218 protein-coding genes, 4 tRNA genes and 2 pseudogenes (2 of these 224 only partly in view) are annotated in these 222,630 nt (G+C 70.9%); 117 read left to right on the top strand and 107 right to left on the bottom strand.

Going from position 1 to position 222,630, the window contains the following annotated elements:
- Together VIL67_RS01925 and VIL67_RS01930 are read left to right on the top strand one after the other, a co-directional pair.
- On the top strand, positions 1-527 hold the final stretch of the coding sequence (locus VIL67_RS01925) for an aminotransferase (protein ID WP_332047154.1). Its footprint begins 655 nt before the window's first position; the window shows 527 of its 1,182 coding nt (coding positions 656-1,182); its start codon lies off the left edge, out of view; the stop codon is at positions 525-527.
- Positions 524-1,486: a glycosyltransferase gene (locus tag VIL67_RS01930; RefSeq protein ID WP_332047155.1), complete on the top strand. Its 963-nt coding sequence runs from the start codon at positions 524-526 to the stop codon at positions 1,484-1,486. Before VIL67_RS01925 ends, VIL67_RS01930 begins: the two co-directional genes overlap by 4 nt.
- 13 nt (positions 1,487-1,499) lie before the next feature.
- Here the strand turns inward: VIL67_RS01930 and VIL67_RS01935 are convergent, their stop codons facing one another.
- Positions 1,500-2,285, bottom strand: coding sequence for an SDR family oxidoreductase (locus tag VIL67_RS01935; protein WP_332047971.1), 786 nt, complete (start codon positions 2,283-2,285; stop codon positions 1,500-1,502).
- Between the two features lie 174 nt (positions 2,286-2,459).
- Between VIL67_RS01935 and VIL67_RS01940 the strand changes: the two are divergent.
- Both VIL67_RS01940 and VIL67_RS19655 read left to right on the top strand, forming a co-directional pair.
- Positions 2,460-3,656: pseudogene (locus VIL67_RS01940) on the top strand (outer membrane protein assembly factor BamB family protein); the annotation flags it as partial.
- Positions 3,657-3,820: 164 nt separating this feature from the next.
- Positions 3,821-4,357 carry an outer membrane protein assembly factor BamB family protein gene (locus tag VIL67_RS19655; RefSeq protein WP_473964804.1) on the top strand — a complete coding sequence of 179 codons (537 nt, stop codon included), beginning with the start codon at positions 3,821-3,823 and terminating at the stop codon, positions 4,355-4,357.
- A gap of 4 nt (positions 4,358-4,361) precedes the next feature.
- Here the strand turns inward: VIL67_RS19655 and VIL67_RS01950 are convergent, their stop codons facing one another.
- Positions 4,362-5,108 (bottom strand): extensin-like domain-containing protein, encoded by a 747-nt coding sequence (locus tag VIL67_RS01950; protein ID WP_332047156.1) that lies wholly within the window; start codon positions 5,106-5,108, stop codon positions 4,362-4,364.
- A 93-nt stretch (positions 5,109-5,201) separates the two neighbouring features.
- Between VIL67_RS01950 and VIL67_RS01955 the strand changes: the two genes are divergently transcribed.
- From VIL67_RS01955 to VIL67_RS01970, 4 genes are all read left to right on the top strand, one after another.
- Positions 5,202-6,677 (top strand): M20 family peptidase, encoded by a 1,476-nt coding sequence (locus tag VIL67_RS01955; protein ID WP_332047157.1) that lies wholly within the window; start codon positions 5,202-5,204, stop codon positions 6,675-6,677.
- Positions 6,678-6,759: 82 nt separating this feature from the next.
- The gene (locus tag VIL67_RS01960; RefSeq protein WP_332047158.1) at positions 6,760-7,383 is read left to right on the top strand and encodes an ATP-dependent Clp protease proteolytic subunit; all 624 of its coding nucleotides are present in this window, start codon (positions 6,760-6,762) and stop codon (positions 7,381-7,383) included.
- 1 nt (position 7,384) lies between these two features.
- Positions 7,385-9,007: an alpha-glucosidase gene (locus tag VIL67_RS01965; RefSeq protein ID WP_332047159.1), complete on the top strand. Its 1,623-nt coding sequence runs from the start codon at positions 7,385-7,387 to the stop codon at positions 9,005-9,007.
- A gap of 63 nt (positions 9,008-9,070) precedes the next feature.
- Positions 9,071-10,159, top strand: coding sequence for an aromatic ring-hydroxylating dioxygenase subunit alpha (locus VIL67_RS01970; RefSeq protein WP_332047160.1), 1,089 nt, complete (start codon positions 9,071-9,073; stop codon positions 10,157-10,159).
- 171 nt (positions 10,160-10,330) lie between these two features.
- Here the strand turns inward: VIL67_RS01970 and VIL67_RS01975 are convergent, their stop codons facing one another.
- Positions 10,331-11,428, bottom strand: a complete 1,098-nt coding sequence (locus tag VIL67_RS01975; protein WP_332047161.1) for a L,D-transpeptidase family protein — start codon at positions 11,426-11,428, stop codon at positions 10,331-10,333.
- A gap of 43 nt (positions 11,429-11,471) precedes the next feature.
- Here VIL67_RS01975 and VIL67_RS01980 point away from each other — a divergent pair, with 43 nt between their 5' ends.
- Both VIL67_RS01980 and VIL67_RS01985 read left to right on the top strand, forming a co-directional pair.
- Entirely contained in the window at positions 11,472-12,401 is a 930-nt protein-coding gene (locus VIL67_RS01980) for a M15 family metallopeptidase (RefSeq protein WP_332047162.1), read from the top strand.
- A 15-nt stretch (positions 12,402-12,416) separates the two neighbouring features.
- Entirely contained in the window at positions 12,417-13,211 is a 795-nt protein-coding gene (locus tag VIL67_RS01985) for an alpha/beta fold hydrolase (RefSeq protein ID WP_332047163.1), read from the top strand.
- A gap of 9 nt (positions 13,212-13,220) precedes the next feature.
- Here VIL67_RS01985 and VIL67_RS01990 read toward each other — a convergent pair whose 3' ends face one another.
- Positions 13,221-13,832, bottom strand: coding sequence for a glutathione S-transferase family protein (locus VIL67_RS01990; protein WP_332047164.1), 612 nt, complete (start codon positions 13,830-13,832; stop codon positions 13,221-13,223).
- Positions 13,833-13,906: 74 nt separating this feature from the next.
- On the opposite strand from VIL67_RS01990, the gene VIL67_RS01995 reads away from it, so the two are divergent.
- Positions 13,907-15,547 (top strand): acyl-CoA dehydrogenase family protein, encoded by a 1,641-nt coding sequence (locus tag VIL67_RS01995; RefSeq protein ID WP_332047165.1) that lies wholly within the window; start codon positions 13,907-13,909, stop codon positions 15,545-15,547.
- Between the two features lie 3 nt (positions 15,548-15,550).
- Here VIL67_RS01995 and VIL67_RS02000 read toward each other — a convergent pair whose 3' ends face one another.
- Both VIL67_RS02000 and VIL67_RS02005 read right to left on the bottom strand, forming a co-directional pair.
- Entirely contained in the window at positions 15,551-16,186 is a 636-nt protein-coding gene (locus VIL67_RS02000) for a TetR/AcrR family transcriptional regulator (protein ID WP_332047166.1), read from the bottom strand.
- 25 nt (positions 16,187-16,211) lie between these two features.
- On the bottom strand, positions 16,212-16,862 hold the full coding sequence (locus tag VIL67_RS02005; RefSeq protein ID WP_332047167.1) for a TetR/AcrR family transcriptional regulator: 651 nt from the start codon (positions 16,860-16,862) through the stop codon (positions 16,212-16,214).
- A gap of 423 nt (positions 16,863-17,285) precedes the next feature.
- Between VIL67_RS02005 and VIL67_RS02010 the strand changes: the two genes are divergently transcribed.
- On the top strand, positions 17,286-17,480 hold the full coding sequence (locus VIL67_RS02010; protein ID WP_332047168.1) for a twin transmembrane helix small protein: 195 nt from the start codon (positions 17,286-17,288) through the stop codon (positions 17,478-17,480).
- A gap of 10 nt (positions 17,481-17,490) precedes the next feature.
- Positions 17,491-18,060 carry a cob(I)yrinic acid a,c-diamide adenosyltransferase gene (locus tag VIL67_RS02015; RefSeq protein ID WP_332047169.1) on the top strand — a complete coding sequence of 190 codons (570 nt, stop codon included), beginning with the start codon at positions 17,491-17,493 and terminating at the stop codon, positions 18,058-18,060.
- A gap of 6 nt (positions 18,061-18,066) precedes the next feature.
- On the opposite strand, the gene VIL67_RS02020 is transcribed toward VIL67_RS02015, so the two are convergent.
- Positions 18,067-18,336, bottom strand: coding sequence for a hypothetical protein (locus VIL67_RS02020; protein WP_332047170.1), 270 nt, complete (start codon positions 18,334-18,336; stop codon positions 18,067-18,069).
- Positions 18,337-18,483: 147 nt separating this feature from the next.
- Between VIL67_RS02020 and VIL67_RS02025 the strand changes: the two genes are divergently transcribed.
- Together VIL67_RS02025 and VIL67_RS02030 are read left to right on the top strand one after the other, a co-directional pair.
- Complete coding sequence (locus VIL67_RS02025) at positions 18,484-19,236, top strand: electron transfer flavoprotein subunit beta/FixA family protein (protein ID WP_332047171.1); 753 nt, start codon at positions 18,484-18,486, stop codon at positions 19,234-19,236.
- Positions 19,236-20,180: an electron transfer flavoprotein subunit alpha/FixB family protein gene (locus VIL67_RS02030; protein WP_332047172.1), complete on the top strand. Its 945-nt coding sequence runs from the start codon at positions 19,236-19,238 to the stop codon at positions 20,178-20,180. The genes VIL67_RS02025 and VIL67_RS02030 overlap by 1 nt, the downstream gene beginning before the upstream one ends.
- A gap of 321 nt (positions 20,181-20,501) precedes the next feature.
- On the opposite strand, the gene VIL67_RS02035 is transcribed toward VIL67_RS02030, so the two are convergent.
- Positions 20,502-20,747, bottom strand: a complete 246-nt coding sequence (locus tag VIL67_RS02035) for a hypothetical protein (RefSeq protein ID WP_332047173.1) — start codon at positions 20,745-20,747, stop codon at positions 20,502-20,504.
- Between the two features lie 77 nt (positions 20,748-20,824).
- Between VIL67_RS02035 and VIL67_RS02040 the strand changes: the two genes are divergently transcribed.
- Positions 20,825-21,232, top strand: a complete 408-nt coding sequence (locus tag VIL67_RS02040; RefSeq protein ID WP_332047174.1) for a hypothetical protein — start codon at positions 20,825-20,827, stop codon at positions 21,230-21,232.
- 7 nt (positions 21,233-21,239) lie between these two features.
- Here VIL67_RS02040 and VIL67_RS02045 read toward each other — a convergent pair whose 3' ends face one another.
- The 4 genes from VIL67_RS02045 to VIL67_RS02060 form a co-directional block, all read right to left on the bottom strand.
- A complete protein-coding gene (locus VIL67_RS02045) occupies positions 21,240-22,256 on the bottom strand; it encodes a hypothetical protein (protein ID WP_332047175.1) in 1,017 nt (338 codons plus the stop codon).
- 85 nt (positions 22,257-22,341) lie between these two features.
- A complete protein-coding gene (locus VIL67_RS02050; RefSeq protein WP_332047176.1) occupies positions 22,342-23,262 on the bottom strand; it encodes a sulfotransferase domain-containing protein in 921 nt (306 codons plus the stop codon).
- A 294-nt stretch (positions 23,263-23,556) separates the two neighbouring features.
- Positions 23,557-24,024, bottom strand: coding sequence for a GFA family protein (locus VIL67_RS02055; protein ID WP_332047177.1), 468 nt, complete (start codon positions 24,022-24,024; stop codon positions 23,557-23,559).
- Between the two features lie 161 nt (positions 24,025-24,185).
- Positions 24,186-24,653, bottom strand: coding sequence for a nuclear transport factor 2 family protein (locus tag VIL67_RS02060; RefSeq protein ID WP_332047178.1), 468 nt, complete (start codon positions 24,651-24,653; stop codon positions 24,186-24,188).
- 538 nt (positions 24,654-25,191) lie between these two features.
- Between VIL67_RS02060 and rplU the strand changes: the two are divergent.
- From rplU to rsfS, 10 genes and pseudogenes are all read left to right on the top strand, one after another.
- Positions 25,192-25,695 (top strand): annotated as a pseudogene (rplU, locus tag VIL67_RS02065) (50S ribosomal protein L21); the annotation flags it as partial.
- Between the two features lie 172 nt (positions 25,696-25,867).
- A complete protein-coding gene (rpmA, locus tag VIL67_RS02070) occupies positions 25,868-26,143 on the top strand; it encodes a 50S ribosomal protein L27 (protein ID WP_332047179.1) in 276 nt (91 codons plus the stop codon).
- 133 nt (positions 26,144-26,276) lie between these two features.
- Complete coding sequence (locus tag VIL67_RS02075) at positions 26,277-26,810, top strand: GNAT family N-acetyltransferase (RefSeq protein ID WP_332047180.1); 534 nt, start codon at positions 26,277-26,279, stop codon at positions 26,808-26,810.
- A 73-nt stretch (positions 26,811-26,883) separates the two neighbouring features.
- Positions 26,884-27,465: a biotin transporter BioY gene (locus tag VIL67_RS02080; RefSeq protein ID WP_332047181.1), complete on the top strand. Its 582-nt coding sequence runs from the start codon at positions 26,884-26,886 to the stop codon at positions 27,463-27,465.
- Positions 27,462-28,523, top strand: coding sequence for a GTPase ObgE (gene obgE, locus VIL67_RS02085; protein WP_332047182.1), 1,062 nt, complete (start codon positions 27,462-27,464; stop codon positions 28,521-28,523). Before VIL67_RS02080 ends, obgE begins: the two co-directional genes overlap by 4 nt.
- On the top strand, positions 28,520-29,650 hold the full coding sequence (gene proB, locus VIL67_RS02090) for a glutamate 5-kinase (protein ID WP_332047183.1): 1,131 nt from the start codon (positions 28,520-28,522) through the stop codon (positions 29,648-29,650). The genes obgE and proB overlap by 4 nt, the downstream gene beginning before the upstream one ends.
- Before the next feature lie 70 nt (positions 29,651-29,720).
- Positions 29,721-32,096, top strand: a complete 2,376-nt coding sequence (locus VIL67_RS02095) for a PAS domain S-box protein (protein WP_332047184.1) — start codon at positions 29,721-29,723, stop codon at positions 32,094-32,096.
- A 55-nt stretch (positions 32,097-32,151) separates the two neighbouring features.
- Positions 32,152-33,714: an aldehyde dehydrogenase family protein gene (locus tag VIL67_RS02100; protein ID WP_332047185.1), complete on the top strand. Its 1,563-nt coding sequence runs from the start codon at positions 32,152-32,154 to the stop codon at positions 33,712-33,714.
- 8 nt (positions 33,715-33,722) lie between these two features.
- Complete coding sequence (locus VIL67_RS02105; protein ID WP_332047186.1) at positions 33,723-34,412, top strand: nicotinate-nucleotide adenylyltransferase; 690 nt, start codon at positions 33,723-33,725, stop codon at positions 34,410-34,412.
- Between the two features lie 203 nt (positions 34,413-34,615).
- Complete coding sequence (gene rsfS / locus VIL67_RS02110; RefSeq protein ID WP_414696186.1) at positions 34,616-34,960, top strand: ribosome silencing factor; 345 nt, start codon at positions 34,616-34,618, stop codon at positions 34,958-34,960.
- A gap of 72 nt (positions 34,961-35,032) precedes the next feature.
- Here the strand turns inward: rsfS and VIL67_RS02115 are convergent, their stop codons facing one another.
- A complete protein-coding gene (locus VIL67_RS02115; RefSeq protein ID WP_332047187.1) occupies positions 35,033-35,521 on the bottom strand; it encodes a DUF2231 domain-containing protein in 489 nt (162 codons plus the stop codon).
- A gap of 126 nt (positions 35,522-35,647) precedes the next feature.
- Between VIL67_RS02115 and rlmH the strand changes: the two genes are divergently transcribed.
- The 3 genes from rlmH (at position 35,648) to VIL67_RS02130 (ending at position 38,421) form a co-directional block, all read left to right on the top strand.
- Complete coding sequence (rlmH, locus tag VIL67_RS02120; protein WP_332047188.1) at positions 35,648-36,112, top strand: 23S rRNA (pseudouridine(1915)-N(3))-methyltransferase RlmH; 465 nt, start codon at positions 35,648-35,650, stop codon at positions 36,110-36,112.
- Positions 36,113-36,955: a murein hydrolase activator EnvC family protein gene (locus VIL67_RS02125; RefSeq protein ID WP_332047189.1), complete on the top strand. Its 843-nt coding sequence runs from the start codon at positions 36,113-36,115 to the stop codon at positions 36,953-36,955. It begins immediately after the preceding gene.
- Positions 36,956-37,029: 74 nt separating this feature from the next.
- On the top strand, positions 37,030-38,421 hold the full coding sequence (locus tag VIL67_RS02130; protein WP_332047190.1) for a S41 family peptidase: 1,392 nt from the start codon (positions 37,030-37,032) through the stop codon (positions 38,419-38,421).
- A 60-nt stretch (positions 38,422-38,481) separates the two neighbouring features.
- On the opposite strand, the gene VIL67_RS02135 is transcribed toward VIL67_RS02130, so the two are convergent.
- Complete coding sequence (locus VIL67_RS02135) at positions 38,482-38,949, bottom strand: DUF417 family protein (protein ID WP_332047191.1); 468 nt, start codon at positions 38,947-38,949, stop codon at positions 38,482-38,484.
- Between the two features lie 58 nt (positions 38,950-39,007).
- Here VIL67_RS02135 and VIL67_RS02140 point away from each other — a divergent pair, with 58 nt between their 5' ends.
- The 4 genes from VIL67_RS02140 to VIL67_RS02155 are packed head-to-tail and all read left to right on the top strand — an operon-like array spanning position 39,008 to position 42,064.
- On the top strand, positions 39,008-39,631 hold the full coding sequence (locus tag VIL67_RS02140) for an acetoacetate decarboxylase family protein (RefSeq protein WP_332047192.1): 624 nt from the start codon (positions 39,008-39,010) through the stop codon (positions 39,629-39,631).
- A 47-nt stretch (positions 39,632-39,678) separates the two neighbouring features.
- A complete protein-coding gene (locus VIL67_RS02145) occupies positions 39,679-40,803 on the top strand; it encodes a divergent polysaccharide deacetylase family protein (protein ID WP_332047974.1) in 1,125 nt (374 codons plus the stop codon).
- Positions 40,800-41,306, top strand: coding sequence for an RNA pyrophosphohydrolase (locus VIL67_RS02150; RefSeq protein WP_332047193.1), 507 nt, complete (start codon positions 40,800-40,802; stop codon positions 41,304-41,306). The genes VIL67_RS02145 and VIL67_RS02150 overlap by 4 nt, the downstream gene beginning before the upstream one ends.
- On the top strand, positions 41,303-42,064 hold the full coding sequence (locus VIL67_RS02155) for an alpha/beta hydrolase (RefSeq protein WP_332047194.1): 762 nt from the start codon (positions 41,303-41,305) through the stop codon (positions 42,062-42,064). The genes VIL67_RS02150 and VIL67_RS02155 overlap by 4 nt, the downstream gene beginning before the upstream one ends.
- Here the strand turns inward: VIL67_RS02155 and sugE are convergent.
- The 7 genes from sugE to VIL67_RS02190 form a co-directional block, all read right to left on the bottom strand.
- Complete coding sequence (gene sugE, locus VIL67_RS02160) at positions 42,061-42,390, bottom strand: quaternary ammonium compound efflux SMR transporter SugE (RefSeq protein ID WP_332047195.1); 330 nt, start codon at positions 42,388-42,390, stop codon at positions 42,061-42,063. The genes VIL67_RS02155 and sugE overlap by 4 nt on opposite strands.
- 96 nt (positions 42,391-42,486) lie before the next feature.
- On the bottom strand, positions 42,487-43,149 hold the full coding sequence (locus VIL67_RS02165) for a hypothetical protein (protein ID WP_332047196.1): 663 nt from the start codon (positions 43,147-43,149) through the stop codon (positions 42,487-42,489).
- Between the two features lie 99 nt (positions 43,150-43,248).
- A complete protein-coding gene (locus VIL67_RS02170) occupies positions 43,249-43,512 on the bottom strand; it encodes an ATP synthase F1 subunit epsilon (protein ID WP_332047197.1) in 264 nt (87 codons plus the stop codon).
- 6 nt (positions 43,513-43,518) lie between these two features.
- Entirely contained in the window at positions 43,519-45,054 is a 1,536-nt protein-coding gene (gene atpD / locus VIL67_RS02175; protein ID WP_414696170.1) for a F0F1 ATP synthase subunit beta, read from the bottom strand.
- A gap of 18 nt (positions 45,055-45,072) precedes the next feature.
- A complete protein-coding gene (locus tag VIL67_RS02180; RefSeq protein WP_332047198.1) occupies positions 45,073-45,945 on the bottom strand; it encodes a F0F1 ATP synthase subunit gamma in 873 nt (290 codons plus the stop codon).
- Between the two features lie 31 nt (positions 45,946-45,976).
- The gene (gene atpA, locus VIL67_RS02185; RefSeq protein WP_332047199.1) at positions 45,977-47,509 is read right to left on the bottom strand and encodes a F0F1 ATP synthase subunit alpha; all 1,533 of its coding nucleotides are present in this window, start codon (positions 47,507-47,509) and stop codon (positions 45,977-45,979) included.
- A 4-nt stretch (positions 47,510-47,513) separates the two neighbouring features.
- A complete protein-coding gene (locus VIL67_RS02190) occupies positions 47,514-48,068 on the bottom strand; it encodes a F0F1 ATP synthase subunit delta (RefSeq protein ID WP_332047200.1) in 555 nt (184 codons plus the stop codon).
- Between the two features lie 499 nt (positions 48,069-48,567).
- Between VIL67_RS02190 and VIL67_RS02195 the strand changes: the two genes are divergently transcribed.
- Positions 48,568-51,318, top strand: coding sequence for a Calx-beta domain-containing protein (locus VIL67_RS02195; protein ID WP_332047201.1), 2,751 nt, complete (start codon positions 48,568-48,570; stop codon positions 51,316-51,318).
- A 212-nt stretch (positions 51,319-51,530) separates the two neighbouring features.
- Complete coding sequence (locus VIL67_RS02200; protein ID WP_332047202.1) at positions 51,531-57,140, top strand: type I secretion C-terminal target domain-containing protein; 5,610 nt, start codon at positions 51,531-51,533, stop codon at positions 57,138-57,140.
- A gap of 73 nt (positions 57,141-57,213) precedes the next feature.
- Here VIL67_RS02200 and VIL67_RS02205 read toward each other — a convergent pair whose 3' ends face one another.
- Positions 57,214-57,558, bottom strand: a complete 345-nt coding sequence (locus tag VIL67_RS02205; protein ID WP_332047203.1) for a DUF8200 family protein — start codon at positions 57,556-57,558, stop codon at positions 57,214-57,216.
- A 290-nt stretch (positions 57,559-57,848) separates the two neighbouring features.
- Here VIL67_RS02205 and VIL67_RS02210 point away from each other — a divergent pair, with 290 nt between their 5' ends.
- On the top strand, positions 57,849-59,837 hold the full coding sequence (locus tag VIL67_RS02210) for a transglycosylase domain-containing protein (RefSeq protein WP_332047204.1): 1,989 nt from the start codon (positions 57,849-57,851) through the stop codon (positions 59,835-59,837).
- 4 nt (positions 59,838-59,841) lie between these two features.
- On the opposite strand, the gene VIL67_RS02215 is transcribed toward VIL67_RS02210, so the two are convergent.
- From VIL67_RS02215 to VIL67_RS02225, 3 genes are all read right to left on the bottom strand, one after another.
- Positions 59,842-60,579, bottom strand: coding sequence for a M48 family metallopeptidase (locus VIL67_RS02215; RefSeq protein ID WP_332047205.1), 738 nt, complete (start codon positions 60,577-60,579; stop codon positions 59,842-59,844).
- A gap of 11 nt (positions 60,580-60,590) precedes the next feature.
- Positions 60,591-61,862, bottom strand: coding sequence for a polyhydroxyalkanoate depolymerase (locus tag VIL67_RS02220; protein ID WP_332047206.1), 1,272 nt, complete (start codon positions 61,860-61,862; stop codon positions 60,591-60,593).
- A gap of 100 nt (positions 61,863-61,962) precedes the next feature.
- Positions 61,963-62,862, bottom strand: coding sequence for a LysR family transcriptional regulator (locus VIL67_RS02225; protein ID WP_332047207.1), 900 nt, complete (start codon positions 62,860-62,862; stop codon positions 61,963-61,965).
- Positions 62,863-62,975: 113 nt separating this feature from the next.
- On the opposite strand from VIL67_RS02225, the gene VIL67_RS02230 reads away from it, so the two are divergent.
- Genes VIL67_RS02230 through VIL67_RS02240 form a run of 3 tightly spaced genes read left to right on the top strand, consistent with a single transcriptional unit; the run spans position 62,976 to position 65,190 of the window.
- The gene (locus tag VIL67_RS02230; protein ID WP_332047208.1) at positions 62,976-63,665 is read left to right on the top strand and encodes a glutathione S-transferase family protein; all 690 of its coding nucleotides are present in this window, start codon (positions 62,976-62,978) and stop codon (positions 63,663-63,665) included.
- Between the two features lie 11 nt (positions 63,666-63,676).
- Positions 63,677-64,180: an ester cyclase gene (locus tag VIL67_RS02235; RefSeq protein WP_332047209.1), complete on the top strand. Its 504-nt coding sequence runs from the start codon at positions 63,677-63,679 to the stop codon at positions 64,178-64,180.
- Positions 64,180-65,190, top strand: coding sequence for a zinc-dependent alcohol dehydrogenase (locus VIL67_RS02240; RefSeq protein WP_332047210.1), 1,011 nt, complete (start codon positions 64,180-64,182; stop codon positions 65,188-65,190). Before VIL67_RS02235 ends, VIL67_RS02240 begins: the two co-directional genes overlap by 1 nt.
- A gap of 1 nt (position 65,191) precedes the next feature.
- On the opposite strand, the gene VIL67_RS02245 is transcribed toward VIL67_RS02240, so the two are convergent.
- On the bottom strand, positions 65,192-65,815 hold the full coding sequence (locus tag VIL67_RS02245) for an SCO family protein (protein WP_332047211.1): 624 nt from the start codon (positions 65,813-65,815) through the stop codon (positions 65,192-65,194).
- 60 nt (positions 65,816-65,875) lie between these two features.
- Between VIL67_RS02245 and VIL67_RS02250 the strand changes: the two genes are divergently transcribed.
- Together VIL67_RS02250 and VIL67_RS02255 are read left to right on the top strand one after the other, a co-directional pair.
- Positions 65,876-67,261: an ActS/PrrB/RegB family redox-sensitive histidine kinase gene (locus tag VIL67_RS02250; RefSeq protein WP_332047212.1), complete on the top strand. Its 1,386-nt coding sequence runs from the start codon at positions 65,876-65,878 to the stop codon at positions 67,259-67,261.
- 85 nt (positions 67,262-67,346) lie between these two features.
- Positions 67,347-67,904 carry an ActR/PrrA/RegA family redox response regulator transcription factor gene (locus VIL67_RS02255; protein ID WP_332047213.1) on the top strand — a complete coding sequence of 186 codons (558 nt, stop codon included), beginning with the start codon at positions 67,347-67,349 and terminating at the stop codon, positions 67,902-67,904.
- A 17-nt stretch (positions 67,905-67,921) separates the two neighbouring features.
- Here VIL67_RS02255 and VIL67_RS02260 read toward each other — a convergent pair whose 3' ends face one another.
- The gene (locus VIL67_RS02260; RefSeq protein WP_332047214.1) at positions 67,922-68,305 is read right to left on the bottom strand and encodes a MarR family winged helix-turn-helix transcriptional regulator; all 384 of its coding nucleotides are present in this window, start codon (positions 68,303-68,305) and stop codon (positions 67,922-67,924) included.
- A 2-nt stretch (positions 68,306-68,307) separates the two neighbouring features.
- A complete protein-coding gene (locus VIL67_RS02265; RefSeq protein WP_332047215.1) occupies positions 68,308-68,529 on the bottom strand; it encodes a hypothetical protein in 222 nt (73 codons plus the stop codon).
- A gap of 203 nt (positions 68,530-68,732) precedes the next feature.
- Between VIL67_RS02265 and VIL67_RS02270 the strand changes: the two genes are divergently transcribed.
- Positions 68,733-69,827: a sensor histidine kinase gene (locus VIL67_RS02270; protein WP_332047216.1), complete on the top strand. Its 1,095-nt coding sequence runs from the start codon at positions 68,733-68,735 to the stop codon at positions 69,825-69,827.
- The gene (locus VIL67_RS02275; RefSeq protein WP_332047217.1) at positions 69,827-70,609 is read left to right on the top strand and encodes a LytR/AlgR family response regulator transcription factor; all 783 of its coding nucleotides are present in this window, start codon (positions 69,827-69,829) and stop codon (positions 70,607-70,609) included. Before VIL67_RS02270 ends, VIL67_RS02275 begins: the two co-directional genes overlap by 1 nt.
- A 4-nt stretch (positions 70,610-70,613) precedes the next feature.
- Here the strand turns inward: VIL67_RS02275 and mmcB are convergent, their stop codons facing one another.
- The 6 genes from mmcB to VIL67_RS02305 form a co-directional block, all read right to left on the bottom strand.
- A complete protein-coding gene (mmcB, locus tag VIL67_RS02280) occupies positions 70,614-71,084 on the bottom strand; it encodes a DNA repair putative endonuclease MmcB (RefSeq protein WP_332047218.1) in 471 nt (156 codons plus the stop codon).
- A gap of 46 nt (positions 71,085-71,130) precedes the next feature.
- Positions 71,131-71,346 (bottom strand): hypothetical protein, encoded by a 216-nt coding sequence (locus VIL67_RS02285; protein ID WP_332047219.1) that lies wholly within the window; start codon positions 71,344-71,346, stop codon positions 71,131-71,133.
- Positions 71,343-72,464 carry a ferritin-like domain-containing protein gene (locus VIL67_RS02290; RefSeq protein WP_332047220.1) on the bottom strand — a complete coding sequence of 374 codons (1,122 nt, stop codon included), beginning with the start codon at positions 72,462-72,464 and terminating at the stop codon, positions 71,343-71,345. The genes VIL67_RS02285 and VIL67_RS02290 overlap by 4 nt, the downstream gene beginning before the upstream one ends.
- 313 nt (positions 72,465-72,777) lie before the next feature.
- Complete coding sequence (locus tag VIL67_RS02295; protein WP_332047221.1) at positions 72,778-73,905, bottom strand: ferritin-like domain-containing protein; 1,128 nt, start codon at positions 73,903-73,905, stop codon at positions 72,778-72,780.
- Between the two features lie 142 nt (positions 73,906-74,047).
- On the bottom strand, positions 74,048-74,461 hold the full coding sequence (locus tag VIL67_RS02300; RefSeq protein WP_332047222.1) for a metallopeptidase family protein: 414 nt from the start codon (positions 74,459-74,461) through the stop codon (positions 74,048-74,050).
- Positions 74,454-75,032, bottom strand: coding sequence for a hypothetical protein (locus VIL67_RS02305; protein WP_332047223.1), 579 nt, complete (start codon positions 75,030-75,032; stop codon positions 74,454-74,456). The genes VIL67_RS02300 and VIL67_RS02305 overlap by 8 nt, the downstream gene beginning before the upstream one ends.
- Before the next feature lie 114 nt (positions 75,033-75,146).
- Here VIL67_RS02305 and divL point away from each other — a divergent pair, with 114 nt between their 5' ends.
- Together divL and VIL67_RS02315 are read left to right on the top strand one after the other, a co-directional pair.
- Positions 75,147-77,471 (top strand): cell cycle protein kinase DivL, encoded by a 2,325-nt coding sequence (divL, locus tag VIL67_RS02310; protein WP_332047224.1) that lies wholly within the window; start codon positions 75,147-75,149, stop codon positions 77,469-77,471.
- A 99-nt stretch (positions 77,472-77,570) separates the two neighbouring features.
- Entirely contained in the window at positions 77,571-78,287 is a 717-nt protein-coding gene (locus VIL67_RS02315; protein WP_332047225.1) for a DUF899 family protein, read from the top strand.
- Positions 78,288-78,294: 7 nt separating this feature from the next.
- On the opposite strand, the gene VIL67_RS02320 is transcribed toward VIL67_RS02315, so the two are convergent.
- On the bottom strand, positions 78,295-79,269 hold the full coding sequence (locus tag VIL67_RS02320) for a S1C family serine protease (protein WP_332047226.1): 975 nt from the start codon (positions 79,267-79,269) through the stop codon (positions 78,295-78,297).
- 368 nt (positions 79,270-79,637) lie between these two features.
- On the opposite strand from VIL67_RS02320, the gene VIL67_RS02325 reads away from it, so the two are divergent.
- The 3 genes from VIL67_RS02325 (at position 79,638) to VIL67_RS02335 (ending at position 82,814) form a co-directional block, all read left to right on the top strand.
- Positions 79,638-81,167 (top strand): M10 family metallopeptidase C-terminal domain-containing protein, encoded by a 1,530-nt coding sequence (locus VIL67_RS02325; protein ID WP_332047227.1) that lies wholly within the window; start codon positions 79,638-79,640, stop codon positions 81,165-81,167.
- Positions 81,168-81,242: 75 nt separating this feature from the next.
- A complete protein-coding gene (locus VIL67_RS02330; protein ID WP_332047228.1) occupies positions 81,243-81,506 on the top strand; it encodes a hypothetical protein in 264 nt (87 codons plus the stop codon).
- Positions 81,507-81,620: 114 nt separating this feature from the next.
- Complete coding sequence (locus VIL67_RS02335) at positions 81,621-82,814, top strand: acyltransferase family protein (protein ID WP_332047229.1); 1,194 nt, start codon at positions 81,621-81,623, stop codon at positions 82,812-82,814.
- On the opposite strand, the gene VIL67_RS02340 is transcribed toward VIL67_RS02335, so the two are convergent.
- The gene (locus VIL67_RS02340; protein ID WP_332047230.1) at positions 82,713-83,219 is read right to left on the bottom strand and encodes a hypothetical protein; all 507 of its coding nucleotides are present in this window, start codon (positions 83,217-83,219) and stop codon (positions 82,713-82,715) included. The genes VIL67_RS02335 and VIL67_RS02340 overlap by 102 nt on opposite strands.
- Positions 83,220-83,335: 116 nt before the next feature.
- Here VIL67_RS02340 and VIL67_RS02345 point away from each other — a divergent pair, with 116 nt between their 5' ends.
- Together VIL67_RS02345 and VIL67_RS02350 are read left to right on the top strand one after the other, a co-directional pair.
- On the top strand, positions 83,336-83,548 hold the full coding sequence (locus tag VIL67_RS02345; protein WP_332047231.1) for a hypothetical protein: 213 nt from the start codon (positions 83,336-83,338) through the stop codon (positions 83,546-83,548).
- Between the two features lie 149 nt (positions 83,549-83,697).
- Complete coding sequence (locus VIL67_RS02350; protein WP_332047232.1) at positions 83,698-84,351, top strand: glutathione S-transferase family protein; 654 nt, start codon at positions 83,698-83,700, stop codon at positions 84,349-84,351.
- Between the two features lie 17 nt (positions 84,352-84,368).
- On the opposite strand, the gene VIL67_RS02355 is transcribed toward VIL67_RS02350, so the two are convergent.
- On the bottom strand, positions 84,369-84,767 hold the full coding sequence (locus tag VIL67_RS02355) for a GFA family protein (protein WP_473964805.1): 399 nt from the start codon (positions 84,765-84,767) through the stop codon (positions 84,369-84,371).
- A gap of 241 nt (positions 84,768-85,008) precedes the next feature.
- On the opposite strand from VIL67_RS02355, the gene VIL67_RS02360 reads away from it, so the two are divergent.
- Positions 85,009-85,506: a cupin domain-containing protein gene (locus VIL67_RS02360; RefSeq protein WP_332047234.1), complete on the top strand. Its 498-nt coding sequence runs from the start codon at positions 85,009-85,011 to the stop codon at positions 85,504-85,506.
- A gap of 50 nt (positions 85,507-85,556) precedes the next feature.
- Here VIL67_RS02360 and VIL67_RS02365 read toward each other — a convergent pair whose 3' ends face one another.
- Complete coding sequence (locus VIL67_RS02365) at positions 85,557-86,390, bottom strand: class I SAM-dependent methyltransferase (protein ID WP_332047235.1); 834 nt, start codon at positions 86,388-86,390, stop codon at positions 85,557-85,559.
- 72 nt (positions 86,391-86,462) lie between these two features.
- Between VIL67_RS02365 and VIL67_RS02370 the strand changes: the two genes are divergently transcribed.
- Positions 86,463-86,903, top strand: coding sequence for a helix-turn-helix domain-containing protein (locus VIL67_RS02370; protein ID WP_332047236.1), 441 nt, complete (start codon positions 86,463-86,465; stop codon positions 86,901-86,903).
- Positions 86,904-86,934: 31 nt separating this feature from the next.
- On the opposite strand, the gene VIL67_RS02375 is transcribed toward VIL67_RS02370, so the two are convergent.
- The 8 genes from VIL67_RS02375 to sdhC all read right to left on the bottom strand — a co-directional run bounded on the left by VIL67_RS02375 (position 86,935) and on the right by sdhC (position 94,245).
- Positions 86,935-87,549, bottom strand: coding sequence for a peptidylprolyl isomerase (locus tag VIL67_RS02375; RefSeq protein WP_332047237.1), 615 nt, complete (start codon positions 87,547-87,549; stop codon positions 86,935-86,937).
- A gap of 74 nt (positions 87,550-87,623) precedes the next feature.
- On the bottom strand, positions 87,624-88,826 hold the full coding sequence (locus VIL67_RS02380) for a GAF domain-containing sensor histidine kinase (protein WP_332047238.1): 1,203 nt from the start codon (positions 88,824-88,826) through the stop codon (positions 87,624-87,626).
- Between the two features lie 207 nt (positions 88,827-89,033).
- Positions 89,034-89,354, bottom strand: coding sequence for a 2Fe-2S iron-sulfur cluster-binding protein (locus VIL67_RS02385; RefSeq protein WP_332047239.1), 321 nt, complete (start codon positions 89,352-89,354; stop codon positions 89,034-89,036).
- 86 nt (positions 89,355-89,440) lie between these two features.
- Complete coding sequence (locus tag VIL67_RS02390) at positions 89,441-90,679, bottom strand: NAD(P)/FAD-dependent oxidoreductase (RefSeq protein ID WP_332047240.1); 1,239 nt, start codon at positions 90,677-90,679, stop codon at positions 89,441-89,443.
- Positions 90,680-90,851: 172 nt separating this feature from the next.
- Complete coding sequence (locus VIL67_RS02395; RefSeq protein WP_332047241.1) at positions 90,852-91,634, bottom strand: succinate dehydrogenase iron-sulfur subunit; 783 nt, start codon at positions 91,632-91,634, stop codon at positions 90,852-90,854.
- A 13-nt stretch (positions 91,635-91,647) separates the two neighbouring features.
- Positions 91,648-93,435, bottom strand: a complete 1,788-nt coding sequence (sdhA, locus tag VIL67_RS02400) for a succinate dehydrogenase flavoprotein subunit (protein ID WP_332047242.1) — start codon at positions 93,433-93,435, stop codon at positions 91,648-91,650.
- A gap of 4 nt (positions 93,436-93,439) precedes the next feature.
- Positions 93,440-93,838 carry a succinate dehydrogenase, hydrophobic membrane anchor protein gene (gene sdhD, locus VIL67_RS02405; RefSeq protein ID WP_332047243.1) on the bottom strand — a complete coding sequence of 133 codons (399 nt, stop codon included), beginning with the start codon at positions 93,836-93,838 and terminating at the stop codon, positions 93,440-93,442.
- The gene (gene sdhC / locus VIL67_RS02410; RefSeq protein ID WP_332047244.1) at positions 93,838-94,245 is read right to left on the bottom strand and encodes a succinate dehydrogenase, cytochrome b556 subunit; all 408 of its coding nucleotides are present in this window, start codon (positions 94,243-94,245) and stop codon (positions 93,838-93,840) included. The genes sdhD and sdhC overlap by 1 nt, the downstream gene beginning before the upstream one ends.
- A 177-nt stretch (positions 94,246-94,422) precedes the next feature.
- Between sdhC and VIL67_RS02415 the strand changes: the two genes are divergently transcribed.
- Entirely contained in the window at positions 94,423-95,325 is a 903-nt protein-coding gene (locus VIL67_RS02415; RefSeq protein WP_332047245.1) for a LysR substrate-binding domain-containing protein, read from the top strand.
- A gap of 103 nt (positions 95,326-95,428) precedes the next feature.
- On the opposite strand, the gene zapE is transcribed toward VIL67_RS02415, so the two are convergent.
- On the bottom strand, positions 95,429-96,544 hold the full coding sequence (zapE, locus tag VIL67_RS02420) for a cell division protein ZapE (RefSeq protein WP_332047246.1): 1,116 nt from the start codon (positions 96,542-96,544) through the stop codon (positions 95,429-95,431).
- A gap of 88 nt (positions 96,545-96,632) precedes the next feature.
- Between zapE and VIL67_RS02425 the strand changes: the two genes are divergently transcribed.
- Positions 96,633-97,205 carry a hypothetical protein gene (locus tag VIL67_RS02425; protein ID WP_332047247.1) on the top strand — a complete coding sequence of 191 codons (573 nt, stop codon included), beginning with the start codon at positions 96,633-96,635 and terminating at the stop codon, positions 97,203-97,205.
- Positions 97,206-97,369: 164 nt separating this feature from the next.
- Here the strand turns inward: VIL67_RS02425 and VIL67_RS02430 are convergent, their stop codons facing one another.
- On the bottom strand, positions 97,370-98,866 hold the full coding sequence (locus VIL67_RS02430) for a CoA-acylating methylmalonate-semialdehyde dehydrogenase (protein WP_332047248.1): 1,497 nt from the start codon (positions 98,864-98,866) through the stop codon (positions 97,370-97,372).
- Positions 98,867-99,103: 237 nt separating this feature from the next.
- On the opposite strand from VIL67_RS02430, the gene VIL67_RS02435 reads away from it, so the two are divergent.
- From VIL67_RS02435 to trxA, 7 genes are all read left to right on the top strand, one after another.
- Positions 99,104-99,976 carry a 1-acyl-sn-glycerol-3-phosphate acyltransferase gene (locus VIL67_RS02435; RefSeq protein ID WP_332047249.1) on the top strand — a complete coding sequence of 291 codons (873 nt, stop codon included), beginning with the start codon at positions 99,104-99,106 and terminating at the stop codon, positions 99,974-99,976.
- The gene (gene tsaE, locus VIL67_RS02440; RefSeq protein WP_332047250.1) at positions 99,973-100,446 is read left to right on the top strand and encodes a tRNA (adenosine(37)-N6)-threonylcarbamoyltransferase complex ATPase subunit type 1 TsaE; all 474 of its coding nucleotides are present in this window, start codon (positions 99,973-99,975) and stop codon (positions 100,444-100,446) included. Before VIL67_RS02435 ends, tsaE begins: the two co-directional genes overlap by 4 nt.
- Complete coding sequence (gene amgK / locus VIL67_RS02445) at positions 100,430-101,524, top strand: N-acetylmuramate/N-acetylglucosamine kinase AmgK (RefSeq protein WP_332047251.1); 1,095 nt, start codon at positions 100,430-100,432, stop codon at positions 101,522-101,524. Before tsaE ends, amgK begins: the two co-directional genes overlap by 17 nt.
- Positions 101,521-102,246, top strand: coding sequence for a nucleotidyltransferase family protein (locus tag VIL67_RS02450; RefSeq protein ID WP_332047252.1), 726 nt, complete (start codon positions 101,521-101,523; stop codon positions 102,244-102,246). The genes amgK and VIL67_RS02450 overlap by 4 nt, the downstream gene beginning before the upstream one ends.
- Positions 102,243-105,224 carry a double-strand break repair protein AddB gene (addB, locus tag VIL67_RS02455; RefSeq protein WP_332047253.1) on the top strand — a complete coding sequence of 994 codons (2,982 nt, stop codon included), beginning with the start codon at positions 102,243-102,245 and terminating at the stop codon, positions 105,222-105,224. Before VIL67_RS02450 ends, addB begins: the two co-directional genes overlap by 4 nt.
- Positions 105,221-108,691, top strand: a complete 3,471-nt coding sequence (gene addA / locus VIL67_RS02460; RefSeq protein ID WP_332047254.1) for a double-strand break repair helicase AddA — start codon at positions 105,221-105,223, stop codon at positions 108,689-108,691. The genes addB and addA overlap by 4 nt, the downstream gene beginning before the upstream one ends.
- 77 nt (positions 108,692-108,768) lie before the next feature.
- Complete coding sequence (gene trxA, locus VIL67_RS02465) at positions 108,769-109,098, top strand: thioredoxin (RefSeq protein ID WP_332047255.1); 330 nt, start codon at positions 108,769-108,771, stop codon at positions 109,096-109,098.
- An 84-nt stretch (positions 109,099-109,182) separates the two neighbouring features.
- Here the strand turns inward: trxA and VIL67_RS02470 are convergent, their stop codons facing one another.
- From VIL67_RS02470 to VIL67_RS02490, 5 genes are read right to left on the bottom strand one after another with little or no spacing between them, the layout of a single operon-like run.
- On the bottom strand, positions 109,183-110,517 hold the full coding sequence (locus tag VIL67_RS02470; protein ID WP_332047256.1) for a bifunctional folylpolyglutamate synthase/dihydrofolate synthase: 1,335 nt from the start codon (positions 110,515-110,517) through the stop codon (positions 109,183-109,185).
- Between the two features lies 1 nt (position 110,518).
- Positions 110,519-111,445, bottom strand: coding sequence for an acetyl-CoA carboxylase, carboxyltransferase subunit beta (gene accD, locus VIL67_RS02475; RefSeq protein WP_332047257.1), 927 nt, complete (start codon positions 111,443-111,445; stop codon positions 110,519-110,521).
- 4 nt (positions 111,446-111,449) lie between these two features.
- Positions 111,450-112,286, bottom strand: a complete 837-nt coding sequence (gene trpA / locus VIL67_RS02480) for a tryptophan synthase subunit alpha (protein ID WP_332047258.1) — start codon at positions 112,284-112,286, stop codon at positions 111,450-111,452.
- The gene (gene trpB, locus VIL67_RS02485; protein ID WP_332047259.1) at positions 112,283-113,503 is read right to left on the bottom strand and encodes a tryptophan synthase subunit beta; all 1,221 of its coding nucleotides are present in this window, start codon (positions 113,501-113,503) and stop codon (positions 112,283-112,285) included. The genes trpA and trpB overlap by 4 nt, the downstream gene beginning before the upstream one ends.
- A 10-nt stretch (positions 113,504-113,513) precedes the next feature.
- Positions 113,514-114,158 (bottom strand): phosphoribosylanthranilate isomerase, encoded by a 645-nt coding sequence (locus VIL67_RS02490; protein WP_332047260.1) that lies wholly within the window; start codon positions 114,156-114,158, stop codon positions 113,514-113,516.
- Positions 114,159-114,235: 77 nt separating this feature from the next.
- On the opposite strand from VIL67_RS02490, the gene VIL67_RS02495 reads away from it, so the two are divergent.
- Both VIL67_RS02495 and VIL67_RS02500 read left to right on the top strand, forming a co-directional pair.
- Positions 114,236-114,793 (top strand): hemerythrin domain-containing protein, encoded by a 558-nt coding sequence (locus VIL67_RS02495; protein WP_332047261.1) that lies wholly within the window; start codon positions 114,236-114,238, stop codon positions 114,791-114,793.
- A 51-nt stretch (positions 114,794-114,844) separates the two neighbouring features.
- Complete coding sequence (locus VIL67_RS02500; RefSeq protein WP_332047262.1) at positions 114,845-115,405, top strand: hypothetical protein; 561 nt, start codon at positions 114,845-114,847, stop codon at positions 115,403-115,405.
- On the opposite strand, the gene mscL is transcribed toward VIL67_RS02500, so the two are convergent.
- The 5 genes from mscL to aroA all read right to left on the bottom strand — a co-directional run bounded on the left by mscL (position 115,402) and on the right by aroA (position 120,354).
- Positions 115,402-115,836 (bottom strand): large-conductance mechanosensitive channel protein MscL, encoded by a 435-nt coding sequence (mscL, locus tag VIL67_RS02505; protein WP_332047975.1) that lies wholly within the window; start codon positions 115,834-115,836, stop codon positions 115,402-115,404. The genes VIL67_RS02500 and mscL overlap by 4 nt on opposite strands.
- Positions 115,837-115,915: 79 nt before the next feature.
- The gene (locus VIL67_RS02510; RefSeq protein WP_332047263.1) at positions 115,916-116,203 is read right to left on the bottom strand and encodes an integration host factor subunit beta; all 288 of its coding nucleotides are present in this window, start codon (positions 116,201-116,203) and stop codon (positions 115,916-115,918) included.
- A gap of 314 nt (positions 116,204-116,517) precedes the next feature.
- Positions 116,518-118,227 carry a 30S ribosomal protein S1 gene (rpsA, locus tag VIL67_RS02515; RefSeq protein ID WP_332047264.1) on the bottom strand — a complete coding sequence of 570 codons (1,710 nt, stop codon included), beginning with the start codon at positions 118,225-118,227 and terminating at the stop codon, positions 116,518-116,520.
- A gap of 136 nt (positions 118,228-118,363) precedes the next feature.
- Positions 118,364-119,014, bottom strand: a complete 651-nt coding sequence (gene cmk / locus VIL67_RS02520; RefSeq protein ID WP_332047265.1) for a (d)CMP kinase — start codon at positions 119,012-119,014, stop codon at positions 118,364-118,366.
- Positions 119,011-120,354 (bottom strand): 3-phosphoshikimate 1-carboxyvinyltransferase, encoded by a 1,344-nt coding sequence (gene aroA / locus VIL67_RS02525; RefSeq protein WP_332047266.1) that lies wholly within the window; start codon positions 120,352-120,354, stop codon positions 119,011-119,013. The genes cmk and aroA overlap by 4 nt, the downstream gene beginning before the upstream one ends.
- Positions 120,355-120,475: 121 nt before the next feature.
- On the opposite strand from aroA, the gene VIL67_RS02530 reads away from it, so the two are divergent.
- The 5 genes from VIL67_RS02530 (at position 120,476) to VIL67_RS02550 (ending at position 122,693) form a co-directional block, all read left to right on the top strand.
- Entirely contained in the window at positions 120,476-120,949 is a 474-nt protein-coding gene (locus VIL67_RS02530; protein WP_332047267.1) for a TIGR02300 family protein, read from the top strand.
- 126 nt (positions 120,950-121,075) lie between these two features.
- Positions 121,076-121,151: transfer RNA gene (locus tag VIL67_RS02535), tRNA-Ala, on the top strand.
- Between the two features lie 106 nt (positions 121,152-121,257).
- Positions 121,258-121,806, top strand: a complete 549-nt coding sequence (locus VIL67_RS02540; protein WP_332047268.1) for a hypothetical protein — start codon at positions 121,258-121,260, stop codon at positions 121,804-121,806.
- 111 nt (positions 121,807-121,917) lie between these two features.
- Entirely contained in the window at positions 121,918-122,337 is a 420-nt protein-coding gene (locus tag VIL67_RS02545) for an Hsp20 family protein (protein ID WP_332047269.1), read from the top strand.
- A 98-nt stretch (positions 122,338-122,435) separates the two neighbouring features.
- Entirely contained in the window at positions 122,436-122,693 is a 258-nt protein-coding gene (locus VIL67_RS02550) for a DUF1150 domain-containing protein (protein WP_332047270.1), read from the top strand.
- Positions 122,694-122,786: 93 nt separating this feature from the next.
- On the opposite strand, the gene ptsN is transcribed toward VIL67_RS02550, so the two are convergent.
- The 5 genes from ptsN to VIL67_RS02575 all read right to left on the bottom strand — a co-directional run bounded on the left by ptsN (position 122,787) and on the right by VIL67_RS02575 (position 127,014).
- Positions 122,787-123,263: a PTS IIA-like nitrogen regulatory protein PtsN gene (ptsN, locus tag VIL67_RS02555; RefSeq protein WP_332047271.1), complete on the bottom strand. Its 477-nt coding sequence runs from the start codon at positions 123,261-123,263 to the stop codon at positions 122,787-122,789.
- Positions 123,264-123,333: 70 nt separating this feature from the next.
- Positions 123,334-123,951, bottom strand: coding sequence for a ribosome hibernation-promoting factor, HPF/YfiA family (gene hpf / locus VIL67_RS02560; protein WP_332047272.1), 618 nt, complete (start codon positions 123,949-123,951; stop codon positions 123,334-123,336).
- 37 nt (positions 123,952-123,988) lie between these two features.
- Positions 123,989-124,606, bottom strand: a complete 618-nt coding sequence (locus VIL67_RS02565) for an exopolysaccharide biosynthesis protein (protein WP_332047273.1) — start codon at positions 124,604-124,606, stop codon at positions 123,989-123,991.
- A gap of 79 nt (positions 124,607-124,685) precedes the next feature.
- On the bottom strand, positions 124,686-126,188 hold the full coding sequence (gene rpoN / locus VIL67_RS02570; RefSeq protein WP_332047274.1) for an RNA polymerase factor sigma-54: 1,503 nt from the start codon (positions 126,186-126,188) through the stop codon (positions 124,686-124,688).
- Between the two features lie 88 nt (positions 126,189-126,276).
- On the bottom strand, positions 126,277-127,014 hold the full coding sequence (locus VIL67_RS02575) for a glutathione S-transferase family protein (RefSeq protein ID WP_332047275.1): 738 nt from the start codon (positions 127,012-127,014) through the stop codon (positions 126,277-126,279).
- 82 nt (positions 127,015-127,096) lie between these two features.
- Between VIL67_RS02575 and VIL67_RS02580 the strand changes: the two genes are divergently transcribed.
- Positions 127,097-127,834 carry a helix-turn-helix transcriptional regulator gene (locus VIL67_RS02580; RefSeq protein ID WP_332047276.1) on the top strand — a complete coding sequence of 246 codons (738 nt, stop codon included), beginning with the start codon at positions 127,097-127,099 and terminating at the stop codon, positions 127,832-127,834.
- Here VIL67_RS02580 and lptB read toward each other — a convergent pair.
- From lptB to VIL67_RS02605, 5 genes are all read right to left on the bottom strand, one after another.
- A complete protein-coding gene (gene lptB / locus VIL67_RS02585) occupies positions 127,827-128,570 on the bottom strand; it encodes an LPS export ABC transporter ATP-binding protein (RefSeq protein ID WP_332047976.1) in 744 nt (247 codons plus the stop codon). The two genes, VIL67_RS02580 and lptB, sit on opposite strands and share 8 nt — an antisense overlap.
- Positions 128,571-128,594: 24 nt before the next feature.
- On the bottom strand, positions 128,595-129,143 hold the full coding sequence (locus tag VIL67_RS02590) for an LptA/OstA family protein (RefSeq protein ID WP_332047277.1): 549 nt from the start codon (positions 129,141-129,143) through the stop codon (positions 128,595-128,597).
- A 7-nt stretch (positions 129,144-129,150) separates the two neighbouring features.
- Positions 129,151-129,771 carry an LPS export ABC transporter periplasmic protein LptC gene (gene lptC / locus VIL67_RS02595; RefSeq protein ID WP_332047278.1) on the bottom strand — a complete coding sequence of 207 codons (621 nt, stop codon included), beginning with the start codon at positions 129,769-129,771 and terminating at the stop codon, positions 129,151-129,153.
- Positions 129,772-129,779: 8 nt separating this feature from the next.
- The gene (locus VIL67_RS02600) at positions 129,780-130,397 is read right to left on the bottom strand and encodes a ribonuclease D (RefSeq protein WP_332047279.1); all 618 of its coding nucleotides are present in this window, start codon (positions 130,395-130,397) and stop codon (positions 129,780-129,782) included.
- A 52-nt stretch (positions 130,398-130,449) separates the two neighbouring features.
- A tRNA-Leu gene (locus VIL67_RS02605) sits at positions 130,450-130,536 on the bottom strand.
- A gap of 151 nt (positions 130,537-130,687) precedes the next feature.
- Here VIL67_RS02605 and VIL67_RS02610 point away from each other — a divergent pair.
- The gene (locus VIL67_RS02610; RefSeq protein WP_332047280.1) at positions 130,688-131,665 is read left to right on the top strand and encodes a complex I NDUFA9 subunit family protein; all 978 of its coding nucleotides are present in this window, start codon (positions 130,688-130,690) and stop codon (positions 131,663-131,665) included.
- A gap of 162 nt (positions 131,666-131,827) precedes the next feature.
- Here the strand turns inward: VIL67_RS02610 and VIL67_RS02615 are convergent, their stop codons facing one another.
- Positions 131,828-132,631, bottom strand: coding sequence for an undecaprenyl-diphosphate phosphatase (locus tag VIL67_RS02615; protein ID WP_332047281.1), 804 nt, complete (start codon positions 132,629-132,631; stop codon positions 131,828-131,830).
- A 214-nt stretch (positions 132,632-132,845) separates the two neighbouring features.
- On the opposite strand from VIL67_RS02615, the gene VIL67_RS02620 reads away from it, so the two are divergent.
- The 3 genes from VIL67_RS02620 (at position 132,846) to VIL67_RS02630 (ending at position 140,277) form a co-directional block, all read left to right on the top strand.
- Positions 132,846-134,294, top strand: coding sequence for an NAD(P)-dependent oxidoreductase (locus tag VIL67_RS02620; RefSeq protein ID WP_332047282.1), 1,449 nt, complete (start codon positions 132,846-132,848; stop codon positions 134,292-134,294).
- A gap of 5 nt (positions 134,295-134,299) precedes the next feature.
- A complete protein-coding gene (gene gltB / locus VIL67_RS02625) occupies positions 134,300-138,997 on the top strand; it encodes a glutamate synthase large subunit (RefSeq protein ID WP_332047283.1) in 4,698 nt (1,565 codons plus the stop codon).
- Between the two features lie 107 nt (positions 138,998-139,104).
- The gene (locus VIL67_RS02630; protein WP_332047284.1) at positions 139,105-140,277 is read left to right on the top strand and encodes an aspartyl/asparaginyl beta-hydroxylase domain-containing protein; all 1,173 of its coding nucleotides are present in this window, start codon (positions 139,105-139,107) and stop codon (positions 140,275-140,277) included.
- A 3-nt stretch (positions 140,278-140,280) separates the two neighbouring features.
- Here the strand turns inward: VIL67_RS02630 and VIL67_RS02635 are convergent, their stop codons facing one another.
- Entirely contained in the window at positions 140,281-141,444 is a 1,164-nt protein-coding gene (locus VIL67_RS02635; protein ID WP_332047285.1) for a citrate synthase, read from the bottom strand.
- An 83-nt stretch (positions 141,445-141,527) separates the two neighbouring features.
- Here VIL67_RS02635 and VIL67_RS02640 point away from each other — a divergent pair, with 83 nt between their 5' ends.
- The 5 genes from VIL67_RS02640 to queG all read left to right on the top strand — a co-directional run bounded on the left by VIL67_RS02640 (position 141,528) and on the right by queG (position 145,786).
- Positions 141,528-142,607 carry a citrate synthase/methylcitrate synthase gene (locus tag VIL67_RS02640; RefSeq protein ID WP_332047286.1) on the top strand — a complete coding sequence of 360 codons (1,080 nt, stop codon included), beginning with the start codon at positions 141,528-141,530 and terminating at the stop codon, positions 142,605-142,607.
- A gap of 90 nt (positions 142,608-142,697) precedes the next feature.
- Complete coding sequence (locus tag VIL67_RS02645; RefSeq protein WP_332047287.1) at positions 142,698-142,862, top strand: hypothetical protein; 165 nt, start codon at positions 142,698-142,700, stop codon at positions 142,860-142,862.
- Between the two features lie 54 nt (positions 142,863-142,916).
- Positions 142,917-143,852, top strand: coding sequence for a cation diffusion facilitator family transporter (locus VIL67_RS02650; protein ID WP_332047288.1), 936 nt, complete (start codon positions 142,917-142,919; stop codon positions 143,850-143,852).
- Between the two features lie 85 nt (positions 143,853-143,937).
- A complete protein-coding gene (fzlA, locus tag VIL67_RS02655) occupies positions 143,938-144,624 on the top strand; it encodes an FtsZ-binding protein FzlA (RefSeq protein ID WP_332047289.1) in 687 nt (228 codons plus the stop codon).
- Positions 144,605-145,786 (top strand): tRNA epoxyqueuosine(34) reductase QueG, encoded by a 1,182-nt coding sequence (queG, locus tag VIL67_RS02660; protein WP_332047290.1) that lies wholly within the window; start codon positions 144,605-144,607, stop codon positions 145,784-145,786. The genes fzlA and queG overlap by 20 nt, the downstream gene beginning before the upstream one ends.
- Here the strand turns inward: queG and VIL67_RS02665 are convergent.
- Positions 145,783-146,841: a tetratricopeptide repeat protein gene (locus VIL67_RS02665; protein ID WP_332047291.1), complete on the bottom strand. Its 1,059-nt coding sequence runs from the start codon at positions 146,839-146,841 to the stop codon at positions 145,783-145,785. The two genes, queG and VIL67_RS02665, sit on opposite strands and share 4 nt — an antisense overlap.
- Before the next feature lie 2 nt (positions 146,842-146,843).
- Positions 146,844-147,398 (bottom strand): dTDP-4-dehydrorhamnose 3,5-epimerase, encoded by a 555-nt coding sequence (rfbC, locus tag VIL67_RS02670; RefSeq protein WP_332047292.1) that lies wholly within the window; start codon positions 147,396-147,398, stop codon positions 146,844-146,846.
- 33 nt (positions 147,399-147,431) lie between these two features.
- On the opposite strand from rfbC, the gene VIL67_RS02675 reads away from it, so the two are divergent.
- Positions 147,432-148,463 carry a glycosyltransferase family 2 protein gene (locus VIL67_RS02675; protein ID WP_332047293.1) on the top strand — a complete coding sequence of 344 codons (1,032 nt, stop codon included), beginning with the start codon at positions 147,432-147,434 and terminating at the stop codon, positions 148,461-148,463.
- Here VIL67_RS02675 and argE read toward each other — a convergent pair.
- The 4 genes from argE to VIL67_RS02695 form a co-directional block, all read right to left on the bottom strand.
- Positions 148,426-149,595, bottom strand: coding sequence for an acetylornithine deacetylase (gene argE, locus VIL67_RS02680; RefSeq protein WP_332047294.1), 1,170 nt, complete (start codon positions 149,593-149,595; stop codon positions 148,426-148,428). The genes VIL67_RS02675 and argE overlap by 38 nt on opposite strands.
- Before the next feature lie 43 nt (positions 149,596-149,638).
- Positions 149,639-150,133, bottom strand: a complete 495-nt coding sequence (locus VIL67_RS02685; RefSeq protein WP_332047295.1) for a BamJ family beta-barrel-assembly machinery protein — start codon at positions 150,131-150,133, stop codon at positions 149,639-149,641.
- Positions 150,134-151,342, bottom strand: coding sequence for a threonine ammonia-lyase (locus tag VIL67_RS02690; protein ID WP_332047296.1), 1,209 nt, complete (start codon positions 151,340-151,342; stop codon positions 150,134-150,136).
- A gap of 92 nt (positions 151,343-151,434) precedes the next feature.
- On the bottom strand, positions 151,435-153,246 hold the full coding sequence (locus VIL67_RS02695; RefSeq protein WP_332047297.1) for an ABC transporter ATP-binding protein: 1,812 nt from the start codon (positions 153,244-153,246) through the stop codon (positions 151,435-151,437).
- A 93-nt stretch (positions 153,247-153,339) separates the two neighbouring features.
- Between VIL67_RS02695 and VIL67_RS02700 the strand changes: the two genes are divergently transcribed.
- A complete protein-coding gene (locus VIL67_RS02700; RefSeq protein WP_332047298.1) occupies positions 153,340-153,876 on the top strand; it encodes a D-glycero-alpha-D-manno-heptose-1,7-bisphosphate 7-phosphatase in 537 nt (178 codons plus the stop codon).
- Here VIL67_RS02700 and VIL67_RS02705 read toward each other — a convergent pair.
- The 3 genes from VIL67_RS02705 to VIL67_RS02715 form a co-directional block, all read right to left on the bottom strand.
- Positions 153,873-155,495, bottom strand: a complete 1,623-nt coding sequence (locus VIL67_RS02705; protein WP_332047299.1) for a cisplatin damage response ATP-dependent DNA ligase — start codon at positions 155,493-155,495, stop codon at positions 153,873-153,875. The genes VIL67_RS02700 and VIL67_RS02705 overlap by 4 nt on opposite strands.
- 117 nt (positions 155,496-155,612) lie before the next feature.
- Positions 155,613-155,825: a hypothetical protein gene (locus tag VIL67_RS02710; protein WP_332047300.1), complete on the bottom strand. Its 213-nt coding sequence runs from the start codon at positions 155,823-155,825 to the stop codon at positions 155,613-155,615.
- A 68-nt stretch (positions 155,826-155,893) separates the two neighbouring features.
- Positions 155,894-156,271 carry a winged helix-turn-helix transcriptional regulator gene (locus VIL67_RS02715; RefSeq protein ID WP_332047301.1) on the bottom strand — a complete coding sequence of 126 codons (378 nt, stop codon included), beginning with the start codon at positions 156,269-156,271 and terminating at the stop codon, positions 155,894-155,896.
- A 54-nt stretch (positions 156,272-156,325) separates the two neighbouring features.
- Here VIL67_RS02715 and VIL67_RS02720 point away from each other — a divergent pair, with 54 nt between their 5' ends.
- Positions 156,326-156,712 (top strand): MAPEG family protein, encoded by a 387-nt coding sequence (locus VIL67_RS02720; RefSeq protein ID WP_332047302.1) that lies wholly within the window; start codon positions 156,326-156,328, stop codon positions 156,710-156,712.
- Here the strand turns inward: VIL67_RS02720 and VIL67_RS02725 are convergent.
- Positions 156,709-157,728, bottom strand: a complete 1,020-nt coding sequence (locus VIL67_RS02725) for a ligase-associated DNA damage response exonuclease (RefSeq protein WP_332047303.1) — start codon at positions 157,726-157,728, stop codon at positions 156,709-156,711. The genes VIL67_RS02720 and VIL67_RS02725 overlap by 4 nt on opposite strands.
- Positions 157,729-158,076: 348 nt before the next feature.
- On the opposite strand from VIL67_RS02725, the gene VIL67_RS02730 reads away from it, so the two are divergent.
- On the top strand, positions 158,077-158,514 hold the full coding sequence (locus VIL67_RS02730; RefSeq protein WP_332047304.1) for a PaaI family thioesterase: 438 nt from the start codon (positions 158,077-158,079) through the stop codon (positions 158,512-158,514).
- Positions 158,511-158,927 carry a PaaI family thioesterase gene (locus tag VIL67_RS02735; RefSeq protein WP_332047305.1) on the top strand — a complete coding sequence of 139 codons (417 nt, stop codon included), beginning with the start codon at positions 158,511-158,513 and terminating at the stop codon, positions 158,925-158,927. The genes VIL67_RS02730 and VIL67_RS02735 overlap by 4 nt, the downstream gene beginning before the upstream one ends.
- 431 nt (positions 158,928-159,358) lie before the next feature.
- On the opposite strand, the gene phnD is transcribed toward VIL67_RS02735, so the two are convergent.
- Genes phnD through VIL67_RS02755 form a run of 4 tightly spaced genes read right to left on the bottom strand, consistent with a single transcriptional unit; the run spans position 159,359 to position 165,239 of the window.
- Positions 159,359-160,342 (bottom strand): phosphate/phosphite/phosphonate ABC transporter substrate-binding protein, encoded by a 984-nt coding sequence (gene phnD / locus VIL67_RS02740; protein ID WP_332047306.1) that lies wholly within the window; start codon positions 160,340-160,342, stop codon positions 159,359-159,361.
- The gene (locus VIL67_RS02745; protein WP_332047307.1) at positions 160,339-161,085 is read right to left on the bottom strand and encodes a hypothetical protein; all 747 of its coding nucleotides are present in this window, start codon (positions 161,083-161,085) and stop codon (positions 160,339-160,341) included. Before VIL67_RS02745 ends, phnD begins: the two co-directional genes overlap by 4 nt.
- Before the next feature lie 55 nt (positions 161,086-161,140).
- Positions 161,141-162,676 (bottom strand): alkaline phosphatase D family protein, encoded by a 1,536-nt coding sequence (locus VIL67_RS02750; protein WP_332047308.1) that lies wholly within the window; start codon positions 162,674-162,676, stop codon positions 161,141-161,143.
- Between the two features lie 4 nt (positions 162,677-162,680).
- Complete coding sequence (locus VIL67_RS02755) at positions 162,681-165,239, bottom strand: TonB-dependent receptor (RefSeq protein ID WP_332047309.1); 2,559 nt, start codon at positions 165,237-165,239, stop codon at positions 162,681-162,683.
- 161 nt (positions 165,240-165,400) lie between these two features.
- On the opposite strand from VIL67_RS02755, the gene VIL67_RS02760 reads away from it, so the two are divergent.
- Entirely contained in the window at positions 165,401-167,080 is a 1,680-nt protein-coding gene (locus VIL67_RS02760; protein WP_332047310.1) for a lysine--tRNA ligase, read from the top strand.
- On the opposite strand, the gene VIL67_RS02765 is transcribed toward VIL67_RS02760, so the two are convergent.
- Complete coding sequence (locus VIL67_RS02765) at positions 167,077-167,496, bottom strand: MAPEG family protein (protein WP_332047311.1); 420 nt, start codon at positions 167,494-167,496, stop codon at positions 167,077-167,079. The genes VIL67_RS02760 and VIL67_RS02765 overlap by 4 nt on opposite strands.
- A gap of 133 nt (positions 167,497-167,629) precedes the next feature.
- On the opposite strand from VIL67_RS02765, the gene VIL67_RS02770 reads away from it, so the two are divergent.
- The 4 genes from VIL67_RS02770 to VIL67_RS02785 all read left to right on the top strand — a co-directional run bounded on the left by VIL67_RS02770 (position 167,630) and on the right by VIL67_RS02785 (position 171,044).
- Positions 167,630-168,109: a MerR family transcriptional regulator gene (locus VIL67_RS02770; protein WP_332047312.1), complete on the top strand. Its 480-nt coding sequence runs from the start codon at positions 167,630-167,632 to the stop codon at positions 168,107-168,109.
- Positions 168,110-168,153: 44 nt separating this feature from the next.
- A complete protein-coding gene (locus VIL67_RS02775) occupies positions 168,154-169,941 on the top strand; it encodes an acyl-CoA dehydrogenase C-terminal domain-containing protein (RefSeq protein ID WP_332047313.1) in 1,788 nt (595 codons plus the stop codon).
- Complete coding sequence (locus VIL67_RS02780; RefSeq protein ID WP_332047314.1) at positions 169,941-170,417, top strand: OsmC family protein; 477 nt, start codon at positions 169,941-169,943, stop codon at positions 170,415-170,417. Before VIL67_RS02775 ends, VIL67_RS02780 begins: the two co-directional genes overlap by 1 nt.
- A gap of 63 nt (positions 170,418-170,480) precedes the next feature.
- Positions 170,481-171,044, top strand: coding sequence for a hypothetical protein (locus tag VIL67_RS02785; protein ID WP_332047315.1), 564 nt, complete (start codon positions 170,481-170,483; stop codon positions 171,042-171,044).
- On the opposite strand, the gene VIL67_RS02790 is transcribed toward VIL67_RS02785, so the two are convergent.
- The 4 genes from VIL67_RS02790 to VIL67_RS02805 all read right to left on the bottom strand — a co-directional run bounded on the left by VIL67_RS02790 (position 171,041) and on the right by VIL67_RS02805 (position 174,879).
- Complete coding sequence (locus VIL67_RS02790; RefSeq protein ID WP_332047316.1) at positions 171,041-171,460, bottom strand: very short patch repair endonuclease; 420 nt, start codon at positions 171,458-171,460, stop codon at positions 171,041-171,043. The two genes, VIL67_RS02785 and VIL67_RS02790, sit on opposite strands and share 4 nt — an antisense overlap.
- Complete coding sequence (locus VIL67_RS02795; RefSeq protein ID WP_332047977.1) at positions 171,457-172,638, bottom strand: FAD-dependent oxidoreductase; 1,182 nt, start codon at positions 172,636-172,638, stop codon at positions 171,457-171,459. Before VIL67_RS02795 ends, VIL67_RS02790 begins: the two co-directional genes overlap by 4 nt.
- A gap of 1 nt (position 172,639) precedes the next feature.
- Positions 172,640-173,629: a cysteine synthase A gene (gene cysK / locus VIL67_RS02800; RefSeq protein ID WP_332047317.1), complete on the bottom strand. Its 990-nt coding sequence runs from the start codon at positions 173,627-173,629 to the stop codon at positions 172,640-172,642.
- A 113-nt stretch (positions 173,630-173,742) separates the two neighbouring features.
- A complete protein-coding gene (locus tag VIL67_RS02805; protein ID WP_332047318.1) occupies positions 173,743-174,879 on the bottom strand; it encodes a DNA cytosine methyltransferase in 1,137 nt (378 codons plus the stop codon).
- 149 nt (positions 174,880-175,028) lie between these two features.
- Between VIL67_RS02805 and VIL67_RS02810 the strand changes: the two genes are divergently transcribed.
- Positions 175,029-175,466, top strand: a complete 438-nt coding sequence (locus VIL67_RS02810) for a COG3650 family protein (RefSeq protein ID WP_332047319.1) — start codon at positions 175,029-175,031, stop codon at positions 175,464-175,466.
- On the opposite strand, the gene VIL67_RS02815 is transcribed toward VIL67_RS02810, so the two are convergent.
- Complete coding sequence (locus VIL67_RS02815; protein WP_332047320.1) at positions 175,463-175,621, bottom strand: hypothetical protein; 159 nt, start codon at positions 175,619-175,621, stop codon at positions 175,463-175,465. The two genes, VIL67_RS02810 and VIL67_RS02815, sit on opposite strands and share 4 nt — an antisense overlap.
- A 161-nt stretch (positions 175,622-175,782) precedes the next feature.
- On the opposite strand from VIL67_RS02815, the gene VIL67_RS02820 reads away from it, so the two are divergent.
- The 3 genes from VIL67_RS02820 to recQ all read left to right on the top strand — a co-directional run bounded on the left by VIL67_RS02820 (position 175,783) and on the right by recQ (position 179,966).
- A complete protein-coding gene (locus tag VIL67_RS02820; protein ID WP_332047321.1) occupies positions 175,783-177,522 on the top strand; it encodes an N-acyl-D-amino-acid deacylase family protein in 1,740 nt (579 codons plus the stop codon).
- A gap of 65 nt (positions 177,523-177,587) precedes the next feature.
- A complete protein-coding gene (locus VIL67_RS02825; RefSeq protein WP_332047322.1) occupies positions 177,588-178,049 on the top strand; it encodes a BLUF domain-containing protein in 462 nt (153 codons plus the stop codon).
- Between the two features lie 57 nt (positions 178,050-178,106).
- Positions 178,107-179,966 carry a DNA helicase RecQ gene (recQ, locus tag VIL67_RS02830; protein ID WP_332047323.1) on the top strand — a complete coding sequence of 620 codons (1,860 nt, stop codon included), beginning with the start codon at positions 178,107-178,109 and terminating at the stop codon, positions 179,964-179,966.
- Here the strand turns inward: recQ and VIL67_RS02835 are convergent.
- From VIL67_RS02835 to VIL67_RS02845, 3 genes are all read right to left on the bottom strand, one after another.
- A complete protein-coding gene (locus VIL67_RS02835) occupies positions 179,963-181,363 on the bottom strand; it encodes an efflux transporter outer membrane subunit (protein ID WP_332047324.1) in 1,401 nt (466 codons plus the stop codon). The two genes, recQ and VIL67_RS02835, sit on opposite strands and share 4 nt — an antisense overlap.
- A gap of 11 nt (positions 181,364-181,374) precedes the next feature.
- Positions 181,375-184,560 carry an efflux RND transporter permease subunit gene (locus VIL67_RS02840; protein WP_332047325.1) on the bottom strand — a complete coding sequence of 1,062 codons (3,186 nt, stop codon included), beginning with the start codon at positions 184,558-184,560 and terminating at the stop codon, positions 181,375-181,377.
- Between the two features lie 96 nt (positions 184,561-184,656).
- Positions 184,657-185,823, bottom strand: a complete 1,167-nt coding sequence (locus VIL67_RS02845) for an efflux RND transporter periplasmic adaptor subunit (RefSeq protein ID WP_332047326.1) — start codon at positions 185,821-185,823, stop codon at positions 184,657-184,659.
- Positions 185,824-185,991: 168 nt separating this feature from the next.
- Between VIL67_RS02845 and VIL67_RS02850 the strand changes: the two genes are divergently transcribed.
- On the top strand, positions 185,992-186,606 hold the full coding sequence (locus tag VIL67_RS02850; RefSeq protein WP_332047327.1) for a TetR/AcrR family transcriptional regulator: 615 nt from the start codon (positions 185,992-185,994) through the stop codon (positions 186,604-186,606).
- A gap of 135 nt (positions 186,607-186,741) precedes the next feature.
- Here VIL67_RS02850 and VIL67_RS02855 read toward each other — a convergent pair whose 3' ends face one another.
- A complete protein-coding gene (locus VIL67_RS02855; RefSeq protein ID WP_332047328.1) occupies positions 186,742-187,881 on the bottom strand; it encodes an acyl-CoA dehydrogenase family protein in 1,140 nt (379 codons plus the stop codon).
- A gap of 164 nt (positions 187,882-188,045) precedes the next feature.
- Between VIL67_RS02855 and VIL67_RS02860 the strand changes: the two genes are divergently transcribed.
- Both VIL67_RS02860 and VIL67_RS02865 read left to right on the top strand, forming a co-directional pair.
- Positions 188,046-188,744, top strand: a complete 699-nt coding sequence (locus VIL67_RS02860) for a winged helix-turn-helix transcriptional regulator (protein WP_332047329.1) — start codon at positions 188,046-188,048, stop codon at positions 188,742-188,744.
- A 25-nt stretch (positions 188,745-188,769) separates the two neighbouring features.
- Complete coding sequence (locus tag VIL67_RS02865; protein ID WP_332047330.1) at positions 188,770-190,578, top strand: M14 family metallopeptidase; 1,809 nt, start codon at positions 188,770-188,772, stop codon at positions 190,576-190,578.
- Here the strand turns inward: VIL67_RS02865 and gyrB are convergent.
- Positions 190,575-193,004: a DNA topoisomerase (ATP-hydrolyzing) subunit B gene (gene gyrB / locus VIL67_RS02870; RefSeq protein WP_332047331.1), complete on the bottom strand. Its 2,430-nt coding sequence runs from the start codon at positions 193,002-193,004 to the stop codon at positions 190,575-190,577. The two genes, VIL67_RS02865 and gyrB, sit on opposite strands and share 4 nt — an antisense overlap.
- 225 nt (positions 193,005-193,229) lie before the next feature.
- On the opposite strand from gyrB, the gene VIL67_RS02875 reads away from it, so the two are divergent.
- On the top strand, positions 193,230-194,831 hold the full coding sequence (locus VIL67_RS02875) for a DUF2059 domain-containing protein (protein WP_332047332.1): 1,602 nt from the start codon (positions 193,230-193,232) through the stop codon (positions 194,829-194,831).
- Here VIL67_RS02875 and recF read toward each other — a convergent pair.
- Complete coding sequence (recF, locus tag VIL67_RS02880; RefSeq protein WP_332047333.1) at positions 194,786-195,925, bottom strand: DNA replication/repair protein RecF; 1,140 nt, start codon at positions 195,923-195,925, stop codon at positions 194,786-194,788. The genes VIL67_RS02875 and recF overlap by 46 nt on opposite strands.
- Before the next feature lie 86 nt (positions 195,926-196,011).
- Between recF and VIL67_RS02885 the strand changes: the two genes are divergently transcribed.
- Complete coding sequence (locus tag VIL67_RS02885; RefSeq protein ID WP_332047334.1) at positions 196,012-197,730, top strand: tetratricopeptide repeat protein; 1,719 nt, start codon at positions 196,012-196,014, stop codon at positions 197,728-197,730.
- Positions 197,731-197,807: 77 nt separating this feature from the next.
- Complete coding sequence (locus VIL67_RS02890; RefSeq protein ID WP_332047335.1) at positions 197,808-198,611, top strand: isocitrate lyase/PEP mutase family protein; 804 nt, start codon at positions 197,808-197,810, stop codon at positions 198,609-198,611.
- Here VIL67_RS02890 and VIL67_RS02895 read toward each other — a convergent pair.
- Positions 198,601-199,287: a hypothetical protein gene (locus tag VIL67_RS02895; RefSeq protein ID WP_332047336.1), complete on the bottom strand. Its 687-nt coding sequence runs from the start codon at positions 199,285-199,287 to the stop codon at positions 198,601-198,603. The genes VIL67_RS02890 and VIL67_RS02895 overlap by 11 nt on opposite strands.
- Before the next feature lie 80 nt (positions 199,288-199,367).
- Here VIL67_RS02895 and polA point away from each other — a divergent pair, with 80 nt between their 5' ends.
- Positions 199,368-202,235 carry a DNA polymerase I gene (gene polA / locus VIL67_RS02900; RefSeq protein ID WP_332047337.1) on the top strand — a complete coding sequence of 956 codons (2,868 nt, stop codon included), beginning with the start codon at positions 199,368-199,370 and terminating at the stop codon, positions 202,233-202,235.
- Between the two features lie 37 nt (positions 202,236-202,272).
- On the opposite strand, the gene VIL67_RS02905 is transcribed toward polA, so the two are convergent.
- Together VIL67_RS02905 and VIL67_RS02910 are read right to left on the bottom strand one after the other, a co-directional pair.
- Positions 202,273-203,097 (bottom strand): metallophosphoesterase family protein, encoded by an 825-nt coding sequence (locus VIL67_RS02905; protein ID WP_332047338.1) that lies wholly within the window; start codon positions 203,095-203,097, stop codon positions 202,273-202,275.
- A gap of 30 nt (positions 203,098-203,127) precedes the next feature.
- Entirely contained in the window at positions 203,128-203,313 is a 186-nt protein-coding gene (locus tag VIL67_RS02910; RefSeq protein ID WP_332047339.1) for a hypothetical protein, read from the bottom strand.
- A 147-nt stretch (positions 203,314-203,460) separates the two neighbouring features.
- Here VIL67_RS02910 and VIL67_RS02915 point away from each other — a divergent pair, with 147 nt between their 5' ends.
- On the top strand, positions 203,461-203,826 hold the full coding sequence (locus VIL67_RS02915) for a hypothetical protein (protein ID WP_332047340.1): 366 nt from the start codon (positions 203,461-203,463) through the stop codon (positions 203,824-203,826).
- Positions 203,827-203,863: 37 nt separating this feature from the next.
- Here VIL67_RS02915 and VIL67_RS02920 read toward each other — a convergent pair.
- Positions 203,864-203,939, bottom strand: a tRNA-Ala gene (locus VIL67_RS02920).
- A gap of 120 nt (positions 203,940-204,059) precedes the next feature.
- Here VIL67_RS02920 and VIL67_RS02925 point away from each other — a divergent pair.
- The 4 genes from VIL67_RS02925 to VIL67_RS02940 all read left to right on the top strand — a co-directional run bounded on the left by VIL67_RS02925 (position 204,060) and on the right by VIL67_RS02940 (position 206,502).
- Positions 204,060-204,377 carry a YggT family protein gene (locus tag VIL67_RS02925; protein WP_332047341.1) on the top strand — a complete coding sequence of 106 codons (318 nt, stop codon included), beginning with the start codon at positions 204,060-204,062 and terminating at the stop codon, positions 204,375-204,377.
- A 98-nt stretch (positions 204,378-204,475) separates the two neighbouring features.
- Positions 204,476-204,760, top strand: coding sequence for a hypothetical protein (locus VIL67_RS02930; RefSeq protein ID WP_332047342.1), 285 nt, complete (start codon positions 204,476-204,478; stop codon positions 204,758-204,760).
- A gap of 236 nt (positions 204,761-204,996) precedes the next feature.
- Positions 204,997-205,716 (top strand): BON domain-containing protein, encoded by a 720-nt coding sequence (locus VIL67_RS02935; RefSeq protein ID WP_332047343.1) that lies wholly within the window; start codon positions 204,997-204,999, stop codon positions 205,714-205,716.
- Positions 205,717-205,755: 39 nt separating this feature from the next.
- Positions 205,756-206,502, top strand: coding sequence for an SIR2 family NAD-dependent protein deacylase (locus tag VIL67_RS02940; protein ID WP_332047344.1), 747 nt, complete (start codon positions 205,756-205,758; stop codon positions 206,500-206,502).
- Here VIL67_RS02940 and VIL67_RS02945 read toward each other — a convergent pair.
- Positions 206,499-207,710: an acetyltransferase domain-containing protein gene (locus VIL67_RS02945; RefSeq protein WP_332047345.1), complete on the bottom strand. Its 1,212-nt coding sequence runs from the start codon at positions 207,708-207,710 to the stop codon at positions 206,499-206,501. The two genes, VIL67_RS02940 and VIL67_RS02945, sit on opposite strands and share 4 nt — an antisense overlap.
- Before the next feature lie 194 nt (positions 207,711-207,904).
- Between VIL67_RS02945 and VIL67_RS02950 the strand changes: the two genes are divergently transcribed.
- Positions 207,905-208,306 (top strand): hypothetical protein, encoded by a 402-nt coding sequence (locus VIL67_RS02950; RefSeq protein ID WP_332047346.1) that lies wholly within the window; start codon positions 207,905-207,907, stop codon positions 208,304-208,306.
- 10 nt (positions 208,307-208,316) lie between these two features.
- Here the strand turns inward: VIL67_RS02950 and VIL67_RS02955 are convergent, their stop codons facing one another.
- Both VIL67_RS02955 and VIL67_RS02960 read right to left on the bottom strand, forming a co-directional pair.
- Positions 208,317-208,622, bottom strand: coding sequence for a 4a-hydroxytetrahydrobiopterin dehydratase (locus tag VIL67_RS02955; RefSeq protein WP_332047347.1), 306 nt, complete (start codon positions 208,620-208,622; stop codon positions 208,317-208,319).
- Positions 208,619-209,281: an HAD-IA family hydrolase gene (locus tag VIL67_RS02960; protein WP_332047348.1), complete on the bottom strand. Its 663-nt coding sequence runs from the start codon at positions 209,279-209,281 to the stop codon at positions 208,619-208,621. Before VIL67_RS02960 ends, VIL67_RS02955 begins: the two co-directional genes overlap by 4 nt.
- Before the next feature lie 116 nt (positions 209,282-209,397).
- Here VIL67_RS02960 and VIL67_RS02965 point away from each other — a divergent pair, with 116 nt between their 5' ends.
- Both VIL67_RS02965 and VIL67_RS02970 read left to right on the top strand, forming a co-directional pair.
- The gene (locus VIL67_RS02965; protein ID WP_332047349.1) at positions 209,398-209,769 is read left to right on the top strand and encodes a VanZ family protein; all 372 of its coding nucleotides are present in this window, start codon (positions 209,398-209,400) and stop codon (positions 209,767-209,769) included.
- 21 nt (positions 209,770-209,790) lie between these two features.
- Positions 209,791-210,525: a hypothetical protein gene (locus tag VIL67_RS02970; protein WP_332047350.1), complete on the top strand. Its 735-nt coding sequence runs from the start codon at positions 209,791-209,793 to the stop codon at positions 210,523-210,525.
- Position 210,526: 1 nt separating this feature from the next.
- On the opposite strand, the gene VIL67_RS02975 is transcribed toward VIL67_RS02970, so the two are convergent.
- The gene (locus tag VIL67_RS02975; RefSeq protein ID WP_332047351.1) at positions 210,527-212,035 is read right to left on the bottom strand and encodes an MFS transporter; all 1,509 of its coding nucleotides are present in this window, start codon (positions 212,033-212,035) and stop codon (positions 210,527-210,529) included.
- Positions 212,036-212,204: 169 nt separating this feature from the next.
- Between VIL67_RS02975 and VIL67_RS02980 the strand changes: the two genes are divergently transcribed.
- Both VIL67_RS02980 and VIL67_RS02985 read left to right on the top strand, forming a co-directional pair.
- Positions 212,205-212,930 (top strand): hypothetical protein, encoded by a 726-nt coding sequence (locus tag VIL67_RS02980; RefSeq protein WP_332047352.1) that lies wholly within the window; start codon positions 212,205-212,207, stop codon positions 212,928-212,930.
- Positions 212,927-213,670, top strand: a complete 744-nt coding sequence (locus VIL67_RS02985) for a metallophosphoesterase family protein (RefSeq protein ID WP_332047353.1) — start codon at positions 212,927-212,929, stop codon at positions 213,668-213,670. Before VIL67_RS02980 ends, VIL67_RS02985 begins: the two co-directional genes overlap by 4 nt.
- On the opposite strand, the gene VIL67_RS02990 is transcribed toward VIL67_RS02985, so the two are convergent.
- The gene (locus VIL67_RS02990; RefSeq protein WP_332047354.1) at positions 213,667-213,879 is read right to left on the bottom strand and encodes a hypothetical protein; all 213 of its coding nucleotides are present in this window, start codon (positions 213,877-213,879) and stop codon (positions 213,667-213,669) included. The two genes, VIL67_RS02985 and VIL67_RS02990, sit on opposite strands and share 4 nt — an antisense overlap.
- A gap of 176 nt (positions 213,880-214,055) precedes the next feature.
- Between VIL67_RS02990 and VIL67_RS02995 the strand changes: the two genes are divergently transcribed.
- From VIL67_RS02995 to VIL67_RS03010, 4 genes are all read left to right on the top strand, one after another.
- The gene (locus VIL67_RS02995; protein ID WP_332047355.1) at positions 214,056-214,304 is read left to right on the top strand and encodes a hypothetical protein; all 249 of its coding nucleotides are present in this window, start codon (positions 214,056-214,058) and stop codon (positions 214,302-214,304) included.
- Between the two features lie 202 nt (positions 214,305-214,506).
- Complete coding sequence (locus VIL67_RS03000) at positions 214,507-215,496, top strand: cupin domain-containing protein (protein WP_332047356.1); 990 nt, start codon at positions 214,507-214,509, stop codon at positions 215,494-215,496.
- Positions 215,493-216,368: a sucrase ferredoxin gene (locus tag VIL67_RS03005; RefSeq protein ID WP_332047357.1), complete on the top strand. Its 876-nt coding sequence runs from the start codon at positions 215,493-215,495 to the stop codon at positions 216,366-216,368. The genes VIL67_RS03000 and VIL67_RS03005 overlap by 4 nt, the downstream gene beginning before the upstream one ends.
- A 52-nt stretch (positions 216,369-216,420) precedes the next feature.
- Entirely contained in the window at positions 216,421-217,101 is a 681-nt protein-coding gene (locus VIL67_RS03010; protein ID WP_332047358.1) for a hypothetical protein, read from the top strand.
- 14 nt (positions 217,102-217,115) lie between these two features.
- Here the strand turns inward: VIL67_RS03010 and VIL67_RS03015 are convergent.
- Positions 217,116-217,192 (bottom strand) — tRNA-Arg (locus tag VIL67_RS03015).
- 150 nt (positions 217,193-217,342) lie between these two features.
- Between VIL67_RS03015 and VIL67_RS03020 the strand changes: the two genes are divergently transcribed.
- Positions 217,343-219,274 (top strand): outer membrane protein assembly factor BamB family protein, encoded by a 1,932-nt coding sequence (locus tag VIL67_RS03020; protein WP_332047359.1) that lies wholly within the window; start codon positions 217,343-217,345, stop codon positions 219,272-219,274.
- A gap of 3 nt (positions 219,275-219,277) precedes the next feature.
- Here VIL67_RS03020 and VIL67_RS03025 read toward each other — a convergent pair whose 3' ends face one another.
- Positions 219,278-220,036, bottom strand: coding sequence for a LytTR family DNA-binding domain-containing protein (locus tag VIL67_RS03025; protein ID WP_332047360.1), 759 nt, complete (start codon positions 220,034-220,036; stop codon positions 219,278-219,280).
- A 159-nt stretch (positions 220,037-220,195) separates the two neighbouring features.
- Here VIL67_RS03025 and VIL67_RS03030 point away from each other — a divergent pair, with 159 nt between their 5' ends.
- From VIL67_RS03030 to sucD, 3 genes are all read left to right on the top strand, one after another.
- The gene (locus tag VIL67_RS03030) at positions 220,196-220,747 is read left to right on the top strand and encodes a DUF2306 domain-containing protein (RefSeq protein ID WP_332047361.1); all 552 of its coding nucleotides are present in this window, start codon (positions 220,196-220,198) and stop codon (positions 220,745-220,747) included.
- 134 nt (positions 220,748-220,881) lie between these two features.
- Entirely contained in the window at positions 220,882-222,081 is a 1,200-nt protein-coding gene (gene sucC / locus VIL67_RS03035) for an ADP-forming succinate--CoA ligase subunit beta (protein ID WP_332047362.1), read from the top strand.
- 5 nt (positions 222,082-222,086) lie between these two features.
- A protein-coding gene (gene sucD, locus VIL67_RS03040) for a succinate--CoA ligase subunit alpha (protein WP_332047363.1) crosses the window boundary here: on the top strand, positions 222,087-222,630 show its 5' portion. The gene runs 335 nt beyond the window's last position; 544 of the gene's 879 nt are visible here — the first part of the coding sequence; the start codon lies at positions 222,087-222,089; its stop codon lies beyond the right edge, outside the window.

Raw genomic sequence — 222,630 nt, forward strand, 5'->3', positions numbered from 1 at the left:
GGGGGCGCACCGTGAAGATCGGCTCGGCCGGCAAGATGTTCGGGCTCACGGGCTGGAAGGTGGGTTTCCTGTGCGCGGCGCCGGCCCTGACCCACAGCGTCTCCCGGGCCCACCAGTTCCTGACCTTCACCACCCCGCCCAACCTGCAGGCGGCGGTGGCCTGGGGGCTGGAGAACGCCGCCGACTGGTTCCGGGAGATGCCGCTGGGCCTGCAGCGCGCCCGCGCGCGGCTTACGGAAGGGCTCCGGCGGGAGGGCTTCGCCGTCCTGCCGGGCCAGGGCACCTACTTCCTGAACGTGGACCTGGCCGCCTCCGGTATCGACGAGCCGGACCGCGCCTTCGCCCTCAGGGCCGTCAAGGACGCCGGCGTGGCGACGATCCCGGTCTCGGCGCTCTACGAGACGGCCCCGGTGACCACCATCCTGCGGCTGTGCTTCTCCAAGCGCGACGAGACCCTCGACGCCGGCGTCGAGCGGCTGGCCCGGGCCCGTGAGCTCTCCCGCCGGGCGTACGCGACCGCCGTATGAGCCGCATCGTCTACCTGGCCTTCCCGGCCGGCGGGATCACCGGCGGCCAGAAGATGATCCTCCGCCACGTGGAGACGCTGCGCGACCTGGGCTTCGACGCGGTGCTCTGGCACAGCCCACAGAACCCGCGGCAGGCCGGCATCCCCCACCGCGCGCCCATCAAGGTCGGAACCCCGTTCCGGCCGGACGACATCCTGGTGCTCCCCGACGATGCGCCCAACGCCCTGCGCACCGCCGCGACCCTGGCCCAGCCGCTGGTGGTGTTCTGCCAGAACCAGTTCGGCCTCGCGGGGATCGGGACGCCGGCCCTGGCCGCCTACCCGCCCGATCGCGAGGTGAGGATGCTGACCGTCGGGCCGACCGCGGCGGCCTCGATCCAGCGCATCTTCCCGGACCTGCCGGTGGCGATCGTCCCCTGCTTCGCCGACGAGCGGGTCTTCCGGCCGGCCGGGGCGGCGGCGCATCGGGCGGCCTACGCCCCGCGCAAGCGGCCGCAGGAGGCGGTCGCGATCCGCAACCTCCTGCCGCGGCTGCACCCGCGCCACGCCGGCCTGCCGTTCCATGCGGTGGAGAACGTCTCGGAGCCGGAGGTGGCGGAGGCCTTTGCGGGCTCCGCCCTGTTCCTCAGCCTCAGCCGCCTGGAGGCGGTGGGCATCACCCCGCTGGAGGCCATGGCCAGCGGCTGCGTCTGCGCAGGGTTCACCGGCATCGGCGGCCGTGACTTCGCGAGCCCCGAAAACGGCTTCTGGGTGGAGGAGGACGACCTGTTCGCCGCCACGGACGCCCTAGCGGCCGCCGCCGACCTTGTGCTGACCGGCGGCCCGCCTTTGGCCCGCATGCGCGACGCCGGGCGCGCCACGGCCGAGCAATGGTCCTACGGCCGCTTCCGGGAGCGTCTGGAGGCGGTCTGGTCGGAGTTCGCGCCGGCGGCCCGCCTCCGGGACGGGCCGCTGGACTGACGGCGGGCCTGCCTCAGCAGGTGGAGCCGCCGTCCACCACGATGGTCTGCCCGGTGGTCCAGGCCCCCGCCCGCGAGGCCAGGTAGATGGCCGCGCCAGCCAGGTCGTCAGGCTCGCCAAGGCGGCGCAGCGGGGTGCCGGAGCTCGCCCGGCGCTCGCCTTCCGGGGTGTCCCACAGCGCCTTGGCGAAGTCGGTCTTCACCAGGCCCGGGGCGATGCAGTTCACCCGGATGTTGTCGGGCCCCAGCTCCTGGGCGAGGTTGCGGGCCAGCTGCATGTCAGCGGCCTTGGAGATGCAGTAGGCGCCGATCACCGTCGACCCGCGCAGGCCGCCGATCGACGAGACGATGATGATCGCCCCGTCCTTCCGCTCACGCATCTCGGGCGTGACCATCTGGATCAGCCAGTTGTTGGCGATGATGTTGTTGTCGAGGATCTTGCGGAACGCGTCATCCGAGATGTCGAGCTGGCTGCCGTAGTAGGGGTTCGAGGCCGCGTTGCAGACCAGGATGTCGATCTTGCCGAAGGCGGCGCGGGTCTCGTCCACCAGCCGCTGCAGGTCCTCCTTCGAGGAGATGTTGGCCGGCACCGCGATCGCGTGGCCGGGACGCGTCTCGTTGATCAGGTTGGCCACTTCCTCGCAGGGGCCGGCCTTGCGCGAGGAAATGACCACCTTGGCGCCCTGCTCGGCCATCCGCTCGGCGATGGCGCGGCCGATGCCGCGGGACGAGCCGGTGATCACCGCCACCTTGCCCGTCAGGTCGAACAGCCCGCCGAGGCCCACTGCCGGACGGTCCATCACCTCGCTCATGGGTCGCTCCTCGCTGCATGAAACAGTTGTTTGATTTGCGGTCATTTGCGCCGGCCCCTGTCGCGAGGTCAAGGCGGGATCGGGCGTCGACAGGCGCGGGCTTTGCCCTATCGTAGATCGGGTATGCGGCCAGTGAGAGCCGCACCGAGCTCGGGGGGAGACATGCCGGCGATCCTGCGCCTACCCGCCGCGGCGGCCGCGTTCGTGACGCTCGCGGGCGGCCAGGCGTCCGCCCAGACGCCGCTGCCGCATCCAGGCCAGGCGGTCTACCGCGAGCGCTGCGCCGCCTGCCACGACAACCCGGAGGCCGCCCGGGCGCCGGCCAAGGCCACGCTCTCGGCCATGAGCTATCAGGCGCTGAACTACGCCCTCACCCTCGGCAAGATGAAAGCGCAGGGCGAGGGGCTCGACGACGAGGCGCGCGGGCGGCTGATCAACTACCTGACCGGCCGCTCGACGGTGACGCTGGACACCTGGAGCGCGCCCATGCGCTGCGAGGGCGCTCGCGCGAAGGTCGATCTCAGGAGCCCGCCAAGCGTCGCCACCTTCGGTTTCGACGCCCGCCAGACCCGCACCCTCAGCCCGCGGCAGACCGGCCTCACCAAGGCGAAGCTGTCGAAGATGGAGCTCGCCTGGAGCCTCGGCTTCCCGGATGTGACGATGATCCGTTCGCAGGCGGCCGTGGTCGGCAACAACCTCTTCCTTCCGGTCGCCGAGGCCGCCGCCGTGTACAGCCTCGACATCAGCGACCCGTCGAAGCCCTGCGTGCAGTGGGTCTACAACACCCCGGGCGGCGCGCCGCTGCGCACCAGCGCGGCCTATGGGGTGATCGCCGACGGCACGCCGGTGCTGGCCTTCTCCGGCCTCGACTCCACCGTCCATGCGCTCGACGCCCGCACGGGCAAGCCGCTGTGGACCCGGAACGTCGGCGTCTACTCCTACTCCCTCACCACGGGCACGCCGCGCGTGCTGAAGGACCGCATCGTCGTGCCGGTCAGCCAGTACGAGATCATGGAGGCGGCCAACAACGCGGTCACCTGCTGCACCAACCACGGCTACGTGGTCTCGCTCGACCCGAAGACGGGGGCGCAGCAATGGCGCTACGACACCATGGAAGACGCCCGCCCGGTGCGCGACCGTGGCGACGGCAAGCCGCTCATGGGGCCGTCCGGCGCGCCGATCTGGAACTCGCCCGTGGTCGACGAGCGCCGGGGACTGATCTTCTTCGGCACCGGCGAGAGCAACTCGCCGCCCGCGCACCGCAACACCGACGCCCTGATCGCCATCCGGCTGAAGGACGGGACCGAAGCCTGGAGCCATCAGGCCACCGAAAACGACATCTTCAACGCCGGCTGCGGCCCCAACCCGAAGCCGACCCAACTCAACTGCGTGAAGGAGACCGTCTACCGCGATGTGGACTTCGGGGCCTCCCTGATCCTGGCGAAGCTCTCCGGCGGACGCGAGGTCCTGCTGGCCGGCCAGAAGTGGGCACGGTCTGGGCGCTCGACCCTGACACGGGCAAGGTGCTCTGGCGGCGCGACATCGGCACGGGGGCGCCCAACGGCGGCATCCACTGGGGCATCGCCTTCGACCGGGACACGGTCTACGTGCCGGTGGCCCAGATCGGCCGGCCCCTGCCCGGCGGCCAGCCGATCGACCCGGCCCTGCAGCCCGGCCTCTACGCCGTCGACGCCCGGACGGGCGAGATCCGCTGGCAATACTCGGCCAAGCCTGACTGCGCCGGCGAGCGGGGCAAGAAGGCGCCGCGCTGCGAACGGCTCTACGGCTTCTCGGGCGCGCCCACGGTGATCGACGGGGTGGTGATCCAGGGCGGGCTGGACGGCCGGCTCTACGCCATCGACGCGGCGGACGGCCGGGCGCTCTGGACCTACGACACCCTGCGGGACTTCGAGGCGATCAACGGGGTGAAGACCCGCGGCGGCTCCATCGACTCGGCGTCGATCGTCGCCGCCAACGGCCTGCTCTTCGTGGGCTCCGGCTACGGCATGTTCGGCCAGGCGCCCGGTAACGCCCTGCTGGCGTTCCGGCCGGCCCGCTGAGCCGCTAGCGGCAGGCGCGCCACCGCCCGAAGTCCAGGTGCAGGTGGTCGCGGTGGGCGGCGTTGTAGTCGGGGCTGAGCACCGCCCGGAACCAGGGGCACGCGCCGTCGCGCACCCGCCGCAGGAACTCGCCGCGCGCGTCCTCGCGCCGGAAGTCCTTGAGCACGCTCACCCGCCGGCCGTCGGCGGTGCGGAAGGCGGCCACGTCAATGGCGTTGGCGAACGCGTGCTCGCTGCGCCGCCCCTCGGCCCGGCCGTAGATGTTGCGGCAGGCGTAGGTCCCGTAGTGCTCGACCCGGGTGACCCGGCTCCCCAGGGTCTCCGCCGCGGCCGGCTGCACCACGTTGCGGGTCCACATGGCGTAGGCCAGCGCCACGGGGCAGGTCACCACGGGCGCCGCCGGGGCGAGCGGCGCCGCGGCGCCGTCCTTCACCCGCACGGTGTTCTCCGTCGCACATTCACCGAGGTCGCGGTCGGGCTCCTCCACGAAGCTGACCCGCCCCTCCGCCAGCGCCAGGCGGCACTGCCCGGGATCGCCAGCCGCCCGGGCGAACTGCGCCGGGGTCGCCAAGCCCACCGGCCGGTCCAGCCGGAACGGCTTCCAGGGCAGGTCCTGCGGCGGCGCCCAGGCGTTCACCAGGCCAGCCAGCAGCAGGCCCACAAGCGCCAGGTCGAGCAGCGTGGTCCACAGGCCGGCCAGCGCCAGGGCCTCTGGCGAGACGGGTTTGAGGGCGAGCGGGCGGCGCGGCACGGGGCACGAACGGGCGCGCTGGCCTGCGGTTCAGCGGCTTCCCATCGGCGCTGCGCAGCTTAAGGTCTCGTCCCGAGATCGGGGGACCTCCACATGCGCCTGCTCGGCAAGATCGCGCTCGTCGTCTTCGTGCTGCTGGTCGCGGTGGTGACCGTCGTGCTGGTCCGCACCCTGACCTACAAGCCGCCCGCCGGCGCCGTCGCGGCCGCCGTGCCGGTGGCGGCGCCCGTCGCCGTGGACGTCCAGGGCGCCGCGGCGCGTCTGGGCGAGGCCATCCGTATCCAGACCGTCAGCCATCAGGATCCGCGAGAGGACCAGCGCGGCGAGTGGGAGCGGCTGCACGCCTTCCTGCAGTCGGCCTACCCGGCCGCCCACGCCGCCATGCGCCGCGAGGTCGTGGCCGGCCACACCCTGGTCTACACCTGGCCCGGCTCGGACCCGTCGCTGAAGCCCATGGTGCTGATGGCCCACCAGGACGTGGTGCCCGTCACGCCGGGCACGGAAGCCCAGTGGACGCACGCCCCCTTCTCCGGCCAGCTCGCCGACGGCGCGGTCTGGGGCCGCGGGGCCATCGACGACAAGGGCTCGCTGATCAGCCTGTTCGAAGGCATCGAGGCGCTGGCGGCGCGCGGCTTCCGCCCCCGCCGTACGGTGATCCTGGTCAGCGGCCATGACGAGGAAGTCCGCGGCCGGGGCGCCCGGGCCGCCGCCGCCCTGCTGAAGGCCCGCGGGATTCGCGCCGAGTTCGTCCTCGACGAAGGCCTGGCGGTGATCTCGGACAATCCGGTGACTGGCGGCAAGCTCGCCCTCGTGGGCACGGCCGAGAAGGGCTACGCCACCCTGGTGGTGACCGCCAAGGCGCCCGGCGGCCACTCGTCTTCGCCGCCCAAGGACGCCGGCGGCGTGGTGACCCTGGCCCGCGCCGTCACCGCCATTGCCGACAAGCCATTCCCGATGGCCTTCCGGGGCCCGGGCGCCGACATGCTGGCCCACGTGGCGCCGGACGCGCCGTTCGCGGTCCGCATGGCGGTGGCCAACGCATGGCTGTTCAGGCCGCTGCTGGTGAAGCAGGTGGGCGCCACGCCCTCGGGCGCGGCCCTGCTGCACACCACCATCGCCCCCACCATGCTGAAGGGCAGCCCCAAGGAGAACGTCCTGCCGCAGGACGCCACGGCCTGGATCAACTACCGCATCGCCCCCGGCGACACCTCGGCCACCGTGATGGCGCGCGCCAGGGCCGCGGTCGGCGACCTGCCGGTGACGCTCGCCTGGACCAAGACCCCTGACGAGCCCTCGCCGGTCTCCTCCACCACCTCGGAGGCCTGGAAGGTGATCACCGCCACCGCCCGCGCCGTCACCGGCGCGCCGGTCGCGCCGTCGCTCGTCACGGCGGGCACCGACAGCCGCTACCTCCAGCCCGTGGCCGACGACGTCTACCGCTTCCAGCCCATGGAATTGTCGCTGAAGGACGTGGGCATGATCCACGGCACGAACGAGCACCTCACCCTTCGGAACCTCGAACAGGCGGTGCAGTTCTATGCCCGGCTCATCGCGACCGCCGCCAGCTGATCCGCCACAATCCGCACCGTGGCCCTTGCCGGAACCCGCGCGGGCAAATAACTGCGAAGGCCTGCGACCTACAGAGGTATCTATGCGCGATCAGTGGACCGGCCGTCTGGACGACGAAGACGGCGACGACGAGGACAAGGGCCGCCTGCCCGACATGCCGATGACGGCGGGGCCCGTCCAGAACGCCCTGTTCAAGTCGCGCACCGTGCTCGTGTTCGGCGAGATCGACATGCGGCTGGCCGAGCGGGTCACCGCCCAGATCACCGCGCTTGCCGCCGAAAGCGACAAGCCGATCCGGATGATCATCAACTCACCCGGCGGCCACGTGGAGAGCGGCGACACCATCCACGACATGATCCGCTTCTGCGGCGTGGACGTGAAGGCGATCGGCACCGGCTGGGTGGCGAGCGCGGGCGCCAGCATCTTCCTGGGCGCCAAGAAGGAAAACCGGCTCTGCCTGCCGAACACCCGCTTCATGCTGCACCAGCCGGCGGGCGGCATGCGCGGTCAGGCGTCCGACATCCAGATCGAGGCCGAGCAGATCATCAAGATGCGCGACCGCGTGAACCGGATGATCGCCAAGGAGACGGGCCAGCCCTACGAGCGGATCGTCAAGGACACCCAGCGCAACTACTGGCTGAACGCCGAGGAGGCCGTCGAGTACGGCCTCGTCAGCCGGATCATCACCAACGCCTCGGACGTCTGAGATGGCGGGCGAGCCGTGGTGGAAGGGCGCCGTCCTCTACCATGTCTACGTCCGCTCCTTCTTCGACAGCAACGGCGACGGCCATGGCGACCTTCCCGGCCTCATGGCCAAGCTGGACTACATCCAGAGCCTGGGCGTCGACGGCCTGTGGCTGTCGCCCATCCACCCCTCGCCCAACCGGGACTGGGGCTACGACATCGCCGACTACGAGGGCGTCCAGGCCGACTACGGCACGCCTGAGGACTTCCAGCGCCTGCTGGACGCCGCCCACGCCCGGGGGCTGAAGGTCGTGCTCGACGAGGTGCTCAGCCATACCTCGGACGAGCATGCCTGGTTCGTGGAGAGCCTGACCGGCGGCAAGGACGGCCCCAAGGCCGACTGGTACGTCTGGGCCGACCCGAAGGACGATGGGACCGCGCCCAACAACTGGCTCTCGGTGTTCGGCGGGCCCGCCTGGGCTTACCAGCCGGCGCGGCGTCAGCACTACCACCACAAGTTCCTGCGCCAGCAGCCTAAGCTGAACTGGCGCAACGCGGCGGCCCGCGAGGCGGCGCTCTCGGTCCTGGACGTCTGGCTGGAGAAGGGCGTCGACGGCTTCCGGCTGGACGTGGCCGGCACCTACCTCCACGACGAGGCGCTGACCGACAACCCGCCCGTGCCGCTGGACGAGCGCACCCGGCTGCACTGGGGCCACGCCGGCAACCTGCAGCGCCACCTGCACGACTCCAACCTGCCGGAGAACGTGCAGATGCTGGAGCTCATCCGCCGCCGGGTTGAGGCGCACGACGGGCGCAATGGCGGCGAGCGCTTCGTGTTCGGCGAGTTCTCGGAGGAGGAGGCCCGCTGCGGCGCCTACTGCACGCCGGAGGAAGGTCTGCACTCCGGCTACACCTTCGTCATGCTGCTGGCCCGCAAGCTGACGCCGGCCTTCGTGCGCGAGCACTACGCCACCCTGGCCGATTACCCGGCGCACTGGCCGACCATCAGCTTCTCGAACCACGACGTGCCGCGCACCCTCACCCGCTTCGGCGGCAAGGGCGCGCCGCCGGACCTGGCCAAGATGCTGTTCGCCCTGCTGGTCAGCCTGAAGGGCACGACCCTGATCTACCAGGGCGAGGAACTGGGCCTGCCGCAGGCCAGCCTCACCCGCGACCAGCTGCGCGATCCCGTGGGCGACCTCTACTGGCCCTACGACAGCGGCCGCGACGGCTGCCGCACGCCCATGCCGTGGGAGCCCGGCCCGGCGCTCGGCTTCACCACCGGCACGCCCTGGCTGCCGGCCGCCGCCGAGCACCGCGGCCTGACGGTCGCCGAGCAGGAGCAGGACCCGGACTCGGTGCTCGCCTGCGCCCGCGCCCTCATCGCCTTCCGCAAGGGCTCGCCCGCCATGCGGCTGGGCGAGATCGAGTTCCTGGAGACGCCCGAGCCCACCCTCGCCTTCGTCCGCCGCCAGGGCGACGAGGCGATCGCCTGCGTCTTCAACCTCTCCGCCGAGCCCACCTTCGTCCAGGCCGCCGCCTTCGCCGACGCCGCGTTGCTGCCGGTGGGCGGCGAAGCGGAGCTCCGCGCCGGCTCCCTCGGCCTCGCGCCCTACGCCGCGGTGTTCCTGAGGCTTCCCGGCTGAGCGGGGACGAACCAGGATGAGCTGCGCCTTCCGCCCGTCGTGCGCTGAGGCTAAACCACACCCATGCCCGACGGCGAGACGAGGACCGCGCGCAGCGAGGGGCGCTTCGGCCAGGGGTTCCTGACCGACACCTGGTACGTCGCCGCGCTCTCCGGCGACCTCAAGCCCGGCAAGCTGGCCCGCCACGAGCTGCTCGGCGAGCCCGTGCTGCTCGGCCGCTCGCGGGGCGGCGCCCTCTTCGCCCTGCGCGACATCTGCCCCCACCGGGCCGCGCCCTTGTCGGCCGGCCGCTTCCGCACCGAGCCCTCGGGGACCGAGACGGTCGAGTGTCCCTACCACGGCTGGCGGTTCGGCCAGGACGGCGCCTGCACGGCCATCCCGTCGCTGGTCGCCGACCAGGCGATGGAGGTCTCGCGCATCCGGGTCCGCCGCTACCCCGTCCAGGAAAGCCAGGGGCTGGTGTTCGTCTGGATGGGCAGCGACCTGGCCGAGCCGGACCATCCGCCGCCCGTCTTCCCCGGCGTGGTCGGCGGCGCGCCCAGGCTCGTGGACCGCATCGACTTCGCGGCCCACATCGACCACGCCGTGGTCGGGCTGATGGACCCTGCTCACGGCCCCTACGTGCACCAGCAGTGGTGGTGGCGCTCGTCGAAGAGCCAGCACGACAAGGCCAAGCGGTTCGAGCCCCGAGACGCGGGCTTCGCGATGGTGCGGCACGAGCCCTCGAAGAACTCCCGCGCCTATGCGGTCCTGGGGGGCCAGCCGCTCACCGAGATCACCTTCCGCCTGCCGGGCCTGCGCTGGGAGCACATCACCGTCGGCCGCCGCCAGGTGCTTTCGCTGACCTGCCTGACGCCGGTGACCGCTACGAAGACCCGGGTGATCCAGCTCGCCTGGTCCGACCACCCAGCCTTCAGCGTGCTCAAACCGTTCATCCGCGCGGGCGCCCGGGCCTTCCTGCGCCAGGACGGCCACATGGTGGACCTGCAGAACCAGGGGCTGAAGTACGACCCGACGCTGATGTGGATCGACGACGCCGATCGCCAGGCCAAGTGGTACCAGGCGCTTAAGCGCGAATGGATCGCCCATCGTCGCGAGGGCCGCGACTTCCGCAACCCGGTGGAGCCGGCCGTGCTCCGGTGGCGGAGCTGAGAGCACACGTCTGAAACCCCTCTCCCTCCGGGAGAGGGTACGGTGAGGGCGGCGCCGGGAGCTCGGCCGCCGCTCCCGTTGGACCAGGTGCAAGCGGGTCCAACGCTCTTGAACACCGCCTCCCAGCCGCCCTCACCCTACCCTCTCCCGCAAGCGGGAGAGGAAGCTGGATCAGACCTTCGCCGGCCCAGCCGCCGCGCCTTCGCCCACGAACACCACGGTCGTGCCCTTGCTGACGGCGCTGGCCAGCTGGCGGGCGTCCCAGTTGGTCAGGCGGACGCAGCCGTGGCTGGCGGCCTTGCCCACGAGGCGCGGCTCGGGCGCGCCGTGGATGCCGTAGGTCTCCTTGGACAGGTCGATCCACACCGCGCCGACGGGATTGTTCGGGCCGGGCTTGATGCTGAGCTTGCCGGCCTTCTTGTCGCCGAAGTTCAGCTTCGACGGGTCGTAGTTCCACACCGGATCGAAGGCGACGCTCGTCACCTGCCATTGGCCGCTGGGCGTGGGCATCTCCGCCGAGCCGATGGTCGCCGGATAGCTCGCCACGAGGCGCCCGTCCGGACCGTAGGCGCGCACCTGCCGCTGGGCCTTGTCCACCTCGATACGGGCGACGGCCGAGGGCAGGGTCTCGGCCGCGGGCGCGGCGACCACGATGGTGTTCCCGGCCTTGGTGAAGTCGACGCCGGGGTTCAGCGCCTTCAGCAGCGCCTCGTCCATGTGGAACTTCTCGGCCAGCAGCTCGAGCGGCGTGGTGAAGCCGACGCGCTCGAGCTTGGCCATGTCTCTGTAGTCCGTGGGGATCTTCTGGAGGAACGGGCCCTTCACGTCGGCTTCGGTGATGACGTAGTCGGTCATCACCGGCCCGCCGTCGGTCGCGAGCCGGCGGAACACCTCCGCGTCGAGCTTGCCGTCGACCGGCAGGCGGTTCGCCTGCTCGTAGTGCAGCACCGCGTCCTTCAGGTTGTCGCCGTCCTGGCCGTCGATCACGCCTGGGGAGAAGCGGGCGCGCGACAGCAGCACTTGGGTGCGGACCAACAGCTGTCGCATCTGGTCGGCCGAAAGGTTCTCGCCCCATTGGGCGCGGTCGATCGCCTGGCCGACGGGCGAGGCCGAGGGCTGCACCAGCGGCGGTACGGCCAGGGGCGCCGTGTTCACCTGCGGCGCCGGCGGCTGCGCAGGGCTTTGCGCTTGGCCCCCGGGCGTGGGCTCGTTGCAGGCGCAGACCAGAAGCAGGGAGGCGCCCGCCAGGGCGGCGTTGCGAAAGGACATCTTGGACCTCGCCCGGGAGATGCGCATTTGATGGGGCGTGAGATTGAAGCCGTCAGACGTCTTCAAGTTCCTGGGCGCGCTCGCGGCCGCCGTCGTGCTGCTCGTCCTGCTGGTCGTCCGGGTGACCACCGGCAAGGGACCCGAGCCCCCGGGACGCCAGGCGGCGCCGCCGCCGGTGGCGATCGCGCCTGCGCCGAAGCCGGGCGGTCCCGACTGCTGGAACGCGCGCGGCTGGGAGCGCGCGGCCCGGCTCAACGCGGCCAGCCTCAAGACCATGCGCTGGGCGCCCTTCGGCCGGCCGGAGCGCGGCTGGGAGATCTACCTCCCAATGATCCAGCAGACCGTGGGCGCGGCCTGCCCCGCCGACAGCCCCGGCTTCGCCGCCGCCTTGGCCGCCTGGCAAGGCGACCAGCGGCTGTTCCCCAACGGGGTGGTCAGTCCAGAGGCCTTCCAGCACATGAAGGGGGCGGCCCAGCAGAAGCGGATCTTCGTGCGGATGGCCACCCGCGGCGCCTGTCCCGCCGCCGCAAGCGAGGCCCGGCTCACCGCCAACCGGCCCGGCGAAGGCTATTCCGGCAAGCAGGTGCAGCTGCGGCCCGGCGCCTTCGCGGCCTATCGCGCCATGGTCGAGGCGGCGAAGGCCGAGAGCCCGGAGATCGCCGCGGACGACCGCAACCTGACGATCTTCTCGGCTTATCGCAGCCCGTCCTACGACGCCGCCCGCTGCGCCCGTGACGGCAACTGCAACGGCATCGTGCGCGCCCGCTGCTCGCCGCACCGCACAGGCCTGGCGATGGACCTCTATGTCGGCCAGGCGCCCGGCTACGGCCCCGACTCCACGGCCGATCCCAACCGCCTCTACATGACCCGGACGCCCACCTACCGGTGGCTGGTCGCCAACGCCCACCGCTTCGGCTTCGTGAACTACCCCTTCGAGCCGTGGCACTGGGAGTGGACCGGCGAGACGCCGTGAGGCTACCGTTAGCCCATGGCCAGCTTCACGAACTCGGACGGCGTCACCCTCGCCTATGACGACATCCAGCCGCCGGGCGGCGCGGAGCGCACGATCCTGCTGCTCCACGGCTACACCTCCAATCGCGCGGAGGGGTGGCGGCGCACCGGCTGGTACGGCGCCTTTGAGCGCCGGCGTATGCGCGTCATCGCCCTTGACCAGCGCGGCCATGGCGAGAGCGCCAAGCTCTACGAGCCGGAGGCCTACACGCGCGAGAAGCTGGCGGGCGACGTGCTCGCGCTGCTGGAGCATCTGGACGTCGGTCGGGTGGATCTGTTCGGCTATTCCATGGGCACACGCACCGCCCTGGAGGCTGCGGTCGCGGCGCCGGACCCGTTCTCGAACCTGATCCTGGGGGGCGTCGGCGGCCGGCTGCTGCAGCCCTCCAGCGACCGCGGGACCGTCATGGCCGAGGCCATGCTGGCCGACGACCCCGAGACCATCCAGCATCCGTTCCTGCGCAGCTTCCGCCAGTTCGCCGACGAACAGGGCGAGGATCGGCGCGCGCTCGCCGCCTTCGTCCAGGCGCAGAACCCGCCGCTGGACCGAGACGCTATGGCGGCCCTGCCGATGCCGGTGCTCGTGGTCGCCGGCCAGCGCGACGAAGGCGCCGGCGCCCCCGAGGAGCTCGCCCAGCTATTCCCCTACGGCCGCGGCGTCAGTCTGCCCGGCTGCGACCACTTCTCGGCGATCACCCACGCCTCCACCAAGGCCACGGTGTTCGACTTCCTGGACGGCCTGCTGGACGAGGACATGCCCGGCTGGCGGTGAGCCCCGGCCCTATCCGGCCTCCTTCGCCGTCGCGGTCTGGAAGGCCGGCCGCGCCGCACACCGCTCCAGCCAGGCGGCGATGTTGGGGTAGCCGCCCAGCCGGCCGAACATGCCGGCCACCTGGCCGACGAAGCTCAGGTTGATGTCGGCGCCGGTGAAGTGCTCGCCCAGCAGCCAGGGCCCGCGGGCCAGGGACTGGTCGATGAAGCCCAGGTGGTTGGCGATCTCGTCGTCGATGCGCGGCTTCAGCGGCGCGCCGGCGTCCCCGATCCGGCTGACATAGAGCTGCAGCATCAGCGGCAGCATGGCCGAGCCCTCCGCATAGTGCAGCCACTGCTGGTAGTCGTCGTAGGCGTGACTGTCGGTGGCCGGCGCCAGTCGACCGTTGCCGTGCCGCCGGATCAGGTAGTCGATGATGGCGCCCGACTCGTGGACCGTGCGCCCGCCGTCGGTGATCACCGGGCTCTTGCCCAGCGGATGCACCCCCTTCAGCTCCGGCGGGGCGAGGCGTGTGGCGGGGTCCCGGGCGTAGCGCTTGATTTCATAGGGCAGCTCCAGCTCCTCCAGCAGCCACAAGATGCGCTGCGAGCGGGACTGGTTCAGGTGATGGACGATGATCATGCGGACCTCCGGGGGAGCCGCCTAGAAGCCGCGCTTCCCTTACGCAAGGCAAGCATCGCCTATAACCATCGCCCATGACCCTCGTCCTGCCCGACCTGCCTGCCCTGCTCGACCGCGCCGCCCGCGCCGCCGACGGCGTCGTCGAAGACCTGCGCCAGGCCGTGTCGGCCAGGGTGAGCGCCGCTGGCCGGGTGGACCGCGCCGCCCTCGACGCCGAACAGCACGCCGCCCACGGCCTCGCCTGGGCGGCGGCCTATGCCGAGACGCTCCGCCAGACGGCGGCCTGGGCGCGCGAGCTCGGCCCGCGGCTCGGCGAGGCCGAGGCCCTGCCCGCCCAGCTGCTGGTCTTCGAATACCTCAGCCAGCTGGCCGGCGGCCTGCCCATGAACCAGGGGGAGATCTTCCGGCCGGCCGACGTCGGCGTCGACCCCGCGCCCCTCACGCCCCTGATCGACCAGTTGCGCGCGGGCGCTTCCCAGGCGGTGCGGGCGCGGATCGTCGAGTTGCTGGACGAGGCGCGCGGCCGCCCGTCCCTCGAGGCGAGCGGCCTGGACGAGACCCTCGAGGCGATCCGCGACCAGTTCCACGCCTTCGCGGCCGAGAAGATCGCGCCTCATGCCCACGGTTGGCACCTGAGGGACGAACTCATCCCGCTGCCGCTCTATCGGGAGCTGGCGGAGCTCGGCGTCTTCGGCCTGACCGCGCCGGAGGAATGGGGCGGCTCCGGCCTCGGCAAGACCGCCATGTGCATCGTCTCGGAGGCGCTCTCGCGCGCCTGGATCGGCACGGGCTCGCTGGGCACCCGCTCGGAGATCGCCGCCGAACTGATCATCGCCCACGGGACCGATGACCAGAAGGCCCGGTTCCTGCCGGGGGTGTGCTCGGGCGAGATCATCCCCACGGCCGTCTTCACCGAGCCCGAGGCGGGGTCGGACCTTGGCTCCCTGCGCACCCGCGCCGAGCGCCACGGCGACGTCTGGCGCGTGACCGGGGCGAAGACTTGGATCACTCACGCCGCCCGCGCCGACCTGATGACCCTGCTCGTCCGCACCGATCCGGCGTCGAAGGACCACCGCGGCCTGTCCATGTTCCTGGCCCAGAAGCCACGCGGGACGGTGGAGGCGCCCTTCCCCGCGCCCGGCATGACTGGCGGCGAGATCCCGGTGATCGGCTATCGCGGCATGAAGGAGTACGAGATCGGCTTCGACGGCTTCGAGGTCCCGCACGAGAACCTGCTCGGCGGCCAGCCAGGCCAGGGCTTCGTCCAGCTGATGGCGACCTTCGAGAGCGCCCGGATCCAGACCGCCGCCCGGGCCATCGGCGTCGCCCAGAACGCGCTCGACCTCGCCCTCGACTATGCGCTCGTCCGCCGGCAGTTCGGCGGCCCGATCGCCGGCTTCCCGCGCGTGGCCAACAAGCTCGCCATGATGGCGGCCGAGATCCTCGGGGCCCGGCGGCTGGCCTGGTTCGCCGCCCGGGCGAAGGACGAGGGGCGCCGCTGCGACCTGGAGGCGGGCATGGCCAAGCTGGTGGCCGCGCGCGTCGCCTGGGCGGCGGCCGACAACGCCGTACAGATCCACGGGGGGACGGGCTTCGCCCTCGAGACGCCGGTCAGCCGCGTGCTGGCCGACGCTCGCATCCTCAACATCTTCGAAGGGGCGGGCGAGATCCAGGCGCAGGTCATCGCTCGGCGCCTGCTCGACGGGGGCAACTGAGCGTCAGGCCCGCGGGCGGAATCCTTCGGCGATCAGACCGATCTGGCGGTCCATCACCTGGGTCAGCTCGGCGGCGTCGGCGTTCTTGCGCACCACCAGCCGGTAGGTCCAGGCGTAGGCGGCCATCAGGAGGTCGATGATCTCCTGGAAGTCGATGGCGGGATCGACATCTCCCTCGTCCACACCCTTTTGCAGGCACTCCCGGATCACGTCCTGCAGCCTCGGTGTGTTGCCATAGGGCCGCGCCTCGGGCGGCATGGTCCAGTCGTAGGCGGCCGCGATGTGCGCCAGGAACAGCCGCATCCGCCTGGCCTCGAAGGCGAAGTGGATGGCGAACATCGTCCTCAGGCGGTCGGCGGTCGACCCGCGCAGGTGCGGCATGACGTGGTCGAGCTCGGCGTAGAGCGGCTCGAGCCGGTCCTGCATCACCTGCGACAGGATCTCGCCCTTGGAGGCGAAGGTGGTGAACACCGAGCCCACCGAGACGCCCGCGTGGCGGGCGATCTCGCGAATGGTGGTGCCTTCGTAGCCCTGGGTCTCGAAGAGCTCGCGGGCGGCGTTGAGCACGCGGTTGCGGGTCGCTTCCCGCTGGGTGCGGCGGGCGCCCGAGACGCCCGCCTTGTCAACGTCAGCCTTCATGCGAGCCCCCCGGCCCTGGCGGGCCTCAGCCGCGGCGAGCGCCCGCCAGCAGGATGCGGATCTGGTCGCGCGCGCGGGCCTGCAGGGCGTCGAGGCTCCAGCCCTGGAAGATCGCCTGCGGGAAGTTCGACAGGTAGGCGTCGAACAGCATCTGCGTGCGCAGCTTCACCTCGGCCTCCTGGCCGAGCTCGCCCCGCTCGACAGCGGCCTCAAGCAGCTCGGTGAACAGCTGGTGCATTTCCTGCACGCCCTGGGCGTTGCGCAGCGCCGGGCCGTCGTCCGGCGACCACGACACGCTGAAGGCGGCGCGGGCCAGCGGCAGCTGGGTCTTGTAGAACGCGTAGCCGGCGGTGAACACCTTGAGCAGGGCGTCCTCGACGGTGCGGCCGCGGCCGGCGGCTTCCCGCATGGCCTCGGTCAGGGCGGCGAGATCCGTCAGCATGATCTCGCGGAACAGGTCCGACTTGTCGGTGAAGTTGGCGAACACCGCGCCGGTGGACATGCCGGCGGCCGCGGCGATGTCGCGGATGGTGGCGCCTTCGTAGCCTTGCTCGCTGAACAGCCGGCGCGCGGCGGCGAGCACCTTGCCGCGGGTCTGCTGCTTAGCCAGCGCCCGGCGCGTCGGCATCTTCACCTTGGTCTCGGCGGCGGGCTGGAGGGGAGAAACGTGCTTCATATCCTGACCTTCTGAGGGCGCGGGGAGGCGCCCGGTTCTGTGCATATTTCAGTCGATGGCGCGGGGCCGGTGGTCGGCTCCCGCAAATCCGGCTGCCATCTCGCCTGGCCGTCCCTCGCTTCCCGCCCGGCGCGTCCAGGCGGGAGAATTGGTTCGTTGAACATGCTCAATATTCCCGTTCCGCGATCCGGGAAATTGACTACAACCTTGGCAAGAAGATCTGCCGCGCCTGACCACTTCGGGTCGCGCAACGGGGCTGATGCTAGGTTATCCTCGTTCAGTGTGGCTGATTTGCGACGCTTGCCGCTGACTGTGGATCGTTGAACATGATCGATCACAGAACAGTCAAGCTGCAATTTCACCGTTCGGCGTAAACCACTGTTCTCGATGGCGGAACAGCCTGCGACGGCCTAAATTGGGGCCATGACCCTCAATCACCTGATCATGGCGGCGCTGCTTGTGGTCGCCGCCGTGCTGGCGCTCGGCATCTATGCCCTGTTCCGCGGCGGCGATTTCGGCCGCTCCTACTCCAACAAGCTGATGCGCCTGCGCGTGGTCACCCAGGCCGTGGCGATCGCCATCCTGGTGGGCGTCGTCTGGTGGCGCGCCGGCCACTGAGCCGCCCGCCTTGGTCACCCTCAACCGCATCTACACCCGCACCGGCGACGCCGGCCGCACGCGGCTGGCCACCGGGCAGGAGCTCAGCAAGGCGGACCTGCGCGTGGAGGCCTACGGCGCGGTCGACGAGACCAACGCCTGCCTGGGCCTCGCGCGCCTGCACACTGGGGCCGCCCCCGAGCTCGACGCGATCCTCGCCCGCATCCAGAACGAGCTGTTCGACCTGGGCGCCGACCTCTCCACCCCGCCGGTGAAGGACGAGGGCGCCTGGCTGCGGATGAGCGACAACCAGGTCGCCCGGCTCGAGGCGGAGATCGACAATCTCAACGGCCAGCTGCCGGAGCTGACGTCCTTCGTCCTGCCGGGCGGTACGCCGGCCTCGGCGGCCCTGCACCTGGCTCGCACCGTCTGCCGCCGGGCCGAGCGCGAGGCCGTGCGGCTCGTGGAAGCCGGCGAGCCGGTCAGCGGGCCGGCGCTACGCTACCTCAACCGCCTGTCGGACTTCCTGTTCGTGGCCGCCCGTTACGCCAACGACCGCGGCGCGGCCGAGGTGTTCTGGCGCTCCGGCGCGACCCGCTGAGCCAAGCTACTTCGGGGCCGGAGCCTGCGCCGGGGGCCGGCCGATCGCGGCGCGCGCCTGCGCCTCCGCCTGCTTGTCCTGGATGGTGCGGCCGGTGATGTCCGAGATCAGCACCGGCGTGGCGCAGACCCGCTCGGCGTGATCCCACCACTTCCGCGCCGCCTCGCACTCCTTCATCGGCCTGACCCAGCCCACCTGCCAGACCACGACGCCGATCGACAGCAAGGCGAAGACGCCCAGGAAGACGAGCATCAGGCGCGGGATGGTGCGGTTCATGCAGCTTCTCTAGGTCGGTCTCGGGCGGCTGGCTAGCCGGCTCTCCCGACGGAATTGCGGCGCCTGCGAACACTTGCAAAGCCCCACGGAACCGTTATGCCGCTGCCGACCCCTCTTTTCCGCAATGCAAATTTTGAGGCGTAGGCCATGAAGGTATTGGTCACCGTCAAGCGGGTGATTGACTACAACGTCAAGGCGCGGGTGAAGCCGGACCAGTCCGGCGTCGACCTGGCCAACGTCAAGATGTCGATGAACCCCTTCGACGAAATTGCTGTCGAGGAGGCCGTGCGCCTCAAGGAGAAGGGCGCCGCCACCGAGGTGGTCGCCATCTCGGTCGGCCCGACCCAGGCTCAGGAGACCCTGCGCACCGCGCTGGCCATGGGCGCCGACCGCGCCATCCTGGTGAACGCCAACGACGCCGACCTCGAGCCCCTGGCTGTCGCCAAGGTGCTGAAGGCGGTGATCGCCGAGGAGAACCCGGACCTGGTCATCATGGGCAAGCAGGCCATCGACGGCGACAACGCCGCCACCGGCCAGATGCTGGCCGCCCTGCTCGACTGGCCGCAGGCGACCTTCGCCAGCTCGGTGGAGATCTCCGGCGGTTCGGCCAAGGTGACCCGCGAAGTCGACGGCGGGCTCCAGACGCTGGAAGTCACCCTGCCGGCCGTGGTCACCGCCGACCTGCGCCTCAACGAGCCGCGCTACGCCAGCCTTCCCAACATCATGAAGGCCAAGAAGAAGCCGCTCGACGTGAAGGAGCTCGCCTCCACCGGCGTTGACGTCAATCCGCGCCTCAAGGTCACCAAGGTGACCGAGCCTCCCAAGCGCGCCGGCGGCATCAAGGTCGAGACCGCCGCCGATCTGGTCATGAAGCTGAAGAACGAAGCGGGGGTCCTCTAATGGCCGTTCTCCTCATCGCCGATCACGACAACGCGTCCCTGCGCGACGCCACCCACAAGACGGTCACCGCCGCCCAGAAGCTGTCCTCGGACATCGACGTCCTGGTCGCCGGCCAGGGCGTGGCGGACGTGGCCAAGGCCGCGGCCGCCATCCAGGGCGTGCGCAAGGTGCTGGTCGCCGAAAGCGCCGAGCTCGGCCAGGGCCTCGCCGAGGCCTTTGACGCGCTCGTCACGCCGCTCGCGGCCAACTACGACGCGATCCTGACGCCGGCCACCTCCCAGGGCCGCAACGTCGCCCCGCGCATCGCCGCCAAGCTCGACGTCGCCCCGATCTCGGACGTCATCGACATCGTCGACGCCTCCACCTTCGTGCGGCCGATCTATGCCGGCAACGCGCTGGAGACCGTCACCTCGTCCGACGCCAAGAAGGTGGTCACCGTCCGCCCGACCGTCTTCAAGGCGGCCGGCGAAGGCGGCTCCGCCAGCGTCGAGACGATCGCCGCCCCGGCCGCTCCGGCCAAGGTGAAGTTCGTCGACCAGCAGATCGTGAAGTCGGCCCGTCCGGAACTGGGCGGCGCCAAGATCGTGGTCTCCGGCGGCCGCGCCCTGGGCTCCGCCGAGGAGTTCCAGGCGGTCATCGAGCCCCTCGCCGACAAGCTCGGCGCGGCGGTCGGCGCCAGCCGCGCCGCGGTGGACGCCGGCTATGCGCCCAACGACTACCAGGTCGGTCAGACCGGCAAGGTCGTCGCCCCGGAGCTCTATGTGGCGGTCGGCATCTCCGGCGCCATCCAGCACCTGGCCGGCATGAAGGACTCCAAGGTGATCGTGGCGATCAACAAGGACGCCGACGCGCCGATCTTCCAGGTCGCCGACTACGGCCTGGTGGCCGACTACAAGTCCGCCATCCCCGAGCTGATGAGCGAGCTGTCGAAGGTGGGCAAATAGCCTGACGCGTCAGCGACAGAACTGAGAAGGGCGGCCCCAACGGCCGCCCTTTTTCGTCGTCCGGCCCTCCTCGTAACGGAGCCGGCATCCCCCGGATGCTGATCCGGCTTAAGCCCACGGCAGCGGCGGAGCCTGGCTCTGGAGCTTGGTCAAGGACTGGCCTCCGGCCGGCCGCCCCGCGGCGGCCCTGCGGGCCGTCCTTGAGCAAGCTCCAGAGGCAGGCAGACATGCCGCCATGGCCTTCAGCCCAAATGGGAGGGCGGCCCTCCCCTGTTGACCACGCGCATCGGCCGCGAGTTGGCGCCGAGGCAGGCACGCCCGCTAGTGCCGCGTCCCCACGTGCCGCACCAGCGCCGCCACGTCCCCGCCGCAGGTGTCCAGCGCCTCGCACAGCCGCTCGTGGCTGACGCCGAACTCCTCCACCAGCCGCTGGGCTTCTCGGTAGGCGACGTTCATCCTCAGCGCATGGCCGTGCTCGTCGCGATAGTCCGAGAGCTCGATCTGGTGGACCAGGTCGGCCAGGGCGGCGGCCAGCCGGTCCTCGGAGGTGCGGTGCGGCGCGGTCATGCCCACGGAGTCCGATCGCGCGCCCCCGGTTCCATGGAGGCTCCCCAGCGACCAGGCCTTGGCCTAGGCTCGGCGCCATGCGCCGCCTGATCCTCGCCGCCGTGCTCGCGCTCGCCGCCTGCGCCGCCCCCGCCGCCAGTTCCGATGCGCCCAAGCCCATCCGCCCGGCGCCCTCCGGCGGCGCCCATCCGGACCAGCCGGAAAGCCCGGGCCGGCAGCCGCCCGACGCCGCCGCCTGCGCGCGGCAGGGCGGGACCGTCCGCCCGGTCTGCATGCTTGGGCGGCCGATGTGCGTCATCCCCTTCGCCGACGCCGGCAAGGCCTGCACCGACGGCGACCAGTGCCAGGGCGACTGCCGCTTCCAGGGCGCCAAGCCGCCGCCTGGCGGCAAGGTGACCGGCCAGTGCCAGCGCAGCAACGACCCCTGCGGCTGCTTCTCCAACGTCGAGGACGGCCAGGTCACCGGCGGCCTGTGCGTCGACTAAGCCCGGCTCAGGGCGCCGCCGGCGCCGCGCCCCCGGCCGGAGCCTTCCCGCCCGCGTCAGCTTGAGCCTGGGCCTTCGCCTCGGCCTCGGCGACCCGCCCGCCACGCAGGATGTTCTCCAGCCCGTAGTTCCCCTCGTGGCAGGCGTACTCGTACAGCGGTCCCTTGCTGCGCTTCATCACCGTCTCGCCTTGCCAGCGCTGGGCGTAGAGCGCCGGATTTTCGACGGTGAAGGCGTAGTGCAACTCGTCCGGCCCGGTGCGGGTGAAGCGCTCCGTCACCTTGTGGGTGGCGCCGGCGTCCCCGTCCGGTCCGCGCGACTGCAGCGGATGCGGCCCCACGGTCTCCACCACCAGGGTCTCGCCGTCCCAGCGGCCGATCGAGTCGCCCATCCAGGGGCGGACGCCGGGCTGGTGGGTCCCGCCCAGGCGTACGATCCGCGGCATGGGGTTGGCCTCGGTGACGATCGCCAGGTGGTCGGCCGTCTGCACGAACAGGTGGACGCTGAGGTCCGGCCCGCTGCGCAAGGGCGGCCCCGCCTGGCGTGACCAGAGGCAGCGCTCCGCCAGCGGCCGCTCCTCCGGATGGTCAAAGCGGGTCTCCATGGCCTCGCCCTGGACCTTGTTCCAGGCCCGCGCCTTCGCGGTCCACGGGATCTTGCCGTCGGCGGGCTGCACGATCCACGAGCTTCGGGCCACGTCCCGCACCCGGGTGAGGCCATCGCCGGTTTCGGGCCACTCCGTGTCGGCCTGACCTACCGGATCCTTCTCCTGGCGCACGATCCCGACCCACTTGCGGTCATAGGCCAGGGCTTCGGCCTCGGGCACCGCCAGGTCCTTGAAGTCCTTCTGCCGCTCGAACGGCGTCAGGGTGGCGTTGGCCCAGGCGCCGCCGAGGTCTGGGCGGCCGTCCGGCGTGCGCGGGGCGCGCCACTCGGCCGCCGCGGCCGCGCCGGGGCAGAAGGCGGCAAGCGCCAGCGCCAGCGTGGCCGAGGCGGTCGTCTTCAGCGCAGCTCGCGATCCCATGTGCGGCCTCCCTTGCCACACCGACACTGTGGCTCGGCTATCGCCGTTCGGCCACAGTGTCGACGTGACCGAAGTCACCGCCAGCCTACGCCGCCTGCGCCGCGCGCAGCTCGCCGGTGGCCAGCCAGTGGGCGCACTCGGGGCCCAGCCGCTCCAGCGCCATGCGCTCGTAGTCCAGGCTGTCCTTCACCGTCAGCACGTCGCGCCAGCGGCCGTTGACGCCCTTGTTGACGAAGGTGGCGCCGCCGCCTTCCCAGACCGCCCCGCCCAGCGGCGCGACCTTGTCGGCGTTGGCCTTCATCCAGTCGAAGGTGCAGTGCTCGACCACCTGCGACCAGCGGGCGGCGGGGACCTTCACCTCCAGGAAATCGGCGATCGCCCGCATCTCGCCTTCCAGGTCGCGCTTCAGGTCCTCGAAGTGCACCAGCTTGACGTTGGGCAGGTGGCGCGCCGCCCACCAGCTGCCGATGTTCTCCCAGAACGACCAGAACGGCGCCCCGTCGTTGTCCAGCCAGGTGCGGAAGTAGCGGCGGGGGTCCGGATCGGCCGGCGGCAGCGGCTCGCCCACCAGACCGGGCGTGCCGTTGATCAGCTCGAAGGCCAGCGGCAGGAAGTTGGCGTGATGGTTCCACATGCTCATCATCACGTCGCGGCCGTCGCGGGCCACGTAGAGGTACTTGGCCTTCGGCGACAGGACGAGGGCGTCCACCGGCAGGTGGGTCTTCAGCACCCGCCGGTGCGGCTGGGCCCGAACCATCTCGCGCACCTCCGGCGGGATGATGCGCATGTCCCACCAGGGCGAGATCTCGGCGATGCGCACGTCGGGGTCGCCGCCGTGGATCAGCTGGCCCACGATCTGCTGGGTCCAGGTGGTGCCGCTCTTCGCATAGGTGCCGACGATCACGTCGTCGTCGCGGAAGGCGAAGTCGTTCCACACCGTGGAGTCCATGTGGTGGTTCATCAGCTCGCGCGTCTTGCGCGGCCAGGCGGCGGTCGCCTCCGGCATCGTCTCGGATCCTTCTCTCGATCGGCTTGGTAATCTGGCGGGCGCCGTAGGCCGGCGCGCGGGCGACCGCTGGTATGCGAAGGGTGGCCGCGCCGATACCGGCGCCTTCGCCGATCGGATCTGCAACTTCGCAGTACGCTGGGTGATCGCCCTCGCGCCGGCCTTCGCCGCCCGCCAGGAGGCGGCGCTTATGAGCCGGCCGCGGTCCCGCCGGCGTGACCGTGGTCACACCGCGCGACGATCAGGCGCTGCCGCAGATCCCGCCGATCCGTGTTACGCTGAAGCCATGCGGTCCTATTCCGCCGCGCCCGCCGTCTCCGCCCGGTACGCCGCCATCAGCGACTGGAACTCGTCCATCTCAGGGAAGCGCTCGAACGAGCGCGCCGCCGGCACGTCGGCCCAGGGCAGCTTCTCGCAGGTGTAGGTCTCCATCCACGGCGAGAACCAGGACGGGTCGTCCAGCATGGTCGCCCGCACGTTCACCACCCACTCCGCCATCGGCGGGCGGGTGAACATCCAGCTCATGCAGAAGGCGCAGAAGTGGTGCGCCGGCGGCTCGCGCAGGCCGCCGATCACCGTCTCGCCCTGCACGACCTCGAAACCGGACGCCGGGACCATCACCGACAAGGAATAGGCGCTGGCCGTCATCCGCTGGCACCCGGTGCAGTGGCAGGCCGAGGTGATCATCGGCTCCGCCGCGATCCGGAACCGCACCCGCCCGCACCGGCACCCGCCCTCCATCGGCAGCTTGGGAGCAGCCATCGCGTCCTCCTCCAAATTCTCCCTCCCGCGGTAGGGTGAGGGCGGCTCCGGGGCCAGCCGCCCGAACCGCCGCTGGACCCGGATCCCACCGGAGCGCGAGCCCAGCCTCCTGCACCGCCCTCACCCCGCCCTCTCCCGCCACGCGGGAGAGGGAGAACAAGCTACCGCTTCGGCTCCGGCGTCTGCGTCTCGTGCTCCACCCGGATCCGCAGAGCCCCATCCTGGCGCTTCAGCAGGGCGGTATAGGCATAGGGCTGGACCTTCCCGTCCGGCGCCGTCCAGGCGAAGCCGCCGGTGACCACCACCGCGTCGGCCCCCGCCGGCTCATAGGCCAGGTCCCGCCACGCGAAGGCCTTCGGCCCCTCCCAGCGCTCCGCGTAGTCCTTGGTCATCTGGGCGTGGCTCACGAACTCGCGCCAGCCGTTCACCGACATCCAGGTCCCGTCCCGGTGATACCGCCCCGCCAGCGCGGCCCGGTCGCCTTTCACCAGGTCCTGCGCATAGCCCGCCATGAAGGCCTGCGCCTCGGCGACCACGCCGCCGGCCGCCGCCTGCGCCTGCGCCCCGGCACCCGAAGCCGCGCTCGAAACGGCTAGCGCCGCGACCACGCCCCGAACCGCTCCCAGCATGCCCGTGCTCCGCTCTCCTGGACCAGCATCCCCGGATGCTGAAAGGCCTTAAGTCCACGGCAGCAGCGGAGCCTGCCTGTGGAGCTTGGTCAAGGACCGGCCTCCGGCCGGCCGCCCCGCGGCGCGTCCTCCGGACGCGTCCTTGAGCAAGCTCCACAGGCAGGCAAACTGGCCGCCATGAACCCAAGGCGCAGAAGGCGCAGGCCTGAACCACCGGCAGCCCCCACCCGACTGTCATCCCGGTTTCGGGCAGCCGAAGACCGGGACCCGCGTCTCCAACACGGCCAGATGAGACAGGAACGCCGCCGCCGCCAGCGCAGCGCCAGGGGGCCCGGACAGCCGCTCCGCCGCTTCCGCGATGACACAGGGGAGGACGGAAACGCTGTCCCGCACAGCCTTGGCGTCGACGGCGGATCATGTCCCCCTCCCGCGTTGACTCTCCGCCGCCCTTGCGTATAAGTCCGCCCCTCTCGCCCGCGGGGCTTCCTGCGGGCGCATTCCGTTTTGCACACACTATAAGTACGAAGGCGCGCGAACGATGTACGCGGTGATCAAGACCGGCGGCAAGCAGTACCGGGTCCAGCCCGGCGACGTGCTGGTCGTGGAGAAGCTCGACGGCGAGCCCGGCGCGAACGTGTCGTTCGGCGACGTCCTCATGCTGGGCGACGGCGACGCCGTGACCCTCGGCGCCCCGACCGTGGCCGGCGCCTCCGTGGCGGCCACCCTGATCGAGACCCGCAAGGGCGAGAAGGTGAAGATCTTCAAGAAGATCCGCCGCCAGGGCTATCGCCGCACCAAGGGCCATCGCCAGCTGGAAAGCGTCCTGCGCGTCACCGCCATCACCGGCGAGGGCGGCAAGGAAGCGGCCAAGTGGGACGGCGAAGTGAAGCTGACCACCAAGGCCGAGCTGAACGCCCGCTCGCGCAACCTGGCCTTCATGGCCCCGGTCGCGGCCGCCGCCGCGCCGACGGCGGAAGTCGCCCCGGCCCCGGCCAAGAAGGCTGCGCCGAAGAAGGCCGCCGCCGCGACCACGGCCGACGAGGTCCTCGCGGATCCGGCGGTGCAGGAAGCCATGGCCAGCGCGGAAGTGAACGCGCCGGTCGAGGCCGAAGCCAAGCCCGCCAAGAAGCCGGCCGCCAAGAAGGCCGCCAAGAAGGACGAAGGCGCCGCCGAGTAATCGGTCCGGCAGCCTCACAGAGAGTTAGGAGAGCACCATGGCTCACAAAAAATCGGGCGGCTCCTCGCGCAACGGGCGCGATTCCGCCGGTCAGCGTCTCGGCGTGAAGAAGTTCGGCGGCGAAGCTGTGCTCGCCGGCAACATCCTCGTGCGTCAGCGCGGCACCAAGTTCTGGCCGGGCGACAACGTGGGCATGGGCAAGGACCATACCCTCTTCGCCACCGTGACCGGCGCCGTGAAATTCGTGACCAAGCGAAACGACCGCACCTACGTGACGGTGGTTCCGGCGACTGAGGTGATGGCGGCCGAATAGGCGGAACCAACCTCCATCCGGTTCCGCCCTCTCCAGCAAAGGCGGACCGGACAGACGAACCAAGCGGGGAGTCCGGTCAGCCGGGCTCCCCGCTTTCGTTTCAGGGCCCCGCAAGTGGGCCGGGAGGTAAGACATGTGCGCCATAGAAGTGACCCCCGTCGTCTCGACGGAACGGCTCGTGCTCCGCGGGCCGGTGCGTACCGACGCCGACGCCCTGGTGCGTCTGGCCGGCGACTTCAACGTGGCCGCCATGACCGCCCGGCTGCCGCATCCCTTTGGGCCCGAGGACGCCGACGCCTTCCTGGACCGGATGGCGCGGCAGGACTTCGTGCGCAGCGCCACCTTCGCCATCGAGCATCGGAACTTCGGCCTGGTGGGCATGCTGGGCGTCGAGACCGGCTCCAACGGCCGGCCGCAGCTGGGCTTCTGGCTGGGACGGCCCTTCTGGAACCGCGGCTACGCCACCGAGGCCGTCCGCGGCGCGCTGAAGTGGGTGAAGCGCGACTGGCGGAAGAACGTCGTCGAGGCCGGCCACTTCGCCGACAACCCGGCGTCCGGCCAGGTGCTCTGCAAGGCGGGCTTCCTCTACACGGGCGACGTGGTCCTGCAGGACTGCGCGGCCCGCGGCGGCAAGGTCCCCTCCCGCCGCATGGTGTGGCTGGCCTGAGCCAGGTTCCTCCCCCCGGCCTCCGCGGCGCGCGGGGGAGGAACGGCCGGCTTTTCGTGCTATCGCCGAGCCCATGACCGCCACGCCCGAGCAGGACCCCCTGGTGCATACGCCGCCGCTCGCCCGCCTGATCCAGGGTCGGGGCCAGCTGTGGCGGGTGCCCGTGGTGCTGGGCGGCGCGGCGGTTCTGGCGCTCGCCTCGCAGGTCTCGCTCCCCATCGGCCCCGTGCCGCTGACCCTGCAGACCCTGGCGCTGTTCACCCTGGCCGGCCTGTCGGGCATGCGGCTCGCGCTGCAGATCGTGCTCGTCTGGCTCCTCTGCGGGGTAGTGGGCCTGCCGGTCTTCGCCGGCGGCGAGGGCGGCCCCGAGGTGCTGATGGGCGAGACCGGGGGCTTCCTGCTGGGCATGCTGCTGGCCGCGCCGCTCACCGGCCGCACGGCCGAGCGGACGCGGGACTGGCCGAGGCTTGCCGGCGCCTTCCTGCTGGGCCATCTGCTCGTCCTGGCGCTGGGCTGGGCGTGGCTGTCCACCCTGGCCGGCGTCGGCCGCGCCTTCATGGAAGGGGTCTTCCCCTTCATACCCGGCGCCATCGTCAAATCCTTCGTGGCGGCGCTGATCGTCCACGCCATCCGCCGCAGAGTCTCTACCCGATGAAGTTCCTCGACCAGGTGAAGGTCTACATCCGCTCCGGCAACGGGGGCGGCGGCGCCGTCTCCTTCCGGCGCGAGAAGTATATCGAGTACGGCGGGCCCGACGGCGGCGACGGCGGCAAGGGCGGCGACGTCTGGATCGAGGCGGTGGAGGGGCTGAACACCCTGATCGACTACCGCTACCAGCAGCACTTCAAGGCCGAGACCGGCGGCCACGGCATGGGCCGCAACCGCCACGGCGCGGCCGGCGCCGACGTGGTGCTGAAGGTCCCCGTGGGCACCCAGGTGCTGGACGAGGACAAGGAGACCATCCTCCACGACCTCGCCCAGCCCGGCATGCGCATCCGCCTGCTGAGGGGCGGCAACGGCGGCTTCGGCAACACCCATTTCAAGGGCCCGGTGAACCAGGCGCCCAAGCACGCCAACCCCGGCCAGGAGGGCGAGGAGCGGGCTATCTGGCTGCGCCTGAAGCTGATCGCCGACGTGGGCCTGGTGGGCCTGCCGAACGCCGGCAAGTCGACCTTCCTGGCCGCCTCCTCGGCCGCCAAGCCGAAGATCGCCGACTACCCCTTCACGACCCTCGCCCCCAACCTGGGCATGGTCGACCTGTCGGCCGGCGAGCGGTTCGTCCTTGCCGACATCCCGGGCCTGATCGAGGGCGCCTCGGAAGGCCTTGGCATCGGCACCCGCTTCCTGGGCCATGTGGAGCGCACCGCCGTGCTCGTCCACCTGGTGGACGGGACCCAGGACGACGTGGGCGAGGCCTGGCGGATCGTCCGCAAGGAGCTCGAGGCCTACGGCGAGGAGTTGGCCGACAAACCGGAGATCCTGGCGCTCAACAAGATCGACGCCCTGTCCGACGACGAGCGCCAGCTGAAGGCCGAGGCCCTCGAGGAGGCCGCCGGGGTGCGGCCGCGGCTGGTCTCGGGCTTCACCGGCGAGAACGTCACCGAGCTGCTGCGCGAGGCCTGGGCCCTTGTGCGCCGCCGGCGCGGCGAGATCGTCGTCGACGAGGATGAGCCGGCCGAGGAGCCGCCGACGCCTGGGGGCTGGAACCCGTGAGCGAGCTCGCCCGCGCCCGACGGGTGGTGATCAAGGTGGGCTCGGCCCTGCTGGTGGGCGAGGCCGGCGCCGACGCGGGCTGGCTGGCCGCGCTGGCCGCCGACGTGGCCCGGCTGCGGGCGCGCGGGCAGCAGGTGCTGATCGTCTCCTCGGGCGCGGTGGCGCTGGGCCGCCGCCGGCTGGGCCTGGGCAAGCGCCCGCTCACCCTGCCCGAGAAGCAGGCGTCCGCCGCGGCGGGCCAGTCCCTGCTGATGCGGGCCTGGGAGGAGGCCTTCGAGCCGCACGGCGCGGCCTGCGCCCAGGTGCTGATGACCCGCGACGACACCGAGGTCCGCCGCCGCTGGCTGAACGCCCGGGCCACCGTGGACACCCTGCTCGGCCTCGGCGTCATACCCATCGTCAACGAGAACGACACTGTCGTCACAGAAGAAATCCGCGTTGGTGACAACGACAGGTTGAGCGCCCGGGTGGCGCAGATGGCCGGCGCCGACGTGCTGGTGCTGCTGTCCGACATCGACGGCCTCTACACCGCCGACCCGCGGCGCGATCCGCAGGCCCGCCACATCCCGCGGCTCGCCCGGATCACGCCCGAGGTGGAAGCGATGGCCGGCGGGGCGAACGCGGAGGCCGGCGTCGGCACCGGCGGCATGGCCACCAAGCTGGAAGCGGCCCGCATCGCCGCCGCCGCCGGCTGCGCCACCGTGATCACCCTGGGCCACCGCCCCTCGCCGCTCTCCGCCGTGGAGCACGGCGAGGCCGCCACCGTCATCGAGCCCGCGACCACCCCGGCCGCCGCCTACAAGGCCTGGATCGCCGGCTCGCTCGCCCCCGCCGGCGCCCTGGTCGTCGACGCCGGCGCCGCCGCCGCCGTGGCCCGCGGCAAGAGCCTGCTGGCGGCGGGTGTGCGGCGTATCGACGGGCAGTTTGACAAAGGCGACGCCGTGCTGATCCGCGACGAGACCGGCCTGGAGATCGCCCGCGGCCTGGTGCGCTACGAAGCCGCCGACGCCCGCCGGATCTGCGGCCTGAAAAGCGAGGCCATCGAGGCTGCGCTCGGCTACACCTCCGGGCCGCTGGTCCACGCCGACGACCTGGCGCTCGCCAACCGAGGCGCCGAACTCGCCTGAGGCGGCCTGCCACACGGCCATTCCGACCCCTGCGTGCGATATAAACCTCGACGTGATGGGACGGGACGGAATGGACGCGCAGGCGGAGGTCCAGCGCCTCGCGGCGCTGTTCGACTACGATGTGTTCGACACGCCCCCCGAGCCGGCGTTCGACCGCTTCACCGCCCTTGCCGCCGAGGTGCTGGGCGCTCCGATCGCGCTGATCTCCCTGGTCGGCGAGGATCGGCAGTACGCCAAGTCGGCCATGGGCGCCCCCGGCGGCTCGCTGCCGCGCGCCCTGACCTTCTGCGACGCCGCCATCCAGGGCGCCCCGAACTCGATCTTCGTGGTCGAGGACGCCGCGGGCGACCCGCGCTTTGCGGACCAGCCCTTCGTCAACGGCAAGGATGGCCTGCGCTTCTACGCCGGGGCGACCCTGACAACCCCGCAGGGCCACAACATCGGCGTGCTCTGCGTGATGGACGGCAAGCCGCGCCCGCGCCCCTCCGCCGAGGCCCTGACCCTCCTGTCGCGGCTGGCGCAGATGGTGGTCGGCGAGATGGAAGCCGCGCGTGATCGCCGTCGGGGCGACGCCAACAGGCTGCTGCTCGAACTGGTGGAGCAGATCTCCGGCGTGGGCCACTGGCGCATCGACGGTCCCGCCCTGAAGCTCACGTGGTCGGAGCAGACCTATCGGATCCACGGCCTGGACCCGGCGAGTTTCCAGCCGGACTTCGGCAAAGCGCTGGCCTTCTACGCCGAGGAAGACCGCGAACGTCACGCCCGGGCGGTGCTGGACGCCTTCGCCTCCGGCGAGGGCTACGAGATGCAGCTGAAGCTGCACAGGGCGGACGGGTCGGTGCGGGACGTGATGCTGCGCACCCGCGCCCAGGCCGGCGAGGACGGTCAGGTCATCGGCCTGTTCGGGGTCATCGAGGACATCACCGACCACCTGCAGAGCATCAAGGCCGTGGAGCGCAGCCGCGCCCGGTACCGCCTGCTGGCCGACAACATGGCCGACGCGGTCACCCGCATCCGCATGGACGGCAGCTCCACCTACATCTCGCCAGGGATCGAGCGGCTGATCGGCTGGAGCCCGCGAGAGATGGCGGGCCGCCCGGCGCAGGACTTCACCTGGCCGGAAGATCGGCCAATGATCCTGGCGACCTTCGCCGAAATGGCGGCTGGGCTGGACGAAAAGACGGTCCAGCACCGCGCCCAGCACAAGGACGGCCATCCGGTCTGGGTGGAGACCCGCTTCCGCATGGTTCGGGACCAAGCCGGGCGCCCCCTCGAGATGGTGGCGGTGATCCGGGACATCGGCGACCGCAAGGCGGCCGAGGCGGCGCTGGAGCAGAGCGAGACGCGCTACCGGCTGCTGGCGGAACACGCCACGGACATCATCGCCCGCACCCATCCGCACGGGCAGGTGCTGTACGTCACCCCCAGCGTCGAGGCGGTCACGGGCTTCCGCCCCGATGAGGTCGTCGGCACCAACATCGTGGACCGCCTGCACCTGGAAGATCGCGCCGGGTTCGCCCAGGCCTACGGAGATGTGGTCCGCGGCCTTCACCGTCCGGGCCAGGCGATCCGCTATCGCGTGGGGCACAAGGACGGCCGCTGGCTGTGGATCGAAGCCAATCCCCGGCTGGTCAGGGACCCGAGCGGCCGTCCGCTGGAGATCGTCGACGTGCTGCGCGACGTCACCGCCCAGGTCGCCTTGGAAGCCGAGTTGAAGGAGGCGCGCGACCAGGCCAACGCCGCGGCCAAGGCGAAGTCCGAGTTCCTGGCCAATATGAGCCACGAACTCCGCACGCCGCTCACCGCCATCATCGGCTTCTCGGGCCTGCTGAAGGTCCGCGGCGACCTCACTCCGCAGGCGGCCATGTTCGCCGCCCGCATCGAAGGCGCGAGCCAGGCCCTGCTGGCGACCATCAATGACGTGCTCGACTTCTCCAAGCTGGAGGCTGGCCAGGTGGAGATCCGGCCTTCGCCCTGCGACGTGGCCGCCCTGGTGCAGGAGGTCGCGTCCGTCCTCGAGCAGCAGGCGGCCAGCAAGGGCCTGGCGATCGAGACGCGGCTCACCGACCTGCCATCCCGCCTTCAGGTCGACCGTGACCGGGTGCGCCAGGTGCTGCTGAACCTGATGGGCAATGCGGTCAAGTTCACCAGCCAAGGCCACGTCCGGGTCAGCGCCGCCTTCGCCGAGAACGGGCTGATCGTCGAAGTGGCCGACACCGGCCCTGGCCTGACGGCCGAGCAGCAGGGACTCCTGTTCCAACGGTTCTCCCAGGTGGACGGCTCGGCTTCGCGCAGCCATGGCGGGACGGGCCTCGGCCTCGCCATCTGCAAAGGCCTCGTGGAAGCCATGGGCGGGGTGATCGGCGTCACGTCCGAGCCTGGGCAAGGCGCGGTGTTCCGCTTCGCCCTGCCTTGTGAACCGGCGCCCGATCCCGCCCAGACCTGAGTTCGGCGCTGGCGCGGCGGGCCGGGCGCGGCTAGGTAAGGCTCAGGCTGAGCATATGGACGACGGCGGAACAGGACGGCGCGGCGACGCGCCCCGACACGGGCGGCTGGAGAGGCTCGTCCCCGGCCAGGCCATCGTCTGGGGCGGCGATCGCGTGGCCTATGTCGACGATGCCCTGGCCGCGGCGTTCCGGGCGGGCGACCGGCTCCTGGTGGCGGACGGCGCCCTGCTGCACGTCCCGCTGGCCGAGGCCAGGCTGGCCGAACAGGCGGTCGGCGAGGCCTACGAGGCTTTCGCCCGGATGGGGCAGGTCTCCGACGTCCAGATCAGCGCGTTCTTCTCCCATTTCGCCGAGAACCTGGAGCCCGGCCAGACCCGCGACAGCATCCTCGCCGCCAACGCCGCCGACGTGGAGAGCGCACGCGCCCGCGGCCGCTCCACCACCCGGCTGCAGATCACCCCCGCAATGCTGGAGGACATGATCGCAGGCCTGCGCGCCTGGCGCGACTCCGAGCCCTCACGCGGCGAGGTCGCCGAGACCGTGCGGCACCCGGGCTGGACGGTCGAGCAGATCAAGGCCCCGCTCGGCGTCGTGGCGTTCGTGTTCGAAGGTCGTCCGAACGTCTTCGCCGACGCCACGGGCGTTCTGCGCGGCGGAAACGCGGTGGTCTTCCGCATCGGATCCGACGCGCTTGGGACGGCGCGCGCGATCATGCAGGAAGCCGTGGCCCCGGCCCTTCGGGCCTGTGGCCTGCCCGCCGGCGCCGTCACCCTGGTCAACTCGCCCGCCCATGCGGCGGGCTGGGCGATGTTCGCCGACAGCCGCCTGTCGCTGGCGGTGGCCCGCGGCTCCGGCCCCGCGGTGGCGCAGCTGGGCGCCATCGCCCGCTCGGCCGGCACCCCGGTCAGCCTGCACGGCACGGGCGGCGCGTGGTTGGTGGCCGACGCCGCCGCCGACCCCGAACGGTTCCACGCCGCCGTCTTCCACTCCCTGGACCGGAAGGTCTGCAACACGCTGAACACCTGCTGCATCGTGCGCGACGCCGCGCCGGGCCTGCTGCCGGTCTTCCTCGACGCCCTGCAGCAGGCGGGCGAGCGCCGCCGTGGCTGGAAGCTGCACGTCGCCGAGGCCGACCTGGCGCAGATCCCGGCAGAGCTGCGGGCGGCGCGCGGGGCCGTCGTGCGCGCTGAGGGAGCGGTGGACGAGGCGCTGGTCGAGCCGATCGCCGACGCCGAACTCGGCCGGGAGTGGGAATGGGAGGAAACCCCCGAGGTCACGCTTCGCCTGGTGGACTCGGTCGACGAAGCGGTCGCGCTGTTCAACCGTTACAGCCCGCGGTTCGCCGCCAGCCTGGTCAGCGAGGATCCGGCCGCACAGGCGCGGTTCTACCAGACCATCGACGCCCCCTTCGTAGGCGACGGCTTCACGCGCTGGGTCGACGGCCAGTACGCCCTGAACAAGCCCGAGCTAGGCCTCTCGAACTGGGAGCACGGCCGGCTGTTCGCCCGCGGCGGGGTGCTGGCGGGCGACGGCGTGTTCACCATCCGCGCCCGCGTCCGTCAGGCCGATCCCCACCTCGACCGCGGCGGCCATCCGACCCCGCCGCGCCGCGCCTGATGGCCAGGATGTGGTTCGCTGGGCCTGCGCGGCGGACTGCGCCCGCGGGCCGGCCGAAGGCGCTCCGCCTCGGCTTCCACCTGGCGCCAGGGATGCGGGTCGGCCTGTTCGGCGGCTCCTTCAATCCGGCGCACGAAGGCCACGCCCACGTGGCCGAGACGGCCCGCAGGCGGCTCGACCTCGATCAGGTGATCTGGCTGGTCTCGCCGCAGAACCCGCTGAAGCCGTCGCACGAGACGGCCGATCTAGCCGAGCGGATGGCGGGCGCCCGGGCCTACGCCAACGGTCCCGACATGATCGTCTCGGACGCCGAGACGCGGCTGGGGTCGCAGTACACCATCGACGTTGTCCGCGCGCTGAAGGCGCGGTTCCCGGGCGTGAAGTTCGTCTGGATCATGGGGGCTGACAGCTTGGCCACCTTCCATCGCTGGCGCGGCTGGACCCAGATCATGCGCGAAGTGCCCGTGGCCGTCGTCTCGCGCCCATGGATCTCGCTCAAGAGCCGGTTCGCGCCGGCCGCGGTGCGGTTCCGCGCCGCCCGCCTGCCTTCGCATCGCGCCATGGGCCTCCCCGACATCCAGCCACCCGCCTGGGTATTCCTGTTCGGGCGCTTCAACTTCCAGTCCTCCACCGCCCTGCGCGCGCGGCAGCGCCGGGTCCCCAAGGCCAAGCCCGGCGGTCCGACTCCGCGCCGCTGAGCCCTTGCGGGAACAGGAACCGGAACCAAGTCTTTGACGTCTTCGTGAGGGACGCTGACCCGGGCTTCCACCCGTGCTAGGCTCGGAGAAGCGAGGACATCAAAGGAGCAACCCCGCTGCAACGTGAGACCGCGCCCCGCGCGCCGGAGGCCTCGACCGTCGTCCAATCGGACGCCGACGCCTCCCAAGACGACCAGGGTCGCATTGACGCCCTGGAAAACCTGATCCTGGCCAAGCTGGACGACGACAAGGCCCAGGACGTCGTTTTCATCGACCTCAAAGGCAAGAGCGCCGTCGCGGACGGGCTGATCGTCGCTTCGGGCCGGTCTCACCGGCACGTGGGGGCGATGGCCGACCACCTGCTGCGGGCCTTGAAGGACGAAGGCTACGGTCGGGTCCGGGTGGAGGGCCTGCCGCACTGCGATTGGGTGCTGATCGACACGGGCGACGTCATCGTCCACCTGTTCCGGCCCGAAGTGCGCAGCTTCTACAACATCGAGAAGATCTGGTCGGTGGACTCGCCGCACCGAACGCCCGCGGCCATGTAAGTCGAAGGCCAGCCGGCTCCACGGCTGGCCTCCAAAGTTGGTCCCGCACGGGTCGGCGGCGCCGCCAGCCGATCAGCGGCCGCTCCTGACGCGGACCGGTTCGAGGTCCCCAGCGTCGATGCCGACGCGGTGGCGGTAGACCAGCTCGCCACCCAGCCAAGCCGTGAACAGCATGATGGCCAGGGTTGCCATGGACAGGGTGACGCCCGCCGGGGCGACCGCCTCCTGCGCGCCGGCCGTGGAGCGCAGATAGAAGCTGACGGCGGCCAGGGCGACGGCCACCAGGTTGCCGATCATGTGCAGCCAGGCCTGGCGCAGGCGGCGCACGTCCTTGTCGCCGAAGAAGTCGATGAAGCCGAGCACGGCGGCCAGCAGAGCGCTGGCGATCCCCGCCCCCAGAAGCCACATGGACGCCTCGGCCCAGCCGGGCCGGTCCGTCGCCAGATAGACGACGTCCGTCACGGGCGCGGCAGTGAGGAAGGCGATCGGGAAGGGGATCAGCATCGGATGCAACGGGTGGCCCGCCACCTTGGCCGTGCTGTGCGGATGGTCGTCTGTCATGTTTCGTCCCTCGCGGTTGCGGTTTTTCGAAGGGACAAGCTGCGCGTGGGAAAGGTTCCCGCCGTCCAGCGCAGCTCAAGACCAGCAGGCTTTCGAGCGGCCGCCGAAGCGCTTAAGCCTGGGCGCGTGAAGATCGCCATCGTCGCCATCGGGAGACTCGCCCGCTCACCGGAGACGGAGCTGGTGAAGACTTATGTGGAGCGGGCGACCAACGCCGGCCGTTCGCTGGGGCTCGGACCGGTTGAGGTGGTGGAGGTGGAGAGCCGCAAGTCCGGCAAGGCCGCCGAGGCGGAGGCGCTGCGCCCGCACCTGGCCGACGCCCACGTGATCGCCTGCGATGAACGCGGCGCGGCGCGGACCTCCCGGCGGTTCGCCGATGAGATCGGGACCCTGCGCGACCGCGGCGTGCGGCGGCTGGTGTTTCTGATCGGCGGAGCCGACGGCCTCGATCCGGCGCTGGTCGGCGAGGCGCACGGCAAGCTGGCGTTCGGGCCGCAGACCTGGCCGCACGCGCTCGCCCGCGCCATGCTGGCCGAACAGGTCTATCGTGCGGTCTCAATTCTGGCGGGTTCGCCCTATCATAGGGACTAGATGCGGGCACAGGCGCTGATCGGCGGGTCTCTGGCGGCTATGGCCCTGGGCGGCGTGGTGCTGGCGCAGTCGGGCGAGCGCCTCGCGCGGCTGAACCTGGAAGAGACCCAGCTCTCGGCCGAGCAAGCGGCCAACATGGCCCAGCTGGCGAGGCTGCTGTCCGTTCTGGAGCAGATCCGCCGCGACCCGCCGCCGGCCCTGCTGGTGTCGCCGCAGGACGCCAAGGACGCGGTGCGCGCCGCCATCCTGGTCAAGGCGATGACGCCCGAGTTGCAGGGCCGCGCCCGCACCTATGCCTCCGCCGCCAATGAGATGATGCGCCAGCGCCGGCTGGCGGCGGTGCAGAGCGAGGCCCTGTTCACGACGGAGAGCCTGGCGGCCGAGCGGACCCCCGAGGCTGAGGCCCGCGGGCCGGCGGCCACCCCCCTGCCGCCGATGCCGGCCGATGCTATCCGCCCACCGGACCTGCTGCTCACCCCCGTGGCTGGGCCGGTGATCCGGCGCTACGGCGCGCCGCTGGCCGGCGGCGGGCGGGCCAACGGCGTGACCATCCAGACCCCGCGAGCCGCGCGGGTGACGAGCCCCGGCGCTGGCGCGGTGCAGTACGTCGGACCCGTGAAAGGTTGGGGGGTGATCCTTATTTTAAGGCTGGCGGGCGGCTACCATCTCGTGTTGGCTGGCCTCGAGCGACCGTCGGTCTCCGTCGGACAATCCGTCGCGCCAGGACAGCCTGTCGGATGGATGCCCGATGGTCGACAATCGCCCTCGGAACTCTATCTGGAGGTCCGGGAGCAGGGCGCGCCGGTGGATCCGGGGCGCTGGCTGAACCAAAGCCGGGGCTGAACGCTGGTGAAACGGCGGACGGGGGGCCTGGGTCATAAGCGGCGAGAGCCGCAGAGGGGAGCCTGATACAGGCGATGAAGAAGTACCTCATGATCGGCGTGTCGGCCTTCGTGCTCGGCGCAGGGTCCATGGCTTACGTCAGCCAGCAGGCGATCGCCTCAGCCGAGCCGCGGGCGAAGACCTACCGGATGCTCGGCCTGTTCGGCGACGTGCTCGACACGGTCGAGCGGCAGTACGTCACCGACGTGGACGACACCAAGCTGATCCAGGCGGCCATCGACGGCATGCTGACCAGCCTGGACCCCCACTCCGGCTACCTCGACCCCGAGAACTTCGACGACATGCGCGATCAGACGCGCGGCGAGTACGGCGGCCTGGGCATCGAGGTGACCAGCGAGGATGGCGTGGTCAAGGTGATCTCGCCGATGGACGACACCCCGGCCGGCCGGGCCGGCGTGAAGGCCGGCGACTACATCACCGCGGTGAATGGCGAGAGCGTGCTCGGCCTGACCGTGACCGAGGCCGTGAAGCAGATGCGCGGCCGCCCGGGCGAGGCGGTGACGCTGACGATCGCCCGCGAGAAGTCCGATCCGTTCGACGTGAAGCTGGTGCGCGAGGTGATCAAGCCGCGCTCCGCCGTCGCCAAGATGGAAGGCGACTACGGCGTCCTGCGGGTCTCCACCTTCAACGAGAAGACCACGGACGAGGCCGAGGCGGCCTTCGCCCAGCTGCGGGCCAAGAACCCGCAGATGAAGGGCCTGATCCTCGACCTGCGCAACAACCCCGGCGGCCTGCTCGACCAGGCCGTCGCGGTGTCGGACCTGTTCCTGGAGGGCGGCGAGATCGTCAGCCAGCGCGGCCGCGACCCGCGCGACGTGGAACGCTACAACGCCCGTCCCGGCGACATCACCGGCGGCCTGCCGATGGTGGTGGTGGTGAACAACGGCTCCGCCTCCGCGGCCGAAATCGTCGCCGGCGCCCTGCAGGATCGCAAGCGGGCCGAGGTCGTCGGCCTGACCACCTTCGGCAAGGGCTCGGTGCAGACCGTGATCCCGCTGCGCGGCGGCATGGACGGGGCCCTGAAGCTGACGACGGCGCGCTACTACACCCCGTCGGGCCGCTCGATCCAGAAGACCGGCATCGAGCCAGACCTGGAGGTGGCGTCGAGCCGCGATGAAGCCCAGGCGATCGCCAACCGGGCGTTCCAGTTCTCGGAAGCCTCGTTCCGCAACGCGCTGAACGCCGACGAGGGCAAGGTGCGCCGCGGTGCCCACGAACCCGCCGAGGCGCCGCCGGAGAGCTTCGACGCCAAGAAGGACTTCCAGCTGGCCCGCGCCGCCGATGTGCTGCGCTACGGCTCGGTGGCCGCGACGCCGAAGCTGCCCAAGCCCACGGCGAAGATGGCGAGCGTGGTTTCCAAGGCCCGCGTGGCCGAAGTGAAGCCGCCGCAGACCACGACGAAATAGGAATCCGGCGAGAGCCTGGTCTCCTGGAAGGGCGGTCCGCGAGGGCCGCCCTTCTTCGTTTCAGCGACGGCCGCCGAGGCTTTCGGCGAACAGCACGAGCGCGGCGCCGAGCAGCACCAGGTCCTTCAGGAACAACTGGCCGACCTCCAGGCTCAGGAGAGGCACAGGGCCTTCCTCCACGAGCACGCCCGGGCCGGTGATCAGGAAGCTCGAGGTGATGAAGGACGTCCCCGCCGCCAGCACGGCGCCGGCGCGCGCGGGCCAGCGGGTCGGCCAGCGCAGGCCCGAGAGCAGGCCAAGACCGATCACAACCTCGACGGCGGCGAACACGCGGCTTGCGCCGCGGACGCCCAACCACTCGTACCAGAAGCCGAGGAACGGGCTGGAGGCGGCGAAGGGGCGGACCGCGAAGGCTTCGTAGTGGGTGAGCTTCTGCAGGCCAATGCCCAGGAAGATCAGGCCCAGCACCAGCCACAGGTAGCCGGTGGCGAAGCGGCGCAGGCCGGCGGCGGACTGGCGTCGGGGCAAACGGGGGCTCCTGTCTGGCTCTCGGGAACCGCCGTGCCGCCGTGCGGTTGCGCCGTCAATGGCCGCCGCACCCATTTCCTATCCGCCGCCGCCCTGGCGGCTGACGGCGATGGCGCGGGTGTCGTTCTGGCTCACCCGGCCGCCGGCCGGGTTCGAGGCTCCGCCGGGCTGGCGGCCGGTCACCGTGGCCGGTCGGCTGTTCGTCGGCGTCGGCCTGGCGACCTACGGGCCCGGGGGCGACCTGGCCTACGGCGAGCTGGTCTGCGCCGTGCTGGTGCGGCGCGGGGTGAAGCTCGCGGTCACCATCCCGTTGATCTGGGTCGACAGCCCGGCGTCACGGACCGGGGCACGGGCGCTCTGGGCGATCCCGAAGGAGCTGGCCGAGTTCCAGGGCGCGCCGCCGCATTTCGCCGCCACGGGCGGCCGGACGCTGGCTTATCTGGACGCGGCGGATGGCGCGCGGGCCGCTCACGCGCTGCCCGGCCGCTTCACCGTGGTGCAGACGCGCGCAGGCGCGGCGGTCGAGACCCCGGTGCGGCTAAGGGCGCGGGTGCGGAGGGCCGAGGCTCGGTGGCGTCTGGAGGGGCCGCTGGCTTTCCTCTCGGGCGAGCGGCCGCTGTTCTCCCTGCGGCTGGAGGACGCGCGGCTGGTGTTCGGCGAGGCGCCGGCGACCGTTCGTTAACCATATGGCGGGAGGCTCCGGCCACAGGAGCGTCCCGACCCGTGGCCATGATCGCGATTCCCCGTCTGCAGGCGCCGGCGTTCAGCCTGGCGAAGCTGCGCGGGCTGGCCGCCAGCCCCTACGCCGGCGTCGGGGCGGCTGGCGCCCTGCTGCTCGTGGCGGCCGCGGGCCTGCTCAGCATGATGGGCCCGGCCGAGCCGCAGGGCCGCGGCGTCCAGGTCTCCCTGGCCGCCACCCTGCGCCACGCCCCCGCCGGCTGGCGCGAGGCGCTGCCGCGCGGCAAGGCCGGCGAGGTGAGCGAGGATATCGTGCGGCTGTCGGAGCGGCCCCTCGGCCCCGGCGGAGCGGAGCACGGGGACGACGCCCCGGCGCCGGTCCCCCGGCTGGCCGCCGGCGCGCCCCTGCCCCGCGCGCCGATCGCCGGCCTCTTCGCGCCCGGACCCGGCGGGCCGCTGCCGATCATCGCAGCCGACGGCCGCACGCCCTTCCAGGCCTACGCCCGGCCGTTCCACGATAACGGCAAGCCCAAGGTGGCCCTGGTGATCGGCGGCCTGGGCCTGAACGCCCGCGCCACGCAACAGGCCATCGAGACCCTGCCCGCGCCGGTGACCCTGTCCTTCGTGGTCTACGCGGAAGGGCTGCAGGGCTGGATCGACCTCGCTCGCCAGCACGGCCACGAGGTGCTGCTCGAGACCCCGATGGAGCCCGAGAACTTCCCGGAAAACGACCCCGGCCCCTACGCCCTGATGGTCGGCGGCGGCGCGCCCGAGACGGCCAAGAAGCTGGAGTGGGTGCTGTCGCGCGCCACCGGCTATTTCGGGGTGACCAACTACCTGGGCTCGCGCTTCCTGGCCGACGAGGGCGCCTACCAGGGCTTCGCCGCGGCGGTGCGCGCCCGCGGGCTGGGCTTCATTGACGACGGCTCGGCGAGCCGGCGGGGCGGCGGCCTCCCCCGGGCCTCGGCCGACCGGGTCATCGACGACCAGCTGACCGCCAAGGCCATCGACCAGCAGCTGCTGGCGCTGGAAGCCGGCGCCCTGCAGCGCGGCCACGCCCTGGGCGCCGGGTTCGCCTATCCGGTAACCCTCGAGAAGGTCGCGCGTTGGGCTGCGAGCGTGGAGCAGAGGGGCTATCAGCTGGCCCCCGCGTCCGCGCTTGCGGTGAAGCGATGAGCCACGAGAGCGACGACCTTCCGCATCATCGGCCGAACGTCGGGGTGGTGCTCTTCCACCCGGACGGGCGGGTCTGGCTGGGACGCCGCGCGGGCACGCCGGAGCCGTGGAACTGGCAGTTTCCGCAAGGTGGGGTGGACACGGGCGAAGACCTGGAGGCGGCCGCGCGTCGCGAGCTTGCCGAGGAGACGGGGGCCACCAGCGTCACCTATCTCGGCCGCACCGACGGCTGGATCGCCTACGACTTCCCGGAAGGCTGGGGCGGGTCGAAGGCCTGGCGCGGCTTCAAGGGCCAGAAGCAGGTCTGGTTCGCCTTCCGGTTCGAGGGCGACGAAGCGGAGTTCGACCTCGCCGCCCACCACGAGCCGGAGTTCGACGCCTGGCGCTGGGCGTGGCTGGCCGAGGCGCCGGAGCTGATCGTGCCGTTCAAGCGGGCGGCCTACGAGCAGGTGGTGCGCGCATTCGAACGCTTCGCGGCGCCGCCGCCTGCGGGCGTCCCATGACGACCGTCGTGATGGTCCACGGGGCCTTCTGCGGCGGCTGGGCTTTCGAGCGTTTTCGCACCGCCTTCGAGGCGGCGGGCCACCGGGTGCTGACGCCAGACCTCCGGGGACACGGTCCGGGAGATCCGCGGGACGCGGTCAAGAACCTGTCGATGACCGACTACGCCGGCGACATCGGCGCGCTCTGCGCGCGGCTGCCGGAGCCGCCGGTGCTGGTCGGCCATTCCATGGGCGGGCTGGTGGCGCAGATGGCGGCCCGGCAGGCGCGTCCCCGGGCGCTGGTGCTGCTCGCGCCCTCGGCGCCCTGGGGCGTGACGGGGTCGAGCTTCGAGGAGGCGGCCACCGCCTTCGGCGTGCACATGCTGGGGCCGTTCTCCTCCGGAGCCGTGGAGCCGGACCTGGCCCTGATGAACCGCTACAGCCTGAGCCGCATGCCGCCGGGCTCGCGCCGCCCGATCCTTGAGCGGCTGCGGCCCGAGAGCGCGCGGGCGCTGCGCGAGACGCTGAACTGGTGGCTGGACCCGTTCATGACCACCAGCGTCGGCGCAGGCGCGCTGGACGTGCCGGCCCTGGCCGTCGCCGGGAGCGAGGACCTGGTCCATCCGCCCGCGACGGTGCGGCTGACCGCGGGGCGCGTCGGAGCCCAGTTCGTCGAGATGCCCGGGATGAGCCATTGGCTGCTCGGCGAACCGGGCTGGGACGCTGTCGCCGAGCGCGTGCTGGAGTGGCTGGCCCGGGAAGCTCGCGCCGCGGCCTAGGCGCCGCCGCCAGGGCTGAGGAACTTCAGCCCCAGGATTCCGGCGATGATCAGGCCCAGGCACATCAGGCGCAGGGCCGTCGCGGGCTCCTTGAAGAGCACGATGCCCAGCACCGCCGTGCCGACCGCGCCGATCCCGGTCCAGACGGCATAGGCGGTGCCAATCGGCAGGCTGCGCACCGCAAGGCCGAGCAGACCCATGCTGAGCACCAGGCTCACGCCCGTGAAGATGGTCGGCCCGAGGCGGGTGAAGCCCTCGGTGTACTTCAGGCCGATCGCCCAGCCGATCTCGAACAGGCCGGCGACGAACAGGATGACCCAGGCCATGTCGGCCTCCATGGGCTCTGCGGGGCCGTCCCCGCGGACAAAAGAAAAGCGCCGGGGTCGTCCCCGGCGCTGATCAGGTCGGCGCTGGGCCGGAGCCTAGAGCTTGCGCTCCTGGTACTGCAGGGTGCCCATGTCGTAGCGGGCGTTCACCTGGCTGTCGTCGGGCTTGCGCACGGTCGAGAAGTTCAGGCCGACCGACTGGTTGGAGGACACGTGTTCCCACGAACGGCGCACGCGCTTCAGGCCGTCCGGGTCGACCGGCTGCGTGTAGTTGGCGGTGGGGTCGAGCGGCGGTTGGCGGGTGAAGGCCCACACGTTCAGCGCCTTGGCGATCTCTTCCGCCTTGCCCGGGCCGTAGCGCAGCTCGGCGAAGCAGACGTCCTTGTTGGAGCCCTGCGGGAACAGGACGATGGAGAAGTTCTTCTGGCCGCCCAGGGGCTTGGCCCAGGTCTGGTCGCGGCGGTTCTGGCGGAAGCCCTGCGCCTTGGCGAGGTCGTCCAGCTTCTGGCCGCGGACGGCCGGCACGCAGACGTTGTCGAGGGCCGCCAGCACCTCGGCGGCGTCACCGGCCGTGGGCAGGGTCGGAGCCGGCGCCGCGGCGGCGGGCGCCTGGGCGGCCGGGTCAGCGGCGGGCGCCGGAGCGGACGCGGGCGCAGCTGGGGGCGCGGCGGCCGGCGCAGGCTGCGCGGCAGGCGCCTGGGCGTGGGCCGCACCGGCGAGGCCGGCGGCGAGGATGAGGCTGGCGAAGGCAGTACGCATGGACGTTCCCCTGACTTTTCGCGTGCAATCAAACCGATAGAGGGCGCCGGAGGCAAGGCCCCACGGCGCCCTCATTGGGTCCGTCGTCTCAGCTGGCCGTCAGGCCGCCTCGACTGCGTGCTCGGCAAGCACGGTGAGGCCTTCCGGACTCACGTCGGCGAAGCCGCCGCGGATCTCATAGACCTTCACCTGCCCGTTGTTGTGCACCCGCAGCTGGCCTTCCTTCAGCGCCGTCATGAACGGCGCGTGGTTGGCGAGCACGCCGAAGTCACCCTCGGCGCCCGGCGCGTCCACCTGGTCCACCAGGCCCGCGAACAGCTCGCGTTCCGGGGAGACCAGGGAAAAGTGGAGCTTTGCCGCCATGGTCGCTTAGGCTTCCGCCGCCATCTTCTCGGCCTTGGCCACGGCTTCTTCGATGGTGCCGACCATGTAGAAGGCGGCTTCCGGCAGGTGGTCGTACTCGCCGTCGCAGATCGCCTTGAACGAGCGGATCGTGTCCTTCAGCTCGACGAAGGCGCCGGGCGTGTTGGTGAACTGCTCGGCCACGTGGAAGGGCTGCGAGAGGAACTTCTGGATCTTCCGCGCGCGGGCCACGGTCAGCTTGTCCTCTTCGGACAGCTCGTCCATGCCCAGGATGGCGATGATGTCCTTCAGCGCCTTGTACTGCTGGAGGATCTCCTGGGTGCGGCGCGCGACGGTGTAGTGCTCCTCGCCGATCACCAGCGGGTCCATGATCCGCGAGGTGGAGTCCAGCGGGTCCACGGCGGGGAAGATGGCCTGGGCGGCGATGTCGCGCGACAGCACGGTGGTGGCGTCCAGGTGGGCGAACGAGGTGGCGGGCGCCGGGTCGGTCAGGTCGTCGGCGGGCACGTAGATGGCCTGCACCGAGGTGATCGAGCCCTTGTTGGTCGAGGTGATCCGCTCCTGCAGGTTGCCCATCTCGGTGGCCAGGGTGGGCTGATAGCCCACGGCCGAGGGGATGCGGCCCAGCAGAGCCGACACTTCCGCGCCGGCCTGGGTGAAGCGGAAGATGTTGTCGACGAACAGCAGCACGTCCTTGCCTTCCACGTCGCGGAAGTACTCGGCCTGGGTCAGGCCGGTCAGGGCGACGCGGGCGCGGGCGCCCGGGGGCTCGTTCATCTGGCCGTACACCAGGGCGCACTTGGAGCCTTCGGTGGTGCCGTTGTTCTTCTTCGGGTCCACGTTCACGTTGGACTCGATCATCTCGTGGTAGAGGTCGTTCCCTTCACGGGTCCGCTCGCCCACGCCCGCCAGCACGGAGTAGCCGCCGTAGGCCTTGGCGATGTTGTTGATCAACTCCTGCATCGTCACGGTCTTGCCGACGCCGGCGCCGCCGAACAGGCCGATCTTGCCGCCCTTGGTGTAGGGGCACATCAGGTCGATGACCTTGATGCCGGTGACGAGCACTTCGGCCGAGGTCGACTGTTCCGCGAAGCTGGGCGCCTCGCGGTGGATCGGGGCGTACTCGGTGGTGTTGATCGGGCCGGCCTCGTCGATCGGCTCGCCGATGACGTTCATGATGCGGCCGAGCGTGCCCGGGCCCACCGGCACGCGGATCGAGGCGCCCGTGTCGGTCACCGGCTGGCCGCGGGTCAGGCCCTCAGTGGTGTCCATGGCGATCGTGCGGACGGTGTTCTCGCCCAGGTGCTGGGCGACCTCGAGCACCAGGCGGAACGGCGCGCCGGTCCGCTGGTCGGTGTTGGAGGTCTCCAGGGCGTTCATGATGGCCGGGAGGTGGCCTTCGAACTGCACGTCGACGACGGCGCCGATGACCTGGACGATCCGGCCGGTGGCGATGCCGGCCGCGACGGGCAGGTTCGGGGTCGCGGCGGCGGCCTTGGCCGGGGTGCGGCGGGGCTTCTTGGGGGCGGCGGCTTCAGACATGTCTCAGTCTCTTTTCGTTTAGATCGCTTCGGCGCCGGAGATGATCTCGATCAGCTCCTTGGTGATCTGCGCCTGGCGTGAGCGGTTGTACTGCAGGGTGAGGCTGGCGATCATGTCGCCGGCGTTGCGCGTGGCGTTGTCCATCGCCGACATCTGGGCGGCGAAGAAGCCCGCCTGGTTCTCCAGCATGGCGGAGAACAGCTGGGTCGTGATGTTGCGGGGCAGCAGCTCCTCGAGGATCGCCGCCTCGTCGGGCTCGTACTCGTAGGCCGCGCCGCGCAGGTCGATCGCCTGACCGCCAGCGGCGACTTCCGCCGGGATCAGCTGCCTCACGGTCGGCACCTGGGCGACCACCGACTGGAAGCGACTGTAGACCAGGGTGACCACGTCCACTTCGCCGGCTTCAAACAGCTCGCGGATGCGAGCGGAGACCTCTTCGGCCACCGCCAGGGACGGGTTGCCGCCGGCCTCGAAGGTGCCCGCCGTGCGGTCGCCGTAGAGGCGGCGCAGCTGGTCGCGCGCCTTACGGCCGATGGTCAGGACGCGGACGTCCTTGCCTTCGGATTGCAGGCGGTTGATGCGCTCGCGCGCGGCGCGGACGATCGACGAGTTGAAGCCGCCAGCGAGGCCGCGGTCGGACGTCGCCACCACCACGAGGTGGCGACGGTCGGACCCGGTGCCGACCAGCAGCCGGGGCGCGCCGTCGCCGGAAACGCCCGAGGCCAGGTTGGCGATGACCGCCGCCATGCGCTGAGCATAGGGACGGGCGTTCTGGGCCGCGTCCTGCGCCTTCCGCAGCTTGGCGGCCGCGACCATCTGCATCGCCTTCGTGATCTTCTGCGTGGCTTTCACGCTTCCGATCCGATTGCGCATCTCCTTGAGGCTGGCCATCGCCGGCTACTTTCTCCCCAGGGCCAGACGCTTAGGCGAACTTCTCGGCGAAGGCGCCGAGGATCTGCTTCAGGCGGTCTTCCACCGGGCCGAGGTCCTTCTTGGTGCGGATCTCGTCCAGGATGTCCTGGTGCTGGGCGTGCATGTGCGCCAGCAGCTCCTGCTCGAAGCGGCCGACCTGGGCGGTCGGGACGCGGTCGAGGTAGCCGCGGGTGCCCGCGTAGACGCTGACCACCTGCTCCTCAACGGCCAGCGGCGAGTACTGAGGCTGCTTCAGCAGCTCGGTCAGGCGCTCGCCGCGGGCCAGCTGGCGCTGGGTCGCCACGTCGAGGTCGGAACCGAACTTCGCGAAGGCCGCCATCTCCCGGTACTGGGCGAGCTCGCCCTTGATCGGGCCGGCGGCGTTCTTCATCGCCTTGATCTGGGCCGACGAGCCCACGCGCGACACCGAGATGCCGACGTTCACCGCCGGGCGGATGCCCTGGAAGAACAGATCGGTCTCGAGGAAGATCTGGCCGTCGGTGATCGAGATGACGTTGGTGGGAATGTAGGCCGAGACGTCGTTCGCCTGGGTTTCGATGACCGGCAGGGCGGTCAGCGAGCCGAGGCCGTTGTCCTCGTTCAGCTTCGCCGCGCGCTCCAGCAGGCGCGAGTGCAGGTAGAAGACGTCGCCCGGGTAGGCTTCGCGGCCCGGCGGACGGCGCAGCAGCAGCGACATCTGGCGGTAGGCGACGGCCTGCTTGGACAGGTCGTCATAGATGATGACGGCGTGCATGCCGTTGTCGCGGAACCACTCGCCCATGGCGCAGCCGGAGAAGGGCGCCAGGAACTGCAGCGGGGCCGGCTCGGAGGCCGTGGCGGACACCACGATGGTGTATTCCAGCGCGCCACGCTCCTCGAGCGTCTTCACGATCTGAGCGACGGTGGAGCGCTTCTGGCCGATGGCGACGTAGATGCAGTACAGCTTCTGCGACTCGTCGCCGGTCGCGTTCACCTGCTTCTGGTTCAGGATGGTGTCGACCGCGACGGCGGTCTTGCCAGTCTGCCGGTCGCCGATGATCAGCTCGCGCTGGCCGCGGCCGACCGGGATCAGGGTGTCGATGGCCTTCAGGCCGGTCTGCACCGGCTCGTGCACCGACTTCCGCGGGATGATGCCGGGGGCCTTCACGTCCACGCGGCGGCGCTCGGCCACGTTCTGGATCGGGCCCTTGCCGTCGATGGGCTCGCCCAGCGGGTTCACGACGCGGCCGAGCAGGCCCTTGCCAACCGGCACGTCCACGATTTCGCCGAGGCGGCGGACTTCGTCGCCTTCCCGGATCGCGCGGTCTTCGCCGAAGATCACGACCCCGACGTTGTCGCGCTCGAGGTTCAGGGCCATGCCCTTCACGCCGGCGGAGGGGAACTCCACCATTTCGCCGGCCTGGACGTTGTCGAGGCCGAACACGCGGGCGATGCCGTCGCCGACGGACAGCACCGAACCGACGTCGGAAACGTCGGCTTCTTCGCCGAAGTTGGCGATCTGCGACTTGAGGATGGCCGAAATTTCGGCGGCGCGGATATCCATGGGCTTACGCTCTCTTGAGGGCGAATTTCAGGGAGTCGAGCTTCGACTTCAGCGAAGCGTCGAACAGACGGGAACCGACCCGCACCTTGATGCCGCCGAGGATGGCGGGATCGACGCGGGTCTCGATCTCGGGGTCCTTGCCGAGCGCCTGGCGAAGAGCCTGCTGGACGCCCTGGGCCTGGGCCGGGGTGAGGGGAACGGCGGTGGTCACCTGGGCGGAGACCGCGCCGCGCGCTTCGGCAGATAGGCGCTCGAAGCCGGTTATGACAGAGGAGAGGGCGCCGGATCGGCCGTTCGCCGCCAGCAGCCCCAGGAACTTCTGAGTCGTCGCGTGGAAAGCCGCGCGTTGCGCGATCGCCGACAGGCCCCGCCGCTTGGCCTCGGCGTCGAAGGCCGGCGACCCCAGCAGGAGCTGGAGGTCGCGGCTTTCGGCCAGAGCCGTCTTCAGCGACTTGAGGTCGGCCTCGACGGCCGCCACCGCGTTCTGGTCTCTCGCGAGATCGAACAGGGCCTGGGCATATCTGCCGCCCACGTTCGAAGCTTGGGAATCGTCCGCCACTTAATTTCCGCCCGGTGCGTTTAGACAGCCGCGCCGGTCAACTCCGTCGCAGCCTAAAGGCCTGAAAGCGCTAAAGAAAAGCGCTCTGGTCCGACACGCTGTGGAAGCATCCGGCCCAAAGCCGCGCGCCTAGTATCACGCGATGTTCGGCGCCGCAACCAAACGGCTGCCGAAGCTGCCGTAGGGTTCCACGCCCCCGTAGCCAGGGGCCCGCAAACGTAAGCCCGCTGCAATGCGCTGGCGAACACCGTCGCCCCGGATTGGGCCTGCGCCGCGCGGCTTTCCGCCAGCACACGACAAGGTGCGGAAAAAACTTACGAAATGAAGCTCGGCCCTAGGAACATACCGCCTGTCGACCCGGTTCTCTGGCCGGGAACGTGTGTTTGCACACCCGGTCCCAACTGGTCGCTGCGCCGCAGGGCGCTAGTTTTGGGGCGTTCGATGCATCACTGCCGCCGGTTCGGGCCCGTCGCCCGCGCCTTCTCCCGGAGCCGCTGACATGGCCGGGACCGTTCCTGTCATCACCAATCCGACCCCGCCCGGCGGGCAGCTGTTCGGCAGCGAGGTCGGCCTGCCGCAGGGCAGCAATCCCGGCGGCGCCTCGACCTCGAGCAGCTGGACGTTCACCATCAAGGCCGAGGACGGCGTGCGCGATCTCACGATCGGCGGCTACACGGCCATCCAGGGCGGCGTGTTCACGCCGGGCAGCGTCACCCTTCCCTATGGTCGGCTGTCGGTCACGAGCTACGACCCGGCGAACGGCGCCGTGGGGGTGGCCTTCAACCTCACCGCTCCCATCCAGAGCAGCCTAGGGACCGAGCAGAAGTACGGAGATATCCGCAGCTTCCAAGTCGTCCTGACGGACGCGGACGGCGACGCCGCCCACAGCACCCTGCTGGTGCAGATCCGCGATGACGAGAAGCTCAGCCTGAGCAGCGACAGCGCCAACGTCACCGTGGGCGGTTCGGTCAGCGGGAACCTGGTCACCGGCGGCGCGCCGGACAAGTTCAGCGCTGACGGCTTCGGCCAGGTCGTGCAGATCAGCGGCCGCGACTGGAGCAATGCGGACACCAGCCTCGACGCCCAGGGTCGCCTCAGCATCGCCGGGCAATACGGCGTGCTCACGGTCGCGCCGAACGGGAACTACAGCTACGCGGCGAACGCCGACGCCCCGGCGGGAGCCACCGACGGCTTCTCCTACTGGGCGACCGACGGCGACGGCGACCGGGCCAGCGCAGGCCTCACCATCACCCTCCAGGCCGGCTCCCAGCCGCCTCCGTCGACCGGCGGACAGGTGATCACCTCCCCCGGGCCGGGCTCCACCGTCACCGGCGGCGCAGGCAATGACACCCTCGTCGCTAGCCAGGGCGCCGACGTCCTCACCGGCAATGGCGGCGGGGACGCCTTCACCTTCAAGGCCCTGCCCTGGAGCGCCGGCAAGGTCACCGACTTCGTCGTGGGCACGGATCGGCTGGACCTTTCGGCCATCTTCCAGTCCAGCGGCTACACGGGCTCGGACCCGATGGCGGACGGGCGGCTGACCCTGCAGAGCGACGGGGCCGGCGGGACCAAGGTGTTCTTCGACCGGGACGCCCCGAACGCCGGCGACTGGCCTTTCCACATCACGACCCTGCAGGGCGTCAGCCCCACTGGCCTCACGTGGGCCAAGCTCTCCGGCGGGACCGCCGACCCGGCGCCCGCGGGACCGACCTTCAGCGTCGCGCCGACGAGCATCAGCCAGTCCGAGGGCAACGGCGACGGCGTCACGGAGTACCTGTTCACGGTCACCCGGAACGGCTCGACCGCGGGACCCGTCAGCGTCGACTACACCTCTGCCGGTGTCGGGCCCAACCCCGCCTCGCCCGATGACTTCTGGAGCACCGGCGGGGTGTTACATTTTGCAGACGGCCAAACCTCGGCGACCGCGCTGGTCCGGGTGAAGGGCGACGCGGCGGCTGAGGCCAACGAGACCTTCCAGCTCACCCTCTTGAACGTCACCACCAGCGGCTCGCCGGCGACTGGAACGATCGTAAACGATGACACTACCCAGCCGCCGCCCTCCAGCGACGGTCAGGTGATCACCTCGCCCGGGCCGGGGTCTTCCGTCACGGGCGGGGCCGGGAACGACACCCTGATCGCCAGCCAGGGCGCCGACGTCCTCACCGGCAATGGCGGCGGGGACGCCTTTACGTTCAACGCCCTGCCGTGGAACGCCGGCCGCATCACCGACTTCGCGGTTGGAACGGACCGCCTCGACCTCAAAGCGATCTTCCAGTCCAGCGGCTATAACGGGAGCGATCCGATCGCCGATGGACGCGTGACGCTGCAGAGCGACGGCTCAGGCGGAACGAAGGTGTTTTTCGACCGCGACGCACCGAACGCAGGTGACTGGCCATTCCATATCACGACGCTGCAGGGCGTCAGCCCAGCAGGCCTGACATGGGCGAAGCTTTCCGGCGGCGGTAGCAATCCGCCCACCGCTGGCGGCTCGACGGTCGGCTTCTCCTCTACCGGCTTCACGGTGGTGGAGGGCAACGCAGGCTTCCAAAGGCTGGCGGTGGCGACCGTGACCCGCAGCAGCGGCGAGGGCTCCGCCAGTGTGGACTGGCGACTCGCGCCTTCCGGCGCAACTCCGGTGGACTCGGCTGACTTCATGGGCAGCACCATGCCCGGCTCAGGGATTGTCAACTTCGCGGCGGGCGAGACCAGCAAGCAGATCGCCGTGACAATCAACGGCGACACCACGGCCGAGGCGGACGAGACCTTCACCCTGACGCTTTCGAATGCACAGAACGCCGCCTTAGGGACGAGCAGCACGGTGGTGACGCTGCTGAACGACGATGGCTCCCAGCCCCCGCCGTCCACCAGCGGCCAGGTGCTCCGCTCCGACCAATACGGCGACACCCTGGCCGGCGGCGCGGGCAATGATACCCTGATCGCCGGCCAAGGCCCCGACCGGCTGACCGGCGCGGGCGGCGCGGACCACTTCGTCTACGAGAAGCTGCCCTGGTCCCGGGGCGAGATCGCCGACTTCACGCCCGGCCAGGACCTGCTCGACCTCTCGGCCCTCGCGCCAGGCTACAGCGGTTCCAACCCGATCCGCGACGGCTACCTGGAATTCCGCGACGTGGGCGGCGCCACCCAGGTGATGGTCGACGCCGACGGGCCGGGCGGCGACTGGCCGACGACGGTCACCCTCCTGCGCGGCGTCAGCCCCTCGCAGTTGGGCGCGGGCGACTGGATCTTCTAACAACCGGGCGGCTCTGGAAGCCGCCCGGCATACCGCTCTCTCGAAAGTGATCAGCTCTCGGGAACAGCGTTCCATCGTCCCTGGTTGGTCGCCGTCTCGCGTGCAGCGTTGGAGAGCGCTGCGCGTGGGCGTGGTCGAACGCGATGCTGGGGAAAGTCATCCATGCCGGTCTTGCCGCCTGCACGCCTGCTCGCTCGTGAGGAGGCGCTGCTGTGATTCCGTTCCACATCACCTGGGCCACAGCCGATGCGGCCGGACAACCGATCCCCCTCTCGTCCATCGGCGACGTCTATTGGGATTACGGGAGTCTCCACTACACCGGGCCAGAGGACGCGGGCTTAACTCGTAAGGGAATCAACTTTCCAAGCCAGACGGCTCAGCTGCAACCGTCCGGCGTCCGCATCACCGGCTATGACCGTTCAAGCACCACCGAGTTCTACGGCACGACCAGCCCGCTGGTGAGCGGCGACACCAACGGCCTGAGCGACGTCTATTACCGCTGGAACAACAGCTATACCCAGCTGACCCACGGTAATGGGGCGAGCATCAACCCGCAGTACCTGAGCAGCGGCGCGAACGGCTTCGCTGGCGGGGTCGCCTTCGAAAGCACGGCTACAAACCTGCTCGCGACGCCAGACACCAACGGCGCGAGCGACATCTTCGTGCGCACGTTCGGGACCGGCGGGAGCTTCGGCGCGGCGACGCGCGTCTCAACCACGGCGGCGGGCGGCGAGGCGAATGGCGCCAGCTACGACCTGATCGCCGCCGACTGGCGGCCCTTCGTCCTGTTCACCAGCGACGCCACCAACCTGCTGGGCGATGGCCAGGGCGGGCTGTTCTGGAAGGACCTCGGCAACGGCGTCCTGAAGCGGGCGGATGCGACCAGTGATGGCGCCCGGATCAGCGCGGTCACTGACGCGGCCATCTCCGCCTACGGCCGCTACGTGGTCTTCGCCTCCACGGCGGGGGACGCCGTCTCGGGAGACACCAACGGCGTCAGCGACGTCTTCCTGAAGGACATGGAAACGGGGCAGCTGACCCGGATCTCCACCGGCAGCGACGGCAGCCAGCTCAACTTCGCCGCGGGCAACCCCTCGATCGAGGCCAATGCCCGCTACGTCGCGTTCGAGGGGCAGGGCCAAGTCTGGGTCAAGGACCTCCAGACCGGCGAGCTCGCTCAGCTGACCAACACCTCGGGCGTCAACCGGCTGATCGACTTCTACGGCGACCAGCTGCTGTTCCGGAATGAGGGCGGCGGGCTCCTCCCCGATGTTCCGCACAGCGCGCTGTACGTCGCGACGGTCGGCGAGACCACGACGCCGTTGCGCTCGGCCGTGTCTGCGACCAGCGACACCTTCACCATTCCAAACGGCATCGACGACGCGATCTTCGCCAGCAATCGCGGCGGCTACAACATCACCGGCAATGCGCTCGGCAACAGCTTCACCGGGAGCCACTACGCCAACACCTTCAGCGGCATGGGCGGCGACGACGTCTTCCGCTTCGATCGCGGCCCGGTGACCGCCACCGGCGGCGCCGGCTTCGACCGCTACCTCTTCATTTCATCCAACCCCTACAGCCCCTCGATCATCACCGACTTCAAGATCGGCGAGGACGAGCTCGACTTCCGCTCCATGTTGGGAGCCCGCGCAGGCAGCGATCCCACCGTGGACGGGGTCATTCGCTTCGAGAACGACGGGGCGGGCGGCACGCGCATCCAGTACGACCCTGACGGAAGCGCCGGCTCCGGCGTGGCGGTGACCATGGCCGTCCTGCGCAACGTGCCGGTGTCCAGCGTCACCTGGTCCAATGTCACCGACCGCGACGGCCCAGCCTCGGACGATGCGCCCGTGCTCTCCAGCCAGGCCGGCGGCCAGGGCGGCCCATACTTCTATGCGTCCGTCTCCGAGAGCTCCCTCAGGTACTCCGGAAGCAGCGTCGGAAATGGCGCATTCTACGTCTCCGCCAGCGACGGGCTCGACGACGTCACCGTGGACGGCCGCGCCGTGATCACCGATGGCGTGTTCGCCCCCACCAGCTGGACAACCGCGCTCGGCAACCGGATCGAGTTCGTCAGCTATGACGCCTCCAACGGCCGGGTGCTCTTCAACTACGCGCTGACCGGCGCCGAGCACCACCTCTACGCCGCCGGCCTCGGTGACGACCTGTTGAACGAGGACCTGCAGGTCGTCGCCACCGATCTCGACGGCGACACGGACACCGGCACGCTGCGCGCTTCGATCCGGGATGAAGCGCCCTACGTCCAGGGCGACCTCGACATCGTCGACCGGGCAGACGGCCGGTCCACCGGGAACGTGATCCGCGGGGTGCGCGACGCCGAGGTCCAGTACAGCAGCGGGGTGGACAGCGTACCTCTGGACGGCGCGACGGTCGGCCGCCTGGAGATCATCGGCGGCGTCCGCGACGACACGCCCGACGCCAGCGGCAACTTCGTCGTCGAGGGGACCTACGGCGTCCTCACCCTGAACAAGAGCGGCGACTACACCTATGTGCTGCGCAGCGACGCGCCGCAGTCCGGGTCGGAGCGCTTCGAGTATTGGCTGAAGGACGGCGACGGCCGGCCGCTCCACGACCACACCTACGTGGAGTTCCGCTTCTCGCCCGGCGCAGCGGGCGCGGACGGCGGTCAGGTCATCAACTCGCCGGGGCCGGGCTCCACCGTCGCCGGCGGGCCGGGCAACGACACGATCAACGCCAGCCAGGGGCCGGACGTGCTGACGGGGGGCCAGGGCAACGACGTGTTCGCCTGGGCTCAGGCCCCCTGGTCGCCAGCCCGGGTGACCGACTTCCGCGTCGCCTACAGCTCCGACGGCGACCGGCTCGACCTGTCCAAGGTGCTGCAGTCGGTGGGCTACACCGGCGACGATCCGGTTCGCGATGGCTACATCAAGGTGATCGCCGTGGAAGGCGGCGCCGGCATCCTGCTCGACCGCGACGGCGCGGGCAGCGGCCAGCAGTACGGCGACTACATCATCAAGCTGGACGGGGTGAGCGCCAGCACCCCATGGAGCACCCTGGCCGGCCAGAGCAACGCCTCCTACTGGATCAGCCCCTCCAACCAAACGACTGCAGAAGGCAACTCCGGCTCGACCGCCGTCACCTTCACCGTCAACCGCAGCAATGGCGCCACCGCCGGCCCGGGCACGGTGGACTGGGTGGTCAGCGGCTTCGGCGCGCGACCGGCGGGCGCCGACGACTTCACCGGGGGCGCCTTCCCGACCGGCCGGGTCAGCTTCGCGGCCGGCGAGACTAGCAAGACCATCCAGGTGCTGCTGGCCGGCGACACGGTGGACGAGGGCGAGGAGGGCTACCAGGTCAAGATCACCGCAGCGACCGGCGGCTACATCTCCACGAACACGAGCAGCGCCTTCATCGGCAACGACGACGGCCAGGCGCCGCCGCCTCCGCCCGCGGACGGCGGCCAGGTGCTGACCTCCCCTGGGCCGGGCTCCACCGTCACCGGCGGGAACGGCGCGGACACCATCAACGCCAGCCAGGGCTCCGACCTGCTCACCGGCGGCGGCGGTGGTGACCTCTTCCGCTGGGCCAAGGAGCCCTGGTCCCCCGCCACAGTCACGGACTTCGTAGTGGGCAGCGACAGGATCGACCTGTCGGCCCTGCTGCAGGCGGCGGGCTACACCGGCGCCGATCCGGTCGCCGACAAGTACGTCAGCCTGACCAGCCAGGGCTCGGACACCCTCGTCCTGTTCGACCGGGACGGAAGCGGCTCGGCCCAGCAGTGGCCGAACTACATCATCAAGCTGCAGGGCGTGTCGGGCGCGACATGGACACAGATCTCCGGCGCAGGCGGGGGCACAACGAACCCGCCGCCGCCCGCCGGAGCCCAGCTCAGCTTCTCCACCGCCGCCCTGCGGATGGGAGAAGGAGATTCCGGCGCCTCCCCCTGGACCTTCTATATCTACCGAGGCGGCTCGACCGCCGGGACGTCGACCGCCACCTGGACCGTCACCGGTTCCGGCACGCACCCAGCGGACGGCGCAGATTTCGCCGGCGGGACCCTGCCCAGCGGCACTGTCACCTTTGCGCCAGGCGAGTCCTCCAAGGCGATCGTCATCAATGTCGCCGGCGACACCGTTGGGGAGCGTGACGAAGAGTTCACCGTGACGCTGTCTAACGCATCGGCTGGCACGACCATCACCTCGGCCACGGCGACGGGAACGATCGTGAACGGCGACCCCACCTCGCCCCCACCGCCCGCGCCAGGGCAGGTCTACACTTCGCCTGGACCGGGTTCGACAGTAGTCGGCAGCTCCGGTGACGACACGCTCAACGCCAGCCAGGGCTCCGACATGCTCACCGGCGGCGAAGGCTCGGACACCTTCGCGTGGGCGAAGGAGCCCTGGTCCCCCGCGACTGTCACGGATTTCCTGGTGGGAACGGACCGGATCGACCTCTCGGCTCTGCTGCAGGCCGCGGGCTACACTGGATCGGACCCGGTCGCCGACAAGTACATCACGATCCTTCATAGCGGGTCCGGCGCAAAGGTTCTGTTCGACCGGGACGGTTCGGGCTCGAGCCAGCAATGGCCCAACTACATCATCGAGCTGAAAGGCGTCGCCACGTTAGTGACGTGGGCTGAACTGACACGCAGTGGCGGCGGGGCCACGCCGCCGCCTTCCGGCTCGACGACGTTCGAGTTCAACAGCACGCAAGGCTCAGGCCACGAGGGCAACAGCGCCAACGGCCAGACCCAGTTCATCGTCGTCCGCAGCTCCACCGCGGGGGCTGCGAGCGTCGACTGGACCGTCGCGGGCAATGGATCGAACCCCGCCGCCGCGGCGGACTTCTCCGGCGGCGCCTTCCCGCGCGGGACAGTCACCTTCGCCGCCGGCGAGGGCTCCAAGGTCATCACCATCCCCTTCGCAGCGGACACCGTGGCGGAAGCGGACGAGCAGTTCTACGTCCAGTTGGGCAATCCACAGGGCGGTACGGTCGGAAGCCGCGGCGTGGCCATCGGCACGATCCTGAACGACGATACCGCCAGCCCGCCGCCCGGCAGTGGCTCGACCCTCGGCTTCGGTGGGGGCGGCGGAAGCAGCAACCTTACCGAAGGGAACGGCGGTCCTCGCACGATCGGCATCGGCGTGTACCGGAACGGCGACACCTCAGCCCCGGCGAGCGTAGAGTGGACCGTCACCGGCACCGGCCCCAACCCCGCGGACGCCGCCGACTTCGGCGGCGCCAGTCTGCCAAGCGGCATGGTGAACTTCGCGGCGGGCGAGGCCTATCGCAACGTGGTGATCACGGTGGTCGGCGACACGTCGCACGAGCCGGACGAAGCCTTTGCCGTGACGCTCTCGAACCCACAGGGCGCAACGCTCACAAGCGCCAGCCGCAATGAGATCACCATCCTGAATGACGACACTGCGCCCTCTCCAGAGGGCCAGGTGATCAACTCGCCGGGCCCGGGGTCGAAGCTCAATGGCGGCTCCGGGAACGACACGCTGAACGCCAGCCGCGGGAATGACACGCTCACCGGCGGGGCCGGCGCCGACCACTTCGCCTGGAGCGGCGAGCCGTGGGCTCCGGCCCTGGTCACCGACTTCGCGCCCGGTACCGACAAGATCGATCTGCGTGGGCTCTTCGATGCGGTGGGCTACGCCGGGAGCGACCCGTTCGGGGCCGGATACCTGAAGGTGCAGGCGGACGGCAGCGGCGGGACCCAGGTCCTGTTCGACCGCGACGCGGGTGGCAACAACCCGCAGTGGCCGAACTACATCATCCAGCTGCAGGGCGTGGCGCCCTCAGCGATCGACGCCTCGGACTGGATCTTCCAGTAAGGAAAAAGGGGCGCCGGTCTGCACCGGCGCCCCGAAGTTCAGAAGCTCGACAACAGAGCTGCTGGGAGATCGATTACTGCTTGGCGAGCTGCGGGCCCGCGCCGCCGGCCTTGGCGTAGGCCTGGGCGTTGCAGTCGGAGAGGCGCGCCTCGTCCATGGTCTTGCGGCCGGTGAAGGCGGCCACCGGGCCGACCTTGGTGGCGATGGCCTTGCAGGCCTGGCCCGAGAAGGTCTGGGACGTCGGCGCCGCCGCGACGCAGGTGTCGGCTTCGCAGACGAACATGGCGCCGCCAGCGATGAACTTGGTCTTCTCGGCGACCGGCGACTGAAGCTTGGCGGTGACGGGCTCGCCCGCGAAGGCGGCGCCGGCGGCGAAGGTGGTCAGGGCGGCGCAGGCCGCGAGGAGTTGGAGCTTCACGAGAGCCCTCCAGCGTTTCGGGGAGAAAATCGGCGCCCCTGCTCGAAGGCGCCGGCCTAGCCCGCCGCGTTGGACCAGCTTGGGTATCCCCACCCGCGCTGCACAGCGAACTAAGCATCGCTAAGATAACAGTGTTAAGATCAGGGGCAATCGCTTTTTTCGCAACGCGGCTATGCGGGAATGCAGAGCTGCCTCGCCCGCCCGCGTTCATGTCTCGTCAACATTGTTTCGCCTTGGGTGGCGATGATAGGAACGCCCCGGCCGGGGGGCCCTTCAACTAGGACGACGACATGGCCAATGCGCAGTCGCCGGGTCCGGGCGGTCGCGGACCGCAGCCGCCCAAGCCCAGGCGCTCGCCCCTCCAGGCGCTGATCTACTGGATGCTCGTGCTGGGCGTCTGGGGCCTGATCTTCCTGGTGGCCTTCTTCGCGGTGTTCGCCGTCGACCTGCCCGACACGTCCAAGCTCTACGACGTGAAGCGCCAGCCCTCGATCTCATACCTCGACCGGTCCGGCGCCCTGGTGGCGGTGCGCGGCAGCCAGTACGCGCCGCCTGTCGACCTGGACCAGCTGCCCGACTATGTGCCCAAGGCCTTCATCGCGGTCGAGGACCGCTGGTACTACTTCCACTTCGGCTTCAACCCGTGGGGCATCGTCCGTTCGCAGCTCTACAACATGCGGCGCGAGAGCGGCCCCCTGCGCGGCGGGTCCACCATCACCCAGCAGCTGGCCCGGAACCTCTTCCTGACTCCGAGCCAGAACTACCGCCGTAAGGCCCAGGAGCTGATCCTCGCCGTCTGGCTCGAGGCCCGTTTCTCGAAGAAGCAAATCCTCGAGCTCTACCTGAACCGGGTCTACTTCGGGGCCGGCGCCTACGGCATCGAGGCCGCCTCCCAGCGCTACTTCGGCAAGCCCGCGGCCCAGCTGAGCCTCGGCGAGAGCGCGCTGCTCGCCGGGATGATGAAGGGCCCTTCCCGCTATTCGCCGGTGGCGGCCACCGACCGCGCCGCTCGGCGGGCCACGGTGGTGCTCGACGAGATGGTGGAGGCCAAGTTCATCTCGCCGGAGGAGCGTGAGCAGGCCTTCCGCACCAAGGTGCGCGTGAACCCCGTCCTGGCCAACCAGCGCGCCCAGTACTTCACCGACTGGGTGGACGACCAGGTCCGCAGCCTGGTGGGAGAGCCCACGGAAGACCTGGTGGTGGAGACCACCCTCGACCTGCCGCTGCAGGCGGCCGCGGAACAGGCCATCCAGCAGGGCGTCGCCGCCGCCAAGGCCCAGGGCGTCGAACAGGGCGCCTTGGTCTCGCTCGACGGCGAGGGCCGGATCCGCGCCTACGTGGGCGGGACCAACTACCTGCAGACCCAGTTCGACCGCGCCACCCAGGCGAGGCGCCAGGCCGGCTCGGCCTTCAAGCCCTTCGTCTACCTCACCGCCATGGAAAGCGGCCGCACGCCGGAGACTCCGGTCGTCGACGAGCCGGTGAAGATCGGCAACTGGGAGCCGCGCAACTACACAGGCGAGTACCTGGGCCCGATCACCCTTTCCAAGGCCCTGGAGCAGTCGGTGAACACCGTCGCCGCGCGCCTGGCCAACGAGGTGGGCACCTCGAACGTCGCGGCCACCGCCCGACGGCTGGGCGTCACCTCGCCGATTCAGCTCGATCCCTCCATGGCTCTGGGGGCGGTGGAGGTCAGTCCGCTGGAGATGGCGCAGGCCTATGCGCCCTTCGCCAACGGCGGCTTCCTGGCTCGCGGCTATGGCGTCGAGCGGATCCGCACCGCGTCCGGGCGCGTGCTCTACGACCGCAACGTGGACAAGCCCGGTCGCCAGGCGGTGATCGGCACGCCGGCCCTGCAGTACATGAACCAGATGATGCGGCAGGTGGTCACTCAGGGCACCGGCACGCGCGCCAACGTCGCCGGCTACGATCTGGCCGGCAAGACGGGCACGACCAGCGATTATCGGGACGCCTGGTTCGTCGGCTACACCGGCGGTTTCGTCACCGCGGTCTGGGTCGGCAAGGACAACAACACGCCCATGCGGCGGGTGACGGGGGGAAATGCGCCGGCCGGCATCTGGCGCCAGTACATGGCGGCGGCGCTGCCGCGCCTGAAGGTGCAACCGATCCCCGGCGGCGTGGTGGACCCGAGCCCCGAGCCCGATCCGCTCGGCGACGTCATCGACGGCATCAGCGATCTGTTCGGGGGCGCCGACGATCGCGAGCCGCCGCCAAGCGAGTTCGACCGCCGCCGCGAGCCCGCCGAGCCGCCGTTCTAAGGGGTCATCGCCCGAAGGCGTGCAGCCGCGCGCCTTCCGCCCGAAGCCAGGCGCGGTAGCGGCGCTCGTCGCCCACCAGCGCCTTCACGTGCGCCCAGAACCTCGGGCCGTGGTTCAGCTCCAGAAGGTGGGCGCACTCGTGGGCGGCCACATAGTCCGCCACCTCGAACGGGGCGAGCGCCAGGCGCCAGGAGTAGCGGATAGAGCCCGCGGTCCCGTTGGGTCCGGGCCGGCAGGAACCCCAGCGACTGCGGGTGTCGGTGATCGCCACCTTCGGCATCGGGGCGCCGAGCCTGGCCGCGTAGTGCGCCGTCCGCGCGGTCAGGACCGCCAGCGCCCGCTTGCGGATCTGCAGGATCACGGCCCGGGCATAGCCCTCACCCTCGCCCATGGCGGTGATGCGGTGCGGCTCCTCGCCGCTCGCTTCGATCCAGCGGGCGCGGCCTGCGCCCGACTCCAGCCGCACCGGCTCGCCGAACACCTGCAGGGTCATGCCCGGCTGGGCCGGCGAGCGGTCGGGCAGCTCGGCCATCCGCTCCGCGATCCACCCGGCGCGCTCGCGGGCGAAGGCGGCCGCCTCCGGCAGGCGGCGCGGCGACGGCGCGGTGGCCACGATCTGGCGGCCCGTGCGGTCGAGGCGCAGGGACACCCGCCGGGCGCGGCGGTTCACTTTCAGGGTGACGACGGCGCCGGCCACCTCCAGCCGGTCGCCGTCGGCCAGGGCGCGGCCGAAGGGACTCATCGCCCTCAGATTTAGGCGGCCGCCCGCTGCTTGTCGAAGCCCTGCTCGGCGCGGCGGATGAACGCGCGCACCCGCGGGTAGATCTCCTCGCGGAAGCGCTTGCCGTTGAACACGCCGTAGTGGCCGACGTGCGGCTGCACGTAGTCCTCCTTCATCTCGTCGGGCAGGCCCGAGCAGAGGCCATGCGCCGCCTGGGTCTGGCCGATGCCGGAGATGTCGTCGTTCTCGCCTTCGACGGTGAGCAGGCCGATGTCCTTGATCACCGACGGATGAACCCGCCGACCGCGATGGACCAGCTCGCCCTTGGGCAGCAGGTAGCGCTGGAAGACCACGTCCACGGTCTGGAGGTAGAACTCCTCGGACAGGTCGAGGGCGGACAGGTACTCGTCGTAGAATTCCAGGTGCTTCTCGGCGGAATCGCCGTCGCCCTGCATCAGGTGCTGCAGGTAGCGCAGGTGCGCTTCCTGGTGCTTCTCGAGGTTCATGGACATGAAGCTCGCGAGCTGGACGAAGCCCGGATAGACGCGCCGCCCCGCCCCTGGGTAGGGGCCCGGCACGGTGTAGATCATGTTCGACTCGAACCAGGCGAACGGCTTCTCCTCGGCCAGCCGGTTCGTCACCGTCGGCGACAGGCGCGCGTCGATCGGCGAGCCCATGAAGGTCATGGTGGCCGGCCGGCACTCCTCGCCATCCTCAGCCATCAGGCTCGCGGCGGCCAGCACCGGCGGCCCGGGCTGGCAGACCGCCACCACATGCGGGCGCGGGCCCAGCTGGCGCAGCATCTCGCGGATGTGGTCGATGTAGTCGTGGAAGTCGAAGCGGCCTTCCATCACCGGCACGTCCCGGGCGTTCGACCATTCGGTGATGAACACCTCGTGGTCCTGCAGGAAGGCCTGGACGGTCCCGCGCAGCAGGGTCGCGTAGTGGCCGGACAGGGGCGCTGCGATCAGCACCGCCGGCTCCAGCTCGCGGCGGCCCGCCTTGCGCATGTCAGCCATGTCGCGGGTGAAGTGGGTCAGCTTCACCCACGGGCTCGACCAGACCTCCGTGGCGCGGACGCGCACCGGATGACCGTCGATCATCACGCTGTCGATGTTCCAGGAGGGCTTGCCGTAGCGGCGGGTCAGGTTGGCGAACAGGTCGGCGCCAGCATACATCCGCCGGCCGAGTTCACTCTCGGCCGCCGGGTTCAACGGCGAGCTCCAGAAGTCCCGCGTCAGCCGCGCCGCGTACCGCAGGGGTGTCGTCGCGTAATAGCCGCCTTCGTAGAGCGCGTAGAGCATGCCCGATCCTTTTGCACCGCAGCATTAACATGCGAGCGGTTAATCGGATGCACAAGGTCAAGCTTGTTCGGCGCCGCAGCGTGCCGCACCCCGCACCAGCTCACGCCACGCCCGCGATCTGGGCGCGGGCGGCGGCGAGGCGCGCGGAGACGAGGTCCATGAACGCACGGACCCGCGCTGTCCGGCGCAGGTCCGCGTGGGTCACGATCCAGAGTTCGCGATCGAGGCCAGGCAGCGGCTGCGGCGTCGCCCGGATAAGGCTGGGTTCCGCGTCGCCGAGGTAGCAGGGCAGCAAGGCCACGCCGAGGCCGGCCCGCGCCGCCACCATCTGGTTGATGACGCTGGCCGTGCGGTAGACGAAGGCGCGCTCCGGCACGTGGGCGGCCAGCCAGTCGGCGGTATTGACGCCGCTCACCGCCTCCTCCCAGCCCACGAACGGCAGGCGACCGAGGTCGTCGAGGTCGACGGGACCGCACGCCGCCAACACGTCGGGCGTCGCATAGAGGGTCCAGCCGATGTCGGCCAGCTTGCGGCCGTGCAGGTCGCCCTCCCGAGGCCTGGAGACCCGCAGGGCCACGTCGGCCTCGCGGCGCGAGAGGCTCAGCACCCGGTTGTCGATCACCACGTCCAGGGTGATGCCGGGATGCTCGCGCCGGAACTCGGCCATGATCGGCGTCAGCAGGACGAAGGCCAGGGTCTCGGAACAGGTCACGCGAAGCCGGCCGCTGAGCCGCAGGTCGGCGCCCAGGAGGTCGCGCCCCAGGGCGGCGGTCTCGGTCTCCACCCGCTCCGCAGCGCCGGCCATCCGCTCCCCCGCGCTGGTCGGCGCATAGACGCCAGCGGGCAACCGCTCGAAGAGCCGCACGCCCAGCCTCTCCTCTAAGGCGAGCAGGCGGCGGAAGGCCGTGGAGTGGGCGACCCCAAGCGCCTTGGCCGCGGCCGTCAGCGAGCCGGAGCGGACCACCGCCAGCACCAGCTTCAGATCGTTCCAGTCGTCCATCGATTTGCACCACCGCAAGCTCGGATTGCGAACATACAATTCGGTTTGCGACCTCGCCAGCGGTACCGTGCACTCCGACGGCGGGGCTTGCTCCGCACAGCTGGAGCCCTGTCGTGCCCGACCTTGAACTCGTCAGCCACCATCTCTGTCCCTACGTCCAGCGCGCGGCCATCACCCTGGCGGAGAAGGGCGTCGCCTATCGCCGGACGCTGATCGACCTGGCGGCCCGGCCGGCCTGGTTCACCACGCTGTCGCCCCTGGGCAAGGTCCCGCTGCTCAAGGTCGACGGCCGCGTGCTCTTCGAGTCGGCCGCGATCATCGACTACCTGGACGAGACGCAAGGCCCCGCCCTGCATCCGTCTGATCCTTTCGAGCGCGCCGAACACCGCGGCTGGATCGCGTTCGCCTCGGCGACGCTCGACAATATCGGCGCGCTCTACAACGCCGCCGACGCGGAGGCCTTCGACGCCCGCGCCGCCGAGCTGGAGGCCAAGTTCGCCCGCCTGGAGGCGACCCTGGGCCAGGTCCCCTATTTCGCCGGCCCGGCGTTCAGCCTCGTCGACGCGGCCTTCGCCCCCGTGTTCCGCTACTTCGAAACGCTGGAGCGGTTCGTCGAGCTCGGGACCTTCGCGGGCAAGCCGAAGGTGGCCGCCTGGCGTCGCGCGCTCGCCCGCCGGCCCAGCGTCCAGGCCGCCGTCGACGCCGACTACCCGGCGCGGCTGGAGCGCTTCTTCCGCATGCGCAACTCCCACCTCGGCCGGCTGCTCGCCGGCCTCGCCGCCGGCCAGCCGGCGCTCGCCTAAAAGGTTCGACCATGTCCGCCAGCCGCCTTCTTCCCGTCGTGATCGGCGCGTCCTTCCTCGCCCCCCTGCCCGCCGTGGCGGCCACGCCCGAAGCCGTGGTCCGCGGCTTCCTGGCCGACGTCCGGTCCGGCCGCCATCCGGATCTCGCCGACCAGTATCTCGCCAGCTCCGTGCGCGCCCACCAGGTCACCTCCGAGGGGGAGGCGGTCGTCGTCCGCACGCCGGCCGACTACGCCGCCCACGTGCGCGAATTCCTCGCCCTCTACGGAGACTTCGCCTTCGAGGTGGTGGAGTGCCTGGCGGCGGACGACCGGGTCTACGTCCGCTGGCGCCAGACCGGCCGGCACCTGGCCTCGCAGAGCGGCGAGCGGCCGACCGGCGCGCCCCTCACTGACATTTCCTCGGCCGTCTACCGCGTCCGCGGCGGGCGGATCGTCGAGTACTGGATCCAGACCGACCGACTGGGCATGGACCTGCAGGTCCGCCGCGCGGTCGCGCAGGCGGCGGCCCGGTGATGCAGCGGCTCTGGCGCCTCGGCCCGGGCGAGGTCGCGTGGCGCGACGCGCCCGAACCCGTGATCCGCGCCCCGCACGAGGCCATCGTCCGTCCGGTGGCCGCCACCACCTGCGATCTCGACGTGATGATCCTGCGGGGAACGACACCTTTCACCGCGCCCATGGCCCTGGGCCACGAGTGCGTCGCCGAGGTGGTGGAGACTGGGCCGGAGGCGGCGGGGCTCTCGCCGGGCCAGCGGGTGGTGGTGCCCTGGCACGTCTCCTGCGGCGCCTGCCCGCGCTGCCGCCGACGCCTGCCGAACACCTGCTCGTCGTTCCCGCCGGGCGCGATGTTCGGCATGGATGTGGGCGGCGACTTCGGCAGCTTCTTCTCCGACCTGGTGCTCGTGCCCCATGCCGCCGCCATGCTCGTCCCCCTGCCGCGTGGGCTCGATCCGGCGCTCTGCGCCAGCGCCAGCGACAACCTGCCCTTCGGCTACGAGCTCACCGTGCCCTACCTGGCCGAGCGGCCGGGCGCGGACGTGCTGATCGTAGGCGGGGTGGGATCGGTCGGCCTCTATGCGGCCGCCTATGCCGTCGCCGCCGGAGCCGGCGAGGTCCTCTATGTGGACACCGACTCCGATCGGCTGGCCCGCGCCGAACGCTGCGGCGCCCGCGTCCAGGAAGGTCCGCCGCCGCGCCGGACCCCGCGCACCTACCCCATCACCGTCGACGCCAGCGGCACGGAGGCGGGCCTGCGATGCGCGATCTCCTCGACCGAGCCCGAGGGGATGTCCGCCTCTGTCGGCACGCACTGGGGCGACGTCGCCTTCCCGATGCGCGAGATGTACGCCAAGGGCCTCCACTTCTACACCGGCCGCGGTCGTGGCCACCCGAACATCGCCGCCGCCCTGGCCTATGTGCAGGACGGGCGCGTCGATCCGGCCGTGGCGATCACCGACGTCGTCCCCTTCGCCGAGGCCGACCGCAGGCTCGCCGCGCCGGCCATGAAGACGGTCTTCGTCCGTTAGCTCAGGGCGTGCAGGAGGTCGCCCGCGGCCCCTGCTTCATGGCCGCCCGCACATGTGCGGCGATCTCCTCCGGCGACAGCCCGTGCCGGAGGACGCAGGTGAACTCGCCCTTGGGGTTCATCAGGTAGGTGATGGTGGAGTGGTCCACGGTGTAGTCCGGGCCTTCCCCGCTCTTGCGAAAGAAGACGTGGTAGGCCTTGGCGGCCTGCGCCACCTGCTCGGGCGTGCCGGTCAGGCCCCAGGCCTGTTTCGGGAACGCCGGATTGGCCAGGTAGGCCGCCATCTGCTGGACCGTGTCGCGCTCGGGGTCGACGCTGATCAGCACCGTCTGGAAGTCGCGCGCCTCGCGGCCCAGAGTCTTCTCCGCCCCGCCCAAGGCGAACATCGTCGTCGGGCACACGTCCGGGCAATGGGTGAAGCCGAAGAACACAGCACTCCACTTGCCCTGCAGCAGCCGCTGGTCGACGGTGCGTCCGGATTGGTCGCTCAGTTGGAACGGCCCGCCCACGGCGGCGGTTTGCTGCTGCGGGCGGGTGCTCAGGATCCCGGAACGGACGGCGAGACCGGTGAGGATGGCGAAGGCGAGCGCGAGCAGCGCGACGACGGCGAGGGTGCGGCGGCCCATGGCGGGTTCCCTTCGGCTCCGGCGGGCGCAAGAGGGCGCAGCGCCGGGACCGTGGCGAGCATGAAGACCCCCGCGCCGAAGGCGCTGAAGCCCGTCAGCCTCGATAAGGCGGCGACCCCGGCCGCGCAAGGCGGCGTCCACGAGCCCGAGCCCGCCAGCTTCGGCGTGCGCAGGAGCCAGCTGCGCGTCCGCACCCTGGTCACCCTGCGCTGGCTGGTGATCGCGGGCGAAATCCTTCTGCTGCTGGTGGTGGGCCTGGGCTTCGGCTACCAAGCGCCCTACCCGCTCTGCTTCGCGGTGATCGGCGCCGGCGCCTGGATCAACCTGCTCACCGGGGTGGCCTCGCCCGGCCAGCGGGTCTTCGGCGACCGTGAGGCCACCGGCCAGCTGGCGCTCGACCTGCTGCAGATCGCAGCGCTGGTCTACCTGACCGGCGGCACCGCCAACCCCTTCGTCCTATTGCTGATCGCGCCGGTCACCCTGGCTGCGGCCACCCTGCCGGCTTGGCCGGTGGCGACGCTCGGCGCGCTCTCGGCGGCGCTCTCCGTTCTGCTCGCCTTCGTCTACATGCCCCTGCCGGATCCCCCGGGCGTGCAGCTCACCGCGGCGGACACCTACCGGATCGGCGCCGCCATCGCCAACATCGCCGGCGTCGCCCTCATCGCCGGCTACGTCCGCCAGGCGGCCGAGGAAAGCGCCCGCATGGCGCTGGCGCTCGACATGACCCAGGCGGTGCTGGCGCGCGAGCAGCGGCTCTCGGCCCTCGGCGCCCTGGCCGCCGCCGCCGCCCACGAGCTCGGCACGCCGCTCGCCACCATCGCCATCGTCTCGAAGGAGATGGCCCGCGAAGCCACCACTCCGCAGGTCAAGGAGGACGCCGAGCTGCTGATCGCCCAGGCCGAGCGCTGTCGCGAGATCCTCAAGCGCCTGTCCGAGACCCCGGACCAGGCCACCGACGAGGTGCACGAGCGGCTCAGCCTGCGCCAGCTGGTGCACGAGGTGATCGAGCCGCACGCCTCGGTGAAGGGCGTCCGGGTCGAGGCCATCGTCTCGGGCGCCCCTGGGGTGAAGACGCCGGACATCTGGCGCCTGCCCGAGATCACCCACGCCATGACCTCGTTCGTGGAGAACGCCGTCGACTTCGCCACTTCCGAAGTGCTGGTGTCGGCGCGCTTCGATGCGGAAAGCGTCTCCATCGAGGTGCGCGACGATGGCCCGGGCTTCGCGCCCGAGATCCTGGCTAAGCTAGGCGAACCCTATGTCACGTCTCGCCCTGGGGTTGAGAGCGGGCGCACCGGGCACGTCGGAATGGGCCTCGGCTTCTTCATCTCGAAGACGCTTTTGGAACGAACCGGGGCGGTTGTGACGTTTCAGAACGGAAGGCCTCGCGGCGCGGTTGTGTCCGCCCGCTGGCCCCGTTCGAGGATTGAGGTGGGCGCCGGTTGACGACGCAGGCCGACATGCCGAAAGGTAGCGTCCTGCGACAGCTTGCCGCACACCCGAGCAGAGGGAGCCCCGCGGGGGTTGCTGAATGACCGATCTGTCCGCCGACGTCGCCGCTCTCGCCGACAAGTCGCTCCTGGTGCTGGACGACGACGCGCCGCTCCGCACGCGGCTCGGCCGGGCGCTCGAGCAGCGCGGCTTTGAGCCGACCCTGGTCGGCAGCGTGTCGGAGGCCCTGACCGCCGTGAAGGCGCGGCCGCCGGCCTTCGCCGTGCTGGACATGCGGCTCGAGGACGGCTCGGGCCTGAAGGTGGTGGAGGCGGTGCGCGACGCCCGGCCCGACGCCAGGATCATCATGCTCACCGGCTATGGCAACATCGCCACGGCCGTGCAGGCGGTGAAGGCAGGCGCCGTGGACTACCTATCGAAACCGGCCGACGCCGACGACGTGGCCCGGGCTCTGCTGGCCAGGGGCGACCAGGCTCCGCCGCCGCCCGAGAATCCAATGAGCGCCGACCGCGTCCGCTGGGAGCACATCCAGCGGGTCTACGAGCTCTGCAACCACAACGTCTCGGAGACGGCGCGTCGCCTCAACATGCACCGCCGCACCCTGCAGCGGATCCTGGCCAAGCGCGCGCCGCGGTAAAGGCTCGGGAGCTCTCCCTAGCCCACCGCCCTCAGCGGCTCATCCACCGGCGTGACGATCGGCGCCGCCTGGCGGATGACCGCGTCCAGGCGATCCCGCAGCGCCCGACCACCCTCCGTCAGATGGATGACGTGGCTGCGCGCATCGTGCGGATTGAGGAACGCTTCCACCAGGCCGAGCGCCGGCGGCTGCGCCCACTCGGTGCCGGCGGGTCCCAGCGCCCGCAGGCTTCGCGAGGCGGTGGATTGGGTGAGACCGGCCACGTCCGCCAGTTCCTGCACCGTCAGCCCCTCGTTCTCGCAGACGTAGAGGAAGGCGATCACCTCGTTGACGCTGACCCGGGGATCCAGCCCCTTGAACAGGTGGATCGCCTGCAGGACCGTGTTTCGCGACCGCGCCATCCTCAATCCTCGGCGTAGCGGCTGACCGCGCCGGAGCCGCCGGGCCGCGGCGCGCGGGCCAGCGCTAGCGGCTTCCTCTGCCGGCGCTCGCGCATGGCCAGGGTCGCCTCCGGATAATGGTCCTTCACCAGGCGCAGGATGTCCTCGAGCCGGCGCTGGTGGTCGGCGGCTTGAATGAAGTCGTCGACGTTCAGCTCGACCGAGATCTGGCCGCAGAGCTTCATGGCGATACTCTCCCGCAGGTCTTCAGCGGGAGGATGGATCCAGTCGTCCGCGCAATCAGCGCCCATTCGACCGACGCTGCAGTTCGTGCTGTGGATTGCAGTCGCTGCGGCGAACGGTCGTTGCGCCGCGACGAACAGTCGAGCTGCGTCGCGCCCGCCGCCGGAAAGCCGCTATGATCGGCGCGGGAGGGGCCACGTCACCGATGAGCGAGCTCGCCGCCGCGCCGCCTGCGCGCCGCCGGGGACTGCGGCCCGACCGCTACCTCGCGGCCAATGTCCTTGTCTGGGTGGTCACCTACGCCCTTATGACCGCGCGCACCTTCAGCGAGGCGACCCTGCCGTGGTTCTGGGACATGGCGTTCCGGCGGCTGATCGTCTGCGTGATCGCGGTGGGCCTGTGCGCCCTCATCCAGCAGGGCCTGTTCGCCGGCCGGGCCTGGCCCATGCGCCGCCGGATCCTGCTGGCGGCGGCCCTGGCCGTGCTGGGCGGGGCGGTCTGGGGCGTGATCAACCACGTGGCCTTCTACGTCGTCGACCCCATCGTGGAGTGGCAGGGCTCCACGGCCGAGATCGCCATTGGCCAGTTCATGAACTTCACGGTCCAGGTCTGGTCGTTCATCGCCTGGTGCGCCATCGTCTTCGTCCTCGACTACGACCAGGAGGTCCGGGAGAAGACCCTGCGCCTCGTCCAGGCGCAGGCGCTGGCGGCGGAGAGCCAGAACCAGATGCTCCGCTACCAGATCAACCCCCACTTCCTGTTCAACACCCTGAACGCGCTGTCCTCGCTGATCCTGTCGCGGGACTACGCCCGGGCCGAACGGGTGGTGCTGTCGTTGTCGCGCTTCCTGAGGGCGTCGCTGGAGCGGCCCGCGGGCGAGCGGAGCACGCTCGCCGACGAGATCGAGGCTCAGCGCCAGTACCTGGCCATCGAGCAGATTCGGTTCGGCGAGCGCCTGCGCATCGAAGAGCGTGTGCCGGACGACCTGCAAGGCGCCCTCGTCCCCGGCCTGATCCTCCAGCCCCTGGTGGAGAACGCCGTGAAATACGGCGTCGCCCGTTCCACCGCTCCGGTCACCGTGGAGATCGCCGCCGAGCAGGCCGACGGGCGCCTGCGCCTGTGGGTCAGCGACGACGCCCGCGGAGACCTCGACGACGAGCCCGAGAAGCTGGGCGTCGGGCTGGAGAACGTCCGCCGCCGCCTGGAGGTGATGTACGGCGAAGCGGGTCGGCTCCGCTGCGGGCCGCGGCCGGGCGGCGGCTTCACGTCCAGCGTCGAACTCCCCCTGGAGCGGCGGTGATGGCCCCCCTGCGCGCGCTCATCGTGGACGACGAGCCGCTCGCCCGCCGCCGCCTGGAGATCCTGCTGCGCGACACCCCCGACGTGGAGGTCGCCGGCATGGCGGCCGACGCCGGAGCGGCCAGCCGGATGATTGCCGATCTGGCCCCGGACCTGGTGCTCCTCGACATCAAGATGCCGGGCCGTTCGGGGTTCGACGTCCTCGACGCGGCGCCGCGCGAAGATGGTCCGATCGTCATCTTCGTCACCGCCTTCGACCGCTATGCCTTGGAGGCCTTCGACCGCGCCGCCTTTGACTACCTGCTGAAGCCGGTGGAGCCGGAGCGCCTGGCCCAGGCCATCGGCCGCGCCCGGGATGCGCTGGCCGCTCGCCAGGCCGCCGAACGCGTGCGGGAGCTGGAGGAGATCGTCGAGAACCTCCGCGGCGGAGCCCCGCCGGCCGCTCCGTCCTACGAACGCGAGCTGTGGATCCAGGACCGCGGCGACCGCATCAGCCTGCCGGTGGCCGCCCTGGACTGGGTGGCCGCTGAGCGGGACTACGTCCGGCTGCACGCCGGACCTCGCAGCTTCCTGGTGCGACAGCCGCTCGGGGATCTCGAAGCCCGCCTGGACCCGCGCCAGTTCGTCCGGGCTCACCGCTCCGCCGTGGTCCGCATCGACCGCATCGTGCGCCTGCGCCGGGCCGGCGGCCGCGTCGTCCTGGTCCTCTCCACGGGCGCCGAGATCCCGGTGTCCCGCCGCCATCTGGCCGGTGTGAAGGCGGTGACGGTGGAGCGCGCCTAGCGGCCTATTCGAGCGCGTTCACCTGCACGCCTGCCGCCCGCATCGCCGCCAGGCGGCCGAACGCCAGCGTCAGCGCCTTGCGCCGGGCTCCGGCCAGGGGCGCCGGCGTCGCCTCGCGCAGCACCGCCCCGCCGAAACCGTCGGCGACGATCAGCCCGGGCTCCTCCGGCAGGATCTGCCGCGGAAACTCCGGCGCCACGGCGAAGGCGAAGGCGTCGCAATAGGGCTGGTACTCGTGCCACTTCCCGTCGGTGCGGAAGTCCTCCACCGAGCTCTTCACCTCGACGATGAAGATCTGCCCCTTGGGCCCCAGCGCCATCAGGTCGGCCCGCCGGCCGTTGGGCAGGCTCACCTCGGCCAGCGGCGCATAGCCCAGGGCGGTCAGCAGGCGCGCAGCGCCGCGCGTGACCTGGGCGGTGGTCTCGGGCCGGCTGACGACCGTGGTGACCGAGACGGTGGTGACGGACACGTCCATGCCGCCACCCTGTTCCGCCTTCGTTCACGACGCAAGCCCTGCGGCGTTAGGTGAGACCGGACATCGCACGGCTGACGGTGAACACGCCGGCCAGCAGCAGGAAGAAGGCTAGGCAGACATAGACGCAGAACAGGCCTGGATTGTCCGCCCACCGCACGGTGTTCACCACCCGGATGCGCCCCTGGCCGGCCATCCTCAGCATCCGCACCGACAGGAAGAGCGCGCCCGCGCCCAGCACGAACAGCGCCAGGCGGAGGATCATTCGGCGGCCACCGCCACGCTGGCGCGATCCTTGAAGTTGATCTCCTGGAGATAGCGGATGCCGTCTTCGGCGATGTCGTCGCCCACCATCCGGTCGCCCTCTCCTGCCAGCTCCTCGAGGTCCACGTACATGGCGTAGAAGCTGCGCGTGCGCTCTGTGATCAGCCCCGCCTTCAGCAGGGTCTTGATGAGCACGCGGAAGACGTTGGTGTCGCTGCGGTAGCGACGCGACGGGTCGCGGGCCTTGCGGTGCGCGATGATCGCTTCGGTCACCCGCTCGGGGTCCATGCCGAACCGGCCGAACAGCTCGGCCATCTGGTTGGGGGCGCCGCGGTCGAACAGCAGCTTCTGGGCGCAGTGCGCCGTCCAGTCCTCCACCAGGTTCCGCTCGGCCTCGGTCAGGTGCGGGATGGTGCGGTCGGCCCAGATCTTCCCGAACTTGTGGTGGAAGGCCTCGTCCGTCATCACCAGCTGGAACAGCTTGCGGGCCAGGGGATCGCGGTTGTGGCGGTACCCGTGGGCGAAGGCGCCCATGGCCAGGCCCTCAACCAGCATCTGCATGCCGACGATCTTCTTGTAGACCTCCGGCGCCTCGATGATCTCCACCAGCAGCGCCTTCAGCGCCGCGCCGCATTCCACCGGCCTTCCCCAGCGGGCCTTCACGTACTTGGCGAAGGCGGTGACGTGGCGGGCCTCCTCGCGGGTCTGGTTGGCGGCGTACTCCTGCGCCCCCTGGTCCTTCAGCACGTGGCACAGGCTCGCCGACAGGTTCAGCGCCCCCTGCTCCCCGTGCAGGATCGACGAGAAGTTGCGCAGCTGCAGGTGGTTGATGAAGGCCACCCGGAGCTTCGGGTCGCGCAGGCTTTCGTCCACATAGGGGAGCTTCAGGAAGGGGACCTGGTCCTCCGGCATCATCGCCTCGGTCTCAAGGTCGAAGGGCTCGGAGAAGTCGATGTACTTCGGGTCCAGCGGATCCCAGAAGTGGTCGTGCGTCGCCGAGATGATCTTGTCGAAGGCGGTGGAGCGCGCGTTGTAGCGGTCCAGCTCGAGCATGCTCTCGAAGTCGTCCGGCGCCACCGCGCCGTACATGACGTCCTTGGTGATGTTCCCGTCGGCCATCCGCGCATCCTCCCGCGCCTGCCCGTCTGCCGCGGGTCTCGTGGCGCTGAGAGGAGTGTCGGCCTCGCAGGAGCTCCCGTCAAACACTCCTCTCCCGCGCCGCAGGCGGGGAGAGGGCAGGGTGAGGGCCGGCTGGGACCTCGCCATCACTCCGGATGCGCGCCCGAGGGCCCTCGACCTCTCATCCGGCGCGATCCCCCTGCACGCGCCGGCCCTCACCCTACCCTCTCCCGCTGCGCGGGAGAGGAGGCGCACAAAAACGCCCGCCGGGTTCTCCCGGCGGGCGCAAGTGATGCTCGATTGAGAAGAGAGGCTATTCGGCGGCGATCAGGATCTGCTTCGCCTTGTCCTTGAAGTTGATCTCCTGGAGGTACTTGATGCCCTCCTCGGCGATGTCGTCGCCCACCATCTTGTCGCCCTCGGACTTCAGCTCGTCCATGTCGACGTAGACGGCGTAGAACGCCTTGGTCCGGTCGGTGATGATGCCGGCGTTGACCAGGGTCTTCACCAGCACCCGGAAGATGTTGGTGGCTTCCTTCATCTCCTCGCGGCGGCTCTCGTCCGAGACGAGCTTGCCCATCTCCTCGATCACCCGGTTCGGGTCGAGGCCGAACTCCTCGTAAAGGCCGACGTTCTGGGTGGGGGCGACGAGATTGAAGAGCAGCGTCTGGAAGCAGTGCGCCGCCCACATCTCGATGACCTCGTGCTCCTTCTCGCTCAGGTGCGGGATGGTGCGGTCGGCCCAGATCTTCCCGAACTTGTGGTGGAAGGCCTCGTCGGTCATCACCAGCTGGGTCAGCTTGCGCGCCAGCGGGTCATTGGTTTCGTTGAAGATCGTGGCGAAGGCGCCCATGGCCAGGCCTTCCACCAGCATCTGCATGCCGATGATCTTCTTGTAGACCTCCGGGCTGCCGATGATTTCCACCAGCAGGTCCTTCAGCACCGGGCCGCATTCCACCGGCCGGCCCCAGCGGGTCTTGATGTACTTGGCGAAGGCCGTGACGTGGCGCGCTTCCTCGCGGGTCTGGTTGGCCGCGTATTCCTGCGCGCCCTGGTCCTTCAGCACGTGGCACAGGCTGGCCGACAGGTTCAGCGCGCCCTGCTCGCCGTGCAGGATCGACGAGAAGGTCCGCAGCGTCTGGGCGTTGGCGAACGCGATCCGCCGCTGCTCGGTGCCCAGCACCTCGTTCACGTAGTCGAGCTTCAGCGCGCCGATCATCTTCTCCGGCAGGATCATGGTGTTTTCCATGTCGAACGGCTCGGAGAAGTCGATGTACTTGGGGTCCAGCGGGTCCCAGAAGTGGTCGTGGGTGGCGCTGATGATCTTGTCGAACGCGGTCGAGCGGGCGTTGTAGCGGTCGAGCTCGAGCATGGACTCGAAGTCGTCCGGCGCCACGGCGTCGTAGATGATGTCCTTGGTGATGTTGCCGTCGGCGGCCATGCGCTCTCTCTCCTCGCCTCCGGGCGTTCTTCGGCCCGCTTGATGATCGGGCTCACCTTCCGCCGTGAACGCGGTTCCGTCAAGAAAAATGACGCGAGCGTCATCTTTCCGTTTCCGAGGGGGAGGGGCGGCGCGCGAGCCGCTAGCCCGCCGCCGCCTCGATGCCGTCGATGTCGTCGTCGGAGAGGCCGAAGTGATGGCCGATCTCGTGGACCAGCACGTGGCTCACCAGCTCCTCCAGCGTCACCTCGCCATTCTCCGCCCATTCGTCGAGGATCGGCCGGCGGTAGAGGAACACCATCGAGGGGTGCGGCGCCGGATCCATGACCGAGCGCCGGGCGAGGTCGACGCCGTGGTAGAGGCCGGTCAGCTCGAAGGGATCTTCGATGCCCATGGCCGCCAGCGTCTCCTCGTCGGCGAAGTCGTGCACCTGGAAAACCACGTCGCCCACCAGCCGGCGGAAGCCCTCGGGCAGGGCCTGGAAGGCGGCCTCGGCGAGCGCCGCGAGGTCGTCCAGCGAAGGCGCCTTGCCGACGGTCGGCGCGGCCTCACTCATCGGGCATCACGATGTGCGGCGCCTCCGGCGGCCGGACCTCGAAGAGCCCGATGTCCAGCGGCTGCTGCGGCTCCACGGGGCGCAGCGGCGCGTGGGCGATGGCCCGCAGGGTCTCCCGGTCCAGCGCCTGTTTGGCCCGCCGCGCGCGCCGGGCCTGCGGCGCCTCGATCGGCCGCTCGGCGGTGGCGATCCGCCAGTAGCTGACCATCAGCCGCCAGGCCGTGCGCGGCGGCTCCGGCGGCGGGCTCGGCCAGCGGCGCCCGTCCTCGTAGGTCGGCTTCACCGGCCCGATCCGCGCCCGACGGCCGGGCTCCGTAACGATCTGCTCGGCCAGGCGGCAGAAGCGGTCCTCGGGAGCCGGCGCAGGGCCGCTGCGCTCATCGTCGACGCGGCCCCTGTAGGCGTCCAGCGCCGCCTCGCGGGTGGCGAAGGCCGGCCCCACCGCGTCGGTGGTGAACACCACCGCCTCCTTAGCCACGGCGGCGGCCTCGCGCTCGCGCGCAGCGCGGCCCAGCGCGCCGGAAAGCGCCAGCTCCGCATTGGCGGCCACGGGATAGAGGATGGCGGACATATCCTTCATACTGCGGCAAAACACGTAAGCACGAAACGCGCGGAGGGAAGTCGCGCCCTCGTGCGGTCGGGCCCGGCGCGACGTAAGCTCCGAGGGGGTGATTCGGAGTTCAGGGTGTCCGCAGACCAGCTGATCCTCGCGGCGGCCGCCGGCGCGGTCTCGCTCGCCATCTGCGCCGTCCTGTGGGCGCTGGCCCAGCGCCGCCATGCCCAGGATCGCGTCGGCGAACTGGCCGAGCGCCTGCACCAGATCGAAGCCCGCGCCGAGGCCGCCCAGGCGTCTGCCGAGGCCTTCGATTCCGCCCTGCTCGCCGTCGAGGACGGCCACGCCATGCTGGCGTCGGGCGAGGAGAGCCTGGTCACCTGCGCCGAGGCCCTGGCGCTGAGCGAGGCCGACCCGCAGGGCCTGGTGAACGCCCTGATGCGCGCCGACCCCGACCACGCGCGGCGCCTGCGCGCCCTCTTCGAGCGCGGCGAGGCCTGCGCCTTCGAGGTGCAGGGGCCGAACGGGGCCGTCACCGTCGAGGGCCGCGCGGCCGGCGCCCTGGCTTGGCTGCGGCTGTCGGGCGTCATCGGCCAGGACGCCGGCCTGCCCACCGCCCCGCGCTTCGCCGCCTTCGTGAACAGCCGCCCCTGCCCGGCCTGGATCGCCGCCGCCGCCGGCTCGCCGGTCTGGGTCAACAAGGCCTGGCTCGACGCCGTGGACGCGGCCAGCCTGGACGACGCGGCCGCCCGCGGCGTCGCCTTCGACAAGGCCGCCGACGCGCTCGCCGCGGAGGCCGCCAACCTGGGCCAGAAGCGCGAGGCCGTGCGCTGGTCGACGGTGGCCGGCCGCCGCCGCGCCTTCCGGATCACCGCCCAGCCGCTGGAAGGCGGCGGCGTCGGCGTCTGGACCGACGACGTCACCGAGCTCGAGGAGATGCGCGAGGTCCTGAAGCGCAATGTCGAGGCCCACGACGAGACCCTCAACCACATCGCCGAGGCCGTGGCCGTCTTCAGCCAGGGCAAGAAGCTGATCTTCCACAACACGGCCTTCGCCGACCTCTGGGGCCTGGAGCCCGCCTGGCTCGGCGAGCAGCCCACCCACGGCGAGATCCTCGACCGCCTGCGCCAGCGCCGCCGCCTGCCCGAGACCGCCGACTACACCAAGTGGAAGGCCGCCGAGCTGGAGCGCTACGAGCAGCTCGGCCCCGCCGCCGACGACCTCTGGAGCCTGCCCGACGGGCGCACGCTGAAGGTCGTGCGCCAGCCCCACCCCATGGGCGGCATCCTACTGCTGTTCAGCGACATCACCGGCGAGCTGAAGCTCAAGGCCCAGTACAACGCCCTGATCCAGGTCCAGCAGGCCACCCTCGACAAACTGAACGACGCCGTCGCCGTGTTCGGCTCCGACGGCCGGCTGCGGCTGCACAACGAGGCGTTCGAGCGCTTCTGGCACATCCGGCCCAACCAGCTGGAGGCGGCCGGCGACTTCGAGGGCGTGGTCGAGCTCTGCGTGCCCAAGCTGCACGACATGGGTTTCTGGCGCGAGCTGAAAGGGCGGGTGGCCGACCCCGACCCCACCGCCCGCGCCCCTATGACCGGCGAGGTGAAGACCTCCGACAGCCGCATCGTCGCCTATCAGTCGCGCCCGCTGCCGGACGGCGCCACCCTGATCGCCTTTACCGACGTCACCGACGCCCGCAAGCTGGAAGGCGCCCTGGCGGCCAAGGAAGCCGCGCTCACCGAGGCCGAGCGGCTGAAGCGGGATTTCGTCGGCAACGTCTCGTACGAGCTGCGCACCCCGCTCACCACCATCATCGGCTACTCCGAGCTGCTGGAGCGGTCGGGCGACGGCCTGTCCGAGCGCGGCCGCGCCCACGCCTCGGCCGTGAAGTCCGCCGCCACCCAGCTCGCCCGCTCGATCGACGACGTGCTCGACATGGCCCAGATCGACGCCGAAGAGATGGCGCTCGACCTGGAGGACGTCCGCGTCTCCGACCTGCTGCTGGCCGTCGCCGCCGCCTGGCAGAAGGAGGCCGAGGCCGCCCGCGTCTCGCTCGTCGTGGAGCCGGCCGAGAACCTCGGCGTGATCCGCGGCGACGCGCGGCGCCTGCGCCAGATCCTCGACCACCTGGTGGAGAACGCGCTCGGCCAGACGCCGCCGGACGGCACGGTCACCATCGCGGCCCGCAAGGCGCTGGGCGAGATCCAGCTGCAGGTGTCGGACACCGGCCGCGGCATCCCCTTCCACGTCCAGGCGCACATCTTCGACCGCTTCATCGGCCGCGAGCGCGGCGGGCCGGGCCTGGGCCTCGCCCTGGTCAAGGCGCTCACCGAGCTGCACGGCGGCTGGGTCGCCCTGGAAAGCGAGCCCGGCGCCGGCGCCACCTTCACCTGCCACCTTCCTGAAGAGGCCCAGGCCGCCGCCGCCCAGCCGGAGCTTGGCCTAGTGAACTGAGGCCGCCCTCCTCCACGGCTGCGCCTCGGGGCAGGGATGCTATTGTCGGGACCCGGTCCCGTGGCGCGTCCTTGGCGGGACCATGCTCCGGAGGCCTCCATGAATGCGCCCAACGCCACCCTTGTCCCCGCCGCCGAACTCGCCCGCCGGGCGGGCGTGAGCTTCCCCGGCGAAAGCGCCGAGTATCGCGCGGCGCGCACCGCCCTTCTCGCCGAGGAAATCGAACTTCGCCGCCACCTCGAGAAGGTCGCCGCCCTACGTCGCGCCCTGCCTCCGGGACATCTGGTCGACGCCGGCGCGTACCGGTTCCAGGCCGAGGACGGCTCGCAGACCGATCTCGCCGGCCTTTTCGGCGGGCATCGCACCCTGGTGGCCTACTCCGCCATGTACGGGCCGGACCGCGAGCGCCCCTGCCCCATGTGCACCAATCTTATCGGCTCATGGGAGGGCAACGCCGTCGACATCGGCCAGCAGGTCAGCCTGGTGTTCATCGCCCGCGCTCCGATCGAGCGGCTCATCGCCTGGAAGCGCGAACGCGGCTGGCGCCACGTGCGGCTCTATCGCGATCTCACGGACGCCTACTCGCGCGCCTATCGCGGGGTCGATCCTTCAGGCTCCGAGGACTGGGCCGCGATCAACGTCTTCACCCGGCGGGACGGCGAGGTCCGCCACTTCTGGTCCGGCGAGATGACCGGCGAGACCGCCGATCCTGGCCAGGACCCACGCGGCGCGCCCGATCCTGCCGCCCTCTGGACGGTGCTGGACATGACGCCGGAGGGACGGCCCGCCGACTGGTACCCGAAGCTGGAGTACTGAGCCGGACTCAGTTCGTCCGCGGCTTCTTCAGCAGCTTCGTCCGGTCGGCCGAGCGCACCTCCACCTCGAAGACGTCGCCCTCACGGGCCAGCGTCAGCGGGATGCGGGTCCCGGGCGGCCCCTTCGCCCACAACGCCTTATAGAACTCCGCCAGGTCGGAGACCTGCGCGTCGCCCACGGCGATGATCAGGTCGCCGGCCTTCAGCTCGGCCCGCTGCGCGGGGCTGCCGGGGCTCACGCCGACCACGATGACATGGTCCTCGATCTCCTGGGCGAACACGCCAAGCCAGGGGCGGGGCGGATGCGCAGGCCGGCCGCTGGCCAGGTCGTCGAGGATGGGCGGCAGGAGCTCGATGGGCACGAACATGTTGATCGGCTTGGGCCCGCTGCGGCTGCTCCGCTCCAGGCTCAGCGAACCCACGCCCACCAGGTCGCCCTTCGGCCCGATCAGCGCCGCCCCGCTCCAGTGCGGATGCCCCGGCTCGGTGATCAGCGCGTCGTCCAGCAGGTACTCCCAGTAGCCGGCGAACGGCATCCGGGTGAGGATCAGGCCCGCGGCCGCGTGCGCCCGCCCGCCGGCTCCAGCGATCACCACCGGCGCGTCGGGGGGCAGCTGGCGCGAGTCCCCCAGCGGCAGGGCGGGGACGCCCAGCGGCTCCAGCGCCTGCACCAGGCCGAAGCCCGTCACCGCATCCACGCCGAGCGGGTGAGCCGGGACGCGCGTGCCGTCGTTCAGGGTCAGCACCACCTCGCTGGCCTCGGTGATCAGGTATCCGATGGTGAGCACGAGGCCGTTCGCGCCGACGACGATCCCGTTCCCCAGCCGCTCGGTCCCGAGCACATTGGCCGTGAAGGCGTCCGGCGGCACGCGCGCCTCGAGGGCGACCACTGAGGACAGCGCCCGGTCCAGGTCGAAGCCATAGGACCGCGCCTGCGGCCGATGCGCGATGTCCACCTCATATCCGTCGAAAGGCTGCGCCAACTCGGACCTCCTGCACTCACTAATATCTCGGGGCCGCATGGGCGTTGCACAAGCCGTCGAATGATCGGTCGGACGGAGTTCGCTGCGACCTAGGTTCCTGCCGCGCGCCTGTGCACAGATTTGCAGCGCCCAGGTTGTGTTTTGAGGTTGCGGTCTGCTCCGGGAAATGCAGTCATTCTTGCATAGGGTGAACCGGGTGGCGTCACCGCGGCAGTCATACGACGGCCGCGACCAGACAAACTCGCCTGCGGAAACGTATCTGCAGGCGTTCAAATCTGGCGTTCCGAGTTGTGCGCGCGTCGTTTGGCTCGCCCATCAGTCCAGCACGTGACCTGTGCTGGACAAGCTCAAGCACAGGCGAGGAACGAATGCCCAACACCAACAGCCCAATGTACGGCTACACCCTCGAGCCCGGCGTTCGCCCGGAGAGCGAACTCAACGCCTCGGCCGATCCCTGGGCGGGCGGCGAGGCCCGCGACCTGCCGATCTGGACGCCCCAGCAGATCGCCGCCCACCTTAACCGGAGCGGCTTCGCCTGGGACGCCAAGGAAACCGCCGACGGGGTCCTCACCTACGGCTTCTACTCCGGGCCGAGGACCACCGGCATCTACAACAATCCGCATGAGGCGGCCGAAACCTACGGCTACACGCCGATGAGCGCCGCCCAGCAGGCGGCGACCCGCGAAGCCCTGGCCTACTGGGACGACCTGATACCGCTCCGCTTCCAGGAGTCCGCCCAAGGCCACGGCGCCTGGGACCTGGCGTTCGCCACCACCACCACCGGCCCCGGCCAGGCCTGGGCCTACCTCCCGCACGGCGACGCCTACGGGAACAAGTACCAGCACATCCAGGGCGACGTCTGGATCAACCCGGGCCCGGTCAGCGGCGTGCAGCTCAACGACGGCTTCTACGGGATGCAGACCCTGACGCACGAGATCGGCCACGCGCTCGGCCTCTCGCATCCGGGCGACTACGACGCCTCCGACGACGTGGAGCTGACCTACGCCCTGGCCGACTATTACCAGGACAGCCGGCAGTACACGCTGATGTCCTACTGGGACTCCTACGAGACCGGCGCCCGTCACATCGACTGGAGCCTGATGCGCTACGTCTACTCGCCGACGCCGATGGTGCACGACGTGGCGGCGATCCAGCGGACCTACGGCGTCGACACCACCACCCGCACGGGCGACACCACCTACGGCTTCAACTGGAGCGCCGACCTGGCCGACCGCACGGCCTTCCAGCTCACCGCCAACGAGCTGGCCCCGGTGTTCACGATCTGGGACGCCGGCGGGACCGACACGCTCGACCTCTCGGGCTACAAGACCGGGTCCTACATCGACCTGAACCCGGGCGCCTTCTCCAGCGCCGGCGGCTCCGACCGCTTCCTCACCCTGGCCGAGATCAACGCCAACAACGCCGCCGCCGGCCTGCCGGCCCGCACCGAGTACCTCTACGAGGTCTACAACAACGGGGTCGAGGGCGTGAACGGCGGGCTGTCGTGGAAGGAGATCGTCGGCGCCACCGACGCCCTGATGCACGACAACATCGCCATCGCTTACGGCGCCTGGATCGAGAACGCCGTCGGCGGCTCCGGCAACGACACCCTGGTGGGCAATGCGGTGAACAACCGCCTGACCGGCGGCGCGGGCCTCGACCGCTTCGTCTTCAAGGCGGGCTTCGGGGATGACGTGATCGCCGACTTCCAGGGGGGCAGGGGGGCGGGCGACGTCATCGACCTCACTGCCCTCGACGGCTTGTCGAGCTGGAGGGACGTTCAGGCCCACCTGTCGTCGAACGCCGCCGGCGACGCCGTGCTCACCTTCGGCGACGACACCATCACCCTGAAGGGCGTCGGCCTCCGCACGCTGGCGGCCGACGACTTCCTGTTCTGACCGGCCAGGCGGCGGCGCGCCCGCGCCGCCGCCTGCCGCATTGACGCACGCGCGGGTGGGGCTCAGCCTTCCGCCATGTGCCCGCCCGTCAACTTCGCCATCCTCAAGGCCCACCGCCTCGGTGAGCCGCGCGTGCTCGAACTGACCCGCGTCCAGCTGGCCGAACTGCGCCGCCACGCCGGCCCCGGCGAGTTCACGGCCGGTCCGCCCGCCACCTACCGCGGCCTTCGGGTGGCCGAGACTGCGGTCACCCCGGGCCGCGTCCTCGCCTGGGACCGCGCCCGCGAGACCGAGGTGGTCCAGCCGATCGACTGGGCGGTCCGCGAACGCCGGCCCTGAGCCTGTTGACCTCACGCCCTGGGGGCGGGGCCGTGCGGAGGACGTCCCTTCCAACCACAGGTGGAGCATAGGATATTGCCCGAGGGCGGCGCGCCGCGGGGTTGGGGTCATTTCATGCAACAGGTGCATCCACGGGGCGGCGGCTTCGACAGCATTCGCCTCGTGGCCGCGCTGATGGTGTTCCACGGCCACATGTACGCCTTGGCCGGACGCCCGCAGCCGCTGCTGCCGGGCGGCACCTTCGGCTCCGTAGCGGTCATCGTCTTCTTCGTGGTCAGCGGCTACTGGGTCACCCGCAGCGCGCTCGAGCGCACCCTGGTCTCCTACGCCGCCGCCCGCGCCCTGCGTATCGTCCCAGGGCTGGCGGTCTGCTGCGCCGTGACCATCCTGGGCTGCGCCCTGGCCTCCTCCATCCCGGTGAACGACTACCTCCGCAGTCCGACCACCTGGGGCTTCATGTGGAACAGCTTCCCGTTCTTCCACACCGCGGTTCCGGCGATCCCGGGCGTCTTCCAGGACGGGCCGGTTGCCGATGCGGTCAACGGCTCCCTCTGGACGCTCAGGTACGAGGTCTTCTGCTACCTGGTGGTGGCGGCCGCCGCGGTGTTCGGCCTCGCCGGGGTGCGGGCCTTCATCGCCGCCGCCGCCGTCTTCGGGCTCGCCGTGCTCAGCCAGGCGTTCGGCGCCGGACTGGACGCCGTCAATGCCCGCTACATCGTGCTGACCGACTTCCTGCAGCTGGGGTGGGCGGCCACCTTCCTGGGCGCCTTCGCCTTCGGCGCGTGGCTTCACGGCGCCGATGCGCGGCGGCCGGTCCAGATCGCGTCGGTTTCGGCGGTGGCCATGGCCCTGGGCTGGCACGACCCGATCGTCGCCCAAGCGGCCAGCATCTTTCTCTACGGCGCGCTGGCGGTCTGGATCGGCCGCGGCCTGGATCTCGACCGCCGCCTCACCCGCGGCCAGGACATCTCCTACGGCCTCTACATCTACGCCTTCCCGGTCCAGCAGCTGGCGGTCCGCTGGCTGGAGCCGCATCGGGACGGCGACTTCGCGGCGACCTACCTCGTGGCGCTCGGCGTCACCGTCCTGCTCGCCGCCCTGTCCTGGATCTGCGTCGAACGCCCGGCGCTGCGCCTGAAGGCCCGGGTGGCGCGCGGCGGCGAGCGGCTGGTCGCGAGCGTGAACGGGCGCCTGCGCCGGCGCCGGTCAGTAGGGGATGGCGATCTCGCCGAGCAGGCAGGACGCGCGCGCGTCGAGGTCGACGCCGTAGATCCGCACCCCGTTCTTGGCCGGGGCGCCGGTCACTAGGGTCCAGCCCGCCTGCGCGGCCGGCACGCCCTGCGCCAGCTCCATCGGCCCGGCGAGCGGCCGGCCGCCCTCCCCGAATCCGACGATGCGGCCGCGCCGGTTCACCGCCACCACCCGCGTCACCGGCCGCCAGGCCTGGGCGTTCCAGGCCCAGCCGTTCACCGCCACCGCGTCCTTGTAGCGCTGCCCCAGCCCACCGACCACGCCGACGCACCCCATCGGGTTCGGCATCGCCGCGGGCATCTCGGCGTGCAGCACCACCCCGGCCCAGGCCGGCGGCGGCGGACGGTCCGGCGCGGGCTCGGCGCGGACCCGGGCGGCCTTGCTCAGCGGCCCGGGCTGGTCGCAGCCCCCCAGCGCCGCGAGGAGGCTGGCGGCGAGCACGCCGGCGCGGATCGATCGCATGATGACGCCCCCGGAAACAGACAACGCGCCGCTAGGCTAGCCGCCCGCGTGCGGCGGCTCCACCCCAAGCTGCAGCCTGGCGGAACCGCGGCGACTCCGCCGGGGTTGGACGGCGCATGAGCAAGCTCGATCCCGGCCACCTCTATGACGAGCCGATGCACGTGGTCACCGAAGGCGCGGCCGTGGTCGTCATCGGGCCCGACGCCGTGGCCGTCGCGCTCACTCCGGCCGCCGCCCGCAGCTCGGCCGAGGTCCTGCTCGCCGCCGCCGCCGAGGCCGAGCGTTCCGGCGGCCCCGCCGCCCCGGTCCTGCCGATCGACCAGCACTGACCGTCCGCGCCGCAGGGCGACGCGCGGAATGCGCGACGCCCTGTCGGGCCGGGCCGGCCCGGTTCGTCCTTGGGCGCGAGAGCCTGGCGCGGGATGTTGCCTACCCATGTCGTCGCGCCGCCCCAGAGGGCGTCCGCAGGAGCCGTCGCATGAGCCGTCCCGTGATCACCGCCTTCCGCGCCTCCCCCGACCGCGGCCGCGGCCTGGCCCGCGACATGCGCGTCCGCTGGGCGTTCGAGGAGGTCGGCCAGCCCTACGACGTCCGGCTGCTGTCCTTCGAGGCGATGAAGCAGCCGTCCCACCTGGCCCGGCATCCCTTCGGCCAGATCCCCACCTACGAGGCTGGTGGCGTGGCTCTGTTCGAATCCGGCGCCATCGTCCTCCACATCGCCGAGCAGCACCCCGGCCTGCTGCCGGAAGACCCCGCCGCCCGGGCGCGCGCCGTCACCTGGCTCTTCGCCGCCCTGACCACCGTGGAGCCGCCGATCGTCGAGCGCTCGATGGCGTCGATCCTGGAGCGCGACAGGCCCTGGTACGCCCAGCGCCTGCCGATGCTGGACGAGAACGTCCGCACCCGCCTGCGCCAGCTCTCCGCCCACCTGGCCGGGGCCGATTGGCTGGACGGGGCCTTCAGCGCCGGCGACCTGATGATGGTGACGGTCCTGCGCCGCCTCGACGGCTCCGGCCTCCTGGAAGAATGGCCCGACCTTGCTGCCTATATCGCCCGCGCCGAAGCCCGCCCCGCCTACCAACGCGCCTTCGCCGACCAGCTGGCGGTGTTCCAGGCCGCCTCCGCCGGCTGACGCCCGGGGCCGCGCCCTTAGTCCAGGTGCTCCACCGCCTCGCCCAGCACCGCCACCCAGCCGTGCTTGCGGTCCTCGTAGACCGAGAACCTCGGCGGGGGGAAACCGGGATCGGCGAAGGCGCCCACCGCGATGGCGATCAGCCCCGGCAGCCCGTCGTTGACGTAGGCCACGGTGGAGCCACAGGTGTCGCAGAACCGGTAAGTCGCCCGCCCGCCGGCGTCGCCCACCCGCGACCAGGTGCGGAACTCGCCGCTCATCCTGACCTCGTCCTGCGGCCACCGCGCCTGCACGCCGAACGCGCTGCCCGTCCGCTGCTGGCAGGCCAGGCAATGGCACACCGAAATCCGCACGGGCTCGCCCCGGCACTCCGCCCGCAACTGCCCGCACCGGCAGCTCGCCACCCGCATTGTCATCCCGCCACTGAGCCACGCCCCTGGCGCCTCCGCAATCCGGCTCGGCGTGGCGCTGACGGGGAGCGGCTCAGTCCTGCGCCCAAGCCGGCCGGCAGCCGCCGTGCAGCTGCCCCCACCTTTGTCGGATCGCCCCCACCCGCCGCTGCGCCGAACCCCGGCATCCCGGCGCATGCGGCCGGCGGTCGCACCGCCGCGCGACCCCGCCTGCTGACTCTCCACGTAACGCCGCTATCCTGTCGCCATGACCGCCACCGCGCTTGTCCCCGCCACCGGCGGCGTCGCCTTCGAAGATGGCTCCGACCACGGCCGCGTCATCGTCTCGGGGCGCGAGACGGGCGGGCGGTACGCCCTCATGGAGTACGTCGTCGCCGCCGGCGGGCCGGAGCACCAGAGCGCCCCCTCGCCGGCCTACGGCGCCCACGGCCACCGCGAGATCGAGGAGACCTTCCTCGTGCAGCAGGGCGAGCTTCAGTTCCTGCTCGAGGACCAAGTCCTCACGCTCGGACCCGGCGACTTCGTCCGGGTCCCGCCCGGCGCCCGCCACGGCTTCGCCAATTTGACAGCCGAGCCGGTCCGCCTCCTGGTGAGCTTCCATCCCGGCGGCTTCGAAGAGCTCTTCCTCCGCCACCGCACCGACCAGCACCCACCCCCGCGCCCCTTGGGCTTCATCGAGGACGCCGTCGCCGAGTTCGCCTCCGAATTCGAAGACCACCCGCTGATGACCTGCGGGTCGGCATGATCCACGAGCCCTGAGCGCTTTTCGCCGTCTCCTCCCGGCGCCGCCACAGCTCAGGCCCTCGCCGTCACCAGCCAGATCGCCATCTCGAACCGCGCGACGCCGTCCTGCAGCAACGGCTGGTAGGCCGATATCACAGCATCGCGAACCGCGGCCGCCTGGGTGTCCGGCAGCGCCTGCAGGGCGAGGCCCACCGGTCCCATGGTGGTCACGTAGCGGTGCAGGTCCGGCTCGGACATCTGCGTCTCGACGTCGAGAGGCCGCACCTCGATGTCCGTCCACCCGGAAGCGGAAAGGACCTCGCGGATCCGTTCGGCGCGCGCGAAGCCGAACTGGCCAGGGGCGTCGGGTTCCGGCCGGGGCAGGTCGGGCAGCAGGTGCGCGGCGGCCCGCGTCGCCAGCGTCATGAAGGGATTGTCGGCCGGGCTGCGCCAGGCCGCGAAGGCGAGGCGGCCCCCCGGCCGCACCGCGCTCCGGATGTTTCTGAAGGCCGCCACCGGGTCTTCGAAGAACATCACCCCGAAGCGGGAGATCACGGCGTCGAAGGCCTCGGGCTCGAAGCCGTGGGTCTGGGCGTCCGCCGCGATGAAGCTCGCCTGTTCGTTCCCGCCGGCCCTGGCCGCCGCGACCAGCGGCTCCGAGATGTCCACCCCGATGCAGCCCCCCTGGGGGCCCAGCCTCGCCGCCATCGCCAAGGTCGTCGCGCCGGCGCCGCAGCCCACGTCCAGCACGCAGGCGTCCGCGCCGGGGAAGCCGGCTTCCACGACGAGATCGCCAACCGGCGCCAGGACCCTGTCGAGCAGGCCCTGCATCCTCACCCAAGTGGCTCCAGCCTGTGAATTCCAGAGCTCCGCCTGCTGGCGGTTGGTTTCCGAGCCTTGAGGCACGTCGCTTCTCCTCTTGCCAAATCCAAGCCGTGAGCCGCACCCTGCAAGTTCAAGTTCACTTGAGGTCAAGCGATGAAGTTGCTGGATATCGCAGAGGTGGCGAGCCTGACCGGGACGGCGGCCTCGACCCTGAGGTTCTACGAGGAGAAGGGCCTCATCGCCTCGATCGGGCGGAAAGGTGCGCGCCGCATCTTCGAACCCTCCATCCTCCAGAGACTGGCGCTGATCTCGCTCGGCAGGACAGCCGGGTTCTCGCTCGAGGAGATCGGAAGGATGTTCGCCTCGTCCGGTGCGATGGATCTCGACCGCGATCTGCTGAGAGCCAAGGCGGATGAGCTGGATGAGAAGATCGGCCGCCTGCAGGCCATGCGTGACGGCTTGAGGCACGCCGCCGAGTGCCCGGCGCCGCGGCATTCGGAATGCCCGACCTTCCAGCGTTTGCTGCAGCGCGCGATGTCGGGACGGCTGGCGCCGGAGCGGCAAACGCCGGCGGCGCGCCTACGCTCTCTCTGATCAGGGCCGGTTCACCGGCTCCCGCGCGCGCCTATGCCCGCCGCATCGTCACGATGGGCACGGGCGGCTTCAGCCACTGGCCGCGCTGGTCCTTGAACTTGGTCTCGCCATTGGTGGGCAGCGACAGGATCCTCTCCACCACCGCCATCCCGGACACCACCCGCCCGAACGCCGCGTAGCCCGCGTTGTCGCCGGGCTGGCCGGGGTGGGCGTCGAGGTAGGGCTGGTCGCCCACGCAGATGAAGAAGTTGTTGGTCGCCGTGCCGGTGGCGAAGCGGCCAAGCGAGATCGTCCCGTTCAGGTGCTTCAGCCCGGTCTTGGTGGTGGGCTCGTGCCGGATCGGCGCAAACGGCCGGACCTTGGCGTCGGGCGCGCCCACGATGGTGCCGTCCTTGGCCACGCCGGGCGTCCGCGCCGCGCGGAAGAAGGTCCCGCCGTCATAAGCCTTGGCGTCCACATAGCGCAGGAAGTTGGCCGCCGTGATCGGCGCGCGCTTGTCCTCCAGCTCGACGACGATGGTCCCGCGCCCCGTCTTGATGGCCACCCGCGGCTTGGCCGCGGCCGCCCGCACCAGCCCCGGCGCCGCCAGCACCAGGCCCGCGCCCGCCAGGAGTCCCCGCCGCGCGATCGTCCCGCCGTCGCTCATGCCGTCTCCGCTCCCTCTGGTGTGGCCCTTGGATTGGCCCAGGCGCGGCTGCGGATCAACCGGCCGAAACCGCCCTATCCCGCCGCCGCCGGCAGCCGCACCGTGAACACCGAGCCCTCGCCCGGCGTGCTGCGCACGGTGATCGCGCCGCCCATCTGCTCGGCGAGCCGGCGGGAGATGGCCAGGCCCAGGCCCGTGCCGCCGAACTTGCTCGCGGCGCCAGGCGCCTGCTCGAACCGCTCGAAGATGCGATCGAGTTGGTCGGCTGGGACGCCGACGCCGGTGTCGGCCACCTCCAGCGCCACCTCGCCGCCGGCGGCCGACGCGCGCAGCGTCACCGAGCCGGCTTCGGTGAACTTCACCGCATTGCCCAGCAGATTGACCAGCACCTGGCGCAGGCGGGCGGCGTCGCCGCTCACCCGTGGCAGGTCGGCCGGCAGCTCCACCGTCAGGGCCAGGCCCTTCTCGGCGGCGCGTTCGACGAACAGCTCGGCCGCCGAGGCGGCCACCTCGGCGGGATCCACCGCCTCGAGGCTCAGCTCCGCCGCGCCGGCTTCCAGCCTCGCCAGGTCCAGCACGTCGTTGACGATGGTCAGCAGCTTCTCGCTGGCCGTCCGCGCCTTTGCGGCGAGGTTCCGGTCGCGCTCGGACAATCCGGGCGAGGCCGCCAGCAGGCCGTTGAAGCCGATCACGCTGGTCAGGGGCGTGCGCAGCTCGTGGGTCATGTTGGCCAGGAACTCGGACTTGGCCTGGGTGGCCGCCTCGGCGCGGCGGCTGAGCAGGGCGTTGCGCTCGTTCATCAGGCGCAGGTCCATCTCGTTGACCACGATCTCGGCCAAGGTCAGCAGCCGACGCTTCTCGGCCTCGGTGAGCGGCGGGCGCGGCCGTCGGTCGATGATGCAGAGCGCGCCCAGCCGGTGGCCGCTGCGCAGCTGGAGGGGCGCCCCGGCGTAGAAGCGGATGCTCGGGGCGTCGGTGACCAGCGGGTTGTCGCGGAAGCGGTCGTCCTGCTCGGCGTCCACCACCACCAGGATGTCCTCGTTGCGGATGGTGTGGGCGCAGAACGCCTGCTCGCGCGGCGTCTGGCTCACGTCGAGGCCGACGATGGACTTGAACCACTGGCGGTCCTCGTCGATCAGGCTGACGGCGGCGATCGGCGTCTCGAACAGCTCGGCGGCCAGCCGCGTGATCCGGTCGAAGGCGGCCTCGGGCGGGGTGTCGAGGATCTCGTACTCGCGCAGGGCCGCCAGCCGCGCGCTCTCGTCGGACGTGAACATCGGAACCGAGCCCTCCCGCACTTGGCGCGCCCACCACCCGCCGGCAGTGTGCCCGCGATCGGTTGACGCTCTGTCGACGGGCCGACATCCAGGCGCCGTCTGCGCCGTGGCGTTACCGCACTTGCCGCCGGGCGGCTCCGCGGCCAGCGGTCGCGCGCCTCCCGGTTGCGGCGGCTCGACCGCCGGGGGCGCGGCTCGAATGAACGCTTAGTGCTGGCTCTCCGGCATGCGCACCACCAGGCCGTCCAGCTCGTCGGTGACCTTGATCTGGCACGACAGGCGGGAGTTCTCCTCGACGTTCTCGGCGAAGTCGAGCATCGACTCTTCCATGGCCGACTTGGTCCCGGTCTTCGACTGCCAGGCGCCGTCCACATAGACGTGGCAGGTGGCGCAGGCGCAGGCGCCGCCGCAGTCGGCGTCGATGCCTGGGATGTTGTTCTTCACCGCGCCTTCCATCACGGACAGGCCCGGCTTCACGTCCACCACATGCTCGGTGCCGTCGTGCTCGATGTAGGTGATCTTGGCCATCGGTGATCCTGCCCTCGTACGCGCCGCCTGATGTTGTTGAGCGCCTTTCCTGTCGCCGAACCGGAGACCGCTTCGGCGGAAAGGCCCTAACCCTGGGCGACGACCTCTTTCATGGAAACGGCGGGGTCGGCAAGCTTCGCCTTGTCCACCGGCTTGCGGTTGAGGATGAGCTGCTTGCCCATCATGAATTCCGGCGGCGCGTTGATCGCCTCCACCGACTGGACCTGGTTCCCGGCCAGGTGGAAAACGGCGAACTTGCCGCTGGTCGGGTCGCCGCGCACCAGCACTTCGTCCACATCGAACGCATAGCCCGCGATCTGCAGCTTCAGATCGTACTGGTCCGACCACTGCCAGGGGCACTCGCCGGGCGGCCGCGGCCGGCCGGTGATGGCGCTGGCGGCCTGCTTGGCCTGCTCCAGCGCGTTGGGCACGCTCTCCATCCGGAACATGCGCTCGCCATAGATCGGCATCGGCCGGTGCGCCACGTCGCCGATTGCGAAGACGTTCGGGTCCGAGACGCTGCGGGCGTCCAAATCGACCACCACGCCCCGGGCGGTCTCCAGCCCGCAGTCGTTGGCGAGTTCGTCGTTCGGGTGGGCGCCCACGCCCACCACCGCCGCGTCGCAGGCGATCACCCGGCCGTCCGCCAGGCGCACGCCGGTAATCCGGCCGCCCTCGCCCTCGAAGCCGGTGACGCTGCAGCCCAGCTCGAAGGCGACGCCGTGCTGCTGGTGGTAGCCCTGGAAGAAGTCGGAGAGGACCTTGCAGGCCACCCGCGCCAGGATCCGGTCCTCGCGCTCCAGGACGACCACCTCGGCGCCCAACGCCCGGCCGGAGGCGGCCACTTCCAGGCCGATGTAGCCGCCGCCCACCACCGCCAGCCGCTTGCCGGGGCCGACCGCGGCCTTCAGCGCCTCGGCGTCGGCCGCGGTGCGCAGGAACAGCACGCCTTGCAGGTCGGCGCCGGGGATCGGCAGGGCGATGGCCCGGGCTCCGGTGGCGAGGATCAGCTGGTCATAGGTGAGCGTGGCGCCGTCCGACAGCGCCACCGTCTTCGGACCGCGGGTGATCCTGTTCGCCCGCACCCCCGGCCGGAAGTCGATGCCGGCCTCGGCGTAGAATTCGAGCGGCTTCAGCGCCAGCGCGCCCGCGTCGGCCTCGCCCTTGAGCCACGCCTTGGACAGCGGCGGGCGCTGGTAAGGCGCGATCGGCTCGTCGCCCACCAGGGTGATCGGCCCCTCGTGGCCATACTGGCGCAGCAGGGCCGCGGCCGTGCCGCCCGCATGCCCCGCGCCGAGGATCACCACGTGTCCGCCCTGGCTCATCTTCCCCCGATGCCCAAAAGTGACGACCCCGTCAACTTACCCGAGGCGCGGCGCCGGCGAAGCCGGCCCGAAACCATTGAACCACGGACCACACGGAAGGCACGGAAGAAGTGCGCGCCTCCGTACGGTCCGTGTCGTCCTGGGTCCCTCCGGGCCCGTGCGGCCGGCCGGCTCAGACCACCCGGTCGGCGAGCATCTTCTTGACCTCGGCGATCGCCTTGGCCGGGTTCAGGCCCTTCGGGCAGACCTGGGCGCAGTTCATGATCGTGTGGCAGCGGTAGAGCTTGAACGGATCTTCCAGGTCGTCCAGGCGGGCGCCCGTGCTCTCGTCGCGGCTGTCGATGATCCAGCGGTAGGCGTGCAGCAGGGCGGCCGGACCCAGGTACTTCTCCTGGTTCCACCAGTAGCTCGGGCAGCTGGTCGAGCAGCACGCGCACAGGATGCACTCGTAGAGGCCGTCCAGCTTCTCCCGGTCCTCGGGGCTCTGGCGCCACTCCTTCTGCGGCTCGGGCGTCTCGGTGTGCAGCCAGGGCTCGATGGAGGCGTACTGGGCGTAGAACAGGGTCAGGTCCGGCACCAGGTCCTTGACCACCGGCATGTGCGGCAGGGGGCTGACCTGGCACTCCTTGCCGGGGACCTCTTCCCAGCCGTGGGTGCAGGCGAGCGTGTTGCGGCCGCCGATGTTCATGGCGCAGGAGCCGCAGACGCCCTCCCGGCACGAGCGCCGGAAGGCCAGCGTCGGGTCCATGGTGTTCTTGATGTGGATCAGCACGTCCAGGACCATGGGTCCGCAGGCGTCCACGTCCACCTCGTAGGTGTCCCAGCGCGGGTTCTCGGTCCCTTCCGGATCGTAGCGGTAGATCCGGAAGGTCTTGGTGCGGCCCGCGCCGGCCGGGGCATGGAAGTGCTTGCCCTTGGTGACGCGGGAGTTCTTCGGCAGGCGGAGCTGGACCATCAGTCGGGCGTCCTCAGTACACCCGCGCCTTCGGCGGGATCGGGGCGATGTCGTTGGTCAGGGTGAAGTCGTGCACCGGGCGGTAGTCGATCTTCACCTTGCCGGAGGCGTCGTCGAACCAGGCGAGCGTGTGCTTCATCCAGGTCTTGTCGTCGCGGTCGGGGAAGTCCTCGTGGGCGTGGGCGCCGCGGCTCTCGGTGCGGTTGGCCGCGCCGTTCACCGTCACCACCGCCTGGCCGACCAGGTTGTCGAACTCCAGGGTCTCCATGAGGTCGGTGTTCCAGATCATGCCGCGGTCGGCGACGCGGATGTCGCCGCGCTTGGCATGAACCTGAGCCATGCGTTCGACGCCGGACTTCAGGCTCGTCGAGGTGCGGAACACCGCCGCCTCCTCCTGCATGGCCCGCTGCATCTCCAGCCGCAGCGCCGCCGTGGGCGTCGGGCCCGAGGCGTGCCGCAGGCGGTCGAAGCGCGCCAGGTGGCTTTCGGTGTGGTGCGGCTTCAGCTCCGGCTGCTTGTCGCCGGCCTTGATGGTGTCGGCCGCGCGCAGCGCCGCCGAGCGCCCGAACACCACCAGGTCGATCAGGCTGTTGGAGCCGAGACGGTTGGCGCCGTGCACGCTCACGCACGCCGCCTCGCCCACCGCCATCAGCCCGGGCACCACCTGGTCCGGGTTCCCCCCAGCCTTGGTAACGACCTCAGAATAGAAGTTCGTCGGAATGCCGCCCATGTTGTAATGGACCGTGGGAAGAACCGGAATCGGCTCTTTCGTGACGTCGACACCTGCGAAGATCTTCGCGCTCTCCGAAATGCCCGGGAGACGCTCCGCCAATACTGCGGGATCCAAGTGGTCGAGGTGCAGGAAGATGTGGTCCTTCTTCGGCCCCACGCCGCGGCCCTCACGGATCTCGATGGTCATGGCGCGGCTGACCATGTCCCGCGGCGCGAGGTCCTTCACGGTGGGCGCATAGCGCTCCATGAACCGCTCGCCCTCGGAATTGGTCAGGTAGCCGCCCTCGCCCCGCGCGCCTTCCGTGATCAGGCAGCCGGCGCCGTAGATCCCTGTCGGGTGGAACTGGACGAACTCCATGTCCTGCAGCGGCAGGCCGGCGCGCAGCACCATGGCGTTGCCGTCGCCCGTGCAGGTGTGGGCGCTGGTGCAGGAGAAGTAGGCCCGGCCGTAGCCGCCGGTCGCCAGGATCACCAGCTGCGCCTGGAAGCGGTGCAGGGTGCCGTCGTCCAGCTTCCAGGCGGTGACGCCGCGGCACACGCCCTCGTCCATGATCAGGTCGAGCGCGAAGTACTCGATGAAGAACTCGGTGTCGTTGGCCAGGCTCTGCCCATACATGGTGTGCAGCATGGCGTGGCCGGTCCGGTCGGCCGCCGCGCAGGTGCGCTGGATGGGCGCCTCGCCAAAGTTGCGGGTCATGCCGCCGAAGGCGCGCTGGTAGATCTTGCCATCGGCCGTGCGCGAGAACGGCACGCCCCAGTGTTCCAGCTCGTAGACCGCGGCCGGCGCGTTGCGGCACAGGTATTCGATGGCGTCTTGGTCGCCCAGCCAGTCCGACCCCTTGACGGTGTCGTACATGTGCCAGCGCCAGTCGTCCTCGCCCATGTTGCCGAGGCTGGCCGAGATGCCGCCCTGCGCCGCCACGGTGTGCGAGCGGGTCGGGAAGACCTTGGTCACGCAGGCCGTCTTCAGGCCCGCCTGGGCGCAGCCGAGCGCCGCGCGCAGGCCGGAGCCGCCGGCCCCGACGACGACGACGTCGAACTTGTGGTCGATGAATTCGTAGGCCGCCATGGCTTCAGTACACCCCGCCGCGGAACGCGACCGTAAGGATGGAGAACACCGTCAGCGCGCCGGCGAGGCCGCTGACGAAGACGCTGAGCGCGATCAGGCCGAGCTTGCTCAGCCGCTTGTGGATGTAGTCCTCGATGACCACCCGCATGCCGTGGTGCATGTGGGCGAAGCTGAGGACCACGGTCAGGATGACCAGGGTGGTGTTCACCGGCCGGCCGATCCATTCGACCGCCCCGGCATAGTCAAGCTGCGCCAGCCGCAGGACGGCGAACACCATCCACAGGGTCAGCGGCACGAGGGCCGCGGCGGTCAGGCCGGAGGCGATCCATTCGGCGGCCCCATGGTGCGCCGCGCCCAGGCCCCGGGCCCGCGAGAGCGGCGTGCGGTAGCTCGGCTTTTCCATCACAGCGCTCCGATCAGGCCGGCGATCACCCAGACGGCGATGGTCGCGGCGCCGGCGAAGGCGAAGCTCGCCACCGAGAAAGCGTTGGCTTGCCGCACCGTCAGCGCGTGGCCCAGGTCCCAGACGATGTGCCGGACGCCCGCCGCCAGGTGGTAGAAGAACGACAGCGTCATGCCGAACAGCACGACCTTGCCGAGGAAGGACCCCATCACGCCCTTGAACGTGGCGTAGGCCTCGGGCCCCGAGGCCAGGCTGATCGCCCAGGCCGCCAGGATCAGAGCGCCCAGGTAGAGGCCGACGCCGGTGATCCGCGTGGCGATCGAGGCGGCCATGGTGATGTGCCATCGCCAGATGCTCGTGTGGGGCGACAGGGGCCGCTCGCGCGGAGCCCGGGTGGCGTCGGTCATGGTCCAGCCGCTCGCTCGTTGTTGGGGGGCGGCCCCGCTTTTAGGCCGTCCCGGATCGCTGTCAACGAAGGCGCAGGCGCAGGGTCCGCCACCTTCGTAACCGCCGAATCCTCAGATTTTGCGGTCGCTTGGCAATGCGCCATTGCTGTAGTGATCCTTCGCGAAAGACGAAGGATCATGCGCTTCGACCTCACCGACCTGCGGCTGTTCTGCGACGTGGTCGACGCGGGCTCGATCACGGCGGGCGCCGAGCGCTCGGCGCTGGCCCTGGCCGCCGCCTCAACCCGCATCCGCGGCATGGAGGAGAGCTTGGGCGCCGCCCTGCTCACCCGCTCGCGTCAGGGGGTCGCCCCCACCGCCGCGGGACGCATGCTGCTGAAGCACGCGCGCGCCATCCTCGACCAGGGCGCCCGCATGCGCGAGGACCTCTCCGCCTTCGCCGGCGGCGCGTCGGGCGAGGTCCGGGTGCTGGCCAACACCAATGCGCTCACCGAATTCCTCCCGGAGGCGCTGTCGTCCTTCCTCGCCGCCCACCCGCACGTCAGCGTGGACCTGGAGGAGCGGCTCTCCGACGAGATCGTCGGCCTCATCGCCGAGGGCGTGGGCGACGTGGGCATCGTCGCCGGCACCGTGGAAGTGGGCGCCCTGCAGGCCTTTCCGTTCCGCTCGGACCGGTTCGTGGTGGTCACCGCGAAGGACCACCCCTTGGCGCAGCGGCCGCATGCCGTCTTCGCCGAGGTGCTGGACTACGACTTCATCGGCCTGGAGCGCTCGAGCTCCCTGCAGCGCTTCCTTTCCGCCAAGGCGGTGCGCGAAGGCCGGCCGATCAAGCTCCGCGTCCAGCTGCGCAGCTTCGACGCCGTCTGCCGCCTGGTGGAATGCGGCGTCGGCGTCGGCGTGGTGCCGGCGACCACCGCCGCTCGCGCCGCTCGCACCATGCAGCTCGCCGTCGTCGACCTCGCCGACGACTGGGCGGTCCGCGACCTCAACATCGTCGTCCGCAACCTCCACGACCTCCGCCCCCTCGCCCGCGAACTCGTGGAAAGCCTCCGCTCGCCTCCCCTGCGTGAAGCGCCCTGAAACCACAGAAAACACGGACCACACGGAAGGCCTTCGCACCGCCCCGGGAGGCGTCCGTGTATTCCGTGTCTTCCGTGGTTTTTCCCCGCCGGCTGCGCGGGCGCTAACGTTCCGCCAGCCAATCCGCCGAGCGCATCTCCTGCAGGCGCGAGGCCGTGCGCTCGAACTCGAACGCGCCTTCGCCCTCCGGATAGAGCTTCGGCGGCTCGGCCTCGGCCAGCACGATCAGCCGGGTCCTCGCCTCGTAAAGCGCGTCGATCAGGAGCACGAACCGCCGCGCCGCCTCGCGCCGCGCCGGCGTCAGCCTCGGCAGGTCCTCCAGGAACACCGTGTGGAACCGCTCGGCCAAGGCCAGGTAGTCGTTCGGCCCCAGCGCCACTTCGCAGAGGCTGCCGAACCCGGCCCGCACCATCCCGCCGGACGCCCGCGGCAGGGTCACCTTGCGGCCCAGCACCTCAAGCTCGCCGCCGGTCTCCTCCTCGCCGCCCAGCATCTCCTGCCAGAGCCGGTCGAAGCTGCGCTGGTTGTCCGGGTCGTTGGGCGAGAACCAGGTGCCCGCGGCGCGAAGCCGGTCCAGCCGGTAGTCGTGGGCGCCGGCCACCTCCACCACGTCCACCTTCGACTTCAGGAGCTCGATGAAGGGCAGGAAGAGCTGGCGGTTGATGCCGTCCTTGTAGAGCTGGTCGGGATGCCGGTTCGAGGTCGCCACCAGGGTCACGCCGCGGGCGAACAGCGCCTCGAACAGGCGGCCGAGGATCATGGCGTCGGCGATGTCGGTGACCTGGAACTCGTCAAAGCAGAGCAGCCGCGCGCCGTCGGCCACCACGTCAGCCACCGGCGGGATGGGGTCATCCCCCTTCGCCTGCCCGAACCGCGCCTTCCGGGCGGCGGCGTCGCCCTTGCGCCAGGCGTCGATCAGCCGGTGGATCTCGCCCATGAAGACGTGGAAGTGGGTCCGCCGCTTCCGCTCCACCGGCGCGGTCTCGAAGAACAGGTCCATCAGCATCGACTTGCCGCGGCCCACCGGCCCCACGAGGTAGACGCCGCGCTGGCTCTCGGGCTTGCGGAACAGGGCCTTCAGCCGCCCGCCGCCGCCCGCGGAGGCGAGGTCGGCCTCGAGCCTGGCCAGGGCTTCGAGCCCCCGCTTCTGCGCCGGGTCGGGTCGCAGGGCGCCCGCGGCCAGGCGGGCGTCGTAGGCGGCGAGAAGCGTCTCCGGCATCGGCTCCGGCCTAGCGGTCACGAAGGTCATGCGCAAGGAACAGGCCCGCGCCGGGCGGGTTCATCAGGGCGACAAGAAGGAGACCTTCATGGCCGAAGACCCCCGCACCTACATGCCCAGCACCACCTCGGTGAACCGCGCCCGGATCCAGGGCGGCGGCGTGGGCCAGCAGGACATGGACATGCAGCAGGACCCCGATCGTGGGACCCATGCCACCGAGCCGCAGAACACCGAAGGCTGGGACAACGACCCGGCCGGCACGGGCGATGACCGCGGTCAGGCTTCGAGCGACATGGGCGCCGGCGCCGTGAGCCAGGGCGGCGCCAACGCCAGCGGCGCGGCCATGGAGGACCGCAGCTTCGGCGGCTCGGCCGGGGCCGAGAACGAGGACGGCGACCAGGGCTCGGTGGGCGGAACCTCCGACCGCAACGCCGCGGGCCAGGGCGACACCACCGGCGACCTGGGCGAAGGCACCCCGGCCAACGTCGACATCCACAAGCTCGGCCAGGAGGACAATCCCGAGCAGGACTGGGGCGAGCCGGCCGAAGGCGCCACCTACTCCTCCACCAACTCGAACCGCGGCGGCCGCACCGAGCTGGAGCGCGGCCAGGGCGCCAAGACCCGCGCCTTCAACAAGGACCAGTTCAGCCGCCGGACGTGATGCGGGCTCGTCCCTCCCTTGATGGGGAGGGCCGACTCGCCGGAGGCGAGCGGGGTGGGGGAGCGTGGGCCGGGCTTCGTGTGCGAAGCTTGAACGCCGCTTCCCCACCCGTCCCGCGCTGACGCGCGGTCCACCCTCCCCACAAGGGGGGAGAGACGATCGCCCTACCGCATCGTCGGGATCACGAAGGCGGAGTCCTCCACCGCGCCCTCGGGCCAGCGCGCCGTGATGGTCTTCACCTTGGTGTAGAAGCGCACGCCTTCCATGCCGTGCTGGTTGGCGTCGCCGAAGGCGCTCCGCTTCCAGCCGCCGAAGGTGTGGTAGGCCACCGGCACCGGGATCGGCACGTTGATCCCCACCATGCCCACGTTCACCCGCGCTGCGAACTCGCGCGCCGCACGCCCGTTGCGGGTGAAGATCGCCACCCCGTTGCCGTACTGGTGCTCGCTGGGCAGGGCCAGCGCCTCCTCGAAGGTCTCGGCCCGCACAATCTGCAGCACCGGCCCGAAGATCTCCTCCTGGTAGGTCTTCATCGTGGGCTTCACCTGGTCGAACAGGGTCGGCCCGATGAAGAAGCCCTTCTCATAGCCCTGCAGGCTGAAGCCCCGCCCGTCGACCACCAGCTCGGCGCCCTCGTCGACGCCCAGCTGGATGTAGTCGGTGACCCGCTTCCGGTGCGCCTCCGAGACCACTGGCCCGTACTGCGCCGCCGCATCCGTGGAGACGCCCACCTTCAGGGTCTCCAGCTCGGCCAGCACCCGCTCGCGGACCTCGTCGGCCGTCTTTCGGCCCACCGGCACCACCACCGGCAGGGCCATGCAGCGCTCCCCCGCGGAGCCATAAGCCGCCCCGATGATGTCCTTCGTCGCCTGCTCCAGGTCGGCGTCCGGCAGGATGATCCCGTGGTTCTTGGCGCCGCCCATGGCCTGGACGCGCTTCCCGTTCGCCGTGCCGCGGGAATAGACGTACTGGGCGATGTCGGACGAGCCCACGAAGCTCACCGCCTTCACGTCCGGGTGGTCCAGCAGGGCGTCCACCGCCAGCTTGTCGCCGTGCACCACGTTCAGCACGCCCTTGGGCGCGCCCGCCTCCATCATCAGCTCGGCCAGCCGGTTCGGGACGCTCGGGTCCTTCTCCGACGGCTTCAGGATGAAGCTGTTGCCCACGGCGATGGCGATGCCGAACATCCACATCGGGATCATCGCCGGGAAGTTGAACGGAGTGATGCCCGCCGCCACGCCCAGCGGCTGGCGCATGGAATAGACGTCGATCCCCGGCCCGGCGCCCTCCGTGTACTCGCCCTTCAGCGCGTGCGGGATGCCGCAGGCGAACTCGATCACCTCCAGTCCGCGCTGGATGTCGCCCTTGGAGTCGGCGATCACCTTGCCGTGCTCGGACGACAGCAGCTCGGCCAGCTCGTCCATGCGGGCTTCCACCAGCCGCTTGAACTCGAACATGACCCGGGCCCGCCGCTGCGGATTGACCAGCGCCCAGGTCTGCTGCGCCCGCAGCGCCGAGGCCACCGCGGCGTCCACCTCGGCGGTGGTCGCCAGGCCGACCCGGGCCTGGATCTCGCCGGTGTTGGGGTTGAAGACGTCTCCGAACCGGCCGGAGGTCGAAGCGACGGGCGCGCCGTCGATGAAGTGAGTGATGTCACGCATGCCGGCGTTTTAGGCCCAAGCCGAAGAGCCCGCCACCAGAACCCTCTCCCGCGCCGCAGGCGTGGGAGAGGGCAGGGTGAGGGCGGCGCCGGCCGCGCCGCCGCCGCTCCCGTTGGACCCGGGTCCCACCCCCTGCCCGCCCCCAACCCCGAGCCGCCCTCACCCAACCCTCTCCCGCCCGGCGGGAGAGGGCCGGCCCCGCTTGCCCGCGCGCCCCCCGCCGTCGCATCTTGGGCCATGAGCGTCGCTTCGCCCGCGCAGGCCCTGAGTGCGCCCCGTCCGCGGGATCACATCGTCGATGTCCTGATCGCCGAGCGCGCGCCGAAGCTCTCCGCCTCGCCGGTCTGGCCGCTCGTCCGCCCCCTGCTCTACGCCGTCCTCGACTACGCCAAGGCGCGGGGCATGGCCGACGCCATCGCCCCCCTGCCAGGCCACCAGGCGCTCGAGCACATCTCGCGCCTGCTGGCCCTGCGCACCGAGGCCGCCGGCCTCGGACGCGTCCCGGCCGCGGGCCCGGTCGTGGTGGTCTGCAACCACCCCACCGGCATCGCCGACGGGGTCGCCGTCTACGACCGGCTGAAGCCGCTGCGCCCCGACCTCTGCTTCTACGCCAACTCCGACGCCCACCGCGTCGCCCCCCACCTCGACGAGGTGCTGATCCCCGTGGAATGGGTGGAGGCCAAGCGCACCCGCGAGCGCACCCGGCTGACCCTTCAGATGACCCGCCAGGCCCTGGAGGCCGGCCGCTGCCTGGTCATCTTCCCGGCCGGGCGGCTGGCGCGCCGCCAGCCCGACGGCCTGCTGGCCGACCCGCCCTGGGCGCCCAGCGCCGTCTCCATCGCCCGCAAGTACGACGCGCCCGTGGTCCCCATCCACGTGGCCGGCCCCTGGTCGACCCTGTTCCACCTGTTCAACCGGATCTCCCCCGAACTGCGGGACATGACCCTGTTCCACGAGCTGCTGAACAAGCAGGGCCGCGCCTTCCGCCTCACCGTCGGCCGGCCGATCCCGCCGCAGGCCCTGGACGGCGACCCCGCCGAAGTCACCCTGCGCCTCAAGCACCATGTGGAGCGCGGCCTGCCCGCCGATCCGGACCGGGTGTTCGCATGATCCACGCTGCCGACGGCGACCTCCGCCTCTCGGACGAGGCGGCCACCGGCCGCCTGGGCGCGGCCATCGCCGCCCGGCTGGAGCCCGGCGACGCGGTCTGCCTGTCCGGCCCGCTCGGGGCCGGCAAGTCGACCCTGGCCCGCGCCCTGGTCCGCGCCCTGACCACGCCGGACGAGGACGTGCCCTCGCCCACCTTCACCCTGGTGCAGTTCTACGAAGGCCCGCGGCTGAAGGTCGCCCACTTCGACCTCTATCGCCTCTCGTCGCCGGACGAGGCCTATGAGATCGGTCTGGACGAGGCGCTGGAGGACGGGGCCGCGGTGATCGAGTGGCCCCAACGTCTGGAGGGCCGCCTTCCCCCGGACCGACTCGATGTAGAGATTGCGCTTTCCGAGGATGGCGACGAACGGCGCGTGCGGCTCATCCCGCACGGCGCCTGGGAAGGACGAGGGCTTGAGTTCGGACCGTGAGGCCCAGAAGGCCGAGTTCCTGAGGCAGGCGGGCCTGGCCGGCGTGCAGCGGATCCCGCTGAGCGGCGACGCCTCCACGCGCAGCTACGAGCGCCTGCGCGGCCCCGACGGCCGCGCCCTGATCCTCATGGACCAGCCCCCGGCCCTGGAAAGCAGCGTCTGCCCGCCGGGCGCCACGCCGCAGGAGCGCCTCGCCCTTGGCTACAACGCCGCCAGCCGCCTGGCGGCGGGCTCCGTCGCCGCCTTCGTGGCCACCGCCACCTGGCTGCGCGGCCGCGGCCTCTCCGCCCCCGAGATCGTCGCCCACGACGTGGACGCCGGGCTCTGCGTGCTCGAGGACCTCGGCGACGGCCTGTTCGCCACCCTGGTGGCGGACGGGCAGGACGAGCTGCCGCTCTACGAGGCCGCCGTGGACGTCCAGGTCGCGCTGCAGGCCGTGACCCCGCCCGACGTGCTGACCGCCGGCGACCACGTCGCCTGGCCGCTGCTCACCTATGACGCGCTTGCCTTGAAGATCGGGACGGACACCTTCCTGGAGTGGTGGCCGAAGTTCGCCGGCCTGCCCGGGTTCTCCGCCGAGGCGGTGGCCGAATGGGACGCGCTTTGGGCCCCCGTGTGGGTGCGCGGCGAGGCCGGCGCCAGCGTCTTCACCCACCGCGACTTCCACGCCCAGAACCTGCTCTGGCTGCCGGAGCGCCAGGGACCCGCCCGGGTCGGCCTGATCGACTTCCAGGATGCGCTGAAGGCCCACCCCGCCTGGGACCTGACGCACCTGCTGCAGGACGCCCGCCGCGACGTGTCCGCCGAGCTGGAGCAGCGGATGCTGGACCGCTTCCTCGGCGCCCGCCCCAAGCTGGACCGCGAGGGCTTCCTCGCCGACTACCGGGCGCTGGCCGCCTCCAACGCCGCGCGCATCCTGGGCCGGGTGTTCGCCCGCCAGGCCCTGCTCGGCCGCACCCAGTACACGGCCTACATGCCCCGCACCTGGCGCTACCTGGAGCGCAACCTGCGCGACCCGGCCATGGCCGGCCTGCAGAGCTGGTTCGACCGGCACGTCCCCGCCGGGGCGCGGGCGTGAGCGCGCCCGTCACAGCCCCCACAACGGCCATGGTGCTGGCCGCTGGCCTGGGCACCCGCATGCGGCCGCTGACCGACGCCATGCCCAAGGCCCTGGTGCCGGTAGGCGGGCGCACCCTCATCGACCGCGTGCTCGACGAGCTGGTCGCCGCCGGCGTCACCCGCGCCGTGGTCAACGTCCACCACTTCGCCGACCAGATGGAGCGCCACCTTGCGCAGCGGTCGGACCTGCAGGTGCTGATCTCCGACGAGCGCGACCAGCTGCTGGACTCCGGCGGCGGCATCCAGCACGCCCGCCCCCTGCTGGGCGAAGACCCGATCTTCGTGGCCAACATCGATTCATTGTGGCTCGCCGAGCGGGAGCGGCCGCTGGAAACCCTGAAGCGCGCCTGGAACCCCGCCCGGATGGACATCCTGCTGCTGCTGGTGAAGCGCGGGAACGGCATCGGCTTCGAAGGGCCCAACGGCTTCTTCATGGACGACCAGGGCCGGCTCACCCATTCCACCGCGCCCGAGCCGCCGACACCCTTCGCCAATGTCGGCTTCGGCATCCTCAAGCCGCAGGTGCTGGACGGCTCGCCGGCCGTCGGCGCCTTCTCGGTGCTGCCCGTCTGGCATCGCCTGCAGGCGGAGGGCCGGCTCTGCGGCGCCGTCATGGACGCTTTCTGGATGCACGTGGGCGACCCCGCCGCCAGGGAGGCGGCCGAGGCGCGGCTCAGATGAGCTTCCTCGACCGTCCAGGTCCGCGCTGGTTCAACATCCCCGCCCACCGTCCCTTCGCTCAGGATCTGGCCCAGGGCCTGCACGACGCCCTGGCGCCGATCGGACCCGAGGCGCTGTCCCAGGCGGTGGTCCTGATCCCCACGCGCCGGGGGGCGCGAGCCATCGCCGACGCCTTCATCGCCGCCGCCGGCGGGCGCGCGGTCCTGCCGCCGCAGATGCGGCCGCTGGGCGACCTGGAGGAGGGCGAGCCGCCCTTCGAGCCAGGCGACCTCTCCCTCGACCTTCCCGCCGCCATCGACCCGCTGAAGCGGCGCTTTGAACTCACCCGACTGGTCGCCGAGCACGAGCACCTTCTGCAGGGCCGCACCCTCACCGCGCCCGCCGCCCTGGAGCTGGCCGAGGCGCTGGGCGGCTTCCTCGACAGCGTCCAGATCGAAGAGGCCGACATCGAGGGCCGGCTGCACGATCTCGTGGAGAGCGAGTTGGCCGAGCACTGGCAGGTCAGCCGCACCTTCCTGGAGAGCGCCGTCGCCGCCTGGTCAGAACGCCTCCGCGAATTGGGCGTGGTGGACGTCAGCGAGCGCCGGGTCCGCCTGCTGCGCCGCCTGGCCGAGAGCTGGACCGACCGGCCGCCGCAGGGCGTGCTGGTGGCGGCCGGCTCCACCGGCACCGCCCCGGCCACCCGGGCCCTGCTCATCGCAGTGGCCAACGCCCCGCAGGGCTGCGTCGTCCTTCCTGGCCTCGACGAGGGCCTCGCCGACAAGGCCTGGGCCAAGGTCGACGTGCAGCATCCGCAAGGCGCCCTGAAGCGGCTCCTGGACGACGCCCGGGTGGCGAAAGCCGACGTCCTCACCTGGCCGGCGTCGAGCGTCACCTTCGCCGGCCGCGCCCGCCAGCGCGTCATCAACGAGGCCCTGCGCCCGGCGGAGGAGACCGCCGACTGGCTGGGCGTTATCCAGGCGCTCGGCGTGGAGACCATCGCCCGCGGCCTCGACGGCCTCTCCCTGGTGCACGCCCGCGCCGAGGAGGAGGCCGCCACCGCCTGCGCCCTCCTGCTGCGCGAGGCGCTGGAGACCCCCGAGCGGACCGCCGCCCTGGTGACCCCCGACCAGGCCCTCGCCCGTCGCGTCACGGCTCGCCTGCTGCGCTGGGGCGTCGTGCCCGACAGCTCCGCGGGCGAGAGCCTCGCCGGCTCCCCTTGCGGCGCGCTGGCCGGCCTGCTGGCCCGCGCCGCCGTCGACCCTCTGGCGCCGGTCGTCCTGCTGGCGATCCTCAAGCACCCCTACGTCCGCCTCGGCCTCGACCCTGACGTCTTCGGCCCGGCGCTCGTCGACCTTGAACGCCGCGCCCTGCGCGGCCCCCGCGCCCGCGACTGGGACGCCCTGCTCCGTAGGCTGACGGATTTCCCGGCCGCCGCCGCCCTCGCCGCCGCCCTCCGCGACACCCTCCCGGCCGAGTACGACGCCGAGGCCCCCGCCACCCGCGCCGCCCGCCTGGCGGAAGCCATGGAGGCCCTGGCCCGCGACCCGGCCGGCGACCTGGGCGACCTCTGGGCCGGCGCCGGCGGCGAGGCCATGAGCCGCCTGCTCTCCGGCCTCATCCGCGACGGCGGCGACCTGCCCCCCGCCACCCCGCGCGCCTTCGCCGACCTGCTCGAACAGTTGATGCAGGGCGAGACCGTGCGGACCGGCGGCGCCACCCATCCCCGGCTGCGCATCCTGGGGGCCATCGAGGCCCGCCTGGTCCGCGCCGATCGTCTGGTGGTCGCCGGCCTCGAGGAAGGCGTCTGGCCCCGTGGCGCGCCCCTCGACCCCTTCCTATCCCGCCCCATGCGCGAGCGCCTGGGCCTGCCCAGCCCCGAGCGCCGCATCGGCCTCGCCGCCCACGACTTCGCCCAGGCCGCCTGCGCCCCCGAGGTGATCCTCCTCCACACCGAGCGCCGCGAGGGCGCGCCCTCGGTGAAGTCCCGCTGGCTCTGGCGGCTGGAGACCCTGGCCCGCGGGGCCGGCGTCGAACTCGCCCAGCGCCGCGACGTCATCGACTGGGCCCGCCAGCTCGACGCGCCCGACGCCTACGCCCCGGTCCCGCGTCCTTCGCCCAGGCCGCCGGTCGAGCACCGTCCCGACAGCCTCTTCGTCACCCGCGTCGAGGCCCTCACCCGCGACCCCTACATGGTCTGGGCCCGGGACATCCTGAGCCTGCGCCCGCTCGGGCCGCCGGACGAGGCCGTCGACGTCCGCATACGCGGCACCGCCATCCACCAGGCCTTCGAGGACCTTGCCCGCGCCTGGCCGGCGCACGCCCCGGAGACCGCCGCCGAGGCCTTCGAGCGCTACTACCTCGAGGCCCTGCGCGCCGGCGGCATGCCGCCCGAGGGCCTGGCGCGCGAAGGCGCCCTCGCCCGTGAGGCGGCCCGCTGGGTCGCCGACCTGGAGGCCGAGCGCCGCGCCGACGGGCGCGAGATCCACGTGGAGCAGACCGGCAAGCTGGTGGTCGACGTGGACGGCCAGCCCTTCACCGTCGCGGCCAAGGCCGACCGCATCGAGATCACCGCCGACGGCTACGGCCACGTCATCGACTTCAAGACTGGCCACGCGCCGTCGCCGAAGATGGTCAAGACCGGCTTCTCGCCCCAGCTCACCCTCACCGCCGCGATCCTGGCGCGCGGCGGCTTCCCGGGCATGCCCGCCGCCGAGCCTGGCGAGCTCACCTACCTGGAGGTCACAGGCCGCAAGCCCGCCGGCCGGGTCGAGGTCCGCGCCCAGCCGGGCGGCGACGGCAAGAAGGTGCTCGACAGCGGCGAGGCCGTCGACGCCGCCATGGCCGGCCTCGTCGAGCTGGTCCGCCAGTACCGGGACCCGAACCGCGGCTACACCTCTCGCCTGGCGCCCCAGTTCGTGAAGCTCTACGCCTCCGAATACGACCACCTAGCCCGGGTCTTCGAGTGGTCCACCAGCGGCGAGGAGGGCGAGGAATGAGCCTGGACCTGCTCGCCCGCACCCTGGATCCGCAGCAGATCGCCGCTGACCCGCGGCTGTCGGCCTTCGTCACCGCCAACGCCGGCTCGGGCAAGACCAAGACCCTGATCGACCGCGTGGCGCGCCTGCTGCTGGCCGGCGCCAGGCCCGAGACCATCCTCTGTGTCACCTACACCAAGGCCGCCGCCTCCGAGATGCAGCGGCGGCTGTTCGACGTGCTGGGCGAATGGTCCGTGCTGCCGAACGCCGAGCTGCGCCAGCGGCTCACCCGGCTCGAGGACCGCGACTTCGACGATCGCCAGCTCTCCGCCGCCCGGGCGCTGTTCGCCCAGGCCCTGGAGACTCCCGGCGGCCTGAAGATCCAGACGATCCATGCCTTCTGCGAGAAGCTGCTGCGCCGCTTCCCGCTGGAGGCCGGCATCTCCCCCGGCTTCCGGGTTATGGACGACGCCGGCGCGGCCGCCGTGGCGCGCGAGGCCCGCGCCATGGTCGCGCGCCACGCCCTGGCCGCCGACGACCGGGTCACCGCCGCCTACGCCCGCTTCTCCGTCGCGCTCGACTTCCAGAGCTTCGAGTCCATGTTCGCGGACTTCGAGGCGCGCCGCGGCGCCCTGGCGGACTTCTTCCAGCGCGAGGGCGGGCTGGACGGCGCCGAGGCCTGGGTCTGGCGCGCGGTCGATATCCCCCGCGGCTCCGGCCCCGATCAGGTGGGCGCCGAGGACATGGCCCGGCTCGACCGCGGCCTCTGGCGCCGCGCCGCCGAGGCTCTGCGTCAGGGCGGCTCGAACGACCAGAAATGCGCGGCCCAGCTCGCCCAGGTGGCGGCCGACCCCGAGGCGACCTTCGAGCAGGCGCTTGCGCCCTTCTTCACCGAGAAGGGCGAGGGCGACGCGGCCAAGTGGGTGGTCAACGCCAAGGTCATCAAGGCCGACCCCACCCTCCAGGCCCTGCTGCTGTCCGAGCAGGGCCGGCTAGAACTCGCCCGCGAGCGGGTGCGCGCCGCCCAGATCGCGCAGGACACCGTCGACGCATTGACGCTGGCCCACGCCTACCTGGCTGCCTACCGCATCGAGAAGACGTCCGCGGGCGTGCTGGACTTCCAGGACTTGGTGGAGAAGGCCTGCCAGCTGTTGCGCGACCGGCCGGCCGCCGCCTGGGTGCTCTACAAGCTGGACGGCGGCATCGACCACATCCTGCTCGACGAGGCCCAGGACACCGCCCCCGAGCAGTGGACCATCGTCGACGCCCTGTCGGAGGAGTTCTTCGCCGGCGCCGGCGCGGGGGACGAGGCGCGGCTGCGCGACCTCTTCGTGGTCGGCGACGACAAGCAGTCGATCTACTCGTTCCAGGGCGCCCAGCCCGAGCAGCTGCTGCAGAAGTACGAGTTCCACCGCGACCGCGCCACCGGCGCCGGCTACCGTTTCGAGCGCGTGGACCTGCTCACCTCCTGGCGCTCGACGCCTCAGGTGCTCTCCTTCGTGGATGCGGTCTTCGCCCCCGCCGAGCTCGCCCAGGCCATCCAGCCGCGGGCCACCTACGAGCCCGTGGTCCACGCCCCTCAGCGGCGCGACCACGCCGGCTGCGTCGACGTTTGGCCGCTGGAGGTGGAGCGCAAGGCCGACGAACGCGAGGCCTGGGACGCGCCCCTCGACGTCGAGGGCGAGGAGAGCGCCAACCGCCGCCTCGCCCGGCGGATCGCCGGCGAGATCAAGGCCCTGATCGCCCGCGGCGACGCGGTCTACGACAAGGAGACGCGCCAGTACCGCCCCGCCCACGCCGGCGATGTCCTCATCCTGGTGCGCCGGCGCCGCGCCCTGTTCGAAGAGATCCTCCGCGCCCTGAAGCAGGCCGGCATACCTGTGGCCGGCGCCGACCGCCTGGCGCTGTCGCAGCACATCGTCTTTGACGACCTCGTGGCCCTGGCCCGCTTCGTCCAGTTTCCGCAGGACGAGCTGACGCTGGCCGCCCTGCTGAAGAGCCCGCTGGGCGGCCTGGACGACGACAGCCTCTACGACCTGGCCCACGGGCGCGACCGCGAGAACCTCTGGGCCCGGCTCCGGCGCCGCGCCGCCGAGCGGCCGGACTGGTCAGCGGCGGCGGGCCTGCTGGAGCGCGCGCTCGCCGAGGGCCGGGGCCGCCGCCCGTTCGAGTTCTACACCCTGGTGCTCGGCCTCGCCGACGCTGGCGGCCGGTCCATACGCCAGCGGCTCCTGCGCCGGCTCGGCGTGGAAGCCGAGGACGCCCTCGACGAGTTTCTGAACCAGGTGCTGGCCGCCGAGGGCCGGGGCGCCCACGACCTGCAGACGCTGGCCGGCGAGCTGGCCGGCCTCGACATCGTCGTGAAGCGCGAGCTGGAGGGCGAGCGCCGCGAGGTGCGCGTGATGACCGCCCACGGCGCCAAGGGCCTGGAGGCGCCGATCGTCTTCCTTCCCGAGACCACCCTGACCCAGAGCGCCCGCGGCTCCAGCCTTCTGAAGGTGCGCGACGGCTTCCTCTGGTGCGGCTCGTCCGCCCGCGACTGCGAGGCCACCGCCTTCGCCCGGGAGGAGCGGACGCGCCGCGAGGAGGCCGAGGCCTATCGCCTGCTCTACGTGGCCCTGACCCGCGCCCGCGACCGCCTGGTGATCTGCGGCCGCGTCGCCGAGCGCACCGATCCCGACAAGCTGCGCGGCTGGTGGGGCGCCGTGCGCGACGCGCTCTGCCACGCCAAGATCTGCAACGACCTGAGGATCGTCGAGAGCGGCGGGCTGCAATTCCAGCGCTATGGGGAGGATCCGAAGACCCTGCCTGCCGAGGCGGCGGCCGCCGCGGTGGCTGCGCCCCTGCCGGCCTGGTCGGCCACTGCGCCCCATGCCGAGGCCTTCGCCCGCTATGCCTCGCCGTCCGACCTGGGAGAGGGCGTGAAGACCCCGGCTCCCTCCCCTCTCGCCGAGGCCCAGGGGCTCGGCCGCTTCCGGCGCGGCGACCTGATCCACCGGCTGCTGCAGGTCCTGCCCGATCTCGCGCCGGCCGCCCGTGCGGACGGCGCCAAGGCGCTGCTCGCCCGCGAGCGCGACCTGACCGACGCGCAGCGGGCGGAGATGACGGCCGCTGCGCTCAGCGTCCTCGACGACGCCCGCTTCGCCGAGGTGTTCGGCCCCGGCTCGCGCGCCGAGGTGGGCATCGCCGGGACGGCCGCCGCCCTGCCCGCGGGCCTGCGGATCTCCGGCCGCATCGACCGGCTGGTGGTGCTGCCCGACCGGGTGCTGGTCGTCGACTTCAAGACCAACCGTCCCTCCCCGGTTCGCATCGAGGACGCCGACCCCGCCTACCTGCGGCAGATGGCGCTCTACGCGGCGGTCTTGGCCGACGTCTTCCCCGGCCGGCGCATCGAGGCCGCGCTGGTCTGGACCGACGGGCCGAAGCTGATGCCGATCCCAGAAAACCTGTTGGCGGATGCGCTTGCCCAGCTCCGCCGCAGCGGTTGATACCTGGTCCACCGCGGCCTACATCGCGGATCAAGAGGCGCAAGGCTGCGTTGAGCCTGCGCAGGAGGAGCTACCCAATGGCCACCGTGACGGTCACCGACGAGTCCTTCGACAAGGACGTGCTGCAAGCCGAGCGCCCCGTGCTCGTCGACTTCTGGGCGGAGTGGTGCGGCCCCTGCAAGCAGATCGCCCCCGCCCTCGAGCAAATCTCCGAGGAGCTCGGCGCCCAGGTGACCGTGGCCAAGCTGAACATCGAGGAAAGCCCGACCACGCCCTCGCGCTATGGCGTCCGCGGCATCCCGACCATGATGCTCTTCAAGGGCGGCCAGATGGCCTCCATGAAGGTCGGCGCCATGCCCAAGCAGAAGATCCTCGAGTGGCTCAACGAGGCCGGCGTCGCCGCCTGAGGCCGAGTCCACCCGCGAGTCCGCCCGAGTCCACCTGACCCGCGGCTATCTCTACGTCAAAGCCCGCCCCACCGGCGGGCTTTGTCATGTGGGCCACGTCTCGCGGCTCATCGCCAGCACCTCGCCCGCGAAGTGCAGTCCGCCGCAGACCAGCACGTGCGGCGGCGGCCCCTCGCTGGACAGCGCCCGCTTCACCCCCGCGCGGACGTCGCCGACCACCTCCACCTGCAGCCCGTTGGCCCTGGCCGCCTCGGCGATCTCCTCGGCCGGCGCCGCGTTGGGCGAGTCGAACGTCGTGGCGAACACCCTCGGGTGCATCTCGGCGAACGGCTCGAAAAAGCCCCGGGCGTCCTTCCTGGCGAACATCCCCACCACCAGCGCCAGCGGCCGCCCGTCCCGGTCGGTGAGCCGCGACGCAGCCTCGGCCAACGCCCGCCCCGCATGCGGGTTGTGCCCCCCGTCCAGCCAGAGGTCCGAGCTGCGCGAGCGCGCCAGCTCCGCCAGCGGCCCCTTGGTCAGCCGCTGGAACCGCGCCGGCCAGACCGCCGACGCGACGCCCTGCCCGATCGCATCCTCCCCCAGCGAGCCGTCGAAGGTCAGGGCCGCCGCCACCGCCAGCCCGGCGTTCGCGAACTGGTAGCCGCCGAACAGGCTGGGCGGCGGGAGGTCGAGCAGCCGCTCGGGCATCTGGACCAGCAGCCGCCCCCGCTCCTCCCACGCATCGAAATCTCGGCCCATCAGCAGCATGGGCGCCATCCGCGCGTCGGCCTCCCGCTCGATGATGTCGAGCGCCTCCTCCTGCTGGCGCGCCACCACCACCGGCCGCCCGGGCTTGATGATCCCGGCCTTCTCCCAGGCGATCTTCGGCAGGCCGGGGCCCAGCATCTCCAAGTGATCGTAATCCACCGGCGTGATCACGCTCACCGCCGGCGCGTCGAACACATTGGTGGCGTCGAAGCGGCCGCCGAGTCCCACCTCCACGATGCAGAGGTCCGCCGGCGCGTCGGCGAAGGCCTCGAAGGCCAGAACCGTGGTGATCTCGAAGAAGCTGATCGGCTCCCCCGCGTTGGCCGTCTCCAGCCGCTCGGTGAGCTCCAGCAGGCGCTCGTCGGAGATCAACTCGCCAGCCACCCGGATCCGCTCGGCGAACCGGACCAGGTGGGGCGAGGTCAGGGCGTGGACCCTCAGCCCCTGGGCTTCCGCGATCGCACGAAGGTAGGCGACCGTCGAGCCCTTGCCGTTGGTGCCGGCCACGTGGATCACGGGCGGCAGGCGCCTCTCAGGGTGGCCTAGCGCCGCCAGCAGGCGTTCCACGCGGCCCGTGGTGAGGTCGATCAGGCTCGGGTGATTGGCCCGTAGGCGCTGGATCACCGCGTCCGAGGCGCGGATCGGATCGTGGTCGATCGGGGGGGAGGTCACATCAGGCGGCGGAGGGAAGTCGCTCGCGCCCCATCTGAAGGGTCCTGAGCAGCGAGCCCAGCACCTTCGGCAGCTCGGCCCGGGAGGCGACGATGTCCACCATGCCGCGCTCCACCAGGAACTCGGACTTCTGGAAGCCCGGCGGCAGGGTCTCGCGGATGGTCTGCTCGATCACCCGGCGGCCGGAGAAGCCGATCGTGGCGTTCGGCTCGGCGATGTGGATGTCGCCCAGCATGGCGTACGACGCGAGCACCCCGCCCGTCGTCGGGTCGGTCAGCACGACCAGGTATGGCAGGCCCGCCGCCTTCACCTCGTTCAGCGCCAGCGTCGTGCGGGCCATCTGCATCAGCGACAGGGTGCCTTCCTGCATCCGCGCGCCGCCCGAGGCGGTGAAGATGATGAAGGGCGCGCGCCGCTTCACGGCTTCCTGAGCCGCCTTGATGAAGGTCTCGCCGGCGCCCATGCCGAGCGAGCCGCCCATGAAGTGGAAGTCCTGCACGACCACCACGGCCGGTTGGCCCTCGATGTGGCCGTAACCAATGGCCATCGAGTCCTGCTCGCCCGTGGACTTGCGGGCGGCCTTCAAGCGCTCGGTGTAGGGCCGCTCGTCGGGGAACTTCAGCGGGTCATCGGCCACGACGGGAGAGGCGATCTTCTCGTACGTGCCGCCATCGAAGGTGTAGCGCAGGCGCTGCGCCGCCCCGATCCGCATGTGGTTGCCTGACGGCGTGACCCACAGGGCCGCCTCGAGGTCCGGGCGATAGATCATCTCACCCGTGTCGGGGCACTTCACCCAGAGGTTCTCGGGCGTCTCGCGCTTGGCGAACGCGTTGCGCACGCCCGGCGCGATGCGGGACAGCCAGCCGCGGCGTTCGCGGGGGCCCTGCGGGCGTCCGGGCTTGTCGTTTTTCTGATCAGCCATCGCCATAGGTCTAGACCGTCGTCGGTTGGGCCGTACGTGCGAGGCGCACAGACTTAGCCAAGGATTCGGCTTTGGAAAGAACGGCCGCGGTCACGTCTTCGTTTCTCTCCACCGCTCCAGCCACTTCATCGACGAGGGCCGAGCCCACGACGACCGCATCGGCGACGCGTGCTACCGCCGCGGCTCTTTCCGGAGTCTTGATGCCAAACCCGACCGCCACCGGAAGGCCAGACGCCTTTCGCACGCGCTCGACGTGGGGAGCGACCACGGCGGCGTCCGCCTCCTTTACGCCGGTCACGCCAGCCACGGAGACGTAGTAGACGAAGCCGGAGGTGCCCTGGACGATGGTCTGCAGGCGGGCGTCGTCGCTCGTTGGCGTGGCCAGGCGGATGAGGGACAGCCCGGCTGCGTCGAGCGCCCGGGCCAGCGGCGGCGCCTCCTCGGGCGGGCAGTCGACCACGATCACGCCGTCGATTCCGGCGTCCGCGGCGTCGCGGGCGAAGGCCTCGAAGCCCCAGTTCAGCAGCGGGTTCAGGTAGCCCATCAGGATGATCGGGGTGTCCTGGTCGTCCTGCCGGAAGGCGGCGGCCAGCTCCAGCGTACCCTTCAGGGTCATTCCCTTGGCGAGCGCCCGCTGGGCGGCGCGCTGGATTGGCGGGCCTTCGGCCATGGGGTCGGAGAAGGGGAAGCCCAGCTCGATAAGGTCGGCGCCGGCGGCGGGCAGGCCCCGCAGGATCTTGAGCGCAGTGTCGCGGTCGGGGTCGCCGGCCATGACATAGGCCACGAAGGCGGCGCGTGACTCGCGCGCCAGGGCTGCGAAGCGGGCGTCGATGCGGGCGGTGGTCAAATCACCCGCCCCAGGTGGTTGGCCACGGTGGCGACGTCCTTGTCGCCGCGGCCGGACAGGTTCAGCACCACGATTCCGTCCTTGCCGACCTCGCCGACCACCTCGGGGAGGCGGGCGAGCGCATGCGAGGACTCGATGGCCGGCAGGATACCCTCCAGCTCGGCGCAGAGTTGGAAGGCCGCCAGGGCCTCCTGGTCGGTGGCGGTGAGGTAGGTGGCGCGGCCGACGTCGTGCAGCCACGAGTGCTCGGGCCCGATGCCAGGGTAGTCGAGGCCAGCGGAGATCGAGTGGGCCTCGGTGATCTGGCCCTCGGGATCCTGCAGCAGGTAGGTCTTGTTGCCGTGCAGCACGCCCGGGCGGCCACCGTTGATGGCGGCGGCATGTCGCTCGCTCTCCATGCCATGGCCGGCGGCCTCGACCCCGAAGATCTTCACGCCCTCGTCGTTCAGGAACGGGTGGAAGAGGCCGATGGCGTTCGAGCCGCCGCCGACGCAGGCGACGACCGCGTCTGGTAGGCGGCCCTCGAGCTCCAGGATCTGGTCCCTGGTCTCCTGGCCGATCACCGCCTGGAAGTCGCGCACCATCACCGGATAGGGGTGCATGCCGGCGGCGGTGCCGATCAGGTAGTAGGTGTCATGGACGTTGGTGACCCAGTCACGGAGCGCCTCGTTCATGGCGTCCTTGAGGGTGGCGGAGCCCGAGGTCACCGGCCGAACCTCCGCGCCCAGCAGGTTCATGCGGAAGACGTTCGGCTTCTGCCGCTCCACGTCCACCGCGCCCATGTAGACGACGCAGGGCAGGCCGAAACGGGCGCAGACGGTGGCGGTGGCCACGCCGTGCTGGCCGGCGCCGGTCTCCGCGATGATCCGGGTCTTGCCCATCCGCATGGCCAGCAGGATCTGGCCCATGCAGTTGTTGATCTTGTGCGAGCCGGTGTGGTTCAGCTCCTCGCGCTTCAGGTAGATCTTCGCGCCGCCGTAGTGGGCGGTCAGCCGCTCGGCGAAGTAGAGCGGGCTGGGGCGGCCGACGTAGTGCCTGAGGAAGCTCTTCAGCTCGCCTTGGAACTCCGGGTCCGCCTTGGCCGCCGCATAGGCCGCGTCCAGCTGGTGGACCAGCGGCATCAGGGTCTCGGGCACGTAGCGGCCGCCGTAGTCGCCGAAGCGGCCCTCGGCGTCGGGGTAGGCGGTGTAGTCGTTGGGGCGGGCGGGTGCGTTCACGGCGGACGATTCAGGCTCGTCTGGCGGCGTCAAGGAACGCCTTGATCAAGGCCGGGTCCTTTAGGCCGGGACCGCGCTCCACGCCAGAGGAAACGTCAACCATCGGGGCTCCAGAGGCCGCGACCGCCTCCCCGACGTTCCAGGGGTTCAGCCCGCCGGCCAGGAACCAGGGACGCCGGAAGCGCCGGCCTTCCAGCAGGGTCCAGTCGAACACGACCCCCAGGCCGCCGGGCCGATCGGCGTCCTTCGGCGGCTTGCTCTCGAACATCAGGTGCTCCACGAGCGGCTCGTAGTCCTGCGCCGCGGCGAGATCCGAAGCCTCCGAAACCGGCAGCACCTTGACCACCCCGCAGCCCGCGCGCTGGCCGATCTGGCGGACGCGGGCCGGGCTCTCCTTGCCGTGCAGCTGGATCAGGTCCGGCCGCAGGCCGCCGACGATCACGTCCAGCTCACCATCGGTGGGATCGACGGCGACGGCGACAATCCGCACGCCCGCCGCCCGCGCCGGCGACGTTAGGCGCGCGGCGGCCTCGGGGCTGATGTTCCGCGGGCTCTTCGGGAAGAACATGAAGCCGAGGAATCCGGCGCCGCCGTCGACGGCGGCGCGGACCGCCTCCGGGGTCGTGACCCCGCAAATCTTGGCGCTCACGCTCATGGGAGCGGGATTAGGGGATGAACCGGAACAGGGGCAAGGGGCGCGCCGTTGTCCGCCCGATCCCAGGGAGACAATTCATGCGCAACTCGTCCGGAAATTCCTTCGGCGCGGTGGCCACCGGCGCCGCGCTCGGCCTGGTGGCCGGCCTCGCCATCCCCCACGCGCGGAAGGCTGTCATGCAGGGCCCGTCGCTGGCGGCCGGCGACTGGGTTGCGGCCCTCACCGCCGAGCACCGCATGGTCGAGAAGATGTTCGAGCAGCTGCTCAAGACCCACGACGACGAGATGCTGAAGCGCGAGATGCTGCTCACCAAGATCGCCTACGCCCTGACCAAGCACGCGATCGAGGAGGAGAACGTCATCTATCCGGCGCTGGCCGAGAACGCCCGTACCGACCAGTCGCACCATCTGGCCGAGGACCATCTGGAGGTGAAGACCTTCATCTATGACCTGCGGCGCACGCCGCCGACGGACCCGCGCTGGCTGATCAAGGCCCGCGCCTTCTGGACCAGCCTGCAGGAGCACATGCGCGAGGAGGAGGACGAGGTCTTCCCGGCCTTCCGCGACGCCCTGCCGCCGGAGGAGAACGCCAAGCTGTTCAAGATGCTGAACTGGGAAGGCTTCAAGGTCGCCTAGACCTGCCGCGCGTTACCGGCCAAGCTCCGTGCGGAGCTTGGCGAGGGGCCGGTGACCGAGATAGCCGCTGCGGCGCGCATGAGCGCCGATGAAATCTGGGCTCTCTGGCGCGGTCTCCTGCGCCGACTGCCGATGTGGCGGATGCCCTGGGAGTGGCTGTTCTCGCCGAGCATCTGGACCATGACCGGCCTCGACCTGGTCAGCGGCCTGCTGCGGAATGGCTCCACCAAGGCCATCTTCGCCCTTCTCGCACCGCTCCCGCCCGCCGAGCTGCGCCGCATCCATGCGCTCGCCGCCTTGAATCATCGGCGGCACGAGGCCGTCTCCCGCTGGATGGCGCTCGCTTTTGTCACCGTGCCGACATCGGCCGCGCTGGCCCTCTCGCAGATCGCTCCGGAGACGCTGAGGGCCGTGACCGCCAGCCGCGGCCTCACCAGCTGGTACTTCGTGCTGGGCTACATCGGCGCGGGGGTGACGTTCTACCTGCTCGCCGCCTGGCGGGCCCGCCAGCTGCTGACGATCATCGAGCTGGCTCTCATCCGCCGCGGCGTCCCAGCGCCTGGGGAGGAGGCCGCGGCGGAGGATCCGCTGCAGGCGCCTCTCGGGGCCTAGGGCTTCGGCGGCGTCGCGCCGTCCGCCTGCGCTTTCAGCAGGTCGCGGATCTCCGTCAGAAGCACTTCCTGGGGCGGCGGAGCGGCCGGCGTCTTCGTACCCGCCTCGGCGTCGCGCCGCCGGATCACGTTGACCAGCTTGACCAGCAGGAACACGACCCATGCGACAATGACGAACTTGATGCCGGCGTTGATGAAGGCGCCGTATTTCACGGCCACCAGCTCATCGACCTTGGTGGCCGGGTTGTCCCGCTTCAGCACCCACTCGAGGTGGCCGAAGTCGATGCCGGACAGCAGCAGGCCGATCGGCGGCATGACCACCTGATCCACCAGCGTCTTGACGATGTCGTTGAAGGCGGCGCCGATGATCACGCCCACCGCCAGGTCAATGACGTTGCCGCGCGCGATGAACTCGCGGAACTCGCCCAGGATGGGCGCCCGCTTCTGGATCTTGCTCTCGAGCCTCTTCAGCTCGTCCTGCACATTCGCCACCCGTGACGCCCCCGGGCGCCTATTCGTCCACGACGTTCAGGCGCTCGCGCAGCTCCTTGCCGCTCTTGAAGAAGGGCACGTGCTTGGCGCGAACGTCCACGGGCTCGCCGGTCCGCGGGTTACGGCCGGCGCGGGCGTCGCGCGAGCGCACCGACAGAGCCCCGAAACCGCGGAGCTCGACGCGTCCGCCTTCTTCCAGCGCCTGGATCATCCGTTCAAGGATCACGCCGACCACACGCTCGATGTCGCGCTGGGTGAGGTGCGGATTCTCTTCGGCCAGTTTCGCGATCAGCTCGGACTTGATCATGCGACCCTTCGGGGAGGTGGGAGCGGCGGGACCATGTAAGACTCCGCCAGGCGATTCAACCCGGAAAGAAGGTTTACGCCGCTCTATGGCGAAGCTGTGGCGGCACAGTAGGCATGCGGCTCACGATTATCAAATGATGCGGGCGGCCTGGGTGACGTCGGCTCTGCGACCCCCGAGGAGCACGCGCGCCTCGTCGTTCGCGGTCGCTTCGCCGCCGTGGCCGGTGCTGCAATCGGCCCGTACTCAGAAAAAGAAAACGGCGGCCCGGTCGCCCGGGCCGCCGCCTCTCCGTCCAGCCTGAGAGGCTGCGACGACTACTCCTTCTGGGCCTTCTCGCGGAGAGCCGCGCCCAGGATGTCGCCCAGCGAAGCGCCGGAGTCCGACGAGCCGAACTGCTCGATGGCTTCCTTTTCCTCGGCCATTTCCAGCGACTTGATCGACAGGGACACGCGGCGCGCGGCCTTGTCGACGTTGGTCACCTGGGCGTCGAGGCGATCGCCCACGGCGAAGCGCTCCGGACGCTGGTCGGCACGATCGCGCGACAGGTCCGACTTGCGGATGAAGGCGGTCATCGGCGCGTCATCTTCGCCGAACCGGACCTCGATGCCGCCCGAGGTGACCTCGGTGACGGTGCAGGTGACGGTCTGGCCCTTGCGGAAGGTGTCGCCCTGCATCGGGTCGCCGGCCAGTTGCTTGATGCCGAGCGAGATGCGCTCCTTCTCGACGTCGACGTCCAGCACCTTGGCCTTCACCACGTCGCCCTTGTTGTAGCGGGCGATGGCTTCTTCGCCGGACACGGCCCAGTCGAGATCCGACAGGTGCACCATGCCGTCGATGTCGCTGTCCAGGCCGATGAACAGGCCGAACTCGGTGGCGTTCTTCACCTCGCCCTCGACGGTCGAGCCGATCGGGTGGGCGTCGAGGAAGGCTTCCCACGGGTTCGCCATCGCCTGCTTCAGGCCGAGCGACACGCGGCGCTTGGACGGATCGACGTCCAGGACCACCACGTCGACTTCCTGCGAGGTCGACACGATCTTGCCCGGGTGGACGTTCTTCTTGGTCCAGGACATCTCGGAGACGTGCACCAGCCCTTCGACGCCCGGCTCCAGCTCCACGAAGGCGCCGTAGTCGGTGATGTTGGTGATGCGGCCGGTGAACTTGGCGCCCACCGGGTATTTGGCTTCCACGCCGTCCCAGGGGTCGGACTGCAGCTGCTTCATGCCGAGGCTGATGCGCTGGGTGTCCGGGTTGATCTTGACGATCTGCACCTTGACCGTGTCGCCCACCGCCAGGACCTGGCTCGGGTGGTTGACGCGCTTCCAGCTCATGTCGGTGACGTGCAGCAGGCCGTCGATGCCGCCGAGGTCCACGAACGCGCCGTAGTCGGTGATGTTCTTGACCACGCCTTCGCGGACTTCACCCTCGACCAGCTGGCTGACCAGCTCGGTGCGCTGTTCGGCGCGGGCTTCTTCCAGGATGGCGCGACGCGACACCACGATGTTGCCGCGCGGGCGGTCCATCTTGAGGATGGCGAACGGCTGCTCGCGGCCCATGAGCGGACCAACATCGCGCACCGGGCGGATGTCGACCTGGCTGCCCGGCAGGAAGGCCGAAGCGCCGCCGAGGTCGACGGTGAAGCCGCCCTTCACGCGGCCGACGATGGCGCCCATGACCGGCTCGTTCCGCTCGTAGACGGCTTCGAGGCGGGTCCAGGCTTCCTCGCGGCGGGCCTTGTCGCGGCTGATGACCGCTTCGCCCATGGCGTTCTCGACGCGCTCGAGGAAGACCTCGACCGTGTCGCCCGCCTTCAGCGCCGGCTTGTCCTCGCCCGGGTTGGCGAATTCCTTCAGCGGCACGCGGCCTTCGGTCTTCAGACCGACGTCGATGATCGCGAAGTCCTTCTCGATCGCCACGACCTTGCCGTGGACAACCTGGCCTTCCATGAAATCACGTCCGCCGAGGGACTCGTCGAGCAGGGCGGAGAAATCGTCCCGCGTCGGGTTGAGGCTCATATCGTCAGCCATAAGGGTCTTTCGTGCTTCAATGACGCGGGCGCCGCGCGCAGCCAAAGGCTGTCGAACGGAGTCATCGCGTCGGGTTCAAAGGGTGTGATCCGCCCGCGGCCGTCACGAGGGTTGGGCGCGGTTGGATTTGCCGTGGCTAGGAAGCTTCCCAGCGGGCGCGCGCCGCCTCGACGATGCGGCGGGCCGCATCTGCGGCCTGCTCTATAGTCATTTCAGACGTGTCCAGCAAGACGGCGTCGGGCGCCGGCCGCATGGGCGAGTCGGCGCGGCTGCCGTCGCGCTCGTCACGCCGGACGATGTCGGCGAGGATCTCATCGTAGGTCACGGCCTCGCCCTGGGCGGCGAGCTGCTTCCAGCGGCGGGTGGCGCGGACCTCCGGCGAGGCGCTGACGTAGAGCTTGGCCGGCGCCTCGGGGCAGATCACCGTCCCCTGGTCGCGGCCGTCCAGGACAGCGCCACCAGGCCGTCTGGCGAACGACAGCTGCAGCTCGCGCAGGGCGAGCCGCACGGCGGGATGCACGGCCACCCGGCTGGCCGCCTCCCCCGCCGCCCGGGTGCGGAAGGCCGGGTCCGTAAGCTGGCCGACCGTGAGGCCTTGGGCGATCCCGGCGGCGGCGGCGGCGTCGTCCAGGTCCAGACCGGCGCGCTGCGCCAGCACGCCCACGGCCCGATAGAGCAGGCCCGAGTCCAGCATGGGCAGGCCGTAGACCGCCGCCAGGCCGCTCGCCACCGTGCCCTTGCCGGAGGCGGCGGGCCCGTCGACCGTGATCACGAAGGGAGGCCTCACGCCGCCGCCGGACGGTCTTCGTCGATCTCGGCGCCCAGGCCGGTCATCAGCGACACGAAGCCGGGGAAGCTTGTGGCGATCATGCCCGGCTCGTCGACCGAGACCGGCTGGTCCGACGCCAGCCCCATGACCAGGTGGGACATGGCGATGCGGTGATCGCCATGGGTCACCACCCGCGCCCCGCCTGCCACGGGATGATTGCCGCGGGCCGAGCCGACCACGGTCAGCGCTTCCGGCTCCTCCTCGACGCCCACGCCGCAGGCGGCGAGGCCCGCCGCCATTAGGGCGATGCGGTCGCTCTCCTTCACGCGCATCTCGCCGATGCCGCGCATGGCGGTGCGGCCCTCGGCGAAGGCGGCGGCGACCGCCAGGATCGGGTACTCGTCGATCATCGAGGGCGCGCGCTCGGGGGGAACCTCGACTCCCTTCAGCTGCGAGTGCCGGGCGGTGACGTCGCCAACGCTTTCCCCTCCCTCGTCCCGGACGTTAGCGACGGTCAGGTCCGCGCCCATCTCGCGCAGGGTCTCGAGCAGGCCGGTGCGCAGCGGGTTCAGCAGGAGGCCCTCCACCGTCACCTCCGAACCGGGGGTGATCAGCGCCGCCACCAGGGGGAAGGCGGCCGACGACGGATCGCCCGGCACGTGGATCGACGTACCGCGCAGCTGCTGGCCCGGCGGCAGGACGATGCGGCGGGCGCCAGCCTCGTCGGTCACCTGAACGTCGGCCCCGAAGCCGCGCAGCATGCGCTCGGTGTGGTCGCGGGTCGCCTCTGGCTCGATCACCTCGGCCCCGCCCTCGGCGTGCAGCCCGGCCAGGAGCACCGCCGATTTCACCTGCGCCGAGGGCTCCGGCAGCCGGTAGGCGATGCGCTTCAGGCCGCCGCCCTGCAAGGTCAGCGGCAGGCGGCCGCCCGAGCGACAGATCCACCGCGCGCCCATCTCGCCGAGCGGTTTCAGCACCCGGTTCATCGGCCGGCCGCGCAGCGACTGGTCGCCAGTGAAGGTGACGGCGAGCTCGAAGCCCGCCGCAGCGCCCATGATCAGCCGCACGCCGGTGCCGGCGTTCCCGCAGTCGACGACGTCGGCGGGTTCGGCGAAGCCGCCACGCCCCTCGACGCGCCAGCGGCCCTCCCCCAGACGCTCCACCGTGGCGCCGAACGCCGCCATGGCGGCGGCGGTCCGCTTCACGTCCTCGCCTTCCAGCAGGCCCTCGATCTCGGTGGAGCCCTCGGCCAAGGCGCCCAGCAGCAGCGCCCGATGCGAGATCGACTTGTCCCCCGGAGCCCGGACGCGCCCCTTCAGCGGACCGCTCCGCCGGGCGCTCAAACCCTGCGCCGCCATGCCTGCTATCCGCGCCTCCGCACACCTGGATTCCCGAGAGGGGGATTGCTTTGACAGCCGCGGTCCGGCGTGGCAAGGGAGCCCGCTTCCTGAGAACCCCCTTCCGGAGAGGGTCGCCGCCTTGGCCAATCCTGAGCTCGGCACCAAGCAGATCTGCCCGACCTGCCAAGCGAAATTCTACGATCTGAACAAGCGTCCTGCGCACTGCCCAAAGTGCGGGTCGGACTTCGATCCTGACGAGGCGGTGCGCAACCGCCGTGTCCGCGCCCGCGCCATCACGCCCGATCCCGAGGCCGACGACGAGCGGGAGGACCAGGTTCGGGGCGCCGAGACCGAGGCGGAGGACGAAGAAGAAGACGACGCCGTCACCCCGGAACTTGACGAAGTGGCCGACGAGCCGCCGCTGGCCACCGACGACGACGAGGACGCCGCTGAGCCGGGCGTGGGCCCCGCCGCCGACGACCTGGGCGAATTCACCGACGATGAGGACGTGGAGGACGACGCCGACGTGCCCTTCCTGGAGGAAGAGGACGACGACGACTTCGACGACACCGAGATCGAAGGCCTGCCCGACGAGGGCGACGACGACCGCTGACGTCCGTCCGGACGGCGGTCGAGCCCGGTGCGAAAAAGGTCGAAAGACCCGCTTGATCGCGCCGAAGGCTTTGACTAGGTTCCGCGCCTCGCCGGGGGGCGTCGCACTCCGGTGAGCCGAGACCTCGGGGCTATAGCTCAGTTGGTAGAGCGCTTGAATGGCATTCAAGAGGTCAGCGGTTCGACTCCGCTTAGCTCCACCATGAAGGCCCGCCGGTAACGCCGGCGGGCCTTCGCCTTATCCAGGCGCCGGCTTCTGCGGGCTGGCCGGGTATGGCAATCAGGCGGCCGATCTTGAGGAACATCCCCGTGCGCCGACCGCTCTTCGCTGCCGCCTGCCTGCTGGCGCTCAGCGCCTGCGATCGTCCTAAGCCGCGGCCCACCGTGCCGCCGCCGCCGCAGGCAGCCCCGCCGCCCGGGCAGGCGCCGGGCGGCTCGGCCGCAGCCGCGCCGGAGGCCACGCCCCTCTCCGCCGGCCTCAAGCGCCTCGGCCCGGCCACCGGCTTCTACCTGGACCAGGTGGGCGAGGCGGTGGATCCCGTGAACAAGCCGCCGGCGGTCACCTCGTCCGCCGCCCCCCTGACGATCATCGGCTTCGCCTTCGACCAGGCCAGGCGGGCGCCGGCCGGCGGCGTGGACGTGGTGCTGGACGGGACGCCGCGACCCGCGACCTACGGGCAGCCGCGTCCGGACGTGGCCGCCTACTTCAAGGCGCCGGCGCTGACCAACGTGGGCTTCAACGTCAGCCTGCCGCCGGGCGCGCTGCCCGCCGGACCGCACCGTATCGCGCTGCGGGTGATCGCGGCGGACGGCGCGGGCTACTACGAGACGCCCGAGATCGCCTTCACCGTCCGCTGAGCGCGGATTGAAAAACCGCCGCCGGGTCCCCAGATAGGGACGGTCCGGTCGAGCTGCGCCGCTGCCGGGCGGCCCGGCCGGAGAGTCGCTTCTTTCGAGGACTCTTCGAGAATGAACCGAACCCTGCTATTCGACAGCCCGTTCCTGCTCGGCTTCGAGCACACGCGGAACCTGATCGAGCGGGCCGCCAAGGCGGCCGCCGAAAGCTATCCGCCCTATAATGTGGAGGATCGCGGCGACGGCGCGCTGCGGATCACCTTGGCGGTCGCCGGCTTCACGCCCGAGCAGCTCAGCGTGAGCGTCGAGGACCGCCAGCTCACCGTCACCGGCAAGCGGGACGGCGAGGCGAAGGCGGAAGAGGCCTATCTGCACCGGGGCATCGCCGCCCGCGGGTTCGTGCGCAGCTTCGTGCTGGCGGACGGGATGGTGGTGGACGGCGCGACCCTGGAGCACGGCCTGCTGCACATCGACCTGGCGCGGCCGCAGCCCGAGAAGCGGATCCAGCAGATCGCGATCCGCACCGGCGGCTGAGACTAACAAAAGACGCCCGAGTTCAATTTCCCGCCGATTGCGCCGTCGGAAGGCTGAACCGGCTTCCGCCCGACGCGTTGGACTTTTCGGAGGTGGTCATGATGACACCGGTATTGACATCTGAAGCGTTTGCGGCGCTTGGCGCGCCCAACCTGGTCTACGTCCGCCCTGTGAAGGCGGCGGAGATCATGGCGAGCGTGCCCAGCGCGAGCATCCAGGGTTTCGAGCTCGATCCCGAGCAGACCCTCTATGCCGTGCATCGCGCCGACGGCGAGCGGCTCGCCGTCCTGACCGACCGGGAGTCCGCCGTCGCGGCCGCCCTGGCCCACGAGCTGGCGCCCGTCTCGGTGCACTGAAGACGCGACAACGATGTCCCTCCCCCTGGCTGGGGGAGGGGGCGAGCCGGCGCGAGGCCGGCTTTTTTATTGTCTGGAGATGGGTGCGCCGCCTCAGGCGGCGGTGGACCGCGCCGACGAGCCCGGGTCCTGCACCAGGAGGGCGTGGATGGCGTCGGCGGTGCCGGCCTGGCGCAGCTGCTCGCGCAGGTTAGCCTGGCGCAGTAGGCGCGACACGCGGGCCAGGGCCCGCAGGTGCTCGGCGCCGGCGTCCTTGGGCGCGAACAGCGCGAAGATCAGATCCACCGGCTTGTCGTCCACCGAGTCGAAGTCCACCGGCTGTTCCAGGCGCACGAAGACGCCCCGCATGCCGGCGAGGCCCTCCAGCCGGGCGTGCGGCGCAGCGACGCCGTAGCCGACCCCGGTGGAGCCGGCCTGCTCGCGCTCGATCAAGGCTTCGAGGATGACGCCCGCGTCCAGTTTGAGGCTACGGGCGGCGAGGTCCGCGACCACCTTCAGCGCCTGGCGCTTGCTGGCGGCGCTTGCGCGCAGGGAGATCGCCGAGCGATCCAGGAGTTCGCCGATGTGCATCTTCTCTAGTACGCTTGTAACTGTCGTCCGGTCCCCTAGCGGACCGGTGTGACGGAATGGCGAAGCGCGCCTAGGCCGCGCCGGTTCCGTCACCGTTTCCGTTGGCCGACCGAGTCCGCTCCGGATCGATCCAGCCGATGTTGCCGTCGGGCCGGCGATATACCACCGACAGGCCCCCGTGGGCAGCATTGCGGAACACGATTGTTTGAGATTCGGTCAGGTCGAGCTCCATGACCGCCATGGAAACGGTCAGGGTCCGAACCTGCTTTTCGGTCTCGGCGATGACCATCGGCTCGGGGAAGCCGGCGTCGGACTCCTCTTCCTCCTCGTCCTCGTCGCTCGGGCGGATGACGAAGTAGGCGGCGGTCTCCGCCTGCTTCGCATGGGCGGCCGGCGAGTGATCGGTCAGGCGGCGCTTATAGCGGCGAATCCGCTTGTCCATCTTCTCGAGCGCCACATCGAACGCCATGTGGGCGTCGCCGCCCACCCCGTGGGTGGTCAGCTGCTGCCCGGTGGCGAGCGTGACGGCGCAGTCGACCTTGAACGACTGGCCCTCGCGGCTGATCACCACGTCGGCGCCGCCGCCGCGGTCGAAATACTTTTCGATGCTGGTGGAAAGTTGGTCAGCGACGCGCGTGCGCAGCGAATCGCCGACATCGACGTGTTTGCCGGTGACTTGGACTTGCATGCCCCATCAACGCGCCCGCCGCGAGATGGTGTCAACGTCAGGAAAATAGTCCGAGCAGCTGGTGGAATCCGCGGGTGAGCAGGCTGCCGGCCAGCACCAGCACGCCCACGCTGACGGCGGTCAGCGCATAGCCGAACAGGGCCAGCAGGCCGTCGCGCTGCACCAGCGCCAGCGACAGGATGCTGACCGCCGCGGCCGGCAGGATGTTGCCGAGCGGGATCGGCAGGATCAGGACCACCGCCAGCAGGAAGCAGATCAGGCCGATCAGCCGCTCGCCCACCGCGCCGAACAGGAACGACAGCCTGGGCCGCGACACCGCCTCGACGCGGCGGATCCAGGGCAGCACGCGGGGCAGGCCCTTGCGCAGGTCGTCGGTGGCGATGGAGCCCCTGCGCACCTTGGCCGGCAGCCAGGGATGGCGGGCGCCGATCACCAGCTGGGGCGCGAGCAGCAGCAGGGGGAGGCCGAAAATGGTCGTGCCGCCCGGCGGCAGCGGCAGGGTGCAGGCGAGGCCGAAGATCAGCAGCAAGCCGCCCAGCGCCCGGCCGCCGAACCGGTCCACCAACTGGGCGACAGAAATCTGCGCCTCGTCGTGATCGGCGAGGTCACGCAGGATGTCGGACAGCGATTTCTGGGTCTCGGAACGGTCGGGCATTCGACCGATCCATCTGGGGCCTGAAGGTCAGCGCGCCAAGCCGTTTTTCGGCAACACTCCGGCTTAGTTGTGACCGGGGTTACACCGCGTCCTTCAGCAGGCGCCGCCGCTCGACCGATGAGGGGATGCGCATGGCCTCCCGGTACTTGGCCACGGTGCGCCGCGCGATGTCGACGCCGGCCTCCTTGAGGATCTCGACGATGCGGTCGTCGGAGTGCACGTCGGCCTCGCTCGCCTCGGCGTCGATCAGCTGGCGAATGCGGTGGCGGACGCTCTCGGCGGAGTGCGCCTCGCCCCCTTCGGTGGACTGGATCGCCGAGGTGAAGAAGAACTTCATCTCGAAGACTCCGCGCGGGGTGGCGATGTACTTGTTCGAGGTCACCCGGCTGACGGTGGACTCGTGCATGCCGATGGCCTCGGCGACGGTCTTCAGGTTGAGGGGGCGCAGGTGCTCGACGCCGTAGGCCAGGAAGGCGTCCTGCTGGCGCACGATCTCGGACGAGACCTTGAGGATGGTGCGGGCGCGCTGGTCGAGGCTCTTCACCAGCCAGTTGGCCTGGGTCAGGCAGTCGGAGACGAAGGTCTTCTCCTGGTCCGAACGCGCCGCGCCGGCGACCCGGGCGTGGTAGCGCTGGTCGACCAGCAGCCGCGGCAGGGTGTCGGAGTTCAGCTCCACGTGCCAGAGGCCGCCCAGCCCCTCGCGCACGAAGACGTCCGGGGCGACCGGGGTCACCGGCTCGCTGCCGAAGGCGGCGCCGGGGCGAGGCGTCAGGCCCTTCAGCTCGGCGACCATGTCGCGCAGGTCTTCCTCGTCCACCCCGCAGGCCTTCCGCAGGGCGGCCATGTCGCGGCGGGCCAGCAGCGGCAGGTTGTCGAGCAGGGCGGCCATGGCCGGGTCGTAGCGGTTGCGGTCCTTCAGCTGCAGCATCAGGCATTCGCGGACGTCGCGGGCGGCGACGCCGGTGGGCTCGAAGCCCTGGATGACGCCCAGCACCTGTTCCACGAGGTCAGGCTCGCAGCCGAGGCGGTCGGCGATTTCCCAGAGTTCGACGCGCAGGTAGCCGCCCTCGTCCACGGCGTCGATCAGCACGCTGGCGATGGCCGACTGGGCGGCGTCGAGACCGGCCACGGCGAGTTGGTCGTAGAGGTGCTCGGCCAGCGTCTTCTCGCGGGCGAGGGTGTTCTCCAGGCTGTCCAGGTCGCCGTCGAAGCCGGCAGGCCCGCCCTTGCCGGCCTTGGACCAGTCGATGGACCCCCCGGCGTCGGCGGCGCCGGTCTCGGCGTCGCCGGTAGCGCGTTCGCCGGGTGAGGCCTCGTCGTGGCTGGAATCCAGCTCGGCGCGTGCGCCGGCGTCATCGATCCGGTCGGTGGAGACGTCGCCGGCGACCTCGGCGGGCGCTTCCGATTCGCGCTCGGCTTCGCGGTCCTCCCGCTGCAGCAGCGGGTTTCGCTCCAGTTCGCCCTCGACGAAGGCCTCCAGCTCCATGTTGGAGAGCTGCAGCAGCTTGATGGCCTGCTGCAGCTGGGGCGTGATGACCAGCCCCTGACCCTGCCGAATCTCTAGACGCGCGCCGAGCGCCACCGAAGCCCCCTTGGCCTGTTTCTTGCTGTGGAGGCTACGGTGGCGTTCCCCACCGATTGGTTAACCGGCGGGCGATTTCGTTAAGGGGTCAGGCCGCGAGCGCCGGCTCTGGCTGCACCTCCCAGGCGAACTCCGGATAGAAGGCGGCCATCAGCCGGTCGGTGTAGGCGACCAGGTTGCCGTAGGCCTGCGCCCGCGCCTGCAGCTCGCAGGGGAACACGGGCGTGTAGAGGGCGGCCAGGATGGCGACCGCCACCGCGTCTGCGCCGCAGGGCCGGTCGCCGAACAAGTAGGCCTGCGCCCCCAGGATCTCGGACAAGGCCGAGAGCGACCGCAGGCCCAGCTCGACGATCTCTGCGTCCGTATGCCGCGCCACGCCCTGGGCCCGCATCGCCGCGCGCACCTCGCGCAGCACCTCGGCGCGCAGCTCCGCCTGCAGCCCCTCGGGCGCGTCGTCGAAGAAGTGGGCGGGACCCCGCTCGAAGTTTTCCGGGGTCAGCCAGCGGAAATAGCCGATCACCCAGCCCAGCTGATTCTCCAGCATCCGCTCCACCGCCCAGGCTTCCGCCCGCTGGCGCGGCGTCAGCGCCTCGTCGAAGTCGACGCCGTAGGCGCGCTCCAGGTGCAGGCGGATGAAGGTCGAATCGGCGATCCGCGCGCCGTCGTCGTCGATGAACGGGATCTGCCCCTTGGGGGATTCGTCCGGCATGGCCTCCCGCGGGATGTAGGCCAGGCCCGCCATCTTCAGCTGGATCTCGGTCTTCATCACGTAGGGGCTCACCTGCGGCAGGCCGAAGCCGGCCTGGGCGCCATAGAGGGTGATCATCTTCGCTCTCCGTCGTTGACAGGAGCAGAGACTAGGCGCCCCTTGCTGCCATCATTCTGTCAGCAGCTTGGCGGGAGGGACGATGCGACGGGCCGACCGGCTGTTCCAGATCATCCAGGTTCTGCGTCGCCACCGCACGCCGGTGACCGCCGAGGCCATCGCCGAGGAACTGGAGACCTCGAAGCGCACCATCTACCGCGACATCGCCGACCTGATCGGCCAGCAGGTGCCGATCCGCGGCGAGGCCGGCGTCGGCTACGTGCTGGAGGGCGGCTTCGACCTGCCGCCCCTGATGCTGACCCCGGACGAGGTGGAGGCGGCCGTGCTGGGCGCGCAGTGGGTGATGCGCCGCGGCGATCCCGAGCTGGCGCGCGCGGCCCAGGACCTGATCGCCAAGATCGGGGTCGCCGTCCCCGAGCGCCTGCGGCCGCTGATCGTCGAGCCGGCCACGCGCGCGGCGCCCAACTGGCACGCCCTGCCCGACCGGATCGACATGGCCGAGGCCCGCCGCTGCATCCACGCCGGCCGCAAGATCCGGCTGACCTATCGGGACGAGCAGGAGCGCGAGACCTGCCGGGTGATCTGGCCCTTCGCCGTGGGCTACCACGAGACCGTGCGCCTGCTGATGGGCTGGTGCGAGCTGCGCAACGACTTCCGCAGCTTCCGGACGGATCGCGTGGCGGAGGCCGAGTTCCTGGACGAGCGCTATCCCGAGCGGCCGGCGGCGCTGCGCGCCCGCTGGCGCAAGTTCGCCGCCGCCGAGGCCGAGCGGATGAAGGCGCTCTACTGCGAGCGAGAGGCCAGGCGGGAGGCTAGTTGAACCGGTCGCCCAGGTAGACGCGGCGGACTTCCGGATTATCGACGATCTCGTCCGGGCTGCCCTCGAACAGCAGCTCGCCGGCGTGAATGATCGAGGCGCGGTCGATGATGTCCAGCGTCTCGCGCACGTTGTGGTCGGTGATCAGGATGCCGATCCCGCGCTTCTTCAGATAGGTGATCACGTCGCGGATGTCGGCGATCGCCAGCGGGTCGATCCCCGCGAACGGCTCGTCGAGCAGCATGAACGACGGCTCTGACGCCAGGGCGCGGGCGATTTCCACGCGCCGCCGCTCGCCGCCGGACAGCGAGATCGCCGGCGCATTGCGCAGGTGCTCGATGTGCAGCTCCTCGAGCAGCTCGGTGACCATGCCGCGCGCCTTCTTGCGATCGCGCTCGCGCAGCTCGACCACGGCCATGACGTTCTCGCCGACGGTCATGCCGCGGAAGATCGAGGTCTCCTGCGGCAGGTAGCCCACGCCCATCCGGGCGCGCTGGTACATCGGCTGGGCGGTGATGTTCTCCCCGTCCAGGTAGATGGCGCCGTAGTCGGCCGGGATCAGGCCGGTGATCATGTAGAAGCAGGTGGTCTTGCCCGCGCCGTTGGGGCCCAGCAGGCCGGCGACCTCGCCGCGCGCGAGGCGCAGGGACACGCCCTTCACCACCGGGCGGCCGCGGTAGGACTTGCCGATGTTGTCGACCACGAGGCCCTGGCCAGCCTGGCCGGGCGCCGCCTGGATCCGGTCCTGCTTCAAGGCCGCCACCTACCGCTTGGCCGGCTGGTCGGACTTGTTCGGGTAGAACACGCCGCGAACCCGGCCCTGAGCGTTCCGGCCGGTGGCCTGGCCGACCATGTTGCCCTCACCGGTCTTGGTGTTGAACACCATGCGCGTACCGCGCAGCACGTTCTGGCCCTGCACCGCCACCACGTCGCCGGACATCACCAGGGTCTGGTTGGCCGCGGTGTAGGTGGCGGCGTTGGCCCGCACGCGCTGGTCCGGGGTCACGTAGTAGACCTGGCCCTCGGCCTCGAGGCGGTCCAGCTCGCCGCAGCCGCCGCCCTGGCCACCGCCGCCGCGCGCCGGGCCCTGCTTGTTGAAGATCTTCAGGACCTGGGCGCGCAGCCGCGACGTCTCCTGCAGCGCCTCGGCGTTGCCCCGCCAGATGGCCGTGCAGGCGTTGTTGGTCACCTCCAGCTCGTCGGCGGTGATGTCCACCGGCGCGTCGGAGTTGCGGGCGAGCTGGGCCGCCGCGGGAACCGCGGCCAGCGCCAGGGCCGCCACGGCCATCGAGGAAAGGAGGGTCGTCCGCATCTGTCGCCTACTTCATCTGGACGCGCGCCCGAACGCCGCCCTTGAACACCATCCGCTCGCCTTTGCCGTAGACGGCATAGGACTTCGCGTTAATTTCTCCAAGGGACCCCGAGCCCTGAATAGGGCCTGAACCGACGAGTTCCCCGGTCTTGGTGTCGAACAGCGATTCGGCCGTCTCGAAGGACTGCTGAGCACTTGAGATGCGCACGCCGCCCTTCAGTTCAAGCTTGCGGTCGCCCTCGTGGTAGACGCCGGAGGCCGCGGAGATCCGCATGGGGTCGGGTCCCTCTTCGTCCAGCACCAGGGCGGGGCGGTCGAGGATCACCCGCTGGTAGTCGTTCTGCGCCCGCGTCGCCGAGCCGGCGGTGATCACAAAGGCGCGGCCGCGATCGTCGCGGCCGACGAACCGTGGGTTCACCAGGCGGATTGGGGCGTCGGGATCCCCGGAGGCCTGCGGCTTGGTGCGCAGCGCGTTCCAGGCCACCGAGCCGGCCATGGCCGCCAGGATCAGCACGATCAGCGCAGGCACGCCGATGCGCAGCCAGCGCAGGGTGCGCGAGCGCCGGCGCCAGCGGTCGGCGCTCGACCGGGGGGCGGTGGCCTCGTTGGGAAGGTCCGGCGCCGCCATGCCCTGCCCTACGAATGCGCGAAGATGTCGACGTCTTCCCAGCCGGCCACGTCCAGCAGGGAACGGTGCGGCAGGAATTCGAAGCAGGCGCGGGCGAGGTGGTCGCGCCCTTCGCGGACCAGCATCTCGTCGAGCCGGGTGCGCAGGCCGTGCAGGTGCAGCACGTCGCAGGCGGCGTAGTTCAGCTGGTCGTGCGACAGGTCGGCCGCGCCCCAGTCCGAGCTCTGCTGGGCCTTGGACAGGTCGACGCCCAGCAGCTCCTTCACCACGTCCTTGAGGCCATGGCGGTCGGTGTAGGTGCGGGCGATCTTCGAGGCGATCTTTGTGCAGTAGACGGGCGCGGTCACCACGCCCAGGTGCAGCCAGAACATGGCGATGTCGAAGCGGCCGAAGTGGAACAGCTTCAGCACGCCCGGATCGGTCAGTAGGCGCTTCAGGTTCGGGCAGTCGTAGGTGGTCCGGTCGAGCTGGACCACGTGGGCGTCGCCCTTGCCGTCCGACAGCTGGACGACGCAGAGCGGATCACGGCCCAGCCGCAGCCCCATGGTCTCGGAGTCGATCGCGACCACCGTCGCGCCGGCCAGAGCGTCGGCCGGCAGGTCGCCCCTATGCAGGTGAGTGGTCACTTCGCCTCAACGCTCCGACGTCGTTCGCCCCACCCCCGGTCTATCGCAGGGGTGGTGCCCAGGAAAGGACTCGAACCTTCACGGCCGTTAAGCCACTGGCACCTGAAGCCAGCGCGTCTACCAATTCCGCCACCTGGGCCCGGTCCGTCGGATCGGGAGGCGGCTACATATGGCGCCGCCCGGGCCCGGTCAACGCTGCTTTGTCACCGAATTGAAGTCGCATTGCGGCCCGGCGCCGCATCGTCTATCGGCAGGCGCAGTTTCGGGTCTCGAAAGAACGCGCGCGCGCCATGCAGAACCTTGTCACCGTCTTCGGCGGATCGGGCTTCGTCGGGAAGCAGGCGGTGCGCCAGCTCGCCCGGGCCGGCTGGCGGATCCGGGTCGCCGTGCGCAACGTGAACCTCGGCTACAACCTGCGCATGCTGGGCGACGTCGGCCAGATCGACCTGATCCAGGCCAACGTCCGCAACGAAGCGTCCTGCCGCCGCGCCCTCGAAGGCGCCACGGCCGCGCTCAACCTGGTGGGCGTCGGTCGCGAGGCCGGCCGCCAGGGGTTCCAGGCGGTCCACGTGGCGGGGGCGCGCAACGTGGCCGAGCAAGCCCGTGCCGAGGGTGTCGTCCGTCTGGTGCAGATGTCGGCCCTGGGGGCCGACGCGAACTCGGACTCCAAGTACGCGCGCAGCAAGGCCGAGGGTGAGCTCGCGGTGCGCGAGATCTATCCCGACGCGGTGGTCGCCCGCCCGTCGGTGATGTTCGGGCCCGAGGACGACTTCTTCAACAACTTCGCCAGCATGGGCGTCATGCTGCCGGCCCTGCCGCTGTTCGGCGGCGGGACCACCCGCTTCCAGCCGGTGTTCGTCGGCGACGTGGCCAAGGCCCTGGCCAAGATGGTCACGCTCGAGGAGTGCGCCGGCCAGACCTACGAACTTGGCGGGCCCGCGGCCTTCACGTTCCGCGAGCTGATGGAGATGATCTGCGCCGAGACCCAGCGCCGCCGCCTCCTGCTGCCCCTGCCGCACGCCGCCGCCGCGGCGCTGGGCTCGGCGTTCGACCTCGTGCAGGGCTTCATGCAGCCGCCGATCACGTCGGACCAGGCCAAGCTGCTCAAGGTCGACAACGTCTGCTCGGGCGCCTATCCGGGCCTGGAGGAGCTGGGGATCACCCCCACCACCCTCGAAGCCGTCCTGCCCACCTACCTCTACCGCTACCGCAAGGGCGGCCAGTACGCCGACCTCGACCAGCGCGAGATGGCCGGCCGCACCGCCTGACCGCTCTCCTCTCCCGCCTGCGGGAGAGGCCGGGTGAGGCGGAGCCGGACGAGACGCGGCCCGCCCCCGTTGGACCCGTGCGCACGGATCCAACGCTGAAGTGTCCGCAAGGCCGCGCCGCCTGACAGCTCTCCTCTCCCGCTTGCGGGAGAGGGTTGATCCCTAGCCGAACTGCAGGGCCAGCAGGCCGCCGACGCCGATCGCGATACGCAGCCACCCGAACGGCGCAAAGCCCCGGCGGGTCACCACGGCCAGCATCAGCTTGATGACGCCCAGAGCCACCACGAAGGCGGTGACGAAGCCGATAGCCAGGAGGCCGGTGTTGTGGCCGGCCAGCAGCTGGTCCTTGCTCTCGATAGCGTCGAGCACGAAGGCGCCCAGCATGGTGGGGATCGCCAGAAAGAAGGTGAACTCCGCGGCCGCGCGCTTATCCACCCGGTTCAGCATGCCGCCGACGATGGTCGCGCCGGAGCGCGAGACGCCCGGCATCATGGCGATGACCTGGAAGAGGCCGATGATGAAGGAGGTCTTCAGCGGCAGCTGGTCGGGCTCGTGGTGCACGGGCGCTGGCGCCATCCGGTCGATCAGCAGCAGCACCACCCCGCCGATGATCAGCGAGATGCACTGGACCTGCGGGCTGTCGAACAGCACCCCCTTGATGAAGTCGTGCAGCAGCAGACCCAGCACGATGGATGGGATGAAGGCGACGATCACCGACAATGCGAAGCGGCGAGAGGCCGGGTCGCTCGGCAGGGTGACCACCGCGCCCCAGAGCTTTCGGAAGTAGAGCACCACCACGGCCAGGATCGCCCCCAGCTGGATCATCACGGCGAAGGTGTTCCAGAACGGGTCCGTCAGCCCCATGCCGTGCTTGGCCAGCAGCATCATGCCTGTGGAGGAGACGGGGATGAACTCCGTCAGACCTTCGATGACGCCCAGGATGACGGCGTAGACCCAATCCGGCACGGCGGAACTCCAGCTTCAGAGGGAAGGCGGCCAAAGGGGCGGCACTATGGTGAAGAAGAGGTTCATCTCAAAATTGGACTATCTTACGCCGCCTGTGGGTGCGCGGCAGCTTCAAGGCAGTCGAGCCGCAGAGACTTAGTCTCTCTTTTGGACCACCGGCTTTTCCAAGGTCTCGGGCTGCCGTACACGAGGCGTCTGGAAGGAGCCTCCGCCCATGGCCGAGCGCATGCTGAAGTTTGTTGTGACCCCCCGCTCCACGCCGGAGAAGCGGGACGCCGCCGCGCGGCGAAGCGACTTCCACGAAATCTACGCCGACTTCATCGACCAGAAGGCGTCCGAGCAGGCCTCGCGCTGCTCACAGTGCGGCGTGCCGTTTTGCCAGACGCACTGCCCGCTCCATAACAACATCCCCGACTGGCTGCGGATGACGGCCGAAGGCCGCCTGCAGGAAGCCTATGCGCTCTCCCAGGCGACCAGCTCGATGCCGGAGGTCTGCGGCCGCATCTGCCCGCAGGACCGGTTGTGCGAGGGGAACTGCGTCATCGAGCAGTCGGGCCACGGCACGGTGACCATCGGCGCGGTCGAGCGGTACATCAACGACAAGGCCTGGGAGGAGGGCTGGGTGCGCCCGCTCGTCCCCGGGCCCGACCGCGGCCAGTCGGTGGGGATCGTGGGGGCCGGGCCGGCGGGCCTGTCTGCCGCCGAGCTGCTGCGCGAGATGGGCTATGCGGTCACGGTCTATGACCGGCACGACCGGGCCGGCGGGCTGCTCACCTACGGCATCCCCGGTTTCAAGCTCGAGAAGTACGTGGTCGAGCGGCGGGTGAAACGCCTCGCGGATGGGGGCATCACATTCCGGCTCGGGTTTGAGGTCGGGCGCGACGCCACGCTCGCTGAGCTGCGCCAGAAGCACGCCGCCGTTCTGGTCGCCACGGGCGTCTACAAGGCGCGCGACCTGGAGGTCCCCGGCGCCGGCTCGGCGGGCGTCATCCCGGCGCTCGAGTACCTGATCGCCGAGAACCGCTGCGACTTCGGCGACGAGGTCCAGGGCTTCAAGGACGGCCGCCTGCACGCGGCGGGCAAGCATGTGGTGGTGGTGGGCGGCGGCGACACCGCCATGGACTGCGTCCGCACCGCCGTGCGCCAGGGGGCGGCGTCCGTCACCTGCCTCTACCGGCGGGACCGGGCCAACATGCCGGGCTCGGTGCGCGAGGTGGCCCACGCCGAGGAAGAAGGCGTGATCTTCGAGTGGCTGGCGGCGCCGCGCGCCGTCACCGGCGAGGCGCTGGCGGCCGCCGGCCTGCGCGCCGCCCGCATGCGCCTGGGCCCGCCCGACGCCACCGGGCGCCAGGCGCCGGAGGAGGTCGAGGGCGCCGACTTCGAGCTGAAGGCCGACCTGGTGATCAAGGCCCTGGGCTTCGACCCCGAGGACCTGCCCGCCGCATTCGAGGCCCCGGAGCTGGCCACCACCCGCTGGGGCACGCTGAAGACCGACTTCCGCTCGATGATGACCTCGGTCCCGGGCGTGTTCGCCGCCGGCGACATTGTTCGGGGCGCCAGCCTGGTCGTCTGGGCGATCCGCGACGGCCGAGACGCCGCCGACGCCATCCACCGCTACCTGACCGCCCACGCCAGCGCCGACGCGCTGATGGCCGCGGAGTGACCGACATGACGCATTCGAACACCGCCAATCCGGGCGCCTTCCAATCCGCTCATCCCGGCGAAAGCCGGGACCCAAGCGGCCTCGCCGAGCAGAGCGCGGCGGACGTGCAATCCGCTGGCTCGGCTTGGATCCCGGCTTTCGCCGGGACGAGCGGAGAGGAGGAGGCCTATGTCGCGAACTACCTGTCCAACCGTGACCGCTTGGTGCAGGCCAACGGCGGCTACGACATTACGGAGCAGCACGACGCCTGCGGCGTGGGCCTGGTCTGCGCCATCGACGGCAAGCCCCGGCGCGAGGTGGTCGAGCTGGCGATCCAGGCGCTGAAGGCGGTCTGGCACCGCGGCGCCGTGGGCGCCGACGGCATCACCGGCGACGGCGCGGGCATCCTGGTCTCGGTGCCGCAGGACTTCTTCGCCGCCCACGTGGAGCGGATCGGCCACCAGGTGCGGCCAGGCCCCATCGCCGTGGGCCAGGTGTTCCTGCCGCGCACCGACCTCGCCGCCCAGGAAACGGCGCGCACCATCGTCGAGGCCGAGGCCCTGCGGTTCGGCTTCTACATCTACGGCTGGCGGCAGACCCCCGTCGACACTTCGGTGATCGGGAAGGACGCCAACGCCACCCGCCCCGAGATCGAGCAGATCATGCTCTCGCCCCCGCCGGGGATGGAGGGCGAGGCGCTGGAGCGCGCGCTGTTCCTGTGCCGCAAGCGGATCGAGCGGCAGGTGGCGGCGGCCAACATCCAGCACTTCTACATCTGCTCGCTGTCGGCGCGGTCGCTGATCTACAAGGGCATGTTCCTGGCCGAGCACATCGACCAGTTCTATCCCGACCTCACGGACCCGCGTTTCAAGGCGGCCGTGGCGATCTTCCACCAGCGCTATTCGACCAACACCTTCCCGGAATGGCGGCTGGCCCAGCCGTTCCGCATGCTCGCCCACAACGGCGAGATCAACACCCTGAAGGGCAACCGCAACTGGATGCGGAGCCACGAGATCCGCATGGCGGCCAGCGCCTTCGGCGACTACCAGGACGACGTGAAGCCGGTGATCCAGCCGGGCGGCTCGGACTCGGCGGCGCTGGACAACACCTTCGAGGTGCTGGTCAGGGCCGGGCGCGACGCCCCCATGGCCAAGACCCTGCTGATCCCCGAGGCCTGGAACGCCAAGACCGAGGCGCAGATCAAGCCGGCGCATAAGGCGCTCTACTCCTACTGCAATGCGGTGATGGAGCCCTGGGACGGCCCGGCCGCCATCTGCGCCACCGATGGCCGCTGGGTGATCGCCGGCAAGGACCGCAACGGGCTACGGCCCATGCGTGTCGCCGAGACCGCGGACGGCCTGCTGATCGTCGGTTCGGAGGCCGGCATGGGCCGGGTGGAGGAGACCCGCATCGTCCGCAAGTCGCACGTGGCGCCCGGGCAGATGCTGGCCGTCGATCTGGCGGAGGGGCGGCTCTACCGCGAGGAGCAGATCCTCGACCGGCTGGCGGCCCAGCACCCCTACGACCGCTGGCTCGGCAACATGGTCGAGCTGGAGGCGCGGATCGGCCCCGGGGCCGAGGACCGGCTGTTCGCCCGCGAGGAGCTGGTCCGCCGGCAGGCGGCCGCCGGGCTGAGCCTCGAGGACCTGGAGCTGATCCTGGCCCCCATGGTGGAGGAGGCCAAGGAGGCGGTCGGCTCCATGGGCGACGACACCCCGCTGGCGGTGCTGTCCAGCGAGTACCGGCCGCTGAGCCACTTCTTCCGCCAGAACTTCAGCCAGGTGACGAACCCGCCCATCGACTCGCTGCGCGAGACAGCGGTGATGAGCCTGAAGACCCGGTTCAAGAACCTCGGCAACATCCTGGCGGAGGACGAGACCCAGACCGACGTCTTCGTGCTGGACTCCCCTGTGCTCACCACGGGCATGTACGCGCGGCTCGTCGACGCGATCGGCGAGAAGAACGTCGCGGTCATCGACTGCACCATGCCGCTGCCGGCCCAGGAATCGCGGCCCGGCGATGCACTGCGAGCCAACCTCGAGCGCATCCGCATGGAGGCCGAGGACGCGGCGCTGCGCGGCTGCTCGACGATCGTGCTCTCCGACCTGGAGACCGGCCCCGAGCGCGTCGCCGTGCCGATGATCCTGGCCACGGGCGGGGTGCACGCCTGGCTCGTGTCCAAGGGCCTGCGCAGCTACGTCTCGCTGGTGGTGCGCTCGGCCGAGTGCCTGGACACCCACTACTTCGCCGTCCTGGTGGGCGTCGGCGCCACCGCGGTGAACGCCTACCTGGCGCAGGAAAGCTTCCTCGACCGGATGGAGCGCGGCCTGACCGGCGAGCTGACGCTCCGCGAGCTGTGCCTGAACTTCAAGAAGGCCATCGAGGGCGGCCTGCTGAAGATCATCGCCAAGATGGGCATCTCGGTGATCTCGTCCTATCGCGGCGGCCTGAACTTCGAGGCCGTGGGCCTGTCCCGCAGCCTGGTGGCGGAATTCTTCCCGGGCATGCCGTCGCGGATCTCCGGCATCGGCCTGGCGGGGCTCGAGGCCAAGGCGGTCGACCTGCACCGCCGCGCCTGGAACCCGGCGGCGCTGAGCCTGCCGGTGGGCGGCTTCTACAAGGCCCGGCGCGCCGGGGAGGCCCACGCCTTCGAGGCGCGGATGATCCATACCCTGCAGACCGCCTGCGACCGCGGCGACTACCAGGTCTATAAGCGGTTCTCCGAGGGCATGCGGAAGATGCCCACCATCCAGCTGCGCGACCTGCTGGACATCCGCACCCACGAGGCCAAGCCCGTGGGCCTCGACGCTGTCGAGAGCGTCAACGAGATCCGCAAGCGGTTCGTCACGCCGGGCATGAGCCTGGGCGCGCTGAGCCCAGAAGCGCATGGGGCGCTGAACATCGCCATGAACCGGATCGGCGCGAAGTCGGTCTCCGGCGAGGGCGGCGAGGACCGCGCCCGCTACCGGCCGCTGCCCAACGGCGACAACCCGAACTCGGCGGTGAAGCAGATCGCCTCGGGCCGGTTCGGGGTGACGGCCGAGTACCTGAACCAGTGCCGCGAGATCGAGATCAAGGTCAGCCAGGGCGCAAAGCCCGGCGAGGGCGGCCAGCTGCCCGGCTTCAAGGTCACCGAACTGATCGCCAAGCTCAGGCACGCGACGCCCGGCGTCATGCTGATCAGCCCGCCGCCGCACCACGACATCTATTCCATCGAGGACCTGGCCCAGCTCATCTACGACCTGAAGCAGATCAACCCGGACGCCCGGGTCACGGTGAAGCTGGTGGCGATGACCGGCATCGGCGCGATCGCCGCGGGCGTGGCCAAGGCCAAGGCCGACGTCATCCTGATCTCCGGCAACGTCGGCGGGACGGGCGCCTCGCCGCAGACCTCGATCAAGTACGCCGGCGGGCCCTGGGAGATGGGGCTCTCCGAGGCCAACCAGGTGCTGACGCTGAACAACCTGCGCCACTCGGTGAAGCTGCGCACCGACGGCGGGATCCGCACCGGCCGCGACGTGGTGATCGCCGCCATGCTGGGCGCCGAGGAGTTCGGCATCGGCACCGCCAGCCTGATCGCCATGGGCTGCATCATGGTCCGGCAGTGCCACTCCAACACCTGCCCGGTCGGCGTCTGCACCCAGGACGAGGCGCTGCGCGCCAAGTTCACCGGCACGCCGGAGAAGGTGATCAACCTCTTCACCTTCATCGCCGAGGAGGTCCGGGAGATCCTGGCGTCCCTGGGCCTGACGTCGCTGCAGGAAGCCGTCGGCCGCACCGACCTGCTGATGCAGGTCAGCCGCGGCGGGGAGCACCTCGACGACCTCGACCTGAACCCCCTGCTGGTCAAGGCCGACCCCGGCGACCACAAGCCCTACTGCACCGTCGAGGGGCGCAACGAGGTGCCCGACACGCTGGACGCCCAGATCGTGCGCGACGCAGGACCGGTGTTCGAGCGCGGCGAGAAGATGCAGCTGACCTATACGGTCGCCTCCACCCAGCGCTCGATCGGCACGCGGACCAGCTCGCACATCGTGCGTCGGTTCGGCATGGACGGGCTCGCCCCCGGCCACCTGACCGTGCAGCTGAAGGGCTCGGCCGGCCAGAGCCTGGGCGCCTTCGCGGTGCAGGGCCTGCGCATCGAGCTGACCGGCGAGGCCAACGACTATGTGGGCAAGGGCCTGTCGGGCGCGACCATCGCCATCCGCCCCTCGCCGCACCTGCCGCGGCCCGAGCTGAACGCCATCATCGGCAACACCGTGCTCTATGGGGCGACCAGCGGTCGCCTGTTCGCGGCCGGGCTGGCGGGCGAACGCTTCGCGGTGCGCAACTCGGGCGCCACCGCTGTGGTCGAGGGCGTCGGCGCTAACGGCTGCGAGTACATGACCGGCGGCACGGCGGTGATCCTGGGACCCGTAGGCTTCAACTTCGCGGCCGGCATGACCGGCGGCATGGCCTTCGTGTACGACGCCGAAGACACCTTCCAGCTGTCGCTGAACCGCGAGAGCGTGGTCACCTGCCGGGTCGCCAACCCGCACTGGGAGGCGGTGCTGAAGGACCTGGTGGAGGAGCACGCCCGCGAGACCGCCTCCGGCCTGGCGCATGAGCTGCTGCGCGATTGGGACCGGGCCGTCCAGCGCTTCTGGCAGGTCTGCCCCAAGGAGATGGTCGGCCGGCTGGATCACGGACTGGAGGCCGAGGAGGCCGTGCACCGCCGGGCCTAGGACCGCTGCGTCGGCCGTCGCAGCGGTCCCGAGCCGTCACAAACAGGCTCGCCCGGCAGGAACCGCGCTATATAACCCTGTCGGGACAACGTCGGGATGTCAGCCACATGAGCACGGCCGCGGCAGCGCCGGAGGACCTGGGCCGGCAGGCGCACGAGGCTTTTCGGCGCGGGGACGCTGGCCGGGCGCTCAGCCTCGTGGCCCAGGCCGAAGCGGCCTTCCCCAAGGATCTCTCGTTCAAGCTTCAGAAGGCGATGATCCGCCGCGCGACGGGCGATCTCGCGGGCGCCCTGGAAGCCCTCGAAGAAGCGCTGGCCATCGACCCGTACGACTTCGTGTCGCTGCTGTCGAAGGCCGGCCTCGTGGAGCAGATCAGCGGCGAGCGGGCGGCCACGCCGATCTACAAGAACGCCCTGAAGATCGCGCCAGCCGAGGACGAGATCCCGCCGGCGCTGCGTCGCCCCACCGAGCGCGCGCGCGAGCTGGTCGCGCGCACCACCGACCGGCTGGACGAGCACCTGCGGACCCGCACGGCCGCGCTGGCCGCGGCGTGCTCCGAAGCGGCCCGGCGGCGCTTCGACGAGGCGATCGGGGTGCTCACCGGCAAGAGGCGTATCTATGTGCAGGAGCCGCTGCTGCTGCACTATCCGCAGTTGCCCGCCATCCCGTTCTACGACCGCAACCACTTCCCCTGGCTGCCCGAACTCGAGGCCGCGACCGAGGTCATCCGTGAGGAACTGATGGGCGCGCTCGAAGCCGCCAAGGACGACTTCGCGCCCTACATCGCCTATCCCAAGGACGCGCCGGTGAACCAGTGGGGCGAACTGAACCACTCGCGCCGCTGGAGCTCGTTGTTCCTGTGGAAGGACGGGGCCCGCCAGGACGCCGCCTGCGCGCTCTGCCCGCGCACCGCGGCCCTTCTGGAACGGCTGCCGCTGGCGCGCCAGCCGGGCTTTGCGCCCACAGCCATGTTCTCGGCGCTCGACGCCCACACCCATATTCCGCCGCACACCGGATCCACCAACGCACGGCTGCTCTGCCATCTGCCGCTGGTGCTGCCGGGGCCGGCCCGTTTGCGGGTCGGCGCAGAGACCCGGGAATGGAGGATGGGCGAAGCCTGGGTGTTCGACGACACGATCGAGCATGAGGCCTGGAACGACGCCGACGAGCTGCGGGTCATCCTGATCTTCGACGTCTGGAACCCCTATCTCGAGCCCGGCGAGCGCGAGCTGATCACCGCGCTGCTGCAGGCCCGCAACGAGTTCTTCGCAGGCGCCTGAGCCTCAGACGAACTCGGGTTCTGGCCCCACATAGCGCGCCCGCGGGCGGATCAGGGCGTCGGCTTGCCCCTGCTCGATGGCGTGCGCGATCCAGCCGGCGCAGCGGGCGACCGCGAAGAGGGCGAACGGCGCATCCGGGGGCAGGCGCAGCGCCTCGCAGGCGGCCACCAGGGCGAAATCGATGTTGGGCGCCTGGCCCGTAACGGCCCTGACCGCCCGCGCAAGGTCCGCAAGCGGCGCGGGCGGCTCGAACCGGTCCAGGAGGGCTGCGGCCCGCGGATCATCGTCGGGATAGAGCGGGTGGCCGAAACCGGGCAGGGCGCGATCCTCCACGAGACGGTTCGCGATGGCCTGGCGGGGGCCCTGCTGCGCCGCCTCCGCAGCGAAGGTGCGCACCGCCGCTGTGGCTCCGCCGTGCCGGGGCCCGGAGAGCGTGGAGAGCCCCGCCAGCGCCGAGGCCGACAACGACGCGCCGGTCGAGGCGGCCACCCGGGCGGCGAAGGCGGATGCGTTCAGCTCGTGGTCGGCCACAAGCACGAGGATGCGGCGGATCAGGTCTGCGCCCGGCCCGCCCGGCCCCTGCCCCCAGGCCAGCGCGAGCCGGTTGTGGATCGCCCCGCCGCCCACCTCGCCCGCAACGGCGTCGGCGATCACGTCCAGCAGGGTGGCGGCCTCCACGGCGAGCGCCATGGGGTGACGGCCGCGGGCCGGCGGATCCGACCCGGCCAGCACGGCCAGCGCCTTGAAGGCGCGCGCGCGCATGTCGGCGGATTCGGGCGGTTTCGGCCGGTCGGTCCGCTTGAGCGCAGCGCCGTGGCCCCCGCGCAGCAGGCGCGCCACCGACTCCAGGGTCTCGGTTTCCGCGAGCCGGATCGCGTCGCGGCCGCGGTAGAAGAGCCGACCGCCGGCCACTGTGGTGATCTCCGACGCCAGCACCGGCTCGCCCCACGCGATGGCGCCGGCCGCCACCTCCGAGACCTTGCGGCTGCGTGACTTCCGCTGGGCCAGGGCTGCGATGTCGGCCGCCCGATAAAGGCTTCGCCGGGGATCCTTCGGGTCCGGCCGCACCTGCACCCGACCGCGACTGACATAGGCGTACAGCGTCTGCGCCCGCACGCTGAGGCGGGCCTGGGCGTCTTCCGCAGAAATCCAGTCAGGTGACGGCATATACATTGATCATGTTGATCAAGATTGACGATGGCAGCTTGGCGGCATTCCGTCGGGGTCGCAAGCAAGAAGGAGCCCCTGCCATGTCCGATGGCCTCGAAGACGTCGTCGCCGCCGAAACCGTGCTGTCCGAGGTGGACGGCCGCGCCGGCCGCCTGATCATCCGCGGCCGGTCGCTGGACGAGCTGGCGGGCCGCACCCGGTTCGAAGACGTCACCCGCCTGCTGTGGGACGGCTTCTTCGAAGACCTGCCGGAGGACCTCACCGCCCGCCTCGCCGCCGCCCGGGCCGAGGTGTTCGCCGAGGTGGCGGGCCTGGACACCGGCTTGCTCGACCGCACGCCTATCGAAGCGATGCGGGCGCTGACCGCCCGGCTGGCCGATGGGGACGACCTGGAGGTCGCCCTGCGCCTCGCCGCCGCGCCGGCGGTGTTCACCGCCGCTGTGGTGCGCGCCCAGGCCGGCGAGGCCCCGGTCCGCCCCGACCCGGCGCTGGGCCACGCCGCCGACATCCTGCAGATGATCACCGGCCGCCCGCCTGAGCGTGGCCATGCGGCGGCGCTCGACACCTACCTCGTCACGGTCAGCGACCACGGCCTCAACGCCTCGACCTTCGCCGCCCGGGTGATCGCCTCGACCCGCGCCGGGCTGACGTCAGCGGTGCTGGGCGGGATCAGCGCCCTGAAGGGGCCGCTGCACGGCGGCGCGCCCGGGCCGGTGATCGACATGCTCGACGGCATCGGCCACCCCGCCAACGCCCGCGCCTGGCTGGAGGCGGCGATCGCCCGAGGCGATCGGCTGATGGGCTTCGGCCATCGGATCTACCGGGTGCGTGACCCGCGGGCGGATGCGCTGAAGGCCGCGGTGCGCCGCCTGAGCGAGGGCTCCAACACCGGAAGGCTGCAGTTCGCCGAGGCGGTGGAGGCCGCAGCGCTCGCCATCCTGCGCGAGAAGAAGCCGGACCGCCCCCTGGACACCAATGTCGAGTTCTACACGGCTCTGCTGCTGGAGGCGCTCGGCCTGCCGCCGTCGGCCTTCACCTGCGTGTTCGCCATGGGCCGGGTGGCTGGCTGGATCGCCCACGCCCGCGAGCAGCTCGCTGGGGGCCGGCTGATCCGGCCGCAATCGCGCTACGTGGGCCCGCTGCCGCAGCAGGCGGCCTAGGCGGCCTACGTATTCGCCCCAGCTACCGGCGGGGCGACACCGCAGCCAAGGTGCTCCCTCGCCGCAGGTCGCGGCGAGGGAGTGCGAGCCATGCGCCTGATCAAGGCCCTCTACTACTATCCGGGCAACAAGCTCGCCGACATCCTGGGCACGACCGACGAGCACGAGCGCGGCCTTCTGCGCCAGCTCAGCAATTCCATCATCTGGATCCTGGCGGCCGCCATCGTCTTCATGGCCGCGGTCGCCGCGCGCTGACGGGCCGGGCGCCTTAGGGCTGGCCTCCGGCGCAGGTGGGGCTAGGTTCCCCCCATGTCACCGGTCCAAGGCCTCAGCCCTGCGGAAACGGCCGCTCTCACCCGGCGGGTGACGCTGCTGTCGGTGGTCACGGCGGCGGTGCTGGTGACCCTCAAGGCGATCGCCTGGACGGCCTCGGGTTCCACCGCCCTGCTGGCTTCGGCGGCCGACTCCGGCCTCGACCTGATCGCCAGCCTCGTCACCTTCTTCGCCGTCCGCTACGCCGTCGCGCCGCCGGACGCCGAGCATCGCTTCGGCCACGGCAAGGCGGAAGCGTTCGCCAGCCTGATGCAGGCCGGCCTGGTGTTCGCCTCGGCCGCCCTCGTGGCCCGCGAGGCGGTCGGCGACCTGCTGAACCCGCATCCGCTGCAGGCGGGCGGCTGGGCGATGGCGGTGATGGTCGTCTCGACCGCCCTGACGCTGCTGCTGATCGCGGCCCAGACGCGCGTGCTGCGCAGGACCTCGTCCGTGGCGGTGTCCGGCGACCGCGCGCACTACGCCTCCGACCTGGCCTCCAACGTCATCGCCCTCATCGGCATTGCGGCCTCGACGTGGCTAGGCATGGACGGGCTGGACGCCGCCGCCGCCATCGTCATCGCGGCCCTCCTGCTCTGGGGCGCGGTGGGCGTGTTCCGCGAGGCCTCCGGCCAGCTGATGGACAAGGAGCTGCCCGAGGAGTCCCGCGCGCGGATCGTGGCGCTGGTGACCGAGGACGGGCGGCTCAGCGACGTGCACCAGCTGCGCACCCGCGCCTCCGGACCTTACGTGCACATGCAGATGCACGTGGACCTGGAGCCGGACCTGACCCTCGAGGCCGCACACCGCGCGATCGTGGCGGCCGAGAAGCGGCTGCTGGCCGCCTTCCCCAACGCCGACATCATCATCCACGCCGACCCCCGCGGGCGCGCGGAGCCGCATGGCGGCGCATTCGCCGAGCCCTTAGCAGAGTAAACGCCGCCTTAAGGTGTCGGGCGTCACTTACGCAGATTGATTCCCCCGCCTGAATCTTGACCAGCGCCTCGGGCGTTACCTGGACATGAGCGTCGAACGCACCCTCCACCACTTCCCGCTCGATCCCGCCTCGCGGCAGGTTCGCCTGGCGCTGGGAGAGAAGCGCGTGCCGTTCACCGAGGCCCAGGTGAAGTACTGGGAACGACCCCGCGAGCTGTCGGCGCTGAACCCATCAGGGCTGGTGCCCGTGCTGGTGGTGACCGACGGCGACGATCGCCTGGTGCTGTGCGAGACGCGGGCCATCCTCGACTATCTGGAGGAGGCCAGTCCGGAGCCCGCCCTGCTCGGCCGGGATGCGGCCGAGCGCGCGGAAGCCCGCCGGTTGCTGCAGTGGTTCGACCGCAAGTTCGAGTTCGAGGCCGGCGGCTACATCCTGCACGAGAAGATGGAAAAGCGGCTGCTCGGCCTGGGCGCGCCCGAACTCGCCAACCTTCGCCAGGGCCGCGAGGGGGTGAAAAACCACCTCTGGTACATGGACAGCCTGCTGCAGCAGCGCGACTGGCTGGCCGGTCGCCGGCTGTCCCTGGCGGATTTCGCTGCGGCCGCCCATCTTTCGGTCATCGACTATTTCGGCGACGTGCCCTGGTCCGACTTCCCGCAGGTGAAGACCTGGTACATGAAGCTGAAATCCCGGCCGGCCTTCCGGCCCCTTCTCCTGGACCGCTGGCCGGGCCTCACGCCCGCCAGGCATTATGACGATCTCGACTTCTGACGCCGCCGAAGACCTGATCCGCGCCGAGGCCAAGGCCCTCGGCTTCGACCTCTGCCGCTTCACCGACCTCGACGACGCCTGGCCCGCGGCTGCGCGGCTGGAGGCCTTCGTCGCCGCCGAACGGCACGGCGAGATGGGCTGGATGGCCGAGACCCTCGACCGTCGCCGACACCCGCGAGCCATGTGGGCCGAGGCGCGCTCGGCGATCGTGCTGGGCGTCAACTATGGGCCGGACCGCGACCCGCTTCTGGCGCTGCAGGACCCCACCCGGGCGGCGATCAGCGTCTATGCCCAGGGAGACGACTACCACGAGCTGATCAAGAAGCGGCTGAAGGCGCTCGCCCGCTTCCTGCAGGCGCGGTTCGGCGGCGAGCTGAAGGTGTTCGTCGACACCGCGCCGCTGCTGGAGAAACCGCTCGCCGCGCGCGCCGGCGTCGGGTGGCAGGGCCGGCACACCAACCTGGTCAGCCGTGAGTTCGGCTCTTGGCTCTTCCTGGGCTCGATCCTGACGACGCTGGAGCTCGCGCCCGACACTGCCGAGCCCGTCCACTGCGGCTCCTGCACGGCGTGCCTGGATGTCTGCCCCACCGCCGCCTTTCCCGCCCCTTTCCAACTCGATGCCCGCCGCTGCATCTCCTACCTGACCATCGAGCTGAAGGGGCCGATCCCGCGGGACCTGCGGCCGGCCCTGGGGAATCGCATCTATGGGTGCGACGACTGCCTGGCGGTCTGCCCCTGGAACAAGTTCGCGCAGAACGCCCGCGAGCAGAAGCTGGCGGCCCGGGAGGCGCTGCGCAGCCCCGGCCTTGCGGACCTCGCCCGCCTCGACGACGCGGCGTTTCGCGCCCTCTTCAGCAAGAGCCCCGTCAAGCGCATCGGCCGCGACCGGTTCGTGCGCAACGTGCTCTACGCGATCGGCAACTCCGCCGAGCCGGCCCTGGTCGCCGAGGCCATGGCGCTGCAGGGCGATCCTTCGCCGGTGGTCCGCGGCGCCGCGGTCTGGGCGTTGTCGCGCCTGCTGCCCCTGCCTTCGTTCGCGGAGCTTCGCCACCGACTGGCCCCGCTGGAAAGCGACCCCGAGGTCCAGGCCGAATGGGCCGCCGCAGTGGGCGTGGAGCCCGCCTTGCCCGGCCCGCAGGCCGCCCACTCCGCGACTGCCTAGGGCGCGAGCCCCAGAGCCCTGACGTCGGCAAGCACCGCCTGCAGCACCGCGTCCCAGGCGTCGGGCGACGGCTGGCGGTAGATCCGCATCGAGGGATACCAGAGGCTGCGCTCGCGGTCGGGCAGCCAGCGCCAGTCGGGCGCGTGGGGCAAGAGCAGCCAGCAGGGCTTGCCCATGGCGGCGGCGAGGTGGGCTCCGGCGGTGTCGACGGCGATCACCAGCTCGAGGCCGGCGATGATCTCCGCCGTCTCGAGGAAGTCGCGCGCGCCGGTGTCCTCCGGCACCAGGCCGATGGCTCCAGGCAGGCCCAGGAGCGCCTCGGCGGCGCCGTCCGGCAGGGACCGCGCCGCGTCGTTGTAGTGCTTGGAATTGCCCCGCACGAGCACGCCGATCCGGGCGCCGGTGGGCCGCGGCGGAGCGGCGATATAGGGGGCGGCGAGCGGGTCGTCGCTCGGGAACAGCGCCGGCAGCGAGGTGGAGCCCAGCCAGAAGTCGACGTTCGGCAGGGGCACCGAACCCTCGGCCCGAAGCACCTCCACCGGCAGGTTGGCGGCGAACAGGCCGGCGAGCTCCGGGGCGCAGCACCAGGTGGCGCGGACGCCGCGCGCGGCCAGGGTCTGGGTGTAGCGGGCGTACTGGATCTGGTCCCCGAACCCCTCTTCCGGCCAGATCAGAATGTGCCGGCCGCTCACGTCCTCGCCCGCCCAGCGGCGGAACGGCAGCGGCGCCCGCGCCGCGCGCTCGGGAATGCGGTTTCGGGCTTCCAGCAGGGGAAATCCCTCGGCCAGGCGGCCTTGGCCAAGCAGTGCGAGCCCCAGGCCGTGGGTGGACACGGGGCGGCCCGGCTCGCGTTCCAGGGCGCGCCGGAACGCCTGCTCGGCGCCCGGCGCGTCGCCCTGGCGCAGACGGACGAAGCCGATCCAGTGGTGCGGCCCGGCCGAAGTCGGCGCCGCTTCGGCCACACGCTCGTAGGCAGCCTGCGCGCCCGCGAAATCCCCCGCTTCGCGCAGCTGGTGCGCCTGGGTGTAGAGCGCCTCGGCCGCCGCCCGGTCCATGCCTAGAACGCCGCCTTCGGCATGTCCCTAAGCCGCGGGAGCACCTTGTCCTTGTCGGACAGGACCGGCTCGCCGTCGATCGGCCAGGCGATGCCCACGTCGGGGTCGTTCCAGATCACGCCGCCTTCGGTCTGGGGCGCGTACAGGCCGTCGACCTTGTAGAAGAGTTCGGTGTCGTCCACGAGAGTGCAATAGCCGTGGGCGAAGCCGCGCGGCACGAACAGCTGCTCGCCGCCTTCGGCGGTGAGGGTCGCGCCGGCCCACTGGCCGAAGGTGGGAGACCCCGGCCGCACGTCCACCGCCACATCGAAGATCGCGCCCTTCAGCACGCGGACCAGCTTGGCCTGAGGATGCGGCGCCGCCTGGAAGTGCAGTCCGCGCACCGTGCCCCGGCGGGCGTTGAAGGCCTGGTTGTCCTGCACGAAGTCGGCGTCGACCCCCGCCTCCGCCATCGCCCGGCGGCTCCAGGTTTCGGCGAACCAGCCCCGCGCATCGCCATGGCGCTTGGGCGTGATAAGCAGAAGCTCGGGAAGGGCGAGCGGCGTGATCGTGGTCATGGCGCCTGAGGAGCTGACGGAAACCGCCACCGCATGGACGACGCCGCGCCGGAAGACAAGCCGCAGCTGAGCGTCTGCGTCATCGCCTACAACTCCGGGCCGCTGCTGCGCCGCTGCCTCGAGAGCCTGGCCGCCCAGACGCTGCGCGGGTTCGAGATCCTAGTGATCGACAACGCCTCCCCCGACCCCGCCGACGCGGAGATCGCCGCAGGGTTCGCCGGCGTACGGCTGGTCCGCAACTCCGAGAACCTGGGCTTCGCGGGGGCCGGCAACCAGGGGGCCCGGCTGGCTCGCGGCCGCTGGTACGTGCTGCTCAACCCCGACGCCTGGGCCGAGCCGGATTGGCTGGAGCAGTTGCTCGCCGCCGCCCGCCGCCATCCCCAGGTCCGGTCCTTCACCTCGCGCCAGCTCATGGCCGAGGACCCCGGCATGCTCGACGGCCTGGGGGACGTGATGAGCGGCTACGGCATCCCCTACCGCGGCGGCTACCTAGCGCCCGACCCGGGCGACACGCCGGAGGCCGAGGTGTTCTCGCCGTGCGGCGCGGCGATGATGATCGACCGGGCCCTGTTCCTCGCCATGGGCGGCTTCGACGAGCAGTTCTTCTGCTACTGCGAGGACGTGGACCTCGGCTATCGGCTGCAGCTCGCCGGCGAGCCGACGGTGGTGGTTCCGTCCGCCGTGGTGCGCCACGAAGGCTCGGCCACGAGCGGCGGGCGCAAGAGCGAGTTCGCGGTCTTCCACGGCACCCGCAACCGCTTCTGGGTGGTGTTCAAGGACACGCCCCTGCTGCTGATTCCGCTGGTCCTGCCGCTGCATCTGGCGGCCGTGGCCTACATCTCCTCACGGCGGGACAACCGGGCGCAGGCCGGCGTGGTCTGGCGCGCGTTCGTCGCCGCCCTGAAGGGTCTGCCGCAGGTGATGCGCAGTCGCCGCTCGGTTCAGAAGGCGCGCCGGGTCTCGGCCCTGCAGCTCGCGCGCGCCATGACCTGGGACCCCAAGGACCTCGTCTATCGGCGGCCGGTGATCAGGCCTCTGCGGCCCACTCGATCAGGCGGCGCATGAAGGCGGCGCCGCGCTCCAGCTGAGATCGCTCCAGGTACTCGTCCGGCTGGTGCGCCTGGGCGATGGAACCCGGCCCGCAGATCACGGTGGAGAAGCCGCCGCGCTGGAACTGGCCCGCCTCGGCGGCGAAGGCGACCACGCGCGGCGGGCCGTTGTCCCCGGCGAGGCGCCGCGCGAAGGCCTCGGCAGCGCCGCCGGGCTCGGGCGCAAACGGCGGCACGTCGGTCTTCTTCTCCACCATCACGCCGGCCTCCGGCGCGCGGGCCTTGAGCGCGGCGTCAAGCTTGCGGGCCTCGGCGTAGAAGGGGGCGAGCACCTCGTCCACCTCCAGACCCGGCGGGCAGCGCAGGTCGAAGGTGAAGCCGCACTCGCGGGCGATGATGTTGTGCGCCGTGCCGCCGTTCACCATGCCGATGGTCAGGGTGGCGCCCTTGGGCGTGAACGGAGACTCCGGGTCCGCCTCGGCCTCCAGCCGCTTCGCCAGCTCGCCCAGGAAGCTCATCAGCTTTACCGCCTCCATGATCGCCGAGACGCCCTGCTGGGTCTGGCTGGAGTGCGCCTCGCGGCCGGTGACGGTCACCCGGAAGGTGGCGATGCCCTTATGGCCGTTCACGGCGACCATGTCGGTGGGCTCGCCCACCACCACCACCGCCGGCTTGGGCAGCTCGCGGCGGATCACCTCGATCATGGCCGGCGCGCCCAGGCAGCCGATCTCCTCGTCGTAGGAGAAGGCCAGGTGCACCGGCTTGCCACCCTTGGCCGCCGCGAGCTCGGGGACCGCCGCGAGCGAGAGCGCCAGGAAGGCCTTCATGTCGCAGGTCCCGCGCCCGTAGAGCCGGCCGCCCTTCTCGGTGAGGGTCCAGGGGTCGGTGGTCCACGGCTGGCCGTCCACCGGCACCACGTCGGTATGGCCCGAGAGCACCACCCCGCCCTCGGCCGCCGGACCGATGGTGGCCAGCAGGTTCGACTTGTCGCCGTGCTCGTTGGGCACCCGCCGGTGCGCCACCCCGTGGCGGTCCAGATAGGCTTCCACCCAGGCGATCAGCTCCAGGTTCGAACCCCGCGACGTGGTGTCGAACGCCACCAAGGTCTCGAGGATCTCCAGGGCGGCGGGCGTCAGGTCGGTCGACATAAGGCGAGTGGTAGCAGGTCCTCCCGGCGAGGGGGAGCGAGCGCTACCCCAGCGCCCGGTGGCCGGGGCCTTCCAGCACGGCGATCAGTTCGACACGGAAGATCAGGGCGGCGTTGGGCGGGATCTCGCCGCCGGCGCCCTCGGGCCCGTAGCCCTGTTCCGGCGGGACGTAGAGGATCCATTCGTCGCCGGGCCGCATCAGCTGCAGGGCCTCCTGCCAGGCCGGGATCAGGCCGCGCAGCGGCATGGCGGCCGGCTGGCCCCGCTCATAGGAGCTGTCGAACACCTTGCCGTCGATCAGCTTGCCCTCGTAGTGGACCTTCACCTCGTCGGAGAGCTGCGGCCGCGTGCCGTTCGCCGGCCCCTGGCGCACCACCTTGTAGAGCACGCCGGACGGCAGGCGCTGGACGCCCGGCTCCTTGGCGGTCTTCTCGATGAAGGCGCGGGACGCTTGGCTCTGGTCGGGCAGCGGCTTCTGGCCCTGGCAGGCGGCGAGCGACAGCGCAGCGGCGGCGATCAGCAGGGTGCGGAACATCATCTAGACAGCCCTCGGCGGGTAGCCGCGCTCGCGCAGCGCATCCATGATCTCGTGGGTGTGCTGGGCGTCGCGGGTTTCGATCATCAGGTCGAACTCGGCGCCCTTGGCCGGCACGTCCAGCGCCAAGCGGTTGTGGGCCACCTCGATGATGTTGGCGCCGAGCTGGCCGATGATCATCGAGACGTTGGCCAGCAGGCCCGGCCGGTCGTCGCCGATGATCCTCAGGCTGACGATGCGCTGCTCGCGCACCAGCTCCCGGGTCAGGACGGACGCCAGCAGGCGGGTGTCGATGTTGCCGCCGGTGATGACGAGGCCGCACTTCTTGCCGCGGAACCGCTCGGGATAAGCCAGCAGGGCGGCCAGGGCTGCGGCCCCCGCGCCCTCGGTGACGGTCTTTTCCACGTTGCAGTACAGGGCGACGGCCTTCTCGAAATGCGGCTCCTCGATCAGCAGCACGTCGTCGATCAGCGGCCGGGCCACCCCGTAGCTGAGGTCCCCCACCTGCTTGACCGCGATGCCCTCCGCGATGGTCGAGCCGCCGGCTGCGGCCCCGGCGTTCACGCCGCGCATCTTGGCGGTGAAGGAGGGATACATGGCGGGCTCCAGCCCGACCACGCGGATATCGCCCTTCAGCTGCTTGGCCGCGGTGGCCATGCCGGCGATCAGCCCGCCGCCGCCGATCGGCACCGGAAGCACCTCGAGTTCGGGCACGTCCTCCAGCATCTCCAGCGCCACCGTGCCCTGGCCGGCCATGACGTCGAGGTCGTTGAACGGGTGGACGAAGACCAGGTCGCGCTCGTCGCAGACCTTGCGGGCGAAGGCCGACGCCTCGTCGTAGCCGTCGCCGTCGATCACCACCTCGGCCCCGTGATTGCGGGTCTGCTGCACCTTCACGAAGGGGGTGCCGCGCGGCATGACGATGGTGACCGGGATGCCCAGGCGGGCGGCGTGGTAGGCCAGGCCCTGGCTGTGGTTGCCGGCCGAGGCCGCGATGACGCCGCGCTTCTTCTCCGCGTCGGTGAGCTGCAGCAGCTTGTTCAGCGCGCCGCGCTCCTTGTAGGCGGCGGTGAACTGCAGGTTCTCGAACTTCACCCAGACCTCGGCGCCGGTGATCTCCGACAGGGTCTTGGAGTGGCGGCAGGGCGTACGCTCGATGTGACCCTTCAGCCGCTCTTCGGCCGCGCGGATGTCGTCGAGGGTCAGAGTCATGGCCGGGCTGCTGTCACCAAAGGTCGGGCAACCTAACGGCGGGCGCCCTGACGGGCAACGTCGCGTGTGCAGGTGCGAAGACCTGCCGCCGCTCAGGCGTCGAACTCGGCCACCAAGTGGCCTGGCGCCACCTCGCGCAGCTCGGGCGCAAGGATCGGCGCGTGCGGATCGGCCGGCAGGCGCGAGGGCAGGAACCGCAGGGCCGCGCGCGGGTCCATCGGGCTCGGCGGCTCACCGGCCAGCTTCAGCCGCTGGCGGGTGCGTTCGACCGCCGGGTCGGGGATCGGCGCGGCCGAAAGCAGGGCGCGGGTGTAGGGGTGGCGCGCGTCCGCATAGAGCCGGTCGCGCTCGGCCAGCTCCACCACCCGCCCGAGGTAGAGCACCAGCACCCGGTGGCTGATCTCTCGGACCACGGCCAGGTCGTGGCTGATGAACACCATGGCGAGCCCCATCTCCCGCTGCAGGGCGATCAGCAGGTCGATGATCTGGGCGCGGATCGAGACGTCGAGCGCCGACACCGCCTCGTCGCAGATGACCAGCCGCGGCTTGAGGATCATCGCCCGGGCGATGCCCACCCGCTGGTTCTGGCCGCCGGAGAGCTCGTGCGGATAGCGGTTGATCAGGGCGGGGTCGAGCTCCACCCGCTGCATCATCGCGCGCGCCTCGGCCTCCCGCTCGCCGCGCGACAGCTGCGGCCGGAACACGCGCAGCGGCTCGCCGATGGAGTCGCCGATGGTCATGCGCGGATCCAGGCTCGCCAGCGGGTCCTGGAAGACGATCTGCAGGTCCTTGCGCGCGCGGCGCCAGGTCTCCCGGTCCGCGTGGGTGATGTCCCGGCCCAGCAGGGTGACCGCGCCGCTGGTGGCAGGCAGCAGGTTCAGCACGGCGCGCGCCAGGGTCGACTTGCCCGATCCGCTCTCGCCGACCACGCCCAAGGTCTCGCCCTGGCGCACCTGGAACGAGACGCCGTCGACAGCCCGCAGGGTGCGCGTCTTGCCGAACAGCCCCTGGCGGATCGGGAAGTGCACCTTCACGTCGCGGCCCTCCACCACCACCGGCGCGTCCGCCGGCACAGGCGCAGGGGTGGGACGGCCGCCGCGATCCGTCCGGTCGAGTCGAGGCACCGCGGCCAGCAGGGCGCGGGTGTAGTCGGTCTTCGGCGCCGCGAAGATCTCGCCGACGGGACCTTCCTCCACATAGGCGCCGTCCTTCATCACGCAGACCCGGTCGGCGAGCCTGGCGATCACCCCCATGTCGTGGGTGATCAGCACCATGGCCGTGCCGGTCTCGCGCTGCAGCTCGGCCATCAGGTCGAGGATCTCGGCCTGCACGGTGACGTCCAGGGCGGTGGTCGGCTCGTCGGCGATCAGCAGCTCGGGGCCGCCCGCCATGGCCGCGGCGATCATCACCCGCTGGCGCATGCCGCCCGACAGCTCGTGGGGGTACTGCCGTAGCCGCCGGGCGGCGTCGGGGATCCGCACCTTCTCGAGCCACTCCCGCGCGCGGGCGCTGGCGTCGGCGTCCGACAGCCCCAGGTGCAGCCGCAGCGGCTCGGCGATCTGCTCGCCGATCCGCACGTGCGGCGTGAGCGCGGTGAGCGGGTCCTGGAAGATCATGGTCATCTTCGAGCCGCGCAGCCGGTTCAGCTCGCGCGGCTTGAGGCCCAGCAGCTCCTGCCCCTGGAAACGGGCCGAGCCGCTGGCCCGGCCGTTGCGGGCCAGGAGGCCCATCACCGCCATGAAGGTCTGGCTCTTGCCCGAGCCGCTCTCGCCGACGACGCCCAGGGTCTCGCCGCGGGGGATGGACAGCGAGACGCCGCGCACCGCGCGCACCGTCCCGTCGTGGGTCTCGAAGTCCACCTTGAGGTCGTCGAGCGTGAGGACGGCGGGCGGGGACAGGGACAAGCGGCGACCTCGGGCTTCGAGGCGGCGACCCTAGACCGGGATCGGGCGTTTTTGAAATCGCCTGTGAGCGGCGATTGCTGTAACCGCGGGGCCGTGCCCCCCGAACCCGCCCAGACGCCCACGCCCGCCCTCTTCCTCGATCGCGACGGGGTGCTGAACGTGGACCACGGCTACGTGAGCAGCTGGGACGACTTCCAGTGGATTCCGGGCGCGCGCGAGGTGGTCGCCGCCTTCAACCGAGCCGGCTGGCGCGTGATCGTGGTCACCAACCAGTCTGGGGTCGGCCGGGGCTACTACACCGAGGCCGACATGCACGCTCTGCACGCCCGCATGTGCGAGGACCTCGCCGCCGCCGGTGCGCGGGTGGACGCCATCTACCACGCCCCGCAGCACCCGCAGGCCAAGGTGGAGGCCTATCGCCACCCTGATCCGCCGGACCGCAAGCCGAACCCTGGCATGCTGCTGCGGGCGATGACCGACTTCCCCATCGATGCGGCCCGCTCGCTGATGATCGGCGACAAGCCGTCGGACCTGGAAGCCGCCCGACGGGCCGGCGTGCAGGGCGTGCTGTTCGGGGGCGGCGACCTCTACGCCTTCCTTGAGAGCCGAGGCCTTCTGCCCTCCGCCTAGCGCCGCTCCATCTTCTCCAGCAGGCGTTCCAGGGTCGACAGCTCATCCGCCTCGCCGGGCGGCTTGTCCCAGCGGATGCGGTTGATGCGCGGGAAGCGCATGGCCACGCCCGACTTGTGGCGGCCCGACCGCTGCAGCCCCTCGAACGCCACCTCGAACACCAACCCGGCGTGGGGCTCGGCCCGCACCGAGCGCACCGGCCCGAAGCGCTCCAGCGTGTTGTCGCGGACGAACTTGTCGATCTGCTTCAGCTCCTCGTCGGTAAAGCCGAAGTAGGCCTTGCCGACCGGCGTCAGCATGCGCTGGCCGTCGGGCCCCTCGGTCCAGGTCCCGAAGGTGTAGTCGGAGTAGAAGCTCGAGCGCTTGCCGTGCCCGCGCTGGGCGTACATCAGCACCGCGTCCACCAGGTAGGGGTCGCGCTTCCACTTGAACCACGGCCCCTTCGGTCGGCCGGCCTCGTAGAGGGAATCCCACCGCTTCAGCATCAGCCCCTCGGCGATCTGCGGGTCGCCCTCCGGCGGGGCGGCGCGCAGCTCCGCGAGCTCCTTCCAGGTGGCGAAGGGCTGCACCGGCGACAAGTCGATGCGCGGGCTGTGCTCCTTCGCGACAAAGGCCTCCAGCCGCTTGCGCCGGTCGGCGAACGGCAGGGTGCGGGTGTCCTCGCGCCCCTCGGCCAGGATGTCGTAGGCCCGGATCGCCGCCGGATAGGTCGCCATCAGCTTCGCATCGACGCTCTTGCGGTTCAGCCGCTGCTGCAGATCGGCGAAGGGGGCCACCTGGCCGTCGCGGATCACCAGCAGCTCGCCGTCCAGCACGCCCTCGTCCTGCAGGGCGTCCAAGATGTCCGGGAAGGTGCGGGAGATGTCGTCGCCGGTGCGGGTGTAGAGCCGCCGCACGCCGCCCTCGTGCACCGCCTGGACGCGGATGCCGTCCCACTTCCACTCCGCCGCGTAGTCGGCCGGGTCGAGCTTGCCGAAGTCCACGTCCTCGTCGATCGCCTGGGCGAGCATCACCGGCCGGAAGCGGCCGGGATTGTCGCTCGACGGCTTCTCGGAACGGCCTTCCAGCCAGGCGAACAGGTCCTCGTAGGGCGGGTGCAGGGCGTGCCAGATCTCCTCGATCTCCGCCGGGTCCACCCCGCCCATCTCGGCCGCCGCCCGCTTGGCCAGACGGGCCGTCAGCCCCACGCGAAGCTCGCGGGTCATCAGCTTCAGCAGCGCCCACCGCTCGCGCGGCTCGGCCATGGCGTCCAGCCAGCCTTCGATCAGCCGCTGCACCTCGGCGCGGCTGGCGCCCCGCAGACCGTCCACCACCTCGGAGAGCTCAGGCTCCCGGTTGGCGCCCGGCCGGCGCGGCCAGACCAGGGCGACAGTCTCGGCTAGGTCGCCCACATAGTCGTAGGACCACCAGAAGAGCTGGGGGTCCATTCGCTCTTCCACGGCCTTGCGGATGAAGGTGGGCTTGGCCGCATCGAAGGTCAGGTCGCCCGTCAGCGCCGCCAGCGCCCAGCCGCGGTCGGGATCGGGCGTGTCGCGCAGGTAGTCGCGCACCAGAGTGAGCTTCGCGTTGCGCGAACCCGTCAGCGACAGTCGATCGAGCAGCTCGGCGAACGCGCGCAATCCAGATCCTTCGTCACGGCCGGGCCGCCCCGGCCCTGCATCAACTCTGCAGGTGGGCCTTGGGATCAAGCGGCGCCAGCGCGAGCCCTCTCCCGCCTGCGGGAGAGGCAGAAGGCCTCAGCCTTCGCCGGCCATGCCGCCGGTGTCGGGGCCGATGTCGCCGTCCCCGCCGCCGAGGCCGGTGTCGACGGAGTCGTCCGACCCGGGCGTGTGCATGCCGGTCCCAGTCTTCGGCGGCAGGCCGTCGCCGGCGGGCCTAGACGCGGGACCGCCAAAGCCGTCGCCGCCGGTCATGCCGCCGGAGACGCCCGGCGCAAAGGGTTCGGACATGGAAAGCTCCTTTCGCGGAGCGAACGTGGCCCGGAGGCCCGAGTTCCTCGCCCTTGCGGGAGCGACGTTCACCCCCGCGCCAGAAGGTCGTCCGGGGTCGCCTCCATGAAGCCGTCCGGCGGCGCCCAGCGGTTGGGCAGGTGCTCGCCGGCCCAGCGGCCAAGCGCCTGCAGCACGGGCAGCAGCTCGGCCCCCGCCCGCGTCAGCCGATAGCCGCCCCGTGCGCCCGACCGCGCCGGCGCGGCCTCGATAAGGCCGCACCGCTCCAGCCGGGCGAGCCGGTCGGCGAGGATGTTTGTGGCGATCTGCTCCGGCGCCTTGCGGAAGTCGCCGTAGCTGCGGGCGCCGAGCGCGAGGTTGCGGATGACCAGCAGGGTCCATCGGTCGCCCAGGATGTCGAGGGCCGAAGCGATCGGGCAGCCGGAGCGAAACTCAGACGCTTGCATTTTGCAAGTTTAGCCGACACGGTGAGCCCGCACAAGCTCGACCATGGAGGCCACATGCCGCCCCTGCCCATCACCTCCGGCCTCGCCGTGCTCGCCGCCCTAGGGCTCGTCGCCCTCAGCCTGCCGGTCACCGCACGCCGGTTCAGAGCCAAGGTCTCGCTGGGCGAAGGCGGCGACGCTCTCCTGCAGAAGCGCGTTCGCGTGCAGGCCAACTTCGTGGAGTACGTGCCGCTGGCGCTGATCGTCATCGGCTTGGCGGAGGGGGCCGCGGCGCCGGATTGGCTGCTGTGGACGACGGCGGCCATGCTCGTTGTCGGCCGCATCGCCCACGCCATCGGCATGTACCTGCCCACACCCAACCTGCCGCGGGCCGGCGGCATGATCCTGACCTGGAGCGCTCTGGTGGTGGCCGCCATGGGCTTGGCGCTGACGCTCGTCTAGTCGTCGCCCTCTTCCTCGTAGCCGACCAGGGCCAGCGCCCGGGCCGGGACGCCGTGCAGCTCGGCCCAGCGGGCCAGCGCCTCCTCACGCCCATGGGTGATCCACAGCTCGCCGGGCCGGATCTCGTCCACCGTCGCGGTGAGCTCGTCCCAGTCGGCGTGGTCGGAGATCACCAGCGGCAGCTCGCAGCCGCGCTGGCGCGCCCGCGCGCGCACCTGCATCCACCCGGACGCGAAGGCCGACACGGGATCGGGGAAGCGGCGGCTCCAGCGGTCCTGGGTCGCCGACGGCGGGGCGATGATGATTTGTCCGGCGAAATCGGTCTTCTTGCCCGTGGTGGCGGGCTCGAGCGGCCCCAGGTCCACCCCGTGCTTCTCGTAGAGGGCGTTCAGCCGATCCAGCGCCCCGTGAACATAGATCGGCCGGTCCCAGCCCGCCTCGCGCAGCAGCCGGATCACGCGCTGCGCCTTGCCAAGCGCATAGGCGCCGACCAGGTGCGCCCGCTCGGGGAACTGCGCCACCGAGCGAAGGAGGCGGGCGATCTCGTCCCTGTCGTCGGGATGCCGGAAGACCGGCAGGCCGAAGGTGGCCTCCGAGATGAACACGTCGCAGGGCACCGGCTCGAAGCGGGGGCAGGTGGGATCGCGCCTGCGTTTGTAGTCGCCGCTGACCACCATGGTGAGGCCCTTCCAGCGCACCACCGCCTGCGCCGAGCCCAGCACGTGGCCGGCGGGAACCAGCGTCACCTCCACCGCGTCGCGGTTCACCACCTCGCCGTATTCCGCCGCCTGCATGGCGCGCGCGAACTCCAGCCCGTAGCGCTCGCCCATGATGTCCAGGGTCTCGGGCGTCGCCAGAACCGCGCCATGGCCCGAGCGGGCGTGGTCGGAGTGGCCGTGGGTGATCACCGCGCGCTCCACTGGCCGGACCGGGTCGATGTAGAAGTCGCCGGGGGCGCAATAGAGCCCCTCGGGCCTCGGGCAGAGCAGGTCCTGCGGTCGGATCATCGCGTGCATATAAGCGCCGCTGCGCCGACTGCGATCCCTCACGCAGTTTCCAGAATATTACCAGCCGTCCATGTTGTTAATTCGGCGTCATGACTGCGCTTTAACGTGTATTCAAGGTGAGGCTCTCATACACCCGCCCTCAGCGAACGCGGCGATCCCGCCGCGAAACACAAGAACTTCTGAGGGTCATCATGTCGAACTCCATGTCTCCGCTTCTGGGCGTCTTCAACATCGCCATGGCCGCTGTCCCGCTGACCGCCGTTGTGGCCTGGATGACCACCTTCGCGCTCTAGGCGTCGCCCGCAACCGTGGCCCGCGGATTGACCGCGGGCCGGGTCGGCCCTACCCGCTAGGCGGATGAGCGCCGACCAAGACACGCTGCGCCAGATGGCCGAGATGATGGCCATAGGCGCCCCCCAGGCCGCCGCCCTGGGCTTCCGCCTCGTCTCGGTCGAACCGTCCAAGGGCGCCATCATGGTTCCCTGGCGCGAGGACCTGGCGGGTGATCCCGATACCGGGGTCATCGCCGGCGGCGTCGTCACCACCCTGCTCGACCATGTCTGCGGCCTGTCGATCATGAGCCGCCACGGGGCCCGGACCTCCACCGCCACCCTCGACCTGCGCATCGACTACATGCGGGCCGCCAAGCCGCGCGCCGGGGTCACCGCCGAGGCGCATTGCTACAAGGTCACCCGCACCATCGCCTTCGTCCGCGCCCAGGCTTGGGACGAGGATCCCGCCGACCCGATCGCCACCGCCCAGGCCGCCTTCGTCCTGCAGGGCGCCCCCGCATGAGCGAGGCCGCGGAACGCCTGGAGGCCTTCCTCCAGCGGGCGCCTTACGTCCGCTTCCTCGGCATGCGCGCCGAGCTGGCCGGCGACGAGATGACCGCCATCCTGCCTTTCGCCGAACACCTGGTGGGCAACGTCATGCTGCCGGCCCTGCACGGCGGCGTCCTGGGCGCCTTCCTGGAGGCCACCGCCCTCGCCCAGCTGGCGGTCGCCCAGAAGTCCGCAAAGGCGCCGAAGACGATCGACGTCACGATCGAGTACCTGCGCCCCGGCCGCGCAATGACCACCTACGCCCGGGCGGACCTGCGCAAGGTCGGCCGCCGCGTGGCCAACATCCACGTGGAAGCCTGGCAGGACGCGAGGTCCCAACCGGTGGCGGCGCTGCGTGGCCACTTCCTCCTGGCGCAGGACCAGTAGGACCTAAAGCCCGCTCCCACCGGCATAGGGAGAAGGCCACCACCCAGACAAGCTTATCAAGCTCGCGCGGCGGCGGCGCCGCTCTCCCTTCCTCCTCGATGGAGGAAGGGCGGGGATGGTAGTGTGCGCAGTGAGCGGAAGGCGAAGCTCTGTCCGGCGCCGACGCCCACCTGCGCCCTCTGCGGCCGCCCCGGCGCGAACACCACCACCCAACCCTCCTCCATCGAGGAGGAGGGCTATGGGACACGCCCCCTCTCCCGCTTGCGGGAGAGGCTGGGTGAGGGCGGCGCCAGCGGTTCAGCCGCCGCTCCGGTTGGCCCCGGGTCCAACGCCCCGCCCGTCCACGCCCGGCGCCGCCCTCACCCCGCCCTCTCCCGCTTGCGGGAGAGGGAGAACGCCGGGGCGCGCCGCCGGCGCAGGTGGCTAGAGCCCTACCCCTCGCCGGCCGCCTTCTCCTTCTGGATCTTGGCGAGCTCGGCCTTCGCCGCGGCCTCGGCCGCGGCGTCGCCCTTCGAGCGCGCCTGCAGCATCGCGCCCGTCGCCTCCATTTCCCGCACCGTCAGCAGGTGACGGTCGTCGGCCGCCTTGAACGGCAGGGTCTGGATGCGGGCCAGGACGGCCCGCTGGCGCTTGGCATCCGGCGTGTCGCCGACGCCGTAGCTGAACATGAAGTCGGCGATCTTCTTCTTCAGGGCCGGGTCGAGGTCCTTGCGCCAGACCATGGGGTCCTCGGGAATCCGCGGGCTGCGCCAGACGATGTCCACGTTGGCCAGGGTGTGGTTGGCCACCTCGGTGCCCAGCATGCCCATGCGCTCGATCGAGGCGGTGTTGTTGGTCGCGGCGTCCAGCACCCCGTTGCCCACCGCGAACAGGTTGGCCTCGTGGTTCGCCGACTTCACGGTCTTGAAGCAGGTGTTCGGGTCGACGCCGCGCGGGGCGAACAGGTAGGTGATCGGGGCCAGCGTGCCCGAGGTCGACTTGGCGTCGCCCATGCCGAAGTCGAGCGAGCGGTCGCAGGCCAGCACCTTCTCCAGCGTCAGCCCCGAACCCTTCTTGACGATGATCACCGCCTCGTAGCCGTCGACGCCCGACGGGTTGACCGACCTTGCGAACACCTCGCCCTCGGCGCGGCGCACGGCCTCCAGCCCCGACTGGTTGGTGAACCAGCCGACGTCGGTCTGCTTGAACCGCATGGCCTCGATCAGGCCGGTGTAGTTGGTCCCGAAGAAGGGCCGGACCGGCATGCCCAGCGCCTTGCTCATGTCGTCCAGGAACGGCTGCCAGTCGGCCTCGGCCGACTGCCGGCTCTCGGTCGCCAGGATCGAGAAGTTCAGCACCTTCGGCTCGGGCTCGCCCTTGCCGCAGGCGGCGAGCGTCAGGGCCATGAGGCCGGCGGCGAACAGTCTGCGGTTCATTCTTCCCCCACGGGTGGCAGGCGCATCGCGACGACCTCTCTGGCCGGCCGGCGGATGCCGAACAGCGTGCGTGGCGCCGAGCGGTCGAAGGCGATCGCCTGCCCCTCCACCGCCACCGAGATGGTGGCCAGGTGGTCGAGCACCGCCCCGCCTCTGGGCAGGGCCAGCACATAGACCTCCGGCCGGTCGTGGCCGGTGACATAGAGCCGGCCGTCCTCGCCCCAGGCGCCGCCCGACGTGCTGCGCGGCGCGAATCCGGCCAGGACCGCGGCGGGGAAGCTCCAGGCCTCCTGGCGGCGCCACCGGTCGTCGAATTTCACGAGGGTCGTGTAGCGGTGGTCGCGGCCCGGCTCGCCGCCGCGCCCGTCGTAATTGGCGAAGGCGGCCCACCAGGCGCCGTCGCGTCGATCCACCCAGGTGAGGGAGCCGGGCTGGTCAGGCCCCAGGGCGACGGTTCGCAGGTGGGTCATGCGCCTGGGGTCGAAGACCTCCACCGAGCTCACGTGCGGCGTGGCCGGATAGTTGGACGCCGCGCACACCAGCTCGCGGCCGATCACCGCGCAGGAGTTCAGGTGCGGAAAGCGCGCCGGATCGCCCGTCCACTCGGCGACCTTGGCCCCGGTCCGCCGGTTGTACTTGGCGATGACCGAGTTGCCGACCGCGTAGAAGTGGCGGGCGTCCACGGCGACGCCCTGGTTGGCCTCGGGCGCCGGCCAGCGGCCGACCACCTCCGCCTGCAACACGGCCTGGGCCGCTGCGGGCCCGGCTAGGGCGACGAGCCCGAGAAGCGCCAGCGCCCTACGCAATGTGAAGCCCGGGGCGACCGGCCTCCACCTGGAACTTCGCGAGGTTTCGGACCGGGGACTGCGGGACGAGCGCGCTCTCCACCGCCCGGAAGGTCACCTCGCAGCCGTCGGGCGTCAGGTCCACGCGGCCGTAGCCGCGGTGCTCGCCCTCGGTGAACTTCAGGTTCGGGTTTGCGGCCTGCAGCCGTTGCATGTCGGCGTTGCTGGCCCCCAGCGAGCTGATGGAGCCGCCGACAAACTCGCTGGCGATCGGCTTGCCCGCCTCCAGCTCCAGTTCGCCGGCGATGAAGCAGTGGATGTCGCCGCCCAGCACCACCGGGTTCGACACCTTGGCGTCGCGCCAGGTCTCCAGGATCCGGCGGCGCGTCTGGGCGTAGCCGCTCCAGCCGTCGTTGGAATAGATCCGCCCGTCCGGGCGCGGCCGCTGGATCTCGCCCACGAGGTACTGTTGCGCCAGCACGTTCCAGCGCGCTTGTGACGTCTCCAGCCTTTCCACCAGCCAGCGCTGCTGCGCCCCGCCCAGCAGCGAGCGCGACGGGTCCGTGCGTTGCGGACAGTCGGGGATCGCCTTGCCGTCCGACTGGGCGTCGCAGGTGCGGTGCGGCCGGTGCTGGCGGGTGTCGAGGAACTGGAACTGGGCGAGCCGGCCCCAGTCCAGGGTCCGGTAGAGCAGCATGTCGGGCCCGACGGGCCGGCGGTGGCGGCGCAGCGGCATGTGCTCGAAATAGGCCTGGTAGGCCGCGGCGCGGCGGCGCAGGAACCGGGCCGGGTCGGTGTTCAGCCGGTCCTGGTCGCCGCCGTAGTCGTTGACCACCTCGTGGTCGTCCCAGATCACCATCCACGGGGCGGCGGCGTGCGCCGCCTGCAGCTTCGGGTCGGACTTGTAGGCGCCGTAGCGCACTCGGTAGCCCGCCAGGTCCACGGGCTCGGCGTCGGGGTGGCGGCGCACCCCTTTGTCGGTGCCGGCCTGCTCGTAGATGTAGTCGCCGAGGAACAGCACCAGGTCGGGATCGTCGGCCACCAGGTGGTCGTAGGCGCCCCAGTAGCCGGCCTCGTACTTCTGGCACGAGCCGTAAGCGAGCCGCAGCCGCTTCACGTCGGCGAAGGTGTCCGGCGCAGTCCGGGTCCGCCCCACCGGGCTGGCGTGCCCGCCGGCCCGGAAGCGGTACCAGTATTCCCGGCCGGGCCGGAGCCCCGCCACTTCCACATGCACCGAGTGGCCGGCCTCGGCGACCGCCAGCTGCGCGCCTGAGCGCACCACCCGCCGCAGCCGCGGGTCCTCGGCCACCTCCCAGCGGACCTCCACGGGCGCTGCACCCATCCCGCCGTCCGGCTGCAACGGCCGCGGGGCAAGGCGCGTCCACAGCACCATCCCGCGGGGGCTGGGCTCGCCCGAGGCGACCCCTAGGGTGAACGGGTCCTGGATAAGCCGCGCCTGGGCCAGCGCCGGCGTCCAGGCCGACGGCAGCAGGGCGGCCCCCGCCAGAACGGCGGCCCGGCCCAGCAGATCGCGGCGGTCGAAGCTCATGCGCCTACCATCGCGCGGAGACGCCCACGTAGTAAGTGCGCCCGTAGCGTTCGTAGTTGGTCAGCCAGTCGCGATGGCCGCCCTGGTACTCGCGCAGCACCTCGTCGTTCAGGTTCTGCAGGTCCACGAAGACCTCGACCTTGTCGGTCAGCTGGTAGCTGGCCTTGGCGTCCAGCCGCTCGTAGTCGTCGTCGTAGGTGTCGGCGTCGGCGTTCGCCCCGATGGTCTGCACCGCCTTGCCGGTGTGGTGCCAGGAGACCGCCGCCTCCAGCCGCCCGGCCTGGTAGAACAGCTGGGCGCCCCACAGCAGGTCGGACTGCGCCGGGAACGGCAGCTTGCCGCGGTCTGGCGTGGTCAGGCTCGAGTCCGTCCAGGTGACGTTGGCCGAGGCGCCGAAGCCGCTCCAGAAGCCCGGCAGGAATTCGAACTGCTGCTGGTACTGCAGCTCGACGCCCTTGATCTCGCCGCGGTCAGCGTTGCGCGGCTGGATGTACTCGAGGCGGGAATAGGTCCGCCCCTCGAGGGTGACGCCGGTGAGCGTATCCTCGAAGTTGAAGATCGGGTCCTCGATCCGCTTCAGGAAGGCGCCGGCCGAAAGGATGCCGCCCGGGGCGAAGTACCACTCGGCGGAGGCGTCGAAGTTGTCCGACAGGTACGGCTGCAGGTCGGCGTTGCCCTCGGCCAGCTCGCCTTCGAACGTCCCGTTGTTCAGCTGGGTGAAGATCAGGTTCCCCCCCGGCTTCAGCTGCGGATACTGCGGTCGCCCGAGCGTGCGGGTGTAGGCCAGCCGCAGGATCACGTCCTCGCGCGGCTCGAAGCGCAGGTGCAGGTTGGGCAGGAAGTTCGTGTAGTCGCCGTCCTGCGACTGCGGCGTCACGCTGCCGCCGCTCAAGCGGAAGCCATCCACCTCCACGCGGGTGTGCTCCACCCGCCAGCCGCCGATCAGCCGCCAGCCGCCGAAGTCCACGTCGGCCATCACATAGCCGGCGGTCACCCGCTCGTTGAGGTCGTAGTCGTTCAGCGTGTCGTTGGAGAGGCTCGTGGCGGTGTTCCGCACGAAGCGCGGGCCCGGCAGGTTCTGGGCGGTGAACTCGCGGATCGCATCGGCGTCGATGGTGAAGCGGTTCAGGTAGACGTACTCGCCGGTGTCGACCTCCATGACCGGCCCCTGCAGGCCGAAGTCCGCCAGGGTGAAGCGGTTCGGCCCGGCGCCGGCGCGCTCATAAAGATCCGTGCGGCCGTCGAAGGCCTTGTCGGTGTCGCGCACCTTCAGGCCGAACTTCAGGTAGCTGTCGACGCCGATGTCCAGCTCGCGCTTGAGGTCCAGGCGACCCGCGATATTGGTCTCCTCGCCGGACTCGTCCTGCACCGTGTGCTGCCGGAAGCCGAGCAGCGAGGCCGAGGCGTTGCGCGGCTCGGCCGTGTAGAGCAGCGGCCGCATGTCGAAGTCGACGGTGAGGTTCGCGCTGGTGGCGCGGAACTGCCAGAGCTGGTTCGGCTCCACCAGCTCGTTGAACCCGTAGGACAGGTCGTAGCTGGCCGACCATGGCCCGCGCTCGTGCACCCCGCCGAACGAGTAGGAGGAGATGCTCTTCTCCTTGTACTCCAGGCGCAGGTCCTGCCGGGCGTCGACGTTGCGCGCCACGCCCGTCGCGCCGTCGGCGTTCAGCGTCACGTTGGCCAGGTTGGCCGCAAAGTCGAGCCGCCAGCGCTGGCGGTACTCGTCCTCGGTGAACCGCGAGTAGAGGCCGCGCAGGTAGAACCGGTCCTCCTCTGTCGGCCGGAACTCCAGGGCCCCAGCCGCCCCGATCCGCTCGCGCTTCAGCCGGTAATTGGTGGTCTTGATGTTGGTCGGCAGGCCGCCGCGGGCGACGCCCGGCACGGTGCGCCAGTCGTCGGGATAGAGGCCGTCCGAACGGTAGTCGCGCGACGAGCCGTTGACCCCCACCAGGACGCCCCAGCGGCCCTCGCCGAACACCGCGCCGATGGTGGCGTCGCCCTGCACCGGCGTCTTCTCGTTGAATTCCTGGTAGCCCACCTGCACGGAGGCGCGGGCGAACCGGTCCTGGCCGAGGTCGAACGGCGACTGGCTGATCAGGTTGATCGTGCCGCCGATGCCCTGGGCGTCGCGGTCGGGCGTCACCGCCTTGACCACCTCGATGCGGCCGAGCAGCTGGCCCGAGACCACGTCCAGCGGCAGGGCGCGGCTGTCGCCGTCGGGGTTGCCCACCTCGACGCCGTTCAGGGTCACGTTGTTCAGCGCCGAGGGCGTGCCACGGATGGAGACGTAGCGGCCCTCGCCCTGGTCATAGGCCAGGCCGACGCCTGGGAGGCGTTCCAGGTTCTCGGCGATGTTCTTGTCGGCCAGCCGGCCGATCTCGTCGGCGGAGATGGCGTCGACCACGCCCACCGCCTCGCGCTTCACCTCGATGGCCCGCTGCTGGGAGAGCCGCTGGCCGGTCACCACCAGCTCGTCCACCTCCTGCGCCAGGACGGGCTTGCCCGCCGCGAGCATGACGAACGCCAGAGCCAGCCGGCTCGGCGCCACCCTCCGAAGTCCCATCCGCATTCCCCCGATCAGCGCGTCTGCGGCGCTGTACGGCGAGCTTGCGACAGTTCAGTCACGCTTTCACGTCAAATCTGTATGGGAAACGGCTGTCGCCGGATCGGCCAGTTCCCGAATTTCCTTGAGGAATGGGCTGCCGGGGATTACCTGCGCCGGCCATGTTGCAAGGACTTTCCCAACCGGCCCGTGACGCGAAGAGCTGGCCCTTCGAGCAGGCGCGGATCCTGCTTGACCGCATCCTGCGCCTGCGCCTCTCGGAGGCCGAGCGGGACTTCGCCGCCCCACTGATCGCCGAAGGCAAGTTCGACGAGCTGGTCCGCGCCCTGCCGGCGCTGACGGCGCCTGTGATCTTCCAGTGCGGCTATGGCGCCTCGGGCCTGCCGCACATGGGCACCTTCGGCGAGGCGGCGCGCCCGACCATGGTGCGCAACGCCTTCCGGGCGCTCACCGAGGACGCCATCCCGACCCAGCTGATCGTCTTCTCCGACGACATGGACGGGCTGCGGAAGATTCCCGACAACGTGCCGAACCGCGAGATGCTCGAAGAGGACCGCGACAAGCCGGTCACCAGCGTCCGCGATCCGTTCGGCGAGCACGAGAGCTTCGGCCACCACAACAACGCCCGCCTGCGCGCCTTCCTGGACGGCTTCGGCTTCGACTACACCTTCATGTCGTCCACCGAGACCTACCGCTCCGGCCGGTTCGACGAGGTGCTGCTGCGCATCCTGGAGCGGTTCGACGCCGTCATGGGCATCATGCTGCCGACCCTGGGGGAGGAGCGCCGCGCCACCTACTCCCCCTTCCTGCCGATCAGCCCGAAGAGCGGCCGGGTTTTGCAGGCCCCCACCCTCGAGCGCAACGTGGAGAAGGGGACCATCGTCTTCGCCGACGAGGACGGTGAGCGCACCGAGGTCCCGGTCACCGGCGGGCATGTGAAGCTGCAGTGGCGCCCCGACTGGGCGGCCCGCTGGACGGCGCTGAAGGTCGACTTCGAGGCCTCGGGCAAGGACCTCGTGGACTCTGTGCGGGTGTCGAACAAGATCGTGCGCGCGCTCGGCGGCGAGCCGCCGGAGGCGTTCCACTACGAGCTCTTCATGGACGAGAACAACCAGAAGATCTCGAAATCCAAGGGCAATGGCCTGACCATGGAGGAGTGGCTGCGCTACGGCACGCCCGAGAGCCTGGCCTACTACATGTATCAGTCGCCCAAGTCGGCGAAGCGGCTCTTCTTCGACGTGATCCCCAAGGCGACCGACGAGTACCTGTCGCACCTGGACGCCTTCCACCGGGCGGCGACGGAGTCCAACCGGCCGGCGATCGACAACCCCGCCTGGCACGTGCACCGCGGCGCGCCGCCGGCCAAGGGCTCGCCGGTGTCGTTCTCCCTGCTGCTGAACCTGGTCTCCGCCGCCGATGCGTCCACCAAGGAGATCCTCTGGGGCTTCCTGGAGCGCTACATCCCCGGCGCCACGCCGCAGAGCGAGCCCCTGCTCGACAAGCTCGCCGGCTACGCCCTGAATTACTACGAGGACTTTGTGAAGCCCTCGAAGAGGTTCCGCGCGCCGACCGACCAGGAGCGCCGGGCGATGCTCGACCTCGTGGCGCGGCTGAGGGCCCTGCCGCCCGGCGCCGACGCCGAGGCGATCCAGAACGAGGTCTTCGCCGCCGGCAAGGCGGCCGACTTCGAGCCGCTGCGAGCCTGGTTCGGCGCGCTCTACGAGGTGCTGCTCGGCCAGTCGACCGGACCCCGCTTCGGCTCTTTCGTGGCGATCTTCGGCGTCGAGCGGACGATCCAGCTGATCGACCGCGCGCTCGCCGGCGAGCTGGCCGCCGCCTAGAAGGCCGCCAGCGCCGCGCGCACCGCCAGCGCCGCCAGCACCAGGGAGGCGGCGCTGAACACCGCCCAGCGGAGCATGATGACGTTGACGGTGGCCTGCACCAGGCTGTGGACCACCCGCAGGCCGACGTAGGCCCAGGCCAGGGTGGCGTTCAGCCCGGACCCTTCGCCCAGCACCGCCAGCGCCAGCGCCGTGGCGTAGAAGATGGTCGGCTGCTCCATCAGGTGGTTGTAGTTGTCGGCCTTCCAGCGGACCTGCGGCGGCAGCTGACTGGTCAGCTCCGCCGGGCTGCGGTTCGGGTCCAGCGGGATCTTGGCCTTCTGCATGGCCGGGATGCGCGTGGCGTACATCCACAGCCACATCACCATCGACCAGAGCACCAGCACCATCACCGGCTGCAGGATCGCTGCGTTCATCGTCGTTCCCCCACGGCGGCTCGCCGCCTCAGAAGCTTAGCCGCGCGCTCACCCGCCGCCACGTCATTCCCTTGACGTAAACGGAAACGTCGCCTTACGCTGTCAGGACAAGAACAGCGTCAGGGAGGACGCCATGCCCAGCGACCTGCGGCGACCCCAGCGGAACTTCACGATCCGCCAGCTCTGCCTGGAGTTCAAATGCACCCCCCGGGCGCTGCGCTTCTACGAGGACAAGGGCCTGCTCAATCCCGCCCGGGACGGCATGAACCGGGTCTATTCCTACAAGGACCGCGCGCGCCTGCAGCTGATCCTCCGCGGCAAGCGGGTGGGCCTGTCGCTGGCCGAGATCGGCGAGATCCTCGACCTCTACGAGGTGGACGACGGCGGCGCCCAGCAGGCGGCCAAGAGCCTGCGCAAGTTCAAGGAGCGCATCGTCGCGCTCGAGAACCAGAAGCTCGACATCGACAAGGCGATCGCCCAGCTGCGCGAAGGCATCGCCATGATGGAACAGCGGCTATCCGAGACCCGTCCGGACCTGCTGCCGAGGGCCGAGGCCTACGACCAGGTCTTGCGCCATCGCCTCGACGGGCTAGAGCACAGCGAAGCCAAGTAGGCCGCGGGGACGCGGCCTCCAGACCTGAGACCGGAACCCGATAGATGACCTTCCAGCCCCCCGTGCGGGACTACCAGTTCCTGCTCCGCGACGTCCTGCAGCTGGAGCGCTACGCCAACCTGCCGGCCTTCGCCGACGCGTCCATGGACACCGTGGACCAGATCCTCGAGGAGGCCGGGAAGTTCACCGGCGAGGTGCTCGCGCCGCTGAACGGCGTCGGCGACAAGGAGGGCTGCGTCTGGAGCCCGGACTTCACCGTCAGGACGCCGACCGGCTTCAAGGAAGCCTACGCCCAGCTGGTGGAGGCTGGCTGGCCGGCGCTCGGGGCCGACCCGAACTTCGGCGGCCAGGGCTTGCCGCACGTGGTCAACCTGGCCTTCTCGGAGATGAGCTCGGCGGCCAACATGGCGTTCTCCATGTACCCGGGCCTGACCCACGGCGCCTATTCGGCAATCCACGTGGGCGGCACGCCCGAGCAGAAGGCGCTCTACCTGCCCAAGCTCGCGTCGGGCCAGTGGGCCGGCACCATGAACCTGACCGAGCCGCACTGCGGCACCGACCTCGGGCTGCTGCGCACCAAGGCGGTCCCCCAGGCCGACGGCAGCTACAAAATTTCGGGCCAGAAAATCTGGATCTCGGGCGGCGAGCAGGACCTGACGGAGAACATCGTCCACCTGGTGCTGGCGCGCATCGAGGGCGCGCCGGCCGGCGTGCGCGGCATCAGCCTGTTCATCGTCCCCAAGTACATCCCGGACGCCAACGGGAACCCCGGCGAGCGGAATTCGGTGAAGTGCCTGGGCCTTGAAGAGAAGATGGGCATCCACGGCAACGCCACCTGCGTGATCAGCCACGAGGAGGCGACGGGTTGGCTGGTGGGCGAGGAGAACCGCGGCCTGCCGATCATGTTCGTGATGATGAACGAGGCCCGCCTCGGCGTGGGCATGCAGGGCATCGCCCAGGCCGAAGCCGCCTACCAGGCCGCCGCGGACTTCGCGCGCGAGCGCCTGCAGGGCCGTTCGCTCACCGGACCGAAGAACCCCGAGGGCCCCGCCGACCCGATCATCGTGCACCCCGACGTGCGGCGGATGCTGATGGACGCCCGGGCGATCATCGAGGGCGGCCGCGCCTTCCTGTTCTGGACCGCCCTGCACGGCGACCTGGCCCACGCCAGCCCCGACGAGGCGGCGCAGCAGAAGGGCCGCGACTACATGGCCCTGCTCACCCCGGTGCTGAAGGGCTTCCTCACCGACCGCGGCTTCAAGGTCTGCTCGGACGCCATGCAGGTGCACGGCGGCTCAGGCTTCACCGAGCACTTCCCGGCCAGCCAGTACCTCCGCGACGTGCGCATCGCCCTGATCTACGAGGGCACCAACGGGGTCCAGGCGCTGGACCTCGTCGGCCGCAAGCTGGCCGCCGACGGCGGCCGGGCGGTGATGACCTTCTTCGCCGAGCTCGACGCCTTCATCGAGGCGAACGGCGGCGACCCGGCGATGAAGCCGTTCACCGATCCCCTGGCCCGGGCGAAGGGCGAGCTGCAGGAGGCCACCATGTGGCTCATGCAGAACGGCCTGGCCAACCCCGAGAACGCGGGGGCCGCGTCCACCGACTACATGCAGCTCTTCGGCCTCGTGGGCCTGGCCTACATGTGGGCGCTGATGGCGAAGGCGGCGAACGAGAAGATAGCGGCCGGCGCGAGCGACCCGATTTATGCCCGCAAGCTGACCGTGGGCCGCTACTACATGGAGCGCGTGCTGCCGGAGACCGCGTCGCACCTGGCCAAGCTGAAGACCGGCTCGGAGCTGATGATGGCCCTGCCGGCCGAGGCCTTCTGATGTCGAAGCACCGCGCCACCGTGGAGTGGACCCTGGAGGACGCCTCGGCCGAGGACTTCCTGAAGGGCCGCTACAGCCGCGGCCACACGGTGCGCTTCGACGGCGGCCACCAGGTCCCGGCCACCGCCTCGCCGCACGTGGTGGGCAACAGGTGGTCGGTCGCCGGCGCCGTCGATCCGGAGGAGATGCTGGTAGCCGCCATCAGCAACTGCCACATGCTCACCTTCCTGCACGCTGCCCGCGAGGCCGGGTTCGTGGTCGCGCGCTACCTCGACCGCGCCGAGGGGGTGATGGCGAAGAACGCCGACGGGCGCATGGCGGTAACCCACGTGGCGCTGCGGCCGGAGATCGGATGGCAGGGGCGGGAGCCGACCCCCGCCGAGCTCGACCAGCTGCACCACCGCGCCCACGAGGAGTGCTTCATCGCCAATTCGGTAAAGACCGAGATCGTGGTGGAGACGCCGGCGGCCGTTTAGTTCGTGATTTGTTCTTGACCAGCTTGGAAGCTCTGCCTTAGCTTCGGGACAGGGAGAATGCGGATGGGTCTTTCGATCGCCTGGATCGCGGTAAAGGGCGTCACGCCCGAGACCGTCATGGAAACGCTCGGTGTCGAGCGCAGCAGCGCCGGGCGGCGGCAGCAGGCGCAGGTCGGCGAGCTCGCCGGCGGCTGGACGTTATATGTCGACCCCCATTTCGAGCGCGGCTTCCGAGAGCCGCTGGATCGGCTGGCGGCGCTTGGCGCCGCCCTTGTCGCCTGTCGGCAGGAAGAGCACGTGATGTACGCCGAGGCCCGTGGCTACGAAGGCGGGCGCGAGCTCTGGCGCGTGGTCCGCGACAGTGAGCAGGAGCCCTACATGCACCTCGCTGTGACCGGCGAGCCGCCGCCGCAGTTCGCGTCAATGCGGGCCAAGGCGTTCGCCGAGCAGGAGGGGGAAGGCGGCGAGGATGCGGACGTCGACCTGCTCTATGAGGTCCCGCTCGACCTCGCGCGGAGCATCTGCGGCTTCAAGACCGATGAGGATTGGCCGGACTTGTCGCCGGTGAGTGCGGTGGGATCTGCCAAGGGCGGCGGCTTCTTCGCTCGGCTCTTCGGCAAGCGCTAGGGCCGCGGCGTATCCAGCAGGCACCGAAGCCGGGCTTCCAGCGCTTCACCGTCCTGCAGCTCGCACTCCCAGATCGTCTCCACCCGCCAACCGAGCTCCACCAGCTCAGCCCGCGTGCGCGCGTCGCGGGCGACGTTCCGGCCGACCTTGGCCACCCAGTAGTCGCGGTTCTGCTTCGGAACCCGGCTTCCCCGCGCGCAGTCGTGGCCGTGCCAGAAGCAGCCGTGCACGAACAGCGCGAGCCGACGGCCCGGCAGCACGACGTCGGGGCTGCCGGGCAGGTCCTTGCGATGGAGGCGGTAGCGGGCGCCGAGCTTCGTCAGCGCCCGCCGGACCTTCATCTCCGGGCTGGTGTCGCGCCCCTTGACCCGCCGCATGACCGCGGACCGCTTCTCCGGATCGAACACGTCGGTCACGGGCGAAGCTTCGGCGGCGTAGGGCCGAGCCGGAAAAGGCCGGCGAGCACATGGGCGGCGTGGCCCCGCAGCACCGGCGCCTGGCTCAGCGGAGCGAAGATGTACGTTCGGAACCAGGACCAGAACGCGCTCGAAGATTGGAAGAGCGGGGTGAGCAAGCGGGACAGGAGCTGATAGGGCCCGGTCTGGAGGCGCCGCGCGCGCTGGTAGCCGGCGATGCGGGTCGGCGAGGGAACGCGGTCGGCCAACTCCACGGCATCGATCAAGGCCAGATTGGCTCCCTGGCCGAGTTGCGGGCTCATGCCGTGCGCAGCATCGCCGATCAGCACCACTGCACCTCGGTCCCAGCGGCCGAACGCCATGTCCTTATAGACGGCGCGGCTGAAGCAGGTGCGGCTGTGCAGTTGCGCGAGGATCGGCTCCGCTTCGGGCCACATCCGAACAACATCATTCCGCCACGCACTCAGGTCGCCGCTCAAGAACGCGTCCATTGCACTCACCGGCAAGGACCAGAAGAAACTCACATGATCCCCCGCCACGCCCGGGCGACGCCCGACGGGCAGGATGCCGATCATCGTGCTCGCTCCGTCGTAGCGCTGGTGGAGAGCGCCGTTGAAGCGACGATGCGGGTCCTGCGCGGTCGCCCACACGGCGCCCCACGGATACGTCGGCGCGCGGCTCCTCGGGCGGACTTGCTGGCGAAGGGTAGAGCCTGCCCCGTCCGCGACCACAGCCATGTCGTAAGGACCGTGACGGTCCCCCGCCGCTGTCACAAGGACCGGTCTGTCGAACGACGCGATTTGCACAACGGCAACGCCGGTGCGGATCTCGGTGCCCGCGGCAAGCGCACCTTCATAAAGCACGTCAAAGAGGCTGGCCCGGTGTACGCCCAGCCCGAATGCTCCGGGGCGCCAGCGCTCGTAACGCATGTCCATGATCGTGCGGCCGCAAAGGTCCGCACCGAACAGGCGGTCGATGCGAGCGCCGCGGTCGAGCACTGGCTCAGCGAGGTCTAAAGCCCGGATCGCGGCTAGACCCGAAGGCTGCAGGAGCAGTCCCGCGCCAACCGGTCGAGGTTGATCGAACGCTTCGAAGAGCGTGACGCGATGACCCTTCCGATCGAGCGCGATCGCGGCTGCAAGTCCGGCGACGCCGCAGCCAACGATCGCGACCCTCAGGTCAAAGCCCTTCGAACAGCGCCGTCGAGACGTAGCGCTCGGCGAAGCTCGGGATGATCACCACGATCAGCTTGCCGGCCATCTCGTCGCGCATGGCCACGTCGAAGGCCGCGGTCAGGGCCGCGCCGGACGAGATCCCCACCGGGATGCCCTCCTCCGCCGCCGCACGGCGAGCCATGGTGAAGCTGTCGTCGTTCGACACCTGCACCACCTCGTCGATCACCCCGCGGTCGAGGATGGAGGGCACGAAGCCCGCGCCGATCCCCTGGATCTTGTGCGGGCCCGGCGTGCCGCCCGAGAGCACCGGCGACGCCTGCGGCTCCACCGCGATCATCTTCAGTGAGGGCTTGCGCGCCTTCAGCGCCGTGCCGACGCCGGTGACGGTGCCGCCGGTGCCCACCCCGGAGATCACCACGTCCACCCGGCCTTCCGTGTCGTTCCAGATCTCGTTGGCGGTGGAGACCCGGTGAATGAGCGGGTTGGCGACGTTGTCGAACTGCTGGGGCATGACGGCGCCGGGCGTGGCCTCCACCAGCTCCTTGGCCCGGGCGACCGCGCCGGCCATGCCCTTCTCGGCCGGTGTCAGCTCGAGCTTGGCGCCCAGCAGCAGCAGCATCTTGCGCCGCTCCATGGACATGCTCTCGGGCATGACCAGGGTCAGCTTGTAGCCCTTGGCGGCGGCCACGAAGGCCAGGGCGATGCCGGTGTTGCCCGAGGTGGGCTCGATGATCACCCCGCCGGGCTTCAGCACACCCTTGGCTTCTAGGTATTCGATCATCGCCACGCCGATCCGGTCCTTCACCGAGGCGATCGGGTTGAAGAATTCCAGCTTGGCGACGACCTCGCCCTTGGGCTTCAGGGCGGCGGTCAGCCGCGGCAGGCGCACGAGCGGCGTGTCGCCGATCGTGTCGATGATGCTGTCGAAGATCCTGCCGCGGCCGGCGCGCTCGAAGCGGGCGGCGTCGTAGATCTTGTCGGGGGTGGCGTCCATGGCGGCCTCGGTGGCTTTCTCGCTGCGTCCGTTCGCCGCGAAACCTAAGCCTTCTGGTCGGGATTGGAAGCGCCCCCGGCCACAGGAATCGTCATGTCGTCTTGAGGCGGGCTCTAGGCGCGGCGAACCTGGGCGCCCGGGCGGGCGAGCAGCGGCTCGAGCAACTGCCCGGCAAGCCAGCGGACGACCGGCACAGCCACGCCGTCGCCGGTGACATGCAGGGCGGCGGTGGCCGCCGCCGGCAGCCGGTAGCTGTCCGGCAGGCCCATCAGCCGCGCGGCCTCGCGCGCGGTGAGCAGGCGCGAGCGCACGGCGCCGTCGCCCACCACCACGATCGACTGCCGCGAGGACCCGCCGCCGGGCGTCCGCAGACACCCCGCGAGCCCGTCGAAGCGCACCTCGGCCCGCTGCACGCGACGGCCGTCCTCCTCGCGCGTGCGGCGGAAGACGGCGCCGACCGCCCGGTCGCCGCGCGCCTGCATGGCCTCGAGCCGCGCGCGGTGCAGCGGCGCCATCAGCTCGATCAGGCGCCCGGTGCGCTCGGGCGCATGCCAGCTGACCTCGCTGTCCGGCTCCAGCAGGGCGGCGAGGTCCGTGTTGCGCGCCGCCGGGGCGGCCAGCCGCCACCAGACCCAATGGGCGGCAAGCGCCGGCGGAAGGGCGGCCGCCGCGGCCTTGACCGCGCGGCTGTGGAACGGGCTGTCGCCGGTCAGACGCGCGGGCGGCGCGTCACGGGTGGCGATCACGAAGACCCGCGGCCGCGACTGCGGGAGGAAGGCCGCCGCGTCGACCTCAAGGGCTCCGAAGGCGTAGCCCTGCCCCGCCAGGGCTGCGCCCAAGGCCGCGAAGTCGGCGCCCCTGTGGGACGTGAGCAGGCCGCAGACGTTCTCGATGACAATGGTCCGCGGGGCCCGTCCCTCGGCGGCCGAGCCTTCCACCAGCCGCCAGAAGCCGAAGAAGGCGGAGGAGCGCCCGCCCGCCAGGCCGGCCCGGGCGCCGGCCAGGCTGAAGTCCTGGCAGGGGCTCGAAGCCCAGGCGAGGTCGGCCTGTCCCGGCAGGTCGGCGGCCGACAGCGCCCACACGTCGCCTTCGCGAAAGTGGTGCGCGGCGTCGGCGTGGTTCAGCCGGTAGGTGCTGGCCTTCAGGTGATCGAAGTCGTTGGCGAAGGCGCACGTCCAGCCGGCGCCGAGCCCGAGCCGGGCCATGCCGCCGCCGGCGAAGAACTCATAGAAGGTCAGGGGCGCGCTCACGACAGGCGAGCCTAAGCTGATTTGCGCCCGTTCCGCTCGTCCCGGCGAAAGCGGGGATCGGGGCTTCTTTCGTTCCGCACGGTCAGGCATGGTCGCGCGGCCGGCTGGAACGCACCTGGGTTCCGCCTGCACGATCATGTGGAGGAAAGATGCGTCAGCTGATGGGGTTTGCGGCGCTCGCCTTGGCCGCCTGCAGCGAGGAGCCCACCCAGCCCCCCGCAGCAGCGCCGACCGTCCTGGCCGCCGCCCCGCCGGAGGTGCGGATGGACCTGTCCCAGCCCCTGCTGGCGCGCGGCAACGAACCCTTCTGGGCCGTGCGGATCGACGGCACGAAGCTCACCCTGCAGCGTCCGGAGACGCCGGAGAAGGTGTTCACCGCGCCCGGCGCCCAGGTCACGCCCGGGCGGGCCAGCTGGACGGCCACGGCGGCGGATGGCGAGACGCTGGCGGTCACGCTCTACGTCAGTGACTGCAACGATGGAATGAGCGACCTGCGCTATCCGATGGCGGCGGAGGTGAAGGTGTTGGATCAGACGTTCAGCGGCTGCGCGGCCAAGGTCGCCGACCTGCCGCGCGCCGGGGGCTAGCCGCGGCCGAGGTCCAGTGTCTGAACTTGCGAGTGCGCGGCGGCCTCGCTCTTGTGCGGCACGGGCAGCAGCAGGCCGACGCCCACCGCAAGCGCCGCGGCGGCAGCCAGAAAAGCCTTCAGCGGCATCCCGGGTCCCTCGTCCGTTCTGCGCATTCTTATCCTACAGCCTAGCTTCTCGCGGTTAATCGCGGCCAAAGAACACGCCGAAAATCGGGGAGTTCCTATGGCCAAGGCGCACGACGCTTGACCTGACCCGAGGTCCGGCCGGCTAATGGCGTAAACGAAAAGAGAAACGCCCTCAGGGAGGCGGCGCCATGGAAAGAGCCTACGACCTGGTCATCCGGGGCGGCGCGGTGGTGGACGGCTCCGGCCGGCCGGCCTTCGACGCCGACGTCGCGGTCAAGGAAGGCCGCATCGCCGCCGTCGGCATGGTGTCCGGCGCCGGCCGGGAGGAGATCGACGCCCGCGGCCAGCTGGTGACACCAGGCTTCGTGGACATCCACACCCATTATGACGGTCAAGCGGCCTGGGACGAGCGCATGCAGCCGTCCTCCTGGCACGGGGTGACCACGGTGGTGATGGGCAACTGCGGCGTGGGCTTCGCCCCCTGCCGCCCCGAAGACCACGACCGCCTGATCCGGCTGATGGAAGGGGTCGAGGACATCCCCTTCCCGGTGCTCAGCCAGGGCCTGCCGTGGACCTGGGAGAGCTATCCCGACTACCTGGACCGGTTGGCCGAGCGGCGCTTCGACGTGGACGTCGGCAGCCAGCTGCCGCACGCCGCCCTGCGGGTCTTCGTCATGGGTGAGCGCGGGGCCAACCGCGAGCCCGCCACCGAGGCCGACATCCACGCCATGGCGGCGCTCGCCAAGCGGGCGGCGGAGGCGGGCGCGATCGGCTTCGCCACCTCGCGCACGCTCAACCACCGCACCTCGGACGGCCAGCCGACGCCGACGCTCACGGCCGGTGAGGACGAGCTGACCGGCATCGCGCTGGGCCTCGCCGCCGCCGGCCGAGGCGTGCTGCAGGTGGTCTCCGACTTCGCCGACCCAGAGGCCGAGTGGGCCATGCTGCGCCGGATCGTCGAGCGCTCGGGACGCCCGCTGTCGTTCAGCCTCGTGCAGAGCCCCCGCGCGCCGCTGAGCTACAAGGTCCTGCTCGCCCGCCTGGCCGAAGCCACCGCCGCGGGCCTGCCCATGCGGGCGCAAGTGGCCAGCCGCCCCGTCGGCGTGCTGTTCGGGTTCGAGCTGACCATGAACCCGTTCAGCCAGCACCCGGCCTTCCAGGAGATCAAGGCCCTGCCCTTGGCAGGCAAGGTCGAGCGCCTGCGCGATCCGGCGTTCCGCGCCCGCCTGCTGCACGAGGAGAGCGAGGCCCAGCGCGGCTTCGCCGGGACCCAGCCGCGCGCCTGGGGCAACATGTTCCTGCTCGGAGACGAGCCCGACTACGAGCCGACGCCGGAGATGACCGTCTCGGCCATCGCCACGCGCACCGGCCGCGACCCGGCGGAGGTGGCGCTGGACCACCTGCTGACCAATGGCGGCCGGGGCATGCTCTACCTGCCGTTCCTCAACTATGCCGACATGAGCCTCGATCCCGCCTACGAGATGCTGAGCCACCCGGATTGCGTGCCCGGCCTCTCCGACGGCGGCGCCCACGTGGGGATGATCTGCGACGGCAGCTTCCCGACCACCAACCTCGTGCACTGGACGCGCGACCGCACCCGCGGGCCGAAGCTGCCGCTCGAGCACATGATCGCCGGCCAGACCCGGCGCACCGCCGAGACCGTGGGCCTGCTGGACCGGGGCCTGGTGGCGGAGGGCTATCGGGCTGACCTCAACGTGATCGACTACGACCGGCTGAAGCTGCGCGCGCCCGAGGTGGCCTACGACCTGCCCGCCGGGGGCCGGCGGCTGATCCAGCGCGCCGACGGCTATACGGCCACTATCGTGGCGGGCGAAGTCACCTACCGCGACGGCCAGCCTACCGGCGCCCTGCCCGGCCGCCTCCTGCGCGGGAGCCAGTCCGCCCCCGCCGCCATGGCGGCCGAGTAGCCGGCGTTAGCCGAACCTCAACCTCTGGTCGGGTAGCCGGAAACGACCGTGTCCGGAGAACGCCCATGGCTCGCATCGGCAGCCGCACCCTGCACCAGCTGATCTACGCCAGCCGGATCGCCATCCCCTGGCCCGACCAGGGGCGCGAGGTGGACCAGATCATCGAGGCCTCCGTGCGCAACAACCAGGCGGTCGACGTCACCGGCCTGCTGCTGGTCCACGACGGCTGGTTCGTCCAGGCGCTGGAAGGCCCGGCCGAGGCGGTGCTCAACACCTACCGCCGGATCTCCGACGACGCGCGCCACGGCGACTGCCGCGTGCTGCACGCCGGTCCGGGGGAAAGCCGCAGCTTCGAGGACTGGCACATGTGCGCCCGCCACATGACCCCGGCCGACGAGGCGATCCTCGACACCCTGTCCATGAAGGGCCTGTTCGAGCCGCACCGGCTCACCGGCAAGCAGGCCCTGCGCCTGCTGAAGGCCGTGCGCGGCGTCCAGCACAGCACCCGCCTGCGCGCCCTGGGCTAGGGAAAAAACGAGAACGCCGCATGGCGCCGGGGGACGCTTGCGGGCATAAACCCGCGGATGTCGTTCGCCCTCGCTGACGCCGAACAAGCGCCGCTGGACCGCGCGCGGGAGATCCTGCGCCGCACCTTCGGCCACCAGGACTTCCGCGGCCTGCAGGCCGAGGTGATCGCCGAGGTGCTGGCCGGCCGCAGCACCATGGCCGTGCTGCCCACCGGCGGCGGCAAGAGCCTCTGCTACCAGATCCCGAGCCTGATGCGGCCCGGCCTCGGCCTCGTGGTCTCGCCGCTGATCGCGCTGATGTCCGACCAGGTGGCGGGCCTCGTGCAGTCGGGCGTCGCCGCCGCCCGCCTGGACTCCAACATCGACCCCGCCGAAAAGGCGGAGACCTGGCGCCGCATCGACGCGGGCGAGCTCGACCTGCTCTACGTCTCGCCGGAAGGGCTGATGCAGCCCTGGATGCTGGACCGCCTGGCCCGCACGCCGCTCGCCCTGATCGCCATCGACGAGGCCCACTGCGTCAGCCAGTGGGGCCACGACTTCCGGCCCGAGTACCGGATGCTGGGGCGGCTCGCCGAGCTGTTCCCCGCCGTGCCGCGCCTGGCGGTCACCGCCACGGCCGACGCCCGGACCCGCGACGATATCCGCGCAGAACTGCGCCTGGAGGCCAGCCGCGAGTTCGTCGCCAGCTTCGCCCGGCCGGAGCTGATGCTGTCCGCCGAGCGCAAGCGCGGCGCGAAGGAAAAGCGCGTGGTCGAGCTGGTCACCGCCCGCCCCGACCGGTCCGGCGTGGTCTATGCCGGCTCCCGCGACGGGACCGAGAAGCTGGCCCAGGCGCTGCGCGACGCCGGCGTCCCGGCGCTGGCCTATCACGCCGGCCTGGAGCGCCGCCTGCGCAACGAGCGGCTGGAGGAGTTCCTCGAGGCCGACGCCGCGGTGATGGTGGCGACCATCGCCTTCGGCATGGGCGTCGACAAGCCGGACGTCCGCTTCGTCATCCACGCCGACCCGCCCTCGTCCATCGAGGCCTACTGGCAGGAGATCGGCCGCGCCGGCCGCGACGGCGACCCGGCCGAGGGCATCACCCTCTACGGCGCGTCGGACATGGCCTGGGCGCTGCGCCGCATCGCCGAGCGCGACATGGACGAGCAGGTCAAGCAGGTGCAGGTCCGCAAGGTCCGCCAGCTCTACACCCTGCTGGACGGCACGGGCTGCCGCGCCGGCGCCGTGCGCCGCTACTTCGGGGAAGAGGGCGTCCAGGCCTGCGGCCACTGCGACCTGTGCCTGGGCAAGGTGGAGGTGACCGACGCCACCGAGGCCGCCCAGAAGGCCCTCTCCGCCGCCCATCGCCTGGGCGGCCGCGTCGGCCGCGGCCGCCTGGTCGACCACCTGCTCGGCAAGACCAAGGACCCCAGCGCCTTCGAACAGGGCCTCTCCACCTGGGGCATCGGGACCGAGCTGTCGCTCGCCCAGTGGCGCGACCTCACCGAGCAGCTGATCTTCGAAGGCCTGCTGCGCGAGGACCCCAACGACGGCCGCCCGCTGGTCGGCATCGGCGACCCCGACGCGGTGCGCCAGGTGTTCCGCGGCGAGCGGCGCATCGCCATGCGCAAGCCGGCCGAGGGCTACGACCCGGCCACCCGCTCGGGCCGCCCGCGCAAGCGCGCCCGCGAGGCCATGGCCGCCCTGCCGCCCGCCGACCAGCCGCTGTTCGAGGCGCTCCGAGCCTGGCGCAGCCGCGAGGCCAAGGCCCAGCACGTGCCCCCCTACGTCATCTTCAACGACCGGACCCTCACGGAGATCGCCGCCGCCCGCCCCGGGAGCCGCGCGGCGCTCGCCCGCCTGAACGGCGTGGGCGAGGCCAAGCTCGCCCACTACGGCGACGCGGTGCTTGAGATCGTCGGTGGCTTCGAGGCCTAGTCGGCGACCGCCTGGGCCGCCTCCCAGCCGCCGCCCAGGGCCTTGTAGACCGCCACCACCCGGGTGTTCAGCGCCGTGCGCGCTGCGCTCGCCGCGTCCTCCGCCGCCAGCAGGCTGCGCTCGGCGTCCAGCAGGGTGAGGAAGTCCACGGCGCCTTCCCGGTAGCGCAGCCGCGCCAGCTCCGCCGCCCGGCGGGCCGCCGCCTCCCGGTCCGTCAGGCTGCGCAGCCGCGCCTGCTGCTGGGCGTAGCCCGCGAAGGCGTTCTCCACGTCCTCCAGCGCGATCAGGACCGCCTGGTCGTAGGCGGCGAGCGCCGCGTCCGCCCGGGCTTCCTGCGCCCGCAACCGGGCGCGCGCGCCGGCCATGTCGAGGGCGGGCCAGGTCACGGTCGGCGCCACGCTCCAGGCGCGGCTGGCGCCGTCGCCCAGCGAGCCCAGGTCGCCGGTCAGGAAGCCCAGGAAGCCGCTGATCCGAACGCGCGGGAAGAGGTCGGCGGTGGCCACGCCCACCCGCGCCGCCTGGCCGGCCAGCCGGCGCTCGGCCGCCTGCACGTCGGGCCGCCGCCGAAGCAGCTCGCCCGGCTCTCCGATGGGCAGCGGGCGGACCCGGGCGGCCACCTCCCGCGGCCCCGCCAGCAGCCCGTCGAGGGCCCCCGGCCGCTCGCCCGTCAGCGCCGCCAGGCGGTGGGCGGCGGTCGTCGCCTCCAGGATCAGGGCCGGGATGGTCGCCTCGGTGGCGCTGAGTTCGCCCTGCGCCCGGGCCACGTCCACGGCGTCGCCCGAGCCCACCTCCAGCCGGGTGCGGGTCAGCCGCAGGGTCTCGCGCTGGGTGTCCAGGTTGCGCAGGGCCACCGCCAGCCGGTCCTGGGCGCCGCGGAACTCGAGGTAGGTCCGCGCCACCTCGGCCGCCACGGTCACCTGGGCCGCCCGCAGGTCGGCCTGCGCCGCGCCGGCGTCGGCGGCGGCCGCCTCGGCGCTTCGGCGCACCCGGCCGAACAGGTCGAGCTCCCAGGCCGCGTCGAACCCCGCCTCCCAGGTCTCGTCGGTCAGCGGCGGCCCCGCGGGCTGCGGCGTGCGCCCGTCCTGGTAGGCCGCGGCCGCCGTCACGCGGGGCAGGCGGTCGAGCCTCGCGTCCCGCAGCAGGGCGCGGGCCTCGCGCACCCGGGCCTGCGCGATCCGCAGGTCCAGGTTGCCGTCGAGCGCGCGGGCGACCAGCTCGTCCAGCACCGGATCGCCGAACTGGCGCCACCAGCGGGCCTCGGCCGCGGCGGAGGTGAAGGCCGCCGGTTCGGCCTTGCGGAACTCGGCCGGCGCGGTCCGCGGCGCCTCGTAGCGCGGCCCCACCGCGCAGGCGGAGAGCAGCAGGGCGGCGAGCGCCGCCGTCATCTTGAGCGACATCGACATCCCTCCTATTCGGCGGCGGCCGGCAGCACGTGCGGCGCGGGCGGCGCGGCGCGGGCGGTCACCAGCTGCCCGGTGAGCCGGCGGATCACCAGGTAGAAGACCGGCGTCAGCAGCAGGCCGAAGAACGTCACGCCCAGCATGCCGGAGAACACCGCCACCCCCATGGCCCGGCGCATCTCGGCCCCGGCCCCATGGGCCCAGACCAGCGGCGCCACGCCCATGACGAAGGCCAGCGAGGTCATCAGGATGGGCCGCAGCCGCAGGCGGCAGGCCTCCAGCACCGCGTCCCAGGTGGGCACGCCGTGGGCTTCCCGGTCGCGGGCGAACTCGACGATCAGGATGGCGTTCTTGCACGCCAGCCCCACCAGCACGATCAGCCCGATCTGGGTGAAGATGTTGTTGTCCCCGCCCGCCAGGTGGACGCCGGCCAGGGCCGACAGCAGGCACATGGGCACGATCAGGATGACCACCAGCGGCAGGCTCCAGCTCTCGTACTGCGCGGCCAGCACGAGGAAGGCCAGCAGGACGCAGAGCGGGAAGATGTAGATCGCCGTGTTGCCCGCCAGGATCTGCTGGTAGGTCAGGTCGGTCCACTCCCAGCTCATGCCGTTGGGCAGGTGCTTGTCCGCCAGCCGCGCCATGGCCTGCTCGGCCTGACCGGACGAGAAGCCGGGCGCGGCGCCGCCGTTGATCTCCGCCGACAGGTAGCCGTTGTAGTGCGGCACGCGGTCCGGGCCGGTGGTCTGGTCCAGCGTCACGAAGGCGCCCAGAGGGATCATCTGGCCCGACCCGTTGCGGGTCTGCAGGCGCAGCACGTCCTCGGGCTCCAGGCGGAACTTCTGGTCGGCCTGGACGTGAACCTCGTAGGTCCGGCCGAACCGGTTAAAGTCGTTCACGTACAGCGAGCCGAGATAGACCTGCATGGTTTCGAACAGGTCCGTCAGGTTCATGCCCTGGGCGCGCGCCTTTTCGCGATCGATGTCGGCGCGGACCTGCGGGACGTTGATCTGGAAGCCGGAGAAGACGCCGGCCAGGGCCGGCTCCTTCTGCGCCTCGGCCACCAGGTTCTGGGTCTGGCGATAGACCTCCTCGGGCCCGAGCCCGGTGCGGTCCTCGATCTGCATCTTGAAGCCGCCGGTCGTGCCCAGCCCCATGACCGGGGGCGGGGGGAAGACCATGACGTTGGCGTCCTGCAGGGCGCCGAACTTGCCGTTCAGCTGCTCGGCGATCGCGTTGGCGGAGAGCTCGTGTCCCTTGCGGTCTTCGAACGGCTTCAGCGTCACGAACACGATCCCGGCGTTGGGGGCGTTGGTGAAGCCGTTGATGGACAGGCCCGGGAAGGCCACGGCGCTCTCCACGCCGGGCGTCTTGAGGGCGATGTCGCTCACGTCGCGGATCACCGCCTCCGTGCGGTCCAGCGAGGCCGCTTCCGGCAGCTGGGCGGCGGCGATCAGGTACTGCTTGTCCTGCCCCGGCACGAAGCCGGCGGGCGTGTTCAGGAAGGTCAGGACGGTCAGCGCGATCAAGCCGGCATAGACCACCAGCGCCGCGCGTGAGCGGCCCAGCAGGCGGGTCACCCCGCCGACGTAGCGCTCCGACCCGCCGTGGAAGAACCGGTTGAACGGCGCAAACAGCCAGCCGAACGCCCGGTCGATCAGCCGCTGGAAACGATCCTTCGGCGCGCCGTGCGGCTGCAGCAGGACGGCGGCCAGGGCCGGCGACAGCGTCAGCGAGTTGAACGCCGAGATCAGGGTGCTGATCGCGATCGTCAGGGCGAACTGCCGGTAAAACTGCCCGGTCAGGCCGCTGATGAAGGCCGTCGGGATGAACACCGCGCAGAGCACGAGCGCCGTGGAGACGATCGGCCCCGTGACCTCGCGCATCGCCTGGCGCGCCGCGTCGGGCGGCGACAGGCCGAGCTCGATGTTTCGCTCGACGTTCTCCACCACCACGATGGCGTCGTCGACCACCACCCCGATGGCCAGCACCAGGCCAAACAGCGTCAGCGTGTTCAGGCCGAAGCCCATCATCAGCATGATGGCGAAGGTGCCGATCAGCGACACCGGGACAGCGATCAGCGGGATCACCGAGGCGCGCCAGCTCTGCAGGAAGAGCACCACCACCAGGACCACCAGCAGGATGGCCTCGAACAGGGTGTGCGCCACCGCGTCGATAGAGCCGCGCACGAAGACCGTCGGGTCGTAGACGATCTTGTATTCGACGCCTTCGGGGAACTCCTTCTTCAGCTCGGCCATGGCCTGGCGCACGTCGGCCGACAGCTGCAGGGCGTTGGAGCCCGGCCGCTGGAAGATCGGCAGGGCGACCGCCGGCTTGTTGTCCAGCAGCGAGCGCAGGGCGTAGCTGCTCGAGCCCAGCTCCACGCGCGCCACGTCGCGCAGCCGGGTGACCTCGCCGTGCTCGCCGGTGCGGACGATGATGTCGCCGAACTCCTCCTCGCTGGAGAGCCGGCCTTGCGAGTTCACCGCCACCTGGAAGTCGGCGGCGCCAGGCGCCGGCGGCGCGCCGAGCGTGCCCGCCACCACCTGGACGTTCTGCTCGCGCACGGCGCGGATTACGTCGCCGGCGGTCAGGCCGCGGGCGGCCACCTTCTCGGGATCCAGCCAGATGCGCATGGCGTAGGGGCCCGACCCGAACATCTGCACGTCGCCGACGCCATCGATGCGCGCCAGCTGGTCGCGCACGCGCAGCTGGGCGTAGTTCGACAGGTAGAGCATGTCGTAGCGCTGGTCGGGGCTGATCAGGTGCACGACCATGGTCAGGTCGGGCGAGGCCTTGTTGGTCGTCACCCCGGCGCGCTGGACCTCCTGCGGCAGCCTGGGCAGCACCTGGGCCACCCGGTTCTGAACCTGCACCTGGGCCTTATCCAGGTCGGCGCCCAGCTTGAAGGTGACCGTGACGGTCACCACCCCGTCGCTGGTCGCCTGGGACGACTGGTAGAGCATCCCCTCCACCCCGTTGATCGCCTGCTCGATGGGCGAGGCGACCGTTTCGGCGATGGTTTCGGGGTTTGCACCGGGATAGACCGCGCGCACCACCACGGTGGGCGGCACGACCTCCGGATATTCGCTGATCGGCAGCCGCGGCAGGGCGATCAGCCCGACCACGAAGATGAGGATCGAGAGCACCGCGGCGAAGCGCGGCCGGCTCACGAAGAACTGGGAAAAATTCATGGGTCCCGTCCGGGGAGGAGGACCAGGCGCGCGGGGTCAGGCCGCCGCGCGGCGGGTCGGCTTTGGGTCAGTCGGTCGAGGCGGGTCGGGCCGGGGTCAGTCGGCCTGGGCGAGCCGCAAGGGCCCGCCGGTGAGCTGGGCGAATTCCGCTTCCGGCAGCTGCAAGGTGGTCAGGGTCGGGCGCACCGCCTGGCCCGGCTTCACCCGCTGGCCGCCATTGACGATGATCACGTCGCCGGCCTTCAGGCCCTGCCGCACGATGCGAAGGTCGCCGACGCGCGGCCCGACCGTCACCTCCCGATAGCGGGCGACCTTGTCCGCTCCGACCACCAGGACAAAGCGCTTGCCGAGGTCCGCGGCGATGGCCCGGTCGGGCGCCAGGGCCACCGGCTCCGCGGTCCCCCCCACCAGCTTCACACGGGCGAACAGGCCGGGCGTGAACCGCCCGTCGCGATTGTCGAAGATGGCCCGGCCCTGGATGGTGCCGCTGCGCGTGTCGACGGCGTTGTCCACGAACACCAGCCGGCCCTCATGCGGGTGGCCCTGCTCGTCCATTAGCCCCATGAAGACGGGGCCCGGGCGGCTGCGGGCCGTCTGCGCGTACTTCAGATAGGTCTGCTCGTCGGCGTTGAAGGTCGCATAGATCGGGTCGTCCGAGACCACCGTGGTCAGGACGTCGGCGCTGGAGACCAGGTTGCCGGGCGTGATCAGGGCCCGCGAGACGCGACCGGAGATCGGCGCCGTGATCCGGGTGAACTCCAGGTTCAGCCTCGCCGAGGTCAACGCCGCCTGCGCCGCGTCGAGCGCGGCGCGGGCGGCCTTCTCCTCTGCGGACAGGCGGTCGTATTCGCTGCGCGCCAGGGCGCCCTGCGCCACCAGGCGTTCGCCGCGGGCGCGATTGGCGGCGGTCAGCTCCAGCTTCGCGCGGCCGGCGGCCACCTCGGCCGTCAGCCGCGCCACTTCGGCCTGGAACGGCCGCGGATCGATCTGGAACAGCACCTGGCCCTTGCGGACCACCGCGCCCTCCTGGAACCGCACCGCATCGATGTAGCCACCGACCCGCGGGCGGACGTGCACGGTGTCCACGGCCTCGAGCCGGCCGGTGAACTCGTCCCAGCTCGGCAGCGGCCGGACGGCCACCTGGGCGGTGGTGACCTGCGGCGGCGGGGGCGCGGAAGGCGCCTCGGCCTGGGCGCCGCAGCCGGCGATGAACAGCGACAGAGCCGCGATCGCGCCCAGCGGCGCGATGGAAGACACACGCATGACCTAGCTCCAGGGTCAGTTTGGGCCGGGGGCTCCTTGATGTCGGAGCCTCGAAGGCGCACATTGCTCTATGTGACTATACCGTTCGGTATCATCTGAGCTGAAGATACTGACCGGTCACTCACACGTCAATGCAAGGAAATATGAAAGTTGGCGGGAGGGAAATTGATGGCCGGAGGTACAGCCAAGGTGGGAAGCTCAACCGTGGATGGCAAGGACGCGCCGGCGAAAAAGTCCGCCCGCGATCGGATTTTCGAGACGGCCTGCGAGCTGTTCTACGCGCGTGGCATCCGCGCGGTGGGCGTCGAAACCATCGCGTCCGAGGCCGGGGCCACCAAGATGACCCTCTACCGCAACTTCCCCTCCAAGGACGAGCTGGTGGCCGAGTGCCTGCGCGACCAGGCGCGGCAGGCCTGGAGCTGGTGGGACGAGGTGGTCGGCGCCCATGCGGGCGATCCGCGTCGTCAGCTGGAGGCCCTGTTCGAAGCCTTCGGCCAGAAGACCTGCGGCGACACCCGGGGCTGCGCGCTCTCCAACGCCGCCATCGAGCTGCACGAGCCCGACCACGTGGCGCGCGCGGTGGCCGTGGAGCACAAGGCCGAGACCCGCCGCCGCCTGGGCGCCCTTTGCAAGGCGGCTGGCGCAAGAGACGAGGCCTTGGCCGACGCCCTCTTCCTGATGCTGGAAGGCGCCTACGTCGCCCGCGTGACCCTGGGCGAGTCCGGCCCGGTGCGCAGCCTCAGCGCCGGCGCCCGGGCTCTGATGGATTGCATGCTGGCCTGAGAAATCCCCTCTCCCGCGCCGCAGGCGGGGGAGAGGGCAGGGTGAGGGCCGGCTGGACTCTCTCGACCACTCCGGATGCGAGACCGAGGGCCCTCGACGTCCCATCCGGCGCGGGACATCTGCACGCGCCGTCCCTCACCCGTCGATGTCCAGCCCCAGCGCCAGCCGACCGGCCAGTCGCAGCTGCGGCTTCTCCTGCAGCGGGTGGAAACGCGCGCCCTGCACGTCGCGGAACGCCCGCTCGATCGGCAGGCGGCGGTAGAAGGCCTGCCCGCCGGCCGCCTCCAGCGCCCGTTCCACCGTGCGGATCGCCGCCTGCCCGGCGAGCTGGCGCAGCGTCATGATCCGGCCGGTGGTCTCCGCCCCCGGCCGAGCGCTTCCCGGCATCCGGACCATTTCGCCCAGCGCCACATCGCAGGCGGTGAAGGCCGTCTCCATCTCGCCAACCGTCTGCACGAGGCCTTCGTCGGCCGGCTTCTTGCGCGCGACCTCGAGGGCCGCCGCCCGGGCGCTCTCCGCCACGCCCGCGTACGCCGAGTAGATGATCGGAAACGCCACCAGGGTGATGGCGTGGAACAGCGGGTGCCACTTGCCCTGCGGCCGGCGGCCGCTGACCGCCGCGTCGGGCACGAAGACGCCGTCCAGCTCCACGTCGTTCGAGCCCGTGCCGCGCATGCCCAGCGTGCGCCAGGTGTCATGCATCCTCACGCCGTCGGCTTTCAGGGAGGCGGCGAAATGCAGGACCGTCGGCCCGGTGTCGGGGTCGTCATAGACAGCGCTGGTGCTGATCAGGTCGCCCACCGGCGAGCCTGATGAGAACACCTTGCGCGCGGTGATCCGGAAGCCGCCCTCCACCTTCTCCGCCCGGCCGGCGCTCTGCAGCCAGTCCGATCCGCCGCTGGAGACCAAGACCAGGTTCTCGCCGGCCACTCGCTTCAGCAGGCCCTCGGTGGGCGCGCCCTCGTGCCGCCAGCGCCAGACGGCAAGCGCCACGATGTGGGTGTGCATGGCGAAGGCGAGCCCCGTCGAGCCGCACGCCGCCGCCAGCCTGCGGACGATCTGGCACATCTCGGCGTACGAGGCCCCGCCGCCGCCGAATTCCACCGGCACATGGGCCTTGAAGAGGCCGTCGGCCTTGAGCCGCGCATAGGCCTCGGTGACGAAGCTGTCCTCCTCGTCGTGTCGGGCCGCCTCGGCGGCGATCTCGCGCGCGGCCGCGTCGGCGACGGCCAGCCAGTCGGTGGCGGCGGTCCGCAAAGTGGCGTCGTCGGGCATCATTCTCTCTCGATCATAGAACATTGTTTGCTGTGACGGGAGGAACACCACGGCCACCGGTCCTGCGCCAGTTCAGGAACTGAACCTGACCCGGTACAGCAAATGAACTAGCATCGTTATGCGACCGGGTTAGGGTCGCCCCGGTCGAGAGAAGGAGCCCGCCGATGGCCCAAGGTGGCTACAGCCAGTTCTGCCCCGTTGCGATGGCGGCCGAGGTCCTCTGCGCCCGCTGGACCCCCATCGTGCTTCGGGAGCTGCATGCCGGCACGACCCGCTTCAACGACTTGCGTCGCGGCATGCCGCGGATGTCGCCTGCGTTGCTGTCCCAGCGGCTGAAGGACCTCGAGGCCGCCGGCCTGGTGGCGCGGGTCCCTGCGGCCGGCGAGCCCGGCGTCTCCGAATACCGGCTGACCGAGTCGGGCGAAGCCACGCGCGCCATCGTCGATGCGCTCGGCGCCTGGGGCCAGAAGTATGTCGACGCGGAGGTCTCCCTGCAGCACCTCGATGCGACGCTGCTGATGTGGGACATGCGGCGGAACCTCGACCCGCGGCCGCTGCCGCCGCGGCGGAGCGTCATCCAGTTCCAGTACCCCGAGCAGCCATCGGCGCAGCGCTCGTTCTGGCTGGTGGTCGCGCCCGACGCCGAGACGGACCTCTGTTCGACCGACCCCGGCTTCGACGTCGACCTCTACGCCACCACCGACCTTAGGACCATGACCGCCATCTGGATGGGGTTGGACAACGTGCGCGCCGCGGTCCGTGGCGAGCGGCTGCGGCTGGTGGGCGATCCGGCCTTGGCTGACAACATGCAGGCCTGGCTGGGCCTCAGCCCCTTCGCCCGCGAGCAGCGGCTGGCGAGCTGAAGCATTCGGGGGCTAGAAAGGCGCCATGCGCGTCCTCGCCACAGCCCTCCTCGCCGCCACCCTCTTCGCATCGGCCGCGTACGCCCAACCGGGCCCGCGCTGGGCCGACATCCTGCCGCCCGCGCCGGCCTGGAAGGGCGCCAGCGAGAAGCTGGTCGCGCCGGCCGCGCACGCGTGGATCACCCCCGCCGAGAAGGCCCGCTTCCGCACCACGCCCTCGTACGACGAGACGCTCGCCTACCTGCGCCGCCTGGCGGGCGCCTCCGACCTCCTGCGCATCGAGCGGATCGGCGACACGCCCCAGGGGCGCGAGTTGGTGGTGGTGATCGCCAGCAAGGACAAGGGCCGGCTGGATCCCGCCAAGCCGCTGGTCCTCGCCCAGGCCGGCATCCACGCGGGCGAGATCGACGGCAAGGACGCCGGGCTAATGCTGCTGCGCGACATCACCCAGCGCGGCAAGGCCGACCTGCTGGACCGGGTGAACCTGCTGTTCGTGCCGGTCTTCAACGCCGACGGCCATGAGAACAGCTCGCCCTACAGCCGTCCGAACCAGCGCGGGCCGCAGAGCCAGGGCTTCCGGACCACGGCCCAGAACCTCAACCTGAACCGCGACTATACCAAGCTCGACGCGCCCGAGATGCAGGCCATGGTGGCGCTGATCAACCGCTACGACCCTGACCTCTACCTCGACCTGCACGTCACCGACGGGACCGACTACGTCCACGACATCACCTTCGCCTTCCCCGGTTGGCAGGGCCGCTACGCCCGCAGTCCGCGCTCTGGCCAGTGGCTCGACCAGCGCCTGCGGCCCGCCATCGAGCAGGCGCTCTCCCGCAACGGGCACTTTCCCTCGCCCTACCTCGATGCGGTGGACGGCGACGCGCCGGAGAAGGGGTTCAACATCGGGGCCGACACGGCGCGCTTCTCCACGGGCTACGGCGACCTGCGCCGGCTGCCGACCGTCCTGGTGGAGACCCACTCGCTGAAGCCCTACCGCCAGCGCGTGCTGGGCACCTATGTCCTGCTGGAGGCGACGCTGCGCGCGGCGGCCGCCCACGCCGCCGAGCTGGAGGCCGCCCGCGCCGCCGACCGCGCCCTGCGCAAGGACCAGGTGGTGCTCGCCTGGAAGCCGCTGACGGCGCCCGTGGACTCCATCCCCCTGCGGCCCATCCGCCGCGAGACGTACCGCTCGGAAGCCTCCGGCCGCGACGAGGTCCGCTGGACGGGCCAGCCCCTGCCGGTCGTGCAGGTCCCGGTGTTCGGCTCCGAGTCCGACGTGGTGGTCGCCCCGCCCGCCGCCTACTGGGTCCCCGCCCACAAGACCGAGGTGATCGACCGCCTGCGCCGCCACGGCGTGACCATGGAGATCATCCGCACACCCCGTACCGTCCAGGTGGAGGTCACCCGCCTCGCCGGCCCGGCCCAGCAGCCCGCCAACGAGGGCCGCTTCCCCGTCGCCTTCCGTGAGTACGACGCCGAGGCCCGCACGGTGACCTACCCCCCGGGCTCGGTCCGCGTCCCGACCGACCAGCCGCTCGGCGAACTGGCCAGCATCCTCCTCGAGCCCCGCAGCCCCGACAGCTTCCTCGCCTGGGGCTTCTTTCCGGAGATCCTCCAGCGCACCGAGTACATGGAGGGCTATGTCGTCGCGCCGCTGGCCGACCGGATGCTGCGTGACGATCCGAAGCTCGCGGCCGAGTTCCGCGCCAAGCTGGCCGCCGAGCCAGCCTTCGCGGCCGACCCGGACGCCCGCCTGCGCTGGTTTTACGAACGCACCCCCTACTTCGACCCGCGCTACCTGATCTATCCGGTCGGGCGGGAGGCGAAGCCCTAGACGTCCACCTCGGCGTCCAGGGCGTTCTCCTGGATGAACTCGCGCCGCGGCTCCACGAGGTCGCCCATCAGGCGGGTAAACATGTCGTCGGCGTCGTCGGCGTGGGTCACCTTGACCTGCAGCAGGGTGCGGGCGTCCGCGTCCAGGGTGGTCTCCCACAGCTGGTCGGGGTTCATCTCGCCAAGGCCCTTGTAGCGCTGGATCTTCAGGCCCTGGCGGCCGGCGTCCATGACGGCGTTCACCAGGTCGATGGGGCCGCGGACAGTGGTGGTCTTGTCGCGGCGGGTGAAGGTGGCCACGCCCGAGAACACCTCCGCCAGCTCCTTCGAGCGTTCGGCCAGGCGTCGCGCGTCGGCGGCGTGCAGCAGGATGTCGTCCAGGACGATCCGTTCCGAGACGCCGCGGCGCACCCGGCTGAAGACGAAGCTGTTCTGCTCGCCCCGCGCCCCGGTCCATGCGCCGTCACCTTCCTCGGCGTAGAGGTCGAGGCGCCGAGCGGCCGCGGCCGGGTCACCGCCGCCGTCCACGAACAGACCGGCCAGGGCCGACTGTTCGATGGCGAAGGCCGGCGCGCGGGTGGCCAGGCGCTCCACATTCGCCTTGGCGCCGCGCGAGGTGGTCACCAGCGCCAGCAGATCCTTGCCGGTCAGGCGTTCGCCTGAGGCAAGATCCAGCGTGGCCCCGTCGGTGCCCTCGTCGATCAGGTAGACCTCGAGCTCGGAGTCGTCCTTCAGGTAGCGCGAGGACTTGCCCTTGGCCGCCTTATAGAGCGGCGGCTGGGCGATATAGAGGTAGCCGCGCTCGATCACCTCCGGCATCTGCCGGTAGAAGAAGGTGAGCAGCAGGGTGCGGATGTGCGCCCCGTCCACGTCGGCGTCGGTCATGATGACGATCTTGTGGTAGCGCAGCTTGTTGATGTCGAAGTCGTCCCGGCCGATGCCGGCGCCCAGGGCCGTGATCAGGGTGCCGACCTGATCCGACGACAGCATCTTGTCGAACCGGGCCCGCTCCACGTTCAGGATCTTGCCGCGCAGGGGCAGGATGGCCTGGTTTTCCCGGTTTCGGGCCTGCTTGGCGGAGCCGCCGGCCGAGTCACCCTCCACCAGGAAGATCTCGGACTTGGCCGGGTCCTTCTCCTGGCAGTCGGCGAGCTTGCCGGGCAGGGAGGTGATGTCCAACGCGGACTTGCGGCGGGTCAGCTCGCGGGCCTTGCGGGCCGCGTCGCGGGCGGCGGCGGCCTCGGCGATCTTCTGGACGATCGTCCGGGCCTCGTTCGGATGCTCCTCGAACCAGGTCGAGAGGCCCTCGCTGACGAGGTTCTCCACCGCCGGTCGGACTTCCGACGAGACCAGCTTGTCCTTGGTCTGAGACGAGAACTTGGGATCCGGGACCTTCACCGACAGCACACAGGTCAAGCCTTCGCGGGCGTCCTCGCCGGTGACGGAGACCTTCTCGCGCTTGGTCGTGCCGGAGCTCTCGGCGTAGCCGGTGATGATCCGGGTCAGCGCCGAGCGGAAGGCGGCCAGGTGGGTGCCGCCGTCACGCTGCGGGATGTTGTTGGTGAAGCAGAGGACGTTCTCGTGGTAGCCGTCGTTCCACCACAGAGCGAGGTCCAGCTCGACGTTGTCGCGGCGGCCGCGAACCACGATGGGCGTCTTCACCAGCGGGGTCTTGGCCTTGTCCAGGTGGCGCACGAAGGCCTCGATGCCGCCCTCGTACTGCATGACCTCCTCGAACGGCTCCGCGCCCCGGTGATCCTTCAGCCAGATGGTCACGCCGGAGTTCAGGAAGGCCAGTTCGCGCAGCCGGTGCTCCAGCGTCTTCAGGTCGAACTCGATGAAGCTGAAGGTCTCGGTGGAGGGCAGGAAGGTGACTTCGGTGCCGGTCAGGAACTCGCCGTTGGCGCGCTTCGGCGACGTGCCGGTCACGGCCAGGGGCGCGACGGCGTCGCCGCGCCGGAACTCCATCTCGTGGACCAGGCCGCCGCGGTGGACCTTGAGCTTCAGGTAGTCGGAAAGGGCGTTCACCACCGACACGCCCACGCCGTGCAGGCCGCCGGAGACCTTGTAGGAGTTCTGGTCGAACTTACCGCCGGCGTGCAGCTGGGTCATGATGACCTCGGCCGCCGAGACGCCCTCGCCCTCGTGGATGTCCGTGGGGATGCCGCGGCCGTCGTCGGTGACCGTGCAGGAGCCGTCGGCGTTCAGGATCACCTCGACGCGCGTGGCGTAGCCCGCGAGGGTCTCGTCGATGGCGTTGTCCACCACCTCGTAGACCATGTGATGCAGGCCCGAGCCGTCGTCGGTGTCGCCGATGTACATCCCCGGCCGCTTGCGCACCGCGTCGAGGCCCTTCAGGACCTTGATCGACTCCGCGCCATACTCGGCGGCGGCGCCATTTTCCGGGATCTGATTTTCGTCGTTCATCACACGTCCAGTTGAATCGGGCCGCAGACCTCTAGAAGGCCGTCCGCCCGCTTCGCTTGCAGAGGAACAGGCGCATCCGCGCCCGGCGGCCCATGGGGGCCGAATCTGTCCCCGACAATATAGGGATTAAGCGCGCGCCGCGCACCTGCCCGCGTGCGCGCACGTACGTACGCGCGAGAGCGGCGCCCTTGCGCAGACCCTTCAGCCGGCGCCACCTAGGCGCGCATGCTCGCCGCTCGCCCCCTCGCCGCCCTCGGCCTCGCCGCGCTCCTCAACGCGGCTGCGCCGGCGCAGGCCCAGTTCAGGGTCGCCCCGGACTGGGCCGAGCCGCCCAACCCCGAACACCTGTCGCAGCACTTTCCTAAACTGCCGCAGCAACTGGCGATCAACGGCCGCGCGCTGATCAGCTGCCGGGTGGAAGCGACGGGCGCCCTCACCGCCTGCAGCGTCATCGAGGAGGAACCGAAGGGACTAGGCTTCGCCCACGCGACGCTGGCGCTGGTCCCCAGCTTCCAGATGCGGCCGGGGCTCGCCCCCGGCGCCCGCAACCCGGACGACACGGTCAGGATTCCGGTGAACTTCGCCTTGCCGCCAGGCGACGGGAAGCCGCCGCCGGACCCGCGCTCGCCGGAGAGCTTCGTGCTGGCGCGCGAGATCGTCGAGACGCTGGGGGAAGGCGGCCTCGTGGCGCGATACTACGAACAGCAGGCGCGCGAGCTGGAGGAGGCGCCCCCGCCCGGGGTATCCAAGGAGACCGCCCTCCTGGCGGGCAGGGCCACACGGTCCGCCGGTCGCGCCAACGCGACCGTCTGGGCTGAGGGCTACGCCGCCATCCTGACGCAGCGCCTGAGCATTGCGCAGCTTCGAGCGATGCTGAGCTTCGTGCGTACGGAGGCGGGCCGCGCCTACTTCGCCCCCAGCGACAAGCTGCGGGAGCTCATGACAGCCGGCGAGGGCGAGTTGGTGCGTCGCTTCCAAACCACAGCCCACGACACCTTCTGCGCCGACAAGCGCTGCGATGTCGACCGCGCGACAGCGCCCCCGCCCGTACCGCGGCCCGGTGAACAGGCGCCCCTCCCGTTGGCGCCCTGGGCTAAGCGCCCGACGCCGGCGCAGCTCGCCGACGCATGGCCTCTCGGGCGGCGCATGGGCGTTACCGGCGGCGCCATCCTCACCTGCATCGTCGGCGTCCAGGGCGCGCCCGAGGAATGCATGGTCCGCTACGAAGCGCCGTTGGGGCTCAACGTGGGCGCAGCGGCGCTGTCGCTCACCGACAGATTCCGGGTCTCGGCCGAGCGGCTGCCGGCCTTCGTCGGCAAGGAGGTTCTGCTGCCGCTCTTCTTCCTGGCCGACGGCCGGACGCCCAAGGCGTTCACGCCTCCGGCGTCCTCGCCCGAGAAGCTGGCTCTGGCTCGCGAGCTGGTGTCGCAGCAGGGGCAGATCCTGCGAGAAGAGCCGGGGATGCTGGAGCGCGACTTGAAGGCGCTCGGTGAACTGCGGCCGGACGCGATGTCGGCGGCGCGGGCGGCGCTTGAGAAGGCCTATGCCGCTCGGAGAGCAGCAGCCCCGGAACTTCTCGCCGGCACCTATGCCGCCGCCTATGACCTCGAGACGCTGCGGGCGGTCGTCTCGTTCTACCGGAGCGACCGGACCGGACTTCGCGCCGCGCTGGACGGGTCCGCCGGTGATGTGCGCGCCTTCCAGGCGTGGCTGCGGAGCAAGATCGCCGATGAAGCGGGCGCGGAGTTCTGCCGCACCCATGACTGCAAAGTGACTCCGGCTCAGGTCAGGTCTGAGAGCTCCGCCCCGTCTACCCGCACCCCCTGAGCGCGGCCCTTGAGCTCCTCGAAAAGGTGCTCGTCCGTGCCGGTCAGGAAGGCCTGCAGGCCAAGCGCCGTGATCTCGTCGAACAGCGCGGCGCGGCGTCGGCGGTCGAGGTGGGCGGCCACCTCGTCCAGCAGCAGGATCGGGCGGGGAGCTTCCTCGACGCGGGCCAGGCGCGCCGCCTGGGCCAACACCAGGTTGAGGATCAGGGCCTTCTGCTCGCCCGTGGAGCACTCGGCGGCGGGCCGGTCCTTCTCGGCATGCAGGACGGCGAGATCGCCGCGGTGCGGTCCGGTGAGCGCCCGGCCGGCGGCGGCGTCGCGCTCGCGGGCGCCGCGCAGCGCGTCGGCCAGCCGCCCCTCGATGTGGGCGATCTCCGCGCCCTGCCCCGCCATCTGCTCCCACTCGCCGGTGAGGCTCAGGACGGCCTGGGGAAAGGGCCGCTCGCCACGCGTCGCGATCTCGGCCTGCAGGGCGGCCAGGGTTCGGGCGCGAGCCTCCGCCATCAGGGCGCCCGCCTCGGCGAGCCGCGCCTCCAGCGCGTCCAGCCACGCAGGGTCAGGCGGGCCGTCGGTCAGCAGGCGCATGCGCTCGCGCTGGGCCTTCTCGTAGGCGGTGGCGTGGGCGGCGTGGCGCGGCTCGGCGGCGAACACCAGCCGGTCGAAGAAGCGGCGGCGCTCGCCCGCCCCTTCCAGGAAGAGGCGGTCCTGGGCGGGGGTGAGCCAGACCTGCCGCACGTGATCCGCCAGGCGGCCGGGCGGGACGGGCTCGCCCTCCAGCCGCACCGCCCGGCGGGACGCGCCGGCCTGCTCCACCCCGGTCCCCAGGCGGGTGGCCTCGCCGCCGGCGGCCACCTCGGCCGCCACCGCCCAGGCGCGTCCTGCCCGCTCCCCAGGCAGGCGGCGGCCCACCTCGGCGAGACTGGCGCCACGAAGGCCCCGGCCGGGCGTGAAGAAGCTGACCGCCTCCAGCAGGTTGGTCTTGCCCGCGCCGTTCGGCCCCACGAGGAAGACCGACCGTCCGTCGAGGGCGAGCTCCGCCCGGGCGTAGGAGCGGAAGTCCGTCAGGGTCAGGCGGGTCAGGGCCGTCGCGGTCACCGGCGGGTCATACAGGCTTTCGGGGCCGAGAGGCGAGCGGTGGAAGCCCAGGCGGCGGACCGCTATGACCGTGCGCGGAGGGCCGCTTGGCTGAGGACCGCGACAACGAGCGACGGATGCAGGCCGCGCTGGCCTGCGAGCGCGCGGGCCGGGCGGCCGAGGCCGAGGCCCTGTACGGCGAGGTGCTGGAGACCGCCCCGGCCCACGCCGGAGCGCTGCACCGGTTGGGGATCCTTGCGATGCGCGGCGGCCGCCTGGCGGAGAGCGCCGAGCTGTTCCGGAAGGCCGTGACGAGCGACCCGGAGGCTTGGACGAGCCATGCCCATCTCGGTCTGGCGCTTCGACGGCTGCGCCGGCCTGCGGAAGCCGTGGCGGCCTACGACGCCGCCCTGGCGCTCCGCCCGGGGGATCCCGAACTGCTGAACGGTCGCGGCGTGGCGCTGCTCGACCTGGGCAAGGCTGAAGCGGCGCTGGCGGCCTTCGAGGCCGCGACGGCGGCGCGCCCGGACTTCGCGCCGGCGCACGCCAACCGCGGCCTGGCCCTGCTGGCGCTGAGGCGACCGCAGGAGGCGCTGGAGCCGCTCGGCGAGGCCCTGGCGCTCGATCCGGCGCAGGCGGGGGCGCATTATAGCCTGGGCAACGCTCTCATGGAGCTCGGCCGGTTCGTCGACGCCCTGAGGGCCTACGACGCCGCCGTCGCGCAGGCCCCGCGGCACGCCCTGGCGCACTACGGGCGCGGCCGCGCCCTGGCCGAACTCCAGTTCATCGGGGCGGGCTCGCCCCCCGAGGCCGCGCTGGAGGCGTTCGACCGGGCCATCGCCCTCGACCCTGGCGCAGCCCATGCCCGCTTCGCCCGGGGTTTGGCCCGCCTGCGCCTCGGCCGCTGGCGCGAGGGGTGGGAGGACTACGAGCATCGGTGGCGCACGGCCAGCTTCGTTCAGGTGTCGTCCAGCATGGCCACGGCCGACCTCCGCCGGCGACTTGACCTGGACGTGCAGCCCGCGGACCTCGCCGGCCAGCGCGTGCTGCTGGTCGCCGAACAAGGCGTGGGCGACGTCATCATGTTCGCCAGCATGATCCCCGACCTGCAGGCCATCGCCGGCTCGGTGGCCCTGTTGTGCGAGACGCGGCTGCACCCCCTGTTTGCGGCGTCGTTCCCTGGACTGGAGCTGGTCGCGCCGGGCGCGCCCCTGCCCCCGCACGACCGGGTGCTGGCGCTCGGCAGCCTGGGGCGCCTGTTCCGCAACGAACCGGACAGTTTCCCGCGGGCGCCGTATCTCGCCGCCTCCGAGCCCGCCCGAGCGCGGTGGGCCGCGCGCCTCGGAGCGGAGGCCGGCCTGCTGCGGATCGGGCTTTCCTGGCGCGGCGGCGCCGCCAGCACTGGCCGCGCGGCCCGCTCGCTTGACCTGGCGCAGCTGCGCCCCCTGCTGGACCTGCCGGGATGCGACTTCGTCAGCCTGCAGCACGGCGACGTGGCGGGGGAGCTGGCGGCGGAGAACGCCGGCCGGGCCAGGCCGATCTGGGCGCCCCCGCCCGACGAGGTGGCTGACTTCGACGACTTCGCAGGCGTGGTGCAGGCGATGGACCTCATCGTGTCGGTCCAGAACTCGCTCGTGCACCTCAGCGGCGCCCTGGGCGCGCCGGCTCTGGTGATGATCCCGCGGAAGCCCGAGTGGCGCTACGGCGCTGCGGGCGAGACCATGCCCTGGTACGGCTCGATCCGGCTGCTGCGGCAGGGACGCGACGGCGAGTGGGGGCCGGTGATCAGCCAGGTGGTGGAGGCCGTCCGGCAAAGGCTGGGGTGACCGCGTCCGAAATCCGCGTGCGCCACGTCACAAGCGCCACCATATCTGCGTCCTGACCGCAGACGAGGAGGGGCCCGATGGACCAGAAGACCCGTGCGCAGACGTTCGCCCAGCTGCATGACGGACCGGAGATCCTGGTCCTCCCCAACGCCTGGGACGCGGCCAGCGCCGCCTTGATGGCCGACGCGGGCGCCAAGGCGGTGGCCACATCGTCGGCCGCCGTGGCCTGGGCGCATGGCTACCCCGACGGCGACGCCCTGCCGATGGAGAAGGTGATCGCCACCGTCTCCGAGATCGTGCGGGTGACGGACCTGCCGGTGACCTGCGACTTCGAGGGCGGCTACACCGACGACCTGGAGACGCTCGCCGACAACATCCGCCGGGTTATCGATGCCGGGGCTGTGGGGATCAACTTCGAGGACGGCGGCCGCGACGCCGAGCTGCACGCCCGCAAGGTGGAGGCGGCCCGCGCCGCCGCCGAGCGCGCGGGCGTCGCCCTGTTCATCAACGCCCGCACCGACGTCTACCTGCGGGGCCTGGCCGAGGGCGAGGCCGCCTTCGCCGAGACCGTCCGTCGCGCCGCCCTCTACGCCGACGCCGGCGCCAGCGGGATCTTCACCCCCGGAGCCAAGGACGAGGCGCTGATCGGCCGGCTGGCCGCGGCCGTCCGGCTGCCGCTGAACATCATGCTGCTGCCCGGGCTCGCGCCCGCCAAGCGGCTGCAGGGGCTGGGGGTCCGCCGCCTGAGCTCCGCCACCTCCGCCTTCCGCATGGCCTACGCCCACCTGGCGAAGGCTGTCGCCGGTTATCTGGCGACCGGGGAGGCCGGGGCCTTCGCGGCCGAGCCGCTCGCCAATCTCAACACGCGCTTCAGCGCGTGAGGGCCGCCTCGCCCACGTGGGTGAGGCCGCTGCGGGTGTCGGCCCACACTTCGCCGCCCAGGTCCCGCCAGCGGTGGGCGAAGGCCTGCCAGTCGTTGAGATAGCGGCCGGTCCCCGGCTCGACGAAGCTGTCGAACACCATCAGCGCATCCGGCACGCCGCTGTTGTGCAGGTCGCCCAGCTTGGCCACCAGTTTCGGATAGGCGTCCCAGAGCCGCTGGGCCGCCGCCCGGCTGACCATGAGGAAGCCTGCGCCCACCGCCGCCACCTGCCGAAACCCGTCGGCGTCAGCCGGGGCAGGCTCCGGAAGTTCGTCCGCCTCCCAGACGAGGGGGCCGCCGTCGCGCACGGCGGCGAAGTCCTGGGCACGGCGAGGGTAGAGGCCGCCCACCACGTCACGGCCGCTGTCCAGCAGACGGAACACCGAGCCCGGCGGAAAGCCGATATCGGCGTCGACGAACAGCAGGTGGGTGGCTTCCGAGCGAAGGAACTTCGACAGATAGGCCCCGCGGCCGCGGCCGATCAGCGCCTCGCCGCCGCCGACGTTCGGCCACCAGACCACCCCACGGGCCTTGCACGCGACGCGCAGCGCCAGCAGCGAGCGCATGTAGATGACATGCGCCTGCCCTCCGTAGCAGGGGGTCGCCAGGTGGATGAAGGGAGCGCTCTGAGCCACGCCCGATCCATAAGGCTCCCTGCGTTTTCGTCCAACGGTCGCAGATGACCTCGCCGGCCCGCGCGCCTATGTTCCCGGCCATGACCGACACGCTCGACGCCGCCCCCCAGACCCTGGCCGAGATCCCGCGCGAGCCGACGCAGGACGGCCCCAAGGTCCGCCTCTATCTGGTGGACGGCTCGGGCTTCATCTTCCGCGCCTTCCATGCCTTGCCGCCGCTGACCCGCAAGTCGGACGGCCTGCCGGTGGGCGCGGTCTCGGGCTTCTGCAGCATGCTGTGGAAGCTGCTGGTGGACATGAAGTCGTCGGACGACGCGCCCACCCACCTCGCGGTCATCTTCGACCATTCCGAGGAGACCTTCCGCAACAAGCTCTACGACCAGTACAAGGCCCACCGGCCGCCGCCGCCGGAGGACCTGATCCCGCAGTTTCCGCTGGTGCGCGAGGCGACCCGCGCGTTCGGGGTGCCCTGCCTGGAGCTGCCCGGCTACGAGGCCGACGACCTGATCGCCGCCTATGCCTGCAAGGTCCGCGACCTGGGCGGGGAGGTGATGATCATCTCGTCGGACAAGGACCTCATGCAGCTGGTCGGGCCGCAGGTCTTCATGCTCGACACCATGAAGAACGTCCGGATCGGCGTTGAGCAGGTGATCGAGAAATTCGGCGTTCCGCCGGAGAAGGTCGTCGATGTGCAGGCTCTCTGCGGCGATTCGGTGGACAACGTCCCCGGCGCGCCGGGGATCGGGATCAAGACCGCGTCGCAGCTGATCAACGAATACGGCGACCTGGACACGCTCCTATCGCGCGCCGGCGAGATCAAGCAGCCGAAGCGGCGCGAGACCCTCATCCAATACGCCGACCAGATCCGCCTTTCGCGCGAGCTGGTGAAGCTGGACTGCGACACCCCGCTGCCCTGCCCGATCGACGAGCTGGCGGTGGAGGACCCGGAGCCGGCGGTGCTGGCCGAGTTCCTCGAGCGGATGGAATTCCGGACGCTTGCCCGCCGGATCGGCGACGGCAAGGCCGGCGGCCAGGGCCCGGCCACGCCGGCGCCCGAAGTCCGCGCCAAGCCCCGGCCGCAGCATGGCCCGGTGGACGTCAACGCCTACCAGTGCGTCCGCGACGTCGCCACGCTCGAGGCGTGGATCGCCCGCGCGCGCGAGAAGGGCGTCGTCGCCTTCGACACCGAGACCGACGCCCTGTCGGCGACCAGCGCCAACCTCTGCGGCGTCTCGCTGGCCATCGCGCCCGGCGACGCCTGCTACATCCCCGTGGGCCACGAGCACGAGGGCGATGGCGGGCTGGACTTCGAAGCCAAGGAGGACCTGGCGCAGATCCCCTGCGAGCAGGTGATCGCCCATCTGCGGCCGCTGCTGGAGGATCCCGCCGTCCTGAAGGTGGCGCAGAACGGAAAGTACGACCTCGCCGTCCTCAAGCGATACGGGATCGCCGTGGCCCCGATCGAGGACACCATGCTGATCTCCTTCACCCTGGAGGGGGGGCTGCGGAAGAGCCACGGCATGGACGAGCTCTCCAAGGAGTGGCTGGGCCACGAGCCGATCAGCTTCAAGAAGGTGGCCGGCGCCGGCAAGGCGCAGAAGAGCTTCAAGCACGTGAAGCTCGACGAGGCGACCTGCTACGCCGCCGAGGACGCCGACGTCACGCTGCGCCTCTACGAACACCTGCGGCCAAGGCTGACGCACGAGAAGCTGCTCACCGTCTACGAGACCCTGGAGCGGCCCCTGCCCCAGGTGCTGGTCGACATGGAGCTGGAGGGCGTGAAGGTCGATCCCGACCAGCTGCGCCAGCTCTCCAACGACTTCTCCGTGCGCATGAGCGAGCTGGAGGCCGAGGCGCACCGCCTGGCCGGGCGGCCCTTCAACCTGGGCAGCCCGAAGCAGATCGGCGAGATCCTGTTCAAGGAGATGGGCCTGGGCTCGGGCAAGTTCACCGCCACCGGCCAGCTGTCCACCGACGCCTCCATGCTGGAGGACCTGGCGAACCAGGGCCACGAGCTGCCTCGCGTCCTGCTCGACTGGCGTCAGCTGTCGAAGCTGAAGGGCACCTACACCGACGCCCTGGTGGCGGCGATCGACGAGCAGACCGGCCGGGTGCACACGTCCTACTCCCTGGCCGCGGCCACCACCGGCCGCCTGGCCTCCACCGACCCCAACCTGCAGAACATCCCGATCCGCACCGAAGAAGGCCGCAAGATCCGCCGGGCCTTCATCGCCGAGCCGGGCAACGTGCTGATCAGCGCGGACTACTCCCAGATCGAGCTGCGCCTGCTGGCCCACATCGGCGACATCCCGCAGCTGAAGCGGGCCTTCAAGGAAGGGCTCGACATCCACGCCATGACGGCCTCGGAGATGTTCGGGGTTCCCGTGGAGGGGATGCCCGCCGAGACCCGGCGGCGCGCCAAGGCGATCAACTTCGGCATCGTCTACGGCATCTCGGCCTTCGGCCTCTCGAACCAGCTGGGCATCAGCCGCGAGGAGGCCGGGGCCTACATCAAGACCTACTTCGAGCGCTTCCCCGGCATCCGGGCCTACATGGACCGCATGCAGAAGCAGGTCCGCGCCGAGGCCTTCGTCACCACCATCTTCGGCCGCAAGGTCCACATCCCCGCGGCGCGCGGCAAGAGCCAGGCCGAGCGCAGCTTCGCCGACCGCGCCGCCATCAACGCCCCGATCCAGGGCGCGGCCGCCGACGTGATCCGCCGGGCGATGGTGCGCATGCCGGACGCCCTGCGCGAGGCGGGGCTCACGGCCAAGATGCTGCTGCAGGTGCACGACGAACTGGTCTTCGAAGCGCCGGAGGCCGAGGCGGACAAGGTGATCGCCGTGGCCTGCCGCGTGATGGAGACCGCCCACGAGCCGGCGGTGTCGCTCTCGGTGCCGCTGGTGGTGGAGGCCCGCGCCGCGAAGAACTGGGACGACGCCCACTGAGGGTTTGCTTCCCCGCAGGCGCCGGAACTCCAGGGCGTCAGCCGAAGCGGCGGTCGGCTTTCACCTGGATCAGCCGCTGGTCCTCCCCGTCCAGCCGGACGGCGGTCAGCACGCCCGTGGCGTAGCAGCCGGTGTCGATCCCCAGCCGGTGCGGCAGCAGCTGCGGCTCCTCCATGGGCGTGTGTCCGTGGACGATCACCTTCCCGAACGGCCCCTTCTCCTGCAGGAACTCCTGGCGGATCCACAGCAGGTCACGCTCGGCCTGCTGGTCCCAGGCCACGCCCGGCCGCACGCCCGCATGGACGAAGGCGTAGTCGCCCACGTCCACGATCAGCTCCAGGCCGGTATAGAAGGCGCGGTGCGCCTCCGGCAGCGCCTCGTCGAACGCGTCGCGGACCCGCTGCCAGGCCTCGCCGTCGGTGCGGGTCGGCGGCGGCTGAACGCCGTAGGAGACGAGCGTGGCGCCGCCGCCGTGCTCCATCCAGGTGGCGCCGAACGACGGCTCGTCCAGGAACTGCAGCAGGGCTTCCTCGTGGTTGCCCTTCAGCGCCCGCACCTCCAGCCCAGGCGTGTCGCGCATCCTCAGCACGAGATCGACCACGCCACGGGAGTCCGGGCCGCGGTCCACATAGTCCCCCAGGAACACCAGCAGCGCCGGCCCCGCGGGAGGTGCGGCTTCCAGGTCGTCGGCGATGGCGCGGATCAGGGGCTGCAGGGCGTCCAGCCGCCCATGCACGTCACCCACGGCATAGACCCGCCGGCCGCCGGTGCTGGGCGGGGCGCGACGCGGCTTGCTGCGGCCGAACAGGCGGTCGAGGAACAGGGGACGGAACTCTCGGTTGAGCCCGGAGAATAGGCGCACGGGCGCGCCGCTTCAACGCGGCGCAAGCGCTTAGCCGGCGAGCACCATCACCTGCTCGCCGAGGCGCCAGGCCTCCACGCTCTGCAGGCTGTGCTCCGCGATCATACGGCGCATGGCGCCCAGCAGCTCCACCTCGTCCAGGCAGGTGTACGGCTCGAAGCGCGGCGGCTCGCCGTCCTTGTGCAGGTAGAGCTCGTAGGTCTGACGAAGGGCCACCGCTGGGATCCTCTGGCGCGGAAGCGCGCCGCTAGTCGCCGCCAGATAGCACCCGAGGCTGTGGGTTTCGCCTCCGGGTGAATACGGAGGGCAACTCCCGCGGCCCTGCGGCTTTCTTCTCCCGGAGGGCTGACGAAGGAGACGCCGATGGCGAAATCGCGAAAGAAAGTCCCCAAGCGGCTCGCTGGGGTGAAAGTGCCCAAGCCGGTGCGCAAGGGCCTGAAGTCGCTGGCCAAGTCCCAGACCGGCCGCACCCTGATCGCCGAAGCCCTGCTGGCCGCCGGCGCGGCGCTCGCCGCCGTCGAGGCGCAACCCGGCTCCAAGGCCCGCAAGGGCGGCAAGGCCGCAGCCCGCAAGTTGAAGCCCGCCGCCATCGCCGCCACGGCCCTGGCGGCGACCGCTCCAGGCTCGCTTTCGGCCGCCTTCGAACGCGCCACCCGCTCCTTCATCGAGGCGCTGCGCACCGAGCGCAGGCCGCCGGACGCGAGCCCGCCCAACGGCGCGACGCACTAGGGCGGCGCCGTGTGGATCGCGGTGTCGGAAAGGTTCCTGGTGGAGCCGAGGGGAGTCGAACCCCTGACCTCCTCATTGCGAACGAGGCGCTCTACCAACTGAGCTACGGCCCCAGGAAGGCGCGGAATAGCCCTATCGCCGGGGCGCCTGTCAAGCGCCCTCGCCGCGGCGCGGCGCCTTGCCTGCCGCGCAAAGCCGGTTAGAAGCCAGATAGGACAGCGGGACAGGACACGATGGTCGCCATCATCAACTTCATCTTCTTCATCTTGAGCTCGCTCCTCGGCCTGCTGATCTGGGCGATCATCATCAGCGCCGTCCTGTCGTGGCTGGTCGCCTTCGACGTGATCAACCTGCGAAACCGCTTCGTCTACAACGTCACCCGCTTCCTGGACGCGGTGACGGCGCCGGTGCTGCGGCCCTTTCGCCGATTCGTCCCGCCTCTGGGCGGCGTGGACATCAGCCCGATCATCGCCATCCTCGTGCTGACGGGCATCCAGCGCTACCTGCTGCCCGCCGCGCACAACGGCCTCCTCAGCCTCGTGGCCTACTGACGTCTGCGCTTCGCCGTTCCGGCGACGCCGCGGGGCTGACGGGAACACGAGGCGTCTCCCGGGCCTTCCTCCCGCCGAGAGGCAAAGAGGAGACGGCCATGCCCGAAAACCAGAGCCAACCCAACATCGCCGGCAACCCCGCAAATCCCGGGGGCGAGCCCCGCGTCATCCCGCAGCCCGACAGCCCGGAGCCGGACCGTCCCTCGGACACCGAAGCCGCGCACAACTCGGAAGAAGGCGGCGCAGTGCGCGATCCGCGGGCGGACACCGGCGAGTCCGCCGACCAGAACTACGGCAGCCTGGATGGCCACGAATCCAAGGATCCGCGCGGGGACGCCCAGACCGGCGAGCGGCTCGGGGACCGGGGCGCCCGGCTCGGCTAGCGGATTTTTCCGGCCCCCGCCGGAACTTGCTTTTTGACGCGGTGTTCTGAGGGCGTCGCTCAACGACTTGCCTGTCGGACGCGAGTGACGACGACCGGCCCGGCCCACACCCCTGGCATCCCCCGACCATGGTCGGGCCGGTCGCCCCTTCTCTTCAGTAAGGGACCAAGCCGGGGCGCGGAACGCGCCGCCGGCTTTTCTGTTGTCAACCTCGAGACAGCTCGAGGAGGACCCCCATGGCGGATCGGGACGAAGGCGGCCAGGCCGGCCAGGCCCAGGGCGGCGGCTACGAGGCGCCCGGCTACGGCGCGGGTTACGGGCGTGACTTCGGCGGCGGCGGGCGGAACCAGGGCTTCGACGGCAGCCACGGCGAGGGCTACGGCGGCTCCCTGGCGCCGTCGGACTACCGCGAGGGGGTCGGCGGCGACGCCTACGGCGGCGGCATGAGCGGAGCGGACTACGAACGCAGCTTCGGGGCGCGGGGCGAGGACTTCGCCTCCGGCGAATTCGGCGCCGACGACCGCAGCTGGATGGACCGGCGGGCGGACGACGCCGCCGGGGGTTCCGGGCCGCACGGCGGCCGTGGCCCGCGCGGCTGGAGCCGCACCGACCAGCGCATCCACGAAGCCGTTTCGGAGGCCCTGATGGAGGACCGGCTGCTCGACGCCCGCGAGATCGAGGTGCAGGTGGAAGGGGGCGTCGTCACCCTGACGGGGGAGGTCCCCGGCGCGTCCGACCTCCGCCACGCGGAGAATCTGGCCCGCCGCTGCGCCGGCGTCGGAGAGGTCCGCAACCAGCTGGAGGTCTCAGGCCAGCGCCGACCGGACCTGCACCTGCGCGGGTTGGCCGGCGGCGACCAGCCCAACCCCTATCATCCGCCCGGCCAGGACCACGCGGTCACCGCTGACCAGCGCAACGCCCAGCTGGGTGAGGACGACGGCCCGGCGCAGCACTGAGGACTGGCGCGCGGGAAACCGCCGGATCACATTCACCGCATGGCTTCTCGCGCCGACCTCGCCCGCCTGATCGACCAGTCCCGCCGCGCCGTGGTGTTCACCGGCGCCGGGATCTCCACCGAGTCCGGCATCCCGGATTTCCGCTCGCCCGGCGGCGTCTGGAGCAAGATGAAGCCGATCTACTTCCAGGAATTCGTCTCCGACCCCGCCAAGCGCCGGGAAGCCTGGGAGCGCGCGTTCACGGGAAAGGCGGGCTGGACGGGCCGCCAGCCCAACGCCGGTCACTACGCCGTGGCGCGGCTCGTGGCCCGGGGAAAGGCTAGCGCGATAATCACCCAGAATGTCGACAACCTCCACCAGGACAGCGGGGTGCCCGCCGACAAGGTCATCGAGCTCCATGGCAACGCCACCTACGCGACCTGCCTGGAATGCGGTGAGCGGCACGAACTGGAGGACCTCAAGGCCGGGTTCCTGAAGGCGGGGGAGATACCCTACTGCCGCCGCTGCGGCGGCCTGGTGAAGACCGCAACCATCTCCTTCGGCCAGTCCATGCCCGAAGCCCCTATGCTGCGGGCCGAGGAAGAGACGCTCGCCTGCGACCTGTTCTTGGTGCTGGGCTCGTCCCTCGTCGTCTATCCGGCGGCCGGCTTCCCGCAACTCGCCAAGCAGAATGGGGCCGCCCTCGCGATCGTGAACCGCGAGCCCACGCCGATCGACGGCTACGCCGACCTCGTGCTGCATGACGAGATCGGCCCCGCGCTGAGCGAGGCGGTCCCCGCGGACTAAAGGTAGCTCAGCACCCCGCCGGGGTGGCGGCGCTTCACGCCTGCGAACCAGCGGCAGGGAAGGTAGAGGGCGACCACGGCGGCCACCCAGATCAGGTAAGTCCAGGCCAGCGGCAGCCCGAAGCCCTGCAGCGCCTGGCCGTTGCGGAAGATGTCGGACACGCCCCAGGCGGGATAGCCCTGCGCCAGCGCCAGCAGGCTAGACGCGGCGTGCGCCAGGTAGATGTGCGCGATGTAGAAGAAGAAGGGGACGGCCCCGAAGGTCGCCCAGGGCTCCGCCCAGCGCCCTTTCAGCTTCTCCAGCGCCGGCAGCAGGAGCAGGGCCGGACCCAGCGTCATGCAGGCGTAGAGCAGGCTGGGCGGGTACTTGGTCGTCGACAGGAAATCCATCGCCGTCCGCCCCGGCGCGGGCCAGACGCGCCAGCCGTCGGGATCGCCGTAGACCTGGGTGGCGCGCAGCAGCACGAACAGCAGCACCATGCCGCCCCCGAGGCCGAGCAGCAGCACATGCCGACGGCGCTCGGGCTGCAGGAAGGCCGGCCCCAGGCCATAGCCCAGCGCCATGACGCCGATCCAGGGTAGCAGGGGATAGGCGACCAGCCCCCAGAGCTTTCCGGCGATCAGGATCGGCGCCTGCTGGTGCAGGAGAGCCCAGGCAGGCGCTGCGGCGCCCAGGTCCTGGGCCTGCACCCCGTCCAGCAGGTTGTGTCCGAGCAGGATGCCGGCGCCGACCGCCAGCACCACCTTCCAAGGCAGCCAGACCAGCCCCGCCAAGGCCACCATCGACCAGCCGATCGCCCAGATCACCTGCAGGAAGAGGAAGTCCAGCCGCCAATGCCAGCCGAAGCTGATCACCGTCAGCTCCATCAGCACGAGCCACAGGCCGCGAGTCAGCAGGAAGCGCGACAGCTCGAGCCGGGTTTTGCCGCGGGCGAACTGCAGCCATGCCGAAACGCCGGCCAGGAAGACGAACACCGGCGCGCAGAAATGGGTGATCCAGCGCGTGGCGTAGAGCAGCGGATAGGTGCGCTCGAGGTCCAGCGGATCGAAGGCGAGCGCCTGGTCGTGGAAGAAGTCGCGCACGTGATCCAGGACCATGATCACCATGACCAAGCCGCGCAGCAGGTCGATCGAGGCCAGACGCTGGTCAGGAGGCCGACCTGTGGCCATGGCGGCGTCGGCGCTGGACGGAGAAGCGGGCGTCTGCATGCGCGGACCCTAGCCACGGCAGCGCTTCGGACAACCACCGTTCTTCCATTCCGCGCCGGTTTTTTCAGCCGCGATGACCCCGTCGCTGGGCGCCGGATGGGCGCGCCGCGCGTTTTTCGCCCGCAAGCCAGGCCGCCACGTCCGCGCCACGATTGCGGGCCTTAAGCCGCGCTTCCATCACAGGGAGTCCAATCTTGAAGGTCTTCATCGCCGCCCTCGCCCCGCTCGTCCTGCTCGGCGCCTGCAGCAATGGCGGAGGCGAGGCCGCCTCGCCGGCGGGTGACGACCGCTTCGCGGGCCTCGACCAGGAGATCCTCGCCTGGCGCACCGACATCGAGGCGGGCAATCCGGTCTGCAGCAAGAAGGTCGACGGCGCAGGCTGCGAGGGCTTCCAGGTCACCTGCAAGGCGGAGCGGACGATCACGCCGGACGACCAGGCCAAGGGCGTGACCGCCAAGCTGGTCGCCGCCATGACCTTCTCGGGCAAGGGCGCGGAGGGTCGCCCGGGCTCGGCCTTCGCCGAGTTCTCCCGCGCCAACGGCGCGTGGACCCGTAGCGAGACGAGCTCCGTCAACCTGACGACCTGCGCCGGCTGACGGGGCGGGCCTAGGCGCCGCCCAGCCCGGCCGCGATCTCGTCCATGAATGTGGCCAACTTCACGTCCAGTTCGGTCACGCCATCCGCGTCGTGGGTGGCGAGCAGCACCTCCACCCGGTTGTAGACGTTGAACCACTCCGGGTGGTGGTCGAGCTTGTCCGCCATCAGGGCCACGCGCGTCATGAAGCCGAAGGCGGCGTTGAAGTCCTGGAATCGGTAGGTCCGCCGGATCGCGTCGCGGCCGCCGGCCGCGGCCGCCCAGCCCGTGAGGTCTTTCAGCGCCTCGGCGGCGCCGATCCTCGCCGGCCGGCTCACGCCACGGCCTCGGCGTCGAAGTCGAGCCCGGTGAGGGCGGCGAGCTCCGTGAGCGTCTGGTCGACATCGACCACCTTGATGGCCTTCATGCCGAGCTGGGCGGCCGGCTTGCAGTTGATGCCCAGATCGTCGAGGTAGACGCAGGCGGCCGGCTCCACCGACAGCCGCTCGCACATCATCTGGTAGATGCGCGGGTCCGGCTTGCGGACGCCGGCCTTGGAACTCTCGATGATGGCGTCGAAGAGCGGCATCACCTGGGCCATGGCGCCGGCCGTCCGCTGGCGCTCGTCCTGCCCCGGGCTGTGCTCGGAGACCACGTTGTTGGTGATGCAGCCGACCTTGAAGCCCGCGGCCTTGCAGGCCTTCAACGCCGCCACCATCCGGGGCCGCAGCTGCCCCGAAAGCAGCGGCAGGACGTCAGCCCCGCGCACCGGGTGGCCGAGCGCAGTGGACTCCTCCAGGAACAGCGCATCGAAGCGGGCCGTGTCGATCTCGTTGCGCTCGAACAGCGCCCAGGCGTTGTGGTCCGGATTGGTGGCGTTGACCCGCCGGATCAGGTCCTTCGGCAGGCCCTTCTCGGCCTCGTAGCGGTTGAACGCCTCGAACGGCGAGGAGGTGAACACCCCGCCGAAGTCCCAGATCACCGCCTCGATGGCCATGCGCATGCTCCCTGATCGGCGGCGGACGCTAGAGAGGCGGCGGGGCTGGTGCAAGCACGCCGGGCGATCTGCTATCGCAGCGGCATGGCCTGCCCGATCCTTCGTCGCCCGCCCGCGTGAAGCCCTCCGTCGCCCGACTGCCGCGGCCGTTGCGGCTCAGCGTCTACACGGCGGCCGTGGCGGTCCTGCTGTGGCTGTGCCTCGCCCCGACCGACATGCTGCCGCAGCCGGAGAACCTCGGCGACAAGGCCGAGCACGCCATAGCCTGGTTCGTGTTGACCGCGCTTGGTCTCGTCCTGTCGCCGCGCCGCTGGCGGGCCATCGGCGCCTTCGCCTTCGGCCTCGGGCTCGCCATCGAACTGCTGCAGGCCTCATTGGGCTTCGGCCGGCACGGCGACTGGCGTGACCTGGTTGCGGACGCCACGGGCGTCCTGGTAGCGCTGGCCATCTATGCCGTGGTGACGCGGCGGCGGCTCGACCGGGCCTGAGCCGGCCCCTATCGTGGCGCCATGTCGGCCCGCCCCTTCATCTACCTGGCCGCCCCCTGCTTCGGGGGACAGGTGAACCTCTTCTTCATGACCTCGGTGCTGCGCCTGCAGGAGGCCTGCGAGAGCCGCGGGGTCGGCCTGCACGTGGAGCTGCTGCCGAGCGACGCGCTGATCACCCGCGCCCGGAGCCGGCTGGCCGCCAGCTTCCTGGCTCACCCCGAGGCCACCCACCTGCTGTTCGTCGACGCCGACATCGGCTTTGCGCCTGAGAACGTGTTCCGCCTCCTGGACAGCGGGCGCGACGTGGTGGCGGCGGTCTGTCCGCTGAAGCACATCGACTGGGAAAAGGCCCGCGCCGCCGCCAAGGCGGGGGTCGCAGACCTGCAGGCGGCCTCTATTGGCTATGTGGTGCGGTTCATCCCGACCCCCGACCGCTCCGTGGAGGTGCATGACGGCATCGCCAAGGTCGCCTACGGGGGCACCGGCTTCCTGATGATTTCGCGCGGCGCCCTTCAGCGCATCGCAGACGCCCACCCCGAGCTGCGGGCCGTTCTCGACGACGGATCGGAGGCGGTGATGGTCTTCGACACCCTGCTGGAGCCCGAAACCGGGGAGTACCTCTCGGAGGACTACGCCTTCTGCCGGCGTTGGCGCGACCTTGGGGGTGACATCTGGGCCGACGTGGAAGCCAGGCTCACCCATGTGGGCCACGCGGCCTACACGGGCAGCCTGGTGCAGGCGATGCGCCCGGGCTGAGCTATTCCGCGGGCGCGGGGGAAACGCCGCCGGTGAGGGGGTTCGGCGCGGCCCCCATCTCGGCCATCGCTTCCGACCGCCGCTTCAACAGCGCTTCGCGCGTCGCCTGGTAGCTCTGCCGGCTGATCCGATAGCGGCCGTAGCAGGCCGCCGCGATCACGCCGGGGATGGCCGCCAGCACGCCGTCCCAGAGCGCCAGCTTGTGCAGGATGCCGAGCGCCACATCGCCGGGCTGGGCCTTCTCCGGGAAGGCGATCAGCGTGATCACGAAGCCCGCGAGCGCCGTGCCGATCGCCTGGTCGACTTTCGCCGCCAGGGCGCGGGTGGAATAGAGGATGCCCTCCTGGCGCACGCCATGCTTCAGCTCATTCTCGTCGGCGATGTCGGCGAGCGCCGACATGATGCTGATCTGCAGGATGCTGACCGCCGCATAGCCGGCCGTGGCAAAGGCGATCAGGATCGGCAGCAGGAAGGGCGTGTCCGGCCCGAGCACGCCCAGAAGGCCGAGCGTCGTCGGCGTCCCCGGGATGATGGCGTACGCCAGGCACGACCAGATCGCCGTCCGCTTCTTGTCGAACCTGCCGTGCATCTTCGCGGCGAAGAGGAAGGCGGTCACATAGCCCACGAAGCTGCCGATGATGAACAGCCGCATGTCGGAGGACGAGATCTCCCACATGAAGCTGTAGACGTAGAGCCTGAGCCCCTCGCGCAGCCCGAGCATCATCGACAGGAAGAAGTAGCCGGCGAGCAGCCAGACGTAGTTCACGTTGGTCATCGCCTTGGCCACGTCGCCGAAGAATTCTCTCACCGTGAACTTGGGCGTGTCGGCGGCGGGCTTCGGCAGGTAAGGAATGCGATCGCGCGTGAACCAGGCCGAGGCCATGAGGATGGCGATCAGGGCGATCGACATGGCGAGGGCGAAGTCGTTCCAGGGCTCGGGGTTGAGCAGGCCGTTGTGGAACTGCGCCGTCTTGGGGAAGAAGAAGGTCAGCGACACGTAGGACATGCTGGCGCCGCCGACGAAGGTGAAGAAGCTGTTGTAGGCCATCACCTTGGAGCGCTCGAGATAGCTGGACGACAGCTCTCCGCCCAGGGCGAGGTGCGGCGTGTGGTAGAAGGTCATCGCCCAGCGCATGCAGGAGACGCTGACCCCGCACCAGACGGCGAGCGCCAGCTCGGAGAGCCCATCGGGCGGGCTGAACACGGCGAACAGGGCGATCGCGATCGGGACCGGTGCGGCGAACATCCAGGGGTGTCGGCGGCCGAGCTTGGACCGGGTCCGGTCGGACAGCGAGCCGACAACCGGCTCGAGCAGGCCGTCGGCCAGGAGGCTGAGCGAGATCGCGATGCCCACCCAGGCGGCGCTGACCCCCAGCACCTGGTTGTAGAACAGCAGGGCGTAGCTGGAGACCGAGTAGAGCGCGATCATCTCGGCCGCGCTGCCGACGCCGAACGCCAGCTTGGTCTTCAACGGCAGGCGCTCGGCCTCCGCGCTTCCGGCTTGAGCCACGTTGTATCCTCCCTGCGCCGCTCTCAAGGGCGGCGCTTTCCGCAAAGGAAGCGCCCGTCCGGGCGTCGCGTCAATCGAAAGTCGGGTACGGCCCAGGCCCCGGGGATCGATCCGACGCCAGACACATTTATCCCGGCAGAGCTTCGGGGTCGCGGGAACAGGACGAGCGATGGTGCGCGAAACCGCAGAGAGTCAGGGTCGGCCGAGGCGCGAACGCGCCGCCGCGGTGGCGGACGATCTCGGCCAGATCTTCCAGGCGGCGCCATCGTCCGCGCCGCCGCCGCGCGGCCGGGTCCGCGCCGTCCGCGCAGCGGAGCGCGCCCCGAGCCGCGCCGGGCGCTGGGCGCGCTGGGGCGGCCTCGCGGGCGCGGCGCTGCTCGGCGTGGCGGCCGGCGCTGTGATGATGGACCCGCGCGGCCTGGCGCCGGAGACGGGCGGCGCCCGCCTGACCGCTCCCGTCGGTGGTCCTGCGGTCCCGGTCACGGTCGCGGAGGCGCCCCAGGCGCCGGTGGTGCGGGACCTGCCCGCGCCGGTGTTCACTCCCGTGGCCAGCCAGCCGCCGCCCGCCGAGGCGAGCAAGGCCCAGCCCGCGGCGCGCATCGTCAAGGCGAAGGCCAAGGCCAAGGCGAAGGCGGACGACGGGCCCTGCGCTGGGCTGCGTGGCTCGGATCGCGCGCGCTGCGCCTATCCCCAGGTGCTGGACGCCGACCGGCGCCTGCGGCGCGCCTACGCCCAGGCGACCCGCGCCGGGGTCGAGCGCGCCCGCCTGGTCAGCTACCGCAACCGGTGGGACAGACTGCGCCATCGCGCCGACGACCAGCCGGCTCGCGTGATCGCAGCCTATGGCGACATGGCGCGCGACCTCAGCCGCCTGGCCCGCGACGCGCGCTCGTGAGCCGCGGCGCCACCGAGGGCGAGCTGATCTACGCCCTGGGCGACATCCACGGCTGCTACGACCAGCTGAAGGCCCTGCTCGCCCGGATCGCCGCCGACTACGCGGTGCGCGCCCGCGGCCGGCGCCCGATCCTGGTGTTCCTCGGCGACTACGTGGATCGCGGCCCCGCCTCCGACCGGGTCATCGACGCCCTCATCTGGCTGAAGCGCCGGCCCGACCTGGAGGTGCGGCTGCTGAAGGGCAACCACGAACAGGCCCTGCTCGCCTTCCTCGCGCGGCCGGAAGAGGGCGCCGGCTGGCTCCGGTTCGGCGGCGCCGAGACGCTGGCCTCGTATGGCGTCGCGCCGCCGCAGGACGCAGCCGGCTACGGCCGGGCGCGCGACGAGTTGATGGAGCGGATGCCGGCCTCGCACCTGTGGCTGCTGCAGGAGCTGGAGGTGATGCTGACCGTCGGCGACTACGCCTTTGTCCATGCCGGCGTGCGTCCGGGCGTGCCCCTGGCGGAGCAGGCGGAGGAGGACGTGCTCTGGATCCGCCAGCCGTTCCTGGAGGCGCCGGGACCACACGACAAGGTGATCGTCCACGGCCACACCTGGCGCGACGAACGACCCCAGCTGCACGCCCACCGGATCGGGATCGACACCGGCGTCTACGCCACAGGGGTGCTCACCGCGGTCTGCCTGGACGGCGAGGCGCGTGAGATCCTGCAGGCGGGCCGTCTCGCCACGACGGCGAGCTAGTCGTTCTTGAAGTAACCGCCCCAGTCCGGTTCGCCGCGCAGCCGGCGCATGACCCGCAGCATCCGAGGCCGCGTCAGCACGAAGGCGGCCCAGGCGCCGGTGAGCGCCAGCGTCACGAGCCAGTTGCGGAAGGCCAGCCCCGAGACGGCGAAGAGGAGCACGGTGGTGGCCGCACAGAACAGGATGGCGCGGAGGTCGCGTGCACGCATGAGATCAACCCGTGTGGTCCGAACTGTCCGCCCTCGTGGCCTCAACGGTCGAGCCGCGACCCCGTTGCAGGGCATTTCACCGAGCGGCCGCGGGATCGCCCGAGCGGCGGGAGCGTTGCTAGGGCGCGAGGGGCGCCGCGTCGGGCGGCGCGCCGGATTCCACCAAGGACCGGAAGATGAGCCAGGACCCAAACTCCGACGACAACGGCCTGCTGCACGGCGTCGACGAGCCGGGCGGCCCGGAAGCCGCCTATCAGGCCAAGGACCCGCACGACAGCGACGGAACGGATGGGGGCGACAGTGACGGCACCGACGGGTCTGACAGCGACGGAAGCGACGGCTCCGATTCCGACGGAACGGACGGCGGCGACACGGACGGAGCCGACGGCGACGGGACCGACGGCACGGACGGGGACGCCGCCTGAGGCGGTCTCCCCTACCCTCTCCGACCTAATCGGACCGGAGAGGGCGCGGACCTTCCTCTCGACCAGCTTCGGCCGGGACGCCTGGCGCACCCACCTGGGGCGCGAGGCGGCCGCGCGGCTGTTCGGTTGGCCGATCCTCAACCAGGCGCTGGCCGAACATCGCCTGACCCCGCCTCGGCTGCGGCTGGAGCGGGGCGGCGACGTGACGAAGGGGCTGTTCCGCGCGCGGCGCACCCGGCGCGGCGAGACCATGCAGGACCTCGACGCCGCGGTGCTCACCGAGCGGTTGCGCGAAGGGGCGACCCTGATCCTCGATGCCGCCAACGAGCTCAGCCCGCCGCTGCAGCAGCTCTGCGCCGGGCTGGCGGCGGACTTCGCCTGCTCGTCCCAGGCCAACCTCTACGCCTGCTGGGGAACCAGCCAGGGGTTCGACGTCCACTGGGACGACCACGACGTGCTGATCGTGCAGGTGGAGGGCCGCAAGCACTGGCGGCTCTATGGCGCGACACGGGCCTGGCCTAGCCGCAAAGACGATCCCGCCGATCACCCGCGGCCCGCCGAGCCGATCGAGGAGCTGGTGCTGGAGCGGGGCGACCTGCTCTACCTGCCGCGCGGCTACTGGCACGCTGCGGTCGGGCTGGGAGAGCCCACCCTGCACCTGACGATCGGTCTGACCCGCAAGACCGGGGCGGACTTCCTCCACTGGCTGGCCGACCACCTGCTGAGCGAGGCGCAGGTGCGCGCCGACCTGCCGTTCGAGCACGGAGACGCGGTGTTGGGCGCCCACCTCTCGGGCCTGCTGGCGCGCGCCGCGTCGCTGGATCCCGAGGCGCTGGGCCGGTCCTATCGCCGGCACGTGGAGGCCGGGCAGGCGCAGCGGCCGAAGCTGTCCTTTCCCTACGTTGGCCGCGCCGACGAGGCCTATCCCGCGGACGCCGCCTTCGCCCTGGCCGATGGGGCGGCGCGCGTCACGACGCGGGACGGCGAGGCGGTGCTGAGCTGGCGGGGCGTCGAATTCCGGCTGGCGGGCAGCCTGGAGACGCCGCTGCGCGACCTGGCCCACGGCCAGGTCCTGACGGTGAGCCAGATCGAGGCCGCTCTGCCGGCGGCGGACCGGCCGAAGCTGCCGGCTCTGCTGCGTGAGCTTGTCGCCCGGGGCGTGCTGGTGACGCGGAACGGGGCCCCGCCGTGAGCTTCTGCTCGCGCGCCGACCTCGCCTCGGGGGCGCCGGCCGCCGGCACCGGCGTGCGGGCCCAGGCCTATGTCTTCCTGCCCGTGGCCAAGAAGCTGTGGCGCGCCCAGGAGATGAACACCGGCTGGGCGTCTACCGAGGAACTCGCCGCGGTCGCGGCGGCCCGCCGCGGCGGAGTGGTCACCCGGCTCTACAATCCGCCGAAGGCGCGGGCGCCGCACGACCACACCATCCTAGTGCATGCAGCACCGGGGCCGGTCGCCCCGGGGCTCGCGCCCCTGCTGGACGCGTTCCGCGGGCGCTGGAGGGTCGAGGCCGAACCCCGGCCGCGCCTGGCGATCTGCACCCATGGCACCCGCGACCGCTGCTGCGCCAAGTGGGGCTTCGCCGCCTATTCCGCCGCACTGAAACTGTTCCAGGCCGGCCGGTCGCCGTTCGAGCCTCTGGAGTGCTCGCACCTGGGCGGCGACCGCTTCGCAGCCACCGGCATCTTCTTTCCGAGCGGCAGCATGTACGCCCACCTGGACAGCCTTGACCTGGCCTCCCTTACGGAACGCGAGGCGGCCGGCCGGATCGATCCGGCCCACTACCGCGGGCGCGTCTTCGAATCGCCGCTGGCCCAGGTGGTCCGCGCGGGGCTAGCGCGCGATGGCCTGCTGGACGCAGCGACCGCCCCCCTGCGCCTCCACCGCGACCCACCGGACGCATCGCAGGTCGCCGTCACCACGCCCGAGGGCCGCCGCTTCGAGGTCGCCCTTCGGCAGATGGAGCTCAGCTTCTTCGCCAGTTGCGAGAAGCTGGAGGGTCATAAGCCCGCGGCCGGTCGGCGGCTGGTCTACGCCGGGGCGCGGGCGCTGGACACCGCCGGCTAGCCGGGCGCTGCGCCGCAGCGCTGGGCTCGGCCCGCTCGCCTCGGATGCATCGATGGACCGCCTCACCATCATCGTCGCCGCCCTGTGCCTCGCCGCCGCCGACACCGCGGCCGCCTGCTCCCGCGGCCACCCGGACGAGCTGATGACCATCGAGCCCGGCTGGCGCGAGGCGTTCGCCGACCGGTTTGCGAGCGCCGAGGCCGTTTATCTGGTGACGGTGCGGCCCGCCGCGCCCTTGGCTGACGGCGAGCTGCCGATCGCCTGCGACCAGCACCCGACGATCCAGCCGCCCCTGCCACGTCGGGCCGGGCAGCGGGAGAGGGCGGCCTACGCCGCCGCCGAACGGGACCGAGACGCCGCTCGCCGCGCGTGCCGGGCGGAACAGGCGCAGGTTACGGTGGTGGAGACGCTGAAGGGCGTGTCACGGACCGGCTGGACGGAGGACTTCGCCCTGGTCGATGTCATCGACGCCGCGCCGACGGAGCCGGTCGAGCAGCGCGACAGCGGCCCCGCCTACGGCGCCGCCGTAGGCAACATGTCGATACTCTTCTGCGACGGCTGGACCTCCGCCCGCCGCATGAGCCGCCACGCGGCCTATCTGGTGTTCACCGGCTGGCGGCAGCAGGGCGACGGGCCGCGCCTCCCGTACCTGCGGGACGCCTTCTGGGCCGACCCTGCCGCCCCGTTCCTGGAGGAGGCCCGCCGGCTCGCGGCCCCGGCCGCAAAGCCCTGAAGCGGACGTACCGCTGGCGCACCCGACACGATTCGAACGTGTGACCTTTGCCTTCGGAGGGCAACGCTCTATCCAGCTGAGCTACGGGTGCGTTTCAGCGGGTCCGGTTCTCTAGCCGAAAGCCTCGCGCGCCGCAAACGCCTCCTCAGATTTCAGCGCGGCAATTATCAGAAGACAGGGTACGGCTAGCTTGCGCCCCGAAGCCGCCCGCCCGAGGCGGCCGCCTGTCTGGGGGAAACACATGGTCATCTGGTCCCGTCCCGTGCGCCTGAGCGCCGGCCTGGCGGCGTCGGTCGCCGCGGCGCTCGCCGCAGGTTTCGCGCTCGCCCAGCAGGGCCATGCGGACGCCGCCCAGGCCGACCATCCCGGCAAGGCGGTCTACGACCAGTTCTGCGCCGGCTGCCACAACGCGCCGGAGGCCGGCAGCCGCGCCGCGCCGGTGGCGTCGCTGCGCCGGATGAGCGCCCAGACGCTGACCACCGTGCTGACGGCCGGCGTGATGAAGCCGATCGGCGACCAGCTGACCCGGGAGCAGCTGCGCGCGGTGGTGACCTACCTGGCCCCCGCCGAGGCGCCGGTCGGCACCGCCTGGCTCGACCAGAACATGTGCCCCGCCGAGCGGCGCACGGTGGACCTCAAGCCCCGGCCGGCGCAGGTCGGCTTCGGCGTGGATCTCGAGAACACCCGCCGGATGAGCGCCGCCCAGGCGGGCCTCACCACCAGGGACCTCGCCAACCTGGAAGTGGCCTGGACCTTCGCCATGCCGCGGACGTCGGGCCTGCGCGGCCAGGGCGTGGTGGTCGGGAATACCCTCTTCTATCCCGCGGGACAGGCGAACCACATCCTGGCGCTGGACACCCAGACCGGCTGCGTGAAGTGGGCCACGCCGACACCGTCCCAGGTGCGCAACAGCTTGGCGTACGGCCAGCTCGGCAAGGGCGGGCCCATGGGTCTGGTGGGCGGGGACGCCGCCGGCAATCTGGTGGCCTTCGACGCCAAGACGGGCAAGCTGCTGTGGCGGGCCGACCCGCGGCACGACAAGACCGCGCCGCTCTCCGGCTCGCCGCTGATCCACGAGGGCCGGATCATCGTCCCGATCTCCGGCAGCGACGTGGGCGCAGCGATGCGCCCGGCCTACGAGTGCTGCAAGGGCCACGGCGCGGTGGCCGCAGTCGACGCCGCGAACGGCAAGGTCCTGTGGACCTGGCACACCATGGAGGACGCCAAGCCGCTCGGCCGCAAGAACTCTCAAGGGGCCGCGGCCTACGGCCCCTCCGGCGCGCCGGTCTGGTCATCCCCGGCCGTGGACGTGAGGCGCGGCGTGGTCTTCGCTTCCACGGGCGAGAACACCTCCCCGCCCGCCACTGGGACCAGCGACGCCATCGTGTCCATCGACCTGAAGTCGGGTCGCCAGAACTGGGTGTTCCAGGCGCTGGCGAACGACGTCTGGAACATGTCCTGTCCCACCGGCTCGCCGACGCCGTCGAACGGCCGGCCGCTGGGCGCCAACTGCTACTTCGCCGCTGAAGGCAGCGTGCTGCGCGACCACGACTTCGGCGCCGGCCCGGTGGTCTTCCGCGGCAAGGGCGGCAAGGACGTGATCCTCGGCGGCCAGAAGTCGGGTGACGTCTGGGCGCTCGACCCGGCCACGGGCAAGGTGCTGTGGCGCCAGACCTTCGGCCAGGGCACGGCGCTGGGCGGCGTCCACTGGGGCATCGCCACCGACGGCGTGCGGGTGTTCGCCCCGATCAGCGACCCCAACGTGCCGAAGGACAAGTCGGCGGCCGGGATGCACGCGGTGGACGTGCGCACCGGCAAGGTGGCCTGGCAGTGGCGCGCGGCGCCGGACTGCACGGGCGCGCGGGCGAAGATCGCCATCTGCGGCAACCGTTACGGCCTCTCGGCGGCTCCGCTGGTCATCGACGGCGCGGTGGTGGCCGGCTCGCTCGACGGCCGGGTCTGGGTGTTCGACGCCGCCACCGGCAGGGTGCTCGCCATGCACGACACGATCGCCACCGCCTACAAGCCGGTGAACGGCGTCGCCGGCCAGGGGGGCTCGATCGATGCGGCGGGGCTTTTTGCCGGCGACGGTCTGCTGTTCGTCAACTCGGGCTACGGCTCGTTCGGCCAGGCGGCGGGCAACGTCCTGGTCGCCTACCGGCCGAAGAAGTAGGGCTCAGATCCAGCCGTTCTCGCGCAGCTGCCCCGCATACGTGCGGCTGACCGGGACCTCAGAGCCATCCTTGAGGGTGAGCGTCGCCCGCCCGTCCCCCCGGCGGGCGTCGGCGATGGCGTTGCGCGCCACCCACCAGGAGCGGTGCACCTGCATGCCTTCGATCCCCTCCAGCTCGGCCACCGCGTCGGCCAGCCGCATGAGGATCAGGTCCTGTCCCTTTGAGGTGTGGAGCCGGAGGTAGTGGTCCTCGGCCTCCACCGCCCAGACCTCCGCGCCGCGCAGCTTCAGCGGCAGTCGCTCGAGAAACTTGGGCGGGGCGGGCGCGCCGGGCGCGGCGCGGCGGGTCTCCACCACCAGGTTGACCGCGAACATCATCAGCGAAACCACGAACACCGGCACGAACAGGAACGGCGCCAGGCGCAGCGGCATGCCGTCCTTGAGGATCAGGGTGGACGCCGCCCACACGACCAGGGTGAACGGCGCCGACATCACGGCCGCCGCGGCGATCCCGCCGCGCCAGAGGCCCAGCCGCTGGCGGATGGCGGTGCGCAGGAACAGCCGCGCGACGAGACCGCCCCAGAGCGCGCCCACGGCCATGAGCAGGATCCAGTAGAGCAGCCGCAGCCCGGCGGGCGCATCGTGGGTACCGAAGGCGCCGGAAAGGGTCAGGAACACGGCCGCGACCCCGGCGATGCCGAAGGTGCGGCCCCAGCCGGTCAGGTCCTCGTGCGGACCAAGCCTCAGCAGCAGGCGCTTCATGCCGCCGCTCGCGAAGCGTGAACGGCGCCCGCCTGCCGCTCGCGAACCCGCCGCGTCATCCCGCGTATTGCCGCTCGCGCATCGATCCGACGGCCCCCATCCGAGCGACGAACACGGCGCAGCGCCTCGGACGCTCCGCCAGCATTCGGGAGATAAAGGATGTCGCTGGTTTCGCAAATCCAGGCCAAAGGCCGCACGCCGGGCTTCGCCCCTCGTTTCCTTGTGGCCATGGCCGCGGTGGTCGTGGTGCTCTACCTCGCCCTGGGGGCTTTCTGGCGCCCGGCGCTCGGCGGGCTCGCGGCCGCCCGGCTGCACGCCCCTGACCTGACGGTCTGGAACGGCCTTTCGCCGGCGATCAAGGTGCACGTCCTGTTCGCCGTCGCCGCCCTGGTGCTCGGCGCCGTCCTGATGCTGGTGCGCAAGGGGCGGACCTTCCACCGCGTGGCGGGCTGGACCTGGGTCGCGGTGGTCGCCGTGGTGGCCGGCTCGACCCTGTTCATCACCAGCCTCAATCATGGCTCGTGGTCGGTGCTGCACCTGTTCACCGGCTGGACGCTCATCACCCTGCCAATCGCGGTGATCGCCGCCCGGCGCCACGAGATCGCCCGCCACCGCGGGCGCATGATGGGACTGTTCTACGGCGGCTTCGCCATCAACCTCTTCGTGGCGTTCATCCCCGGCCGGGCGCTCTGGCAGATGTTCTTCGGCTGAGCGGCGCGACGCGGCTCACCCAGCGGAATAGAGGGCGTTTTTGACGCCCTCACGCGGTTGTCATCGAGGAGGGGGGCGCCTATAACCGCGCCCACTCGCCGCCCCGGGCGAGGCGATCACAGCGCCACGGCCTCATGAACATCCACGAACACCAAGCCAAAGCCGTCCTCGCAGAGTTCGGCGTCGCGGTCCCGCGCGGCTATCCCGCCTTTTCCGTCGACGAGGCGGTGCAGGCGGCTGAAAAGCTCGGCGGCCCCGTCTTCGTCGTGAAGTCCCAGATCCACGCCGGCGGGCGCGGCAAGGGGCGCTTCGAAGGGCTCGGCGCGGACGCCAAGGGCGGCGTGCGCGTGGTGAAGTCGGTGGACGAGGTCCGCACCAACGCCGAGGAAATGCTCGGCCGGGTGCTGGTGACCCACCAGACCGGCCCGTCCGGCAAGCAGGTGAATCGCCTCTACATCGAGGAAGGCGCCGCCATCGCCAAGGAATTCTACCTCTCGCTGCTGGTCGATCGCGAGACGAGCCGGGTGTCGGTGGTGGCCTCCACCGAAGGCGGCATGGACATCGAGGAAGTGGCCCACGCCACCCCGGAAAAGATCACCACCTTCTCCATCGACCCGGTGACCGGCGTGTGGCCGCACCACGGCCTGATGCTCGCCGCAGCCCTGGGCCTGAAGGGCGACCTCGCCAAGCAGGCCTCCAAGCTGCTCGGCCAGCTCTATGCCGCGTTCATGGCCAAGGACATGAGCATGCTGGAGGTGAACCCGCTGATCGTCACCGCCGACGACCAGCTGCGGGTGCTCGACGCTAAGGTGAGCTTCGACTCGAACGCCCTGTTCCGCCACAAGGACATCGTCGCCCTGCGCGACGAGAGCGAGGAGGACCCGAAGGAGATCGAGGCCTCCAAGTACGACCTCAGCTACATCGCCCTCGACGGCGAGATCGGCTGCATGGTCAACGGCGCCGGCCTGGCCATGGCGACCATGGACATCATCAAGCTCTACGGCGCAGAGCCCGCCAACTTCCTGGACGTCGGCGGCGGCGCCTCCAAGGAGAAGGTCACGGCCGCGTTCAAGATCATCACCGCGGATCCCAACGTGAAGGGCATCCTGGTGAACATCTTCGGCGGCATCATGCGTTGCGACATCATCGCCGAGGGCGTGGTCGCCGCCGTGAAGGAAGTCGGTCTGAAAGTGCCGCTCGTGGTCCGCCTGGAAGGCACCAACGTCGAGCTCGGCAAGAAGATCATCAACGAGAGCGGTCTAAACGTGATCGCCGCCAACGACCTGTCGGATGGCGCGGAAAAGATCGTCCAGGCCGTGCGGGGGGCCGCGTAAGAGACATGTCCATCCTCATCGGCAAAGAAACCCGCGTCATCTGCCAGGGCATCACCGGCTCGCAGGGGACCTTCCACACCGAGCAGGCCATCGCCTACGGCACCAAGATGGTCGGCGGCGTCACCCCCGGTAAGGGCGGGACGAAGCACCTGGACCTGCCGGTGTTCGACACCGTCGGCGAGGCGGTGAAGGAAACCGGCGCCGACGCCTCGGTCATCTACGTGCCGCCGCCGTTCGCCGCGGACTCGATCCTGGAAGCCATCGACGCCGAGATCCCGCTGATCGTCTGCATCACCGAAGGCATCCCGGTGACGGACATGATCAAGGTGAAGCGCGCCCTGGCCGGTTCGAAGTCGCGCCTGATCGGGCCGAACTGCCCGGGCGTGCTGACGCCCGAGCAGTGCAAGATCGGCATCATGCCGGGCAATATCTTCAAGAAGGGCTCGGTGGGTGTTGTGTCGCGCTCCGGCACGCTTACCTACGAGGCCGTGTTTCAGACGTCTCAGGTGGGCCTCGGCCAGACGACTGCCGTCGGCATCGGCGGCGACC

The sequence above is a fragment of the Phenylobacterium sp. genome (genome assembly GCF_036563385.1).
GTDB lineage: Bacteria > Pseudomonadota > Alphaproteobacteria > Caulobacterales > Caulobacteraceae > Phenylobacterium.

Coding starts and splice junctions, on each gene's coding strand:
- VIL67_RS01930 (WP_332047155.1), top strand. CDS start 524: ATGAGCCGCATCGTCTACCTGGCCTTCCCGGCCGGCGGGATCACCGGC.
- VIL67_RS01935 (WP_332047971.1), bottom strand. CDS start 2,285: ATGGACCGTCCGGCAGTGGGCCTCGGCGGGCTGTTCGACCTGACGGGC.
- VIL67_RS01955 (WP_332047157.1), top strand. CDS start 5,202: ATGCGCCTGCTCGGCAAGATCGCGCTCGTCGTCTTCGTGCTGCTGGTC.
- VIL67_RS01960 (WP_332047158.1), top strand. CDS start 6,760: ATGCGCGATCAGTGGACCGGCCGTCTGGACGACGAAGACGGCGACGAC.
- VIL67_RS01965 (WP_332047159.1), top strand. CDS start 7,385: ATGGCGGGCGAGCCGTGGTGGAAGGGCGCCGTCCTCTACCATGTCTAC.
- VIL67_RS01970 (WP_332047160.1), top strand. CDS start 9,071: ATGCCCGACGGCGAGACGAGGACCGCGCGCAGCGAGGGGCGCTTCGGC.
- VIL67_RS01975 (WP_332047161.1), bottom strand. CDS start 11,428: ATGTCCTTTCGCAACGCCGCCCTGGCGGGCGCCTCCCTGCTTCTGGTC.
- VIL67_RS01985 (WP_332047163.1), top strand. CDS start 12,417: ATGGCCAGCTTCACGAACTCGGACGGCGTCACCCTCGCCTATGACGAC.
- VIL67_RS01990 (WP_332047164.1), bottom strand. CDS start 13,832: ATGATCATCGTCCATCACCTGAACCAGTCCCGCTCGCAGCGCATCTTG.
- VIL67_RS01995 (WP_332047165.1), top strand. CDS start 13,907: ATGACCCTCGTCCTGCCCGACCTGCCTGCCCTGCTCGACCGCGCCGCC.
- VIL67_RS02000 (WP_332047166.1), bottom strand. CDS start 16,186: ATGAAGGCTGACGTTGACAAGGCGGGCGTCTCGGGCGCCCGCCGCACC.
- VIL67_RS02005 (WP_332047167.1), bottom strand. CDS start 16,862: ATGAAGCACGTTTCTCCCCTCCAGCCCGCCGCCGAGACCAAGGTGAAG.
- VIL67_RS02010 (WP_332047168.1), top strand. CDS start 17,286: ATGACCCTCAATCACCTGATCATGGCGGCGCTGCTTGTGGTCGCCGCC.
- VIL67_RS02020 (WP_332047170.1), bottom strand. CDS start 18,336: ATGAACCGCACCATCCCGCGCCTGATGCTCGTCTTCCTGGGCGTCTTC.
- VIL67_RS02025 (WP_332047171.1), top strand. CDS start 18,484: ATGAAGGTATTGGTCACCGTCAAGCGGGTGATTGACTACAACGTCAAG.
- VIL67_RS02030 (WP_332047172.1), top strand. CDS start 19,236: ATGGCCGTTCTCCTCATCGCCGATCACGACAACGCGTCCCTGCGCGAC.
- VIL67_RS02035 (WP_332047173.1), bottom strand. CDS start 20,747: ATGACCGCGCCGCACCGCACCTCCGAGGACCGGCTGGCCGCCGCCCTG.
- VIL67_RS02040 (WP_332047174.1), top strand. CDS start 20,825: ATGCGCCGCCTGATCCTCGCCGCCGTGCTCGCGCTCGCCGCCTGCGCC.
- VIL67_RS02045 (WP_332047175.1), bottom strand. CDS start 22,256: ATGGGATCGCGAGCTGCGCTGAAGACGACCGCCTCGGCCACGCTGGCG.
- VIL67_RS02050 (WP_332047176.1), bottom strand. CDS start 23,262: ATGCCGGAGGCGACCGCCGCCTGGCCGCGCAAGACGCGCGAGCTGATG.
- VIL67_RS02055 (WP_332047177.1), bottom strand. CDS start 24,024: ATGGCTGCTCCCAAGCTGCCGATGGAGGGCGGGTGCCGGTGCGGGCGG.
- VIL67_RS02060 (WP_332047178.1), bottom strand. CDS start 24,653: ATGCTGGGAGCGGTTCGGGGCGTGGTCGCGGCGCTAGCCGTTTCGAGC.
- rpmA (WP_332047179.1), top strand. CDS start 25,868: ATGGCTCACAAAAAATCGGGCGGCTCCTCGCGCAACGGGCGCGATTCC.
- VIL67_RS02075 (WP_332047180.1), top strand. CDS start 26,277: ATGTGCGCCATAGAAGTGACCCCCGTCGTCTCGACGGAACGGCTCGTG.
- VIL67_RS02080 (WP_332047181.1), top strand. CDS start 26,884: ATGACCGCCACGCCCGAGCAGGACCCCCTGGTGCATACGCCGCCGCTC.
- obgE (WP_332047182.1), top strand. CDS start 27,462: ATGAAGTTCCTCGACCAGGTGAAGGTCTACATCCGCTCCGGCAACGGG.
- VIL67_RS02095 (WP_332047184.1), top strand. CDS start 29,721: ATGGACGCGCAGGCGGAGGTCCAGCGCCTCGCGGCGCTGTTCGACTAC.
- VIL67_RS02100 (WP_332047185.1), top strand. CDS start 32,152: ATGGACGACGGCGGAACAGGACGGCGCGGCGACGCGCCCCGACACGGG.
- VIL67_RS02105 (WP_332047186.1), top strand. CDS start 33,723: ATGTGGTTCGCTGGGCCTGCGCGGCGGACTGCGCCCGCGGGCCGGCCG.
- VIL67_RS02115 (WP_332047187.1), bottom strand. CDS start 35,521: ATGACAGACGACCATCCGCACAGCACGGCCAAGGTGGCGGGCCACCCG.
- VIL67_RS02125 (WP_332047189.1), top strand. CDS start 36,113: ATGCGGGCACAGGCGCTGATCGGCGGGTCTCTGGCGGCTATGGCCCTG.
- VIL67_RS02130 (WP_332047190.1), top strand. CDS start 37,030: ATGAAGAAGTACCTCATGATCGGCGTGTCGGCCTTCGTGCTCGGCGCA.
- VIL67_RS02140 (WP_332047192.1), top strand. CDS start 39,008: ATGGCCGCCGCACCCATTTCCTATCCGCCGCCGCCCTGGCGGCTGACG.
- VIL67_RS02145 (WP_332047974.1), top strand. CDS start 39,679: ATGATCGCGATTCCCCGTCTGCAGGCGCCGGCGTTCAGCCTGGCGAAG.
- VIL67_RS02150 (WP_332047193.1), top strand. CDS start 40,800: ATGAGCCACGAGAGCGACGACCTTCCGCATCATCGGCCGAACGTCGGG.
- VIL67_RS02155 (WP_332047194.1), top strand. CDS start 41,303: ATGACGACCGTCGTGATGGTCCACGGGGCCTTCTGCGGCGGCTGGGCT.
- sugE (WP_332047195.1), bottom strand. CDS start 42,390: ATGGCCTGGGTCATCCTGTTCGTCGCCGGCCTGTTCGAGATCGGCTGG.
- VIL67_RS02165 (WP_332047196.1), bottom strand. CDS start 43,149: ATGCGTACTGCCTTCGCCAGCCTCATCCTCGCCGCCGGCCTCGCCGGT.
- VIL67_RS02170 (WP_332047197.1), bottom strand. CDS start 43,512: ATGGCGGCAAAGCTCCACTTTTCCCTGGTCTCCCCGGAACGCGAGCTG.
- atpD (WP_414696170.1), bottom strand. CDS start 45,054: ATGTCTGAAGCCGCCGCCCCCAAGAAGCCCCGCCGCACCCCGGCCAAG.
- VIL67_RS02180 (WP_332047198.1), bottom strand. CDS start 45,945: ATGGCCAGCCTCAAGGAGATGCGCAATCGGATCGGAAGCGTGAAAGCC.
- atpA (WP_332047199.1), bottom strand. CDS start 47,509: ATGGATATCCGCGCCGCCGAAATTTCGGCCATCCTCAAGTCGCAGATC.
- VIL67_RS02195 (WP_332047201.1), top strand. CDS start 48,568: ATGGCCGGGACCGTTCCTGTCATCACCAATCCGACCCCGCCCGGCGGG.
- VIL67_RS02210 (WP_332047204.1), top strand. CDS start 57,849: ATGGCCAATGCGCAGTCGCCGGGTCCGGGCGGTCGCGGACCGCAGCCG.
- VIL67_RS02215 (WP_332047205.1), bottom strand. CDS start 60,579: ATGAGTCCCTTCGGCCGCGCCCTGGCCGACGGCGACCGGCTGGAGGTG.
- VIL67_RS02220 (WP_332047206.1), bottom strand. CDS start 61,862: ATGCTCTACGCGCTCTACGAAGGCGGCTATTACGCGACGACACCCCTG.
- VIL67_RS02225 (WP_332047207.1), bottom strand. CDS start 62,862: ATGGACGACTGGAACGATCTGAAGCTGGTGCTGGCGGTGGTCCGCTCC.
- VIL67_RS02235 (WP_332047209.1), top strand. CDS start 63,677: ATGTCCGCCAGCCGCCTTCTTCCCGTCGTGATCGGCGCGTCCTTCCTC.
- VIL67_RS02240 (WP_332047210.1), top strand. CDS start 64,180: ATGCAGCGGCTCTGGCGCCTCGGCCCGGGCGAGGTCGCGTGGCGCGAC.
- VIL67_RS02245 (WP_332047211.1), bottom strand. CDS start 65,815: ATGGGCCGCCGCACCCTCGCCGTCGTCGCGCTGCTCGCGCTCGCCTTC.
- VIL67_RS02250 (WP_332047212.1), top strand. CDS start 65,876: ATGAAGACCCCCGCGCCGAAGGCGCTGAAGCCCGTCAGCCTCGATAAG.
- VIL67_RS02255 (WP_332047213.1), top strand. CDS start 67,347: ATGACCGATCTGTCCGCCGACGTCGCCGCTCTCGCCGACAAGTCGCTC.
- VIL67_RS02260 (WP_332047214.1), bottom strand. CDS start 68,305: ATGGCGCGGTCGCGAAACACGGTCCTGCAGGCGATCCACCTGTTCAAG.
- VIL67_RS02265 (WP_332047215.1), bottom strand. CDS start 68,529: ATGAAGCTCTGCGGCCAGATCTCGGTCGAGCTGAACGTCGACGACTTC.
- VIL67_RS02270 (WP_332047216.1), top strand. CDS start 68,733: ATGAGCGAGCTCGCCGCCGCGCCGCCTGCGCGCCGCCGGGGACTGCGG.
- VIL67_RS02275 (WP_332047217.1), top strand. CDS start 69,827: ATGGCCCCCCTGCGCGCGCTCATCGTGGACGACGAGCCGCTCGCCCGC.
- mmcB (WP_332047218.1), bottom strand. CDS start 71,084: ATGGACGTGTCCGTCACCACCGTCTCGGTCACCACGGTCGTCAGCCGG.
- VIL67_RS02285 (WP_332047219.1), bottom strand. CDS start 71,346: ATGATCCTCCGCCTGGCGCTGTTCGTGCTGGGCGCGGGCGCGCTCTTC.
- VIL67_RS02290 (WP_332047220.1), bottom strand. CDS start 72,464: ATGGCCGACGGGAACATCACCAAGGACGTCATGTACGGCGCGGTGGCG.
- VIL67_RS02295 (WP_332047221.1), bottom strand. CDS start 73,905: ATGGCCGCCGACGGCAACATCACCAAGGACATCATCTACGACGCCGTG.
- VIL67_RS02300 (WP_332047222.1), bottom strand. CDS start 74,461: ATGAGTGAGGCCGCGCCGACCGTCGGCAAGGCGCCTTCGCTGGACGAC.
- VIL67_RS02305 (WP_332047223.1), bottom strand. CDS start 75,032: ATGTCCGCCATCCTCTATCCCGTGGCCGCCAATGCGGAGCTGGCGCTT.
- VIL67_RS02315 (WP_332047225.1), top strand. CDS start 77,571: ATGAATGCGCCCAACGCCACCCTTGTCCCCGCCGCCGAACTCGCCCGC.
- VIL67_RS02325 (WP_332047227.1), top strand. CDS start 79,638: ATGCCCAACACCAACAGCCCAATGTACGGCTACACCCTCGAGCCCGGC.
- VIL67_RS02330 (WP_332047228.1), top strand. CDS start 81,243: ATGTGCCCGCCCGTCAACTTCGCCATCCTCAAGGCCCACCGCCTCGGT.
- VIL67_RS02335 (WP_332047229.1), top strand. CDS start 81,621: ATGCAACAGGTGCATCCACGGGGCGGCGGCTTCGACAGCATTCGCCTC.
- VIL67_RS02340 (WP_332047230.1), bottom strand. CDS start 83,219: ATGCGATCGATCCGCGCCGGCGTGCTCGCCGCCAGCCTCCTCGCGGCG.
- VIL67_RS02345 (WP_332047231.1), top strand. CDS start 83,336: ATGAGCAAGCTCGATCCCGGCCACCTCTATGACGAGCCGATGCACGTG.
- VIL67_RS02350 (WP_332047232.1), top strand. CDS start 83,698: ATGAGCCGTCCCGTGATCACCGCCTTCCGCGCCTCCCCCGACCGCGGC.
- VIL67_RS02355 (WP_473964805.1), bottom strand. CDS start 84,767: ATGACAATGCGGGTGGCGAGCTGCCGGTGCGGGCAGTTGCGGGCGGAG.
- VIL67_RS02360 (WP_332047234.1), top strand. CDS start 85,009: ATGACCGCCACCGCGCTTGTCCCCGCCACCGGCGGCGTCGCCTTCGAA.
- VIL67_RS02370 (WP_332047236.1), top strand. CDS start 86,463: ATGAAGTTGCTGGATATCGCAGAGGTGGCGAGCCTGACCGGGACGGCG.
- VIL67_RS02375 (WP_332047237.1), bottom strand. CDS start 87,549: ATGAGCGACGGCGGGACGATCGCGCGGCGGGGACTCCTGGCGGGCGCG.
- VIL67_RS02380 (WP_332047238.1), bottom strand. CDS start 88,826: ATGTTCACGTCCGACGAGAGCGCGCGGCTGGCGGCCCTGCGCGAGTAC.
- VIL67_RS02385 (WP_332047239.1), bottom strand. CDS start 89,354: ATGGCCAAGATCACCTACATCGAGCACGACGGCACCGAGCATGTGGTG.
- VIL67_RS02390 (WP_332047240.1), bottom strand. CDS start 90,679: ATGAGCCAGGGCGGACACGTGGTGATCCTCGGCGCGGGGCATGCGGGC.
- VIL67_RS02395 (WP_332047241.1), bottom strand. CDS start 91,634: ATGGTCCAGCTCCGCCTGCCGAAGAACTCCCGCGTCACCAAGGGCAAG.
- sdhA (WP_332047242.1), bottom strand. CDS start 93,435: ATGGCGGCCTACGAATTCATCGACCACAAGTTCGACGTCGTCGTCGTC.
- sdhD (WP_332047243.1), bottom strand. CDS start 93,838: ATGGAAAAGCCGAGCTACCGCACGCCGCTCTCGCGGGCCCGGGGCCTG.
- sdhC (WP_332047244.1), bottom strand. CDS start 94,245: ATGACCGACGCCACCCGGGCTCCGCGCGAGCGGCCCCTGTCGCCCCAC.
- VIL67_RS02415 (WP_332047245.1), top strand. CDS start 94,423: ATGCGCTTCGACCTCACCGACCTGCGGCTGTTCTGCGACGTGGTCGAC.
- zapE (WP_332047246.1), bottom strand. CDS start 96,544: ATGCCGGAGACGCTTCTCGCCGCCTACGACGCCCGCCTGGCCGCGGGC.
- VIL67_RS02425 (WP_332047247.1), top strand. CDS start 96,633: ATGGCCGAAGACCCCCGCACCTACATGCCCAGCACCACCTCGGTGAAC.
- VIL67_RS02430 (WP_332047248.1), bottom strand. CDS start 98,866: ATGCGTGACATCACTCACTTCATCGACGGCGCGCCCGTCGCTTCGACC.
- VIL67_RS02435 (WP_332047249.1), top strand. CDS start 99,104: ATGAGCGTCGCTTCGCCCGCGCAGGCCCTGAGTGCGCCCCGTCCGCGG.
- tsaE (WP_332047250.1), top strand. CDS start 99,973: ATGATCCACGCTGCCGACGGCGACCTCCGCCTCTCGGACGAGGCGGCC.
- addB (WP_332047253.1), top strand. CDS start 102,243: ATGAGCTTCCTCGACCGTCCAGGTCCGCGCTGGTTCAACATCCCCGCC.
- addA (WP_332047254.1), top strand. CDS start 105,221: ATGAGCCTGGACCTGCTCGCCCGCACCCTGGATCCGCAGCAGATCGCC.
- trxA (WP_332047255.1), top strand. CDS start 108,769: ATGGCCACCGTGACGGTCACCGACGAGTCCTTCGACAAGGACGTGCTG.
- accD (WP_332047257.1), bottom strand. CDS start 111,445: ATGGCGATGGCTGATCAGAAAAACGACAAGCCCGGACGCCCGCAGGGC.
- VIL67_RS02490 (WP_332047260.1), bottom strand. CDS start 114,158: ATGAGCGTGAGCGCCAAGATTTGCGGGGTCACGACCCCGGAGGCGGTC.
- VIL67_RS02495 (WP_332047261.1), top strand. CDS start 114,236: ATGCGCAACTCGTCCGGAAATTCCTTCGGCGCGGTGGCCACCGGCGCC.
- VIL67_RS02510 (WP_332047263.1), bottom strand. CDS start 116,203: ATGATCAAGTCCGAGCTGATCGCGAAACTGGCCGAAGAGAATCCGCAC.
- rpsA (WP_332047264.1), bottom strand. CDS start 118,227: ATGGCTGACGATATGAGCCTCAACCCGACGCGGGACGATTTCTCCGCC.
- aroA (WP_332047266.1), bottom strand. CDS start 120,354: ATGGCGGCGCAGGGTTTGAGCGCCCGGCGGAGCGGTCCGCTGAAGGGG.
- VIL67_RS02545 (WP_332047269.1), top strand. CDS start 121,918: ATGAACCGAACCCTGCTATTCGACAGCCCGTTCCTGCTCGGCTTCGAG.
- VIL67_RS02550 (WP_332047270.1), top strand. CDS start 122,436: ATGATGACACCGGTATTGACATCTGAAGCGTTTGCGGCGCTTGGCGCG.
- ptsN (WP_332047271.1), bottom strand. CDS start 123,263: ATGCACATCGGCGAACTCCTGGATCGCTCGGCGATCTCCCTGCGCGCA.
- hpf (WP_332047272.1), bottom strand. CDS start 123,951: ATGCAAGTCCAAGTCACCGGCAAACACGTCGATGTCGGCGATTCGCTG.
- VIL67_RS02565 (WP_332047273.1), bottom strand. CDS start 124,606: ATGCCCGACCGTTCCGAGACCCAGAAATCGCTGTCCGACATCCTGCGT.
- VIL67_RS02575 (WP_332047275.1), bottom strand. CDS start 127,014: ATGATCACCCTCTATGGCGCCCAGGCCGGCTTCGGCCTGCCGCAGGTG.
- VIL67_RS02580 (WP_332047276.1), top strand. CDS start 127,097: ATGCGACGGGCCGACCGGCTGTTCCAGATCATCCAGGTTCTGCGTCGC.
- VIL67_RS02590 (WP_332047277.1), bottom strand. CDS start 129,143: ATGCGGACGACCCTCCTTTCCTCGATGGCCGTGGCGGCCCTGGCGCTG.
- lptC (WP_332047278.1), bottom strand. CDS start 129,771: ATGGCGGCGCCGGACCTTCCCAACGAGGCCACCGCCCCCCGGTCGAGC.
- VIL67_RS02610 (WP_332047280.1), top strand. CDS start 130,688: ATGCAGAACCTTGTCACCGTCTTCGGCGGATCGGGCTTCGTCGGGAAG.
- VIL67_RS02620 (WP_332047282.1), top strand. CDS start 132,846: ATGGCCGAGCGCATGCTGAAGTTTGTTGTGACCCCCCGCTCCACGCCG.
- gltB (WP_332047283.1), top strand. CDS start 134,300: ATGACGCATTCGAACACCGCCAATCCGGGCGCCTTCCAATCCGCTCAT.
- VIL67_RS02630 (WP_332047284.1), top strand. CDS start 139,105: ATGAGCACGGCCGCGGCAGCGCCGGAGGACCTGGGCCGGCAGGCGCAC.
- VIL67_RS02635 (WP_332047285.1), bottom strand. CDS start 141,444: ATGCCGTCACCTGACTGGATTTCTGCGGAAGACGCCCAGGCCCGCCTC.
- VIL67_RS02640 (WP_332047286.1), top strand. CDS start 141,528: ATGTCCGATGGCCTCGAAGACGTCGTCGCCGCCGAAACCGTGCTGTCC.
- VIL67_RS02645 (WP_332047287.1), top strand. CDS start 142,698: ATGCGCCTGATCAAGGCCCTCTACTACTATCCGGGCAACAAGCTCGCC.
- VIL67_RS02650 (WP_332047288.1), top strand. CDS start 142,917: ATGTCACCGGTCCAAGGCCTCAGCCCTGCGGAAACGGCCGCTCTCACC.
- fzlA (WP_332047289.1), top strand. CDS start 143,938: ATGAGCGTCGAACGCACCCTCCACCACTTCCCGCTCGATCCCGCCTCG.
- queG (WP_332047290.1), top strand. CDS start 144,605: ATGACGATCTCGACTTCTGACGCCGCCGAAGACCTGATCCGCGCCGAG.
- VIL67_RS02665 (WP_332047291.1), bottom strand. CDS start 146,841: ATGGACCGGGCGGCGGCCGAGGCGCTCTACACCCAGGCGCACCAGCTG.
- rfbC (WP_332047292.1), bottom strand. CDS start 147,398: ATGACCACGATCACGCCGCTCGCCCTTCCCGAGCTTCTGCTTATCACG.
- VIL67_RS02675 (WP_332047293.1), top strand. CDS start 147,432: ATGGACGACGCCGCGCCGGAAGACAAGCCGCAGCTGAGCGTCTGCGTC.
- argE (WP_332047294.1), bottom strand. CDS start 149,595: ATGTCGACCGACCTGACGCCCGCCGCCCTGGAGATCCTCGAGACCTTG.
- VIL67_RS02685 (WP_332047295.1), bottom strand. CDS start 150,133: ATGATGTTCCGCACCCTGCTGATCGCCGCCGCTGCGCTGTCGCTCGCC.
- VIL67_RS02690 (WP_332047296.1), bottom strand. CDS start 151,342: ATGACTCTGACCCTCGACGACATCCGCGCGGCCGAAGAGCGGCTGAAG.
- VIL67_RS02710 (WP_332047300.1), bottom strand. CDS start 155,825: ATGTCCGAACCCTTTGCGCCGGGCGTCTCCGGCGGCATGACCGGCGGC.
- VIL67_RS02715 (WP_332047301.1), bottom strand. CDS start 156,271: ATGCAAGCGTCTGAGTTTCGCTCCGGCTGCCCGATCGCTTCGGCCCTC.
- VIL67_RS02720 (WP_332047302.1), top strand. CDS start 156,326: ATGCCGCCCCTGCCCATCACCTCCGGCCTCGCCGTGCTCGCCGCCCTA.
- VIL67_RS02725 (WP_332047303.1), bottom strand. CDS start 157,728: ATGCACGCGATGATCCGACCGCAGGACCTGCTCTGCCCGAGGCCCGAG.
- VIL67_RS02730 (WP_332047304.1), top strand. CDS start 158,077: ATGAGCGCCGACCAAGACACGCTGCGCCAGATGGCCGAGATGATGGCC.
- VIL67_RS02735 (WP_332047305.1), top strand. CDS start 158,511: ATGAGCGAGGCCGCGGAACGCCTGGAGGCCTTCCTCCAGCGGGCGCCT.
- phnD (WP_332047306.1), bottom strand. CDS start 160,342: ATGAACCGCAGACTGTTCGCCGCCGGCCTCATGGCCCTGACGCTCGCC.
- VIL67_RS02750 (WP_332047308.1), bottom strand. CDS start 162,676: ATGAGCTTCGACCGCCGCGATCTGCTGGGCCGGGCCGCCGTTCTGGCG.
- VIL67_RS02755 (WP_332047309.1), bottom strand. CDS start 165,239: ATGGGACTTCGGAGGGTGGCGCCGAGCCGGCTGGCTCTGGCGTTCGTC.
- VIL67_RS02760 (WP_332047310.1), top strand. CDS start 165,401: ATGTTGCAAGGACTTTCCCAACCGGCCCGTGACGCGAAGAGCTGGCCC.
- VIL67_RS02765 (WP_332047311.1), bottom strand. CDS start 167,496: ATGAACGCAGCGATCCTGCAGCCGGTGATGGTGCTGGTGCTCTGGTCG.
- VIL67_RS02770 (WP_332047312.1), top strand. CDS start 167,630: ATGCCCAGCGACCTGCGGCGACCCCAGCGGAACTTCACGATCCGCCAG.
- VIL67_RS02775 (WP_332047313.1), top strand. CDS start 168,154: ATGACCTTCCAGCCCCCCGTGCGGGACTACCAGTTCCTGCTCCGCGAC.
- VIL67_RS02780 (WP_332047314.1), top strand. CDS start 169,941: ATGTCGAAGCACCGCGCCACCGTGGAGTGGACCCTGGAGGACGCCTCG.
- VIL67_RS02785 (WP_332047315.1), top strand. CDS start 170,481: ATGGGTCTTTCGATCGCCTGGATCGCGGTAAAGGGCGTCACGCCCGAG.
- cysK (WP_332047317.1), bottom strand. CDS start 173,629: ATGGACGCCACCCCCGACAAGATCTACGACGCCGCCCGCTTCGAGCGC.
- VIL67_RS02810 (WP_332047319.1), top strand. CDS start 175,029: ATGCGTCAGCTGATGGGGTTTGCGGCGCTCGCCTTGGCCGCCTGCAGC.
- VIL67_RS02815 (WP_332047320.1), bottom strand. CDS start 175,621: ATGCGCAGAACGGACGAGGGACCCGGGATGCCGCTGAAGGCTTTTCTG.
- VIL67_RS02820 (WP_332047321.1), top strand. CDS start 175,783: ATGGAAAGAGCCTACGACCTGGTCATCCGGGGCGGCGCGGTGGTGGAC.
- VIL67_RS02825 (WP_332047322.1), top strand. CDS start 177,588: ATGGCTCGCATCGGCAGCCGCACCCTGCACCAGCTGATCTACGCCAGC.
- recQ (WP_332047323.1), top strand. CDS start 178,107: ATGTCGTTCGCCCTCGCTGACGCCGAACAAGCGCCGCTGGACCGCGCG.
- VIL67_RS02835 (WP_332047324.1), bottom strand. CDS start 181,363: ATGTCGCTCAAGATGACGGCGGCGCTCGCCGCCCTGCTGCTCTCCGCC.
- VIL67_RS02840 (WP_332047325.1), bottom strand. CDS start 184,560: ATGAATTTTTCCCAGTTCTTCGTGAGCCGGCCGCGCTTCGCCGCGGTG.
- VIL67_RS02845 (WP_332047326.1), bottom strand. CDS start 185,823: ATGCGTGTGTCTTCCATCGCGCCGCTGGGCGCGATCGCGGCTCTGTCG.
- VIL67_RS02850 (WP_332047327.1), top strand. CDS start 185,992: ATGGCCGGAGGTACAGCCAAGGTGGGAAGCTCAACCGTGGATGGCAAG.
- VIL67_RS02855 (WP_332047328.1), bottom strand. CDS start 187,881: ATGCCCGACGACGCCACTTTGCGGACCGCCGCCACCGACTGGCTGGCC.
- VIL67_RS02860 (WP_332047329.1), top strand. CDS start 188,046: ATGGCCCAAGGTGGCTACAGCCAGTTCTGCCCCGTTGCGATGGCGGCC.
- VIL67_RS02865 (WP_332047330.1), top strand. CDS start 188,770: ATGCGCGTCCTCGCCACAGCCCTCCTCGCCGCCACCCTCTTCGCATCG.
- gyrB (WP_332047331.1), bottom strand. CDS start 193,004: ATGAACGACGAAAATCAGATCCCGGAAAATGGCGCCGCCGCCGAGTAT.
- VIL67_RS02875 (WP_332047332.1), top strand. CDS start 193,230: ATGCTCGCCGCTCGCCCCCTCGCCGCCCTCGGCCTCGCCGCGCTCCTC.
- VIL67_RS02890 (WP_332047335.1), top strand. CDS start 197,808: ATGGACCAGAAGACCCGTGCGCAGACGTTCGCCCAGCTGCATGACGGA.
- polA (WP_332047337.1), top strand. CDS start 199,368: ATGACCGACACGCTCGACGCCGCCCCCCAGACCCTGGCCGAGATCCCG.
- VIL67_RS02915 (WP_332047340.1), top strand. CDS start 203,461: ATGGCGAAATCGCGAAAGAAAGTCCCCAAGCGGCTCGCTGGGGTGAAA.
- VIL67_RS02925 (WP_332047341.1), top strand. CDS start 204,060: ATGGTCGCCATCATCAACTTCATCTTCTTCATCTTGAGCTCGCTCCTC.
- VIL67_RS02930 (WP_332047342.1), top strand. CDS start 204,476: ATGCCCGAAAACCAGAGCCAACCCAACATCGCCGGCAACCCCGCAAAT.
- VIL67_RS02935 (WP_332047343.1), top strand. CDS start 204,997: ATGGCGGATCGGGACGAAGGCGGCCAGGCCGGCCAGGCCCAGGGCGGC.
- VIL67_RS02940 (WP_332047344.1), top strand. CDS start 205,756: ATGGCTTCTCGCGCCGACCTCGCCCGCCTGATCGACCAGTCCCGCCGC.
- VIL67_RS02945 (WP_332047345.1), bottom strand. CDS start 207,710: ATGCAGACGCCCGCTTCTCCGTCCAGCGCCGACGCCGCCATGGCCACA.
- VIL67_RS02960 (WP_332047348.1), bottom strand. CDS start 209,281: ATGGCCATCGAGGCGGTGATCTGGGACTTCGGCGGGGTGTTCACCTCC.
- VIL67_RS02970 (WP_332047350.1), top strand. CDS start 209,791: ATGTCGGCCCGCCCCTTCATCTACCTGGCCGCCCCCTGCTTCGGGGGA.
- VIL67_RS02980 (WP_332047352.1), top strand. CDS start 212,205: ATGGTGCGCGAAACCGCAGAGAGTCAGGGTCGGCCGAGGCGCGAACGC.
- VIL67_RS02990 (WP_332047354.1), bottom strand. CDS start 213,879: ATGCGTGCACGCGACCTCCGCGCCATCCTGTTCTGTGCGGCCACCACC.
- VIL67_RS02995 (WP_332047355.1), top strand. CDS start 214,056: ATGAGCCAGGACCCAAACTCCGACGACAACGGCCTGCTGCACGGCGTC.
- VIL67_RS03010 (WP_332047358.1), top strand. CDS start 216,421: ATGGACCGCCTCACCATCATCGTCGCCGCCCTGTGCCTCGCCGCCGCC.
- VIL67_RS03020 (WP_332047359.1), top strand. CDS start 217,343: ATGGTCATCTGGTCCCGTCCCGTGCGCCTGAGCGCCGGCCTGGCGGCG.
- VIL67_RS03025 (WP_332047360.1), bottom strand. CDS start 220,036: ATGAAGCGCCTGCTGCTGAGGCTTGGTCCGCACGAGGACCTGACCGGC.
- VIL67_RS03030 (WP_332047361.1), top strand. CDS start 220,196: ATGTCGCTGGTTTCGCAAATCCAGGCCAAAGGCCGCACGCCGGGCTTC.
- sucC (WP_332047362.1), top strand. CDS start 220,882: ATGAACATCCACGAACACCAAGCCAAAGCCGTCCTCGCAGAGTTCGGC.